Below are 223,731 nucleotides of genomic sequence, written 5' to 3'. Positions count from 1 at the left end.
GCTTGTCCATGGGCTGGTAGGCCCAGTTCATGCGCGGGAACTTGGCCATGGCCACGGAACAGGCCTTGGCGATCGCCACGGTGACCGACACCTTGCGCGCTTTGGCGGCGGCGGTGAGCTTGGCCGTGTCGATGTTCATGGTGACGTTGAAGGTCGGCAGCGTCAGCGATGCGGTCATCGCGTGCGAGACGGCCTTCTCCATCGAGGTCATCGGCCGGCCTTCGCCCGGCACGTCGACCTGCGGCAGGCTGTGCGCCACTTCCTTCATCGACGGCCGCGCCCGCTGCACGTCGTCGGCGACGATGGCGCCCTCGGGACCGCTGGCGGCGACGCCGTCCAGGTCCACGCCCATCTGGCCGGCGAGCTTGCGTGCCAGCGGGCTGGCCTTGCGGCCTTGCGGACGGGCTGCCGGTTTGGCGTCGCTGCGCAGAGCGGGGGCAGGGGCGGCAGCCGGCTTCGGCGCGGCCTGAATCTTTTCGCCCGGCTTCACGTGATGGGTTTCGACCACCTTGTGCTCGGCCGAGACGGTGGCCACGGTGTCGTTGACCTGGCCCTTGTCCTGCACGATGAAGGCCATGGGGTGGCCGACCTCGATGGTGCTGCCGACATCGGCCAGCGGACCGGACAGGATGCCCTCGTTGAACACCTCGACGTCCATGATCGCCTTGTCGGTCTCGACCGTGGCGACGATGTCGCCGCGCTTGATCTTGTCGCCGATGGCCTTTTCCCAGGTCACCACGATGCCTTCGGTCATGGTGTCCGACAGCTGGGGCATGACGATGGGCGTGCCGGCATGATGCGGGATCATCTCCGACGGGGCCTGCTCGGTGACCACCTCCCCGGCGGCGATGGCCAGATCGCCTTGGGTGTCGGTGATGTAGGCCATGGCGGCGCCGACCGGGACGGTGCTGCCGATCTCGGCCAGGGGGCCGGCCAGATAACCGGCCTTGAACACCTCCACGTCCATGATGGCCTTGTCGGTCTCGACCGTGGCGACGATGTCACCGCGCTCGACGCGGTCGCCGGGCTGCTTTTCCCAGGTGACCACCACGCCCTCGGTCATGGTGTCCGAGAGCTGGGGCATGGTGATTGCGTAGTGTTGGGACATAGATTTTGATCCGTCAGGCTTAATGAGTTGGCAGTTTGCAGTGAGCAGTCGGCTGCGAGATTTCTGCCAACTGACTGCTGCCGACTTCTCAGGCTTTGCCAAACAGCTTGAGCACGGCCTTCACGACATCCTCGTGATTCGGGATGGTGGCCTTCTCCAGGTTGTGCGCGTAGGGCTGGGGCACCAGGGCGGAGTGCACGCGCACCGGCGGGGCATCCAGTTCCCAGAAGCATTCTTCGTTGATGATGGCCATGACCTCGGAGCCGACGCCGCACGGGGCCTCGTCTTCCTCGGCGATCACCGCCTTGTGGGTCTTGGCCACCGACTTCTTGATGCCTTCGCGGTCGAGCGGCGCCAAGGCGTAGAGGTCAACCACCTCGGCGCTGATGTTGTACTGCTTGGCCAGGATCTCGGCCGCCTTCAGGCACCAGTGCACGGAGATGTTGTAGCCAAACAGGGTGACGTCGGTGCCCGGCCGGGTGACCTCGGAACCCTCCAGCGGGTGGAAGTATTCCTCGTCCGGCACTTCGCCCTTCATGTTGTACATCAACTCATGCTCGTTGATGTAGACCGGGTCGGGCGAGCGCACGGCGGATTTGAGCAGACCATAGGCCTGCTTGGGGTTGGACGGGGTCACCACGCGCAGGCCGGCGATGCCCATGAACACCTTCTCCATCCGGGCCGAGTGCTGGGCGCCGAGCTGATGGGCGGCCCCGCCGGCGGAGCGGACCACGATCGGGGCGGTCAACTGGCCGCCGGACATGTAGCGCACCTTGGCCGCGCTGTTGAAGATCTGGTCCATCGCCAGCCAGGCGAAGTTGACCGACATGATCTCGATGATCGGTTTGACCCCGAGGAAGGAGGCGCCGACGCCGAGGCCGGTGTAGCCGTTCTCGGAGATCGGGGTGTCCATCACCCGCAGCGGACCGTATTTTTCGTACAGGCCCTTGGTCGCCTTGTAGGTGCCACCGGCCACGCCGATGTCCTCGCCCATGCAGATCACCAGGGGATCGCGGGCCATCTCTTCGTCGTGGGCGCGCTGAATCGCTTCCCAGTACATGATTTCAGCCATTTTTTTCTCCGTAAGCTGTCAGCCTTCAGCGTTCAGCTATCAGCGGCTTGAAAGCTGAGCGCTGACGGCTGATTGCTGACTGCTTCATTCAATCCGCCAGCACGTATTTGGTGAGCTCCTCGACCTTGGGGTCGGGCGACTCCTCGGCAAATTTGATCACTTCGTTTTCGATGTAATCGTCGATTTCTTTTTCCAGGGCTTCGAACTCGGCCATGGTGTATTTGTCCTCGGCGATCATGCGGTCGCGCAGGATGTTGATCGGATCGCGCTGCTTCCATTGCTCCTCTTCCTCGCGGCTGCGATAGCCGCGCGAGTCGGACATGGAGTGGCCGCGGTAGCGATAGGTCTTCAGCTCCAGGAAATATGGGCCCTTGCGCGAGCGCACGTATTCGACCGCCTTGTGGGCGTGCTCCAGCACCACCTCGATGTCCTGGCCGTCGCAGACGTCGGACTCGATGCCGTAGGCGCAGACCCGCTTGTACTGATCGACCACGGCGGTGGAACGGTGCAGGGCGGTGCCGATGCCGTAGAGGTTGTTCTCGCAGACGAAGAGCACGGGCAAGTTCCACAGCGCGGCCATGTTCATGGTCTCGTGGAAGGTACCCTGGTTGTTGGCGGAGTCGCCCAGGAAGCAGATGGCGATCTCGTCACCGCCCTTCATCTGGATCGCCTTGGCCATGCCGGCGGCGAGCGGGAAGGGGCCGCCGACCAGGGCATAGCCGCCCATGAAGCGGTGCGCCACGTCGAAGATGTGCATGGAGCCGCCGCGGCCTTTGGAGCAGCCGGTCTCCTTGCCGTAGAGCTCGGCCATCACCGCCTTGGGATCGGCGCCGCATTTGATGGCGTGCACGTGGTCGCGATAACCGGTGATGACGTAGTCGAAGCCGGGACGGGCCGCTTCCATGACGCCAAAGCAGCAGGCCTCCTGGCCGGGATAAAGATGCAGGAATCCGCCGATCTTGCGCTCGATATAGGCCTGATAGCAGCGCTCTTCGAAACGCCGGGCCAGAATCATCTCGCGCAGCACCCGCTTACGATCTTTCAGCTTCATTGAGCTAGACCTCTGGGTTGAAAAAATCGCGGTATGATCGCGGAAAGGCCGCGTCAGGTCAAGGATTTGCCGGAGAATGAATGTGAACTCACTAGCTGAACTCGTTGAAACGAAAAAGGATTTTTCCGGCCTGAAAACCGGCGTCGTCGGCCATGTGCTGCATGTTGTGATCGAAGGCGCTGCGCTTGAAAAAATTCCCGCCAGCGAGCGTCTGCTCGCCGTCCTCAAGCGCAAGCAGATGAAGCGGAAGGAACTGGCGAAATCCCCGGTCACTTGCGAGAACGAGGCTGGCGGCCTGGAGGCCTGGCTCATGCTCGATGCCAAGGCGAGTGCCTTCGATCGGCACGCCTCTCTGCGCAAGGCGCTGCAGCCTCTGCTCGAGGAGCAGCCGACGGAGATTCATATCGCCGTACATGGTCCGGCTGCTGCCCGCTTGCCTGCTGCGGAGGCGGCGGTCTATGTGGCCTGGCTCAATGGCACGACCTTGCCCAGCTACAAGAGCAAGCAGACCGCGAAACCGCTGAAAAAAATCCATCTCCATGGCTGCCAGAGTCCGGATGGCTTCGCCCGCATCCGTGCGCTGGCCGAGGGCAATGCCCTGGCCCGACAGCTGACCATGCTGCCGCCGAACGAGCTGACGCCACGCAGTTATCGCCAGCGTGTGGTCAAACTGGCCAAGGCCGAAGGCTGGGGCATCGAGGAACTCGACGTGAAAAAGCTGCGCAGGCTCAAGGCCGGCGCCTTTCTCGCCGTCGCCCGCGGCAGCCAGCACGAAGACGCGGCGATCGTGCACCTGAGCTACACGCCGAAGCGGGCGAAGGCGGGTTATGCCCTGGTCGGCAAGGGCATTTGTTTCGACACTGGCGGTCACAACCTGAAGCCCGCCCGCTACATGCACAACATGCACGACGACATGAACGGCTCCGCCGTCGCCCTGGGCCTGCTGCTGGCGGCGACCCGGCTGAAGCTGCCGGTGCGCCTGGACGTCTGGCTGGCCATCGCCCAGAACCATCTTTCACCCGAGGCCTACACCCAGAACGAGGTGGTCACCGCGTTCAACGGCACCACCATCGAGATCGTGCATACCGATGCCGAAGGCCGCATGGTGCTGGCCGATACCCTGACCCTGGCGGCCCGCGCGAAGCCGGCCGCGATCATCGACTTCGCGACCCTGACCGGCAGCATGGCCGTGGCGCTGGGCGAGCGCATGAGCGGGGTGTTGGCCAATCGGGACGACCTGGCGCTGGCGGCGGTGGCGGCTGGGATGCAGTGCGGTGAGCGGGTGGTGGCGTTTCCGGTGCCGGAGGACTACGACGAGGCGTTGGAATCCAAGGTGGCCGACGTCAAGCAATGCACGCTCGACGGCGAGGCCGACCACATCCTGGCGGCACGTTTTCTCAACCGCTTCGTGGCGGAAGCGCCCTGGCTGCATATCGACCTGTCGGCCAGCCGCTGCAAGGGCGGTCTGGGTGCGGTCGGATCGGACATCACCGGCTTCGGCGTCGCTCTCGGCCTGGGCGTGCTGGAACGGCTGGCCGGCTGATCAGGCCGGCGCGTCCCCGCTTTCGGCCTGCGGCGCCGCATAGAAACGGTAGGTGTTGCGGCCCTCGGTCTTGGCCACGTACATGGCGGCATCGGCCATCTGCATGAGGTCGCCGGCGTTGTCGGAGTCGCGCATGTAGATGGCGATGCCGATGCTGCTGCCGATTCGGATCTCGTGGCCCTGGATGCTGAAGGGCTTTTCCAATGCCTGAATGATCTTCATCGCGACCTTGCCGGCATCGTCCGCCTGGTTGATGGTCGGCAGGATGACGGTGAATTCGTCGCCGCCCAGACGGGAGACCGTGTCGCTGTCGCGCACGCAGCGGCGCAGGCGCTTGGCCACCGCTTTCAGCAGCATGTCGCCGACGGCGTGGCCGAGGGTGTCGTTCACCGGTTTGAAGCGATCGAGGTCGATATAGAGCAGGGCCAGGGCCTCCTTGTTGCGCTTGGCCAGGCGCAGCGCCTGTTTGAGGCGATCCTTGAACAGGATGCGGTTGGACAGCCCGGTCAAGGCGTCGTGGTGGGCGATGCGATGTATGCGTGCCTCCGCCTCCTTCATGGCCGTGATGTCGTCGTGCATGGCGATGAAGTGGGTGATCTGCTGCAACTCGTCCATGATCGGGGTTATGGTCTGGCGCACGGTATAGGTGTGGCCGTTCTTGTGCCGCTCCAGCGTCTCGCTGATCCAGCTCTGGCCGGACAGGATGGTGGCCCACATCTCCTTGTAGTAGGAGGGGCTTTGCAGGCCGGATTGCAGAAAACGCGGGTTGCGGCCGAGGATTTCCTCGATCTCGTAGCCGCACAGCTTGGAGAAGGCCTCGTTGGCCCAGGCGATGTTGCCGGCCCGATCGGTGATGAAGACGGCGTTGCTGGTCGCGGTGAGCGCGCGGCTCAACAGGTTGAGTTCGTTCTCCTGGCTGGTCTCACGGGTGAGCAGTGGGCGGAACACGGTAAACCAGGCAATCGGGCCGAACACCAGGCCGAACAGGACCAGGTCGAGCAGGACGTGGATGAGGAAGTCACCACGGTCGAGCAGGCGAGCCAGGTAGATCTCGGTGGCGAACAGGGTCAATAGCGCCGTGCCCGCAATGAGGAAGCGGGGGCGTGAGGGCATGGATGCGTTGGCTGATTTCATGCCTGAAGTCTATAAACCCGCGCGGTTGAGGGCTTCCGGGCGGCACCCAAGGGCAACTACGTATGCCGGCCGGGGTTTTTCCAAAGTGCTTGGGTTAAAATCCGTAGAAATCACTAACAGGCTGCGTAATGTCCGGTAATACGATTGGCACTTCCTTCTGCGTCACGTCTTTCGGCGAATCCCACGGCCCGGCCATCGGCTGCGTGGTCGACGGCTGCCCGCCCGGGCTGGCGTTGACGGCCGAAGACATCCAGATCGACCTCGACCGGCGCAAGCCCGGCACCTCGCGCCACGTCACCCAGCGGCGCGAATCGGACACGGTGGAGATCCTGTCCGGCGTGTTCGACGGCAGGACCACCGGCACGCCCATCGCCCTGCTGATCCGCAACGAGGACCAGCGCAGCAAGGACTATTCCGAGATCGCCCAGACCTTCCGCCCGGGCCACGCCGACTACACCTACTGGCAGAAATACGGCATCCGCGACTACAAGGGCGGCGGCCGTTCCTCGGCCCGGGAGACCGCCGTGCGGGTCGCCGCCGGGGCCATCGCCAAGAAGTGGCTGCACGAGCGCTACGGTACGGTCATCCGCGGCTATCTGGCCCAGCTCGGCCCGATCGTGGTGCCGTTCCAGAGCTGGGAGGCGGTGGCCGACAATGCCTTCTTCGCGCCCAATGCCGGCATCGTCGCCGAGCTGGAGGCTTATATGGATGCCCTGCGCCGCGAGGGCAACTCGGTCGGCGCCCGCATCAACGTGGTGGCGGAAAAGGTGCCGGTCGGCCTGGGCGAGCCGGTCTACGACCGGCTGGATGCCGACCTCGCCCATGCCCTGATGAGCATCAATGCGGTGAAGGGGGTGGAGATCGGCGATGGTTTCGCCAGCGTCGCCCAGAAGGGCACCGAGCACCGGGACGAGCTGACTCCGCAGGGCTTTTTGTCGAACCACGCCGGCGGCATCCTGGGCGGCATCTCCACCGGCCAGGACATCCTCGCCTCGATCGCGATCAAGCCGACTTCCAGCATCCGCTTGCCCGGGCGCTCGATCAACCTGGCCGGCGAGCCGGTCGAGGTGGTGACCCACGGCCGGCACGACCCCTGTGTCGGCATCCGGGCGACGCCGATCGCCGAGGCCATGCTGGCCATCGTGCTGATGGATCATGTCCTGCGCCATCGCGGCCAGAACGCCGACGTGCGCTGTCCGACGCCGCCTATCCCCGGCCAGGCGCCGCGTTGAACCTTCCTACCATTTTCAGGAGTTAGGCCATGGAACTCGAATCCCACGATCTCGCCCACGAGTTTCCCGAACACAAGGAAACCATGCGCGAGCTCAAGCGCGGCAACGCCCATTTCGCCAAGCTCTATGACGAATATCACGCGGTCGACCGTGAGATCCACCGGATCGAGCAGAACATCGAGCCGACCTCGGATGTCTATGCCGAAGACCTGAAGAAGAAGCGCCTGGCCCTGAAAGACGAGCTGTACCAGATGCTGTTGGCCGCCAAGGCCTGAGCGCCCGGGGCGCCGCCTGACGGGCGCGCCCATTTCGCCATCCCATGCCGCATTCCCTGCCGTACTGGCGCCTGTCCGGTTTCTATTTCTTCTATTTCGCCTTCGTCGGCGCCATGGCGCCGTACTGGAGCCTGTATTTGCGTTCGCTCGAGTTCAGCGCCCTGCAGATCGGCATCCTGATGTCGCTGCTGCAGGTGATGCGCATCTTCGCGCCCAACATCTGGGGCCATGTTGCCGACCGTACCGGCCGTCGGGTGGCCATCGTGCAGATGGTGGCGGCGATCTGCGTCGTCTCCTACCTGGGGGTGTTCTTCGGCACCGGCTTCTGGTGGCTGTTCGCGGTGATGAGCCTGATCAGCTTCTTCTGGAGCGCCTCCCTGCCCCTGGTCGAGGCCACCACGCTGTCGCACCTGAAGGACCGCACCGAGCGCTACGGCAACATCCGGCTCTGGGGTTCCATCGGCTTCATCCTGGTCGTGGTCGGCCTGGGTGCCATGCTCGATCATTGGCCGGTCGAGAGCCTGCTCTGGGTGGTGCTGGTTCTGCTCATCGGGGTGGCCCTGTTCGCCCGTTTCATCCCCGAGGCGGAGATCAATACCCTCGAGACCGAACAGGCTTCTTTGAGGAGCGTGCTCAAGCGGCCGGAGGTGATCGCCCTGCTGGCGGCCGCCATCCTCATGGCCGCGGCGCACGGGCCGTACTACACCTTCTTCACCATCCACCTGGTCGATGCCGGCTACAGCAAGACCCTGGCCGGCTGGCTCTGGGCCCTGGGCGTGATCTGCGAGATCGGGGTGTTCCTGGCCATGCCCCGGGTGTTCAGGCGACTGCGGGCGGAGACCGTGCTTCTGCTCACCCTGGCCGCGGCGGCGGTGCGCTTCCTCATCATCGCCTGGCAGGTCGACAGCCTGCCCTTGCTGCTCTTCGCCCAAATGCTGCACGCCCTGACCTTCGGCGCCTACCACGCCTCGGCCATGGCCCTGGTCCATCGCCACTTCCGCGGTCGCAACATGGCCCGCGGCCAGGGGCTCTACAACAGCCTGGCCTTCGGCTTCGGCGGTACCCTGGGCAGCCTGTATTCCGGCGCCGCCTGGGACGGTCTGGGGGCGGGCGTCACCTTCAGCCTGGCCGCCGCCTGCGCCGCGCTGGCGGCCGCTGTTTTCGCTTGGAAGGGACGGCGTCCGGCTAGCGCGTAAGCCACTGTAAATGCGATAATTCGCGCCTTTCCGACCTGGTTTGCCTTATGTCCGCCCGTACCCTTTACGACAAGTTGTGGGATGCCCATGTGGTCCATGTCGAGCCCGATGGCACGGCCTTGCTCTATATCGACCGCCATCTGGTGCACGAAGTGACCAGTCCCCAGGCCTTCGAGGGTCTGAAGCTGGCTGGCCGCAAGGTCTGGCGCGTGAAGTCCGTGCTGGCCACGCCCGACCACAACGTGCCGACCACCGACCGCGACAAGGGTATCGCCGACCCGATCTCGCGCACCCAGGTCGAGACCCTGGACGCCAACTGCCGCGACTTCGGCCTGACCGAGTTCGCCATGAACGACAAGCGCCAGGGCATCGTCCACGTCATCGGTCCGGAAGAGGGCTTCACCCAGCCGGGCATGACCCTGGTCTGCGGCGACTCGCATACCAGCACCCACGGCGCCTTCGCCGCCCTGGCCTTCGGCATCGGCACTTCCGAGGTGGAGCATGTGCTGGCCACCCAGTGCCTGTGGCAGAAGAAATCCAAGTCCATGCTGGTCAAGGTCGAGGGCCAGCTGGGTCGCGGCGTCACCGGCAAGGACATCGTGCTGGCCGTGATCGGCAAGATCGGTACCGCCGGCGGCACCGGCTATGCCCTCGAGTTCGGCGGCTCGGCCATCCGTTCGCTGTCCATGGAAGGCCGCATGTCGATCTGCAACATGGCGATCGAGGCGGGCGCCCGCGCCGGCATGGTGGCGGTGGACGACAAGACCGTCGATTACCTGCGCGGCCGGCCCTATGCGCCACAGGGCGCCCAGTGGGACCAGGCCGTGGCCTACTGGCGGACCCTGGTCTCCGACGCCGATGCGAAGTTCGATGCCGTGGTCGAGTTGAAGGCGGAAGAGATCAAGCCCCAGGTCACCTGGGGCACCTCGCCCGAGATGGTGGTGCCGGTCGACGGCCGGGTGCCCGATCCGGCCGAGGCGCCCAATGCCGTGAAGAAGGGCGACTGGGAACGCGCGCTGCAATACATGGGTCTTAAATCGCATACGCCGATCTCGGAGATCGCGGTGGACAAGGTGTTCATCGGCTCCTGCACCAATTCCCGCATCGAGGACCTGCGCGAGGCGGCTGCCGTGGCGAAAGGCCGCAAGGTGGCCGGCAACGTGAAACTGGCCATGGTGGTGCCGGGTTCGGGTCTGGTGAAGGAACAGGCCGAGGCCGAGGGGCTCGATCAAATCTTCAAGGCGGCCGGTTTCGAGTGGCGCGACCCGGGCTGCTCCATGTGCCTGGCCATGAATGCCGACCGGCTGGAGCCGGGCGAGCGCTGCGCCTCCACCTCGAACCGCAATTTCGAGGGGCGACAGGGGCAGGGCGGTCGCACCCATCTGGTGAGCCCGGCCATGGCGGCGGCCGCTGCCGTGTACGGCCATTTCGTCGATGTTCGTAATCTTTCGTGAGGAAATGAGATGAATCCGCGGAAGCTGATTATGTTTGGTGTGGTGAAGATTGCCCTGCTGGCCGTGGCCGTGGGTGTCGTGTTCAGCCTGTATGGCTGCAACACCGTGCGCGGCATCGGCCAGGATGTGGAAAAGGCCGGCGAGGCCATCCAGAAGTCGGCCAAATGAAACCCTTCGTCAAACATGACGGGCTGGTGGTGCCGCTCGACCGCGCCAACGTCGACACCGATGCCATCATCCCCAAGCAGTTCCTGAAATCGATCAAGCGCAGCGGCTTCGGCCCCAACGCCTTCGACGAGTGGCGCTATCTTGATCGCGGCGAGCCGGGACAGGATTGCAGCAAGCGCCCGCTCAACCCCGACTTCGTGCTCAACCAGCCGCGCTATCAGGGTGCCTCGGTGCTGCTGGCGCGCGAGAACTTCGGCTGCGGCTCCTCGCGCGAGCATGCGCCCTGGGCGCTGGAGGATTATGGCTTCCGCGTCATCATCGCGCCGAGCTTCGCCGACATCTTCTACAACAACTGCTTCAAGAACGGCCTGCTGCCCATCGTGCTGCCGGCCGAGGTGGTGGACAGGTTGTTCAAGGAGACCGAGGTCCACGAAGGCTATGCCCTGACCGTGGACCTGGCCGCACAGACCGTGACCACGCCGACCGGCGAGGCGATCCCGTTCGAGGTCGATGCCGAGCGCAAGCACCGTCTGCTCAACGGCTTGGACGACATCGGCATCACGCTGCAGCACGTGGACAAGATCAAGGCCTACGAGGCGCGGCGCAAGAACGAAACGCCGTGGTTGTTTGCTTAACAAGTTGTCATTCCCGCATAGGCGGGAATCCATACAGCATTGAAAATCACTGGATTCCCGCTTTCGCGGGAATGACGGTGGCATAGCTGAGGAATATTGATATGAAACTCGCAGTCTTGCCGGGTGACGGCATTGGTCCGGAGATCGTCGCCCAGGCGGTCAAGGTGCTCGAGGTCCTGAACAAGGACGGCATGAAGATCGAGATGGAGCATGCGCCCATCGGCGGTGCCGGCTACGACGCGGCGCGCGACCCGCTGCCCGAGGCCACGCTGAAACTGGCCCGCGCGGCCGATGCCGTCCTGCTCGGCGCCGTCGGGGGGCCGCAGTACGACACCCTCGACCGCCCCCTGCGCCCGGAGCGCGGCCTGCTGCGCATCCGCAAGGAATTGAATCTCTTCGCCAACCTGCGTCCGGCGCTGCTCTATCCCGAACTCGCCTCGGCCTCGACCCTCAAGCCCGAGGTGGTGGCGGGGCTGGACATCATGATCGTGCGCGAGCTGACCGGCGACGTGTATTTCGGCCAGCCGCGCGGCATCGAGATGAGGCCGGGTCCTGATGGACGGGCAGAGCGCGTCGGCTTCAATACCATGATCTATTCCGAATCGGAGATCCGTCGGGTGGCCCATGTCGCCTTCGGCATCGCCATGAAGCGCGGCAAGCGCCTGTGCTCGGTGGAGAAGGCGAACGTGCTGGAATGTTCCGAGCTTTGGCGCGAGGTGGTGCTCGAGGTGGCCCGGGACTACCCCGAGGTCGAGCTGTCCAGCATGTACGTCGACAACGCCGCCATGCAGCTGGTGCGCAATCCCAAACAGTTCGACGTCATCGTCACCGGCAACATCTTCGGTGACATCCTGTCGGACCAGGCCTCCATGCTGTCCGGTTCCATCGGCATGCTGCCCTCGGCCTCGCTCGATGAGAACAACAAGGGCATGTACGAGCCGATCCACGGCTCGGCCCCGGACATCGCCGGCAAGGACATCGCCAACCCGCTGGCGACCATCCTGTCGGTGGCGATGATGTATCGCTATACCTTCGCCGACGCGGCGACCGCCGACCGGATCGAGAACGCGGTGAAGAAGGTGATCGCCCAAGGCTATCGCACGGCCGACATCTACACCGAAGGCTGCAAGAAGGTATCCTGCAACCAGATGGGCGATGCCGTCGTGGCGGCGATGTAAAAGATTCTTGGATTGAGGAAAACAGTCATGAAGAAGGTAGGTCTGGTCGGTTGGCGCGGCATGGTGGGCTCGGTGCTCATGGGCCGCATGCGCGAGGAAAAGGATTTCGATCTGATCGATCCGGTGTTCTTCACCACCTCCAACCCCGGCGGCAAGGGCCCGGACATCGGCAAGGACGTACCGCCGCTGAAGGACGCCAACAGCATCGACGAACTGAAGGCGATGGACGTGATCATCACCTGCCAGGGCGGCGACTACACCAAGGAGGTGTACCCCAAGCTGATGGCCAGCGGCTGGCAGGGCTACTGGATCGACGCCGCCTCGACTCTGCGGATGAAGGACGACGCGATCATCATCCTCGACCCGGTCAACAAGAACGTGATCCAGGACGGCCTGAAAAAGGGCATCCGGACCTATGTCGGCGGCAACTGCACGGTGTCGCTGATGCTCATGGCCATCGGCGGCCTGTTCGACAAGGGCCTGGTCGAGTGGATCGCGCCGCAGACCTACCAGGCCGCCTCCGGCGCCGGTGCGCGCAACATGCGCGAGCTGATCCAGCAGATGGGTGCGATCAACGGCGAGGTGAAGGACCTGCTCGACGATCCGGCCTCCGCCATCCTGGAGATCGACAAGAAGGTCGCCGACTTCATTCGTTCCGACCGCTATCCGCTCGACGCCTGGCCGGTGCCCCTGGCCGGCTCGCTCATCCCGTGGATCGACGTCCAGCTAGAATCCGGTCAATCCAAGGAAGAGTGGAAGGCCCAGGTCGAGTGCAACAAGATCCTCGGCCGCGCCGACCGCCCGATCCCGATCGACGGCCTGTGCGTGCGCATCGGCGCCATGCGCTGCCACAGCCAGGCGCTGACCATCAAGCTGACGAAGGATGTGCCTCTCGACGAGATCCACGGCATCATCGCCGCGCACAACCAGTGGGTGAAGGTGGTGCCGAACGACCGCCAAATCACCATGGAGCAGCTGACCCCGGCTGCCGTCACCGGTACCCTGACCGTGCCCGTGGGCCGCATGCGCAAGCTGAACATGGGCCCGCAGTACCTGTCCGCCTTCACCGTCGGCGACCAACTGCTGTGGGGCGCGGCCGAGCCGCTGCGCCGCATGCTGCGCATCCTGCTCGAGGCCTGATGACGCTCAAGCTGGTAGTTCTCGGCGCCGACGAGCCCCTGGCCGAGGCGCTGTTCAAGGAGCTGGAAGAGCGCAACCTGCCGATCGCAGAGGTCCAAGCCCTGACGTTGGGCGAGGCCGAGACCAGCGTGGAGTTCAACGGCGCGCAGATTCCCTGCCAGCCGGTCGCCGGCTTCGACTGGAACGGCGCCGAACTGGTGGTCGTCGCCACGCGCAGCCGGGGCGCCAGGCGCCATGTTGACGCGGCTTTGTCGGCCGGCCGGCCGGTGCTGGGTTTGGGCGAAGTCTTGGCCCAGCACCCCCAAGCGGTCTGGCTCGATCCCGAGCATGCCGAATTCCCTCCGGGCAAACTCTGGCTGGTCCCGGATGCGGTGGCAAGCCTCACCGCTCGGGTGCTGCGTCCGCTGGTCGCCAGCCTCGGCGTCACTCAGGTAGATGGTTTTGCCAACCTGGCCGTCAGTGCCATGGGCCAGGCCGGTATCGACGAGTTACGCGAGCAGGTGAGCCAGCTGTTCAGCCTGAGCGCGATCGACAGCACGGTGTTTCCGCTGCAGATCGCCTTCAACCTGACTCCCCAGGTCGGCGATCTTTTGCCCGATGGCGAGAGCCAGGGCGAGCTGGCGACGCAGACCGCCCTGCAGCACCTGCTTGGTCGGCAGGCGCCGGTCTGTCGGTTGACGCTGGCCTGGGCGCCGGTCTTCTACGGTCACAGCATTACCCTGCACCTTGCCGGCGGCGCGGGCCTCAGCATCGAAAATGTCCGCACCCGCTTGCAGAACGCGCCGGGCGTGGTGCTGATGGACGAGCATCTGCCGGGCGGTTATCCGACGCCGGTGACCGATGCCGCCGAGAGCAGCGATGCCTTCGTCGGCCGCCTGCGTGCGAGCGGCGTGGGCGATGCGCGCTTCATCCAGTTGTGGCTTGTGGGCGACAATGTCCGTACCGAGGCCATGAATCTTGCCCAGATCATCGAGCGCCGCGTTGAAAAACAATGAGCTTCGGTGCTAACTTAGCCCAATAAGTTAACTGACTGCGTAGGCGGCTTGCGGGCTGCCTCGACAATGGCACTGGATCCTGCAAAGGGCCACAAGGCAGAGGACGGAGCGATGCATAAAACATCCAAGATCAGCGGCTTGCTCGCTGCGTTATTGCTGGCATGGGGGCAGGCTGACGCCGCCGGCCTAGGCCGCCTGTCGGTGCAGTCGGCCCTGGGCCAGCCGCTCAAGGCCGAGATCGAGCTCTACTCGGTGACCAAGGAGGAGATGCAATCGATCAGCGCCAGGCTCGCCAGCGTCGACGCCTTCCGCCAGGCCCGCATCGAGCGCCTGGATGCCCTGAACAGCCTGCGCTTCAGCGTCGACACCAGGCCCAACGGCCAACCGATCATCCGCGTCAGCTCCAGTGCGCCGATCACCGACCCCTTCCTCGATCTGCTGATCGAACTGAACTGGCCCTCCGGCCGCCTCTTGCGCGAATACACCCTGCTGCTGGATCCGCCGGCCGAGGCCAAGCCGGCGCCGGTCGAACGTGCCGCGCCGACACCGACCACGGCGCCTACCGTGAGCAAACCTGCCGCGGCGGAAAAAGCGGCCGAGGTCACCAAGCCCGCGGTCAAGGAAGAGGCGAAGCCGGCCAAGGCAGAAAAGCCGGCGGTTAAGGAATACGGTCCGGTGAAAAAAGGCGAGACCCTGCGCAGCATCGCCGGCAAGCTCAAACCGGAGGCGGCCACTATCGAACAGATGATGGTCGGTCTGTACCAGGCCAACAAGGAATCCTTCCTCGACGGCAATATGAATCGCTTGAAGAAGGGCGAGGTGCTCAAGGTACCCGAGCTCGAAAATCTGATGCTGGCGGCCAGCCCGAGCCATGCCCGGCAGATGGTGCAACAGCAGGCAGCCGAATGGCATGCCGCCCGCGCCCAGGCCCAGGCCCGCGAAGCCGCGCCGGAGCCGGCCAAGGACAAGGCCGCCGCCACCGGCAAGATCGAGGCCGCCAAGCCGGCCGCGCCAGTCGCTGCCCCGGCGCCGGCCAAGGACGTGCTCAAGCTGTCCAAGGGCGAGCCGGTCACCGCTGGCAAGGTGGACGCCAAGACCACCGAGCGCCTGCATGCGCTGGAAGAAGACCTGGCGGCCAAGAGCCGGGCCCTGAAAGAGGCCCAGGATCGCGTCGCCCAATTGGAAAAGACGGTGCAGGACCTGCAGCGCCTGATCGAGTTGAAGGCACAACAGCCTGTCGCCGCGCCGGTGCCCGACGCCAAGCCGGCCGAACCCCAGCCGCCTACCCCCGCCGTCGAAGCGGCCAAACCTGCCGCACCGGCACCCGCACCGGAAGCGAAACCCGAGCCCAAGCCGGAGCCGGGCCTGATCGATACCCTGCTGGCCAATCCGCTCTATCTGGGCGGCGGTCTGGCCGGCGTGCTCTTGCTCGCCCTGCTCGGCATTTCCATCGCGCGTCGGCGTCGCCAGCAAAATAAACCGGGTGATCTGGCCAGCCTGAATACCGGTTTGTTCGGTGCCACTGCCGGCCCGGCGGCGGCTGCCACTGCCGTCCCCACTGCAGCGCGGGCCGAAAGCAGCGTGCTGACCGATTTCAGCCGTTTGGGCCTGGGCGCAATCGATACCCAGGAGATCGACCCCATCGCCGAGGCCGAGGTCTACCTCGCCTACGGCAAGGATGCCCAGGCCGAAGAAATCCTGCGCGATGCCCTGAGCAAGAATCCGGGCCGCGAGGACATCCTGCTCAAACTGCTCGAGATCTATCACGGCCGCAAGGACACCGCGACCTTCGAGACCACCGCCCGCGACCTGCAGTCGGCCCTGGGTGGCGATACCGCTGCGCCATCCTGGACCAAGGCCGCCGGCATGGGGCGCGAGATCGACCCGGCCAACCCGCTTTATGCGGTGGCGGCGGTCGCGGCGGCGGCCAGCGTCCTGGACATGGAGATGCCAGCGGCCGAGGCGGCGGTGGAGATGCCGGCTGCCGAACCGGTTTCCGAGCCGGCGCCTTCCGTTCTACCCCCCGGCCTCGATTTCGAATTCACCATGACCCCGCCGGCCGCGGAGGCCGAGCCGGGCCCGTTCGATGCCATGCCCAGCCTGGATTTCAGCGCCGAGCTGGCACAGGCGCCTGAGGCGGTCGAAGCGACCGAGCCCGAACAGGTGGCCGAGCCCGACATGCTGCAGGCCCTGGAAGCCATGCCGGGCATGCCGGCGGAGCCGGAGGCGATCCCGGTCGAGGCCTTGGCCGAAGCGCCGGCCCCCAGCGTGGCATCTGAAATGACCCTGCCCGACCTCGATTTCGGCGACCTGAATCTGGAACTCGGGGAATCGGCCCCGCCGGCCGCGGAAGAACCGGCTGCCGCCGCACCTGAGGCGGCGCCCTCGGCCTTGCCCAACCTCGATTTCGGTGGACTCGATCTGGCGCTGGAGTCGGCGGAGCCGGCCGCAGAGCTTGCGCCCGCCGCTCAGGTTGAGCCCCAGACCCAGGCCGAACCGGCGCTCGAGATGCCGGCGCCGGCCGCCGCCGAGCCGGCGGCCGAGATGGAACTGCCAGACCTCGATTTCGGCAACCTGAACCTGAGCGAGGCCGAGGCCAGCGTGGCAGCCGAGCCCGAGCCGGTGGCCGAGACCCCGGCCGAGGCCCAGGACGAACTCTGGGCCGAGGTCAATACCAAGCTCGACCTGGCCCGTGCCTACATCGAGATGGGCGACAAGGAAGGGGCGCGCGAAATCCTGCAAGAGGTGCTGGCCGAAGGCAACAGCCAGCAGGCGGCCGAGGCCAACAAGCTCCTGTCCGAGGCGGTCTGAGCGCCATGAGCTGAAGCGCATGCATCCCGGCGCACGCATCCTCCTCGCCATCCTCTCAGCCCTGGCCCTGCCGGGGCTGAGTTTTTTCTACCTGGGCCTCATCAGCCTGCTGCTGGTCACCTTGTCGTTCTCCGACTTTGCGCGCCTGCTGCAATTGCTGCAACGCAGCCGCTGGCTGCTGCTCGGCATGGTCCTGGTCTATGCCTGGCAACTGCCGGGGGCGCCGCTGATCGAAGGCCTGACCTATAGTCCGAGCCGGGAAGGGGTGATCGCCGGTCTGATCCAGGCCTGGCGGCTGGCGGCGATGCTGCTCTTGATCGACCTCCTGATCCTGCGCCTGCCGGCCGACGCGCTGCTGGCGGGCATCGCCAGTTTGCTCTGGCCCCTGCGCGCCCTCGGCCTGCCGGCGGAACGCATCGCATTGCGCTTGGGCTTGACCTTGCATGCCCTGGGCAACCCCGTGCCCAGGCGCCGACGCCCCTTGGTCGATGCCGGCGCCGATGCCGAGGCGATGGCCCTAAACCTGCCGGACAGGCTGACGCTCAGCCTGCCGGCCTGGCGTCTGGCCGATGGCCTGATCCTGTCGCTGGCCGTGCTGGTCTTGGGGTCGCTATGGCTGGCCGCATAGCCCTCGGTCTCGAATACGACGGTCGCCTGTTCTGCGGCTGGCAGACCCAGCCCGGTGGCTGCGCGGTGCAGGACGCGTTGGAGGCGGCGCTGGCCGAAGTGCACGGCGCGCCGGTTTCGACCATTGTCGCCGGCCGCACCGATGCCGGCGTCCATGCGCTCAACCAGGTGGTCCACTTCGATGCGGTCAACGACCGACCCGAGAGCGCCTGGCTGCGCGGCACCAACGCCCTGCTGCCGCCGGGCGTCGCCGTGGTCTGGGCTAAGCAGGTGTCGGAGGAATTCAACGCCCGCTATGCCGCCCTGGAACGGGCCTATCGCTATGTCCTGCTCAATCACCCGGTGCGGCCGGCCTTGCTGGCCGGCAAGGTGGGTTGGGTGCATGCGCCGCTCGACCAGGCGAATATGGTCGAGGCGGCCGCGCATCTATTGGGCGAACATGACTTTTCCGCCTTCCGCGCCGCCGAGTGCCAGGCCAAGTCGCCGGTGCGCCAGCTGCGCGAGCTGAACGTCGTTCGCCATGGCGATTTCTTCGTCCTGGAATTCAGGGCCAATGCCTTCTTGCATCATCAGGTGCGCAACATGGTCGGCGCCCTGGTCTGGGTCGGCCTCGGCCGGCGCTCGCCAGCATGGGTCAAGGAAGTGCTCGAATCGCGCGACCGCAGCCAGGCCGCGGCCACCTTCGCGGCCGACGGCCTATACCTGAGTGCAGTGCGCTACGACCCGAAGTGGGGCCTGCCGGCCACGGTCGATCGCTCCGGCTGGGCATTTGCCGGCGCGGCTGGCATCATGCCGTCTTTCTGAGTCTGGCTTTTCCCCATGGGTCACACCCGCATCAAAATCTGCGGCATCACCCGCATCGAGGACGGCCTGGCCGCCGCGCAAGCGGGGGCCGATGCCATCGGCCTGGTCTTCTACGGCAAGAGTCCGCGCAATGTCGCCTTCGCCCGGGCGCGGGCCATCGCCGACGCCTTGCCGCCCTTCGTCACCACCGTGGCCCTGTTCGTCGATCCGACGGCGGCCGAGGTCGAGGCGGCGATCCAGGCCGTGCAGCCCGATCTGCTGCAATTTCATGGCGACGAATCCCCCGAGTTCTGCCGCGGCTTCAACCGGCCTTACCTCAAGGCCGTGCGGGTGAGGCCGGGGCTGGATTTGCTACAATACGCGGCCCGATTTGCCCAGGCCCGCGGGCTTTTGCTCGATGCCTTCGTCGAGGGCGAGGCGGGCGGCACCGGCCGGCGGTTCGACTGGGGACTGATCCCGAAAGAGTTGCCCAAGCCGGTGGTCCTGGCCGGCGGGCTGGAGCCGGCCAACGTGGCCGAGGCCGTCCGCGCCGTGCGGCCCTGGGCGGTGGATGTGTCGAGCGGGGTCGAGGCCGGCAAAGGTATTGATACCCTGAAGGGCATAAAGGATGCGGCGCGGATCGCGGCATTCGTTAACGAGGTCAAACGAGTCGATGTACAACTATCCCGATAAGGGCGGTCATTTCGGTCCCTACGGCGGCATCTACATGGCGGAGACGCTGATGCCGGCGGTCGATGAACTGCGCCGCCAGTACGAGCATTTCCGCGACGATCCCGAGTTCAAGGCCGAGTTCGAATACGAACTGAAGCACTACGTCGGCCGGCCCAGCCCGATCTATCACGCCAAGCGTCTGTCCGAGCATTTCGGCGGCGCCCAGATCTATCTCAAGCGCGAGGACCTCAACCACACCGGCGCGCACAAGATCAACAACGCCATCGGCCAGGCCCTGCTGGCCCGGCGCATGGGCAAGAAGCGGGTGATCGCCGAGACCGGCGCCGGCATGCACGGCGTGGCCACCGCCACCGTGGCCGCCCGCTTCGGCATGGAATGCGTCGTCTACATGGGGGCCGAGGACGTGCAGCGCCAGGCGCCCAACGTCTTCCGCATGAAGCTGCTCGGCGCCACCGTGGTGCCGGTGGAGAGCGGCTCGCGCACCCTGAAGGACGCCTGCAACGAGGCGATCCGCGACTGGGTGACCAACGTCGAGACCACCTTCTACATCTTCGGCACCGCCGCCGGCCCGCATCCGTATCCCATGCTGGTGCGCGACTTCCAGTGCGTGATCGGCAACGAGGCCAAGGTGCAGATGCAGGAGATGATCGGCCGCCAGCCGGATGCGGTGATCGCCTGCGTCGGCGGCGGGTCGAATGCGATTGGCATCTTCCACCCCTACATCGAGGTCGAGGGCGTCAAGCTGATCGGCGTCGAGGCCGGCGGCCACGGCGTCAATACCGGCCAGCATGCCGCGCCGCTCACCGGCAACGCCAAGGTCGGCGTGCTGCACGGCAACAAGGTCTATCTGATGCAGGACGAGAACGGCCAGATCGTCGAGACCCATTCCATCTCGGCCGGCCTCGACTACCCCGGCGTCGGCCCCGAGCACTGCCTGCTCAAGGACCTGCACCGCGCCGAATACGTGGCGATCAACGACGACGAGGCCATCGCCGCCTTCGATGCCCTGTGCCGCTTCGAGGGCATCATCCCCGCCCTGGAATCCAGCCACGCCCTGGCCCACGCGCTCAAGATCGCGCCGACCCTGGGCAAGGACAAGGTGCTGCTGGTCAACCTCTCCGGTCGCGGCGACAAGGACATGAACACGGTGGCCCGGATCAAGGGGATCACCCTATGAGCCGCATCAAGGCCGTTTTCGACAAGCTCAAGGGCCAGCAGCGCAAGGCGCTGATCCCCTTCATCACCGCCGGCGACCCCAGCCCGGAGCTGACCGTGCCCTTGTTGCATGCCCTGGTCGAGGCCGGGGCCGACGTGCTGGAGCTGGGCGTACCGTTCTCCGACCCGATGGCGGACGGCCCGACCATCCAGCGCGCCTCCGAGCGGGCCCTGAAAAACGGCGTGACCCTGCGCGCCGTGCTGACCATGGTGGCCGAGTTCCGCAAGCGGGATGCCGACACTCCCGTGGTGCTGATGGGCTATGGCAACCCGATCGAGGCCATGGGCTGGGAGCTGTTCGCCCAGCGTGCCGCCGAGGCCGGCGTCGATGGCGTGCTGACCGTGGACTTCCCGCCGGAGGAGAGCCACGAGGCCTTCGGCCACCTGGAGAAGCACGGGCTCGATCCGATCTTCCTGCTGGCGCCGACCACGGTCGATGAGCGCATCGCCGAGGTGGCCAAGCTCGCCCGCGGCTATGTCTATTACGTCTCGCTCAAGGGCGTGACCGGCGCCGGCAATCTCGATCTGTCCGCGGTCGGGCAGAAGCTGCCGGCCTTGAAAAAGCACATCGCCCTGCCCATCGGCGTCGGCTTCGGCATCCGCGATGCCGAGACCGCGCGCCGCGTGGCCGACCTGGCCGATGCCGTGGTGATCGGCAGCCGCATCGTGCAGGAGATCGAACAGTCGCCGCGCGAGCGCGTGGTCGACAACGTCAAGCAATTCGTCGCCGGCGTGCGCGCCGCGCTGGACAAGAAATAACCCACCCGAGGTGACCCCATGAGCTGGTTCCAGAAGATTATCCCGCCCAAGATCAAGCGCCGCGCCGAATCGCGCAAGACCATGCCCGAGGGCCTGTGGAGCAAGTGCCCGAGTTGCGAGGCGGTGTTGTACACGGCCGATCTCGACAACAACATGCAGGTCTGCCCCAAGTGCAACCACCACAACCGGATCGGCGCCCGCCAGCGCCTGGGCCTGTTCTTCGACGAGGACACCGGCAGCGAGATCGCCGGCAACGTGCTGCCGGTCGATACCCTGAAGTTCAAGGACAGCAAGAAGTACGCCGACCGTCTGGAAGATGCGACCAAGGAGACCAAGGAGACCGATGCCCTGGTGGTGATGGAAGGCAAGGTCGAGGGGGTGCCCATGGTCGCCGCCGCCTTCGAGTTCCGCTTCATGGGCGGTTCCATGGGCTCGGTGGTGGGCGAGCGCTTCGTGCGTGGGGTCGAGGCGGCGATCAAGGGCAAGAAGCCCTTCGTCTGCTTCTCCGCCAGCGGTGGCGCCCGCATGCAGGAGGGTCTGCTCTCCCTGATGCAGATGGCCAAGACCAGCGCCGCGCTGACCCAGCTGGCCGCGCACCGCCTGCCGTTCATCTCGGTGCTGACCGACCCGACCATGGGCGGCGTCTCGGCCAGCTTCGCCACCCTGGGCGATGTCATCATCGCCGAGCCCAATGCCCTGATCGGTTTCGCCGGCCCCCGGGTGATCGAGCAGACCGTGCGCGAGAAACTGCCGGAAGGCTTCCAGCGCGCGGAATTCCTGCTCGAACACGGCGCCATCGACCTCATCTCGGACCGGCGTGAACTGCGCCAGAACATCGCCAGGCTGTGCACGGCGATGATGCGCAAACCGGCGCCGAAGAACTGATCCTCCGCCGTCTTTGAGCCCGCCCCATACGCTTTTCGAGTGGCTGGCGCTGCTCGAGACGCGGCATCCCAAAGCCATCGATCTCGGGCTTGACCGCGTGCGCGCGGTCAAGGACCGCCTGGGCCTGCAGCCCGCCTGTTCGGTGATCACCGTGGCCGGCACCAACGGCAAGGGCTCGGTCTGCGCCTATCTCGAGGCCATGCTCAGCGCCGCCGGCTACCAGGTCGGCTGCTACACCTCGCCGCATCTCTTGCGCTACAACGAGCGCGTGCGCATCGGCCGCCGGGAGGCGAGCGACGCCGACCTCGTCGCCGCCTTCGACGCCGTCGAGCAGGCGAGGGGAGGGACCTCGCTCACCTATTTCGAGCAGGGCACCCTGGCGGCGGTATGGCTATTCCAGCGGCAGGACGTCGACGTCATGGTGCTGGAGGTGGGCCTGGGCGGCCGGCTCGATGCCGTGAACCTGTGGGATGCGGACTGTGCCGTGGTCACCGCCATCGACCTCGACCACCAGGATTACCTGGGCCCCGACCGCGAGAGCATCGGCTTCGAGAAGGCCGGCATCTTTCGCCCCGGCCGGCCCGCCGTTTGCGGCGACCCGAACCCCCCGCGCAGCCTACTTGACCATGCCGCCCGGCTGGGTACACCTCTGCTGCGCCTGGGCCGGGAGATTCGCCACGAGCAGGGCGGGGCGCACTGGCGCTGCCAGGTCGGCGAGACCGCCTATGCCGAACTGCCGCGGCCGGCCATGGCGGGGCGGCACCAGTTCGACAATGCCGCCGCCGCCGTCGCCGCCCTCGACTGCCTGCGCGCTCGCCTGCCGGTCGGCAGCGCGGCCATGCGCCAGGGCCTGGCCGAGGCCAGGCAGCCAGGCCGCTTCCAGCAGATTGGTGAACGACCGCGCCGCATCCTCGATGTCGCCCACAATCGCCAGTCCGCCCGCAGCCTGGCCGAGAACCTGAGGCATCTGCCCGATGTGGGCACGGTGCATGCCGTGTTCGCCATGCTCGGCGACAAGGACATCGCCGCCGTTGTGGCCGAATTGCGGGACGTGATCGGGCACTGGCACATCGCCGGCTTGGCCGTGCCACGCGGCGCCGATGCCGAGACCCTGGGCCGCGTGTTGCAGGCGGCAGGGCTAGCCTACACGCAGCACGCCGATCTCGCCGCGGCCTGGCGGGCCGCCTGTGAAGCGGCAGGGCCGGCTGATACAATTGCGGCCTTCGGTTCCTTTTATACCGTTGCCGAGATCATGTCCCTGCCCGAGGATTTGCGCTGATGAGTTCCAGTCCCCCGTCCCCCGAAGAACTCGATCTCCGCCGTCGTGCCCGGCGTCGCCTCATCGGGGCCGTCGCCCTGGCCCTGATCACCATCGTGGTCCTGCCCATGCTGTTCGAGCCCGAGCCCAAGCCGCTCGGCAACGATGTCGACATCCGCATCCCCGGTCAGGACACGCCGTTCCAGACGCCGGTGGCGCCGCCTGCCGTGGAAAGCACCGCGCCAGACGCCGTCGTAGCGCCGCAGCCCGCGCCCGTTGCGGAACAGAAACCGGCACCCGAGCCGCAGGCCGCGGCCAAGGCGGAACCGGCCAAGACTGAATCCGCCAAGACCGCATCCGCGAAGCCCGAGCCGGCCAAGACCGAGACCAAGCCGGCGGCAGAGAAGCCGGCCATGAAGGAAGAAACCAAGAAAGAGGCCGCCAAGCCGGGCTATTTCGTCCAGGTCGGCGTCTTCAGCAGCGAACAGAATGCCAAGCAGGTGGTCGAGAAACTCGGCAAGGCCGGGTTCAAGGCGAAGATCGTGAGCGTTTCCGGCCAGAGCCGGGTCCGGCTGGGGCCCTATGCCGACAAGCAGCAGGCGCAAGAGGTACAGGCTAAACTGAAGGCGAAAGGCTTCACCCCCGTCCTGATCGCACCATGACGGTGATCGATCTGATCGCGCTGGCGATCGTCGCCTTGTCCTGCGTGCTGGGGCTGATGCGCGGCTTCGTCCGCGAGGCGATGTCGCTGGCGGGCTGGTTGCTCGCCTTCTATGGCGCGCGGACCTTCGCGCCCGAGGTCGGCGCCGTGTTGCCTGGCATCGAGAGCGCCAGCCTGCGCTATGCCGCGGCCCTGGTGCTGATATTCGTGGCGGTGCTGCTGGCGGTCAGCCTGGCCTCGATGCTGCTGCGCGGCATGGTCAACCTGGCCGGCCTCGGCGCCTACGACAAGGCGGTCGGCGTGGTCTTTGGCCTGGCCCGGGCGCTGCTGGTGCTGCTGCTGCTCACCGTGGTGGTGGGCCTGAGCGCCTTGCCCAAGACCCAGGCCTGGCAGGGCTCCTGGAGCCACACCTGGCTGGAGTCGGCCGTGTTGTATTTGAAACCTTGCTTGCCGCAGGATTTGGCGGCGCTGATTCAGTTCCACTAGGAGTTTGCCATGTGCGGGATCCTCGGGGTCGTTTCCCACCAGCCCGTGAACCAGTTGTTGTACGACGGTCTGCAGCTGCTCCAGCATCGCGGCCAGGATGCGGCGGGCATCGTCACCGTCGACGGCAGCATGTTCCACATGCACAAGAACAGCGGCATGGTGCGCGACGTCTTCCGCACCCGCGACATGCGCAACCTCATGGGCAATGCCGGCATCGCCCACGTCCGCTACCCGACCGCAGGCAGCGCCGACAGCTCGGCCGAATCGCAGCCGTTCTACGTCAACTCGCCGTTCGGCATCGTGCTCGGCCACAACGGCAACCTGACCAATACCGAGCAGCTGCAGGAGGAGCTGTTCCGCCAGGACCTGCGCCACGTCAACACCGGCTCCGACTCCGAGGTGCTGCTCAACGTCCTGGCCCATGAGCTGAACGCCGCGGTGAAGGATCACCGCATTACCGCCGAGGCGGTGTTCCAGGCGGTGTCCGGCGTGCACCGCCGCTGCAAGGGCGCCTATGCGGTGGTCGCCATGATCGCCGGCTTCGGCTTGCTGGCCTTCCGCGACCCCAACGGCATCCGGCCGCTGGTCTTCGGCAAGCAGGAGAGCGAGGCCGGCACCGAGTGGTTGGTCGCCTCCGAGAGCGTCGCCCTCGATGCCCTGGGCTTCAGCACGGTGCGTGACGTCGAGCCGGGCGAGGCTATCCTGATCACGCTCGATGGCCAGTTCAGCCAGTGCAAGTGCATCGAGCAACCGCATTTCACGCCCTGCATCTTCGAATACGTCTATTTCGCCCGGCCCGATTCGGTAATCGACGGCATCTCGGTCTACGAGAGCCGGCTGCGCATGGGCGAGCGCCTGGCCGAGAAGATCAAGCGCCAGTTCAGCCACCTGGACATCGACGTGGTCATCCCCATCCCCGACACCAGCCGGCCCAGCGCCCTGCAGCTGGCCAATCGCCTGGGCATCGATTACCGCGAAGGCTTCATCAAGAACCGTTACATCGGTCGCACCTTCATCATGCCAGGTCAGAGCGTGCGCAAGAAATCGGTGCGCCAGAAGCTCAACGCCATGGCCATGGAGTTCAAGGGCAAGAACGTGCTGTTGGTCGATGACTCCATCGTGCGCGGCACCACCAGCCGCGAGATCATCCAGATGGCACGCGATGCCGGCGCCCGCGCGGTCTATTTCGCCTCGGCCAGCCCGCCGGTGCGCTTCCCCAACGTCTATGGCATCGACATGCCGACCCGGGCGGAGCTGCTCGCCACCGGCCGCAGCGACGAGGAGATCGCGCGCGAGATCGGAGCCGATGCCGTGATCTATCAGGATCTGCCCGATTTGATCGCCGCCGTGCAGCAGCTCAACCCGAAGATCAAGCAGTTCGATGCCTCCTGCTTCGACGGCAACTACGTCACCGGCGACATCACCGAGGACTATCTGGCGCGGCTGGAGGCCCAGCGCAGCGGGGTGACGCCGGTGGTGGCCGCACCGCCTACCCGGCAGATGCACCTGAACCTGAATGCCGCGTGAACGTTGACACGCCGGCAGGGCCGGAGTAGCTTTCAACTGGCGCCGATTTGAGCAACAGCTTGCGGGCGCGTTACAAATACCGCTAAAGCGTGGGAAAACCCGTTTTGGCAGCGCAAGCGCAAAACGGGTTTTTTGTTTTTGGGGAATGCCATGACTGAAGAATACGAACTCGAGACGCTGGCCGTGCGGGCCGGCATTGCGCGCAGCCAGTTCCACGAGCACTCCGAGGCGATGTTCCTGACCTCCAGCTTCGTGTTCGACAGCGCGGCCCAGGCCGCGGCGCGCTTCTCCGGGGCCGAGCCGGGCAACATCTACGCCCGCTTCACCAACCCCACGGTCACCATGTTCGAGCAGCGTCTGGCCGCGCTCGAAGGCGCCGAGCGCTGCGTCGCCTTCGCCTCCGGCATGGCCGCCATCCTCGGCAGCGTCATGGGCCTGATGAAGGCGGGCGAGCACATCGTCGCCTCGCGTTCCATCTTCGGCTCCACCGTGCAGCTGTTCTCCAACATCCTCGGCCGCTTCGGCATCGAGACCACCTATGTCTCGCCGACCGACCCCGAGGAATGGCGGCGCGCGGTCAAGCCCAACACCCGGCTGTTCTTCGTCGAGTCGCCGTCCAACCCGCTGACCGAGGTGAGCGACATCGCCGCCCTGGCCAAGATCGCCCACGAGTCCGGCGCCTGGCTGGCGGTGGACAACTGCTTCTGCTCGCCGGCCCTGCAGCAGCCCCTGAAGCTGGGTGCCGACATCATCATCCATTCGGCCACCAAGTATCTCGACGGCCAGGGCCGGGTGCTGGGCGGGGCGGTGCTGGGCAAGAAGGAGCTGATGGAAGGGGTCTACACCTTCCTGCGCACCGCCGGGCCCACCCTGTCCGCCTTCAATGCCTGGGTGCTGCTCAAGGGCCTGGAGACCCTGAGCCTGCGCATGGAGGCGCATTCGCGCCATGCCCTGGAACTGGCGACCTGGCTGGAGACCCACCCCAAGGTCACCCGCGTGCTCTATCCGGGGCTGCCCTCGCACCCGCAGCATGCATTGGCGATGAAACAGCAGAAAACCGGCGGCGGCATCGTCGCCTTCGAGGTGGTCGGCGGCAAGGACGCCGCCTGGCAGGTGATCGACTCGACCCGGCTGCTGTCGATCACGGCCAACCTGGGCGACGCCAAGACCACCATCACCCACCCGGCCAGCACCACCCACAGCCGGATGACCCCGGAGCAGCGGGCCGCGGCCGGCATCGGCGAGGGTCTGATCCGCATCGCGGTCGGCCTGGAGGCGGTGAGCGATCTCAAGGCCGACCTCGCCCGGGGCTTGGACCGGCTATGAGGTTCGCCTGGCTGTTGTTGGCCTTGCTGCCGGGCCTGGCCTTCGCCCGGCAGGCGACCGAGCTCCTGTTCGAGGACACCGAGCCGGGCGAGCCGCCCTATCTCAGTCGGGTGCTGATCCTGGGTGACAAGCTGCGACTGGATTACGGCCAGGATGCCGACAACTTCAGCCTCTACGACCGGCGCGCGCAGCGGCTTTACGTGGTGAGCCACGAGGTCGAGCGCATCACCGAGATCCCGGCCGGCAAGGCCCGGCTCAGGCTGCCCAAGGGCTGGCGCCTGACGCTGAGCAAGCAGGCGGGCGGCGCCGAACAGCACGTTCGGGTCAAGCTGAACGACAAGATTTGTCTGGAGTTGAAGGCGGTGCCGGGCCTGCTGCCCGAGGCCAGCCGCCTGCTCGGCGATCTGCGCCGTGCCCTGACGGCCAGTCAGGCCGCCGCCTGGAAAGCGACGCCGGCGGACCTGCGTGACCCCTGTTTTCTCGTGCTCGACGTCGTGCGTGCCGGCATCGAGTACGACTATGGGCTGCCGCTGTCGCTGCAATATGGCGATGGCCGCCGCCGCCTCTACCGCAGCCATGCCGAGCGCGAGGTGGCCGAGGAACTGTTCACGCTGCCGGCGCAGTATCAGCGCTTCGAGTGGACCGCGCCGCGTTGATCATCAACAAAGATACTTAATCGCTAAGGCCATTTCCCCTCCCAGTCTCCCCATAAATGCACCCTTGTATTGTGAACGAGTCGTTGCTGTACTCGGGCATGCCCGAGCGGGAAGGCCGGACGCTGTGTGCACCCTTGGGCATAAGGGGGAGGTGTGCCCCCTCCCCACGAGTGGGGAGGGTAGGGGTGGGGAGTATTTACCCCAGGCTGCAGGCGTTGCAGCCGTCGGCATCGCAACGCAGATAACCGCCACCCTCGTACCAATCCGGCAGCACCCAGCGCTCGCAGAGATGGCCGTCGATCTCGTGGAGATGGCGGGCCGGCCGGTGGGTGTGTCCATGGATCAGGCGCGGGTAGCCGTGCTCGCGCAAAGCGGCGGCGACCGCCTCCGGGTTCACGTCCATGAGCGCCATTTCCTTGGCCGCCTTTTCCCGCTCGCTCTGCGCCCGCATCTGCCTGGCCATTTCGCGTCGCTCGGCCAGCGGCTTGGCCAGAAACCCGGCCTGCCAGGCCGGCTCCCGCACCTGGCGGCGGAAGGCCTGATAGGCCGCGTCGTCGGTGCAGAAGCGGTCGCCGTGGGCGAGCAGGGTAGGGCTGCCGTAGAGGTCGATCAGGCTGGGGTCGGCCAGCAGCGTCGCCCCGCTGGCGCGGCAGAAGGCCTCGCCCAGCAGGAAATCGCGGTTGCCGTGCATGAGATAAAGCCGCACGCCGCGCTCGGCGAGTCGCTTCAGATCGTGGGCGATCCCGGCGTGGAAGGGCAGGGCCAGGTCGTCGTCGCCCACCCAGGCCTCGAAGAAGTCGCCCAGGATGTAGAGCGCCTGGGCCCGGGCCGCGGTTTCCTGCAGAAAACGCCGGAACAGGGCCACCGCCTGCGGCAGCTCGGGACTGAGATGCAGGTCGGAGATGAACAGGCTGTGGCCGGTGTCCGGCATGGCGCCGCGGGGTTCAGGCGGCCGGGGCGTCTTCGATCAGCTCGGCCCGCTCGATGATCACCGGCTCGACCGGCACGTCCTGATGGCCGGCGCGGTTGCCGGTCTGCACCTTCTTGATCCGGTCGACCACGTCGCGACCCTCGGTCACCTGGCCGAATACGCAATAGCCGTAGCCGCGCGGCGAGGGCTCGGTGAAGTCGAGGAAACCGTTGTCCTTCACGTTGATGAAGAACTGGGCGGTGGCCGAATGCGGGTTGGGCGTGCGGGCCATGGCGATGGTGTAGGCCATGTTGCGCAGGCCGTTGTGCGCCTCGTTCTGGATCGGGGCGCGGGTCTCTTTCTGCTCCATGTCGGCGGTGAAGCCGCCGCCCTGGATCATGAAGCCGTCGATCACCCGGTGGAAAATGGTGTTGTCGTAGAAGCCGTCGCGCACGTATTGCAGGAAGTTGGCCACGGTGTCCGGGGCCTTGGCGGCGTCGAGTTCGAGGGTGATGGTGCCGAAATTGGTGTGCAGTTTGACCATGGTGGTATTCCCGAAAAGAGAGGTGGAATGGAAAGCGGAAATCAGCGGGCCAGGCCGGCCACGCGCTTGGCGTCGTCGACGGCCTTTTCCAGCACGATGCGCCAGTCGCCGGCATCCTGCTTGAGGTAGAGGCGTTTGCGCGTGGCATCGCTCAGCTTGTCGCTGGCGTAGTCCTGCTGGAACTCGGCGACGGCCATCTCGTCGCCGGCATAAAGATAGAGGTTCATCTCGGACAGGGCGACCCGGATCCAGGTCTTGTCGGTGAGGTTGCGCCGCTTGGCCTCGGCCCAGCCCTTGCCCTGGCCCTGCAGGAAGCTCGGCGCGTAGTGCTTGAGGAAGTGCTCGGGGTCGCGGTTCTCCCAGTCGCCCTTCCAGTGCGCCAGCTTGTCCATCAGCTTCTGCCGCTGGTCCAGCCAGCGCTCGCGCTCCAGCCACTCCACCCGGTCGGTGATGACGAAGGGGGTGCCCGGCTTCAGCCACTGGCCGATCTCGGTCAGGTCGGGGTTGGTCAGCACCAGGCAGCCGTCGCTGGCCCGTGGCGCGCGGTTGTAGGTGTTGGACGGCGTGCCGTGCAGCCAGATGCCGTGGCCGCCGCGGCCCTGGGCCTGGTCCCACTCGTTGGGGTAGCTGATCGGGAAGGCGCCGCTGCCATACAGGTCGGCCAGCTTGTCGCGCGGCAACTGGCCGGTGACGGTGTAGACCCCGATCGGGGTGCGCTTGTCGCCCTCGGCCCGCTTGTCGGTGCCGTTGCGGCCGATGGTCAGGTAATAGTCGCGCACCAGGCGCGGCTCGCCGTCGACGTTCTCGAACAGGTAGAGCCGGGCCCGGCTGGTGTCGGCCAGGATGGCGTAGCGCTCGCCGGCCGCCAGTTGCAGGATGTTCTTCGGCAGCAGGTTGGGGTTGGGCTGGTCGAGGTAGCTGAGCAGCCGCAGCCGGGCCTCTTCCCGCAGGTCCGACAGCGACTGGTCGGCGCCCTGTTTCGACACGGCGCCCAGGGTGGGCAGCGGCCGGGCCCGGGCCAGCAGGAGGTCGCCCTTGATCAGGTGGGCCAGCTTGAAGTCGGGCCGAATGGCGATCACCCGGTCAACCTCCCTCAGCGCCTCGTCCAGCCGGCTGGCGCGAATGGCCTCCAGGGTCTTGGCGATCAGGGCGTCAGGCGAGGGGAGGTAGCGGTTGCCGTCGAGCGCGGCCAGCTGCACGGGACGATCCGCCGCCGCGGCGGGGCCGGCCCAAGCCAGCATGGCACAGAAAATCAGAAGGGCTCTCAGCATGCGGGTGCTCGCCGAAATCAACGCTCTTCGGTGATTTTCCACGTTCCCCCTTGTTTTTCAAGGGTAATTCGCTTGGTCGAGGCGGTCTTGAGCAGGTTGGATTCGTACTGTTGGTGGAAGGTGACAAACACCTGGTTGCCCTTCACCTTGGTCGTGAGCTTGCTCAGCTCGACCTTGATGTACTCCGGCCGGGTCACCCGCAGGCGGCGTTCCTCGGCCCAGGCGGCGCGGCTCTTCTTGCCCGGCACCTTGAAGTCGTCGGCATAGAAGGCGAGATAGGCGTCGGCGTCGCGCTCGCTCCAGGCATCGGCCCAGGCCTGCAGCAGCTTCTCGGCGGCCAGCTTGGGGTCGGCCGGCAGCTTGAGCGGCTTGGCCTTGGCGCCGTTGGTCTTGGCCTCGGTCGGCTTCTCCGCCGGTTTCTCGGCGGCGGCCTTCTCGGTAACTTTCTCGCTGGCGGCCTCGGCCGGCTTGTCGGCGGCGGCCACCTGGGGCGGCTTGTCACGCAGGGCCGGCTCCGGCATCGGCGGGGTCGGCTCGGTGGTCAGCGACACCGTCTTGGCCGGCTTGGCCTTGCCCTTGGCGCTGGCCTGCACGGTGGCCGGATTGAACAGGTCCTTGATCAGCGACAGCTTGGTCTGGGCCGAGAGGTTGCCCTTGTCCAGTTGCAGCGCCTTGTCGTAGGACTGCGAGGCCATCTTGGCGTAGATGTCGCCCAGGTTCTCGTGGGCGGTGGCATAGCTGGGATGGGTGCGAATCGCCATCTCCAGACTGTTGCGCGCCTTGTCGTACTGGCCCTGGGCGGCATAGAGCACGGCCAGGTTGTTGTAGGGCTCGGGCAGCTCCGGATAGTCCTCGGTCAAATCGGTGAAGACGCGAATGGCCTCTTGCGGGCGGTTCAGCTCGGTCAGCAGCAGGCCCTTGAGAAAGCGGCCCTGGGCCTCTTTCGGGTTGCCGGCGAGATAGGCGTTCACCTTTTCCAGCGCGGCCGGAAATTTGCCTTGTTTGAACAGCTGATTCGCATCCTGCAGGGGAGTGGTGGCGGCCAGGGCGGCGCCGTAGAAGAGGGCGCCGAGGCTGAGTGCGAGAATTCGGATGAGGGTCATTGTGCTATACTTTTCGCCGTTTTCGCGGGATTTGACCGCGTGATTTTAGCAGCCAACCAGAACATAGCATACAGCCTGCGATTCCCCGTCGATCTCCCCGAAATTAGGCATGACTAGCCCCGTCTCCCCCGTCCAGCATTTCATCCGCAGCATCATTGACAACGACCTGGCCACCGGCAAGCACCAGGCCATCCAGACCCGCTTTCCGCCCGAGCCCAACGGCTATCTCCACGTCGGCCACGCCAAGTCGATCTGCCTGAACTTCGGCCTGGCCGAGGACTACCAGGGCCGCTGCAACCTGCGCTTCGACGACACCAACCCGGAGAAGGAGAGCGAGGAATACGCCCTCGCCATCCAGGAAGACGTGCAGTGGCTGGGCTTTCAGTGGGCCGGCGAGGTGCGCTGGGCCTCGGACTATTTCGAAAAGCTCTACGAATTCGCGGTCGAGTTGATCAAGAAGGGCCTGGCCTACGTTGACGACCTGACGCCCGAAGCGATGCGCGAATACCGCGGCACTCTCACTGAGAAGGGCAAGAACAGCCCCTACCGTGAGCGCAGCATCGAAGAGAACCTCGACCTGTTCGCCCGCATGCGCGCCGGCGAATTCGCCGACGGCGCCAAGACCCTGCGGCTCAAGATCGACATGGCCTCGCCCAACATCAACCTGCGCGATCCGGTGATCTACCGCATCCGCCGGGCCCACCACATCCGTACCGGCGACAAGTGGGTGATCTACCCGATGTACGACTACACCCATTGCATCTCCGATGCGCTGGAAGGCATCACCCATTCGCTCTGCACCCTGGAGTTCGAAGACCACCGCCCGCTCTACGACTGGGTGCTGGACCACATCTCGGTGCCCTGCCACCCGCAGCAGATCGAATTCTCCCGGCTGGAGCTGCACTACACCGTCACCAGCAAAAGAAAACTCCTGCAACTGGTGACCCAGGGCCTGGTTGCCGGCTGGGACGACCCGCGCATGCCCACCATCCACGGCATGCGCCGGCGCGGCTACACCCCCGAGGGCATCCGCGAGTTCGCCCGCCGCATCGGCATCTCCAAGAGCGAGAACGTGGTCGACATGGCCGTGCTCGAAGGCTGCATCCGCGAAGACCTGGAAGGCCGCGCCCCGCGCGTCATGGCCGTCATCCGCCCGCTGAAGGTCACGCTGACCAATTTCCAAGAGGGTGTGACCGCCAGCCGTTCGGCGGGCTTTCACCCCAACCACCCGGAATTTGGCGAGCGCGAGGTGCCCATCGCCAAAGAGATCTGGATCGAGCAGGACGACTTCGCCGAGACCCCGCCCGCCGGCTGGCAGCGCCTGACGCTAGGGGGCGAGGTGCGCCTGCGCTACTCCTATGTCATCAAGTGCGACGAGGTGGTGAAGGACGCGGCCGGCAACATCGTCGAGCTGCGCTGCTCCCTCGACCACGACACCCTGGGCAAGAACCCGGTCGGCCGCAAGGTGAAGGGCGTCATCCACTGGGTCTCGGCCGAACACGCCGTGCCCATCGAAGTGCGCCTGTACGACCGCCTGTTCACCGACCCCGAGCCGGACGGCCACAAGGACCGCGACTTCCTCGAATTCATCAACCCGCACTCACTGGAAACCGTGCAAGCCTGGGCCGAACCCGCCATGCGCGAGGCTCCGCCCGAGCAGCGCTACCAGTTCGAGCGCCTGGGCTATTTCTGCGCCGACCGCTTCGACCACCGACCCGAGCGGCCGGTGTTCAACCGTACGGTGACGCTGAAGGATTCATGGGCGAAGGAGCAGGGCTAAGCGCCCGCTGCGTTAGCAATGGAAAGGCCCGCTGATGCGGGCCTTTTTCGTTTCTTCAGAATTTGTAGGGCGGATTAGCGCAGCGTAATCCGCCGCATGTGCTTTTTAGCCGTCGTCGCGAGTTGCGAAGCGACGCGGCGATCCATTGACGTTTCGCCTACGGTAATTTGGTCTGGCCGGAACGATGCGTGGCGAGGGCCTTGTTCGCCAAGGCGTCGAGCTTGTCGGTAGCAGGATGACGTAGGCGGGCATATTTAATGGCCCGCTCCATACATCCTCGGGTCGAACCGGAAATCCCGAACGACCGATAAGGCGACCTCGGCATAACGCGGGTGCAGCGGGTTGATCACCGCATTCCGGCTCTCGGGCACGATGACGGAGGGCACCAGCAGCACCAGTTCCGCGGCCTTGGCCAGCCACTGGCTGCCGAAATCCTGCGCGGCGTCGGAGGCGGGCAGGCCGTTCCAGTCGGCGGGCAGTTCGGCCGGCTCTACCCGGCGGGTCAGGCCGGGGGCATCCGGTACGTCCACGGCGACCAGCACAAGGTCGGCGGGCGCGATGCCAGCGGTGTGGACGAATTTTTCCAGCGAGGCGAGTTCGATGGTCTCGGCCGCGTAGAGCGCGCCGTAGCCCGGCTTGTTCCAGCGCCCGCCGACGAGGCGGTTGCCCTCGCAACTCTTGTCGAGGGCGTAACGCTTGTTCGCGATGCGCCAGTAGCGCTTCACACCACCCCGCCCTGGGCGATGGCGACGAGGATGCGACGGACGGCGTTGGCGCCGATTTCGGTGTCCAGCAGGTCGAGCGGCGGCGTGTCGCCCAGGGCGTGGTTGGGTCGCAGCATCCAATCCTTGGCCGGGGCGGCACTGCCGAAGACGTCGATGGCCTCGCGGGTGACGATGGCCAGCCGATGGACCCGCTCGGAGGCGGCGGGGTCGAGCGGCTTGCCCTGGGTCTGGTAGCGGTGGGCCGTGCTGCCGGCCACGCCGATGATCTGGAGCACCCGTTTTTCCGGGATGCTGAAAAACATGCCGGCGTGCTTTACCAACTCGGCCGGGTAGCCTTTGCGCACGCGCTTGATCAGCAGCTCGCCGGTTGTCGGTTCTTTGGCGATGAAGGCGGCGAAGCGGGCGGCGGAGGCTTTTACGGCGGGGGCCTTGCCGGCCGCACCGACTTTCTTGGCTACGGTCTTGGGCTTTGTTGCGGTGGCGGTGCTCATGGCGGCCTCGCGTTGTTGCCAAATGAGATTTAATGATATGTCATTTGGGAGCGGATGGCCAACGAGGTTTTTTATGTCAGGGCCTGGATTCCCGCTTGCCCCGCTCCGCGAGGATAACCGCGGGAATGACGGGTAATCCTGGCAGAGTGACGGTCAAGTGAGCTGGTTTGTGTCCGCTACTCCGCCCATTTCGCAATCAGCTCCAACAGTTCCTCGCCATAGTGCTCCCGCTTTGCCGCGCCCAGGCCCGAGATCTCGGCCAGGGCTGCATCGTCGTCCGGCCGCAGGCTGGCGAGCTGGCGCAGGGTCTTGTCGTGCAGGATGACGTAGGCGGGCACGCCTTGTTCGCGGGCCTTGTCCAGGCGCCAGGTGCGCAGTGCATCGAACAAGGGCTGGTCTTTTGTGAGCAGGCCCTCGACGGCCTTGGCCTTGGCGCGGGCGGCCTTGCCTTTGGGCTTGGTCGGTTTGCGCAGTTGCACGGTCTGTTCGCCCTTGAGCACGGGCCTTGCGGCCTCGGTGAGCTTGAGCGCGCCGTATTCGGCGAGGTCTGCCTGCATCAGGCCGGCCGCGACCAGTTGCCGGAAGATGCCGCGCCACTCGGCCTCGCTGTGCTCGGTGCCGACGCCGAAGGTGGGCAGCGCATCGTGGCCGAATGTCTTCACCTTGTCGGTGACTTTGCCCAGCAGCACGTCGATCAGGTGGGCGGCGCCGAAGCGCTGGCCGGTGCGCCAGGCGGCGGACAGGGCCTTTTGCGCGGCCACGCTGCCGTCGAACAGCTCGGGCGGGTTGAGGCAGACGTCGCAGTTGCCGCAGGGCGCGCTTTGCTCGCCGAAGTAGTCGAGCAGCACCATGCGCCGGCAGCGCGGGGCCTCGCAGTAACTCAGCAGCGCGTTGAGTTTTTGCGCTTCGAGTCGCTTTCTTTCGGGCGGCGCCTCGGATTCGTCGATGCGGGCGCGTTGCAGGGCGATGTCCTGCAGGCCGTAGGTCATCCAGGCCTCGGCCGGCTCGCCGTCGCGCCCCGCCCGGCCGGTTTCCTGGTAATAGGCCTCGATGCTCTTGGGCAGGTCGAGGTGGGCGACGAAACGCACGTCAGGCTTGTCGATGCCCATGCCGAAGGCGATGGTCGCGACCATGACCACCGCCTCGTCGCGCTGGAAGCGGCGCTGGTGCTCGGCCCGCGTCTCGCTGTCCAGCCCGGCGTGGTAGGGCAGGGCGTTGAAGCCCTCGCGCCGCAACCATTCGGCTGTCTCTTCCACCTTCTTGCGCGACAGGCAGTAGACGATGCCGGCCTCGCTTTTGTGCTCGGCCAGGAAGCCGAGCAGCTGCCGGCGCGGGTTGTCCTTTTCCACCACGGTGTAGCGGATGTTGGGCCGGTCGAAGCTGGACAGGAACACCCGCGCCCCGGTCAGGCCCAGGCGGCTGGCCATCTCCTGACGCGTGGCCGCGTCGGCCGTGGCGGTCAGCGCGATGCGCGGCACCCTGGGGTGGCGCTCGTGCAGGGTGGACAGTTGCAGGTATTCCGGCCGGAAGTCGTGGCCCCATTGCGACACGCAGTGGGCCTCGTCGATGGCGAACAGGGCCAATCCCGGGCCGGCCTCCAGGTCTTCGAGCAGCTTGAGGAAGCGCTCGGTCACCAGCCGCTCGGGCGCGACGTAGAGCAATTTCACTTCGCCGGCACGGGCGGCCTGCTCGATCGCGCGGGCGCTCTGGACGTCGAGGCTGGAATTGAGGAAGGCGGCGGCCACGCCGTTCTGCTTGAGGGCGTCGACCTGGTCCTGCATCAGCGCGATCAGGGGAGAGACCACGACGCCAACGCCGGGGCGGAGCAGGGCGGGGATCTGGTAGCAAAGCGACTTGCCGCCGCCGGTGGGCATGAGCACCAGGGCATCAAAGCCGGCGGCGACGTGCTCGATGATGGCCTGCTGGCTGCCGCGGAAGGCGTCGAAGCCGAAGATGCGGCGGAGGAGTTCGAGGGCGGGGGTGTCGGCGGCAGGGTGGGCGGCGGTCATGGCGGTGGATTATCGCATTGGGGCATGGGGCCGGCTTCCGTTAAAATCGACATCTTTATGCCCATGGCATCGGCCAGGGCGTGCGTTGGGTTTCGTCGCTCCCGCGCAGGCGGGAGCCCAGTGGTTGAAGGCTGGATTCCCGCTTTTGCGGGAATGACGGGGCTCCTGCCGCCGCCAATGGGTGATTTCAACGGATGCAATGAACCGGACATGCTGAAGCTCTACAACTCCCTCGCCCGCGAAAAACAGGAATTCGTGCCCATAGTACCGGGCAAGGTGCGCATGTACGTCTGTGGCATGACGGTGTATGACTACTGCCACCTGGGGCATGCCCGGGTGCTGGTGGTGTTCGACATGGTGACGCGCTGGCTCAAGGCCAGCGGCTACGCGGTCACCTATGTGCGCAACATCACCGACATCGACGACAAGATCATCAAGCGCGCCTTGGAGAATGGCGAGCCCTACACCCAGCTCACCCAGCGTTTCATCGACGCCATGCACGAGGACAGTGCCGCCCTCGGGGTGCAGGTACCGGACTTCGAGCCCAGGGCGACCGAATACGTGGGCAAGATGCTGACCATGATCCAGGCTCTGATCGACCGGGGCCATGCCTACCCGGCGGCCAATGGCGACGTCTATTACGCCGTGGCCACGTTCCCCGATTACGGCCGGCTTTCCGGCAAGTCGCTGGAAGACCTGCGCGCCGGCGAGCGGGTGGAGGTGGACCCGAACAAGCGCGACCCGATGGACTTCGTGCTGTGGAAAGCGGCCAAACCGAACGAGCCGGCCTGGCCCTCGCCCTGGGGGCCGGGCCGACCGGGCTGGCATATCGAGTGCTCGGCCATGGGCTCGGACCTCTTGGGGCCGCATTTCGACATCCACGGCGGCGGCCAGGACCTGCAGTTTCCCCACCACGAGAACGAAATTGCGCAGAGCGAGGGCGCGCACGGCTGCAAGTTCGTCAACTACTGGCTGCACAACGGCTTCGTCCGGGTGGACGACGAGAAGATGTCCAAATCCCTGGGCAACTTCTTCACCATCCGCGAGGTGCTGGCCAAGTACGACCCCGAGGTGGTGCGCTTCTTCATCCTGCGCGCCCATTACCGTAGCCCCCTGAATTATTCGGACCAGCACCTGGACGACGCCAAGGCGGCGCTGACCCGGCTCTACACCGCCCTGCGCGGCATCGAGGCGCCGGCCGTAACGGTCGACTGGCACGAACCCTTTGCCGCGGCCTTCAAGGCGGCGATGGACGACGACTTCGGCACGCCGGAGGCGCTGGCCGTGCTGTTCGACCTGGCGGTGGAGGTGAACAAGGGGCGCGACGCCCAGACCGCCGGCCTGCTCAAGGCCCTGGGCGGGGTGCTCGGCCTGCTGGAACGCGATCCGGAAGCGTTTTTGCAGGGTGGGGCCGGGGAGGGCGGCTACACGGCCGAACGCATCGAGGCGCTGATTCAAGAGCGGCTGACGGCGCGCAAGGCCAGGGACTTTGCCCGCTCGGACGCCATCCGCGACGAGCTGAAGGCGGTCGGTATCGTGCTGGAAGACGGCCCGCAGGGCACGACCTGGCGCCGCGAGTGAACAATCCCTGAGCGATTGACCCCATGAGCTACGCGGTCTATCTGGGCGCCGCCGGTTGGAGCCACGCTGCGTGGGCGGGCGAGTTCTATCCGGAAGAAATGCCAGCGGAATGGCAGTTGGCCTTCTACAACACCCAATACCGCTGCGTTTATCTGGAACGCGCCGCCTGGGCGGACTTGGCCCCCGAAATCTGGGCACAATGGGCCCAAGAGACGCAGGAGGATTTTCGCTTCGTCCTGGAAACGTCCGAATCCAGTGGGAGAAATGCCGCAGCGGTCGAGGCCTTCGGCGGCCGGGCGGTGCTGGTCGATTCCATGCAGGATGCCCGGCTGCTCTGGTTCGATGCGGCCACGGACTTGCGTGCCCTGGCCGAGCGGCTGCGCAACCAGTGGGGCCAGGCGCCGGTGTATCTGGTCAGCCGCGACGCCGAGCTGGCCCGCCTGGCGGAGGTGCGGACGATGCTCGATCTGATGGGGCTTTAACAGGCCGTTGAAAAACGTAGCGAGGATGGCCAGATGCAAGGCGCACGGAGCGCAGCGACCGAGACATATCAAATAGATAGGCGAGGGAGCGAGCACCGCGCAACGCCGCAGATGGCCCACCGCAGTAGTTTTTCAACCGCCTGTTAAGAGCCTATTTCAGTAGGAAGCATGCCCCGCGTTGAGGCCAGGAATGGATGGATGCAAGGCGCGATGCGCAGTCGATGGTCGTTCCATCGACAAGCGGCGCGGGGTGCGCTCCCTACTGACTACTGAAATAGGCTCTAATTGAGGAAATGCCTGAAATTGCTTAAAATTCGCGGCAAAACAAGGACAGTTCGTGTCGGATAAGCTCGTTCAGGTCAAGGACCTTTCTTTCACCTATGGTGGCCGCATGGTGCTCAAGGGCATCAATCTGGAGGCCCATCGCGGCCAGGTGGTCGCCATCATGGGCAACTCGGGTTGCGGCAAGACCACCCTCATGCGCCTGATCGGCGGCCAGCTCAAGCCGACCCAGGGCAAGGTGCTGGTGGGCGGGCAGTCGGTCGGCGAGCTCGATTTTCACCATTTGCACGACCTGCGCCGGCGCATGGGCATGCTGTTCCAGTTCGGCGCCCTGTTCACCGACCTGTCGGTCTACGACAACGTCGCCTTCCCCCTGCGCGAGCACACGGACCTGCCGGAATCCATGATCCGCGACCTGACGCTGATGAAGCTCAACGCCGTCGGTCTGCGCGGCGGCCAGCACCTGATGCCGGCCGAGCTGTCCGGCGGCATGGCCCGCCGGGTGGCCCTGGCCCGGGCGATCGCGCTCGATCCCATGCTGGTGATGTACGACGAGCCCTTCGCCGGCCTGGACCCGATCTCGCTGGGCGTGATCGGCAACCTGATCCGCCGGCTGACCGACACCCTGGGCATGACCTCCATCGTGGTCACCCACGATATCCAGGAGTCGCTCAAGATCGTCGATTACGTCTATTTCATCTCCGAGGGCGTGGTCGAGGCCGAAGGCACGCCGGCCGAGCTGAGGGCCTCGACGCTGCCCTTCGTCCACCAGTTCGTCCACGGTGAAATGGATGGCCCGGTGCCGTTCCACTACCCTTCATCGACTTATCTTGCTGATCTGGGGTTCGCGCAATGATTGAAGGCCTCGTCCATATCCTGCGGCGCATAGGCGCCCGGGTGATCAACAGCATCTGGCGCTTGGGCATGGCCAGCCGCTTCCTGGCGCTGACCTTGATGTATTCCGGCACCAGCTTCCGCCGCTTCCATCTGGTGATCAAGGAGGTCTTCAACGCTGGCGTGCTGTCGCTGATCATCATCCTGGTCTCCGGCCTGTTCGTCGGCATGGTGCTCGGCCTGCAGGGCTACGAGACCTTGCAGACCTATGGTTCGGAAGAGGCGCTCGGGGTGCTGGTGGCGCTCTCCCTGGTGCGCGAACTCGGCCCGGTGGTGGCGGCCCTGTTGTTCGCCAGTCGCGCCGGCTCGGCCATCACCGCCGAGATCGGCCTGATGAAGGCGACCGAGCAGCTCTCGGCCCTGGAGATGATGGCGCTGGACCCGATCGCCCGCGTGGTCGCCCCCCGTTTCTGGGGCGCGGTGATCTCCATGCCGCTTCTGGCCGCGATGTTCTCGGCCATGGGCGTGTTCGGCGGCTACCTGGTCGGTGTGGTGCTGCTCGGGGTCGACGAGGGCGCCTTCTGGTCGCAGATGCAGGCCGCGGTCGATTTCCGCGAGGACATCCTCAACGGCGTGATCAAGAGCGCGGTGTTCGGCGTGGCGGTGACGCTGATCGCCCTGTTCGAAGGCTATGACGCCCCACCCACGGCGGAAGGCGTCTCCCGCGCCACGACGCGGACCGTGGTAACCTCCAGCCTGACCATTTTGGCGCTGGATTTCGTCCTGACCTCGTTCATGTTCCGGGGGGAGTAAGTAAATTATGTCCATGAAGCGTTCCACGCTCGACCTTTGGGTGGGTATATTCGTCGCGGCCGGCCTCGGTGCGTTGCTGTTCCTTGCCTTCAAGGTGGGCAGCATGGGGAACTTCGATGCCCGATCCACCTACACCATCAAGGCCGAGTTCGAGAACATCGGCGGCCTCAAGGTGCGGGCCCCGGTGAAGAGCGCGGGGGTGGTGGTCGGCCGGGTGGCGGAGATTCATTTCAACTCTGAGACCTACGAAGCCGAGGTGCAGCTCAACATCGACAAGCGCTACCAGTTCCCCAAGGACAGCAGCGCTTCGATCATGACCTCGGGCCTGCTGGGCGAACAGTATGTCGCGCTGGAAGCCGGCGGCGACGACAAGATGCTGGCCGACGGCGAAAGTCTGAAGATCACCCAGGGCGCCGTGGTCCTGGAAAACCTGATCGGCCAGTTCCTCTACAACAAGGCCGACGAAGGTGCCAGCGGCGGCGATGGCACGGCCGCAAAGTAATTTCAGGAGAGTATTAGCAATGATCAACGTATTTCGTTTTCTGATCCTGATGGCGGCCGTTCTGCTGCCCGGCCTGGCCTCGGCCAATGCCGTGGCCCCGGATGCCCTGGTCAAGGACACCACCAACGAGGTGGTCCGCATCGTCAAGCAGGACAAGGACATCAAGAGTGGCAACCGGCAGAAGATCTACGCCCTGGTCGAAGCCAAGGTCCTGCCGCATTTCGACTTCCGCCAGATGACCCAGCTGGCCGTGGGCAAGAACTGGCGCCAGGCCAGCCCGGATGAGCAGCAGCAGCTGACCCGCGAATTCAAGGCCCTGCTGGTGCGTACCTATTCCGCCGCCATCAGCGCGGTGGCCGACTACAAGATCGAGTTCAAGCCGCTGAAGATGCAGCCGGGCGAGACCGACGTGCTAGTCAGCACCGAGGTGAGCCGTTCGGGCACGGCGCCGGTCGTGATCGACTATCGCCTGGAGAAGCAAGCTGACGGCTGGAAGGTCTATGACGTGATGGTCGACAACGTCAGCCTGGTCACCACCTATCGCAACTCCTTCAACAGCGAGGTGCGCAAGAACGGCATCCAGGGCCTGATCCAGTCCCTGGTCCGGCGCAACCAGAACCCCTCCAGCGGCAGCTAATATCCATGCGCGTCGAAGCACAGATCGCCTACCCGGAAGGCCAGCTCACCCTGGCCACGGCCAGCGCCCTACTGGCCGAGGGAGAGCAGGCCCTGGCTCAGGGCTGCAACAGCTTCGACTTGTCCGGGGTCGAGCATGTCGATTCCGCGGCCTTGAGCCTGATCATGTCCTGGAAGCGGGCGGCGGCGGCGCAAGGTCGCACCATCACTTTCCGCAACATCCCCGCGACCCTCGTCAGCCTGGCCACCCTCTATGGCGTGGCCGAATTCCTGAACGCCTGAAATGCCGGCGGCGATTCGCCTGCAGGGCCTGGCCAAGCGCTTTGGCCGCCTCGAGGCCCTGCGCGGGGTCGATCTCGAAGTGGAGCAGGGCGAGTTCTTCGCCCTGCTCGGCCCCAACGGCGCCGGCAAGACCACGCTGATCAGTATCCTGGCCGGCCTCACCCGGGCCAGCGCGGGCAGTGCCAGTGTCATGGGCTACGACGTGGTCCGTCAGTATCGCGAGGCCCGGCGCAATCTGGGCGTGGTGCCGCAGGAGCTGGTGTTCGATCCCTTCTTCACCGTGCGCGAGACCCTGCAGTTCCAGTCCGGCTATTTCGGTTTGCGCCGCAACGACGGCTGGATCGACGCCCTGCTGCATCACCTGAACCTGAGCGACAAGGCCGACACCAACATGCGCCGGCTGTCCGGCGGCATGAAGCGCCGGGTGTTGGTGGCCCAGGCCCTGGTGCACAAACCGCCGGTCATCGTGCTCGACGAGCCGACCGCCGGGGTCGACGTCGAACTGCGCCAGACACTATGGCAGTTCATCCGCGAATTGAACCACCAGGGCCACACTATCCTTCTGACCACGCATTACCTGGAAGAGGCCGAGGAACTGTGCGAACGGGTGGCCATGCTCAAGGCCGGCCGGATCGTGGCCCTGGACCGCACCGCCAATCTGTTGCGGGCCGATGCCCAGCGCCGGGTGGAGCTGCGACTCAACCCGCCGCAGTTACCCGAGGCCCTGCGCGGCCGCCTGGTCGGCGAGCGTGACGGCGCGTTCCTCCTGAGCCTGCGCGACTTCGACGAACTCGAAGGGCTGCTGGCCAAGGTGCGCGAGGCGGGAGGGCAGATCGAGGGATTTTGCGTGCGTGAACCCGATCTGGAAGAGGTATTCCTGCAGACCATGCGCGGGGGAGGGCAGGCGTGACTGGCTTTTTCACCCTGTTCCGCAAGGAGGTCCTGCGCTTCTGGAAGGTGCTGATGCAGACCGTGGCGGCGCCGATCCTCACCACCTTGCTGTATCTGCTGATCTTCTCCCATGTGCTGGAGGCGCATGTCGAGGTCTATCCCGGTGTGGCCTACACCGCCTTCCTGGTGCCCGGTCTGGTGATGATGGCGATCCTGCAGAACGCTTTCGCCAACAGTTCGTCCAGCCTGATCCAGTCCAAGATCAGCGGCAACATCGTATTTTTCCTGTTGGCGCCTTTGTCCTATCTGGAGTTCTTCCTGGCCTATCTGCTGGCCGCCGTGGTGCGCGGCCTGCTGGTTGGCCTGGGCGTGGGCCTGAGCGGTCTGCTGTTCACCGATCTGAACCTGGCTCATCCGCTCTGGACCCTGTTCTTCGCCCTGGCTTCGAGCGCCGTCTTCGCCTGCGTCGGCATCATCGCCGGCATCTGGGCCGAAAAGTTCGACCAGCTGGCCGGGGTGCAGAACTTCGTCATCGTACCGCTGACCTTCCTCTCCGGCGTGTTCTACTCCATCCACTCGCTGCCGGCCTTCTGGCAGGCGCTGTCGCACTACAACCCGGTGTTCTACATGATCGACGGCTTCCGCTACGGTTTTCACGGCGTGGCCGATGTCGACCCCTGGCGCTCGGCGGCCGTGGTGCTGGGCTGTACCCTGATCCTGTCGGGCCTGACTTTGCAGATGCTGAGGTCGGGCTATAAACTCCGGCATTAATTTCTCGCAAGCAATCCCTATGGTGACACCTGAACAAATCGAGGCCTGGATCAAGGCCGGCCTGCCCTGCGACTACATCAAGGTCGAGGGCGACGGCCATCATTTCGAAGCGACCATCGTCAGCGCCGAGTTCCGCGGCAAGATGCGCGTGGCCCAGCACCAACTGGTGTACAAGGTCCTGGGCGACAAGATGAAGGCGGAGATCCATGCGCTTTCCATGCAGACGCTGACCCCGGAAGAGTGGCATGGATAAGCTGATCGTCGAGGGCGGCCAGCGCCTGACCGGCGAGGTCGCCATCTCCGGCGCCAAGAACGCCGCCCTGCCGCTGCTCTGCGCCTGCCTGCTCACGCGCGAGCCGGTCACCTTTACCAACGTGCCCGCGCTGAATGACATCCACACCATGCTCAAGCTGCTGGAGCAGATGGGCGTGCAGGTGAGCCGCGAGGGCGATGCCGTGACCCTGGACGCCTCGGGTCTGAACAACCCGGTGGCGCCCTACGAGCTGGTCAAGACCATGCGCGCCTCCATCCTGGTGCTGGGCCCGCTCATGGCGCGCTGCGGCGAGGCCAAGGTGTCGCTGCCCGGCGGCTGCGCCATCGGCGCCCGGCCGGTGGACCAGCACATCAAGGGCCTGCAGGCTATGGGTGCCGAGGTCAATGTCGAGCACGGCTACGTTCACGCCAAGGCGGTGCGGCTGAAGGGCGCCCGCCTGTTCACCGACATGGTGACGGTGACCGGCACCGAGAACCTGATGATGGCGGCCTGCCTGGCCGAGGGCGAGACCGTGATCGAGAACGCGGCGCGCGAGCCCGAGGTGGTCGACCTGGCCCAGTGCCTGACCGCCATGGGCGCCCGGATCAGCGGCGCCGGCACCGATGTCATCCGCATCCGCGGCGTCGACAGGCTCTCAGGCACCCGCCACCGGATCATGCCCGACCGGATCGAGACCGGCACCTTCCTCTGCGCCGCGGCGGCGACCGGCGGCGAGGTGCGCCTGACCGGCACCTCGGCCGGCTACCTCGACGCCGTGGTCGACAAGCTGCTCGACGCCGGCTGCGAGATCCGGAGCGAGAAGTCGCCCAGCTGCGAGGCCATCCAGATCACCGCGCCCCGCCGGCTGAAGGCGGTGTCGATCCGCACCGCGCCGTATCCGGCCTTCCCGACCGACATGCAGGCCCAGTTCATGGCGATCAATGCCGTGGCCGAGGGCAGCGCGGTGATCCGCGAGACCATCTTCGAGAACCGCTTCATGCATGCGGTGGAACTCATCCGCCTGGGCGCCGACATCAAGATCGACGGCAATACCGCCTTTGTCACCGGCGTCGAGCGCCTGCAGGGCGCCACGGTGATGGCCACCGACCTGCGGGCCTCGGCCAGCCTGGTCATCGCCGGCCTGGTGGCCGAGGGCGAGACCCATATCGAGCGCATCTACCACCTGGATCGCGGCTACGAAAAGATCGAACAGAAGCTCACCCGGCTGGGTGCGCGCATATGCAGAGCGAAGGCATGACCCAGATCACCCTGGCCCTGTCCAAGGGCCGCATCTTCGAAGAGACCCTGCCGCTGCTGGCGGCGGCCGGCATCACCCCGAGCGAGAGCCCGGAGTCCTCGCGCAAGCTGATCATCGGCACCAACCGACCGGAGGTGCGCCTGATCATCGTGCGCGCCAGCGATGTGCCGACCTATGTCCAGCACGGCGCCGCCGACCTCGGCATCGCCGGCAAGGACGTGCTGCTGGAGCATGGCGGCGACGGGCTCTACCAGCCGGTGGACCTCAACATCGCCAAGTGCCGGATGATGGTGGCCACCCCGGTCGGCTTCGATTACGAGGGCGCCGTACGGCGCGGCGCCCGCCTGAGGGTGGCGACCAAGTACGTGCAGACCGCCCGGCTCCACTTTGCCGCCAAGGGCGTGCATGTCGACCTGATCAAGCTCTATGGCTCCATGGAGCTGGCACCGCTGGTCGGCCTGGCCGACGTCATCGTCGATCTGGTCTCCACCGGCGGCACGCTCAAGGCCAATAACCTGGTCGCCGTCGAGGAGATCTGTCCGATCAGCTCCCGCCTGGTGGTGAACCAGGCCGCGCTCAAGCTCAAGCACGGTGAAATCCAGCCCATCATCGACGCCTTCCGCGCGGCGAGCGGGGTATAATGCGGCTTTAAGCGCGCCCCCCTTTTGACAGCATGTCCTCCGTCGCCATCACCCGCCTCGATGCCAGCGCTGCCGGTTTCCAGAAGCAGCTGGCCGATCTGCTGAGTTTTTCCGCCGATACCGACGCCGCCATCCACCAGGCCGTGGCCGAGATCCTCGATGCCGTACGCAAGCGGGGCGATGCCGCCGTGGTCGAATACACCCGGCGCTTCGACCGGGTGCAGGCCAATGACATGGCCGGCCTGGAGTTGTCGCAGGAACGTCTGCAGCAGGCCCTGAAGTCGCTGCCCTTGCGCCTGGAGACCGCGCTCAAGGCCGCGGCCGAGCGGGTGCGCAGCTATCACGAGAGGCAGCTTCAGCAGTCCTGGACCTACACCGAGGCCGACGGCACCGTGCTCGGCCAGCAGGTCACCGCCCTGGATCGCGTCGGCCTCTATGTGCCCGGCGGCAAGGCGGCCTATCCCTCCTCGGTGCTGATGAATGCGATCCCGGCCAAGGTGGCGGGGGTCAAGGAACTGATCATGGTGGTGCCGACGCCGGACGGCGTGCAGAACGACCTGGTGCTGGCGGCGGCGGCCGTGGCCGGGGTCGACCGGGTGTTCACCATCGGCGGTGCCCAGGCGGTGGCCGCCCTGGCCTACGGCACCGAGATCGTGCCCCAGGTCGACAAGATCGTCGGCCCCGGCAATGCCTATGTCGCCGAGGCCAAGCGCCGGGTGTTCGGCATCGTCGGCATCGACATGATCGCCGGGCCGTCCGAGATCCTGGTCATCTGCGACGGCAAGACCGATCCCGACTGGATCGCCATGGACCTGTTCTCCCAGGCCGAGCACGACGAGCTGGCCCAGTCCATTTTGATTTCGCCCGATGTCGCCTTCCTCGATGCGGTGCAGGCCAGCGTAGACAAGCTGTTGCCGACCCTGCCCCGGCAGGAGGTGATCCGCACCTCGATCAGCAAGCGTGGCGGCCTGATCCAGTGCCGCGATCTGGACCAGGCCTGTGAGATCGCCAACTACATCGCACCCGAGCACCTGGAATTGTCGGTGGCCGATCCCGATGCCCTGCTGCCCAAGATTCGCCACGCCGGCGCCATCTTCATGGGGCGCAACACCTGCGAGGCCCTGGGCGACTACTGCGCCGGGCCGAACCATGTGCTGCCGACCTCGCGCACGGCGCGCTTCTCTTCGCCGCTGGGGGTCTACGACTTCCAGAAGCGCTCCAGCCTGATCCACGTCTCGGCCCAGGGGGCCAGAACCCTGGGCGAGATCGCCGCGGCCCTGGCCTATGGCGAGGGCCTGCAGGCGCATGCGCGCTCGGCCGAATTCCGTATGGAGCATTGATCCTTCGATAGAGCAGGGGATGCTCGGCATCCCGAACATCGAAGCAGGATATCCGCACAGGCTGAACAACAGCGATATGGCGCCCATCAATCCCGAACAGCTCATCCGCGCCGACATCCGCGCGCTGGCGGCCTATCACGTGGCCGACGCGACCGGCATGGTCAAACTCGACGCCATGGAGAACCCCTACCGGCTGCCGGCCGAACTGCGCGGCGAGTTGGGCGCCCTCCTGGCCGAGGCGGCGATCAACCGTTACCCCGACCCGCGCGCGCCAGGCCTCAAGGCCGCCCTGCGCGCGGCCTTCGCGATTCCCGACGGCCTCGACATCCTGCTCGGCAACGGCTCGGACGAGATCCTGCAGATCCTGGCGATGGCCGTGGCCAGGCCCGGTGCCACCGTGCTCTCGGTCGAACCCAGCTTCGTCATGTACCGGATGATCGCCCAGTTCGCCGGGCTCGATTACGTCGGCGTGCCGCTGAAGCCCGATTTCACCCTGGACGAGGCGGCGCTGCTGGCGGCGATCGCGCGGCACCGGCCGGCCTTGGTCTTCATCGCCTATCCGAACAACCCGACCGGCAACGTCTTCGACCGCGCCGCGCTGGAACGCGTCATCCAGGCCGCGCCCGGACTGGTGGTGATGGATGAGGCCTACCACGCCTTCGCCGGCGGCCTGAGCTTTCTCGAAGCGCTGGACCGCTACGACAACCTGATCTTGATGCGCACGGTGTCCAAGCTTGGCCTGGCCGGACTGCGCCTGGGCTATCTCGTGGGCAAGCCGGCCTGGCTGCAGGAATTCGACAAGCTGCGCCTGCCTTACAACGTCAACGTGCTGACCCAGGTGGCGGCCGAGTTCGCCCTGCGCCAGGTGGCGGTGCTGGAGGCACAGGCGGCCGAGATCGTGGCGGAGCGGGGCCGCTTGCATGCGGCCCTGATGCAACAGTCGGGGGTGACCGTGTTCGACAGCCAAGCCAACTTTCTGCTGCTGCGGGTGGCCGATGCCGTTAAAGTCTTCACTGGGCTCAAGGCCCGCGGGGTGCTGATCAAGAATCTGCATGGCGCGCACCCCCTGCTCGACAATTGCTTGCGTGTAACCGTGGGCGCGCCGGAGGAGAACGATGCCTTCCTCGCCGCGCTGACAGCCGAATTGGAAGCGAGAGGATCTTGACGATGCGTACGGCGGAAATCAGCCGCAACACCCTGGAGACCCAGATCACCGTGAAGGTGAACCTGGATGGCAGCGGTCAGGCCAGGCTGGCCACCGGGGTGCCCTTCCTCGACCACATGCTGGACCAGATTGCCCGCCACGGCCTGATCGACCTCGACATCGCGGCCAAGGGCGACCTGCACATCGACGCCCACCACACGGTGGAGGATGTCGGCATCAGCCTGGGCCAGGCCTTCGCCAAGGCGGTCGGCGACAAGAAAGGCATTCGCCGTTACGGCCATGCCTATGTGCCGCTGGACGAGGCGCTCTCGCGCGTGGTGGTGGATTTCTCCGGCCGGCCCGGCCTGGAGTATCACGTCGATTTCAGCCGCGCCCGCATCGGCGAGTTCGATGTCGACCTGTTCCGCGAGTTCTTCCAGGGCTTCGTCAATCATGCCCAGGTGACCCTGCATGTCGACAACCTGCGCGGCATCAACGCCCACCATCAGGCGGAGACGGTGTTCAAGGCCCTGGGGCGCGCCCTGCGCATGGCCCTGGAGCTCGATCCGCGCATGGCCGACATGGTGCCCAGCACCAAGGGGACGCTCTAGTGCCAGACGTCGCAGTCATCGATTACGGCATGGGCAATCTGCATTCGGTGGCCAAGGCCATCGAGCATGTGGCGCCCAAGGCCGAGGTGGTGGTGACCGATGATCCCGATCTGATCGCCCGGGCCGGCCGCGTGGTGTTCCCCGGCCAGGGCGCGGCGCGCGACTGCATGGCCGAGATCGACCGGCGCGGCCTGCGCGGGGCGATCGTCGAGGCATCGCGGACCAAGCCCTTCCTCGGCATCTGCATGGGCCTGCAGGTTCTGTTCGAACACAGCGAGGAGGGCGATACCCCCTGTCTTGGGCTGTTGCCGGGCCGGGTGCTGCGCTTTCCCGACGAGGCCATGCACGACACGCAGGGCAAGCGGCTCAAGGTGCCGCACATGGGCTGGAACAATGTGTACCGGATGATGGAGCACCCGCTGTGGGCTGGCATCGAGGACGGTGCCCGGTTCTATTTCGTCCACAGTTATTATGTCGAGCCGGCGTCGCCGGATGTGGTGGCGGGGATGAGCCATTATCCCTTCGCCTTCACCTGCGCGGTGGCGCAAGACAACCTGTTCGCGGTGCAGTTTCACCCGGAGAAGAGCCAGGCCGCCGGGCTGCGGCTGCTGGGCAATTTCATTACTTGGGAAGGCAAGTAGGGGTTTCGGAAATGTTGATCATTCCTGCCATCGATCTCAAAGACGGTCAGTGCGTGCGCCTGAAGCAGGGCGAGATGGACAGCGCCACGGTGTTCTCCTCGGAGCCGGGGGCGATGGCCCAGAAATGGCTGGACAGCGGTGCCCGTCGCCTGCACCTGGTCGACCTCAACGGCGCCTTCGCCGGCAAGCCGGTGAACGAGCCGGCGATCAAGGCCATTACCGACGTGGTCGGCGACGACATTCCGGTCCAGCTCGGCGGCGGCATCCGGGATCTGGAAACCATCGAGCGCTACTTGGACGACGGCATCACCTACGTCATCATCGGCAGCGCGGCGGTAAAGACGCCGGGCTTTTTGCACGATGCCTGCAACGCCTTCCCCGGCCATATCATCGTCGGTCTCGATGCCAAGGATGGCAAGGTGGCGGTCGATGGCTGGTCCAAGGTGACCCATCACGACGTGATCGACCTGGCACAGAAATTCCAGGATTACGGCGTGGAAGCCGTGATCTATACCGATATCGGCCGCGACGGCATGCTCTCCGGCGTCAACATCGAGGCCACGGTGAAGCTGGCCCAGGCCCTGCATATCCCGGTGATCGCCAGCGGCGGCGTGACCAATCTGGACGACGTGCGCAATCTCTGCGCGGTGGAGAGTGAAGGCATAGAAGGCGTGATCACCGGTCGCGCCATCTACGAAGGCTCGCTCGACTTCGCCGCGGCCCAGAAGCTGGCCGACGAGCTCGGAACGAAATAAGCCGATGTTTCCTCCTCACCCCTCACTCCTCACTCCTCGCTGAATCATGGGGCTGGCCAAACGCATCATCCCCTGTCTCGACGTGACCGCCGGGCGGGTGGTCAAGGGCGTCCAATTCGTCGAGTTGCGCGATGCCGGCGACCCGGTCGAGATCGCCAAGCGCTACGACGACCAGGGTGCCGACGAGCTGACCTTTCTCGACATCACCGCCAGCTCCGACGAGCGCGACATCATCCTGCACATCATCGAGGAGGTGGCGGCTCAGGTCTTCATTCCGCTCACCGTCGGCGGCGGCGTGCGCGCGGTGGAAGACGTTCGCCGCCTGCTCAATGCCGGGGCCGACAAGGTTTCGATCAACACCTCGGCCGTGGTCAACCCGCAGTTGGTCCGCGACGCCTCCGAGCGCTATGGCAACCAGTGCATCGTGGTCGCCATCGACGCCAAGCGGGTGGCCGGCGCGGCCGAGCCCAAGTGGGAGGTGTTCACTCATGGCGGCCGAAAGGCGACCGGCCTGGATGCCGTGGCATGGGCCAAGCAGATGCAGGACTACGGGGCCGGCGAGATCCTGCTCACCAGCATGGACCGCGACGGCGCCAAGATCGGCTTCGATCTGGAGCTGACCCGGGCCATTTCCGATGCGGTCGAGGTGCCGGTAATCGCCAGCGGCGGGGTGGGCAACCTGCAGCACCTGGTCGATGGTGTGAAGATCGGCGGCGCCGATGCCGTGCTCGCGGCCAGCATCTTCCACTTCGGCGAATACACCGTGCGCCAAGCGAAAGAATACATGGCCCAGCACGGCATCGAGATGCGCTTATGAGCAAGGCTTGGCTGGATAAGCTGAACTGGCCGGCCGACGGCCTGTTGCCGGCCATCGCCCAGGACGCCGCCAGCGGCGACATCCTGATGGTGGCCTGGATGAACCGCGCCGCCCTGGCAAAGACCGCCGAACTGGGCGAGGCCGTATACTGGTCGCGTTCGCGTCAGAAGTTGTGGCACAAGGGCGAGGAATCCGGCCACACCCAGAAGGTGCTGGAGATCCGCACCGACTGCGACGAGGACGTGATCCTGCTGAAAGTCGAGCAGCAGGGCGGCATCGCCTGCCACACCGGCCGCCACAGCTGCTTCTTCCAAAAGCTGGAGAATGGCGAGTGGCGGGCGGTGGAGCCGGTGCTGAAGGACCCCAAAGAGATCTACAAATGAATGACATACTCGATCGACTGGCCCGGACCCTGGAGGCCCGCAAACAGGCGGACCCCCAGAGTTCCTACGTGGCCAAGCTCTACGCCAAGGGCCTGGACGCCATCCTGAAGAAGGTGGCGGAGGAGGCGGCCGAGACCATCATGGCGGCCAAGGACGGCGAGCGCGAGAAGATCATCTACGAGACCGCCGACCTCTGGTTCCACAGCTTGGTGCTACTGGCCCAGCAGGGCATCCATCCGAACGACATCCTGAATGAGCTGGCTCGTCGGGAAGGCATTTCTGGGATTGAGGAAAAGGCTTCCCGCTCTGAGAAGAGCGGGAAGCCTTTCGGTGAAGGCTAATATCATGCGAAGCAGGATGTTATGCCGGAGCCAAAAGGCTTTTCGCAAGGAGGGCAAATGAGCGACTGCATCTTCTGCAAGATCGTGGCCGGGCAGATCCCCAGCAAAAAGGTCTACGAGGACGACGATGTCCTGGCCTTCCACGACATCAACCCGGCTGCGCCGGTGCATTTCATGATCATTCCCAAGGTCCACGTCGATTCCCTGTCCGAATGTACTGATGCACATCGGGATATCCTGGGTAAAATCCTTTTGTTGGCGCCCAAGTTGGCCATGGAGCAAGGTCTCAGCACAGGCTTTCGGACTTCGATCAATACGGGCAAGGGCGGCGGCCAGGAGGTGTTCCATCTGCACGTGCACGTGCTCGGTGGCTCCGGTCCCAGACCGTTGTAAGATTGGACGATATTTTTTGAAGGAGCTTTGTGATGGGCGGTTTTAGCATTTGGCATTGGCTGATCGTGCTGGTCGTGGTGCTGCTGGTGTTCGGCACCAAGAAACTGCGCAACATCGGTAGCGACCTGGGTGGCGCGGTCAAGGGCTTCAAGGACGCCATGAAGGAAGAGCAGAACAAGCCGACCGAACTGCCGCGCCAGGGCGAGGCCGGCGGCACCACCATCGAGGGCGAGGTCAAGGACAAGCAAAATAGCTAGTAGCCGGTAGCGAGTAGCCAGTCGCTTCATCGTGCGCCCGTAGGGCGCGGTTTGAACGCCACTCGCGGCTCGATACTTACTACCTGCCTATCCTCTATGTTCGATATCGGTTTTTCCGAACTGCTGGTGATCGGGGTCGTCGCCCTGATCGTCATCGGTCCCGAGCGCTTGCCCAAGGTGGCCCGCACGGCGGGTTCCCTGCTGGGCCGGCTCAACCGCTACGTCAATCAGGTCAAGCAGGATGTCGAGCGCGACATCCACCTGGAGGAGTTGCGCAAGGCGCAGAAGGACTTGCAGGCGACGGCCCAGCGCTTCGAGATTGTCGCCGAAGAGACCGGCGGCAGCGTCAAGGCCGAGGCCAACAAGCTGGAGCAGGCCCTGCAGCAGACCATCGGTTCGATCACACCGCCTGAAGTCGAAGCCGAGACGGAGGCCGAGACGGCTGCCGTCCTGGACGATGCCAGCCTCTTGTCCGAGTCGCCAGCGGAAGAGCCCCCACAGGCGCAGATGGAACTGCCGCTCGAGCCTGAGCCGGCCGACAAGCGCAGGCCCGCCTGACCATGGACAGCCAGGAAACCTTCATTTCGCATCTGATCGAAATGCGTGACCGCCTGCTCAGGGCGGTGCTGGCCTGGGTGATCCTGTTCGTGATCCTGGTGCCCTTCGCCAATGAGCTCTACACGCTGCTGGCCGAGCCGCTGCTGAGCAAGCTGCCCAAGGGCGGCCAGATGATCGCCACCGAGGTGGTCACCCCCTTCTTCGTGCCGATCAAGGTGGCGATGATCACCGCCTTCCTCGGCGCATTGCCCTACATCCTGTACCAGGCCTGGTCCTTCGTCGCCCCCGGCCTGTATGCCCATGAGAAGAAATTCATCCTGCCGCTGGTAACGGCAAGCGTGCTGCTGTTCCTGTGCGGTATGGCCTTCGCCTACTTCTTCGTCTTCCCCGTGGTGTTCGGCTTCATCGTCAGCGTGGCGCCGGCCGGGGTGGCGGTAATGACCGACATCAACAAGTACCTGGATTTCGTCATTACCCTGTTCATAGCCTTCGGCATCACCTTCGAGGTGCCCATCGTGGTGGTGGCCTTGGCCAGGATGGGCATGGTCAGCGTCGAGCAGTTCAAGCAGGCGCGGCCGTATGTCATTGTCGGTGCCTTCATCATCGGCGCCATCTTCACCCCGCCGGACGTGATTTCGCAGATCATGCTGGCTGTACCGCTGTGGCTACTTTATGAACTGGGTGTGCTGGTGGCCGGCCTGATGGAGAAGAAAAAGGTCGAGGCCGAGGCAGCGGAGGAGGAGGCCTACCGGCCTTTATCCGAAGATGAACTCGAGGCCGAGCTGGACCGAATGGAGAACGAGCAAGATCGTCGCTGAATTTGCACCTTGGCTGTGCATTTGAGCAATCAACGCCCCGTCATGGGGCGTTTTGTTTTGGTGCGGTTTTCATAACCCATTGATTTATAGTGCACCATAATAAGGCACGGGTCTTGCTAGCCATTATCCGATTCTCTATTGGAGGTGGTAATGGACGTATTCAAATCCGGTGCCGACGTGGTGTTCCTGCTTTTGGGGGCGGTCATGGTCCTGGCCATGCACTCGGGCTTCGCCTTCCTGGAACTGGGCACGGTACGCAAGAAGAACCAGGTCAACGCCCTGGTGAAGATATTGACCGACTTCAGTGTCTCCACCATCGCCTATTTCTTCATCGGCTACAGCCTGGCTTACGGCGTCGATTTCATGACCGGGGCGAGCGCGCTGAGCCAGAAGAACGGCTACGACCTGGTGAAGTTCTTCTTCCTCCTGACCTTCGCCGCCGCCATCCCGGCCATTATTTCCGGCGGCATCGCCGAGCGGGCCAAGTTCAATCCGCAACTGGCGGCCACCTTCATCCTGGTCGGCTTCGTCTATCCCTTCTTCGAGGGCCTGGTCTGGAACAACAATCTCGGGTTCCAGGATTGGCTCAATGCCGCCTTCGGCGCCAAGTTCCATGATTTCGCCGGCTCGGTGGTGGTACACGCCGTGGGTGGTTGGATCGCGCTGCCCGCCGTGCTCCTGCTCGGCGCCCGGCGTGGCCGCTACCGCCAGGACGGGCTGGTGTCGGCCCACCCGCCTTCGAGCATTCCCTTTCTGGCGCTGGGGGCCTGGATCCTCACCGTGGGCTGGTTTGGTTTCAACGTCATGTCGGCCCAGAGCGTCGAGGCCGCCTCGGGGCTGGTCGCGGTCAATTCCTTGATGGCCATGGTCGGCGGCACCCTGGCGGCCCTGGTGGCCGGCCGCAACGATCCAGGCTTCATTCACAACGGGCCCTTGGCCGGACTGGTCGCCGTCTGTGCCGGTTCCGATCTGATGCACCCGGCCGGCGCCCTGGCCACGGGCGCGGTGGCCGGCGCCTTGTTCGTCTGGATGTTCACCATCACCCAGAACAAATGGCGGATCGACGACGTGCTCGGGGTCTGGCCGCTGCATGGCCTGTGCGGCGCTTGGGGCGGCATCGCGGCCGGCCTCTTCGGCCTGCAGGCCCTGGGCGGCATCGGCGGCGTCAGCCTGGCCGCGCAGGGGCTCGGCACCTTGCTCGGCATCGCGGTGGCCCTGATCGGGGGATTTGTGGTTTATGGCGTGCTCAAGCTGGCGGTGGGCATCCGCCTCGACGCCGAGGCCGAGTTCAACGGCGCCGATTTGTCCATCCACAGGATCTCGGCCACGCCGGAGCGGGAGACCAACTGGTAAACGGTCAGTCCTGGGCGTCGGGAACTTCGCCCAGCTTGGCGTCGACCTCTTCGTCGAAGCTCTTGCCGTGGCGGAAGCGGCGATAGAGCTGGGTGCCCAGGATGCCGGCCACGATAAACAGGGCGACGGCGAGGACGATGCGCCAAGTGCTGTCGACCTGGACCCCGCCGCCGACCAGGGCGAAGATCAGGCTCTGCGGCAGGTAGCCGAGCAAGGAGCCGGCGAAGAAGGGGAGGGCGCGCACGCTGGAGACGCCGGCCACGAGATTGGTGACCAGATTGCTGCCTACCGGCAGCAGCCGGATGAGCAGGGTCATGCTGAACGGATTGCTCTGGACGAAGTCGTCCAGCTTGCGGATCCGACCCGAGTAGCGCTCCGCCACCAGCGAACGTCCGACCAGGCGGGCATAGTAGAAGGCCAGCAGGCAACCGAGTCCGGCAGCCAGGGTGGCCAGCAGGGTACCGGCCAGAATGCCGTAGGCATAGCCGCCAAGGAAGGCGATGAGTTGGCGGGGCAGGCCGATGGCGGTGGCCAGGCCGCCGATCGCCAGAAACAGCAGATCGCCGTTCAAACCCTGGCCGCGCACCTCGCGGTCGATCCATTTCTCATCGAGCAGGTTGGCCAACTGGGTCGTTTCGATCAGATAGCCCAAGGCTGCCAGAGAGGCAATGACGATCAGGCCGCGCAGGATGAAGCGATATTTCATGAAAATACTTGGGGAAACCGGGTCGGGTCGAAGGCGGCCAATTCTAGCATCCACCGACGTCCGCCCCGGCCTGAAAGGCCTGGGCGCCTTGTTTTGACATCAGGTTCCGTGTATTCTCTCGCGCTCTTTGCGGACAACATACCGAAGCCGAAGGAAGTGTGTGGCTCCGGCGTAGCAAGGGATCTGGAGAGGTGGATGAGTGGTTTAAGTCGCACGCCTGGACAACACGCCACGCAGTGGCTTGTTGCGGCGTAGGCTAACTTGGCGCGAGCCAAGTTAAGCCGCGTGGCGGCGGCCGGAGCCAAAGCGTGTGGCGCCGGTGTGGTAAGGAATCTGGAGAGGTGGATGAGTGGTTTAAGTCGCACGCCTGGAAAGCGTGTTCAGGGTAATACCCTGACGGGGGTTCGAATCCCCCCCTCTCCGCCAGATCAAGAAAGGGGCCTTGTGGCCCCTTTTTTATTGCCCAAGCGGCCATCTTCATTTCGATCCGATTGCTCGATTTGTCCCCTCTTGAATGATTTCTTGGTCAGTTGTTGCAACCGAGCCATGGGCCAGAGTTTTATTTGCGTGGTAGCCTAGCTATCGATGGGTGCCGCAGTCGATGGCAGGCACAATGTGCTTAAGGCCTTATGGCCGGACTGAATAGAACGATGCCCCCAGAACAGGGGCCGAGGACGATGGAGAACGCATGACAACAGTGAGCTATCTTGCTCGACAACCTATTGTCGACAAGGGGCATCGGCTGGTGGCTTATGAACTGCTGTTTCGGCAAACCGAGTCCTGCCGGTCGGCCAATGTCCAGAACCCCTTGCAGGCCGGGGTCGAGGTCATCAACAACACCCTGTGCCTGGGCACCGACTGGCTGCTGCAAGGCAGCCAGGCCTTCATCAATCTCGACGAAGCGACCCTGATGAGCGATTTCGTCACCTTGTTGCCGCCGCAGCATGTGGTGTTCGAAATCCTCGAGACCGTGAAGATCTCGCCGGTGCTGGTGGCACGCATCCAGGAATTGCGCCAGCAGGGCTATCGCTTCGCCCTGGACGATTTCGTCTGCCTGCCGGAATACCAGCCGCTGATGCCGCTGGTCGACTACATCAAGCTCGATGTCCTGGAGCAGCCGCCGGACAAGACGGTGGAAATCATTCACCACATCCGCAGTTTCTACAAAGGCAAGCTGCTGGCGGAGAAGGTGGAAACCCGCGAGATGTTCGAGTTGTGCAAGGCGGAAGGGATCGAATACTTCCAGGGCTATTACTTCGCGCGGCCCGAGAACATCGCCAACAAGACGATCAAGCCGACCCAGTTGTCCGTGCTCGAACTCATGAACAAGGTTCGGATATGCGAGGACATCAAGCAGATCGAGGAATCGCTGCGGCGCGATACCGTCCTGACCATCCGCCTGCTGCGCTTCGTCAACTCGGCCAGCTTCAGCTTGGCGCAGCAGGTTCATAGCGTGCGCCAGGCGCTGGCAATCATCGGCATGCAATCGCTGTACCGCTGGCTGTCCCTGCTGCTGGTGACGGCGAGCGAGGAGCCGACCATGCCTTTGCTTGCCCGCACGGCGGCCTGCCGCGGGCGGATCTGCGAGCTGCTGGCCAAGCGGCGACATGACATGCAGACCCAGGACGAGTTGTTCATCACCGGCATGTTCTCCCTGCTCGACGCCTTGCTTGACGCCCCGATGCAGACCATTCTCGAACGCACGCCGGTGCCCGAGCCGGTCTCCGAGGCTTTGCTGAAGCGGACCGGGCCTTACGCCCCTTATTTGAGCCTGATCGAGTGCTGCGAGAACCAGAACTTCGCCGGCATCGAGACTTCAGCCAATGCCCTGGGCCTGGACCCGGCCGAGGTCAATGCGGTCCAGCTCCAGGCCCTGGCCTGGGCCGACGGGCTGGCCTTGGCATGAGCCGGCGCCAGGCCGGTTTTCCACTTGAACCCCCCCGGCGCATTGCGCATAATCGGGCCAAAGAGGTCACTTTGGTCCATGACTAAACAGACAATCCCAGATTTCGAACTACCCGGCACCTCTGGCAAGACATTTCGCCTCGCAGACTACCGCGGCAAGCCACTCGTCCTGTACTTCTATCCCAAAGACAACACCCCGGGCTGCACCAGCGAGGGGCGAGACTTCAGCCAGCTCTATCCCCAATTCCAGGCCGTGGGCTGCGAGGTGTTCGGCATCTCGCGCGACAGCGTGAAATCGCATGAGGGGTTCAAAGCCAAGCATGATCTGGCCTTCGATCTCTTGTCCGATGCCGAGGAAAAGGCCTGCCAGCTGTTCGATGTCATCAAGCTGAAGAACATGTATGGCAAACAGGTGCGTGGCATCGAGCGCAGCACCTTCGTCATCGACGGCAAGAGCAGGCTGATCCAGGCTTGGCGCGGCGTGAAGGTGCCCGGTCATGCCCAGGCGGTGCTCGACTTCGTTCAATCCTTATGAATCAAAACTAGAGGCGCTACCCAAAGATGGCTCGAAAATCCGGCAAGTCGAACAAACTTTTCGTCCTCGACACCAACGTGCTGCTGCACGACCCCACCTGCCTCTACCGCTTCCAGGAGCACGACATCTATCTGCCGATGGCGACCCTGGAGGAACTCGACCACAACAAGAAGGGCATGTCCGAGGTCTCGCGCAACGCGCGCCAGGCCAGCCGTTTTCTCGACGAGATCGTCAGCACCTGCGAGCTGGACATCGCCGACGGCGCCCCGCTGGCCGAGCGAAGCCACAACGCGGCGACCGGCCGGCTGATCTTGCAGACCCACGCGATCACCAGCGATGCCATGGCCGTGCTGCCGCACAGTAAGGTGGACAACCAGATCCTCGGCGTGGTCAATTACCTCAAGGGTCAGCAGCCAGATCGCCAGGTCATCCTGGTGTCGAAAGACATCAACATGCGGATCAAGGCGCGCGCCTTGGGCATCCAGGCCGAGGACTACTTCAACGACAAGGTCCTGGAAGACACCGACCTGCTCTATACCGGCGTGCGCGAACTACCGCCCGATTTCTGGGAGACCCACGGCAAGGGCATGGAATCCTGGCAGAAGGACGGCCGCAGCTATTACAAGGTCACCGGGCCTTTGAGCAATTCCATGCTGGTCAATGAGTTCGTCTACCAGGAGGGCGATCGGCCCCTGCATGCCATGGTGACCGACATCGCCGGCAAGACCGCGGTGCTGGCCACGGTGAAGGACTACAGCCACCACAAGAACGCGGTCTGGGGCATCACCGCGCGCAACCGCGAGCAGAACTTCGCGCTCAACGTGCTGATGGACCCACAGATCGACTTCGTCACCCTGCTCGGTCAGGCCGGCACCGGCAAAACCCTGCTCACCCTGGCCGCGGGCCTGACCCAGACCCTGGAGAGCAAGATCTACAGCGAGATCATCATGACCCGGGTGACCGTGCCGGTGGGCGAGGACATTGGCTTCCTGCCGGGCACCGAGGAAGAGAAGATGACGCCGTGGATGGGTGCCCTGGAGGACAACCTCGACGTGCTGAACAAGACCGACGACGAGGCGGGTGAGTGGGGGCGGGCCGCGACCCAGGACCTGATCCGCTCCCGGATCAAGGTCAAATCGCTCAATTTCATGCGCGGCCGCACCTTCATCAACAAGTTCCTGATCATCGACGAGGCCCAGAACCTCACGCCCAAGCAGATGAAGACCCTGATCACCCGCGCCGGCCCCGGCACCAAGGTGGTCTGCCTGGGCAACATCGCCCAGATCGACACGCCCTACCTGACCGAGGGCAGTTCTGGCCTGACCTATGTGGTCGACCGCTTCAAGGGCTGGCCGCATAGCGGTCACATCACCCTGGCCCGCGGCGAGCGCTCGCGCCTGGCCGATCATGCGGCCGGCGTGCTTTAAGCTTTGTGAGTGACTAAATGATTTTGGTTACGGGCGGGGCGGGTTTTATCGGCTCCAACTTCGTGCTGGACTGGTTGCGCGATCTGGGCGAGCCGGTGCTCAACTTGGACAAGCTCACCTACGCCGGCAACCTGGAAAACCTGGCCTCGCTGAAAGGCGACCCCCGGCACATCTTCGTGCAGGGCGATATCGGCGACCGCGCCCTGGTCGAGCGGCTGTTGCGGGAGCACCGGCCGCGCGCCATCGTCAACTTCGCCGCCGAATCGCATGTCGACCGCTCCATCCACGGCCCCGAGGACTTCATCCAGACCAATGTGGTCGGCAGCTTCCATCTCCTGGAAGAGGCACGCGGCTACTGGCAAGGCCTGCCGGAAAGGGAGCGCCTTGATTTCCGCTTTCTGCACGTCTCCACCGACGAGGTCTACGGTTCGCTCGGTCCGGGCGATCCGCCCTTCACCGAGACCACACCCTACGCCCCGAACAGCCCCTACTCGGCCTCGAAGGCGGCCTCGGACCACCTGGTGCGGGCCTATCATCACACCTACGGCCTGCCCACGCTGACCACCAACTGCTCCAACAACTACGGGCCGTATCAGTTTCCGGAAAAGCTGATCCCGCTCATGATCCTCAATGCGGTACAGGGCAAGCCCTTGCCGATCTACGGGGACGGCCTGAACGTGCGCGACTGGCTCTATGTCGGCGACCATTGCACGGCGATCCGCGCGGTCTTGGCCCGCGGCCGGGTGGGGCAGACCTACAACATCGGCGGCTGGAACGAGAAGCCGAACATCGAGATCGTGAAAACGGTCTGCGACCTGCTCGATGAACTGCGGCCCGACCCGGCCGGCCCGCACGCGCGGCTGTTGACCTATGTGCAGGACCGGCCGGGCCACGACCGGCGCTACGCCATCGACGCCCGCAAGATCGAGCGCGAATTGGGCTGGCGCCCGGCCGAGACCTTCGACACCGGCATCCGCAAGACCGTGCGCTGGTATCTCGACAACGTGGCCTGGGTCGAGCACGTGGCCAGCGGCGAGTATCGGCACTGGCTGGAGCAGAACTATAAGGCGAGGGGGGCGGTATGAGAAAGGGCATCATCCTGGCCGGCGGCTCCGGCACCCGGCTCTACCCGGTGACCCACGCGGTGTGCAAGCAGCTGCTGCCGGTCTACGACAAGCCGATGATCTACTATCCGCTGTCGGCCCTGATGCTGGCGGGCATCCGCGACATCCTGATCATCTCCACCCCGGACGATACCCCGCGCTTCGAGCGCATGCTGGGCGACGGCAGTCAGTGGGGGCTCAACCTCTATTACACGGTGCAGGCCGCGCCCGAAGGCCTGGCCCAGGCCTTCATCCTGGGCGAGGGCTTTCTCGACGGCAGCCCCAGCGCCCTGGTGCTGGGCGACAACATCTTCTACGGCCACGACCTGGCCCAGGACCTGCACCAGGCCACGACCAGGCAGCGCGGGGCGACGGTGTTCGCCTATCCGGTTCATGATCCCGAGCGCTACGGCGTGGTCGAGTTCGACGGCCAGGGTCACGCGGTCAGCATCGAGGAGAAGCCGGCCCGGCCGAAATCGCGCTACGCCGTGACCGGGCTCTATTTCTACGACGACCGCGTGGTCGACATCGCCAAGGGCCTGAAGCCCTCGCCACGCGGCGAACTGGAGATCACCGACGTCAATCGCCAATACCTCGAATGGGGCGAACTCGAGGTCTCGGTCATGGGCCGCGGCCACGCCTGGCTCGACACCGGCACCCACGAATCCCTGCTGGAGGCGGCGCAGTTCATCCAGACCATCGAGCGGCGTCAGGGCCTGAAGATCGCCTGCCCGGAGGAGATCGCCTATCGCCAGGGCTATATCACGGCCGAGCAGGTCGAGCGCCTGGCCGAACCCTTGAAGAAGAATGCCTATGGCCAGTATCTGCTGGCCATGCTCAACGACAAGGTTTTCTAGTGAAGGTCATTCCCAGCGGCATTCCCGAAGTGTTGCTGCTCGAACCCAAGGTGTTCGGCGACGAGCGCGGCTTCTTCATGGAGAGCTACAACAAGCGGGTGCTGGCTGAGTTCGGCATTACCCATGACTTCGTCCAGGACAACCATTCCCGTTCGGCCAGGGGCGTGCTGCGCGGCCTGCATTATCAGGTGCAGCAGCCCCAGGGCAAGCTGGTGCGGGTGGTGACCGGCCGCGTATTCGACGTGGCGGTCGATCTGCGCCAAAGCTCACCCCATTTCGGCCGCTGGGTCGGCTTCGAGCTGTCGGCCGAGAACAAGCGCCTGGCCTGGATTCCCCCCGGTTTTGCCCACGGCTTTCTGGTCCTGTCCGAGTCGGCCGATTTCCTCTACAAGGCCACCGACTACTACGCGCCGGAACACGAGCGCTGCGTGCTTTGGAACGACCCGGCCATCGGCATCACCTGGCCCCTGGATGGCGAGCCGCTGCTCTCCGCCAAGGACCGCGCCGGCAAGCCCTTGCGGGACGCCGAGGTCTACCCGTGAGCCTGCGCATCCTGCTCACCGGCGTGACCGGTCAGGTCGGCTGGGAGCTGCAGCGCAGCCTGGCCTGCCTGGGCGAGGTGCGGGCGCCGGGCCGGCAGGCGCTTGATCTGACGCAGCCCGATTCGATCCGCCGAGCCGTGCGCGACTGGCGGCCCGAACTCATCGTCAACCCGGCGGCCCACACCGCGGTGGACCGGGCCGAAGCCGAACCCGATCTGGCCGCCGCGATCAATGCCGTCGCCCCCGGCATCCTGGCCGAAGAGGCGGCCAAACTGGGTGCGCTGCTGGTGCATTACTCCACCGATTACGTGTTCGACGGCGGCAAGGCTACGCCCTATGTCGAAGACGACGCGGCCAACCCGCAGAACGTCTATGGCCGCACCAAACTGGCCGGGGAAGAGGCGGTGCGGGCAAACAACCCGAAACACCTCATCCTGCGCACCAGCTGGGTCTACGGCCGGCGCGGCGGCAACTTCCTGCGCACCATGCAGCGCCTGATGCGCGAGCGGCCGGAACTCAGGATCGTCGCCGACCAGATCGGCTCCCCGACCTGGAGCCGGCTCATCGCCGAGGCGACCGGGCAGATGCTGGCGCAGTGCCTCGGCCCCAACCGGCGGCCGGGCTTTGTGCCCTGGGGCACTTATCACCTCACCTGCGCCGGGGCGACCTCCTGGCATGGCTTCGCCCAAGCCATCGCCGAACTGGACCGGATCGAGCCGGCGCCGCGGCTCATACCGATCCCGAGCGCCGACTACCCGACTCCGGCAAAGCGCCCGCTCAATTCCCGCCTGTCGAACGCCAGGCTGGCCGCGACCTTCGGTCTTGCGCTGCCCGACTGGCGCCGGGCCCTGGAACTCTGTCTGGGGGAGTGAGATGTCCAAGCGCGTTTCCGGCCCGCCGCGCCGCCCGCGCAACCCGGTGGCCAAGGCGGTGCGTAGCCCGGCCTTTCGCATGCAAGTGGTGCCGGATAAGCGCAAGAAATGGCCTAAACACCCCGCGCAGGATGAGATCGCTTCGGCCTCGAGCGAGGATGAAAAGCGTCGAATCGAAGACGATGCGGACGCTGAAGATTGATCAATAAATATTTGTTTAATAAAAACAAAAACTAGCAACTTCAGGTGTTTTCTCAGACGGCTCGTGCGACTGAATAGCGGTAGAATGCTGCCTGAAAAGAACACCGTAGCGAGACCGTCCCCAGCATGACCCAGCCCCAGTTCGCCCACCTGCGCCTGCACAGCGAGTACTCCATCCAGGACGGCTTGCTGCGCATCGGCGAGGCGGTGCAGCAGGCGAAGGCGGATGCCATGCCGGCCCTGGCCCTGACCGATCTGGCCAATGTGTTCGGCCTGGTCAAGTTCTATTCCGCCGCGCGCAAGGCCGGGGTGAAGCCGGTCTGCGGCTGCGACATCTGGGTGGCGGAGCCTGGGCAGATCGACAAGCCCAACCGCCTGTTGCTGCTGGTCCAGCAGCGCGAGGGCTATCGCCGGCTGTGCGAGCTTTTGACCCGGGCCTATCGCGACAACCTGCACCGCGGCCGTGCCATCGTCGACCCGCGCTGGTTCGACGAGCTGGGCACCGAGGGCCTGATCGCCCTGTCCGGCGCCCACCTGGGCGATGTCGGCCAGGCCCTGCTCAACGAGGCTCAGGGCCAGGCGCGCAAGCTGGCCCGGCACTGGGCGAAGCGGTTCCCCGAGCGCTATTACCTGGAGATCCAGCGCGACGGCCGGGCAGAGGCCGAGCCGCATCTGGTGCGGGCGGTGGAGCTGGCGGCCGAGCTCGGTCTGCCCGTGGTCGCCACCCATCCGGTCCAATTCCTCAAGCGCGACGACTACAAGGCGCACGAGGCACGGGTCTGCATCGCCGAGGGCGCGATCCTGGCCGACCGCCGGCGGCCACGCCTGTTCACCGAAGAGGACTATTTCAAGAGCCAGGCCGAGATGGCCGAACTGTTCGCCGACCTGCCCGAGGCCCTGGCCAACAGCGTGGAAATCGCCCGTCGCTGCAACCTGACCCTGGAGCTGGGCAAGAACAAACTGCCGCTGTTCCCGACGCCTGAGGGGATGACCCTGGACGATTACCTGCGGCAGCGTTCGCAGGAGGGTCTGGCCCAGCGCCTGGAACTGCTTTATCCCGACCCGGTCAAGCGTGCTGAAGTCCTGCCCGGCTATCAGGAACGGCTGGAGTTCGAGCTGGGCACCATCATCCAGATGGGCTTTCCCGGCTACTTCCTGATCGTGGCCGACTTCATCAACTGGGCCAAGCACAACGGCGTGCCGGTCGGGCCGGGCCGGGGATCCGGCGCCGGCTCCCTGGTCGCCTATTGCCTGGGCATCACCGACCTCGACCCCACCCGCTACGACCTGCTGTTCGAGCGCTTCCTCAACCCCGAGCGGGTGTCCATGCCCGACTTCGACGTCGACTTCTGCCAGGACGGCCGCGACCGGGTGATCCAGTACGTGCGCGACAAGTACGGTCACGACGCGGTGTCCCAGATCGCCACCTTCGGCACCCTGGGCTCCAAGTCGGTGATCCGCGATGTCGGCCGCGTGCTCGACATGCCCTACAACTTCTGCGACACGCTGTCCAAACTGGTGCCGATCGAGGGCGTCAAGCCGGTGCCCTTGGCCCGCGCGCTGGAGCAGGAACCGCAGCTCAAGGAGAAATACGAGGCCGAGGAGGACGTGAAGGAGCTGTTCGAGCTGGCCTTCAGCCTGGAAGACCTGACCCGCAACGTCGGCATGCACGCCGGCGGCGTGCTGATCGCGCCGGGCAAGCTGACCGATTTCTGTCCGCTCTACCGGGCCGAGGGTTCGGAGGCCATGGTCTCCCAGTTCGACAAGGACGACGTGGAGAAGGCCGGCCTGGTGAAGTTCGACTTCCTTGGTCTGCGCACGCTGACCATCATCGACTGGGCGGTGCGCTACATCAAACGCCTGCACCCCGAAGTCGACCTGCGCATGGAAACCCTGCCGCTGGACGACGCGGCCACCTACAAGCTGCTCAAGGCCTGCAACACCACGGCCGTGTTCCAGCTCGAATCACGCGGCATGAAGGACCTGATCCGGCGCCTGCAGCCGGACTGCTTCGAGGACCTGATCGCGCTGGTCGCCCTGTTCCGTCCGGGCCCGCTGGAATCCGGCATGGTGGACGACTTCATCAACCGCAAGCACGGCCGGGCCGAGCTCTCTTATCTGCATCCCATGCTGGAAGGCGTGCTGAAACCGACCTACGGCGTCATCGTCTACCAGGAACAGGTGATGCAGATCGCCCAGATCATGGGTGGCTACACCCTGGGCGCCGCCGACCTCTTGCGCCGGGCCATGGGCAAAAAGAAGCCGGAGGAGATGGCCCAGCACCGCGGCATCTTCGTCGAGGGCGCGGTGAAGAAGGGCGTCGAAGCGGCGCAGGCCGAATACATCTTCGACCTGATGGAGAAATTCGCCGGCTACGGCTTCAACAAGTCGCACTCGGCCGCCTATGCGCTGGTCTCCTATCAGACCGCCTGGCTCAAGACCCATTACCCTGCGGCCTTCGCCGCCGCCACCCTGTCGGCCGACATGGACGCCACCGACAAGGTGCGCAACTTCTATGAGGACGCCATCGCCAACGGCCTGGAGGTGCTGGCGCCCGACATCAACCTGTCCGACCACCGCTTCGTGCCGATCGACGCCAAGCGCATCCGCTACGGCCTGGGCGCGGTCAAGGGCACCGGCGAGGCGGCTATCGCCGCCATCATCCAGGCGCGCGAGGCGGGCGGCCAGTTTTCCGACCTGTTCGACTTCTGCCGCCGGGTCGACCGCCGCATCGTCAACCGCCGGGTGATCGAGGCCCTGGTTCGGGCCGGCGCCTTCGATGCGCTCAACCCCAACCGGGCGCAGCTGTTCAACGCGGTCGGCCTGGCCATGGAGTGGGGCGACACCATGCAGCGCAACGCCGTGCAGGACAGCCTGTTCGGCGAGGCGATGAGCGAGGCGCCGCCAGCGTTGCCGGAACTGGCGGAATGGTCGCTCAAGGAAAAGCTGGTGCAGGAAAAGGCCGCGCTCGGCTTCTATTTCAGCGGCCATCCCTTCGATGCCTATCGCCAGGATCTGGCCGGCATCATCGACAAGGGCCTGAACCAGCTCACCCCGCAACAGCAGCCGGTGTGGCTGGCCGGCGTGGTCATGGCGGTGAACACCCGCATGACCCGGCGCGGCAAGATGGCCTCGGTGCTGCTGGACGATGGTGCCGGCCAGGTCGACGTCGCCGTGTTCAACGAGAAGTTCGAGGCGCGGCGCGATCTTTTGAAAGAGGACGCCCTGCTCATCGTGCAGGGCAAGGTCAGCCACGACGACTACTCCGGCGGCCTGCGGGTGACGGCCGATGAGTTGTACGACTTGGAAGGTGCCCGTAGCAAACATGCCGACCGCCTGCGCCTGTCCATGAACGGCGAGGCCGACGCCGACCGCCTGCGCCGCCTGCTCCAACCCTACCGCCAGTCGGCGGCAGGCACCGGTTGCCCGGTCGCCGTCCACTATCGCAACGGCGACGCGCAATGCGTCATCGAACTGGGCGACGGCTGGCGGGTGCGCCTGAGCAACGAGTTGCTCGACGAGTTGCGCCACTGGTTGCGGCCGGAGAACGTCCGCATCAACTATCAGCGTCCCCGCGCGGCCTGACTGGTACATCACTACCAGGCAGGCTGTTGCTTTCCTGTATTCTTTTTTATAAACAATCATATACGCTAATTTTGTTGGGCCGGGCTGTCGTTTTCCGGTGCTATGTCGTTTCTTGCACAGCAAAAAAAGCTTGCGCAGCTTTTCATAATATTAGAGAATTCTAATAACACTGATGCCGACGCTACTCCCTTAGCGTCATCAGTGTTGTCTCCTCCATCCTCCTCCTTTGGTGGATTTCTAAGCCCGGTCCCTGACCGGGCTTTTTTTTTGTTCTGCAGCCGGGGTTACAATGCAGGCGTTATCACGCGCGCCGAGACTATGAGCCATACCCGCTGGTACGTCCGCAGGAACAACAAGGTAGTCGGTCCCTTTCCCCAGCCGCAGATCGAGGAATATCTCTCCAGCGGCAAACTTCTACGCAGCGATGAGATCAGCCACGATCGGGAGACCTGGATCAGCATCGATCAATGCGGCCATTTCCCCCAGACGCCCAAGCCGGCGCCGGCCTCAACCCATGGCCATCACCGCTGGTATATCCGCAAGCACGGCAAGGTGGCCGGCCCCTTCCCCCAGGCCCAGATCGCCGAATATCTCGTGCTCGGCCGCCTGGTGCGCAGCGATGAGATCAGCCTGGATCGCGAGACTTGGGTGAGCGTGCAGGACAGCGGCTATTTCCCGGAGGGTGCGGGCCAGATTCAGGTCTGCGAGTCGGAAGAAGAGGGCGCCTGGCTCTCGGAGCGCGCGCAGGCCCGCCACCGCTGGCTGGACGAGCGGCTGTATGCCGATACCGACGCCGCTGCGGAACGCCGACAGGCAGAACCCGAGCCCTTGCAGGCCCTGCGCCACGATCATCAGGTGACCAAGCAGATGATCCTGGCAGAGCGCCGGCAAGGTCCCAAGTTGTGGGTCGGCTTGTTGGTCTTCCTCAGCCTCGCTGCTGCTGCTGCTGGCATCTGGTATGGCCAGGGTGATGGCGTGGTGCTGGTCAAGGCTACGGTGGGGCCGCCCGATTGCAATGCTAGCGGGCCAGGGGTGAACTGGAGCGGCTGCACCAAGGTGGCGGCAAATCTGCAAGGCGCAAAGCTTAGGCACAGCAAGCTGGTCGGTACCAAGCTGGACGAGGCGGATATTCGGATTGCCGATCTCAGCTTGGCCGACTTGAGTCGCGCCAGTCTGCGGGCGGCCAATCTGGAGGGGGCCGGCCTGCGGGCCGCCGATCTCACCGGTGCCGATCTGACCGGCGCCAATCTGGCAGCGACCGATCTGAGCTATGCCACCTTCACCGGCGCCAAACTCGATGGCGTGCGGCTGGATGGCGCCCGCCTCGACAAGGCAGCCTGGATCGACGGCCGCATCTGTGCCGAGGGATCGGTCGGCGCATGTCGGTGAAGGCCATCCACTCGCGCGATAACGCTGAATTCCGTTTCCTGAAGAACTTGGCCGAAGAGGCGAGGGCACGGCGCGAGGCCGGGCTGACCCTGCTCGACGGTTGGCACCTGATCGAGGCGGCGCTGCAGGCCGGGCTGAAGCCGGAGAAGCTGATCTTGACGGAAGGGGTGGTAATGCCTGCTGGCGCGCAAGCCCTGCTGGAGACCCTGCCGGTCTTGAGCCTGAGTGAAGCCCTGATGCGCGCGCTGGCGCCGGTGAAGACGCCGACCGGGCTGATGGCACTGCTGCGCATCCCGCAGCCGGCCAAGACGAGGCGTGAATTCGCCATCCTGCTGGAAGACATCCAGGATCCCGGCAATCTCGGTGCCGTGTTGCGTTCGGCGGCGGCGGCGGGGGTGCAGGTTGTCTATCTGTCGAAGGGCTGCACCGATGCCTGGTCGCCCAAGGCATTGCGCGGCGGTCAGGGCGCGCAGTTTCAGCTGGCCATTGTCGAAGGGGCCGATCTGGCCGAGGTGGCGGCGGAATTTCCCGGCGGCGTGTATGCCGCCGTGCTCGGCGCCGAGGCCGCGCTGTATCAATTGGAGCTGACCGGTGCCGTGGCCTTTGCCTTCGGCAACGAGGGCGCTGGCTTGAGTCGATCATTGCAGGCCTGCTGCCAGCCTTTCAGCATCCCCATGCCAGGGCGGGTGGAGTCGCTCAATGTTGCCACCGCCGCCGCGGTCTGCCTGTTCGAACGGGTCAGGCAGACCGCCTATGCCGGTTCAGGCGGTCGCCAATGATTGCTTGAGCAGGGCGGCGATCTCTTCCACCGAGCGCTGGGTGGTTTCGATGATGGGAATCTGGGCAGCTCGCAGCATGCGCTCGGCCGCCTGCAGCTCCGCCTGACAATTGGGCAAGCTGGCATATCGGCTGTCCGGTCGGCGTTCCGCCCGGATCTGCGCCAGTCGCTCGGCCGACAGGCTCAGTCCGCGCAGCTTCGAACGGTACGTCCGCAAGCATTCCGGCAACTCCGTCCTTTCCAGGTCCTCCGGCGTCAACGGGTAATTGGCTACGCGCAGGCCGTATTGCATGGCCATGTAGAGCGAGGTCGGCGTCTTGCCACTGCGCGACACTCCGACCAGGATCAGGTCGGCTTGGCCGTAGCGCTCGGTGGCCAGGCCGTCGTCGGCGGCGAGGGCATAGTTCACCGCATCCATCCGCGCGCGGTATTGCCCTGCGTCGCTCATGCCATGGGCCAGACCCAGGGCAGGGGTGGCCGGGCAGCCCAACTCGGTTTCCAGCGCCTGCAGAAAACAGGGGAAGATATCCAGGAACAGGCTGTCGGTCTGGGCGATGAGGTGGCGCAATTCCGGTTCGGCCAGGGTAGAGATCACCAGGGGGCGCAAGTGGCTGCGCGCGCGTTCCGCCTCGATGCGGCGAACGGCGATTTCGGCTTTTTCTTGGCTGTCGATGAAGGGTAGACTGACGAAAGTGAATGCCTGACCGGGGAACTGCGACAGCAGGCTCTTGCCGATGAGTTCGGCGGTGATCCCCGTGTGGTCGGAGACGAAGAAGACCGGGCGCGAATCGCTCATGGATGCGGTGTTTGGCAGGGGTTGAAATGGACTATATCTTGCGTTTTCATGAACTGTCCATGCGCGACGTGGACAAGGTCGGCGGCAAGAACGCCTCGCTCGGCGAGATGATCCGCAACCTGCGGCAGGAAGGGGTGCGGGTGCCGGACGGCTTCGCCACCACGGCCGATGCCTTCCGCGAACTCCTGGCCCGGGACGGCCTGGACCGGCGGATCGTCGAGCGCCTGGCGGGTCTGGACGTGGCCGACGTGCAGGCCTTGGCTCGCTGCGGCAAGGAGATTCGGCAATGGATCGTGAAGACGCCTTTGCCAGCCGGGTTGGAGCGTGCGATTCGTGCGGCGCACGCGGAGCTGTGCCGGGAAGCCGGGGGCGATGTCGCCTTCGCCGTGCGTTCCTCGGCCACCGCCGAAGACCTGCCGGACGCCTCCTTCGCCGGCCAGCAGGAGACCTATCTCAACATCCGCGGCATCGACAACCTGCTCGATGCGGTCAAGCGCTGCTTCGCCTCGCTCTACAACGATCGCGCCATCGCCTACCGGGTGCATCACGGCTTCGAGCATGGCCAGGTCGCGCTGTCGGCCGGCATTCAGCGCATGGTGCGCTCGGACAGCGGGGCGGCCGGCGTGATGTTCACCCTCGATACCGAATCCGGCTTCCCTGACGTGGTGTTCATCAATGCCGCCTACGGCCTGGGCGAGACCGTGGTGCAGGGCTCGGTCAATCCGGACGAGTATTACGTGCACAAGCCCGGCCTGGCCGCGGGCAGGCAGGCGGTGATTCGCAGGAAGCTGGGCGAAAAGGCGATCCGCATGGTCTTCAGCGATGAGGTGCGGGCCGAGGTCTCGACCCGCATCGAGCCGGTGCCCGAGGCTTTGCGTCACCGCTTCGCCCTGAGCGAGGCGGAGATCCTCGAGCTGGCGCGCTATGCCGTGGCCATCGAGAGGCACTATGGCCGGCCGATGGACATCGAATGGGGCCGCGACGGCATCGACGGCCGGCTCTACATCCTGCAGGCTCGGCCGGAGACGGTGAAGTCGCGCGCGGGCCGGGTGCTGGAGCGCTATCAGCTGCAGGAGCGCGGGCCGGTGCTGGCCGAAGGCCGGGCGATCGGGGCCAGGATCGGCCAGGGCCGGGCCTTGGTGGTGCGCAGCGCGGCGGACATGCACCTGGTGCAGGACGGCGATGTCCTGGTCACCGAGATGACCGACCCCGACTGGGAACCGGTGATGAAGCGGGCCTCGGCCATCGTCACCGACCGCGGCGGCCGCACCTGCCATGCCGCCATCGTCGCGCGCGAGCTCGGGGTGCCGGCCGTGGTCGGCACGGGCGATGCCACGGCCAAGGTCAAGACCGGCCAGACGGTGACCGTGTCCTGCGCCGAGGGCGAGGATGGCCGGGTTTATGAAGGCCTGTTGAAATTCCAGCACAGCGTCATCGAACTGTCGGCCATGCCCGAGCTGCCGGTGAAGATCATGATGAACGTCGGCAATCCGGAGCAGGCCTTCCAATTCGCCATGCTGCCGCATGAGGGGGTGGGCCTGGCCCGACTCGAATTCATCATCAACACCGCCATCGGCATTCACCCCAATGCGGCGCTGGACTATCCCAGGCTGCCGGACGAGGTGCGGGGCGAGATCGAGCGGCGCATGCGCGGCCATGAAGATCCGATCGACTTCTACGTCGGCAAGCTGGCCGAGGGCGTGGCCACCATCGCCGCCGCCTTCTGGCCCAAGCGGGTGATCGTACGGATGTCGGACTTCAAGTCCAACGAATATGCCAATCTGATCGGCGGCAGGCTGTACGAACCGACCGAGGAAAACCCCATGCTCGGCTTCCGCGGCGCCGGTCGCTACGCTCATCCCTCGTTCCGCCGCGCCTTCGAGCTCGAATGCCGGGCCATCCGCCGGGTGCGCGAGGAGATGGGCCTGTCCAATGTCGAGGTCATGCTGCCCTTCGTCCGCACTCTGGAAGACGCCGACGCCGCCCTGGCCGTGCTGGCCGAGAACGGCCTCAAGCGCGGCGAGCAGGGGCTCAAGGTGGTGATGATGTGCGAGATACCATCCAACGTGCTGCTGGCCGAGCAATTCCTCCAGCGCTTCGACGGCTTCTCCATCGGTTCCAACGATCTGACCCAACTCACCCTCGGGGTCGACCGCGATTCCAGCCTGGTCGCGTCCGCTTTCGACGAGCGCAATCCGGCGGTGAAGAAACTGCTCGCCGAGGCGATCGCCGCCTGCAAGCGCCAGGGAAAATACGTCGGCATCTGCGGCCAGGGGCCGTCGGATCACCCGGATCTGGCCGAGTGGCTGGTGCAGCAGGGGATCGACAGCCTGTCGCTGAATCCGGATACGGTGGTCAACACCTGGCTCAGGCTGGCGGGGCGTGAGGCGTGAGGAGTGAGGAGGGAGGAGTGAGGAGTGAGGAGTGAGGAGTGAGGAGGGAGGAGGGAGGAGGGAGGAGGGAGGAGGGAGGAGGGAGGAGGGAGGAGGCGCTACGCGCTTCGCCTCACGCCTTCACCTTGGCCAGGCCGCGTGCGGCCTGCAGGCAGAGCATCTTGAAGTCGGTATAGATCAGGGCATCCAGGCCGCATACGCCGTGGCCACGGTCGGCATAGATCAGGCCCAGCGGCTTGTCGCCGGCATAAAGCGACATCGCATAAAAATCGCCGACGCCGATCATTTCGCGCAGATTCGGCTGGACCAGGGGCCAGAGCCGCTCGCGATTGTCGGCGTTGATCCAGATGCCCTGCATCCTGCTCATCAACTGGCCGAACAGGTCCTTGCCGCCGAGGTTGAATTCGAAATGGCGCAATGGGTCTTCGTGGGCGATGCCCAGGGTGAAGCGCGATTTCACCCGCTTGCCGTCTGGCGTGATCATGGCGAACAGGATGCGCGAGAGCCCCAGGCCGGTATGCAGGCCGCGCAGGATCTGGGCGCTCATCTGCGCCAGCGTGAGTGTGCCATCCTGGTGGCTCTCGATCGCCTTGAGGCTCTCCCGGAATACCTGCTTGTCGGGCATGGGACAGGCCTCGTGGTTTTCCTCTTCCTCCGGTTCCGGCGGCCACGTCCCAGGTAGCATGGGGAGCCAGCGCGCGGCCGGCAGGGCGGGGACCCAGCCGTTGGCGCGTGCGGCATGGACGGCATTGTTGTGGACGATGCCGGCGACCTTTTCGGCCGGTATGGACAGCAGTTCGCCCAAGGCCTCGTATTCCGCAGGCAGCGACTCCGACCACCAGCCATCCTCGGCACTGCGGCTGATGGCCAGAGCCGTGCGCAGCATGGTTTGACGCGGCTTGGCCGGAATGGTCGCGGTGAGCATCTCGCGGGTCATGACCGGTACGTGCCAGGCCTGCAATATAGTTTGCTGCAGCTGCTGGATGCTGCCGCCCAAGACCTCCTGCTCCGCTTCGGCCTGTTTGCGTCGCAGCTTCCGCAGCTTGAGCGCGGTCTCCGGTGTCAGCACCCAGAGCAGCAGCTCACTGATTTCGCCAAGCAGGGCCGCCACCTGTACCTCCTCGGCCCGGATGTCGATGTGCAGAACAGCAAAGTCCCGGGCTTGCCAAGTGGCGTGCAGACAGCGCTGCAACTGGACATACGCACCCTGCAGGGCGCGGGGTTGATTGCTCAGGGCATCCTCGACGGTTTTCAGGCCCTGGTATTTCTCGAAGAAGACGCTGACGCCGAGCATCATCAGGGCATGGTCGACGGTGGTGATCTCAGTGTCGAAATGTCGCGACTTGCGGTTATTCGCATCATGGATGATGCGCAGGGTCATCAGCGGGTCGTTCAGGATCACGGCCGCGATGTCGCCGGTCTTGATCCCTTCGCCCCGGCGGGCGAGCAGGGCCAAGCGCTGTTCGGTCTGGCGGAAGACCGGCAGGTCGGTAGGTCCGAGGAGCTCGAGCCACTGCTTGGGCGTCATGACAGCCGCCAGATCAAGAGGCGACCGCGGTGGAGGTCGTCGAGTTCGACCTCGGCATCGGGCGGCACGCCGGGCACGGCGAAGGAATTGCTGATGAACAGGCTGCCCGGCTTCATTTCCCGGCGCGTCTTGTCCCAGAGCCGGGCCATGGGTTCGGGCGAAAGAAAGGCATAGACCACGTCATAGCTGGAGAGGTCGGTCTGCCATAGGTCGCCGAAGCGAATGTCGGCACGGCGACCAAGGCGTAGCCGGCTGAGCAGCCAGAGCAACGGGGCCGATTCGATGCCGCTCAGTTTGAGATCGGGGCGGGCCTGGGCGAGATGCGCCAGCAGGCCGCCCAGACCGCTGCCGACGTCGAGCAGTTGCAGGCCAGGCTGGGCGGGCAGCAGCCGGGTGAGTTCAGCCTTGGCCCGCTGGCTCGAGAGATACAGCGGTACCCGGCTGCGCAGGGCTCCGAACTGGGTGAGCAGGAGCAGGGCGAGGGCGAGGAGATACCAGGCCGGTGCGATGGCCAGTTGCTGGGCGAAGCCGATCAGGGGAAAGAACAATAGATTGATCCAGCGCCACCAGACGGGCAGCCGGGCCAACAGGCTGATAATGCCGGCGGCGAAGCCTTGGATGAGCAGAAGCCCGGGCCAGAATGGCTCGATGAATTGGGCCAGAGCGACGGCGACGATCCAGGCGCACAGATGTACCAAACCCGCCTGAACCGGCAAGGGCAAGTTCAGATAGCGATTGAGCGAGAGATCATGGCTTGATCTTGCCAAATTTTTCCCCGACTTGCTCGGCGGTCAAGGCCTCGATCTGCTGACTTTCCTTGGTGATGGCTTCTTCCGCCTGTTTATTCATCACGATGATGGAAATGCGCCGGTTGACCGGGTCGTTGGGATTCTCCTTGTTGAAGGGGATGGCAGCGGCCAGGCCAACCACGCGGAGGATCTTGCCTTCGGCCAGTCCGCCCAGCAGTAGTTCGCGGCGTGAGGCATTCGCCCGATCGGCCGATAGCTCCCAGTTGCTGTACCCGCGCTGGCCGGAGGCATATTGCACGGCATCGGTATGGCCGGACAGGCTGATCCGGTTGGGCACCTCGTTCAGGGTGCGGCCGATCTCGCGCAGGATGTCGCGGGTATAGGGCTTCATCACGGCGCTGCCGGAATCGAACATCGGCCGGTTCTGGTCGTCGACGATCTGAATGCGCAAACCCTCGGTGGTGATGTCAATCTTCAGCTGTTTCTTGAATTGCTGCAGATTCTGGTTGCTCTCGATCAGCTTCTCCAGCTTTTCCTTTAGTTCGTTCAGGCGGGCGGCTTCCTGGATCTTGTTCTGCTGTGGCGTCTCCGGCTGCTCCGGCTCGCCGCGCTTGACCTCGCCGGCCTTTCGGGTGACGTCCTCGCCACCACCCTTGATGATGCTGGTCTGGTCACCGGCGCCGACGCCGCCTTGCAGGGCGACCTTGAGCGGGGTCTTGAAGTATTCGGAGATGCCGAACAGCTTGGAGGTGTTGACCGAGCCGAGCAGCCACATGAGCAGGAAGAAGGCCATCATTGCCGTGACGAAGTCGGCGTAGGCGATCTTCCAGGCGCCGCCATGCGCGGCATGGCCGGCCTTTTTGATCCGCTTGATGACGATGGGGCGTTGGGTATCGTCAGCCATCTTGCCCGCTCCTTAGGCCGATCACTTGCCCTTGCGTGCCTTGATGTCTTCCTCGAGTTCGAAGAAGCCGGGACGTTCGGCGTGGATTCAAATTCGAAGTGCAATTTTGATTAACTGGAAGGTGGGTCAGAATGCGTGAGCATTTTGCCCCATCAACCGCCAAGTCGAAGTTGCCCAATGAACTACACGCATCTGACCCAGAACGAACGATACCAAATTTACGCCCTCCTCAAAGCCGGCCATACACAGCGCGAGATCGCCCAGTTGCTCGACCGTCACCCTTCCACCATCAGCCGCGAGCTTGCCCGCAACTGCGGATTGCGCGGCTACCGGCCCCGGCAGGCGCAGCGCCTGTCCGAGGCGCGGGCGGCCAATAGCCGCAACGCGCCGCGCATCTTGCCGGAAGTATGGGAGGAAGCCCAAAGACGACTTGCCCTGCAGCACAGTCCCGAGCAGATCGCCGCGCATCTGCCGATCAGCCATGAGGCGATCTACCAGCGCATCTATGCCGACAAGCGAGCCGGCGGCGCGTTGTGGCGCCACCTCCGATGTCAGAAACAGCGCCGCAAACGTTATGCCTCGGGCCGAAGCCTGCGCGGCCATATCCCCGGTCGCAGGCCGATTGCCTTGCGCCCGCAGGCCGTCGAGTCGCGCAGCCTGGTCGGCCATTGGGAGGGTGACACCCTCATCGGCGCTGGCCGCAAACAGGCCATCGTCAACCTCACCGAGCGTAAGTCGGGTTTCTGCCTCTTGGCCCACGTGCGCAACAAGACCAGCGAGGCGGTAAGCGAGGCCATCATCCGCTTGCTTTCACCCTTCAAGGCACGGGTGAAGACGCTCACCTTCGACAATGGCCTGGAGTTCGCCCGCCATGGCGAGATCGACCGGGCACTCGAATCCACGTCCTATTTCGCCGACCCTTATGCCTCCTGGCAACGCGGCACGAACGAGAATACCAACGGCCTCATCCGGCAGTACCTGCCCAAATCCAGGCCCTTTCACACCGTCACCCAGGAGGAACTGGCCATGATCATGGATCGCCTGAACCATCGCCCCAGAAAACGCCTGGGCTGGAAAACCCCGCATCAGGTTTTTATGCAATCATTCAGTCGTGTTGCACTTCGTGGTTGAATCCGCCCGGTGGAGTAGAGCACCTTGCGGCCGAATTCGACGCAGACTTGCGGCGAGAAGCCGTTCAGGCTGGCCAGCAGTACGGTTTTGACGGTCTGCAGTACCTTGGTGGTTTCCTCGACCTTGGTTTCCATGGCGGTGGAGACCGGCGAGACGAAACCGTAGGACAGCAGGATGCCGAGGAAGGTGCCGACCAGGGCGTGGGCGATGAGCACGCCGAGTTCGGTCGGTGGCAGGTGCAGTGATTCCATAGTGTGGACCACGCCCATGACCGCGGCGACGATACCGAAGGCTGGCATGGCATCGGCCATGCGTTGGACGGCGTGGGCCGGGGCCATGGCCTCGTGGTGATGGGTTTCGATCTCATTGTCCATGAGGTTCTCGATTTCCATCGCATTCAGGTTGCCGCCGACCATCAACCGCAGATAGTCGGTGATGAATTCGATCAGATGATGGTCTTTTTGGATGACAGGATATTTGCTGAACAGGGCGCTGTTTTCCGGTTGCTCGACGTCCTGTTCGATGGACATCAAGCCTTCGCGCCGAACCTTGCTCAGGATCTCGAACAGCAAGGCCAGCAGCTCCATATAGAAGGCCTTGGTGTATTTTGAACCCTTGAACACGCCGGGGAAGGAGGCCATGAAGGCCTTCATGCCCTTGCCGCCGTTGGCGGCGACAAAGGCGCCGAGGGCGCCACCGCCGATCATGACCAGCTCCAGCGGTTGGAATAGAGAAGCCAGGTGGCCGCCTGCGGCGGCGAAGCCGCCGAACACGCCGCCCAGGGCGATGATCCAACCAACGATCACCATCATGCTGTGTCACTCCTCTCTTGCATCGTTGCGACGCCGGTTACGGCTGGTTGTCCAGCAGGCGCTTGACCGGGCCGAAGCTTTTCCTGTGTTCCGGCGTGATGCCATGCGTGGCCAGGGCGGCGAGATGATCTGCCGTAGGATACCCACTGTGCCGGTCGAAGCCATACTGAGGGTAATACCTAGCTAGTTCGCTCATCACCTTGTCCCGTTCGGTCTTGGCCAGGATCGAGGCCGCCGATATCGCCGGTTCCAAGGCGTCGCCCTTGACAATGGCCTTGCTCGGGTAGGGTAGTTCAGGACAGGTATTGCCGTCCACCCAGACCTCGCCGGGGGCGATGGCCAGATTTGCGACACTGCGGCGCATGGCCAACAGTGTGGCTTGCAGGATGTTCAGGCGGTCGATTTCCTCGACGCTGGCCCAGGCCACCGACCAAACCAGGGCCTGCTGCCGGATCACCTCGGCGAGTTGCTCGCGCTTGGCGGCCGAAAGCTTCTTCGAATCCTTCAGGCCTTCGATCGGCCGGGCCGGATCGAGGATGACCGCTGCGGCGCAGACCGGCCCGGCGAGCGGGCCGCGGCCGGCTTCGTCGACGCCACAGATCAGGATTTTGCTCATTTACTTGAGATAGGGCGCGATGGCCTCGGCGATGAGGCGAGGCGTGTCGCGCCGCAGTGCACGCCGTATGCCTTCGAAGGCATCGAGCATGGTCTCGCGGGCCAGGCGATTCTCCAGCAGGCGCAATATCGCCTCGGCCAGCAGTTCGGGCTGTGCCTGCTTCTGGATCAGCTCTGGCACTACCATCTGACCGGCCACGATGTTGGGCAGGCCGATGTAGGGCAGGTAGGCCTGGCGACGCATGATCTGATAGGTCAGCCAGGGCACCTTGTAGGTGATGACATGGGGACACTTCAGCAGCGCGGCCTCCAGGGTGGCAGTGCCGGAGGCGACCAGGGCGGCGTCGGCCGCCTGCAGGGCATCGTGGGCGTGGCCGAACAGGATGCGGATGGGCAGTTCGCTCGCCTGGAGGCGGTAGATGGCCTCCTCGAAATGCAGGCGGGTCTCACGGCTGATCAACGGGATCAGAAACTGGGCTGTCGGACGACGCTCATGGAGCTTGCGCGCCGTCTCGATGAAGGTATCGGCCAGGAGCTTGAGCTCGCTCTGCCGGCTGCCGGGCAACAGGGCGATGTATTCGCCGTTCGCGCGCAGGCCCAGCCGCTCACGTGCCCCCTTGCGATCTGACTGATCGGGCAGGGCATGGGCGAGAGGGTGGCCGACATAGGTCGCAGGGATGTCTGCCTCGGCGTAGATGGCCTCCTCGAACGGGAAGATCAGCAGCATGTGCGAGACCGCCTTGCGGATCTTCTTGATCCGGCCGCGGCGCCAGGCCCAGACCGAGGGGCTGACGAAGTGCAGGGTGGGGATGCCGCGGCGCTTGAGCCGGCCCTCCAGGCCGAGGTTGAAATCCGGGGCGTCGATGCCGATGAACAGGCGAGGCTGGGCAGCCAGCAGCTTCTGGGCGAGTTGTCGCCGGATGGCGAGAATGCGGCGCAGGCTGCCCAGGGCTTCGACATAACCGCGGACGGAAAGGGTCTCCATCGGAAACAGTGAGCGTACACCCAGGCCCTGCATCTTGGGCCCGGCAATGCCTTCAAACCGGGCGTTCAGGCCGGCCTGCTGCAGGGCCTTGATCAGCAGGCTGCCGAGCAGATCGCCCGAGGCCTCGCCGGCGACGATGCCGACTGCAGGCGCGTTAATCCCCTCGTTCTTCACTGCGGGCGCTCCCGATCAACGAATGATGCCGCGGCCAGGGATGGCCAGGAATTCCGTTAGCGGGGCGAGTTCCGGCTGGGTGGCGGCCTCGGCCTGGATCGCCGCATTGGCCTCATTCAGGCCCAGACCCGATTTGTATAGGGTCTTGTAGGCCCGCTTGATCGCCGCGATCGCCTCGCTGCTGTAGCCGCGGCGTTTCAGGCCCTCGGCATTGATGCCGTAGGGCGCGGCCGGATTGCCGGAGGCGGTGACGAAGGGCGGTACGTCCTGACGCACCACCGAAGCGATGCCGGTGATGACATGGGCGCCAACTCGGCAGAACTGGTGCACGCCGGTGAAACCGCCGAGGATGACATGGTCGGCGATGTCGACGTGGCCGGCGAGCGAGGCGTTGTTGGCGAAGATGGTGTGGTCGCCGACCGTGCAATCGTGGGCGATATGGACATAGGCCATGATCCAGTTGTGGCTGCCGATGCGGGTGACCCCCTTGTCCTGCACGGTGCCGGTGTTGAAGGTGCAGAACTCGCGGATGGTGTTGTGGTCGCCGATCTCCAGCCGGGTCGCTTCGCCGGCGTATTTCTTGTCCTGCGGCTCTTCGCCCAGGGAGACGAACTGGAAGATGCGGTTGCCGCGGCCGATGCGGGTGTGGCCGGTGATCACGGCATGGGGGCCGATGCGGCAATCGTCGCCGATTTCGACGTGCTCGCCGATGAGGCTGTAGGCACCGATCTCGACATTGCTGCCGATCCTGGCATTGGGGTGGACTATCGCGGTGGGGTGGATCATCGGCGGGCCGCTCACTCCACGGTGCGCAAGGTGCACATCAACTCGGCCTCGCAGGCGAGCTGGCCGTCGACCAGGGCTTGGGCGGTGAATTTCCAGATGCCGCGCATGTTCTTGGTGATGGCCACCTCCATGCGCAACTGGTCGCCTGGGGTAACCGGCTTCTTGAACCGGGCGTTGTCGATGCCAACGAAATAGACCACGGTGTTCTCGGTCACCGGCATGTCGGCGCTCTGGAAGGCCAGGATGCCGGCGGCCTGGGCTAGGGCCTCGATGATCAGCACGCCCGGCATCACCGGGTGGTGCGGGAAATGGCCGGGGAAGAAGGGCTCGTTCATGGTGACGTTCTTCAGCGCGACGATGCGCTCGCCCTTGTGGATCTCCAGCACGCGGTCCACCAGGAGGAAGGGATAGCGGTGCGGCAGGTGGCGCATGATGCCCTTGATGTCCATGGCGGGGCCGGAACTTGCTTCGGTGCTCACGAGGATTTCCTTTCCAATTCAGAGATGGTTTTTTCGAGCGCGCGGATGCGCTCGTGCATCTGGTCCAGATGTCGCAGGTGAGCGGCGTTGCGCTTCCAGTCGCCATGCGCCATGAAGGGCTGGACCGAGGTATAGGTGCCGGCTTCCCGGATCGACTTGCCGACGAAGGTACCGGCCGAGACGGTGACCCGGTCGGCGATATCCAGGTGACCGATGATCATGGCGGCGCCGCCGATCTGGCAGTAAGCGCCGATTCGGGTGCTGCCGGCGATGCCGACGCAGGCGGCGATCGCCGTGTGGGCGCCGATGCGCACGTTGTGGGCGATCTGGATCAGGTTGTCCAGCTTGGCACCACGCTCGATCACCGTGTCATCCAGCGCGCCGCGGTCGACGGTGGTGTTGGCGCCGATCTCGACATCGTCTTCCAGGACGACGGCGCCGACCTGGGGCACCTTCAGCCAGTGGTCGTCTTCCCAGGCCAGGCCGAAGCCGTCGGCACCAATGACGGCGCCGGAATGCAGGATGACCCGGTCGCCAATGCGGCAGCCGGCGTAGATGGTGACGTTGGCGTGCAGCCGGCAGCCGGCGCCGATCTTGACGCCGCGACCGATGACACAACCGGCGTCGATCCGGGTCTGCGGACCGATACTGGCACCCGGTTCGATGACGACGTTGGCTCCGATTCGGGCGTCAGCGGCGACGCTGGCATCGTCGGCGATGTTGGCACTGGGATGGATGCCGGGGCTGGCCGAAGGCTCGGGGTGGAACAAGGCGACGGCCCGGGCGAAACTGACATGGGGATTGGCCACGATCAGGCGGGGCTGATCGACCCGCTCGGCCAGGGACGGCGGTACCAGCAGGGCACCGGCCCGGCTGGCCTGGGCGGCGGCGAGATGCTTGTCGTTGACGAGGAAACTGATCTGGTCGCTGCCGGCATGTTCGAGCGAGGCGACACCGCGATAGCGAAGGCCCGCGTCACCCAGCACCTCGCCGCCCAAAAAGGCCTTCAGTTCGGCCAGGGTGTAGCCAGACGACATCAGTGCAGCCTGGTGTTCAGCGCTCGAGCGCCTTCAGGACCTTGTCGGTGATGTCGACGCGGTTGCTGGCGTAGACGGCGTTTTCGATGATGAGGTCGAAATCCTCTTTCTTGGCGATGTCCAGGATGATCCGGCGGGCCTTTTCGTGGATGCCGGCGAATTCCTCGTTCTTGCGCTGGTTCAAGTCTTCACGGAACTCGCGCTGGGCGCGCTGGATGTCTCGGTTGAGGTTGGCCAGTTCGCGTTCTTTTTTGGCCCGCTCGGTTTCGGACAGGGTGAGGGCCTCTTTTTCCAGGGTGGCTTGCAGATCGCGTGCCTGCTTGATCTGTTTCTGCAGTTCCTGATCGCGAGCGGAGAACTCCTTCTCCAGCTTTTTTTGTGCCTTGGCCGAGAGGGCCGAGTCGCGGAACACCCGCTCGGTGTTGACGAAGCCGATCTTGAGGTCGGCGGCGAACGCGGGCTGCGCCAGGGCCAGGCCCATAAGCAGTGCGGCGGCGATGATCTTCATGTACTACATCTCCTGCGAATCAGAATACCGAGCCCATCTGGAACTGGAAGACCTGGGTCTTGTCGTCTTCCTTGGCGTTGATCGGCTTGGCCAAAGAGAACTTGAGCGGCCCGAATGGCGACTGCCAGGTGACGCCGATGCCGGCCGAATAGCGCAAGTCGCTGAAGGAAATCTCGCTGTAGCGGCCCTGGGTATCATAGGGGCCGAAGGCGGCGCCGATGTCCATGAAGGCACTCATGCGCAGGGAACGATCCTTGCCCGAGCCGGGCAGGGGAAAGAACAGTTCGGCATTGCCGACCAGGCGCTTGTCGCCGCCGATGGCATTGCCCAGATAGTCCTTCGGGCCCAGGGTGCCGGAGTCGAAGCCGCGCACCGAGGTGTTGCCGCCGGCGAAGAAGTTACGGAAGAAGGGCATGGGTTTGCCGCCGTAGCCGCCGCCGTAGCCGATCTCGCCGTTGAGCATCAGGGTGAAGGTTTGGCTGAGCGGGAAGAATTGCTGGTACTGGTAACTCAGCTTGTAGTACTTGAGGTCACCCACCGGCGTGCCCGCTTCGGCATAGGCCCGCTGGTAATAGCCCTTGGTCGGCCAAGTCAGACTGTCCCGGGTGTCCCGGGCCCAGCCGGCATCCAGGCGCAGGCTGTTGGTGGTGACGCCGCTCGCCGTGCCGCCGAAGTCCGTGGCGAATTGGACATAGTTGGATGGGCTCGTCGAGTTCAAATCGAGGCTATATTGTTCGACCGCGGCACCGAGATGGATGGTGTCCAGCTCGTTGAGCGGCACGCCGAGACGGACGCCGGCGCCGAGGGTGGAGGTGCTGTAGGTGCTGACCGCGTCCAGGTTGCTGGTATCGGTGTCGCGGCGGTAGATATCGTAGCCCAGGCTGACGCCGTCCTGGGTGAAATAGGGGTTGGTGAAGGACAGGGCATAGACGGTGTTGACGCTGCCGCTGTTCATTTGCAGCGACAGCCGGTTGCCGGTGCCGAATAGGTTGTTCTGCGAAACCGAGCCGGACAGGATCAGGCCCTCGCCGCTGGAGAAGCCGGCACCGAGCATGACGCTGCCGGTGGCCTTTTCTTCCACCGAGACGTTGACGTCAACCTGGTCGGTCGTGCCGGGGACTGGCGGCGTCTCGATGTTGGTTTCCTTGAAGTAGCTCAGGCGCTCCACCCGCTCGCGCGAGCGGTTGATCTTGTCGGCGGCATAGTGGCTGCCTTCCATCTGGCGCATCTCGCGCCGGATCACCTGGTCCTGGGTCTTGGTGTTGCCGGCGATGTTGATGCGGCGGACGTAGACCTTGCGGCCCGGGTCGACCAGGAAGGTGAAGGCGACCTGGCGCTTTTCCTTGTCGAGCTCGGGGGCGGCGTTGATGTTGGCGAAGGCATAGCCGTCGTTGCCCAGGCGATCGGCCATCTTCTTCACCGATTCGTTCAGCTTTTCGCGGGAGAAGACATCGCCGGCCTTGAGCGAGACCAACGCGGTCAGGTCCTTCTCCGGCACGGGCAATTCACCGGCCACTTTGAAGCCGGACACCGTGTATTTCTCGCCCTCGGTGATGTTGACGGTGATGTAGATGTCCTGCTTGTCGGGCGTGATCGAGACCTGGGGTGAGTCGATGCTGAATTCGAGATAGCCCTGGTTCATGTAGTGCGAGCGCAGGACCTCCAGGTCGGCGGTCAGCTTCTGCTTGGAATACTGGTCGTTCTTGGTCCACCAGGTCAGCCAGCCCGGGGTGCGCAGGGCGAACAGGTCGAGCAGATCCTTTTCCTTGAAGGCCTTGGCGCCGACGATGTTGATGGCGCGAATCTTGGCGATCTCGCCTTCGCTGACCTCGAAGCTGACGGCAACCCGGTTGCGCTCGAGCGGCGAGGTGCGGGCGACGACCTCGACCGCGTACATGCCACGGTTGTAGTACTGGCGCTTGAGTTCCTGCTCGGCCTTGTCCAAGAGCGACTTGTCCAGGATGCGGCCTTCGGCCAGGCCCAGTTGCTTGAGGCCGGCCTTGAGCTCGTCCTTGGAGAATTCCTTCATGCCGACGAAATCGATCTGGGCGACGGCGGGGCGCTCCTCGACCTGGACGATCAGCACGCCCTCCAGCACTTCCAGGCGCACGTCCTTGAAGAAGCCGGTGGCGTAAAGGGCCTTGATCGCGGCGGCGGCCTTCTCGTCGGTCAGGGTTTCGCCGACCTTGACCGGCAGGTAGCTGAAGACGGTGCCGGCCTCGGTGCGCTGAATGCCTTCGACGCGGATGTCTTTGACCTGGAACGGCTCGAAGGCCTGAGCTTGCGCGGCGATGAGCGCTGCAGTGAGCGCGGCGATGCCAGAGAGGTGTTTTTTCTTCATTGTGTCAGCAAACGCTGGAGGTCGTTGAACAAGGCGAAAAACATCAATACGCCCAACAGGGCCATGCCGATTCTTTGCCCGATCTCCTGCACCCGCTCGGGAACCGGCCGGCCGGTCACAACTTCGACCAGATAATACAGTAAATGCCCACCGTCCAGTAGTGGAATGGGCAGCAGATTGAGCACCGCCAGGCTGATGCTGATCAAGGCGAGAAAGGCGATGAAGCTGGCTATGCCGCTGCGGGCGGATTGCCCCGCGTAATCGGCGATGGTGATCGGGCCCGCGATGTTGTCGAGCGAGGCCTGGCCGATCACCATGCGGCCGAGCATCTCCAGGCTGAAGCTCGACAGTTCCCAGGTCTTGGCCAGGGCACGTACCACGGCGTCGCCGGCCGAATATCGCACCTGGGTCTGCAAGGCCTCGAAGGTGCCCGGTGGAATCTGCGGCGCGGCGCCGATCTTGCCGACACGCTGGCCTGCCTCATCGGCCGCAGTGGGGGTGACGTTCACGCGCAGGACCTGTCCCTGCCGGGCCAGTTCGAAGGTCAGCGCCTGGCCGGGTGCGCTGCGCACCTTTTGCACGAGTTCATGCCAGTTCGCGACGGCGACGCCATCCACGCTGAGGATGCGGTCGCCCACCCGCAGTCCGGCCAGCGCGGCCTGGCCACCGGCGACGACCTCGCCGAGCACGGGCGCGATGGCCGGTATATAGCGGGTCAAACCGGCGGCGCGGGCCGGGTCGGTCTCTTTCACGTCCGGCGCCAAGCCGCTCAAGTCGAGCTGGCGGAAATGCAGATGATCGGCGTTGTCGCGCGTTTCCAGGCTCAGGCGCTCGGCACCCAGGCCATGGCGCAAGAGCGACCAGTGCAGGTCCTGCCAGCTCTCGACCTTCTCGTCGTTGACACTGAGCACGGTCTCGCCGCTGCGAATGCCGGCGATATAGGCGGGCGTGCCGGCCGGCGGTTCGCCCAGGATCGGCTTCAGGGCCGGCACCCCGCTGAAGAAAAGCCCCCAGTAGATCAGGATGGCCAGCAACAGATTGGCGGCGGGGCCGGCGAAGACGATGGCGCTGCGCTTCCAGACATTCTGCCGGTTGAAGGCATAGGGCAGATCCTGCTCGGCGACCTCGCCCTCGCGTTCGTCCAGCATTTTGACGTAGCCGCCCATGGGGATGGCGGACAAGGCCCATTCGGTGCCGTGGCGGTCCTGGCGGCGGGCGATGACCTGGCCGAAGCCGACCGAGAAGCGCAAGACCTTCACGCCCATCAGGCGGGCCACCGAATAGTGGCCGAACTCGTGCACCACGATCAGGATGGCCAGGGTGACGAGGAAGGCGAGCAGGGTGGTCATTGCTTGGCAATGAAATCCCGGGCGATGGCGCGTGCTTCCTGGTCGATGGCGACCAGATCGTCGAGCGAATCGGCGCGGGCGCCGGCCAATCGCTGTAGGGCGTGATCCAGGGTCGCGGGAATGGCAAGGTAGGGAATGCGCCGGTCGAGGAAGGCGGCCACGGCCTCCTCGTTGGCGGCGTTGAGCACGGTCGGCGCCGTGGTGTCCGCCTGCAGGGCGTCGAAGGCCAGTTTCAGACAGGGAAAGCGGCGGGTGTCGGGGCTCTCGAAGGTCAGGCTGCCGGTCTTGGCGAGATCCAGCCAGGGGACGCCGGCCTCGATCCGCTCGGGATAGGCCAGGGCATGGGCGATCGGCGTGCGCATGTCGGGGTGCGACAGCTGGGCCAGCACCGAGCCGTCGAGGTACTCGACCATGGAGTGGACAATGCTCTGCGGATGAATCACCACTTCGATCTGCTCCGGCCTGGCGTTGAACAGCCAGTGCGCCTCGATCACTTCCAGGCCCTTGTTCATCATGGTGGCCGAGTCGACCGAGATCTTCTTGCCCATCACCCAGTTCGGGTGGGCGACGGCCTCTTCCGGAGTGACAGCGGCGAGGGTCTCGACCGGGCGGGTGCGGAAGGGGCCGCCCGAGGCGGTGAGCAGGATTCGGCGCACGCCATGTCTGGCCAAGTCGCCGTCGTAATTGGCCGGCAGGGACTGGAACACCGCATTGTGCTCGCTGTCGATCGGCAGCAGGATGGCGCCGCCTTCGCGCACGGCCTGCATGAAGAAGCGGCCGGCCATGACCAGGGTCTCCTTGTTCGCCAGCAGGATGCGCTTGCCGGCGCGGGCTGCGGCCAAGGCGGGTCTCAGGCCGGCGGCGCCGACGATGGCCGCCATGACGCTGTCGACCTCGGGCAGGGCGACCACCTGTTCCAGTGCGGCTTCGCCATGGAGCACCTCGGTCTGGCCGCCGCTCAACAGTTGTTGCAGGGCTTGTGCCCGCTGGGCATCCGGTACCACGGCATAGCGCGGCTGGAACCGGCGGCATTGCTCGGCCAGTTTGTCGATCTGGTTGAAGCCGGTCAGGGCGACGACGCGGAAGCGCTCGGGATGGCGCGCCACCACGTCCAGGGTGTTGACGCCGATGGTGCCGGTGGCACCGAGGATGATTAGAGCCTGTCTCATAAAATCCTATGGAGCGCGTTGCCGCTAGCAGGCCGTTGAAAAACGTAGCGAGGATGGCCAGATGCAAGGCGATTGGGGCGCAGCGACCGAGAAAACGAACGAAGTGAGTTTCGGCGTGGCCACATATCAAACAGATAGGCGAGGGAGCGAGCACCGCGCAACGCCGCAGATGGCCCACCGCAGTAGTTTTTCAACGGCCTGCTAGAAACGGATGGATGCAAGGCGCGGTGCGTGGGCAATGGTCGTTCCATTGCCAAGCGCCGCAACGCGGCAGACGCCGTTTCTAGCGGCAACCCTTCGGGACGGGGCGATTTTGCCACAGGCCTTTGTCGCGCACCGCTTGTTTGGAATGAGCAAATCGCGCGTTGCGCTTCGCGGCCTGCGTCAAAATCGCCGCCGTCGCGCCCACAGGATTTTATGAGACAGGCTCTTAGCTTGTGCATGGTCATCGTTTGCTTATCCGTGCAGCCAGAGCCAGAGCAAGGCGGCGATCGGCAGCACGGCCAGATGGCTGTCGACCCGGTCGAGCACGCCGCCATGGCCGGGCAGGAGGGTGCCGCTGTCCTTCACGCCGGCCTGCCGCTTGCACCAGGATTCGAACAGATCGCCCTCGATGCTGAGCACAAATAGCAGGCCGCTGGCGGCGACGAGTTGCATCAGGCACTGGCTGTCGCAGGCGAAATAGAGGCCGACGGCCAGGGCGGACAGGCCGACGGCGATGGCTGCGCCGAAGGCACCCTCCCAGGTCTTGCCCGGGCTGATGCGGGGCGCCAGCTTGCGCCGGCCAAAGGCGCGACCGGCGAAATAGGCGGCGCTGTCGGCGAGCGCGGAAAGGGCGATGGCTCCGAGCAGCAGGGTGGCCCCCTGTTCGCGCAGATAGAGCAGGGCCAGGCCGGCCGGCAGCAGCAGGAGCCAGCCGAGCAGCCAGCCCAGCGTGCGGCCAGGTAGCGGCCAGGCGCGGGCGAGCCAGAGCGGGACGATCGCCAGCCAGAGTGCCAGCGAAGCGAAATAGGCCGGAGCCAGATGCTGGATGCCGCTCATGGCCAGGGCGGTGGCCAGGATGGCGGTGAAGCCAACGAAGAGGTGGCTGAAGACCGGGCCGAAACTCAGCAAGCGGGTCCATTCCCAGGCGGCGGCGGCGAGGAAGAGGACGACCAGGCCGAGCCAGAGCGGGGCCGGGGCGGCGAACACCGCCAGGAGCAGGGCGGCGACCAGGCCCAGACCGGTGACGACCCGGCGGCTAGTGCTGGAGGAGCTGTTCGCTGGTGCGGCCAAAGCGGCGCTCGCGTTTCTGGTACCAGGCGATGGCCTGTTCCAAGGGCTTGGCCCCGAAGTCGGGCCAGAGGATGTCGGTGAAATAGAGCTCGGTGTAGGCCAGCTGCCAGATCAGGTAATTGCTGATGCGCTGCTCGCCGCCGGTGCGGATGAAGAGGTCGGGCTCCGGCGCGTAGGCCATGGACAGGTAGGGCGTCAGCGCGGCCTCGTCGATCTCCTTGGCGCCCGGGTGGTCGGCAAGCCAGTGGTTCATCGCATTGAGGATATCCCAGCGGCCGCCATAGTTGGCGGCGATGGTCAGCACCAGTTTCTCGTTGTCCGCGGTCTTTTCCTCACCCTCGCGGATGAGTTGCTGCAACTGATCGCTGAATTGGGAGAGATCGCCGACCACCTTGAGGCGGATGTCATTGCTGTGCAGCTTGTCGACCTCGCGCTCCAAGGCCATGACGAAGAGCTCCATCAGCTTGGACACCTCTTCCTTGGGTCGACGCCAGTTCTCGGAACTGAAGGCGAACAGGGTGAGATATTGGACGCCTTGCTCCATGCAGGTTCGGATCACGTCCCGCACCCGCTCGACACCCTGCTGATGGCCGGCGACCCGAGGCAGCATGCGCTTCTTCGCCCAGCGGCCGTTGCCGTCCATGATGATGGCGATATGGCGGGGAATGGCCGAGGTCTCCGGCACCTCGGCCGTGGAACTGAAGAATTTGCGCAACATGCGGCGCTCGTTCGCTCAGACCGCGAGCAGCTCTTTTTCTTTCTCGGCCAGGATCTTGTCGATCTCGGCGATGTACTTGTCGGTCAGCTTCTGGATGTCGTCTTCGGCGCGGCGGTTGTCATCCTCGCCGATTTCCTTGTTTTTCAGCAGATCCTTGACGTGGGCGATGGCATCGCGGCGGATGTTGCGCACGGCGACCTTGCCATTCTCCGACTCGCCACGCACCAGCTTGACCAGCTCGCGCCGCCGCTCTTCGGTCAGGGGCGGCATGGGCACGCGGATGATGTCGCCCATGGCGGCGGGGTTGAGGCCGAGGTCGGCCTCGCGGATGGCCTTCTCGACCTTGGCCATCATCGGCTTCTCCCAGGGTTGCACGCCCAGGGTGTGGGCGTCGAGCAGGGAGACGTTGGCGACCTGGTTGATCGGCGTCGGATTGCCGTAATAGTCGACCTTGACGTGATCGAGGATGCCGGTATGGGCGCGGCCGGTGCGCACCTTGGCGAAATCGGCCTTCAACGCCTCGACCGACTTCTTCATCTTGTCTTCGGCGGATTTCTTGATGTCGTTGATCATGCTTGTCTCCTAGGGGACGACGCGGGTGCCTTCGGCCTCGCCATGAACGATGCGTTTCAACGCCCCGGCCTTGAAGATGGAAAAGACCTGCAAAGGCATCTTCTGTTCCCGACACAAGGCAAAGGCGGCGGTATCGAGCACGCCCAGGTTTCGGGCGATCGCCTCGTCGAAGGTGAGCTCATCGTAGCGGGTGGCGCTGGGGTCCTTCTTCGGGTCGGCGCTGTAGACGCCGTCGACCTTGGTTGCCTTCAGCATCAGGTCGGCACCGATCTCGGCCGCGCGCAGGGCGGCCGCGGTGTCGGTGGTGAAGAACGGGTTGCCGGTGCCGCCGCCGAAGATGACCACGCGCCCGGCCTCCAGGTGGCGCACGGCGGCATCGCGCTCGAACGGCTCGCCGACGTGGGCGATGGTCACCGCGGTCATCACCTGGGCCGGCACGCCGGCGGCCATCAGGGCATCCTTCAAGGCCAGCGCGTTCATCACCGTGGCCAGCATGCCCATGCTGTCGGCGGTTGCCCGGTCCATGCCGGACAGGGCGCCGGTGGCGCCGCGGAACAGGTTGCCGCCGCCGACCACGATGCCGATCTCAACCCCCAGAGCGGCCACCTCATCGATCTGCTTGACGATGCCGGCCAGGGTCTCACCGTGATAACCGAAGGCGTCCGGCCCCATCAGGGCTTCGCCCGACAGCTTGAGCAGGATGCGACGGCAGGTGATGCTGGTCACGGCTCAGACCTTGGCCGCCGCAGCCACCTCGGCCGCGAAGTCGCTGACCTTCTTCTCGATCCCTTCGCCGACCAGGTACAGGGTGAAGCTGCCGATGCTGGCGCCCTTGCCTTTGAGCAACTGTTCGATGGTCTGCTTGTCGTCCTTGACGAAGGGCTGGCCCAGCAGGGTCACTTCCTTCAGGAACTTGGCGACCGAGCCTTCCACCATCTTCTCGACGATGTTGGCCGGCTTGCCGGATTCGGCGGCCTTCTCGGCGGCGATGCGGCGCTCGGTCTCGATCAGTTCGGCCGGCACGCCGGAGGCGTCCAGCGCCTTGGGCTTGGCCGCGGCGATGTGCATGGCGATGTCTTTCGCCAGGGCCTCGTCGCCGCCGACCAGGTCGACCAGCACGCCGATCTTGGAACCGCCGTGGATGTAGCTGGCCAAGGCGCCCTTGGCCTCGACGCGCACGAAACGGCGGATCGACATGTTCTCGCCGATCTTGCCGACCAGCATGGTGCGGGTTTCTTCCACCGTGGCGTCGCCCAGCTTCATGCCGGACAGGGCGGCCACATCGGCCGGGTTGTGCTTGGCCACCAGTTCGGCCAGGTTCTTGGCGAAGGCCAGGAAGTCGTCGTTCTTGGCGACGAAATCGGTCTCGCAGTTGACTTCGATGATCGCGCCCAGCTTGGCATCGGGGGCGATCCAGATACCGACCACGCCTTCGGCAGCGACGCGGCCGGCACTCTTGGCGGCCTTGCTGCCGAACTTGACGCGGATGATCTCTTCGGCCTTGGCCATGTCGCCGCCGGCTTCGTTCAGGGCCTTCTTGCAGTCCATCATGGGCGCGTCGGTGCGCTCACGCAGTTCCTTGACCATGGATGCGGTGATTTCCGCCATTTTCATTCTCCTGAATAGCTTGGATTGCAACACGCCCCGATTTCGGGGCGTGGATGTGATTCAAATTAAAAAGGGGCTTGCGCCCCTCGATCGCGCCTTATTCAGCCGCGGGATTGTCTTCCACCTCGACGTATTCGTCCTGGCTGGCAGCGACGATCTCCTCGATCACCTGCGCGCGGCCTTCCAGCACGGCATCGGCGATGGCGCGGGCATAGAGGCGGATGGCACGGCTGGAGTCGTCGTTGCCGGGGATGACGTAGTCCACGCCCTCGGGCGAGTTGTTGGAATCGACCACACCGATCACGGGGATGCCCAGCTTGTTGGCCTCGGTGATGGCGATCTTCTGGTAGCCGACGTCGACCACGAACAGGGCATCGGGCAGGCCGCCCATCTCCTTGATGCCGCCCAGGCTCTGCAGCAGCTTGTCATACTCGCGCTGGACCTTGAGCACTTCCTTTTTGGACAGGGTGTTCTCGGCCAGCAGGGCCTCCAGGTCCTTCATGCGCTTGACCGACTGCTTGACCGTCTTGAAGTTGGTGAGCATGCCGCCCAGCCAGCGGTGGGAGACGAAGGGCATGCCGCAGCGGGCGGCTTCCTCGGCCATGATGTCGCGGGCCTGACGCTTGGTGCCGACGAACATGATGCTGCCCTTGCGCTGCGCCAGCTGGCGCGCGAATTTCGCCGCCTCTTCGAACAGCGGCAGGGTCTTTTCCAGGTTGATGATGTGGATCTTGTTGCGATGGCCGAAGATGAACGGGGCCATCTTGGGATTCCAGTAGCGGGTCTGGTGGCCGAAATGGACGCCGGCCTCCAGCATTTGACGCATGGTCACGGACATGAAGGAACTCCTAAGTTAAGGTTTAGCCTCCATCCGCCAAACATCCCGCATGAGCGAGACACCTTAACGGGGCGGATGTGTGGATTACCCGGCCAATCCGGGAAGCCCGCGATTCTATCAGCGCCAACCGGCACGGGCAAGCCGAAAATGGCTTCAAAACCGCCACTTAGCGCGATTTCTTGCGCGCCTGTCGATCCAGTTCCTTCAGGTGCGCCAGCTTCTCGCCGATCTTGGCCTCCAGCCCGCGCGGCGTGGGCTGGTAGAAGCCGACTTCCGGCAGATCGTCCGGGAAGTAGGTCTCGCCGGCGGCATAGGCCTCCGGCTCGTCGTGGGCGTAGCGGTAGGCCCGGCCGTAGCCCAGTTCCTTCATCAGCCGGGTTGGGGCGTTGCGCAGGTGGATGGGCACCTCGCGCGAGCCGTCCTCGCGCACGAAGGCGCGCGCCGCGTTGTAGGCCAGGTAGCCGGCGTTCGACTTCGGGGCGCAGGCCAGATAGAGCACGGCCTGGGCCAGGGCCAGCTCGCCCTCGGGCGAGCCCAGGCGCTCGTAGGTCTCGGCCGCGTTCAGCGCGATCTCGGCGCCGCGCGGGTCGGCCAGGCCGATGTCCTCCCAGGCCATGCGCACGATGCGCCGGGCCAGATAGCGCGGGTCGGCGCCACCGTCGAGCATGCGGCAGAACCAGTAGAGCGCGGCGTCCGGATTGGAGCCGCGCACCGACTTGTGCAGGGCCGAGATCTGGTCGTAGAAGGCCTCGCCGCCTTTGTCGAAGCGGCGCAGGGCGGGGGAGAGGGCGCTGGCGGCGAATTCGGCGTCGACCTCGACCCGGCCGGCGGTGTTCGCCGCGGTCGCCAGCTGCTCGACCAGGTTGATGAGGCGCCGGCCGTCGCCGTCGGCAAAGCCGATCAGCAGCTTTTCCGCTTCGGCAGCCAGTTTCAGCTGGAGCCCGCCGCGCTCCAGGGCGCGCCGCAGGAGCTGGCCCAGTTCGGCCTCGGACAGCGCGGTCAGGACATAGACCTGGGCCCGGGAGAGCAGGGCGCCGACCACCTCGAACGAGGGGTTCTCCGTGGTGGCGCCGATGAAGGTGATCAACCCCGACTCGACATGGGGCAGGAAGGCGTCCTGCTGGGCCTTGTTGAAGCGGTGCACCTCGTCGACGAAGAGGATGGTCTGCCGGCCCATCGTCTGGTTGACCCGGGCCCGCTCCACCGCCTCGCGGATCTCCTTCACCCCGGCCAGCACGGCCGAGATCTGGATGAAATCGGCGTTGAAGTGCTGGGCGGTCAGCCGCGCCAGGGTGGTCTTGCCCACGCCGGGCGGGCCCCAGAGGATCATGGAGTGCAGGCGCCCGGCCTCGAACGCGAGCCGCAGCGGCTTGCCCGGCCCCAATAGATGCGCCTGGCCGATCACCTCGTCCAGGTTGTGCGGGCGCAGGCGCTCGGCCAGGGGGGCAGTGGCCGGCGGGGGGACGGGGGCGTTGGCGAACAGGTCCTGCATCAGGCGGAAACCATGCCGCCGGAGCCGGCGGCGTCGGGGTTGCCGCCTTGGAGCGAGGCGATCAGTGGGCATGAGACATTGCCCGCCTGGGCCCGGCAATCATGGATGAGTTGCGCCAGCGCCGCCTCCATCCGCCGCAAATCGTTCAGTCTTGCGCGCACCGCCACGAGCTTGCGTTCGGCCAGCCGCCTGGCCTCGTCGCACTGGCTGCCATCTTCCAGGCGCAAGAGATCGGCGATTTCGTCCAGGCTGAAGCCCAGCCGCTGGGCCGACTTCACGAAGCGGACCCGGCCGACATCGGCCAGGCTGTAGCGGCGGATGCGGCCATAGGGCCTGTCCGGCTGCGGCAACAGTCCCCGGCGCTGATAGAACCGGATGGTCTCCACATTCACCCCCGCCGCCTTGGCGAAGACGCCGATGCTCAGATTGTCCCGATTGGCCTCCATACCGCTTGCTTCCGTACCTTGCTACGGAAGTAAGGTTACGCCGTTCCTTCAGGATTCGAAAGGAGAAAACTTGTCGCAAGAAAAAGCCGGGCGTGGCGCCCTGATCGGCGGCGTCATTGCCGCCGTCGCCGCCTCCCTGTGTTGTGTCGGCCCCCTGGTGTTGGTCATGCTCGGCGTCGGCGGCGCCTGGGTAGGTAATCTCGCCGTGCTGGAACCGTTCCGCCCCGGGTTCCTGGGCGCGGCGCTCATCGCCCTGTTCTTCGCCTGGAAAAAAATCTACCGCGCCCCGACGGCGGCCGCCTGCACGCCCGGCTCGCTTTGCGCCCTGCCGCAGACCAACCGCGTCTACAAGGTGCTGTTCTGGATCGTGGCCGCGCTCATCGCGCTCGCCGTGGTTTTTCCCTACCTCGCCCCATTGTTCTACTGACCGGCTGCCTAGGAGTCTTGCCATGATGAAAAAGTCCATTCTCGCCGCGCTACTCGTTTTCGCCTGCGTGAGTTCCGCCTTCGCCGCCGTGCGCACCGTCACCCTGTCGGTGCCCGGCATGTACTGCGCGGTCTGCCCCATCACCGTGAAGAAGGCGCTGGATAAAGTGCCGGGCGTGTCCAAGGTCCATGTGTCGTTCGAGAAAAAGGAGGCGGTGGTGACCTTCGACGACACCAAGACCAGCGTCAAGGCGCTGGAGGAGGCCACCTTCGAGGCCGGCTATGAATCCAGCCTCAAGGCACCTGGCGCAGAAGGAAAAACCAAATGAGCGAGCTGATCCTCCACATCACGGGCATGACCTGCGAGCACTGCGCCGCGTCCGTGAAAGAGGCGTTGCTGTCGGTGCCCGGTGTGCGCGGCGCCGAGGTCTCCTACCCCGAGGCCACGGCCCGCGTGGCGGCAAAGGCCGGCACGCCGGTCACGGCACTGCTCGAGGCCGTGCGCGCCAAGGGCTACGGCGCGGCAGCCGGCGGCGGCGCGTGCTGCGGCACCACGCCCAAGACCGAAAGCAAACTCAGCGTCGCCATCATCGGCACCGGCTCGGCCGCCTTCGCCGCGGCCATCCGCGCGGCGGAGGAAGGCGCCGCCGTCACGGTGATCGAAGCCGCCACCGTCGGCGGCACCTGCGTCAACGTCGGCTGCGTGCCGTCCAAAATCCTGATCCGCGCCGCCCATGTGGCGCACCTGCAAGCGCAGCATCCGTTTCCGGGTCTCGCCAAACACGCGCCCGTGCTGGATCGCAAGGCGCTGGTCTCGCAGCAGCAGGCCCGGGTGGAAGAGCTGCGCCATGCCAAATACGAAGGCATTCTGGAAACCAACCCCGGCATCAACCTGCTGCGCGGCTTCGCTTCCTTCGAGGATGCGAAGACCCTGGTCGTGCGTCACGCCGACGGAACGGAAAAGCGCCTCACGCCCGACCGCATCCTGATCGCCACTGGCCGCTCGCCGCAGATCCCGGACGTGCCGGGACTCGCGGGCACGCCGTTCTGGACCTCCACCGAGGCGCTGATCGCCGAGGACACGCCGGACCATCTGATCGTCTACGGCGGCTCGGTGGTGGCGCTGGAACTGGCGCAGGCCTTCCTGCGCCTGGGCTCCCAGGTCACCCTCATCGCCCGCGGCTCACTGCTGTCGAAGGAAGATGCCGCAATCGGTGAGGGACTCAAAGCGGCCCTGATCGAGGAAGGCATGCGCGTGCTGACGCATACCGCTGTACAAGCCGTGCGCTTCGACGGCAAATCGTTCGAGCTGGAAACCAGCGCAGGAACAATCGGCGGCGACAGGCTGCTCGTCGCCACCGGCCGCAGGCCCAACACCTCAGGGCTCGCACTCGAGCGCGCCGGCGTGGCCGTGGATGCCAGCGGCGCCATCGTCGTGGACGATCACCTGCGCACCTCGGTGCCGCACATCTATGCGGCCGGCGACTGCACCCACTTGCCGCAGTTCGTGTACGTGGCGGCGGCGGCCGGAACCCGCGCGGCAGTCAACATGACCGGCGGCGACGCGGCGCTGGATCTTTCCGTCGTGCCCGCCGTGGTGTTCACCGATCCGCAAGTGGCCACGGTGGGGCTCACCGAAACGCAGGCGAACAAACTGGGGATGGAAACCGACAGCCGCACGCTTACGCTGGACAACGTGCCGCGCGCGCTGGCCAACTTCGACACCCGCGGCTTCATCAAGCTGGTGGCGGACAAACCCAGCGGACGGCTGCTGGGCGCGCAGGTGCTGGCGCCGGAAGCCGGCGAGATCATCCAGAGCGCGGCCCTGGCCATCCGGAACCGGATGACCGTGCAGGAGCTCGCCGGGCAGTTGTTCCCCTACCTCACCATGGTGGAAGGGCTGAAGCTGTGCGCCCAGACCTTCACCAGGGATGTGAAGGCCTTGTCCTGCTGCGCGGGATGAAACGGGTTTTCAGTCGTTGCCGATGACGTCGACGCCCCTCGGCGGGGTGAAGCGGAACAGCTCGGCCGCGAGGGCAGGGTTGCGCTGAAGTTTGGAAAAGCGCAGCAGGGTGGTCTGGCCGAAGCGGTCCTTGAGTTCCATCAGTTGCAATTCGCCGCCCTTGAAGCCGATGCGCACCCGCTCGAAGCTGCCTTCCTGACTCTTGGGCGTGGCCTCGACCCAGTCCAGGCCGTCCTGGCTGCCGGCCTCTTTGAGCTGGAAGAATTTTTCGATCTCGTTGTCGCCGGCGAGCAGGGCGGCCGGGCTTTCGCCCACGGCACGGTCGAAGGGGCGCACGCTGACCTGGGCCAGGTCCTTGTCGTAGATCCAGACCTGCTTGCCGTCGCCCACGATCAGCTGTTCGTAGGGCGTCTGATAGGTCCAGCGGAAGCGGTCCGGCCGTTGCAGTTGGAAGTGGCCGCCGGCCTCCTGGGTCTTGCGGCCCTTGCGGTCGTAGACCACCTGGCTGAACTGGGCACTCAGGGCCTGGGTCTGGCCGATGAAGGCCTGCAGGCGGTTTTCCGCCTGAACGGGCAGGGCGAGCAGGGCGAGGGCCAGGCCGAGAAACAGGTTTCGCATATCACTCACTTCGATTGGGCGCGATGACTTCGCGGTTGCCATTGCTCTGCATGGGCGAGACCAGGCCGGCCTTTTCCATGGCCTCGATCAGGCGGGCGGCGCGGTTGTAGCCGATGCGCAGATGACGCTGCACGGCGGAGATCGAGGGGCGGCGGGTCTTGAGCACCAGGGCCACGGCCTCGTCGTAGAGCGGGTCGGCCTCGGCATCGCCGCCTTCGCCGCCGCCTTCGGCCTCGCCGGTATCCGGCTCCTCCAGCACCGACTCGTCGTATTGCGGCGGGCCGATCTCGCGCAGGAAGGCGGTGACGCGGTGCACTTCCTCGTCCGAGACATAGGCGCCGTGCACCCGGCTGGGCACGCCGTGGCCGGGCGGCAGGTAGAGCATGTCGCCCTGGCCGAGCAGCGCTTCGGCGCCCTGCTGGTCGAGGATGGTGCGCGAGTCGATGCGGCTACTCACCTGGAAGGCGATGCGGGTGGGGATGTTGGCCTTGATCAGGCCGGTGATGACGTCGACCGAGGGCCGCTGGGTGGCCAGTATCAGGTGGATGCCGGCGGCGCGGGCCTTTTGCGCCAGGCGCGCGATCAGCTCCTCCACCTTTTTGCCGGTCACCATCATCAGGTCGGCCAGCTCGTCGATGACCACGACGATGTAGGGCAGGGTGGTCAGGCGCTCGGGGGCTTCCGGGGTGATGGAGAAGGGGTTGGTCAGCGGCTTGCCGGCCTTCTCCGCCTCCTGCACCTTGTTGTTGAAGCTGCCGATGTTGCGTACGCCCAGGGCCGACATCAGCTTGTAGCGCTTGTCCATCTCGTGCACGCACCAATTGAGCGCGACCGAGGCGAGCTTCATGTCGGTGACCACCGGCGCCAGCAGGTGGGGAATGCCCTCGTAGGCCGACATCTCCAGCATCTTGGGGTCGACCAGGATCAGCCGCACCTGCTCCGGCGTCGCCTTGTAGACCAGGGACAGGATCATGGCGTTGATCGCCACCGACTTGCCCGAGCCGGTGGTGCCGGCCACCAGCACGTGCGGCATCTTGGCCAGGTCGGCCACCACCGGGTTGCCGCTGATGTCCTTGCCCAGGCCGATGGTCAGCGGCGAGTGCATGTCGTGATAGACCTTGGCGCCCAGGATCTCGGATAGGCGCACGATCTGGCGCTGATTGTTGGGCAGCTCCAGCGCCATGCAGTTCTTGCCCGGAATGGTCTCGACCACGCGGATGCTGACCACCGCCAGCGAGCGGGCCAAGTCCTTGGCCAGGTTGACGATCTGGCTGCCCTTGACGCCGGAGGCGGGCTCGATCTCGTAGCGGGTGATGACCGGGCCGGGATAAGCGGCCAGCACCTTCACCTCGACCCCGAATTCGGACAGCTTGCGCTCGATCAGGCGCGAGGTGGCCTCGAGCGAGGCCTCATCCACGGTGACCGCCGCCTTGGCCGGCTCGTCCAAGAGGTGCAGCGGCGGCAGCTGGGCGTCCGGGATGTCGCGGAACAGGAAGGCCTGGCGCTCCTGATCGGAACGGTCGGACTGGGGAATCTCCAGGGCCGGCGGCTCGATCCGGATCGGCGGTTTGGCCTTGAGTTTCTTGCGCTCCTGTTCGACCACGGTCTCGCGCTCGATGGTGGCGGACAGGCCGGCCTTGCGGTCGCGCCGAGCCTGCCAGTAGTCAATGGCGCCGAAATAGGCCGTCTCCAGCAGGCGGCCCAGACCTTCGGCGACGTTGATCCAGGAAATGCCGGTGAACAGGCTGAAGCCGACGCCCCAGGTGACCAAGAGCAGCAAGGTGCCGCCTTCGAAGCCGAAGCCGCCGGCAACCAGGCCGGCGATGCCGCCGCCCAGGGCACCGCCCGGCGCCAGGGGCAAGTCGGCCGCAAGTTTGTAGAAACGCAGGGCCTCGATGGCGCTGCTGGAGAGCAAGGTCAGGCCGAAGCCGGCCAGGACCAGCCAGAGGCCGTGATGGTGCTCGGACTCGACCTCGCCGATGCGTCGATAGCCCCACCAGATCAAATAGAGCGCCAGGCCGACCCACCACCAGGTGGAGATGCCGAACAGGTAGAGCAGGAGATCGGAGAACCAGGCGCCGAAGGCACCGCCGGCGTTGTCGAGGTCGACGTGGTCGGTGGCCCGCGACCAGCCGGGGTCTTCCAGGCTGTAACTGGCCAGGATCAGGGTGAGGTAAAGCGCGACGGCCACCGCCACCAGCCACCAGGCCTCGCGCAGGACGCGGGCGACCTTCGGGGTCAGCGGCTTTCTGGCCGGTTTTTTGGCGACCGCGAAGCGTTTGTTGGGTTTGGCGAGCATGGCTCGCAACTATAAAGGAAAGCCACTGGCCATTGGAACGGGCGTTTCATGCGCAGGGCGGTCGATCAATTAGGCCGATCAATTAACTGTGCGCTTGCCGAACGGCCATCCGTATAAACAATACAATGTATATTATGTTAAATCATATAAAAATGAGGATGCGCTTGGAAAAGACGCAAACGCCCTCACCTCGAACTCAAGTGCCAAGCGGTTAATTGATTGGTGCTGATAGAATCCCGGTTCGCTGAATTCACTACCGCCATACGGTTTCTCAGGAGATTTCATGTCCACCAAGCACGCACAGCTCTTGATCCTGGGCTCCGGCCCCGCCGGCTACACCGCCGCCATCTACGCCGCCCGCGCCAACCTGAAACCGGTCGTGGTGACCGGTCTGCAGCAAGGCGGCCAGCTGATGACCACCACCGAGGTCGACAACTGGCCGGCCGACGTCAACGGCGTCCAGGGCCCCGAGTTGATGCAGCGCTTCCAGGCCCATGCCGAGCGGTTCAACACCGAGATCGTCTTCGACCACATTCACACCGCCAAGCTGACCGAAAAGCCGTTCACCCTGATCGGCGACTCGGGCACCTATACCTGCGATGCCCTGATCATCGCCACCGGCGCCTCGGCCATGTACCTGGGCCTGGAATCGGAGCAGGCCTACATGGGCCGCGGCGTCTCCGGCTGCGCCACCTGCGACGGCTTCTTCTACAAGAACCAGGAGGTGGCGGTGATCGGTGGCGGCAACACCGCAGTCGAAGAGGCGATCTATCTCGCCAACATCGCGAGCAAGGTCACCCTCGTCCACCGCCGCGACGTCTTCAAGGCCGAAAAGATCATGGTCGAACACCTGATGGAAAAGGTGAAGGAGGGCAAGATTGCCCTTGAATTGAATAGTGTTTTGGATGAGGTTCTGGGCGATAAGAACGGCGTCACCGGCATGCGCCTGAAGAACGTGCAGACCAACGCGACCAAGGAGATCGCCCTCGCCGGCATCTTCATCGCCATCGGCCACAAGCCGAACACCGACTTGTTCACTGGCCAGCTGGAAATGGACCACGGCTACATCGTGACCCAGGGCGGCCGCTTGGGTTTTGCCACCCAGACCAGCATCCCCGGCGTGTTCGCCGCCGGCGACGTGCAGGACATGATCTACAAGCAGGCCATCACCAGTGCCGCCTCCGGCTGCCAGGCTGCCCTGGATGCCGAGCGCTTCCTCGAAGGCAAGGCCTGATCCGGCTTGAACTTGTTCGTCTAAGCTCATGAAGAAAGGCGGGAAACCAGGCAAGCCATGGCTTTCCGCCCCCGCCTCTGAAGATATCGAGCTATTCCGCTCGGAAGTGGCGAATGCCATCCCGCTTGGCCCCCACGGCCGCTTTCTCCACCCTTTCGATCCCCCGCCTGCCCTGCCCTTGAGCCGCCTGCGCGACCAGCGCGAGGTGATGCTCGAATCGCTGACCGACCCTAGTGAGTGGGACGAGTCGACTGAGAATGGCGAGGAACTGGTTTATGTCCGATCCGGTATATCACGCCAGGTCCTGCGCCGTTTGCGCAATGGTGCGTGGCGGGCCCAGGCCGAACTCGACCTGCATGGCCTGACCCGGGCCGAGGCGAAGATCGAACTGGTCGAATTCCTGCACGAGTGCTTTCGCCGTGGCGCCCGCTGCGTGCGCATCATTCACGGCAAGGGCCTGGGCTCGCCCAACCGCGAGCCGGTATTGAAGCAGGCGGTGCGCCACTGGCTGGCCCAGCGCGAGGAGGTGCTGGCCTATGTCCAGGCCCGGCCGGCCGATGGCGGCGGCGGCGCGGTGGTGGTATTGCTGAAGAGCCGGCCGTAGGGTGCGTCATGCGCACCATCCCAATCGTTCATCTGGTGCGCAGGCGCACCCTTGCACTTTCAGGCCTCGACGATCTCCACCGGCGTATAGACCGGCACCCGGTCGAACAACTCAAGCAAGTCGGCGTTGCGCATGCGGATGCAGCCATGCGAGCGCGGCGCTTGTTCGAAGGCCTCGTCCGGCGTGCCGTGGATGTAGATATAACGGCGCATGGTGTCGCATGGCCCGAGGCGGTTGAAGCCCGGCTCCTTGCCCGACAGCCAGAGGATGCGCGAGAGTATCCAGTCGCGCTCGGGTGCAGTCTGGCCAAGCTCCGGCGTGTAGATCTCCCCGGTCGGCCGCCGGCCGACGAAGACGCTATTGATCGGCTGGTCGCCGCCGATCTTGGCCCGCACGACATGACGGCCGCGCGGCGTGCAATAACTGCCGCTCGCCTCGCCCGCCCCCTTGGCCGCGGTGGAGACCGGATAGCGCCGGATCAGCGCGCCGGCATCGTCCATGAGATCAAGCTCTTGGCGCGCGAGGTTAATCCTGATCTGCAAGAGGTTTTCCCTTCGATTGGGCCTGGCGCCGTTCGGCGAAGAAGGTGCTGAGCAAGGCACCGCACTCCTCCGCCAGCACGCCGCCGACGATCTCGGCATGGTGATTGAGGCGCGGCTCCTCATACAGATTGAGCACGCTGCCGGCCACCCCGGTCTTGGGATCATTGGCGCCGTAGACGATGCGCGCAACCCGGGCGTGGAACATGGCGCCGGTGCACATCATGCACGGCTCCAGGGTGACGTAGAGGGTGCAGTGCGACAAGCGGTAATTGTCCAGGCGCCCCGCGGCGTCGCGCAGCGCGCGCACCTCGGCATGGGCGGTGGGATCGGTGGTGGAGATCGGACAGTTGTAGCCGCGGCCGACGATTTCGCCGTCCTTGACCACCACCGCGCCGACCGGCACTTCGCCCGCCTGCCAGGCGATCTGGGCCTGGGCCAGGGCCTCGCGCATGAATCGGATGTCGTCTGTTGCACTCATGGCCCGTGAGTTTAGTGCGGTTTTTTCGTGCGGGGTTAAACTGCAAAGACAGGCACAAGAAAAAATCATCGTGAACAAGACCCTCCGCCGCGGTTCGATCATTCTCGCCCTTTTGGTCCTGGCCGCCGCCGCCGTCTGGTGGCTGAGCCGGCCCAAGCCCATCCCCGTTGTCCTGCACACCGTCGGCACCGGCCGGGTCGAGGCCACGGTGGCCAACACCCGGGCCGGTACGGTGGAGGCCTGCCAGCGCACCAAACTGTCGACCATGAGCGGCGGCCGCATCGATTTCCTCGGCGCCCGCGAAGGCGACCGGGTCAAGAAAGGGCAGGTCTTGCTCAGGCTATGGAACGAAGACCTGATGGCCCAGGTGCGTCTGGCCGAGGCCCAGCTGGCGACCGCGCGCAAGCAGATCGGCGAGGCCTGCGCCCTGGCCGAGGTGGCCGAGCGCGAGGCGGAACGCGCGGCCAAGCTCAAGGCCAACGGCTTCATCTCGGTCGAACGCGAGGACAGCGCCCGGGCCGAGGCCAAGGCCAAGCGCGCCAGCTGCGAGACAGCGCAGACCAACATCCGCCAAGCCGAAGCCAGGCTTGAACTGGCCCAGGCAGAACTCAAGCGCATGGTCCTGGTCGCCCCCTTCGATGGCATCGTGGCCGAGGTCAGCGGCGAGCTGGGCGAGATCAGTACCCCCTCCCCGCCTGGCATCCCCACCCCGCCGGCCATCGACCTGATCGACGACAGTTGCCTGTATGTGCTGGCCCCGATGGACGAGGTGGATGCGCCCTCGATCAAGCTCGGCCAGCCGGCCCGGATTACCTTGGATGCCTATCCTGGCCGGCATTTCCCGGCCCATGTGAAGCGGGTGGCGCCCTATGTCGTCGCGGTGGAGAAGCAGTCGCGCACGGTCGATGTCGAGGTTGCCTTTGATCACCCGAAGGAACTCGACCGGTTGCTGGTCGGCTACAGCGCCGATGCCGAGGTGGTGCTCGGCACGCGGGACAAGGTACTTCGGGTGCCGACCCCGGCCTTGCTCGAGGGCAAGCGGGTGCTGGTCTACCGCGAAGCGGACGGCCGCCTGGAAGAACGTCAATTGAAGACCGGCCTGTCCAACTGGGAATACACCGAGGTGTTGGAAGGCCTGAAGCCGGGCGAGCGCATCGTCGCCTCGCTCGAACGCGAGGGGGTCAAGGCCGGCGCCAGGGTCATGCCGGAATCGGCCAAGGGCCGCTAGCGGCATGATCGAGCTGACCGGCATCAGCCGGGTTTTCCATCTGGGCGACAGCGAGGTGCACGCCTTGCGCGACGTCGATTTGCGGATCGAGCAAGGCGAGTATCTCTCGGTCATGGGGCCGTCCGGTTCCGGCAAATCGACCCTGCTCAACATCCTCGGCCTGCTCGACCGGCCGACTGCCGGCCACTACAGCCTGAACGGCCGCAATGTCAGCGAACTGTCGAGCGATGAACAGGCGCGGGTGCGGCGGGAGCAGATCGGTTTCGTCTTCCAGGTCTTCCATCTGGTGCCACGGCTGACCGCGGCCGAGAATATCGCACTGCCCATGGTGCTGGCCGGCATTGCCGCGGAGGAGCGCGCGGCCAGGGTGCGTCAGGCCTTGGCCGACTACGATCTGGCCCAACGTGCCGAGCACCGGCCGGAGCAGCTTTCCGGCGGCCAGCGCCAGCGGGTCGCGATCGCCCGCGCCACGATCATGCGTCCCACGGTCATCCTGGCCGACGAGCCTACCGGCAACCTCGACCGGGCCAGCGGCAACGAGGCGATTCGATTGCTCGAATCGTTGAATGCCGGCGGCGTGACCCTGATCGTCGTGACCCACGACCCGGTCATCGGCGAACGCGCCCATCGCCGCCTGCGCATGGAAGATGGCCGCTTGGCGGCGGATACGCGCCATCATGAAGCCGACTGACGCCTTTTACTTCGCCAGCCGGGCCGCGCTCGGCTATCCCGTGCGCACCGGCTTGATGATGCTGGCCATGGCCATCGGCGTCGCCGCCGTGGTGGTGTTGACCGCCCTGGGCGAAGGCGCCCGCCGCTATGTGGTGTCGGAGTTCTCCTCGCTCGGCAGTAATCTGGTCATCGTCTTGCCCGGGCGCAGCCAGACCGGCGGGCTGGGGCCGAGCACCATGCTCGGCCAGAGCGAGCGCGACCTGACCCTGGACGATGCCCTGGCCCTGTTGCGTGCCGGCAGCGTTCGGCGGATCGCGCCGATCACCGTCGGCGTGGCTGAGGTTTCATACAGGGCCTTGAGCCGCGAGGCGACCGTGGTCGGCACCACGGCCGAATTCATCGAGGTGCGCCGGCTGCAGCTCGGCCAGGGCCATTTCTTCAGCCAGCAAGATCCGCGCAGCGCGGCGGCCGAATGCGTGCTGGGCGCGCTGCTGCGCGACGAGTTGTTCGGTCCGGAACCGGCCCTGGGCCGTTGGCTGCGCATCGGCGACCGCCGCTTCCGGGTGGTCGGGGTCATGGCGGCATCGGGCCAGGGTCTGGGCTTCAATACCGACGAGATCGTGATGGTGCCGGTGGCGGCGGCGCAGTCGATGTTCAACACCAACAAGCTGTTCCGCATCCTGGTCGAGGCCAAGGGGCGAGATGCGGTCGATGCCGCCAAGGACAGCGTCACTGCGATCATCAAGGCGCGGCACGAAAACAAGGAGGACGTGACGGTGATCACCCAGGATGCGGTGCTCGGCACCTTCGACCGCATCCTGACGGCCTTGACCATGGCCGTGGCCGGCATCGCCGCGGTCAGTCTGGCGGTGGCCGGCATCCTGGTCATGAACGTGATGCTGGTGGCGGTGACCCAACGCACCGCCGAGATCGGCCTGCTCAAGGCCCTGGGCGCCTCGAACGGCCATGTCCGCCTGCTCTTTTTCACCGAGGCGGCGCTGCTCTCGCTCGCCGGCGCCTTGCTCGGCCTGGCCCTGGGTGAGGGCGGCAGCGCGCTGTTGCGCCAGGTCTACCCCGCCCTGCCCGCCTATGCCCCGGCCTGGGCCAGCGCAGCCGGCATCGGCATCGCCTTGCTGACCGGCATCCTGTTCAGCATCCTGCCTGCCCGCCGGGCTGCCGGGCTGGACCCGGTGTCGGCTTTGTCCAAACGGTGATGCCATGTCGTGGCGCGACTTTCTGCAACTGACCACCCGCGCCCTGACCGCGCATCGGCTGCGCAGTTTCCTCACCCTGCTCGGCATTGCGGTCGGCATTGCCGCGGTGATCCTGCTCACCTCCATCGGCGAAGGCATCCACCGCTTCGTGCTGGACGAGTTCACCCAGTTCGGCACCAACGTGATCGGGGTCCATCCGGGCAAGACCATGACGCACGGCACGCCGGTCGGCGTGCTGGGCACGGTGCGGCCGATCACGCTGGAAGACAGCGAGGCCCTGGCGCGCCTGCCCAACATCGTGGCCGCCACGCCGATGGTGCAAGGCAACGCCGAGGTCGAGGCGAACGGCCGGGTGCGGCGCACCACCATCTATGGCGTCGGCCCGGCCATGGCCCGAACTTTCAAGATGAAGGTGGCGATCGGCAGTTTCCTGCCGCCGGACGATGTGCACAACCCGCGCACCTATGCCGTGCTCGGCAGCAAGATGCGGCAGGAATTGTTCGGTAGTCGCAGCCCCCTGGGCGAGCGCCTGCGCATCGGCGGCTCGCGCTACCGCATCGTCGGCGTGATGGAGTCCAAGGGCCAGGTGCTGGGTGTCGATCTCGACGACAGCGTGTTCATCCCCGCGGCCCGCGGCCTGGCGCTGTTCAATCGGGAGGGGCTGATCGAGGTCGATGTCAGCTACGAGGCGGGCCTGTCCAGCGCCCACGTCGCGGAGCAAATCAAGCGCCTCATGATCGCCCGCCACGGCCGCGAGGACTTCACCATCATCACCCAGGAGGACATGCTGCGCACCCTGTCCAACGTGCTCGACATCCTGACCTTCGCGGTCGGCGCCTTGGGCGGCATTTCGCTCCTGGTCGGCGGGGTGGGCATCGTCACCATCATGACCATCGCGGTGAGCGAACGGACCAACGAGGTGGGCCTGCTCCTGGCGCTGGGCGCGCAGCGGCGGACCGTGCTCGGCCTGTTTCTCGGCGAGGCGATCCTGCTCGCCGCGATCGGCGGGGTGTTCGGCTTGCTGCTGGGGACCGGGCTGGCCCAGTTGCTGCACCTGGCGGTGCCGGCGCTGCCGGTGCATACGCCCTGGACCTTCGTCCTGGCGGCCGAGACCCTCGCCGCCCTGATCGGACTGACGGCCGGCGTGTTGCCGGCCCGCCGCGCTGCCCGCCTCGACCCGGTCGAGGCGCTCAGGGCAGAGTGATTATTCGGTCTTCTCGCTCAGGCTGGCCTGATTGATCTCGACCTTGAAGCGTTGCTTCAGGCCGTCGAGGTAGGCCCGCATCTCGGTCTGGGCAACCAGGCGCTGTAGGTCGCGCCGCATCTGTTTCAACTGCTCCGGCGGCACCTCGCCCTCGCTGACCCGGTTGATCCGGTACAGGCGATAACCGTCGGTCGTTTCAACGCCGACCCAGGCCGGCAGCTTGGCGGCATCGGCCTTGAAGATGGCGCGCACCGAGACCGGCGGCAGATTGAGCGGCCGCATGCGCGACAGGTTCATCGGCGCCGACAGGCCGGAGGGGTCGCGGCCGTTCTGCGCCGCCTGCAGGGCCTGCTGGCCGGCCTCGACCGCCTTCTTCTTGGCCGTCTCGACCTGAAGCTTGAGCCGGATAGCCGGAGCAATCTCGGCCAGCGGCCGGGTGCTGGCCGGACGATGTTCCAGCACCCGGGCGGCGACCAGAGTGTTGGGCGCGACTTCGATCGCCTCGGTGTTCTGCTTCTTGTTCAGGCTGTCGCTGGCGAACAGCGCTTCCATCAGCCGCGGGTTGTTGAGGATGGCCGGCTCGGCCCGGCCGGCGCTGATCCAGCCGCTCTCCTCCACCTTGAGCTTGAATTCACGTGCCGCCGGCTGCAGGCTGTCCGGCTGCTCATAGACCAGATTGCTGAAACGCTCGGCCAGCTCGGCGAACCGGCGGGCGGCCTCCTGATCGCGCAGTTCCTGGATGATCGCGCCCCGGACCGTCTCGTAGGGTGCGACGCTGCCGCCGCTGATGCCGTCCAGGCGGATGATGTGATAGCCGAACGGGCTCTCGACCAGGCCGCTGATCTCGCCCACCTTCATCTGGAAGGCGGCATCGGCAAAGGGCTTGACCATCATGTCGCGGGTGAAGCTGCCCAGGTTGCCGCCCTGCGCGGCGGAGCCCGGGTCGTCGGAGTACTGCTTGGCCAGTTCGGCGAAACGGGCCGGCTTGGCCTTGATCTCTTGCAGCACCTTCTCGGCCTTCGCCTTGGCGGCGGCTTTGGCCTGCGCGTCCTGGCCAGCCTGGATCAGGATGTGGCTGGCGCGCCGGCTCTCGGGCTGCTGGTAGCGCGCCTTGTTCGCCTCGTAGGCTTGGCGGGCGGCGGCCTCGCCGACCTGAATCTGGCCCTTGATCGTGTCCTGCGACAACACCAGGTATTGCACGCGCACCTGGGCCGGAACGGCGTAATCCTGCTTCTTGGCCTCGTAGGCTTGGGCGACCGCCTGGTCGTCGATCTTGATCAGATTGATGAAGGCCTTGCTGTCATAGATGACCTCATTCACTTCCCGCTGTTGCGACAAGAGCTTGGCCAGTTGGGTGGTGCCGGTGTTCGAGGCCAGGGCGCCTTCGCCGTAGGCGAACTGCAGCTGCCGCAGCAACAGGTCCTGCTGCACCATTTGCAGCAGCTTCTGCTGGCTCCAACCGCGGCTCTTGAGGAAGGCATCGAGCCGGGCCTGGGAGAACTGGCCGTTTTCCTGGAATAGTTCGATGCCTGCCAGATAGGCGTTGAGCTGCTCTTGGCTGACGGCGAAGCCGGCGTCCTTCGAGGCCTGGGTGAGCAGCTGGACGTCGATCAACTGATCGACCACCTGCTGGCGCAGCGCCTTGTCCAGTTCAGCCGGGGCCTTGTCCCTGAGGCCGAGTGCCTCGCGTTGTTGCTTGAGCGCCTCGAAAAATTCGCGTTGGCTGATCTCGCTCGTGCCGACCGTGGCGACGGCAGGCTCCTTGCCGCCGCCTTGGAAGTACCAGTCGATGCCCCAAAGGGCGAAGGCAACGGCGATGAGGCCCAGAATGATCCTGGCGATCCAGCCTTGGGCGCGTTCTCGGATGGCTTCAAGCATGATGTCGTGTCTCTAGTTGGCAAAAAAAAGGCGAACACGCGGTTCGCCTTTTTGGTGTTGCTGGCGGAGTGGACGGGACTCGAACCCGCGACCCCCGGCGTGACAGGCCGGTATTCTAACCGACTGAACTACCACTCCAAATCACTTCGTTGCCACTGGTGGGTGCTGACGGGATCGAACCGCCGACATTCGCCTTGTAAGGGCGACGCTCTACCAGCTGAGCTAAGCACCCGGAAAGCCCGCTAGTTTACTGCATCCTTCAGGGCCTTGCCAGCGCGAAACTTCGGCACTTTGGCCGCCTTGATCTTGATGGTGGCACCGGTGCGGGGGTTGCGACCGCTGCGGGCGGCGCGCTTGCCGATGTAGAAGCTACCGAAGCCCACCAGGGTGACCATGTCGCCTTTCTTCAGTGCCTTTTTCACGGCTTCCATGGTGGCGTCGAGCGCGCGACCGGCGGCAGCCTTGGAAATGTCGGCAGAGTTGGCGATGGCATCGATCAGTTCAGACTTGTTCACGGAGATCCCCCTTTTCCTTTGATGAAAACGCGCAGCAGCGCTGCGCGGAACTTTTATAGCAAGCCGCAAAAAGCGGTGTCAAGCGCTTTCGCGCCTGAACACCGCGTCAATGCTTGATTACAGCGGGGGTTTCCTCTTGCGCGGCGACCGGGGCGGCACTTTCTTCGGCTTCCTCGGTCAGCGGTTCCGGTTTGCGTTCGAGCGCCGAATCCAGCACTTGCTCGATCCACTTCACCGGGCGGATGTCGAGGCGGTTCTTGATGTTCTCCGGAATCTCGACCAGATCCTTCACGTTGCCTTCCGGGATCAGCACGATCTTGATGCCACCGCGATGCGCCGCCAGCAGCTTCTCCTTCAGGCCGCCGATCGGCAGCACCTCGCCGCGCAGGGTGATCTCGCCGGTCATCGCGACATCGCAACGCACGGGGATGCCGGTCATGGCCGAGACCATGGCGGTGCACAGCGCGATGCCCGCGCTGGGGCCGTCCTTGGGCGTGGCGCCTTCGGGCAAATGGATGTGCATGTCGTTCTTCTCGAAGGCCTCGGTCTTGATGCCAAGCATCTTGGCGCGGCTGCGCACCACGGTGCGGGCGGCCTCGACCGATTCCTTCATCACGTCACCCAACTGGCCGGTGCGGATGACCCCGCCCTTGCCCGACATCAGGGTCGACTCGATGGTGAGCAGCTCGCCGCCAACCTCGGTCCAGGCCAGACCCGTGACCTGGCCCACCTGGTTGACCTTCTCGGCCATGCCATAGGTGTACTTGTGCACGCCCAGGTATTTCTCCAGGTTCTTGTTGGTGACGTTGATCTTGCCCCGTGCCTTCTTCAGCTGATGCGCCGTGGCCGCCTTGCGGCAGATCTTGGCGATCTCGCGCTCGAGATTGCGCACGCCGGACTCGCGGGTGTAATAGCGCACGACGTCGCGCAGGGCGCTTTCGGCGATGTGCAGCTCGGCATCGGTCAGGCCGTTGTTCTTCATCTGCTTGGGCAGCAGATAGCGCTCGGCGATGTTGATCTTCTCGTCCTCGGTGTAGCCGGACAGCCGGATTACCTCCATCCGGTCGAGCAGCGGCGCGGGAATGTTCATCGAGTTGGCGGTGGCGACGAACATCACGTCGGACAGGTCGAAGTCGACCTCGGCGTAGTGGTCCTGGAAGGTGTGGTTCTGCTCGGGGTCGAGCACCTCCAACAGGGCCGACGAGGGATCGCCGCGGAAGTCCTGGCCCATCTTGTCCACTTCGTCGAGCAGGAACAGCGGATTGCGCACGCCGGTCTTGGTCAGGCTCTGCAGGATCTTGCCCGGCATGGAGCCGATGTAGGTCCGGCGGTGGCCGCGGATCTCGGCCTCATCGCGCACGCCGCCCAGGGCCATGCGCACGAACTTGCGGTTGGTGGCGCGGGCGATGGACTGGCCGAGCGAGGTCTTGCCCACGCCGGGGGGGCCGACCAGGCAGAGGATCGGGCCCTTGAGCTTGTCCACCCGCTGTTGCACGGCCAGGTATTCAAGGATGCGTTCCTTGACCTTCTCCAGGCCGTAGTGCTCGTGCTCCAGCACGTCCTCGGCCTTGGCCAGATCCTTGCTGATCTTGGTCTTCTTCTTCCAGGGCAGGTTGACCAGGGTGTCGATGTAGGTGCGCACCACGGTGGCCTCGGCCGACATCGGCGACATCATGCGCAGCTTCTTCAGCTCCGCTTCGGCCTTCTTGGTGGCCTCTTTCGACATGTGGGCGGCCTTGATCTTCTTCTCCAGTTCGTCGAGCTCGGCGCCCTCCTCGATCTCGCCCAGTTCCTTCTGAATCGCCTTGACCTGCTCGTTCAGGTAGTACTCGCGCTGGCTCTTTTCCATCTGGCGCTTGACCCGGCCGCGGATGCGCTTCTCGACCTGAAGGATGTCGATCTCGGCCTCCATGAAGCCCATCAGGTGATCGAGCCGGCTCTTGAGGTCGAACATCTCCAGGATGGCCTGCTTCTGTTCGAGCTTGAGCGGCAGGTGGGCGGCGATGGTGTCGGCCAGACGGCCGCCGTCGTCGATGCCGGCCAGCGAGGCCATGATCTCGGGCGGGATCTTCTTGTTCAGCTTGACGTAGTTGTCGAACTGGGCCAGCAGCGCGCGGCGCATGGCCTCGATCTCGGTGTCCTCCCAACCCTCCTCGCCTTCGGCCAGAGGTTCGGCGGTACCGGTGAAATGGCTCTTCTCATCGGTGAAATCGCTGATGCGCACCCGCTGGTTGCCTTCGACCAGCACCTTCACGGTGCCATCGGGCAGTTTCAGCATTTGCAGCACGCTGGCGACCGCACCGATCTGGTACATGTCCTCGAAGCTGGGTTCGTCCTTGGCCGCGGATTTCTGGGCGACCAGCAGGATGTGCTTGCCCGCCTCCATGGCCACTTCCAGGGCCTTGATCGATTTCGGCCGGCCGACGAAGAGCGGGATGACCATGTGGGGGAATACCACCACATCGCGCAGGGGCAGGAGCGGCAGGGTGACCGGACTGGTGTAAAGGGCAGATTGGCTCATGGACGATCCTCAACGGTTTTGCCGCAATATGACAACACTGTCTATCTGGTGCCGCCGGCGCCTATTTCAAGCGCCGGCGGGCACACGGATCGAAGGCAGCCCGGCTACTCTCAGGACGAGGCGACCTTGGGCTCCTTGGCAGACTCGGAGTAGATGAGCAGGGGCTGGCCCTCGCCCGTGATGACTTTCTCATCGACCACCGCCTTTTCCACGTTTTCCAGGCTGGGCAGGTCGAACATGATGTCCAGCAGGGCGTGTTCGATGATCGAACGCAGGCCGCGGGCACCGGTCTTGCGTTCCAGCGCGCGCTTGGCGATGGCCAGGAGTGCCTCTTCCCGGAATTCCAGCTCGACGCCTTCCATCTTGAACAGCTTCTGGAACTGGCGGGTCAGCGCGTTCTTCGGCTCCGTCAGGATCTGGACCAGGGCCTGCTCGTCGAGTTCCTCGAGGGTGGCGATCACCGGCAGACGGCCGACGAATTCCGGGATCAGGCCGTACTTGATCAGGTCCTCGGGCTCGACGTTGCGCAGGGTCTCGCCGATGTCCTTGCGGTCGTCCTTGCTCTTGACCTCGACGCCGAAGCCGATGCCCGATTTCTCGGTCCGATTGCGGATCACCTTGTCCAGGCCGCTGAAGGCGCCGCCGACGATGAACAGGATGTTGGTGGTGTCGACCTGGATGTATTCCTGGTTCGGATGCTTGCGGCCGCCCTGGGGCGGCACCGAGGCGGTGGTGCCCTCGATCAGTTTGAGCAGGGCCTGCTGCACGCCCTCGCCCGAGACATCGCGGGTGATCGAGGGGTTGTCCGACTTGCGCGAGATCTTGTCGATCTCGTCGATGTAGACGATGCCGGTGCGGGCCTTTTCCACATCGTAGTCGCACTTCTGCAGCAGCTTCTGGATGATGTTCTCGACGTCCTCGCCGACATAGCCGGCCTCGGTCAGCGTGGTGGCGTCGGCGATGACGAAGGGCACGTTGAGCAGCCGGGCCAGGGTCTGGGCCAGCAGGGTCTTGCCGGAGCCGGTCGGGCCGATGAGCAGGATGTTGCTCTTGGCCAGTTCGACATCGTCGTCTTTGCCCGCGCCGGGTTCGCGCAGACGCTTGTAGTGGTTGTAGACGGCCACGGCCAGCGCCTTTTTCGCCAGATCCTGGCCGATCACGTACTGATCGAGGGCCTGGCGCAGCTCTTTGGGGGTCGGCAGGCCGGATTCGCCCTCCTTGCCCTCCTTCGCGCCCAGGATCTCTTCGCGGATGATGTCGTTGCACAGTTCCACGCACTCGTCGCAGATGAACACCGAGGGGCCGGCGATCAGCTTGCGCACCTCGTGCTGGCTCTTGCCGCAGAAGGAGCAGTACAGAAGTTTGTCGTTACCTTGGTTGTCGGACATCGCGTTCTAATCCAGCCTCAGAATACCTGAATAATTAAGTCAAGTTTAAGCGGCTTGACCGCGGTTGGCTAGCACTTTGTCGACGAGGCCATATTTCACGGCCTCGTCGGCGCCCATGAAGAAGTCGCGGTCGGTGTCGCGCTCGATGGTCTCCAGCGGCTGGCCAGTGTGTTTGGCCAGCATGTCGTTCAGGCGGGCGCGCAGATACAGGATCTCCTTGGCGTGGATCTCGATGTCCGAGGCCTGACCCTGGAAGCCGCCCAGGGGCTGGTGGATCATGACCCGGGAATTGGGCAGGGCAAAGCGCTTGCCATTGGCGCCGGCGGCCAGGAGGAAGGCGCCCATGCTGGCGGCCTGGCCGATGCACAAGGTGGAGACATCGGGCTTGATGAACTGCATGGTGTCGTAGATGCCCATGCCGGCGGTGACCGAGCCGCCCGGGGAGTTGATGTAGAGGAAGATGTCCTTGTCCGGGTTCTCCGACTCCAGGAACAGGAGCTGGGCCACCACCAGGTTGGCGGTGGTGTCGTTCACCGGCCCCACCAGGAACACCACCCGCTCCTTGAGCAGGCGGGAATAGATGTCATAGGCGCGCTCGCCGCGGCCGCTTTGTTCGATGACCATCGGGATGTACCCGAGGCCGGACGGCTCCTGAGTCCACTGGCTCATTAGGCTTTCCCCATCAAGGTTTCCATGCTCATCGCCTCGTCGGTGACCTGCGCCCGTTCCAGGACCCAGCTGACGATGTTCTCTTCCAGCACCAGGGATTGGGCCTCGCGCAGGCGATCCGGCGCTTCATAGTACCACGCGACCACCTCGGCCGGATGCTCGTAGCTCTGGGCGAATTCCTCGACCATCGCCTTGACCTGTGCCTCGGTCGCCACGATGTTGTGGGCCCGGGCCAACTCGTTCAGCAACAGGCTGATGGCGACCCGGCGCTGGGCCTGGGCCTCGAATACCTCGTCGCTCAGCTTGATGTCCTCGGCCTTCATGCCGCGGGCGCGCAGGTCGTTGACGGCGCGTTCGAGCATGGTCCGGCGCTCCATGGCGACCAGGCCCTTGGGCACGTCGAACGGCATGGCCTTGATCAGGCCGTCCATCACCTGCTCCTTGACCCGGCTCATGATCCGGCGCTTGGCCTCGCGCTTGAGGTTGTCGGCGATATCCTGGCGCAGCTTGGCCACACCGCCCTGGTGCACGCCCATGCTGGCGGCGAAGGCATCGTCCACCTCGGGCAGCACGGCTTCGTGCACCGATTTCACGGTGGCCTCGAAGGTGGCGGTCTTGCCCGCGACTTCCTTGCCGAAGTAATCGGCCGGGAAGGTCACGTCGAATTTCTTGGTCTCGCCGGCCTTCATACCTTCCAGCGCGCCCTCGAACTCCTTCAGGGTGCGGCCCTGGCCCAGCACCACCGGCAGGTCCTTGCCCTCGCCGCCCTGGAACACCTCGCCGTCGATGCGGCCGACGTAGTCGACATGGACCCGGTCGCCGGCCTTGGCGGCACGGTCCACCGGCTGGTAGTGCAGGCGCTGTTTGCGCAGCACTTCGATGGTGCGGTCGATGTCGGCCTCGGTCACATCGACCACCGGACGGTTGACCTGGATCTGGCCGACGTCGCCCAGTTTGATCTCGGGGAAGACCTCGAAGGTGGCCTTGAACGAGAGCTCGGCGGCATCTGGCTCGGCGCTGGCCATCTCGAAATTGGGGTAGCCGGCGACTTTGATCTCCTGCTCGCGCACGCTGTCGAAGAAGCGCTTCTGCAGGGCCTCGCCCAGGACATCGCCGCGAACCTCGGCGCCATAACGAGCCTGGACCATCTTCATCGGGGCCTTGCCGGGACGGAAACCGTCCATCTTCACCGAACGGGACAGTTTTTGCAGACGCTTGGCCACTTCGGATTCGATCTCGGCCGTGGGCAGGTTCAGGGTCAGGCGGCGCTCCAGGCCGGCCAGGGTTTCAACGGTGGTTTGCATCATGTTTCCTTGTCGAGCTAAGGCTTGCGCCAATCGCCGCGCCCCGGCGGAATGACGGTTGTCGCGGTAATAGGCTGATAAATATCAGGAAATCCGGACCCTCCGGGGTGCTGTCAGCGGGGTTGAAGCGGCGGTTCCGGACCTTCCCAAACAACCGGGAGAATACCACGAAAGCCGGCCCGGATTGGCCCCGCAGGCGGTGGGGATTGGCTTTAGAGCCTATTTCAGTAGGAAACATATCCCGTGCCGGTTGCCTGCGGGATGCAGTGCAAGGCGCGGGGGGCGAAGTGTAGTCATTCTCCACGAGCCACCCGCAACGCGGCAATGCACCCTGAAGGGCATAAACGCCCGCAGACGGCCGGCCCTTCGGGTTGAGGCCAGGATCGGCGTCTGCGGCGTTGCGCCGCTTGTCGATGGAACGACCATCGACTGCGCGACGCGCCTTGCATCCATCCGATCCTGGTCTCAATACGGGGTATATTTCCTACTGAAATAGGCTCTTAGTCCAGCAGCGCGGCGGCGCCGGCGGCGGCGACCAGTCCGCCCTCGGCCGGCAGCACGCCGGGCAGGCCGAGCACGCCCAGACGGCCGCCGGTGAGGGCGTCGGACCAGGCCAGGGTCGGCCGCTTGAAGGCCACGGCCGCCTCGGCCTTGGCCAGGGCGATGTCGACGCTGCCGTGCTGGGCACCGTCCAGGCGCGACAGGCAGAGCAGATGGCCGCCGTCGTCGACCACGGCGATCACCACCGGCCAACGCTGCTTCATGGCTTCGGCCTCGGCCGCCGCCAACACCTGTTTGGCGGCCGACAGGGTAAGCGCGGCCTTCTGTTTGATCAGCTTGTCGGACATGCCTTTATATTTATCCATGGTGCGGAAGACAGGACTCGAACCTGCACACCTTGCGGCGCTGGAACCTAAATCCAGTGCGTCTACCAATTCCGCCACTTCCGCGAAGCGCGAAGTGTAATATACCGCCTCCCCAGTGTCAGGCTTGATCTGACGCCGTTTCGCACAAGGTTCGCTTCGACATGACTGACGCCCAGTCGTCCCGCCCCACCCTGGTCAACGTCGGCCACTATGAAAACTTTCCGGTGGCCTCGGTCTTCCTGCCCCGCCGACTGCGCCGGCCGATCCAAGCCATCTACCGCTTCGCCCGCGCCGCCGACGACATCGCCGACGAGGGCGATGCGCCAGCCGAGGCGCGTCTGGCCGAACTCGAGGCCTTCCGCGAACAACTGCGGGCGCTGGAACGCGGCGAAGCCGTCACGCATCCGATCTTCGTCGAGCTGGGCGAGGCCATCCGCCGGCACGATCTGCCCTTCCAGTTGTTCCACGACCTGCTCGACGCCTTCGCCCAGGATTGCAGCAAGACCCGCTATGCCGATTTCGGCGAGGTCATGGCCTATTGCCGCAAGTCGGCCAATCCCATCGGCCGATTGCTGCTCAAGCTCTACGGCGCCGACGCCCCGCGCAACCAGGCCTATTCCGACGGCATCTGCTCGGCCTTGCAAATCATCAACTTCCTGCAGGATGTTGCCGTCGATTGGCAAAAGAACCGCATCTATTTTCCGCAGGACGAGATGGCCCGCTACGGCATCAGCGAGCGTCAGATCGCCGAGGGCCGCAGCGACGGTCTATGGCAAATATTCATGCGCGAGCAGATCGAGCGCGCGCGCAAGCTGCTGGCCGCCGGCGCCCCGCTCGGCCGGGTGCTCAAGGGCCGCATCGGCTTCGAGATGCGGCTGATCATCCTCGGCGGCGAGCGCATCCTGTATAAACTGCATCGCAGCCACGGCGACATGTTCAGCCAGCGGCCGAAGCTGGGCCTGGGCGACTGGCTCTACATGCTCTGGCGTGCCTTGAGGAAAAAATAAAACAAAGAGATACGGATGGACGTTCATCAATATTGCCAGGACAAGGCCGCCGCCAGCGGCTCCAGTTTCTATTACAGCTTCCGTTTCCTGCCACTCGAACGGCGGCGGGCGATCACGGCCTTCTACGCCTTTTGCCGCGAGGTCGACGACGTGGCCGACGAATGCCGGGAGCCGGCGGTGGCTCAGGCCAAGCTCGACTGGTGGCGGGCCGAGGTCGAGCGGCTGTATGCCGGCCAGCCCGGCCACCCGGTGACCCAGGCCCTGCGATCGGCGGTGGCCGCCTTCGATCTGCCCAAGGAAGCCCTGCTCGAAATCCTCGATGGCATGGAGATGGACATCCACCAGCATCGCTATCCGGATTTCCGCGAACTGCGCCTGTATTGCCACCGGGTGGCCGGCGTGGTCGGCGAGGTGGCGGCCCAGATCTTCGGTTATCAGGAGCGCGCCACCCAAAAATATGCCGCCCTGCTCGGCCTGGCCTTCCAGCTCACCAACATCATCCGCGACGTCGGCGAGGATGCCCGGCGCGGCCGGATCTATCTGCCGCAGGATGAACTGGCCCGTTTCGGCGTGACCGAGGCCAACATCCTGCAGGGCCGGGAGACCGAAGCCTTTCGGCAGCTCATGGAATTTCAATACCAGCGTGCCGAGGGTTTCTATCGCCAGGCCCTGGCCAGCCTGCCCGCGGCCGACCGCAAGGCCCAGCGCCCGGGCCTGATCATGGCCGCGATCTACCGCACCCTGCTCGACGAGATCCGGCGCGCGGGCTTTCCGGTGCTGCGCGGCCGGGTCGCGCTGACGCCCCTGCGCAAGCTCTGGATCGCCTGGCGCACCTGGGTGTTTGCGTGAGGGGCGAGGCGATTGCCGTCATCGGCGGCGGTTGGGCCGGCCTGGCCTGCGCCGTGGAACTGGCCGCGCGGGGCCGGCGCGTCACGCTGTTCGAGGCGGCCAAGCAACTGGGCGGTCGGGCGCGCCGGGTCGACTGGAACGACATCGCCATCGACAACGGCCAGCACATCCTGATCGGTGCCTATCGGCAGACCCTGCGCCTCCTGGCGCGGGTCGGCAGCGACGGTCTGCTGGAACGGCGACCGCTCGAATTTAACCAGCCGCCGCGGTTGCGCCTCGCCCTGCCCCGTCTGCCGGCCCCCTTGCATGTCGCCCTTGGCCTGGCCCGTGCCCGGGGACTCGCCTGGGGCGACAAGCTGGCCGCCGCCCGTTTCATCCGGGCCCTGAAGCGGCAGCGCTATCGCCTGCCGGCCGACACCACCGTCGCCGGCCTGCTCGAGCGCCATGACCAGACCCCGGCACTCGTCCGCCGCCTGTGGGAGCCGATCTGCTTGGCTGCCCTCAACACCCCGCTGGAGCAGGCCTCGGCCCAGGTCTTCTGCAACGTGCTGCGCGACAGCCTGGGCGGCGACCGGGCGGCGAGCGATCTTTTGCTGCCGCGCGCCGACCTTGGCCGCCTGCTGCCCGATGCCGCGGCAGCCTATCTGGCAAGCCATGGCGGCGAGGTTCGACTTGGCCGCCGGATCGAAGGCATCGAGCGGACAAGTGGCGGCTACCGATTGAGCGGCGCCGACCGGACCTTCAGTCATGTCGTCTGTGCCACCTCGCCTGCACAATTGCCCGAATTGCTGGCCGGCCTGCCCGAGCTGGAGCCGGTGCGGCGCATGGTGGCGGCCTATGGCTACCAGCCGATCGAGACCCTGTGGCTGCGCTTTGATCAAGACCTGAATCTGCCCTTGCCCATGCTCGGCCTCGATCACGGCCCTGGCCAGTGGCTGTTCGAGCGCCGCGATCTGGCGCCGGGCCTGGCCAGCGTGGTGATCAGCGCCGAGGGACCGCATCTCGAAGTGGCCAAACCGGCCTTGCTTGCGGCCGTGCTCGAGCAGATGCGCCAGGCCCTGGGGCCGCTGCCGCCCTTGCGCGACCACCTGAGCATCGTCGAGAAGCGCGCCACCTTCGCCGCCGTCCCCGACCTGCCGCGGCCTGAGATGGTCACCGCCCTGCCCGGCCTTTATCTTGCCGGCGACCATGTCCACAGCGATTACCCGGCCACCCTGGAAGGCGCGGTGCGCAGCGGTGTCGCCTGCGCGCGGGCGATTCTGGCCGAGGCGGCAACAAGCCGTTAACAGTTTGTTGCCGCCTGAAACCCCTGTATCAGGGGGCCGGGCCTAGAGTGAGGTCGTTCCCCACCCACCAGGAGACGACCATGAAGCAAGCCCTGTTGAGCCTCATCCTGATCTGCCTGAGCGGTCTGGCCGCTGCCGCGCCCGCCGGGGAGGCTCAAACGCCGATGCTGGACAAGCTGAAGGCGATCGAATCGGACAGCCATCGCAGCCGCATCCGTATCCTCGAAGAGGCCGACCGCTGCATCGAGGCGGCCAACACGGCGCAGGCCTACCGCGACTGTGAGCGGAAAGAGAAGCAGGCCCGCGAACATCTGCGGGAAGAACTGCGGCCCCGGCATCAGGCCTTGCGCCAGGAGGCGCGGCAATGGCGGCAGTCGCGCCAAACGGAGGGGATGTCGACAAAACCCTGATTAAAGTAGGGGCGGCGGCTGCGCCGCCGCCTGATATACTGCCGGCCTCTTCGAAGAGGCGCATCATGCAGTCAGTCAAAACGAATATAAAAGACTACCAAGCTGCTCCCGATCTGCTGAAAGACCGCGTCATCCTGATCACCGGCGCCGGACAGGGCCTGGGCCGGGCGATGAGTCACGCCTGCGCCGCTCACGGCGCCACGGTGATCCTGAGCGGCCGCCAGGTGGTCAAGCTGGAGGCGGTCTACGACGAGATCGTCGCCGCCGGCGGGCCCGAGCCGGTGATCTTCACGACCGATCTGGCCACCGCCCAGGACAAGGATTACGAGACCATCGCCAGTTCCATCGACTGGCAGTTGAAGCGCCTGGACGGCATCATCCACAGCGCCTCCCTGTTCTACAACCTGTCGCCGCTGGCGATCCAGACCAGCGAGCAGTGGCTGGACTTGTTCCGGGTCAACACCCTGGCGCCGTTCGCCCTCACCCGTGCCTGCGAAGCCCTGCTCAAGCGTTCGCCCGACGCCTCGGTCGTGCTGGTCGGCGAGAGCCACGGCCATAGCCCGGCCGCCTTCTGGGGCGGCTTCGCCGTGTCCAAGGCGGCGATGGAGGCCTATCTCAAGATCCAGGCGCAGGAATGGGAAGGCCAGGAGAACCTCCGCATCAACATGGTCATCCCCGGCCCCATCCATTCGCCCCAGCGTTCGCGCACCCATCCAGGCGAGTTCAAGGAAAACCTGACCAAGCCGGAAGACCTGGCGCCCTACTTCCTTTATCTCTTAGGTCAAGACGGCCGCGCCAGCCGCGGCCAGGTCATCAATTGCCGCAAGGGCTCCGGCGAGCAGGACTACTGAGCCGCTCGATCGAGCCTGATTCAATCCAACTGGCGCACGTAATCGACCGCCTCGGTCAGGCTCTCCAGACCGACGATACGCGCGCCGCCGATCTTCTGTTTCGGCAGGTTGGCGCGGGGCACCAGCAGGGTGTCGAAGCCCAGCTTGACCGCCTCCCGTATCCGCTCCTGACCCCGCTGCACCGCACGGATTTCACCGGCCAGGCCGATCTCGCCGAATACCGCAAGATTGTGCGGCAAGGGCTTGTTGCGGATGGAGGAAAGCACGGCCATCAACACGGCAAGGTCGCCTGCTGGTTCGTTGATGCGCACCCCGCCCACGGCGTTGACGAAGACATCCTGATCGAAGCAGGCGACGCCGCCGTGCCGATGCAGCACGGCGAGCAGCATGGCCAGGCGGTTGGGGTCGAGACCGACGGTGAGCCGGCGCGGGGTCGGCGTGTGCGCGGTGTCGACCAGGGCCTGGATCTCCACCAGCAGCGGCCTGGTGCCTTCCTGGGTGACCACCACGCAAGAGCCGGGTGCCTCGCGTTCGGTGCGGTTGAGGAACAGGGCCGAGGGGTTGTTCACGCCCTTGAGCCCCTTCTCGGTCATGGCGAACACGCCCAGCTCGTTGACCGCGCCGAAGCGGTTCTTGAAGGCGCGGACCAGGCGGTAGCTGGAGCCGGTGTCGCCCTCGAAATAAAGCACGGTGTCGACGATGTGCTCGAGCACGCGCGGACCGGCCAGGGCGCCCTCCTTGGTCACGTGGCCGACCATGATGACGCAGGCCCCGCTGGTCTTGGCGTGCCGGGTCAGCTCCTGGGCGCATTCGCGCACCTGGGCGACGCTGCCCGGAGCCGATTGCAGGGCCTCGGTGTAGACGGTCTGGATGGAGTCGATCACCACCACCTCGGGCCGCTCGGCCTTCAAGGTGCCGAGGATGGCCTCCAAGCGGATCTCGGTGAGCAGGGGAAAATCGGCCTCGGCCAGATCCAGCCGCCTGGCCCGTAGGGCGATCTGCCCGGCCGATTCCTCGCCGCTGACGTAGAGCGTCTTGCGCCGGCCGGACAGCGCGGCCAGCGCCTGCAGGAGCAGGGTCGATTTGCCGATGCCGGGGTCGCCGCCGATCAGCACCACGCCGCCGGGCACCAGGCCGCCGCCGAGCACCCGGTCGAATTCCGACAGGCTGGTGCCCAGCCGCGGCGTCTCCTCGGCCTGCACTTGGGCGAGGCGTACGACGCTTTCGCTGGCCGCCAGCGACTGGAAGCGGCGTGGCTTCGCCTCGACCACGGTTTCCGACAGGGTGTTCCAGGCCAGGCAGCTCGGGCACTGGCCCTGCCACTTGCTCGACTGGCCGCCGCATTGGCTGCAGACGTATACGGTGCTGGTCTTCGACATGAGGATGTTTGAGTGTTGGAATTCGTTCGGTATCGGTGTCGGTCACGGGGCCGGGCCGGGCAAAATGTTCAGCTGATCCACGCGAACGGATAATATCAGTCATCCGCAGCACGACGGGCTATCCAACCCCATGGCACAGAAGATTACCGGGCAGGACGCACAGAAGAACAAGATCCTGCTCCTCGAATGCGACCCGGCTGTCGCCCAAAAAATCCACATGATCCTGAGCGAGCGCGGTCACCAGCTTGTTCGGGTCGATAGCGTGACCAGCATGCTGAGCTTGATCGAGGCCGGCGAGGCCGCCGCCCTGCTGATCTCGGCCGACAGTCTGCAGGACTGCCCCGAAGCCCTGCTCGACAGCCTGCTCCAGACCGCCCGCGCGCAGAACCCGCCGCTGCCGACCTTCTACTTGTCGGCCAAGACCGATTTCGACACCCGCATCTGGGCCTTGCGCAGGGGCTTTAGCCATTTTCTCGGGCATCCGCTCGATTACAGCCGGCTGTTGCGCCTGCTGGAGAAATACAGCGGCATGAAGGTGCACGATCCCTACCGGGTCCTGCTGGTCGACGACGATCCCGTCCTGCTGCGCATGCATACCCTGATCCTGGAGGAGGCCGGCATGGCCACCCAGGCGATCAGCGACCCTGTGCAGGCCCTGGAGGCGACCCACGCCTTCGGCCCGGAGCTGATCATCCTCGACCTTTATATGATCGGCTGCCAAGGCACCGAGCTGGCGGCCATCCTGCGCGACTGCGACCGCTTCAACGACGTGCCGATCATCTTCCTGTCGAGCGAGGATCAGCCGGTCAAGCAGCTGGAGGCCATGACCACCGGTGGCGATGCCTTCCTGGCCAAACCGGTCGATCCGGAACAGCTGGTCAACCTGATCAACCAGCGCATCCAGCATGCCCGGCAGCTGCGCCTGATCTCCCGGCAGCTCGACAGCGCGATGCGCGAGGTCGATGCCCGCCAACGCGCCCTGGACGAGCACGCCATCGTCAGCATCACCGACCATCTGGGCAACATCATCTATGCCAATGCCAAGTTCTGCGAGATCAGCGGCTACCGCCAGGACGAGCTGATCGGCCAGAACCACCGGCTGATCAAGTCCGGACTGCACGACCAGGCCTTCTACGATGAGATGTGGGCGACCATCGCCCAGGGCCACATCTGGCATGGCGTGGTGGCCAACCGGCGCAAGGACGGTCAGGTCTACTGGGTGGCCAGCACCATCGTCCCCTTCATGGGCGAAGACGGCCTGCCCGCGCGCTATATCTCCATCCGCACCGACATCACCCAGCTCATGGAGATCGAAAAGGCCCTGCGCGAGAGCGAAGACCGCCTGCGCCTGAGCCAGATCTTCGCCAACATCGGCACCTGGGACTGGGACATCCAGACTGGCGATCTCTATTGGTCAGACCGCATTGCGCCTTTGTTCGGCTACGACGATCTGGTGGAGACCAACTACCAGAACTTCCTCAACGCGGTCCATCCGGATGACCGGCAGGCGGTCACCGACGCGGTGAACGCCTGTCTCGAGCACGACACGCCGTACGACATCGAGCACCGGGTGGTCTGGCCCAGCGGTGAGATCCGCTGGCTGCTCGAGCGCGGCGCGGTCAAGCGCGACAAGGACGGCAACCCCCTGCACATGCTGGGCGTGGTGCAGGACATCACCGCCCGCAAGCAGGCCGAGCTCGCCCTGCAGGAGAGCGAGCAGCGCCTGCGCGAGGCCCAGCGCATCGCCCAGATCGGCCACTGGACGCTGGATGTCGCCAGCGGCCGTCTGCACTGGTCGGACGAGATCTATCGCATCTTCGGGCACGAGCCCGGCGAGTTCGAGCCCAGCTACGAGCGCTTTTTCGAGGCCGTGCATCCGGACGACGTGCTGCTGGTCAAGGCCTCGGAGGCCAGGGCGCTGCAGCACGAAGGCGGTCACAGCATCGACCATCGCATCGTCCTGCCCAACGGCTGCGTGCGCTGGGTGCATGAGGAGGCCCACGCCAGCTTCGGGCCGGACGGCCAGCCGATTCAGTTGAGCGGCACGGTGCAGGACATCACGGCGCGCAAGGAAGTCGAGGCCGAACTGCAGCTGGCCAAGCAGGAGGCCGAACGGGCCAACCTGGCCAAGTCCGAGTTCCTCTCCAGCATGAGCCATGAGTTGCGCACGCCGCTCAATGCCATCCTCGGTTTCACCCAGCTGCTGGAGATCGACGACAACCTGACCGCGGAGCAGCGCGACAACATCAAGGAGATCGTCAATGCCGGCAAACATCTGCTCAGCTTGATCGGCGAGGTGCTCGACCTGGCCAAGATCGAGGCCGGCCGGATGACATTGTCGATCGAGGCCATCCACCTCGACGATCTGCTGCAGTCCTGCCTGTCGATCATCCAGCCCATGGCCTGGAAGCGCGGCATCGCCATCCAGGCCGACTTCGACCGCAACCGCTTCAAGACAGTCATGGCTGATCACACCCGGCTCAAGCAGGTGCTGATGAACCTCTTGAGCAACGCCATCAAGTACAACCGCGACGGCGGCCAGATCGAGGTGAACTGGAGCCCTGCCGGCAACAGCATGTTCCGGGTCTCGGTGCGCGACACCGGTCCCGGCATCGGGCCCGAGCGGCTGAAGGACATGTTCCAGCCCTTCAGTCGGCTGGGGGCGGAGAACACCGCGGTCGAGGGTACCGGCATCGGTCTGGTCATCAGCAAGCGCCTGATGGAGGCCATGCACGGCCGGATCGGCGTGGACAGCCAGGAGGGAGTCGGCAGCACCTTCTGGATCGAGATTCCTGTGGCGACCAGCGACCTGTCCGTGATCAACGGTTCGACCGAGCAGCTCCAGCAGCACACCGTACCGCAGACCGGCGAGCACACCGTGCTCTATGTCGAGGACAACCCGGCCAACCTCAAACTGATGGTCAACCTGCTGGCGAAATGGCCGACCGTGCGCCTGCTCACCGCCCATACCGGCGCGCTCGGCATCGAGATGGCCAAGAGCTATCGGCCTGATTTGATCCTGCTCGATATCAACCTGCCGGAACTCGACGGCTACGGGGTGCTGCGCGAATTGAGGCATGCGGCCGAAACCCGTGATATTCCGGTCGTCGCCCTGACCGCCAATGCCATGCCCAAGGACATCGAGCGTGGCAAGGCGGCAGGCTTCCAGGAATACCTGACCAAGCCGCTGGATATCTCGAATTTCTACGCTGTGCTCGGCCGATTGCTGACCTAGGCGGCGGGCTTCCATGCAGACTGCCCACCTCGACCCCGTCCGCAGCGAACAGTTGCGGCTGCTATACGAGGCCTTGCCGCTCGCCCTATTCGCCACCGTGGTCAACGCCCTGGTCCTGGTCGCCATCCTGTGGGGTCAGGTGACGGCCAGTGTCTTGCTCGGCTGGTTGGCCGCGGCCGGCCTGGTTTCCGCCTTGCGCTATCTGATGTTCCGCGCCTATCGGGCGGGCAAGGTAGCGCCGCCGTCGGCCCGCCTCTGGCAGGTGGCTTTTCAAACCGGCGTCGTTGCCGCCGGCTTGATCTGGGGTGGCAGCATCCTGGTTGTGTTTCCGCAGTCCAGTTCGGCGCACCAGATACTGCTCGCGCTGGTCATCGCCGGCGTCTGCGCCGGTGCCGTCAGTACCCTGAGCTATCAATGGCAGGCGATTGCGCAGTTCCTGGTGATCACCCTCCTGCCGGTGGTCGGCCGCTTCCTTCTGGGCGGCGATGACCTTTCCCTGGCCGTGGCGCTCATGGCCGCCCTGTTCCTGCTCATGCTCCTGATCAGCGCCCGCCGCATCTACCGGACCAACCAGACCAATCTCGAACTGCGCGACGCGGCCTCGGCCAGGGCGTCCGAGGCCAAGGCGTCCGAGGCCCGGTTCCGCCATCTGCTGCAGGCGGCGCCCGATGCACTGCTCATCGTCGACCCCGACAACCGGATCGAATACGCCAATCAGCGTGCCCAGGACTTGTTCGGCTACCCGGGCGAGACATTGCTGCAATGTCCCCTGATTCGACTGCTGCCCAAGCTGAAACAATTCAATGGCCGGCTGCCGCCGGAAGATACGCAGCGCAATCTGTTCGCCTACACCCAGGATGGTCGTCGTTTCCCCAGCGATGTGAGTTTCAGCAGCATCCCGTTCGCCGAAGGCAGTCGCATCTGCCTGGCCGTGCGTGATGTCACCGAGCGCTGGCAGAACGAAGAATCCCTGCGCCAGGCCAAGGTGGCAGCCGAGGCGGCCAACCAAGCTAAATCTGCCTTCCTGTCGAGCATGAGTCACGAACTGCGCACCCCGCTCAATGCCATCCTCGGCTTTTCCGAGTTGATGCTCGACGAGCCAAACCTGACCGCCGAACAACAGGACAACGTGCGCGAGATTTTTAGCTCGGGCGAACACCTGCTCAAGCTGATCAACGACGTCCTCGACCTGTCGCGGATCGAGGCCGGCCGCATGCAACTGGCTATCGAGCGGGTTCAGCTGCAGGACATCATCGAGGCCTGCCGCCACATGATCGAGCCGCTAGCCCGCAAGAACGGCATCATCTTGAGCTTCGAACTGGACGATTGCCGCCGCACCCTGGTTTTGGCCGACCGCACCCGCCTGCTCCAGGCCCTGCTCAACCTGGCCTCGAATGCCATCAAATACAACCACGCGGGCGGCACGGTCACCCTGGCCTGCGAGCGTCGGGCCGGTCGCCTGCGCCTGTCGGTGAAGGACACAGGGCCAGGCATCAGTCCGGAAAAACAGCGCGACTTGTTCTCGCCGTTCAGTCGTCTGGGCAAGGAGTTTTCCAACATCGAAGGCTCGGGCATCGGGCTGGCGCTCACCAAACAGCTGGTCGAGTTGATGGATGGCGAACTGGGCTTCTCCAGCAGCCCTGGCCAGGGCAGCGTGTTCTGGCTTGATCTACCCTACCTCGGCGAGGAAGCCGGGGCGGCATCGCCCGCCGCCTAGGCCCGCAGCAAGGTGAACCCCATGCCCTCGCGTCTGGCCTGCGATATCTTCTGCAGTGTGGTCGACAACTACGGCGACATCGGCGTCGCTTGGCGCCTGGCCCGGCAATTGAGCCGTGAGCATGGGCTACAGGTCCGCCTTTGGCTGGACGATCTGGCCACCCTCCATCGCATCTGGCCGCCGGCCAAGGCCGATCTCGCCGCCCAGACGGTGGCGGAGATCGAGGTGCGGCACTGGCGGGCAGATTTTCCCGAGGTGACGCCGGCGCCGCTGGTCATCGAAACCTTCGGCTGCCGGTTGCCCGAGAATTACCTGGCAGCCATGTCGGCTCGCGAGCCCAGGCCGCTCTGGCTCAATCTCGATCATCTGAGCGCCGAGGCCTGGGTCAAGGACTACCACGGTCTGCCTTCGCCGCACCCGCGCCTGCCGCTCACCGCCTATTTCTTCTATCCCGGCTTCGAGGTTGAGACCGGCGGCCTGATCCGCGAAGCCGGCCTGGCCGTCCGGCGCCAGGCGCTGCAGGCCGATCCGGCGGCACGCGAGGCGTTCTGGCGTTCCCTGCTGCTGACGCCGCCGGATGGCGACACGCTTTCGGTGTCGCTGTTCGCCTACGACAACCCGGCGCTGCCTGCCTTGCTGGCAGCCTGGGTCAGCGGCCGGCAACGCGTGCGCTGCCTGGTGCCCGAGGGGGCCGTGCTCGAAGCGATCGGCCGTTTTTTCGGCACCCCCTTGGCGCCCAGCCGACAGCTGAACAGCGGCGCGCTCGAGGTCTGCGCCCTCCCCTTCTTCGACCAGGACGGCTATGACCCTCTGCTCTGGGCCTGCGATCTCAATTTCGTCCGCGGCGAGGATTCCTTCGTCCGCGCCCAATGGGCCGCCCGACCCATGGTCTGGAACATCTACGTGCAGGAGGCCGGCGCCCATTGGCCCAAGCTGCACGCCTTCCTCGACCGCTACTGCGTGGGGCTGGAACCTGGGGCGGCCACGGCCTACCGGCAATTCACCGAGGCCTGGAACCGCAACCAGGACATTGCCCAGGCCTGGCCGGCCTTGCTCGAGCAATTGCCGGCCTTGAGCCGGCACAGCCGGGCCTGGGCCGAACATCTGGCGGCAATGCCCGACCTGGCCAGCCAGTTGATGCTTTTTTGCCGGGAAAAGTTATAATAATCAGCTTTTTACCCAGCCAGCTTGCAGGACAGACAGAGATTATGAAGACAGCACAGGAAGTTCGCGTCGGCAACGTGATCATGGTGGGCAACGACCCCATGGTCGTGCAGAAGGCCGAATTCAGCAAATCGGGCCGTAACGCCTCCGTGGTCAAGATGAAGATGAAGAACCTTCTCACCGGCTCCGGCAGCGAGACCGTGTACAAGGCCGACGAGAAGTTCGAGACCGTGACCCTCGAGCGCAAGGAGTGTACCTATTCCTACTTCGCCGACCCCATGTATGTGTTCATGGACGCCGAGTACAACCAGTACGAGGTGGAAGCCGACAACCTGGGCGACATGCTGAAGTACCTGGAAGACGGCATGCCCTGCGAGGTGGTGTTCTACAACGGCAAGGCGATTTCCGTCGACATGCCGACCACCGTGATCCGCGAGGTGGAGTACACCGAGCCCGCGGTCAAGGGCGACACCTCCGGCAAGGTGATGAAGCCGGCCCGGATCAAGCCCACCGGCGTCGAGATCTCCGTGCCCGCCTTCGTCGAGATCGGCGACAAGATCGAGATCGACACCGCCACCGGCGAATATCGCAACCGGGTCAAGGCCTGAGCCGCTTCCGGCCGACAAAAAGGGCAGCCCTCGGGCTGCCCTTTTTTATTGCCTGAACGGTATTGTTTCGGGGGGCTCAGCCTTCGGCGATGCGCAGCTTGATGTGGGCCAGGGCTTCTTCCACCTGGTCGACCAGGATCAGGCAGAGGTCGCCCGTTTGCAGCCGGGTCAAGGCGGTATCGATGGCGAGAAACTCGCCGTAGATCTCCTCCACCGCCGCCGCACGCTTGGCCTGGGCAAGGCCCTGGCGCAAGAGGCGCAGTACCTCGCCGTCGGCCCGGCCGCGCTGGCAGGCGTCCTGATAGAGGACCACCTCGTCGAAGGCGTCGCCCAGGATCTCGGTCTGCTGGCGGATGTCCTCGTCACGGCGGTCGCCCGCCGCGCTGATCACCACCACCCTCCGCTTGGCCGGCATGGCCTCGACCGCCTGGACCAGGGCCAGGATGGCGTCCGGGTTGTGGCCGTAGTCGGCGATCAGGGTGGCGCCGCGGTAGTCGAAGACGTTGAACCGGCCCGGCGCCGTCTCGGCATCGCTGACGAAGCTCTTGAGCCCGGCGCGAATCACCTGCCAATCGAGCCCCAAGGCCCAGGCGGCACCTAGTGCGGCCATGGCATTGTCGACCTGGAAGCCGATGCTGCCGTTGCGGGTGAGCCGAATCTCGGCCAGGGGGATGCGCTGCTCGAATTCGCCCTCGGCCGCCACCACGGTGTCGCCGTCGCGGAACACTGCCCGGTGACCCTGGGCCCGGTGCGCGGCGATCACGGGGTGATGCGGCTCGCCGGCGAAGAAAGTGACCGCGCCCGGACAGTAGCCCGCCATTTCCACCACCTTGGGGTCGGCGGCATTGAGTACGGCCATGCCGTTGGGGGCCACGTTCTGGACCACCACCCGCTTGAGCACGGCCAGATCGTCCACCGTCTGGATGAAATTGAGGCCGAGGTGATCGCCCAGACCGATGTTGGTGACCACCGCCACCTGGCAGCGATCGAACGCCAAGCCTTCGCGCAGCAGGCCGCCGCGCGCGGTCTCCAACACGGCGGCATCGACGTCGGGATGGGCCAGCACGTTGCGCGCGCTCTTGGGCCCGCTGCAGTCGCCGGTGTCGATCCGATGCCCCTCGACATAGACGCCGTCGGTCGCGGTCATGCCGACGCGCTTGCCGGCAAGGGTGAGCAGATGGGCGATCAAGCGCACCGTGGTGGTCTTGCCGTTGGTGCCGGTCACCGCCACCACCGGGATGCGGCCGTCGTTGCCCTCTTCGAACATGGCATTGACGATGGCCTCGCCCACCGCCCGGCCCTTGCCGAACGAGGGATTGAGGTGCATGCGCAAGCCGGGCGCGGCATTGACCTCGACGATGCCGCCGCCCTGCTCTTCCAGCGATTTCAATACGGTCTCGCACACCACATCGACACCGCAGATGTCCAGCCCGATCATCTGGGCCGCCTCGACCGCGCGTGCGGCCAGTTCCGGGTGGACATCGTCGGTGACATCGGTGGCGCTGCCGCCGGTGGACAGGTTGGCGTTGTTGCGCAGGATGACGCGGGCGCCCTTGGGCGGCACCGAATCGGCCGTGAGGCCCTGCACCTTGAGCCGGGCATGGGCGATGTCGTCCAGCCGCATCTTGGTCAGCGCGCTTTCGTGGCCCTCGCCCCGACGCGGGTCGCTGTTGGCGATCGTCACCAGTTCGCGCACGCTGTGCACGCCATCCCCGATCACATTGGGCGGCTCGCGCCGGGCGATGGCCACTACCCGGTTGCCCACCACCAGAAAGCGGTGATCGTGGCCGGGGATGAAGCGCTCGACGATCACCTCGTCGCTGATCTCGGCGGCGGAACCGTAGACCGCCATGAAATGCTCGCGGGTGGCGATGTTGACGGTCACCCCCTTGCCCTGGTTGCCATCGCGCGGCTTGACCACCACCGGCAGGCCGATCTCGCAGGCCGCCGCCCAGCCCGCTTCCGGGCTGGTGACCACCCGCCCTTCCGGGACGGGAATGCCGGCATCGGCCAGCAGCTTCTTGGTCAGCTCCTTGTCCTGGGCGATGGCCTCGCCGATGGCACTGGTGCGATCGGTCTCGGCCGCCTGGATGCGGCGCTGGCGGCTGCCCCAGCCCAGCTGCACCAGGCTGCCCTGGGTCAGGCGGCGATAGGGAATGCCGCGGGCGACGGCGGCCTGGACGATGGCGCCGGTCGAGGGGCCCAGGCGGATGTCGGCATCCAGCTCGTGCAGCCGGGCGATGGCATCGGTCAGATCGAAGGGCTTGTCCTCCACGGCCGCCTGGCACAGGACCTCGGCCAGATCGAGGGCGAGCCGACCGACTGCCTCTTCGGTGTACTCGACCGCCACGAGATAGACTCCGGCCTCGACCGTTTCCGTGGCCTGGCAGAAGGTAACCGGGCAACCGGCCTGGGATTGCAGCCGAAGAGCGGCGAAGGCCAGGGCGTGGGCAAGGGACACCTCGCCCTCGTAGCCGATCGGACGCAGCGCGCCGATGTCGGGGAAACGCGCGCGCAAGGCAGCCTCGAAGCCGACCATGGCATCGATGGAGCGTTCGGCCGGGGAGCAGACGACCAGGGCCTCGATGGCGGTGTGCCGGCTCCAGAGATTGGGGCCGCGCAGGGCGCGAATGCGGGAGATCTGCATGCAGCGGGTTCCTGTCTTGGGCTGGAAGGGTTCGAAGTTCAGTGGCCGTCGGGAGCGCCGAGCCCGAGTTGGCCCGGCGCGTAGGTTTCGATTCCGGCCTGGATCAGTTCCGCCGGCAGTCCCAGGGCCACGGCGGCGGCGATTCCGGCCAGGGCATGGGACAGGGTCAACGCCGCCTGAGTGGGGCCGGGCGGCGGCAGGCTGGCGAGATCGACCAACAGCCGCTCTTCGTGCCCCTGGGTGAGCATGATCCGGCCGCCGTGGGCGTACAGGCCCCAGCCGCCCTCGGCGCGATGTCGGGCCAGGACCGGCGAGGCCGGGTCCTGGCTGTAGTAGATCACGGCACCGTCGGACAGCTCGGCCAGGCGCGCGACCTCGGGTGCGTCGGCATTGAGCACGGCCGCCCCTTCGGCCAGCACGACATCGACCTGGGTGCGCAACACGGCGTACATCTGTTCCGGCTCCTGCAGGTAATACTCGGCGAAGCCTTCGGGACCGGGAATATCGGTGACGATGCCGACCAGGCAGCGGTCGTAGGCCAGGCCCTCGCGCAGGATCAGCTCGGGACCGTTTTCGAAGATGGCCGCTTCCACCGCCCGGTTGCGCAACAGCCGCTGGCCCAGGCGCCATTCGGTGCAATCGCCCGCTGCCACGCGCCGGTGGTTGAGATAGAGCCCGTTCGAGCAGGCCAGGCCGACCTGCTTGCCGGTCAGCTGCAGCAGGCGCGAGAGCAGATGGCCGATGACGGCGCCCCCTTCGCTGCCGGCGATGCCGATCACCGGGATGCGGCCGTCGCTGCCGGCCGGGAACAGATGATCGACGATGGCGCGGCCCACCGGTTGCGGTTTGCCTTCGGCCGGCTTGAGGTGCATGAGCAGGCCGGGGCCGGCGTTGACCTCGACGATGGCGCCGCCCTGTTCATCCAGGGGGCGCGCGATGTCTTCCACCACCAGGTCGATGCCGGCGATGTCCAGGCCGACCACGCGCGCGGCCAGGCCGGCGATCTGCCGGGTGCTCGGGTGCACCTGGTCGGTGACGTCGAAGGCGACGTTGCCATTGCGCTGGATCAGCACTTTCTGGCCGGCGGCCGGCACCGAATCGGCGTGCAGGCCCTGGCGTTCGAGTTCCAGCCGTACCGCCGGGTCTTCGTCGATCAGGATATGGTTGAGCGGATAGTCCTCGGTGGTGCCGCGCCGGGGGTCGCTGTTGAGCTGGCGGTCGATCAGTTCGACCACGGTCGAGCGGCCGTCGCCGATCACCCAGGCCGATTCGCCGCGGGCGGCGGCCACCACCCGGCCGCCCACCACGAGCAGGCGATGCTCGTTGCCCGGCACGAAGCGCTCGACGATGACCTCGCTGCCCTCCTTTTCCGCCAAGGCATAGGCGGCCTCGATTTCCGCCCGGGTCTTCAGGTCCAGGGAGACGCCGCGGCCATGATTGGCGTCCACCGGTTTGACCGCCACCGGCAGGCCGATCTCCTCGGCCGCTTCCCAGGCATCGGCCGGACCCTGCACCACGCGGCCCTCGGGCACCGGCACGCCGCAGCCCTTGAGCAGGGTCTTGGTCAGGTCCTTGTCGCTGGCGATGCCTTCGGCGATGGCGCTGGTGCGGTCGGTCTCCGCGGTCCAGATGCGGTGCTGGTGGATGCCGTAACCGAGCTGCACCAGATTGCCCTCGGTCAGTCGGATGGCCGGGATATTGCGCTCGGTCGCGGCATCGACGATGGCCGTGGTGCTGGGGCCGAGGCAATAGCGGTCGGCCATCTCGCGCAGGGGTGCCAGAGTGGCGGCCAGATCGAACGGGCGGTCCTCTATCGCCGCCAGCACCAGATCGCGCGCGGCTTCCAGACAAGCCCGGCCCAGCGCCTCGTGCCGGGTGCGCACCGCCACTTTGTAGACGCCGCGGACATGGGTCTGCCGGGCCTTGCCGAAACCGACCCGCATGCCCGCCAGGTTCTGCAGCTCGATCGTGACGTGTTCCAGGATGTGGGCCGGCCAGGTGCCTTCCTTCAGACGCAGGAGAAAGCCGCCGCGTTCGCCGACACCGCAGCGATGCTCGATCAGTCCGGGCAGCCAGGCGGTGAGGCGTTCATAAAAACCGGGGATGGTGTTGGAGGGACTGTCTTCCAGATCGCCGATGTCGACCCAGGCTTCCAGGACCGGCCGATAGGTCCAGAGATTCGGCCCGCGCAGATAGGTCACGCGGAGAAATTCGATGTCGCGCTTTGTCATTTTCACTTGCAATCAAGTGTTCGGCGCGCGGGAGTCCCATGACCGGATGGGATGCCACGCTATATACTTGGCGGCCTGAAAGCCGCCGTTGAAGCCACGGCGAAGCATACCTTAAAGGACAAATCCCGCGTTCAATGCGTCGGGCCAGCATGCAAAAAAAATCTTCCGCCAATCCCTTGCCCGAACGCTGGCAATCGGCTATCGGCACCGCCCTGGCCGAGGACGAGACCCTCCTGGCCTGGCTGGAACTGGACCTGGATGCCCGCCTGCATTTCGGCCAGGGCCTGATCCTGGCCACCGATCAGCGTCTGCTGGCGCGGGCGCCGGGCGAAGCCGACTGGCAGAGCTGGTCTTATCGCGCCGAATTGAAGCTGCAGCAGCACGACCATGCCGGGGTTGGTACCCTGGAACTGCTCGAGGGCGGGACCCGCCTGGCCGCCTGGCGCTACACCCTGGGCCAGAACCTCGCGGCCCTGCGCCTGCTCAAGCAGTTCGAGCGGCAGCGGCTTGCCCGCGAAACCGGCCAGCCGGCACCGGCCGAGACGGAGACCGTCTGCCCCACCTGCAAGGCACCCTTGGAGCCGGACCAGGAGGAATGCCCGGTCTGCGCCCGGGAGATCCACGAGGCACCCTCGACCTGGACCCTGCTGCGCCTCTGGCGCTTCGCCCGGCCTTATCAGGGCCAGCTGCTGGCCGGCTTCCTGCTCACCCTGGCCGCCACCGCCGCCACGCTGGTGCCACCCTATCTGACCATGCCGCTGATGGACGACGTGCTGATCCCCTACCAGAACGGCCAGGCCATCGACGTCAGCCTGGTGTTGTGGCTGCTCGGCGGCCTGCTCGGGGCGGCCCTGCTCGCCTGGGCTCTGGGCTGGGCCCGCACCTATATATTGGCCCTGGTCTCCGAGCGCATCTGCGCCGACATGCGTACCAGCACCTACGAACACTTGATGAAGCTGTCACTGGAATACTTCGGCGGCAAACGCACCGGCGACCTGATCGCCCGCATCGGCTCGGAGACCGACCGCATCAGCGTCTTCCTGTCGCTGCACCTCTTGGATTTCGCCACCGACGTGCTGATGATAGTCATGACCGCGGGCATCCTGTTCTCGATCAACCCCTGGCTGGCCCTGGTCACCCTGCTGCCGCTGCCGGTGATCGGCTGGATGATCCACCGGGTGCGCGACCGGCTGCGCACCGGCTTCGAGAAGATTGACCGGGTCTGGTCCGAGGTGACCAACGTGCTGGCCGACACCATTCCGGGCATCCGGGTGGTCAAGGCCTTCGCCCAGGAAAAACGCGAGGCCGAGCGCTTCCGCGAGGCCAACCGGCACAACCTGGCGGTCAACGACAAGCTCAACCGCACCTGGGCGCTGTTTTCCCCCACCGTGACCCTGATGACCGAGATCGGCCTCCTGGTGGTGTGGGCCTTCGGCATCTGGCAGGTGGCGCACGACGACATCACCGTTGGCGTGCTCACCGCCTTCCTCGCCTACATCAGCCGTTTCTATACCCGGCTCGATTCCATGAGCCGCATCGTGTCGCAGACCGAAAAGGCCGCGGCCGGCGCCAAGCGCATCTTCGACATCCTCGACCACGTCTCCAGCGTGCCGGAACCGACCCGGCCGGTGCACCTGGAGCGGGTGCAGGGGCGGATCGAGGTGCGCGAGGCCGGCTTCCGCTACGGTCACCGCGCCGTGATCAAGGGCGTGAATCTCACCATCGAGCCGGGCGAGATGATCGGCCTGGTCGGCCACAGCGGTTCGGGCAAGAGCACCCTGGTCAACCTGATCTGCCGTTTCTACGACGTGAGCGAAGGCGCGATCCGGCTCGACGGCGTCGACATCCGCTCGCTGCCGGTGGCGGAGTTTCGCCGCAACATCGGCCTGGTGCTGCAGGAGCCCTTCCTCTTCTTCGGCACCATCGCCGAGAACATCGCCTACGGCAAACCCGATGCGACACGGGCCGAGATCATCGCCGCCGCCCGCGCCGCCCATGCCCATGAGTTCATCCTGCGCCTGCCCCTGGGCTACGACTCCCTGGTCGGCGAGCGCGGCCAGGGCCTGTCCGGCGGCGAGCGCCAGCGCATCTCCATCGCCCGGGCGCTCCTGATCGACCCAAAGATCCTCATCCTCGACGAGGCCACCTCCTCGGTCGACACCGAGACCGAAAAGGAGATCCAGAAGGCCCTGGACAACCTGGTGCGCGGCCGCACCACCATCGCCATCGCGCACCGTCTGTCCACCCTGCGCCGGGCCGATCGACTGGTGGTGATGGACCGTGGCCGGATCGTCGAGGTCGGCAAGCACGATGAACTGATGGCGCGGCAGGGTCATTATTACCGGCTCTACCAGGCTCAGGCCCGCAACGTCGATACCGATCTGGACGACAGCCCGCCGTTTGCGCTCGAGCCCAAGGTCGAGGAGGTCAAACCATGAGCGCACTGGAATTCCGGCTTGGCTGCAATCGCCTGGGCCGTCTGGTGCTGACCACGCCGGATGGTCAGACCCACGAAGACGTGGTGCCGGTGCGCGCCTTCCCCATCGCCGCGCCGGACCAGGGCATCGCCCTGCTCAGCGCCGACGGCCATGAACTCGTCTGGATCGAGCACCTGGATGGCCTGCCGGCCGAAACGCGGTCACTGGTCGAGGCCGCGCTGGCGAGCCGGGAGTTCATGCCGGAGATCCTGCGCATCGACAAGGTGTCGGCCTTCGCCACCCCGAGCACCTGGCAGGTGACGACCGATCGCGGCGCAACCCGTCTGATCCTGCGCGGCGAGGAAGACATACACCGTCTGCCCGGCGGCGTACTGCTGATCGCCGACAGCCACGGCGTGCAATTCCTCATCCGCGACCCTGCCCGGCTCGACCGGCACAGCCGGAAATTGCTGGACCGGTTCTTGTAAGCGGGCCACGCCCGGGACGGCGCCGGACCACCCAAACAACCGCTGCTGCTGGAGCCGCAGGCGGCCCTGGGCCGGCAATGAGGTGCTCGCCGGCGGCAGGCGCTTGGGGAGGTTTCGATGGAATCGACCGTGTTGGGGGGAATGTCCAAGGCGTGGCAACATTGACGGGCGCCATCAGCCTGCCACCAACTCGAGACCTCGCATGATGCAAAGCTGGTATCTGCCCGCGTTTTTGGCCTTTTTCTTCTGGGGGCTCTGGGCCCTGTTCCCCAAGATCACCACGAGCCTGATCGATCCGCGGAGCGCGCTTTTCTTTCAGGCCCTGGGGGCTTTCGCTGTGGCGCTGGTCGTGCTCGCCACCCTGAATTTCCGGCCCCAGCTCGACGCCCGCGCCGTGCCGCTCGCCCTGCTCACGGGTATGCTCGGCATGACCGGCGGCATCGCCTACATGTATGCCATCTCGCGCGGCCCGGCGATGCTGGTTTCGGTACTCACCGCCCTCTATCCGCTGCTGACCGTGGTACTCGCCTGGCTGTTCATGGGCGAGAGCGTCAGCCTCCGGCAATGGCTGGGCATCGCCATCGCTCTGGTGGCCATGGCGCTCATGGCCGGTTGAACTGGGCTGCGACTCCAAAATGAAGCCGAGGCGCGAGCGGTAAAAACGGCGGCGCGGAACAGTGCGCGTCACCTCAACCCGCAGCATGACGAAGCACGACGCGCCAAGATGTAAAGGAACGGGATGGCGCACTCGTTATGCCCGCGCGCTCGGACACAACTCGCCCGTCGACCTGGGTTTTACCCCTAACAGGCCGTTGAAAAACGTAGCGAGGATGGCCAGATGCAAGGCGCGCGGAGCGCAGCGACCGAGAAAACGAATGAAGTGAGTTTCGGCGCAGCCACATATCAAATAGATAGGCGAGGGAGCGAAAACGCAGTTTCGGCGAAGCCAAAACGCAGTTTTGGCGCAGGCTAACCTCGGCGCCGCCGAGGTTAAGCGAAGCGGCCGAAGCCAGCACCGCGCAACGCCGCAGATGGCCCACCGCAGTAGTTTTTCAACGGCCTGCTAATGGCAAAACCACTAGTGGCGGCACGGCCGCTCGCTGCGCTTGGGATTTGACTGCGAAAGGAGGAGGACAATGGGAAGGCCAACCGAGCAGGTTGGCCTGGGGTTTTGGTGGTGTGCGGTTTACTACCGAACAACTTGCTATTGCGGCCGATAAGCACTGGAGAGGGGTGCCGCGGGAATGCGCTCACGAGCCCTCGATCACCCGTGCCACATCACCGTGGCATTCGGCGCACTTGCCCACCAGCAGCAAGTCGCCACCCTTGATGGTGCCGCTGAAACTGGTGATCGTGGTCTCAAAGCGGCAGTGGCCGCACCAGACATTGGACAGCAGCCGCTGGCGGATGTCGGCAGGGATAGACTCCCAGCGCAGACGGGCGGGCTTGGTGAAACTGGGAAATGACTCAACGCCTACTGTGGACTCTGCCAGTTCATGCATCCGGTTCCTCGCCATCGACCTGGCTTCTGTCATCGCAGCCTGAGCCTGCAGGTTCGGTGTTTTCTCGTTCATGGCATCACTCTGCGGCGACGGCGAAAGACCGCAGCCAGGGATCAAGGTGGGCAATATCGAAGGTACCCGACTCGAACATCTGCATCATCTCGGCATGAATCGTCATTGGCGCACGCTGCAAGCGCCAGCCATTGATGCGCAGGAACACGTCGGCCGCGGCAAAAGCGATGCGCTTGTTGCCGTCCACGAACGGGTGGTTGATCGCCAGGCTTTCCAGCAGGGCAGCTGCCTCAGCCACGATGTCATCGTAGTAGCCGGTCTGCGGACGGAACAGTGCGGCCTCCAGCGCCCCGGGGTCACGCACGCCCGGTGCGCCGCCGTAACGCTGCATCAGCACCGTGTGCATGCCGAGCACGTCGGCCACGGTCAGGTAATCGTGAGCCACGGGTTACTTGGCAAGTTCGCGGTAGAGGCTGTCGAACTCATCCAGACTGGACGCGAACGAAGCCATCACGTGGCGGCGGGGGCGCGCTTTCTGCTGCCGGTCGATGTAGTCGCGCAGGGCCTCATCGAGCACTGCCTGGAACTGGCGGCCTTGGCTTTCTGCGATTTGGCGCAACGCCGCCAGCACCTCAGGCGCGGCCTGGGAGGAAAACTTTTCGCGGGCAGCGGTCGTCATGGTTATCTCCATCATGATTCATCTTGACGTTTCATGATAGAGCAAGTCGAAAAGGTTTGCTACCGCGTTTATGGCGTTCGATGCCTGACCTGCCCCCTTCTATGGTGCCAAGTCGTTGTTATTGATCCGAAACAAATGTATTTGCCCCTTTCCCACCGGGATACCGAAGGATGGAGGCTTATCAGAGGACAGGGTGAGAAAGATGGCGCCCGACAGGGTGCCTATCGGCACCCATTCCCTCACCCGGCTTCGCCACCCTCTCCCGGTGGGAGAGGGTAAGTAAAGTGGATTCGTTTCTCCTCGATAGCAAAGCGCCCGGACGACGTGCGCGTCCGCAAGGCGCCGCCCGGAAACCGCGCCAACACTGGCGTTGCAGGCAAGAAAAAAGGCCAACCGAGAACGGTTGGCCTTGGGTGATTGGTGGTGGAACGCGGAACCGAACCCGCGTCCGTTACCCAAACCGGATAGTAACGCATGGGCCTTGAGGGCGTGGATTCGACGATTTGGCCGATTGGTAACTCAACGGGGTGGATCAGTTCGTGCTATCTCGCTCCAGCCGTGGTCGAACGTGAACGTCCGGGCGTGGCCGACGGGGTTCTGAATTCTGAGCACGCGGGCTTGAGCTGGATCAGTTGCGCGCTCGACCACGTATAGCCAGTACGCATCGCCCTTTTCGCGCGCGCAGTCGAACTGCGTGTGTGACAGTCCCACGGGGCGATCTTGTAAGGTGCCCGTCATCGACTTCACTTCGACCCATCGAATCTGCCGGCCACTGCTGTCGGCCTCGAAGAGGTCAAAACCCGGGTTGCCTTCCGGGGTGCGGCGCAGCCCTGGCTCAAGGCGAAGGATCAGGTTGATTGCCAGCTCCTCGATCTGCATCCGTGCTGCCTGATCGAGGCCATCGGGATCGGGGCCGTCATCGTCGGGGTGCGTGCCGACGTAGGAGATGAACGGCCGCCCTCCGGCGTGGCCGGGTGTCCTCTCTCCTTGTCCGCCGCCTTTTCCACCTCCCTTGTCTCCGGGGGTGCCGTGACCACGTGAGCCGCCGTGGCCACCTCCATTTCCCTGGCTACCGCCGCGAGATGTCCCCGTACCAGCACGCCCTTGGCCACCACCTCCCGCGCCTATGCGCACGCCATCATCGCCGTCGGGATCAGGGGTGCCGGGTGGGATATCCGGCATGTCATCGCCGTACAGATCTTTCGCGCCGTCGTACACGTCGCCATCGGACGGCTTGCCGGTCTCCTGTTCGGACTCTGCCGATGGCTCCGTCTGTGGCGCTGGGCTCGCGCTCAGTCGGGACGTCAGCTCGGCGACGATAGTAGGGTCTCTTCGTAGCAGATCGAGAATGGCCGGGTCGATGCCTGCCTCCTTGGCAAGCTGATCGATGACCGGTGGTTTGAAGACGATCTTGGTTTGCAGGAACTGGTTGGGCTTCCAGCCGAGGGTGTCGAACAAGACGAGCCCAGGCGGTACAAGCTCGCCGTCGGCATTCGGCACCCAGGCAACCTGATTGAGCGTCCGGACGAAAGCGGCATCGAACCGAGCGGTCTTTGTCTCGTAGAAGTAACCCCACTTGTAGGAGCCGTAGAAGGCGGTAGTACCGCGCGCCTCCAGATCGGCCAAGGACTCCCACAGCAACTTGGCTCGGGCGGCAGCATCCTTGGGTGGTAGTTTTGGTAAGAACTCCAGCAGCGCTGTCAGTCCGCGAAGGGTGAAATCTTCTGGCGGGTTTTCCCAGCTTGCGCGCTCAAGACCAGCTTCTCTGCGGATTCGCTCTTTCTCCGAATGCCCCAGACTCGACGGTACTGCTTCCGGAATGAGGTAGCGGCTTGCCCCGCACGACACCAGCAGGTCACGAATCTCCTCGCCCCGCAGGCAGTCGTACTCATTGTCGACGATCAAGATATCGGGCACGCCCGCGAAGAGCTGCTGTAGGCGGTCGGTGGCGATGTAGGTCTCGCCAGGCTTGGCGACATACGTTTTGCCGTCGCCGGTGTCGACCACCATCACAAAGGTGGTATCGCGCAAGGCTGACCGGAGCTTTTCCCTCTGCGCGGTGGAATCGGTACTAAAGGCGGTGCGAATGCGTTCGATGTCGGCGGCGTAGGTATCGTCGTCCACGTCGACCTCTGGCTGCTGGTACTTCGGCAGCAGGTTCCAGATGACGTCATCCACCGGATCGGGTTCGGTGATACCCAGCGAGCTCAGGAACAGGCGCGCCTCGGCCGTCGAACATACTGCGCGGCGCACGGTGGGGAAGCTGGTGGCGATAACGCTGGGCAGAAAGGCCCTGATCGTCCCGTTTTCGCGGGCGACAACGTGCGAGCCGTTCTCCAGGCGGACGAGCGGGATGGTGTCGAGCTGAACACGCACGGCCCTTCCTTGGCCACCCAGGAACTCGTACAGACGTGATATCCACTCGTCAGGTTGCGCTTCCAGGAACGCCCTACTCAGGAGGGGGATGATCTTCTCTGGCCTGATCTCGTCGATATCAAGCTCGCGCATCAGATACTTACGGATCTCGGGCGTCTTGACCTCGGTGATATCGTCTGACAGCCAGGCGCTTACCTCCGAGCCGAAGAGCGATGCCAGCTGTTCCGGGCTGAACAGCTCTCGCAGCTCTTGCGTGCGTGCCAGCTTGGCTTGGTGAGCGGTGACGTACTTGCCGTCGAAAGCCGGAAGCAGCGGCTCCTCCTGAAAGGCCTGCCTGACGGCATCGAACATCGGCGCGAACCGCGAATCCTTCGGGAACTTTTCGCGGTCAAGCGGCAGGCAGCGCAGCACCGAGATATCCAGCATCGCCTCGTCCCGCATCCAGCGCAGTGCTTCCACCAGCAGGCTCGATGTTTCCTTGACCAGATGCTGGTTCCACGGATCGCCGGGAGGGATGTTGTCGCGGCTGGGCGTGGTGCGGTAGGGCCCCTGCACGAGAAAACCAAGGTGGCTCTCGACCACGGTCGGGAAGAACACCACCAGCGGCGACCTGGCCAGCGGCTGTACGGCCCAGCGCCCCGGAGCGTCCTTGACCGCGACCACCGAAAAGGCGATCTCAACCCGCCCGACCTTTTTTCCCTCAGCAGAAAACACGTCGCGGTGGAACACCAGCCAGTTCTGATCGACCTCGGGTTGCCCACTCTCTTGGCCGATCACCGTGACGCGCTGCACGTTGGGCCCCAGCGTTTCGGGGGTGTTGCGCAGGTAGAAGCCGGACGGGCCGCCCTCGACGCTCCAGTTGATTTCGTCGATGTGGCGCAGGAACAGCAGTGCGCCCGGGCCCAAGTGGCGGAACCCCGCCGTGATCTCCTGCGCCGCCGTCGTGTCCTGCGGTTTCAGGGGCAGGATGATCTGCGTCTCATCCGGGGCACGTGCGGAGCGTTCCAGCCGCTTGGGGAAGACGTAGTTCTCAATGGCGAAGTCCTCATCGCCGGAGTGGATCTCCGGGAGATCGGTGACGGTGTAGACGGACTTAAAGCCAAGGCCGAAGCGGCCAATGGAGGACTCGTTCTTGGTGCTCTCGGCGATGTCGCAGACGCTGCGGACATCGGCCTCATCAAAAGGCTTGCCGAAGTGCGAGAGCGTCAGGCGAGTCGCGCTCAGGGTGAACGAAACCTTGCGTGATCCGTGCCACTCGCCACGCCGGCCGAGTGCGTCCTCCGCGTTTTGCAGCAGTTCAAAGATGAAGTGCGTGCGGTCGTCATACAGCCCCGCGGCTAGGCTGCCGGATTTCTGGGCGCCCTTGGTGCCGTAGCTTTCCCGGTTCTCCTTACAAATTGCCTCGTAGTTGGACGCCACTGCCGCTCCCTCTCCGTGTCATGGAACCTGTTTGATGCCAGGTTTGCCCAAGTTTGCACATTTGTGGAATATTATGACGAGACATGGCCGTAAACCAAGCACAGCACAGATGACACGGGAACGCCGATGAGCGACCAGCCGGACGAAATCCTCACCATTGACGAGGTTGCTGCCTACCTCAAGGCTGGCAAGCGCACGGTCTATCGACTGGCCGCCAACGGCAAGCTCCCGGCGTTCAAGCTCGGCGGGACGTGGCGCTTCAGGCGCGGCGACCTAGACAAGTGGATCGCCAGCCGCATCGGCAAGGCGACGGTGGATGACGGCGAGGGGGCGGAATGACATCCAGCGCCACCGCCCTCCAGTCCAAGGCCAACCCCCAGCAGCTGGAAGCCATTCTGGCCACCGAGGGGCCGGTGCTCATCATCGCGGGCCCCGGTTCCGGCAAGACCTTCACGCTGGTCGAGCGCATCGTCTACCTCATCACCCACAAAGGCGTCGCGCCCGAGTCGCTGTTTGTCGTCACATTCACCGACAAGGCCGCGCGTGAGCTGACCACGCGCATCTCCAACCGTCTCAGCGAGCTCGGCATCAAGTTCAACTTGAACGAGATGTACCTGGGTACCTTCCACTCCATCTGCCTGCGGCTGCTGGAGGACTACCGCGAGTTCACCCGGCTCAAGCGCAGCTTCACGCTGTTCGACCAGTTCGACCAGCAGTACTTCCTCTACCAGCACATCAAGGATTTCCGCGAACTGCCCGACGCCCAGCTTGTCATGGGCGACGACCATACGGGCCGCTGGGCGCAGTCGGAGAACCTGCTCAAGTGGCTCAACAAGGTCAGCGAGGAGGCGCTCGATGCCTCCACGCTAGCGGCTGCCCCCGAGCCCGAAATCCGTGCCCTGGCTACCTGCTTTGTGAAGTACCAAGAGCTGCTTCATGAGCACAACTCACTGGACTTCTCCGGCATCCAGTACGAGGCGCTGCAACTGCTGGAAAAGCGCCCCGAGGTGCTGGCGCAGCTGCGCGACAAGCTCACCTACCTGATGGTGGACGAGTATCAGGACACCAACACCATCCAGGAGCGCATCCTCCTCCTGCTCGCCGGCGAGCGCTGCAATCTCTGCGTGGTGGGTGACGACGACCAGGGCTTGTATCGCTTTCGCGGGGCCACCATCCGCAACATCCTGGAGTTCCCTGCGCTGTTCGACGACGGCCAGTGCAAGCAGGTCAAGTTGACCGTCAACTATCGCTCGCACCCGGACATCATCCGCTTTTACAACGAGTGGATGCGCGAACAAACCTGGGACGACGGAACGCGCGTCTTCCGTTTCGCCAAGCAGATCGTCCCACGCGACGACGTCTTCCCCGACGTGCCGACGGTGGTGCGGTTGGCGGCCAGTGACGACAAGGACGACACCACCAACTGGCACGCGGAGGTGCTGGCCTTCCTCAATGGGTTGAAGGCATCCGGTCAGCTCGCGGACTGGAACCAGGTAGCCTTCCTCTTCCGCTCCGTCAAGAATGACAAGGTGGTGGCGCTGGCGCGCTTCCTCGAAGCGCAGGGCGTGCCCGTGTTCTCGCCCCGCTCGAACATGTTCTTCGAGCGCGAGGAAATCCGCCTCATGATTGGCGCGCTGATTTTCCTGTTCCCGCAGTTTCCCAAGGTGCGGGCGTGGGCCGAAGGCGTGCATCTGGACATCTGGGACTACTACGACCACCAGTGCTTCAAGCCCTTCACCGACGAGCTGCGCAAGCCGGAAAACAAGCCCCTGCTGGATTGGGCCCGCCCGCTGGCCAAGCGCCACGCAGTGCTTGCGCAGAACACCGACTACGCCTTCTCGGGTCTGTTCTACCAGCTCTTGCAGTTCCCGCTCTTTTCGCGCTTCCTCTCGGAGGAGGCGATGCAGGGCGTGGACAAAGGCCGCGCCGCGCGCAATCTTGGCACTTTCTCCAAGCTGCTCACCAAGTTCGAGTACCTGCACTACGTCAGCGTGCTCAACCCGGACTTCCTGGAAAAGAACCTCCGTGACCTGTTCAACCAGTTCCTGCGCTTCCTCTACGAGGGCGGCATCGGCGAATACGAGGATGAGGCTGAGTACGCGCCCAAGGGCTGCGTCTCGTTCCTGACCATCCACCAGTCCAAAGGGCTGGAGTTCCCGGTGGTGGTGTGCGGCTCGCTGGAGGCGGTGCCGCGCAAGCAGCACACCGCGCTCGACGAGCTGCTGGAAGATGGCGGGTACTTGTCGAAACCCCGCTTCGAGCCGCTGGAGCACATCAAGCACTTCGATTTCCGGCGGCTCTTCTATACAGCCTTCTCCCGCGCCCAGAACCTGCTGGTGCTGGCCGCGCAGGAGCGCAATGGCCGTGGCCTGGGCAAGTCGCCATCGAAGTATTTCGAGCGCTTGTTCTACGAGCTGCCCAGCTGGCGTGACATCGATCTGTCGGCGCTGACCTTCGAGGCCGTCAAACAGATCAACCTCAAGCGCGAGTACTCGTTCACCTCGCACATCACGGTGTTCGAGAACTGCGCCGAGCAGTACCGTTTTTTCAAGGAGCTGGAGTTCGCGCCCATCCGCGAGAGCCCGATGCTCTTCGGTACTCTGGTGCACCAGACCATCGAGGACATCCACAAGACCGTCCTGCGCGGCGAAGAGCACACCATCACCCTGGACGCCATCCGGGGCTGGTTCTCGGCCAACTACGCGATGCTCTCCAAGAAAGAGCGCGTCTACCTCGCGCCCTCCTCACAGCAGGCGGCGCTGCTGCACGTGCTGCGCTACTACGAGCGCGAGAACGGCAACTGGGATCGCATCAAGGAGGCCGAGGTCGAGATTTCGCTGGTCAAGGATCAGTACATCCTCAAGGGCAGCGTCGACCTGATCCGGGGTGAGAACGACACGGTCGAGATCATCGACTTCAAGTCGGAGAAGAAGCCCGACATGGAGAAGGAACGGGAGCGGCTGCGCCAGTATCAGCACCAGCTGGAGGTGTACGCCCACCTGGTGGAAGAGCGCACCGGCCAGAAGGTCAGCCGGATGCACCTCTACTACACCGGCGAGGACGGCGGGAACCCTTACGTGTCCTTCACCAAGGACGACCGCGCCATCGGCAAAACCATCGCGCGCTTTGACGACATCGTGGAGCGCATCGAGCGGCAGGACTATCGCATGGCCGCACGCCCGGCCAAGCTGTGCCAGAGCTGCGACATGCGCGCCTACTGCGACAACAAGAACTGGAAATTCAGGAAAAACGACCAATGAGCAAGAACACCCCTGCGCAGGAGTCCCTGCAACTGGCCACGCCCGATGGTGGCACCACCCACGTCGAGAAATACGAGTTCGAGCCAATCAAGGGCTACCCGATGCTCAACTGGCGCGGCAAGCGCCCGTTCACCTCGACGCAGTACTACCCCGCGCAGCTGAAGGAAATCCACGGCGAAGAGGTGGACGGCTGGCGCAACAAGATCTTCTGGGGTGACAACCTGCAGGTGATGAGTCACTTGCTGAAGCAGTTCAGGGGGAAGGTTGACCTTGTTTACATCGACCCACCTTTTGATTCCAAGGCTGATTACAAGCTCAAAATTAAGGTTAAGGGGCAGAAATATGCCGGGGATTCGAGTGCTATCGAGGAAAAGCAGTACTCAGATATTTGGACGAACGATGAGTTTCTCCAATTCATCTACGAACGGCTTGCCTTAATCAGGGAGTTGCTGTCGGAAGATGGGACGATCATTCTGCACTGCGATTCAACAAAGGGACATCATATTCGGTGCATATTGGACGAACTGTTTGGCGACAAGAACTTCATTAACGAAATCATCTGGAGCTACCGTCGCTGGCCAAGCAACTCGAAAAACTTTCAACAGATGCATGACAACCTATTTTGGTACGCCAAAAAGAAGGACAGTAACCGGGTCTTCAACAAAGAGTACGAAGAAGCATCTGAGAGCTACATGAAGCGATTCGGCGGCAAGACCCAAATACTCGACGCCGAGAGCGGTACGAGGAAGATTACATCGGAGGAAGACACCAAAGGGATGCCCATGCGAGACGTATGGGATATTTCAATTATCGCGGGCGTTGGTGCAGAGCGGACCGGATACCCGACACAAAAGCCCGAGGAGCTTCTAGAGCGAATTGTCCGCACGTGTTCGAATCCTGGTCAGCTTGTATTCGACTGCTTTATGGGCTCAGGCACAACTCAGGCAGTTGCCATGAAGCTCGGTCGCCGCTTCATCGGCGCAGACATCAACCTCGGCGCGATCCAGACGACCACCAAGCGGCTGATCAAGGTGGCCGAGGAATTGCGCCAGAAGCCGCTCAACCCCGACACCAAGTACTACACCGGCTTCGAGGTCTACAACGTCAACCACTACGACATCTTCCGCAACCCGGTGCAGGCCAAGGAGCTCCTGCTGGAGGCGCTGGAGGTACAGAAGCTGGAGTTCAGCACCGTGTTCGACGGCGAGAAGGACGGGCGCATGATCAAGATCATGCCGGTCAACCGCATCGCCACGCGCGCCGACCTGAACGAGCTGATCGCGGGCTTCGACTACAAGGCCTGGGAGCGCAAGCAAAACGAGAGCCCGAACCGGCCCGTCGAGAAGATCACCCTCGTCTGCATGGGCCATGAGCCGGACTTGGCCGCGCAGCTGGAGCTGGCCGCCAAGCCCTTCAAGATCGACGTCGAGGTGGTGGACATCCTGCGCGACAAGGCCAATCTGGAGTTCAAGCGCGACTCCGAGGCCAAGGTCGTGGTGAAGAACGGCGAGCTGGTCATCGAGCGCTTCTACCCGATGAACCTGCTGCAGAAGCTCTCTCTGCAGAAGGAGTCGGTGGAGGACTGGAAGGAGCTTGTCGAGTCGGTGCTGATCGACTGGAACTACGACGGCGCGGTGCTGCAACCGGCGGTGGTGGACATCCCCGGCAAGAACGAGATGGTCAAGGGCAGGTACAAGGTGCCGGAGGATGCAGGCACCATCCGGGTCAAGATCACCGACCTGCTGTCGGAGTCCTGGGAAGGGAGCGTGGCCCATGGCGACTAAACGCACAGCCACCTCGGCCAAGGCCAGCTCGTCCGGCGCGTCGCTGGACTTCGCCTTCTTTCGCTTTTTGTGGCAGTTCTACCAAGACAACCGAGGGGCGATCCGCTCGCACTACAAAGAGCTAACGCGCAAGTTCCTCGACTTCAACAACCCGGAGAAAAACCCCAAGGCCTTCCTGCGCCAGCCGCAGTTCGAGGCGCTGGAAACCTACGTTTTTCTCAAGGAGTTCCTCGACAACGCCAAGGTCGAGGAGATCTTCAAGGCGTGGTACGAGCGCAGCGGCAAGTTCGAGGGCCGCAAGTTCGGCTCCTTCCTCGGCACCGCCGGTCAGGAGATGTTCCAGTTCGGCGAAACGGACGAGCTGGAACTGGATTCGTACAAGCGGCTGTTCGAGAAGATGCGCAAAAACTCGCGCGCCTATCCGAACTACATCTTCGCGCTGACGATGGGGACGGGCAAAACCATCCTCATGGCCACCTGCATCTTCTACGAGTTCCTGCTGGGCAACAAGTTCGAGAAGGATTCACGCTACTGCCACAACGCGCTGGTGTTCGCGCCGGACAAGACCGTGCTGCAGTCGCTGAAGGAGATCGAGTCGTTCGACCTGACCCGCGTGGTGCCGCCGGAGTACGTCAACTTCCTCACCACCCACCTGCGCTTCCACTACCTCGAGGAGGCGGGCACCTCACTCGACACGCTGGATCGCTCGCGCTTCAACATCATCGTCTCGAACACGCAGAAGATCATCCTCAAGCGCCAGCACAAGGAAAAGACCTCCGTCGAAAAGCTGTTCGGTGCGACCGGCGAAACCCTCGCCGCCAGCGGGGTCTATGCCGACGCCGCCGACCTCTACAACTTCGACCAGCCCGAGGAAGAAGGCGAGCTGACCACCAACCAGCGCTTCGAGAAACTGCGCCGCCTGGAGCAGTTGGGCATCTATGTGGACGAGGCCCACCACGCTTTCGGCAAGGCGCTGGCCAAGGACATGGGCCTGGGCACCAAGGAAACGGACACCAGCCTGCGCACCACCATCGACATCCTGGCCGCCAGCCTGAACGCGGCGGGCACCCGGGTGGTGGCCTGCTACAACTTCACTGGCACGCCCTACGTGGGGCGCGAGGTGTTGCCGGAAGTGGTCTACGCCTACGGCCTGAAGGAAGCCATCGACAAAGGCTTTCTCAAGAAGGTGACGCTGCACGGCTACGCCAACACCCGCTCCGACGAGTTTGTCGACATCGCCATCGAAACCTTCCTGAAGGAAACGGGTGACTTGCGACCGGAAGGGCTGCTTCCCAAGCTGGCCTTCTTTGCAGCCACCATCGACGAGCTGACCGGCGAACTGCGCCCAGCGGTGGAGCGTGCGCTGCTCAAGCACGGCATTCCGACCTCGCGCATCCTGGTCAACGTGGGCGACGACAAGCTCACCACCAACGACGACATCCGCGAGTTCAACCGCCTGGACACCGAAGGATCGGAAAAGCAGTTCATCCTGCTGGTCAACAAAGGCCGCGAGGGCTGGAACTGCCGCTCGCTGTTCGGCGTTGGCATGTTCCGCGAGCCTAAGTCTAAGGTGTTCGTGTTGCAGGCCACGATGCGCTGCCTGCGCGCCATCGGCCAGGCCCAGCACACCGGCCACGTATTCCTCTCGGACGACAACCTCAACACCCTCAACGACGAGCTGCAACAGAACTTCCGCATCAGTGCGGACGAGCTGCAAAAGACTGGCAAGGACAAGGTGCGCGTAGAAGTGCGTGTGGTGGAGCCGCCGGTCAAGATCAAGCTGGTGCGCGTGCGCAAGCAGTACCAGATGCGCGAGAAGCAGTTGGTGACCGGGCAAGCGTTGATGCCCGAACGCGCTGACCCGCAGAAGTGGGGGGAGTTGGTCGAGAAGTACCGCCTCATCGAAACCCAGCAGGACGGCCTGACCGCCGCCGACGCGGCGCGCGCTTCTGCAAGTCGCACCTTCGATCTGACGGCGCGCCGGGAAAAGCGGGTGTTCTCGCGGCTATCGCTGGTGGCCGAGGTGTCACGCTATCTCAATCGCAGCCCTTTGGAGATCGAGGATCTACTCGACGCGACCAAGGAAGGTGCCGACGAGCTCGTGGCCATCACCAATGAGTTCAACGAGCTGCTCTACGACGAGATCATCCCGCGCCTGTTCCGCCAGCTCTACGACCTGGACGAGTCGCAACAGACCGAAGAACACGAGGTCGAGCTGATCAAGATGCCTACGAACGGCTACTACGAGGTATCGGCGGCGAAGGACAAGATCGTCCGGATGAATGACCCGCAAATCAAGGACGAGGAGCGCGCCAAGAGCTTCCACCTCGACACCTACTGCTTCGACTCTGGCTCGGAGAACTGGCTGTTCTGGGATCTGCTGCGCGAGCAGCGGGTCAAGAAAATCTACTTCACCGGGATGCTGACCCACGGCCAGTCAGACTTCTTCATCCAGTACATCGATCCGGATTCACGCACTGTTCGCAGTTACTACCCCGACTTTATCTTCCAGCGCCAAGAGCCGGATGGCAGCCTAAAGTACGTGATTGTCGAGGTGAAGGCCGACAACCAGATCGAGGACGCCGTGGTGCAGGCCAAGAAGGACTTCGCCCAGCAGATCGCGGTGGCCAGTGGGATGGAGTACCGCATCCTTAAGTCGTCGGATGCGGACAACCGCCGTTTCAGGATGCTGCTATAGGAGCCCCCATGAGCGCTGCCAAGCTTCGATTCCAAGTCGATTCCCGTCTCGCCACGCTGCTGAGCCAGGAGTACACATCAACCGAGCGTGCGCTGAAGGAATTGGTGGACAACGCTTGGGATGCTGATGCGGATCAGGTCAGCATCCAACTGCCGAAACCTTTGAGCGGCGAACCCATCGTCATCCGGGACGATGGCACCGGAATGACAGAAGAAGAGCTCCGGCGGCACTACCTCACTATTGCCAAAGATCGCCGTTCAGTTCGAGGAGAGCGGACTGCGGGAAAGAATCGTCAGGTAAAAGGGCGCAAAGGGATCGGCAAGTTTGCCGGATTCATGGTCGCGTCAGTGATGACCTTGGAGACGCGCACGAGGGGGAAGCTGTGCCGTATTGCCCTGCAACTGGATGCCATAGGCAAGGTGGAGGATATCGAGCATCTCGACATAGCTCTTCACAGCGAAGACTGTGATCCGATCGACCACGGCACGCTCATCACGTTGAGCGAATTGCATCAGGGACTGACTTATCCCGACGCTAATCGCCTGCGGCAAGTGCTACTGCAGGACTACGGGAGGCATGACGACTTTTCCGTGTTCGTCGATGGTAAGCGACTCGATGTCGATGACGTCCAAGGTAGCTACTCGGAACACCAGACTACACTGCCTGATGTTGGCGACGTCAAACTGCGACTATCGATCTTCGACGGGAAAGCGGGCTTACGCCAACCCGGAATAACGCTGCGTGTTGGTGGCAAGGCGGTCGGCTCGCCCAGTTTCTTCGGTCTGGAAGCACACGAGTATTTTCCGCCGAAGCTGTTGAAGAAGATGTACGGTGAAGTGGATGCGGACGGGCTGCTCGACCACGTCACCGCCGGATGGGATTCACTGGTAGAGAACAGCGAAAAACTGAAAGCGGTGGAAGCCTTCGTTCAGCCGATCCTCATTTCGGCGGCGAAAGAAAAGTACGGGATGGAACTCCAGCTCGCGCAAGCGCGAATGCAGAAGGCCATTCAGCAACGCTTGGCCGGCTTGCCAGAACATAAGCGGATTTTCGCCGACAAGTCGATCAAGAAAATTCTCGAACGCTACTACGACGAGCCGCCGAGCAAGATTGAACCCATCGTCGGCGTGTTGCTGGATGCATTGGAGCGATCAGACTACCGCATCCTGCTGGAACACATAGCCGATGCATCGCAAGGTGAAGTGGCGACCATTGCAGATCGCTTGAACAACTTCGGGCTGGCAGAAATGGCCTTTCTAGTCGCCCAAGCAGCTGCACGGCAGGAGTTCCTCGACCAACTGGAAGCATTGGCTCGCGATCCCGCTACGACCGAAGCTGCGATGCACAAATCGCTGGAGTTGAGTCTGTGGGTGTTCGGGCCAGAGTATTCACTCTTCAGCTCCAACATCACGTTGAAGAGGCAGATTGAAGATATCCTCAATACGACCTACAAGGGGAAGAATGCTAACAAACGTCCGGACTTACTTCTGAACCAGAATCTAAGCGGCGAGTATCTGCTGATCGAGTTCAAGCGGCCCGACCACAGCTTGAATTACGATGACTACAAGCAAGCCATCGAGTACCGGCACGACTTCGCCAAGCACATCATCTCGCCGATACAAGTGCTCTTGATTGGGGGGCGTTTGTCGTCTGATTTTCCGCGGAAAGAGAATCGTGAGCCGAATGTCGATGCTCGAATCTTCAGTCAAGTGATTGCCTCTGCTCGACGCCAGGTTGAGTGGCTGCTGCGCATTGACCAAAACCAGGTCACTTCGTAGTCATTTGCATATCCCTCACCCACCCCTGCAACGCCCTCAGTTGCTCGGCGTTTTCGTGGCAGGTCTGGTAGTTGGCGGCGACGGTTCCGGCGACGGTAGAGAGCGCAATGCCTGCGGCGGCCGCATCAGCATCTCTGGCGGGCTCGGGCAGCTCACCGGCGGCGGCAGCGTCGTGCAGGCGCACAAAGCCACGGTTGATAGTGCAAACAGCATCGGCTTGAACGGGCACATAGACGGGAACCTTCTTGAAGATGGTGTCGCCCTTCTCGCGGATGACGCGGACGCGGTCGACGTACTGGGTGACGACCTTGACGGTGGCTTGTGCGTGCCGCTCGCGGGCGGCGGCTGTCTGTAGGGCTTGTTGCTGGATGGCGGCATCCCATTGCGCTTGGATGTGGCTCGCACCCTTGATCCAGCCAAAGCCAACCAGGGCGACGCCGAGCGCCGCGAGGGCCAGCAGCCGGTACGGCCACGGAATCACGCTCACGACGCCTCCCCGATGCACTGCCGGTATTCGGCTTCTCGCCTCGTAGCCAGCCCGCCGCACAGCCGAGCGTTGCTGGGCAGTGCGCAGTCTTTGCCCCGGAAGAAGCGCCAGCGCAGCAGCTCGGTACAGGCACCGGCGTAGTCCCCGGCGTTGAGTTTTCTGACCAGCGTGGATTGGCAGAACGCGCGGCTGCCGACGTTGTAAGAAAAGCTCACCAGCGCGTCGTACTCGTGCTGGGCCAGGGGCACGGTCACGCATTGCTTGAGCGCGCCCTCGAATTGCTGCACATCGGTGAGCGCCCGAGCCAGCGCCTTCGGCGGCGTGGTGGTGTCGCCGATCTTCACCCCGGTGGTGGTGCCGAACCCGATGGTCGGCACATCTCCCTTGACCGGGATCACTGCGCGGTCGGTGTAGCCCTCGTGCAGCACGATGCCAACCAGGGCGGCAGCGGACAGTGTCAGTCCGGTCACCGTCCTGCGCGTCACGGGTGATGTTGGCCGGGTCATCGATGCATCTCCGGCTGCGCCACGATGCGAGCCACGGTTGCGCCGATGCTGGCGGCAAAGGCCAGTAGCACAAACGCGCCGCGCGGCAACACGTCACCGAACAGCGGCACGACCACTTCTGCCGCAGTGAAGGCAGCAGCCAGCAGCGAAAAGCGGATGCTCCAGGCCCGTCGCAACACGCGTCGCCAGTCGTCCAGAAGGCAGATCTTCGGCTTGGCGGTCATTGGACGCCTCCCATCAGCTTCAACTTGATGGCGGCCCCCACCAGCAGCGCGGCCAGGATGCCGGTGGTCACGACCTTGATGGTGGTCTGCCACGCCGTTCGGCGGGCATCGCGCCACGCTTCCAGCAGATCGCGCAGTTCGCGGATGTCCTTCGCGGCACTGCCGTTCTCCAGCCCGAGATGGGCAAGGCAACGCTCGGCTCCGCGTTCGGCGGCACGGTCGAGCAGTTCGTCGAAGTCCTCGCGGCGCAGGAGCAGCATGTTCTCGACGAGCGCAGGCTGTTGTTCGGGTTCGGTCATAGCAGTCTCCAGAAATGCGAAACCCGCCTCGTGGGCGGGTTTCTGGTGGGTACGAAGATGGGAAATCAGATGGCGAGGCCTGCGCTCCAGCCGGTGGACTTGTAGGCCGAGAGCTTGGCCTCGTCCTCGATGTAGCAAAGCCAGCCAATCTTGGGCGAGTGGTACTCCCAGGCATCGGCAATGCGCACCGCGATCTGGTTGGTTTTTCCCGCCCACACGCCCGTGGCAGCCGCAGGCACGATGTAGCGGTCGCCGTTGGCGGGGCTGGCCGGTGGTGTGGTCAGGTCGCGGTCTTTCACGGACAGCCCAACCACCGCGCCGAGGCGCTTGAGGTTGGCGTCCATGCCGGTGTCCCAGCCGCTCTCGCCGAGCGTCCAGCCGTAGTTGAGCCCAAGGTTCGGGTCGGTCGATGACATGGTCTATCTCCAGAGGTTCGATGCTTTGCGAATGCGCCGGACGGCTTCTGGGTCGCCGGTGCGGTGGCTTTGCTGCGGGTGCTGCCGCCAGTGACGCCCGACGATAGGCAGGTACAGCACGCCGCCGCGTTTGGCCACCAGCAGGGTCAACAGCCAGTCAGCAAAGTTGTTGAGGTCGGTGGTTTCCTTGAGCACGGCTTCCACGGCAGATCGGCGCATCACGATCAGGCCGTGAACGTGGCTGGCGCTGTTGGCGTGCTGCCAACGGCTGTAGGCCAGACGCCGCACCGCGATGTCGTGGCCGTTCTCGTCGGTCAGTGCTTCGTCGGTGTAGGCCATCACGGCCTGCGGGCAGGCATCCAGCGCATCGGCCAGTTGTGTGAAGGCACTGGCTTCGTACAAATCATCGGGATCGACAAAGGACACCAGCGGCAGCGTGCCTTGCGCATAACCTGCTGCGCGAGCCTCACCGATACGGCCTGGAATGCCGGGCAAAACGTGCAACTGGATCGGTGCGTCGTCGAGGCTGGCGATACAGGCCTCACGCCATTCGGCAGACTCGTGCAGGGTGAGCAGATGAACATCGATGCGTGGTTCCATTGGCGCTTCCATCACACACCTCCCCAATACTGTCCCCAGCGCAGGCCGTAGCCCGCGCGATCCATGACCCGCACCTGCGGCTGCCAGCTGCTCAAACCATCGCGCTCGGCACTGATCTCCACCGTGATGCGGTCACCCAGCGCACCGGCATCCAGCGCGCCCACTGCTGCCGTCCACAGGTAAGTGGTGCCGAGCAGCCCCGTCTCAGTACGAACCAGCACGTTGCTGCGATTGCGGATGCGCACCGTGTAGGTCACGCCCAGCTCCGGCCCGATGTCGCCCTCGTCTTGCTGCACGAGGTAGGCGGTCTGCTGCGTGCGGTCGCGATGGGCCCACGTGACGGTGAGGTCACCGGCCACCACGACAGGCTCGATCTGGCCATTGAGGCGGATACGACCGGGTGGATACGGCAAAGCCTGCCGACCGGTCAGCACGATCGGCTGCCCATTGGCGGCCAGCACAGAATCGCCCTGATCGGTCGATGTGCGCGGGATCGCGCCTACGAACACCGACTCGCCCGGGGCGCGCTCCGCGCCTTCCGACGCCAGCCATTCGCCGACACCGATCAACCGAGTCCCCGAGGCATGTGCTTGGGGTGTGGTGTCGAGTACGCCGCGTGCAAGGACAACGGTGGCCGCAGCCGTATCGAAGTCAAGGACAGCGACGGCTTCGCGGATTGCACCGCTGCCATCGACCAGATAGGCATAGTCGCCCACGGTCAGCCTTTCCGGCTGACTGATGGCGGTCACTGGCACACCGACGGCAACAGCCTCACTGGCAGGCAGCGCCACATCGATCGTGAGAAGTGGCGCGTAGTCCTCGCTGGCCACACTGGCGATATCACTGGCTGAGGCACCGGTGGCGAGCTGCCAATTGAGCTGGCCCGCACCACCCACTGCGGACAATGCGCCAAGCGCAGCATCGGTGTCGGTCAGGTAGTCCAGTTCGGCTCGTGACAAGGTGCGCGCCAGTTCCCAGTACGGAATTTCCACCGCCAGCACCAACGCAGGCGGCAAAGGCTCCATGGTCGGCTCCTCGATCTGTGGTGGCGGAGGCGACAGCACGGTGTTGCTCATCCCGAACACATCTTCCATCGCCTCGATGCGCCACTCAGATGACCCCAGCGTGCCGGTGTCGATGCCGGTCACGCGCACCACCATCTGGTCTAGCCCTAAGCGTGGCCAGTTCAGCAGGAACACGTCGCCCGGCAGCGGCGCACGCTCCAGCGTGTCGCGCGCTACCGTCAGACTCATCCGGGCCAGGGGCGAACCCAAGGCGCGCAGGTCACGCAAGGCCAGACGCGCGGCCAGCGGCCCGTAGTTCACACCCGGGTAGTCGCGGCGTTGATTGATCACGCCGCCTTGCAACTGGATGGCGGCCAGGTTCTCGACCGTGACGGTGGCATCACCGCCGGTTTGCCAGTCGGTGTAGACCACGGTCAGTTCGTTGGGCAGCTCGCCCCACTGGGCACGCTCGAAGCGTTCCAGCCGCACGATCTCGTCCGGCCCCAACTGCGGCAGGCTGTCGATCCAATAGTCGTCGCGCAGCAGCTTGAGCTCAAACGTGCCCTGCTCAGGGTCGGTGTAGAGGATGCCGCCGATGTGGTCGATGACCTGACTGATGAAGCTCTCGATGGGCTGCTGGCGCGTCCAGATCAGATTGAGGCCGAAGCCCTCGCTCGACAGGGCCCATGCTGCATTCCAGAAGCTCCAGCCGATGCTGTCCTGCGGGTAGCCCATGCCCCAGTGCGGATCGGTCAGGCATTGCACCAGGATGTGGGCTGGGTTCATGCCGACACTGATCTCGCGGCCCTGATTGTTATCCCAGGCACGGACTTCGGCGTTCCAGGGCATCCAGGGCTCGCCCGTCCAACCCGCCGTGAAGCGCCGCACGCGCACCGCCCAAGGCTTGATGTACGGGTTGTTGGCCGCGAACAGGATCTTGCGCGCCACCAGCGACAGCACGCCCCGGAATGCCGGAATGGAGCCGCCGAGGCGGCTCATCAGGTAGTCGTTGCGTCCTTGTCCGGCATGACCCGACAGCACATCGATGGTGCCGACCACGCCGCCTTCACGCTCGTCGCCGCCAAACAGCGTGGGCTTGTTGATCGAGAGGCTGGTCAGCCCGTGCCCGCTGGACAGCGGCACACGTTCAGCATTCCCCCATGCGGTACGGTCGCCCATCTGGATTTCCTGCACGGCATCGACGGGCCCCTGGCACAGGGCCAGATGCAGCCCCATCCGATAGCGGTAGCCGACGGTCTGCTTCTTACTGCGGCCACCCATCAGTCGCGCTCCATCCGTTGTTGCGCACGGGCGTACTGCACCACCCGCAACGCCATCGCGTCGCCCGTGGCCAGTAAGGTGTCGGCAGCGTAGCCGTCACGCAGAAAGGCGCGGAAGTCCAGGTCGTGGCGCGCGAACCAGACCCGCGTGCCGTTCACGCACAGGCCAACGGCGCGCACATCGTCGATGGTGACGATCACATCCGTACTCATTTCTTACCTCCTTTTTTGCGGATTGGTTCGGCTTCCAGATCGCCGTACCAGACGACGTTGGCCCCGCGCAGCAGCACGGTGCCGAACACGACGGGAATCGGTCTGCCTTCTTCTGCGGTTGGGGCATCGACGTCGGACAGCGATGCCGGTTTGGGCTCGGGCGGTTTCGGCGCGAGCGCGACCGAAACCAGCGCCGCCACCACGATGACGACGAGGTACCACATGGCGATTTCTCCAGGGATTCAGAACACGCCCGTCGAGAACGGGTTTTTGCTCGGGATGGCGGGAAAGCCACCGTAGTTGTCGAGGTTGCCGAAGCGCGACTCGCACGTGGTCGTGCTGTGATCGCAGCCGACCGTCAGCAGCACCTCGGTGCCGACCTCAATGGCCACCGGATAGAGCAACTCCACACCACCACCGTAGTCATTGACGATCATGTGGCGCGCACCTTCCGGGGTTTGCAGCCAGCCACCGGCCAAGCCACCACTGACGCTGCCGGGCGTGCCACCGTCGAGATCAACGTTGCGGCCATTGCTGTTGCTCACGAAGGCGCTGGAAGAAATGGGTGAGGCACCACAGGCAGCCGAATACAGCACGTGGGAACACTTGCGGCTGTAGAGCCGCCGCAACCCGATACGCTTGAGACTGACTTGCGCCGACTCGCAGCGAACGCGAGCGACATCGTCAGCAACTTCGACGCCCAACACCCGGCCCATCCAGCGCGTGCCGGAGATCCACCAGTAGTCGCCCCAGGTGTCGCGCCGTCCTATGCGCAGGGTGATCGAGGTGGTGTCGCCGGTCAGCGAGTTGGCGAGCAGGTGACGCACTAAATCACAGTTCGGCGGCAGTTTCAGATCCAAGCCAGCCTTCGCAGCTTCAGCACCCAACGCCAGTTCGTTGCGTTCCAAGGCCAGGCTCTTGTAGAGGTTGCCATCCAGATCAACATCGAATTCGTGCGGCGTCAGATAGAACTGCGCGCTGTTGCTGGCGAAGGCGTATAGCTCGACTTCCAGCAATGGGTTCTGGCTCATCGTGCTTACTCTCCCTCGTAGGTTTGTCGGTCGTTGCCGCGTGGTTCGGGCAACTGGCGCGCGGTCAGGGTGATCTCCATCAGCGTCGGGCTGTGCCAGTAGAGGTCGATGGCGTCGTGGTCGAGGCGGCAACGCACGAGGCGAATGACGCGGCTGCCTGCGGGCACTTGAGTCTCAAGTCCCGAGCGCAGCACCAGCACACCGCCTTGATCCAGATGGCAGGTCGCCGTCAGGACGTACTGCCGATAGCCGTCTGGGTGCACGATCAAGCAGGCGGCGGGGCGATGCCAAAAATCCGAGATTCGCGCGGAGATGTTTTTGCCATCCACGCGCAGGAAGCCATCTTCGGGATCGGCTTCGACGTTCACCCACAGGATCGGAGCCAAGCCATCTGGCAGCCAGAAGGCCTCCAGACGGCCTTGGGTGCGCCACAACCGCGCCCGCCAGCGTTCGATTTCATCGAGTGAGCTGGCCAGATAGCGCCGCTGCAAAGTTGTCGTCGCCCACGGATCGTCCCGGCGCGCCCACGGATCTGCAGGCGAGAAGTCTTGGCGGGTGATCGAGGCCTGCGCGGCGGCTGTCGGATCGTCACGCCAGTTGCCATCTGGCCAGACCGGGATCTCGTCGATCCATGGGTCATCGAGAACATCCTGGTCGGGCAGTGGCGCAGGCTGGATCTGTATGGGAATGTTGCCGCCGACCATGCCGGGTACCCACTGCGTGAGATCCGCCGGATCGATGGCCTTGCCCCACACCAAGGGCATGATGGTGCTGCCCACGGCAGCGGCGCGTGCCAAGGGCTCCGTCAGCCACAGCAGATCGCTTTCCACACGCTCAAGTTGGGCGATCTGCCAGCCATCGGCGGCGATGATCAAAATCCAGCGGCCATTGTTCTCCGTTTCCTGCCAGCCCTGCACCCCGTCGTAGGTCAGATGCACATTGGCCGAGAGTGGCCCGAACTGTCGCCCGTCAGCGTCCGTCACGCTGAGCGCCAGTGCGCCACGTTCGCAGGGCTCGGTCAGGTGCACCGCGTACTGCGGCAGCGGCCACAGCGCCATTTGACCGAGATGATCGGCCAGCCAGTCGGCCACCAGGGCATCGGTCTGTCGGGCGTTGCCCACCTTGTAGGTGAGCCAGCGCCGAGGTACACGTCGGCGTGCCTGACGGGATTCGTTGCCACTGGCCAGCCGTGTGACGCTGGTCTGCCACTCCAGCCGTTCCACAAGGGGCTCCATCCAATCATGACGGAAGGCAAACACGCCGCGCTGCGCATCCGGCCAAGGCTGGTCGCCAAAGGCATCCATACCGGTGGCGACGATGGCGCTCGAAGCCGTATCACGGCGCAACACTTCGACCAGAAATGTCGGCGCATCGATGGGTGGCCAGGGGCCCGCCAAGGATTCCGTGAACAAACTGGCCGCCAGATTGGGCGGCAGCGGAGCGACAGCTGTTTCCGGCGTGAAGCTGGCTGCGCTCGCCCCGAAGCTGGCGCGCGAGAGCACTTCACTCTGGAAGGCGGGCAGTTCGCTTCCCGGCGTTGGTTTGCTGGAAACCTCCGCGAGGTCTTGAACGACGACGCGATCGGTCATGCCGACTCCACGCCGAACTCAGCGGCATTGAAGGCGGCCTCCGTCCACTGCACGTTGCCGTTCGGGTTGCGCTCGAAGAGTGCCGTGTGCCAGGCCAGTTGTTCTTGCAGGATGACGTCAGTGCTGACGGCGCTCTGTGCACCGCTGACCACGAGGCCTTTGACCTTGCCCAGACCGGCGTCGGTCTTGCGCGCCAGCATCGTGAGCTGGACGCCATGGATGGCGGGCGTGGCCATCACCGGCAGCGGCTCAATATCGAAGGACTGGCGCAGCCCTGCAGTGGCCGCGCGAATGGCCGTGGCCTCGTCGTCATCGCTGACCGCCTCCCAGGCCGACGCTGCGGCTTCGACCGTCCATTGGTTCAGTGCGCCGTTCGCCTGGGCTTTGAGCGCATCCACCCGCACATCACCCAGAAACGTGTTGTTGATCGTGCCCGATGTGTCGGCGATGTAGAAATCATCCACATCGACGGTCAACGGACTCGACTCTCCCGGAACCGCGCCGACAAACACCGTGAGCAGTTGCCCCCCGCCCTGGATGGTGTTCTGTGCGGTCATCTGGATGGCCAGAATGCCGTTGATGCGCACCGAAAGCACACCGTTGCTGGTGCCCTGCGTCACCTGCAACTCGACGTAGTGCCAGCCACGGGCGGGCGCGCTGGCGATGGACGTGGAAATCAACTGATCCCAGCCCGACTGGCGGCGATAAAGCTTGAGCCTTCCGTCCTCGCCGATCTTCACGAGATGGCTGATTTGTGACGTGCTGTCGCGCACGCCAAGCAGCAGCGGCTCGATGTAGGTGTTCTCAAACGGCGCCACGCGAATGGCCGCCCCGACGATCAGGCTGGTCTTGGTGGCGTCGAGGTTCTTGACGTAGCCACCCCCAGAGCCTTCCGGCAAACGCAGGGCATAGGACGACGGGCGACGGCCCTGGATGCGGGTGGCCTGCGGGGACAGATACGCCGCCTTGCCACGCGCGAGCCACGGATCGCCAAAGCTGTCCACGGCCTGCGGGTCGTAGTGATCGAAACCGTCGATGAACAGAAGTGCCATGAGATTTACCCTTGCAGCGCCGCACGGATGGCACGTGCATTGCGCCCGATGATGTTGACGATGACTTTCTCTCCGGCAGGCGACTGCAGGTGGTCGTGGGTGACGCCCGGATCGACCGCGTTGACGATGCGCACCGCCTGATTCATCTGCGGCTGCGCGGGCGGCACTTTCACATCCGGCACCAGCCCGCCCGCGGCGAAGGCCAGTTCGCCCCCCTTGAAACGTGGGCCTGCCGACAAACCGTTGATGGAATCGAGGAAGGCCACCCCGACTTGGCGCACGGCGGCCGCCCGCACCACGTACTCACCTGCGGACAGACGCGCCGGGATCGAATCCGACGTGGCGCTACCCGGCCCTGAAACCAGACCGCCCGCCGCAAATTTCTTCACGTTGCCGAGCAGCGCCATCACGGCGGCCACCATGGCCACCATGGCGGCAATGGCCAGTCCAGGCCCAACGATGGGGATCGAAGCCTGAGAGGCGGCTGCCCCGGCACCGGCCTTGGCGGCATCCATTGACACCACGGCAGTGGTTTCAGCGCTCTTTTGGGCGACCTTGGCGGCGCTGGCTGCTGCATCGACGGTTTGCTCCTGCTGGATAAAACCGAGCTTGAGCGCCAGCATCCGCGCCTGCATAGCGATCCACTGCTGGAAGGGCTGGATCACGATCTGCTGCAGGAAGGCATCGGCCACCTGCTGGAAGATGCTGGCCAACGCGCTGCGCCAGGTCTGCGCGCCGGTGATCATCCCGTTGAGCGCACCACCAAAGCTCTCGCCGATGCGATTCCACAGCGGGGCCATTTCATCGACGGTGAGCTTGGTGCGATCCAGCTCATTGCGCCACGCCTGCACGCGAATCACCGCATCCGGCCCGATGGCCTGCGCAGCTTGCTGCATGGTCGGCAACAGGCGCTCCATCTCAGTCGCCGACTGCAGTTGCAGCGCCACGATCTGCCGCCGCGCCTGGGCTTCGGTGAGCAGCCCGGCCTGCTGCTGGGTCTGAATGGCCTCCTGCGCATTGCGCAGACGCTCGGTGACCTGCCGCCATTGGGCTTCGAGCGCCGCCAGATTGGCCTGTGCAGCCTTCACATTGATGAGCCGATCAACGAGCGACACGCCGTCAGCATCACTCTCTGCCGCCAGTCGCGCCCGCAGATCGCGGTAGCTGCGCGCTATGGCCGCCTGCCGGTCGGCATCGGTGGCTGTGCCGGTGATCTGCGCCAGTTCCTCACGCGCCTGCGCCAAGGCGTCGGCCAGCTCGCGCTCGGCTTGCGCTGCTTTACGGGCATTGGCCTGCTCGATGTCCGTGCGCCGGTTATTGAGCGTGATGAGGTCGGCTTCCGCCTTGGCCACTTCGGCCTTGGCACGCAGGCGTTCGTTCTCGGATGTGCTGCTGCGAACCATCGCCTGGCTGCGAGCGAGTTCCTGCTGCCTGCGCGCGATCTCGGCATCGATCTCGCGCTGCTCGATGGCGGTTTTCTGCGTGTAGTAGTCGCGCACCGAGATCAGACGATCCTCGAGTGCCGCATCCAGCGCGGCTTGCTGTCGGGTCAGGCCGTCTTTGAGCAGGGCGAACTCGGCGTCCAGCTGCGCTTTTATCAGCGTGGTTTGCGCGCCGGTCGTGTCCTGCGCTGGCTTGACGGCCTTGGGCTTGGTCAGGCGTTGCAGCAGTTCCGGATCGGCCTGGATCTTGGGTGCCTTGACCTCGATGGGCTTGGGGTCGAACAGGCTGTCACGGAAGGACGCCAGTTCATCCAGCCGTTTGACCAGATTGCCTTTGAGGTCGGCAATAATGGCCTTGGCCCCATCGGTGTTGCCCTTGAGCGCCTCGACCGCCGCCGCCACACCGGCACCAATGGCCTCGCCCAAGGCGACGAAGGCCTTGCCAACGGTGGCGGCACCCAGTGCAAGGGTCTTGAGCACCAGCACCACGCCATCCAGGATCGCGCGCAGTGTGCCGCCTTGCTTGGCCGACTCGACCATGCCACCGGCCATATCGTTCAGGGCGGGCAGCAAGGACGCGATGATCTGGTTGCCGATGCTCTGGGTGGCCAGCTTCAGCTTGTCGAGCGCGTCGTTGAAATTGCCCGCCTGTGCGGCGGTGTCAGCGGACAACTGCAACCCGAGTTCAGCCGCCTCCTGCTTCAGCGCACCAATGCCCTCCCGCCCTTGGTTCAGGAAGGGGATCATCTCCGCACCGGCTTTGCCGAAGATATCGACAGCCAAAGCCGCTTTCTCAGCGCCATCGGGCATGGCCTGGAAGCGGTCGGCCAGATCCAGCAATACCTGTTCGCTGTCGCGTAGGGTGCCGTCCTGGTTCTGGACAGCCACACCCAGCGCTTCGAAGTTCTGTGCCGACGCCTCCGAGCCGGTCGCGGCCTCCAGCATGCCGGTGGCCAGCTTCTTGAGCCCGGCTTCGAACTTCTCGGTGGACACCGCCGACAACTCGGCAGCAGGCACCAGCAGCGACAGCGATTCGACGGCAATGCCGGTACGCTGCGCCATCTCGTCCAGCGCATCCGCCGAATCGATGCTGGACTTGATCATGGCCCCGATGCCCGCCAGCGAAACGCCCACCCCGAGGTTGGCCAGCACGCCGTTGACGCTCTTGGCGGTATCGGTCAGGCCACCCAGGCCCCGCTTGATCGAGTCGAAAGCGGTCTTGGTCTGGTCGACGGCACTGATCAGGATTTGGGCACGATTGCTTGCCATCAGACTTTGTCCAGTTCTTGTTGAATCGCCCGAGCCAGTGCAGGCAAGGCGCGCTGCACGCCGCCCGCCAGGTTCAGTCGGCGCTTGAGATCGACGCGCTTGACTAGCACGGCAATCGGTATCTCCTGGCCACGCTTGATCTGCTTGGCCCCGGTACGACCACGCTCGGCACGCTTGAAGCGGGTCAGCTGGCGGCTGTTCTCCGAGATGTTCTCGGCCATCAGCAGCACGCGACCGTTTTTCTCGATGAAGAAGGCATTGCCCGAGCGCATCAGGCCGTCGATGACCGCCTTGAAGCGCTTGGGACCGATGCGACAGGGCAGCAGCGGAATCAGCAGATTGCCGCTCACGCTGCCGCCTTGTTCGTGCAGGCCCAGCCAGGGGATCTTGCTGCCCACCCACAAGGCAGGCAGCTCGTTGGCTTTCTTGTCGAATACCTTGATGCCCATCGAGGAGACGAAGCTCGCGCGTTTGACGTCGAAGGCGCTGCGCATCTCGGCGCGGGCGGAGTCCCGCACCTCGCGGCCGCCTGTTTTCATGCCCCGGGTGACGGCGGTGTGGACGGCGCGGCGGCGTTCGCTGCTCCACGCAGCCAACTGGCGCGGGTCGAGCAAGCCGGCGGTGGTCAGCGACAAACGCATGGTTTCAGTCCTTCAGCAGATCGCGTTGCAGTTGTTCGATGGATCGTTTTTCGCCTTGGGCGGCAACGGCGACCACGCCCAAGAGTTGCGCCAGACGCTGGCGTTCCAGTTGGCCTTCGAGATCCAGAAAGGCCACGGCCTGCGCCAGCGTGTAGCCCAGCACTGCGTGCAGGCCGTGACCGGCGCGGATCAGGCGGGTGACGGCGCTGTCCCAAGGTTGCGGATCAGCGGGGCCAGCTTGTCCGCCGAACGCTGGATGCCCGGCACCACCCGGCCCACGAAAAAATCCGCGTTCACCTCGAACACGGCAGCGGCCAGCTGCACCGCATCGTCCAGCGGCAGATCGTTGATCCACGCCCGCTCGCGCCGCGTGGTCAGCGTCAGCAGTTCCAGCAGAGCTTCGCCGTGCTGGCCAAACAGCGCCAGCCAGTCCGGTTCCGCGTTCAAGGCATCGGCCAGCGGACGCACGATGGCCAGCAGACGCGGCAGCTCACCCAGACGCACCGGGGTGAGTTCCAGCGTGCCGCTGGCCAGATTCACCACCACGGGCGTGGGCGGAAAGGTATTGAAGTCGCTCATGGCTTCCACCCTCACAGCAGCACCAGACGGCCGAACTGACCGAGATCACCACCGACTGGCTTGGTCAGATCCGCCAGTACCTGGCCCGACAACTCGAACTTCAAGAGTTCGTCCGTGATGATCGAGAGTTCCTTGGCCGGGTTGATGGCCACGCGGTAGAGGTCGATCACCACCTCGCGGTTGCCGTCGGCGGTGTTGAGCCCCTCGAAGCGAATCCAGCGCTCGGGCAAGGGCTGGGTGAACATCGCCGTGCTCTGCGCCGCGCCATAGGCGTAGTCGACGGTGAACGGCTCGGTGTACGGGCCGCCCGACGTGACATCGAGCACCACCAGTGAACCGTGCTTGGCATTGACGCTGTACTGGCTGGCCGGGAGCGTCTTGGGCGTGATGTCCGAGTCCTGGATCTGCACGGCGGACACGTTCTGGTGTGCGAGCGGATAGAGGTGGCCCGCGGTGACCGGGTTGGGCAGCAGTTCGCCAGTCACCGTGCCGGGGGTGATCGTGGTCGAGTGGCCATAGAGCGCGAGCGCCAGGTTGGCCGGGATGAGTTCCTCCAGCGTGCAGGCGAACTCGCCTTTCTTGGTCTTGATGAGCTGCAGGTCGGTCAGGCGCTGACCCGACTGCGCTTCCTGGTGCTCGATGGTGTCTACCGACAGCGACACCTTCAGTTCGGGCACGTTGCCAACAAAGGTCAGCCCAGCAGGGTTGCCGAGTGCATCGCGTGCGCCGATGTAGACGCGGCCTTGTCCGGAAAAGTAAGCCATGTTCAGTCTCCTTGGGTGGCTGCAGTTGTGGAAACACCGGACGTGGCATCACGGCGGGTGGGTTTGGCATCAAGGGCGGCAGTGACCGCCTTGGCCACGCCTTGGTCGATCAGCCAACGGGCGCTGGCGTCATTCAGATCAAGGCGATCACCGACTTTGAGGCGCTTGCCTGCATGGGTGTGGGGTTTGATCAATTCGATGTGCATAAAAAATTCATCCTGTTTGGGTGAGGTCGGAGGCCAAGGTGCGGTAGCGGATTTCGTAGCGGGCGGGAAGCAGCACGGCCCCGGCGTCGGCGTCGTCGAACTCCCATTCGCAGTCGATCTCGCGCACGGCGATGGCCAGACCGCCCAGATTCGGGTCGGCGAGCATGGCCGCGTGGGCCGCGACCAGCGCCTGGTCGGCGACGTCGAAGGCGTCCGCACCGCGTGCCACCACGGCAAGCCGGACGATCAGCAGCCGGTCGACCAGGTGGTTGGCGTGGGCGGTGATGCTGTCGCCATCAACGAACAGCAGCAGCGCTGGACTGGCCTCGCGGGTGACCGGCACGGCAGGCATGCGCAGCACCGGTGTCGGGGCAATCGCAGATGCCAGGCGCGTGACGATCTCCCGCAAGACGCGCTCGCGGACGGAGTTCATGGGGTGTTCCTCAGAGTTGGGAGAGCGAGGCGCGACGCTCGGAGCCGTCGCCGATGGCGCGAACATCGCGCACCTGATAGGTGTTGCCTGCCACCTCGACGGTGTCCCCGGCTGCCAGCGTCAGCCAGGACGCCGGATAGTCGATCTGGTAGTCCCGCGACAGCGCAAAACCATCCAGCACGGTTTCGTCCGGGGCACGGAAGGCGCAGTGCACGGTGCTGCCCGCCACCGTGACGGCGGTCAGCAGTCCGGCATTGCGGGCCGATTCGTAGAACAGCTCGACGGCCAGCATCAGGACGCCAGCACCTTCACCAGCACCGCAGGCCGGTGACACATCGGCAGCGGGTTGGACTGGGTGTGAATGTCGGTGCCCCGGTCGAACTTGCGCGGCTCCTGCTTGGCGTAGAGCGGCTGTCCCAGCGTGTTCGCCGTCTCGTTGAAGTCAGCCGGAGCGAAGTAGGTGGCGAAGGTATCCACCGTGCCCAGCGGGAAGGCATGGCCTTCGCCGGCGGCAATGAAGCGGCGGACGTTGTCGTCGCCGTCGCTGGCCTCGCCCGAATATTCCTCGAAGGTGACGCCGCCGAAGGTGAAGCCCGAGCGCAGATCGGAGCGCAGCGCAACGCCGTCCTGCCAGCGCTCGTAAGCCGCGACGACCTTCTCGTGGCTGGTCAGCGCATCGAAGAATTCCTCGGACACCAGGCAGTGGACGCCGGTCATGCGCTCACCCTTGAGGTTTTTCTCGAGGTAGCGCTTGAGCTCCAGGCATTTCTTCTTGACGTCGGTGCCGGCGTTGCCCAGCTGGAAATTGATCACCTTGGGCGTGATCCCGAACAGATCGAACAGGTCGTAGAGCACGGAACCGTCGGCGTCGAGGATGACGCCCTTGAGCGCGCCGATGCGCAGGTGCTCGAGCGTGATCGCGTGCTTGTTGCGCATCGTTTGCAGGTGTTCGGCCATGACCGAGGCCACGGTTTGCAGCTCGGTTTCCGAACCGAAAGCCCGCAGTCCTTGCACTTCCTCGGGCAGCACCACGTCGTCGTGCGGGATGTGCGGAATGGCGAAGGAGCGCAGCTTGCGCTTGCCGTGTTTGCCCACAGTGCCGGGCGAGCCGACCGGCATCGTCGGCAGCAGCGTCAGGATGCCGTTTTTCTCCTCGACAACCACGGAACGGAAGCGCACCGGCTTGGCCGGGAACAGCCCCATGCTCTCCATCAGCCCGTAGTTGTTGGGCAGGATGTTGATAGCGGCGGTCAGCGCCGACATCGAGAACGCGGGATTCTCGAAAACGTTGTTCATGGTCAGACTCCTTTGCGAACGAGGATGCCGAGGCTCTTGAGCTGTGCGATGGCAGCCAGCTTTTCTGCGGCGGTGATGGCGGCTGGCCACGCCAGGGCGTGATCGGCGACGATGGCGTGACGGGCCAGCATCAGCCCGTCCTCACGGTCGATCAGCGTGGCGTCGACGGCCTGCATCAGCACGCCTGCGGCGTACTGACTGCCGTCGGTGGCCGAGGGGTCGATCTGCTTGACCTTGCCGGTGGCGGTCACCAGACCGACTACCGCACCCAACGGCAGGTTCTGGCCTGCGCCGACGGTGACCTGATCGCGCGAGTAGAGATTGGGCGCTTCGTACTTCAGAAGATCGCCCAGGTTGAGGCCTTCGGTGATGACGGGCATATCACTTCTCCTGTCCGGCGCGGGCACGGGCCGCCAGCACCAAGGGGTTGTCGTTGAGGGATTGCGTTGCCGTGGTGGCTGCGCTCGGTGTGATCAGGCTGTTGATCTCTTGCCCGGTGGCGCGCGCGGCCAGCAGATGGCCACGCACCGCCGATGGCGACGTACGTGTAGCCAGAAAACCGGCGATGCGCTCAGGGCAGCCTGCCAGCGCACACAGCTCGGCGATTTCCTGCGCGTCCTCGATGGTCATCGGCGGGTGCGCGCCATCAGTGCGATCAGGATCAGCGCCAACCCCAGGGTCAGCAGTGGTTCCGGGTTCATTCATGAAAGGCTCCAGTCGTGGTGGGTGAAGATGTCCCGACGCCGCAGTTGCAAGCGCCGGTGGGGGTGAAAGTGCGGCGGTGAGTTCGGCCAGCAGGTCGTCGAACGTGCCGACGGCATCCGCCAGTCCTACTGCGACGGCGTCCTGCCCGAAGAACACGCCCGCTTCGGTGGCGCGCACCGCGTCACTGGTGAGGCCGCGATGGCTGGCCACGGTGTCGACGAACAAGCCGTAGATCCGATCCACCTCGCGCTTGAGAAACGCGTGGGCTTCGTCCGAGATCGGCTCGTGCGGGTTGAGGTCGTTCTTGCGCGCTCCGGCAAAGACGGTGGTGTAGCGGACGCCGTCCTTGGCGTCCTTCACCGACTGATCGGCGTGCATGGCAATGACGCCAATCGAGCCGACGCCGCCGGTGCGGGTGACAAAGAAGCGGCTCGCCGCCGACCCGATGGCGTAGGCCGCCGAGTACGCCATGTCATTGGCTAGCGCCCAGACCGGTTTGATCTGCGCGGCAGCACGCACGCGGTCGGCGAGATCGAACACACCACCGGACTCACCGCCCGGGCTATCGATGTCGAGCACGATGGCCGCCACCGACGGATCAGCGATGGCGCTGTCGAGCTGACGGGCAATGTCCTGATAGCTGGTCAAGCCAGAGGCGGCATCCAGCCCCACTGTTCGCCGCACCAGCGTGCCATAGATCGGCAGGACGGCGATGCCCGCATCCGGTGCGGGTGGACTGCGCGTAGCAGGTGAAGGAAGTGGCGTGCCGTTATCCGTCAACCCGATGCGTGGCCCCAGTACGGCGAGGATCACCTCGAGTTTCGGGCGATGAATCAGCAGCGGCGCGCCAAAGATACGCGCCGCCATATGCGGTAGCAGGGTCATCGAAAAACCTTCAGGGGGGCGACGGATTGCTGTCGGTCGCCTGTGAGTTGGGTTCGGCGCTGCCGCCATCCTTGGAGGTGCGGCGCGGATCGGAGTCGAAGATCAGGCCAAGTTCATCGGCTCGCTGGTTATCCAAGGCGATCTCGCGGTCAACGTCCTCGGCATCCATGCCGAACGCCGAGATGGCTTCCGAGCGCGACATCAAGCCCGCGCGGATCGCCAGCAGCATCGCCTTGAATTCCTTCTCGGGATCGACCCATTGCCAGCCCTGCGGAATCCATTTGCAGGCGATGTAGTCACGCCGATGTCTGGCATAGCCTGGCGCCGTGAGGCTGCCGGACAGCACTGCTTGATCGAGCCAGGCATTCCAGACCGGGCGACACAGCTGATGCACCAGAACGCCATGCTGAATAGCTTCGGTGCGACGGCGGAACTCCAGCATTCCGGCGCGGATCGAGGAGTAATTGACGCCGGAAAGATCACCGGTCAGCTGCTCGTAGGTCACGCCAATGGCGGCGGCGACCGCGCGAAACTGCGCGCGCAGAAATTCGCCGTAGCTGCCACCCACGTCGGCGGGATCGGAGAATTTCACGTCCTCGCCGGGTTCCAGGATTTGCAGCGTCCCGGGCTCCATTCCCGCCAGCGCGATGCCTGCATCGTTGGCCACGCCTTCACCCAGCAGGTTGTCCTCGGGAGACAGGCGCGTGATGAAGCCGGCGAACATCGCGGCGGTTTTCTTGCGCACGAGCTCGGCGTCGTCGTACTGGTCGAGTTCGTTGAGTTTCACCAGGGCGCGCGCCAGCCACGGCTCGCCCCGTATCTGTCCGGGGCGCAGCACGCGGTACAGGTGCATGATCTCGTCCGCCGGCACGCGCACCGTGTCCTGGCCGCCTTGTCCGGACATCGGGGAAAGCCGGCCGTCCTCCGGATGCGAGCGGTACAGGTGATACGCCACCCGCCGCCCCATCGAATCGAATTCGATGCCGGAGCGCACGACATTGCCGGACGGCAGTTCCGTGTTGAGATTCAGCGGCAGGTGTTCGGGCTCGAGCAACTGCAGTTGCAGCGGCACGACCAGCCCGTCCTCGGGGCGGCGGGGGCGCAACCGGATCAGACATTCACCCCCTTCGCACATCGCCCGGGCAGCCAGCGCCTGCAGGCCGTAGAAATCGGTCTGCCCGCTGGCGTCGGCCTGCTCGGTCCAGTCGCGCCACAGCGCTTGCACGTCAGCGCGGAAGGTTTCGTCCTTGGCCATCGACTGCGGCTTGATGCCGGTGCCGACTGCGTTGGACACGAAGGCTTCGATTCCGGCGTTGGCCCAGGCGTTGCGGCGCACCAGGTCACGCGATTTCACACGCAGCTCGTGGGAGGTCGCCAGCATGGCGGCCACGGCGCCCGGATTCCCAGGCATCCACGCAAGGGCTCGCCGCCCGCGTCCGGCTGCTTCGTGAACAGGTGACGGGCCGAACAGGCTGCGGATTTTGGAATACCACGCCATGTTCAGAACCCTTTACCGGTGGTGACCCGGATCTGGCGTGGCGCGCCAGGCCACAGCCCGGTGTCCACGGCCTGCTCGAAGAGGTCGCGCTTGACCGCGCGAATGGCGGCCTGGAGTTCCTCGACGCTGCGGTACTCGACGGTCTTGTCGCCGAAGGTCACGCGCTTTTCGCCCTTGATCAGCGCCGCTTCCAGTGCGTCGAGGTGTGCTTGTGTGTAGGCCATCAGCGGTACACCGTGAGGTTGATTTCCGATGAATCAGAAAACGACGCCGAGCTCGTCGCACAACTAATGTCGACGTACTGGGCGGTCTTCTGGTCGGAGGTGGATCGCACGATGGCAATGCGCTGCGTGCCGCTGTTGGTGCTACTGCGGGCAAGCGCCGTCCAGCAATAGTTGGCGTCGGGCATGGCAACGGCGAAGGTCACGCGGTAGCGACCCGCCGCCGTCCGGGCCACGCTGGCCACGTTGTGCGATGCACGCACGACGATCTGGTTGCCGACATAGCCGAAACACACCCACGCCCGGGCCACGCCGGGGTGGGTTGCGTCGATCTTGGTCTTGACCTCGAGTCCGACACGACTGGCCAACGCACTGATGCGCGATGCGAGGCTCATCAGACCAGCGCACCCACAAAGACCGCGACGAAGTCTGTGTCGGTATTGCCAACGTCGCTGGCGGCGACAGCGCCGATGTTGCTGCGAGCCTGAAGTTGCTCGGCCACGGTCAGCGACTGCGCCGCATCGAAGCGCACACGGTTGTTGACGGCGGCCAGCAGCGCATCCAGACCACTGGTGCCGTTCTGCAGCAGTTGCTGGATTTCCACCAGCGTGTCGTAGGCGGCATCGGCACCGCCCAAGATCTCGGTCTTGAGCGCATCGAGCAGCGAGACGATCTTGTTGGACGAGTACGTGGTCGTGGCCGCGACGTGCGCATCGTCGATCACCACCGAGGACACCACGGCGGCCTTCAGTTCGTTGATGGCTGCGACCAGATTCGACTTGTCGGTGGTGGTGAGGTTGGCCAGGTTGCCCGCCTTGGCGCGGACGTCGTTGAACTCCTGCGCGACGCGGATGACCAGGCTTTCGATGCGAGTGGCGAGGGACATGTTTTCTCCTTGAGGTGTCAGGACAGCCAGCGGCTTTTGATCACGCGCCGACCGGTGTTGCGATTGCCAGAAACAGCGAGGCCACCGCGTTGGGTGGCCTCGTTGATCGATTCAGTAGGTGTTTCAAGGGCTGGCGGACCGGCCAGCCCCAGTTGTCGCTCCAGTTCCCGCCAGTGACGTTCCTCGAAGCGATCCAGACCCGCCGCCGATGCAGCCGCGCGGGCGTAGACGTAGCAGTCGAGCGCCTCATTGCGCTCACGCATCTTTTGCCACTCACGCACCGGAAAGCCGTTGCGGTCGCGGCGGGTGATCAGTTGTTCCGCGCAGAGTTGCTGGATGAACTCAGCGTCGATCTTGGGCAGATGGACGAACCCGGCCGGGTAGGTCACCGTCACGCCGTCCTCGGCCACATCCGCGCTCTTGCGCAGGTTGTTGTAGAACTCCAGCTTGGCGATGCTGACCGCCACCGAGTACACCTTGATGCCCCGGCGCAGCTTCTTGCCGCCCTGCGAGACATCGATGGCGGTCGGCGTGCCGATCAAGGCTGCACCGCGAGGTACCCCCTTGACCGCCATCACACGCGAATCGCGGCAGGCCCGCACAAAGGCGTAGGCCTCCTGCGTCGCAAACCCGGTATCCAGTGCAAAGCGGGCCAGCGGCATCGATGCGCCGGAGGCGTGTGTCCATGTCTCGGCCAGCAATTCAGCAAGGCGCTTCCACACCGTGTCGCGGGCGGTGTCACCCATCAGCACGCGGTGCTCGATGAGCCAGGACTCCTTGCCGCGCCCAAAGGCCCAGACCGACGCCTCGATACGATCCTTCTGCACGTCGGCTGCGCCCACCAGCAACAGACCGCCTTGCGGCACGCTGCCGACGCGATAGTCCTCGCGGCGCTCGACCAGCCGTTGCCAGTCCGGCGCTTCACCTTCTTCGACCCAGGTTTCGCCCAGCTCGGTGTTCTTGAAGGTCTTGATGGCAGCGGCCGAGCCGGATTCCTTGTTGACGGCGGCTTCCCACGCGGCGGCGATATCGCGCCACGAACGCCAGCCCACCGGGCTGTACAGCGAGGACAGGTGAAAACCCGCCGTCTTGGCGCCGTTCTCCGGGGCCATCGCGCGCCACTCGCCGTGCTCCAGCATCCACGTTTTGTGATGCTCAGGGATAGACGTGTCACACGACTCGCAGATGTAGGCGGCGGTTTCCGGTTGCCCTTTATCCCAACGCAGCTGCTCGAAACGCAGCCACTGCCGGTGTGAGCAATGCGGACACGGCACGAAGTAGCGACGTTGGTCGCTGGCCTCGTACTCGCGCTCAATGGCCGATGCCCCCGAAATCGTCGGCGTCGAGACGATGAAGATCTTGCGCCGCGCAAAGGTGCGCGTGCGCGCCTCGGCCAGCGAGATCGCATCGCCTTCACCCTCGACGTCCAGCGGATAGCCGTCGACCTCGTCGAGGAACAGGTAGCGCACCGGCATCGAGCGCAGCCCGACCGCGCTGTTGGCCCCGGTCATCACCAGCACGCCACCCCGAAACTCCTTGGCCAGGATGGTGTTGCCGGAATCCCGACTGCGCGCCGGTGCAATCAGTTCAGCCAGTGCCGATGACTCCTCGATCAGCGGATCGATCCGCTGCTTGGAGTTGCGCTTGGCCATCTCCACTGTCGGCCACACCGCCATCATTGGCCCGGGTGCGTGATGGATCACATAGCCGATCCAGTTCGATCCCATCTCGGTCGCGCCAAGCTGCGCGGCCTTCATGAACACCACACGCTCGACCGGCGAGGTCGGCGACAGGCAGTCCATGATGGCCTTGAGGTACGGCGTGCGGCTGGTACGCCAGCGCCCTGGCTCGGCAGAGGCCTTGCTGGAGAGCATCCGGTGCCGATCCGCCCATTCGGACACGGTGAGCAGCGGATCGGGCGTCAGCCCGTCGCGCCACGCGCGTTCAATCTCGTCGGCGCCTTCGTAGTCATCCATTGTCAATCCACCCGCGGGCGCAGCTCGCCCAACTCGATCAGGTGCTCACGCACGGCGGCCTCCAGCGCCACGTGCATCGTGTGCGGGTCGACGCCGAGCGTGGATGCCATCTGCCCGGACACGCGCGCCGGCCAGTTGAGCCAGGCGTCGCGCTCGATGCGCGCCAGCTTGAACACGTGCGCGACCGCCTGCGCCCGGTCGACCAGTTCCCTTTTTCGGTGGGCCAGCTCCACCTTGTTGAGCTGGGCCTTGAGCACCTCGTTGACGGTGCGTGCCTGCAGCAGTGAGGTGCCGCCCGCCGATAGCGGCGGCGTAGCGACCTCCGGCGTTTCACGAGGAGGCGGTGGCGTCGCCGGTTCTACACGCACTTTCGTTGCAGGCGCCTTGTCGGCTGCTGCGGCCCTGCGCGGCTGCAACGTGTTTTGTGCCCACTGCGCGTCGGCCGCCTGCGGATCAATGGTGCCGTCGGGAAGCGGCGTGATGCGCCCGGTGTCGATGGCCTTCTTCACGGCCACGTGCGACACGCCACGGTGGCGCGCGTAGGCGCGAATCGAGAGTCCCATCGTCACCTTCTTCAATCATTTGTTCGTCATTCCAGCGTTTCGAGCTTGGCTTCACCGGAGAACAGCGCGTTCATCACGTCACGCCAACCAACCCTCGAGAGGAACACGCCATGAGCCAGATCGACACCATCCTCACCCTCATCGCCCAGAAGCATCTGGGCATCGACACCCTGCAAACCCGCCACGCCGACAGCCTGGACTTCCACGACACGGCGGTGTGGTGCCTCAAGGACGCGTTGGAAGCAGCCTTCCAGGCCGGCGTCGAATTTGCCGCATCGAACCCGAAGGCCAAGGACGCGGAAATCGCCAAGGACTGATCGGAAACCGACGAAGCCAAGCAGAAATCGCTTGGCTTCACTCTTGAACAGCGCGTTCATCACATCGTCATCACCACCCCCGAAGGAGCAGCAAATGACCACCACCACCCTGACCCCGGTCCAGCACGCCATCCTGGCCAAGGCCATCAACACCAGCGGCGGCAAGATCGACTGGTTCCCCGACAACATCAAAGGCGGCGCACGCAAGAAGGTGCTCGACGGCATGTTCAACCGCGCCCTGATCACCACCGACGGCACCGACTGGTTCGTCGCCGCAGAGGGCTATGACGCCCTGGGCATGCCACGCCCGGGAGTGAACAAGAATGGCATCGGTCAATTCGAAGCCAATCTCGACCAGATCATCGCCAATGCTGAAGGCGCGTCAGCCGCCGCGAGCGATCCCGAACTGGAAGCCGCCGTAACCGCCGCCGAAGCAACGTGGGCCAAGCCGCGCACCCGCGACAACAGCAAGCAAGCGGAAGTGATCCGGATGCTGCAACGCCCCGAGGGCGCAACCATTGGCCAGATTTGCGCCGCCACCGGCTGGCAGGCGCACACGGTGCGCGGTACCTTTGCCGGAGCCTTCAAGAAAAAGCTGGGCCTGACCATCGTCTCGGACAAGCCGCAGGGCGGCGAGCGGGTGTACCGCATCGCCTGATCAGAAAGATCGAGGAAGAGGCCAAGCGGCGCTTGGCTTCTCAATCGAACAGCGCGTTACTACGGGTGTCGCAACGATCAACCCGAAGGAGCCAGAGATGAACGTCACCACACAGATCCCCGCCACCCAGAACGACGCCTGGGGCTTTTGGGGCACGATGAACGAGCACGCCAGCGCGGCGTGGCCCCTGGCGATGGTCGCCATTTCGGACGCCACCAGCCAGCCCCTCGAATCGGTTCAGGTCTTCCTCGACAGCCGCCACGGACGCCATTTTGCAGACGACGTCCAGAACGGGCTCTATCAGGGCCAGCCCCTGGCGGGCGCGATCAACGCCGCCACCCAACGCTGGATGGGCTGGACGATTGGCCGCCAGACCAGCAAGCAATACGGCATCCCGCGCGGCCTGCCTTACCTGACGGGCTTCGTGATTCACTGCGAGATCGTTGAGGAGTCGCTTGCCGCCTGATCGAGCACCGCGCCATCCGCCTCCCGGGTGGCCTGCTTGCCGGTGAAGTCCTCCCACCGGCGCACGATCACGTCCACGTACTTCGGATCGAGTTCGATCAGCCGCGCAACGCGGCCTGACTTTTCCGCAGCGATCAAGGTCGTCCCCGAGCCCCCGAACGGGTCGAGCACCACGTTGCCGGGGCGACTCGAATTGCGGATCGCGCGCTCGACCAGCTCCACCGGCTTCATCGTCGGGTGCAGGTCGTTCTTCTGCGGCTTCTTGATGTTCCAGACGTCGCCCTGGTCGCGGTCGCCGCACCAGTGGCGTGTCGCCCCCTCGGGCCATCCGTACAGGATCGGCTCGTACTGGCGTTGGTAGTCGGCGCGTCCCAGCGTGAAGGTGTTCTTGGCCCAGATGATGAAGGTCGACCATTTGCCACCAGCGGCGCGGAAGGCAGCCTGCAGCACATCGAGTTCGCTGGAGGACATCGCCACGTAGATACCGCCCCGGCAATGGGCGACGGTGGGCGTCAGTGCCGCCAGCAGGAAATCGTAGAAGCCATCACCGAGGTTGTCGTTGAGGATGGCGCGATCCTTGCCGCGCATCTTGTCCTTGGCGCTGTTAGCGTAGTTCACGTTGTACGGCGGATCGGTGAAGACCATGTCCGCCGCCGCGCCTCGCATCAGGCGCTCGTAGCTCTCGGCCACGGTCGAGTCGCCACACAGCAGCCGGTGCTGGCCCATGACCCAGACATCGCCCGGACGCGAGATGGGTGTCTCGCTGACCTCGGGTACCGCATCCTCATCGGTCTGGCCCTCGTTGTCCGGCTCGTCGCCCGCGATCAGTTCGGCCAGTGCGTCGGCGTCGAAGCCGGTGATGTCCAGATCGAAACCATCGAGCTGCAAGGCTTCCAGTTCAATCCTGAGCATCGCGTCGTCCCAGCCCGCGTTCTCGGCGATGCGGTTGTCCGCAATGACCAGGGCCCGGCGCTGCGTCTGGCTCAGATGGTCGAGCACCACGACAGGCACCCGCTCCAGCCCGAGCTTCTGGGCGGCGGCGAGACGACCGTGGCCCGCGACGATGATCCCGTCACTGCCCGCCAGGATCGGATTGGTGAATCCAAACTCCGCGATGCTGGCAGCGATCTGCGCTACCTGGTCTTCGGAATGGGTGCGCGCGTTGCGGGCGTAGGGCAGCAGCTTGGCGGTAGGCCACTGTTCGATCTTGTCGGCCAGCCAGTTCATGCCACCACCTCGGCATCCGGGGTGGTGGCGCGCTCAACGGCGACCTGCTCGAAGGACTGACCGGTGGCGATCAAGGTGACCGGTATGCCGGGGTGGTTCTGCTGGAACCGCTTGATGGCCACGTCCACGTACTGCGGGGCGATCTCCACGCTGCAGCAGATCCGACCGGTGCGCTCGGCGGCCAGCATCGTCGTGCCGCTGCCGCCGAAGGGCTCAAACACGATGTCGCCCGCGTCCGTGTAAGCCTCGATCACGAATTCCGGCAGCGCCACCGGGAACACGGCCGGGTGGTCAATGTCCTGGCCGATCTTGCCCTTGTGGCGCATCACGCGGATCACCGAGTCGGGGATACGGGTGTCTTGCGTCGGCAGCCCCTTGTGCGTCCAGCCGCCCACCTCGCCATCCTTGCCGCGCATCGCGGTGGACGACCCGTCGGCGCGCAGGTGGGATTCCTGGCCTGCGTGCTTGCAGGGGACGATCTTGTTCGGCTTACGGCTCTCCCGGTTGAAGTGAAAGACGAACTCGAAGCTCGGCGCGAAGCGGCCTGCCCAGTCGCCGGGCATCCCTGGACCCTGATCCCAGACGTACCACGCGAAGCGCCGCCAACCTTGTTGACGCATCCAGGATAACCAGCCGTCCCAATACGGGATCACCTCGTTGTCGCGGTGGATCAGGCCCAGGTTGACCAGCACCTGACCGTCGCCTGCCATCGGCAGGTGCGCGAACACGCCACGCATCAGGCCATCCCAATCGGAGATGCCGCCGGAGGTGTAGTCGCGCTGGTTGCCGTAGGGAGGCGAGGTGAAGCACAGGCGAGAGAGGTCACCCTGCATCAGTGCGGCGATCACGCTCGGGTCGGTGGCGTCGCCGCAGATCAAGCGGTGTGCCCCGATCTGCCAGACGTCGCCCGGGCGCGACACCGGCACCACCGGCGTACCCGGCACGTCATCGTCGGCGTCGGGCTCGGCATCAGCTTCCGCATCCTGCTGCTCTGGCTCATCGGCAATGGCGGCATCGGCCAGCAGCGCGTCGATCTCGAACCGCTCGAAGCCGGTCAGCGCCAGCTCGTACCCGGCCTCGGAAAGCTCGGCCAGTTCCAGCGCCAGCAGCTCCTCGTCCCAGCCCGCATCCAGCGCCAGCCGGTTATCGGCGATGACGAGCGCGCGCTTCTGCGCCGGGGTCAGGTGCGCAAGTTCGATCACCGGCACCTGATCCAGGCCGAGCTTGCGCGCAGCGGCCAAACGCCCGTGCCCGGCGATGATGCCGTTGTCGCCGTCGACCAGGATCGGATTCGTCCAACCGTACTCGACGATGCTGGCCGCGATCTTGGCGATCTGGCTCTCGGCGTGCGTGCGCGGATTGCGGGCGTAAGGAATCAGCGCCTCGACCTTGCGGTACTCGACGTTGAGCGTGTTCAAAGTGGAAGTCCCAAAAGCAAAACCCGCCGAGCGTTGCCGCCGGGCGGGTTGGTTGAATGACGATTCTGGTGAGTGGTAACTGCGTTCGGGGTGGTAACCGGGGCCGGTAACCTGGCCGGGTGGTAACCTGTTTTTGCGGCCTGACGCTAAAAAAGCGCCGCGCTCGCGCCCCCCGCATGGCGATTCGGGAAGGAAGGACCCGTTTTGCCTCGGGCCGCCCTCGCTGCCTACACCGCTGTCCAGAAGATAGCTGAAATACTACCCCCGACCGGGGTGATTTGTTGCAGCCTCGGCCAGCGTCAAAAGGGACAAACGCCGGAAACGAAGGACAAACGCGGCAAGCATTACCCTGCTTGGCCTACGATTTTGGAGGGCGCACGGATGCCTTCGCTGTTGAGCTTCTCAGCCACGATTTCCAGCGCCCGCTGCCAGCGACGCCACGCCGTCGTGCGGTCGCAGGCAAAGCGGATCGTGATGTCTCGCCAGCCGTAGCGCTTGGCGCGCATCCACACAAGGTGGCGCTGCTCGATCTCCAGCCACTGCACCCACTTCATCGTCTCCAGCATCCGGTCGATGGCTTCGGGTGTGGGTGGGAACGGCCGATAGACGTGCTCGTCGGCTGCGAACGTCTCCCACTCCTTGCGCACGATGACAGGCCACGTGTTGAAGTAGCCCTGCACACGCACAGGGGGCAGGCGTCGTCCGGTGCTGGCGGCTTCCTCGAAGCGGGCCGCCACATCCTCAATCGTCCACTCAGTCATGACGCGACCCTCCGTACAAGCGCTCGCCAATGCGACGCACGATCTCTCGCTCGATGAAGTCCAGACGTTCGTCGGACGCGTTGACCACCAGGATGTGCTGATCACGCCAGCCACGTTCCTTGATGGCGTCCAGATCGGTGGCCTGGGGTTGCAGCCGCCCGAGGGGGCAGCGGTACCGCGGTGTGGGAACTTTCACGTCACACCTCCTGGCCGTCGTCGTGATGCTGGATCGCCCAGTGCAGCAGCGCCAGGGCATCGGCCTCGTTGTCGTCGACCGGCGCGTGCCCGCGCGCGGTGACGGAAGCGATCACATCGTCCTTGCCAGCGTTGCCCTTGCCCGTGGCGTGCTTCTTGATCGTGCCGACAGGCACGCCTTGGTACGGGATCTGGTGGTGCTCGCACCACGCCGTGAGCGTGGCAAGGAAACCGCCGTAGGCGTGGGCAGCATCGGTCGAGACGTGGCGACGCACCTCTTCGAAGTGCAGGCAGTCGATGCCACTGGTGACGGCCTTCAGTTCGGTGAGCCAGCGTTTGAAGCGCAGGAAGCGCATTCCGCCGCCTTCGAAGCGCTGCGGCCGGAAGCTCTCGGAGCCGCTCGTGATGTGGCCGTCACTGCCGCGCAGTGCCCAGCCGGTGGTGGTGCCCAGATCGAGGGCGAGGATGGTCGTGGTCATGGTGTCAGTCCTTATCTGGTGCGGATCTGACGCAGCTGACACTTCGTGACGAAACTCTCCATGAGGCGCGCGCACACGCGCACGCGTAGGAGTTACGACAAACTGCGTCAGCTGCGTCAGACCGCGTGGTTTTCATGGGGTCAGTCGTCCGCGTAGGGGGTGTAGGCAGGGGTCGGCGGGTGCTTGAGGCCAATACCCTGGAACCCGCGCACGCCCATCCCGTTGCGCCATTTGTCCAACCCGCGCGTGATGAGCAGATCGGAAAAGCGGCGTTGTGCGCCGACAAACTCGCCAGAGGCTTCAGCCCACTGCTTCCAGTCGTTGAACAGCTCGGCGGTCAGCGACTTGGCGTTGGGCTCGCGCACGCAGCGCTCATCGAGCCAGCGGCCCAGGGCGTCCTCGGCTTCGAAATACTCCTCGGTGGCGTCCACCACGCGTTGTGGCGGGCTGAGTCGTCCGTGGCGCTGCCAGTCGAGACTGCCCTGCACGGCCCACGCGAGGATGCCGTCACGTTCGGCCAGGAGCTTCTGTTGCAGGTTCTTGTCGCGGCGCTCGGGCGGCACGGTGATCGTGAAAGGGATCAGGTGCAGCCTGCGTTTCATCGCCTCGTCGATATTGCGAATCGCGGGCTTGTGGTTGCCCGCCACGAACAACTTGAACTGCGGGAAGAACTCGAAGAAGTCCTGGCGCATGAAGCGCGCCGAGATCTTGTCGCCACCGGTGAGGTTCTTGAGCTTCGACTCGGCCCAGCGTTTTCCCTGTTCGGTTTCGATGGCCGCCACGAAGCGCGCGCCGCGCAGTCCCGCCATATCGGTCGGGTGCCGGTCGGTGCGCGTTTCCATGAAGGTGTCCATCGGCGCATTGGTCGCGTAATCACCGAGGATGGTGGCCAGCGTGTTGACGAACACCGACTTGCCGTTCGCACCTGTGCCGTACAGGAAAAACAGCGCGTGCTCTTGCGTCGATCCGGTCAGCGCGTAGCCGACCATCCGTTGCAGATAGGACTGCAGTTCCTTGTCACCGCCCGTGACCTCGTCGATGAACTGCCTCCAGGTCGGGCAGTCGCCGCTGGGCGTGGCTGTGGTGATCTTGGTCATCCGATCGGCGCGCTCGTGCGGGCGCATCCGGCCTGTCTTGAGATCGACCACGCCGCCTGGCGTGTTGAGCAGCCACGGATCTGCATCCCATTCGTCGGTAGTGGCCGCGTGCCTGCGGTCAGCACGCGCCAGGCGTTCCACACCGCCGACCGTTCCTGCGCTGGCCAATTTGGCAGCGACCTTGGGGTTGTCGGCGCGTACAGCCGTCTGGCGACAAACGCTGCGGATCAAGTCCGTGGCCGCCAACGTGTCCTCGGTGCGCCAGCGTTGCCCGTCCCACACCAGCCACTTTCCCCAGCCAGCCACGTAGCGCCAGTCGCGGTGGTAGCGGCGCGTGAAGGACAGCGCCAGCGCGTCCTCCGTACCCCAGACGGATTCGTCGCTGCTGACGACTGGATCAACGTCATCGGCGACGTCGTGCATTTGCAGGCGCGGGCCGTGAGTGAGGAAGGTGGCGACGTCGAAGCCCTCGGCGATGGCATCAAACGCGTCCCAGCCCTCGGCGGCTTCTTCGGGCGGGTACAAGATGTGGCAGGACTTGGCGCCAGCCGACAGCACCGCCTGTGCCGCCTGCGTGGCGTACTCCCAGCCCGGCTTGTCGCGGTCGGGCCAGATCAGCACGGCCTTTCCAGACAGCGGCGACCAGTCGGTCTTATCGACCGGAGCGTTCGCGCCGTGCATCGCCGTGGTGGCCGCGATGCCCACATCGATCAGGGCCTGCGCGCATTTCTCGCCCTCGACCAGCACCACCTGCGCGGTACTGGTCATCCCTGGCTGGTTGTAGAGCGGACGCGGGTCGGGCGGTGCCATCTTGCGCCGCTTGGCATCCCAGGGCCGAAACTGTTTCTTCTGCCCAGGCGGGTCGTAGCGATAGACGACGGCGATGAGATGGCCTTGGGCGTCGAGATAGTCCCACTTCGCGGTGGCGGGGCCGAGTTCGTCGACCGGCACGTCCTTCTTGCTGGCCTTGCGTACTGGTGCGGAACGCGAGCGTCCGAGCAGATCGGCAGCGGCGTCGAGCACACGCGGAAAGTCGCTCAGCACGTCGATACCGAGGTGCGCGGCGATCAGTGCATAGATGTCGCCGCCATCGCCAGTGGCTCGATCCGTCCACAGTCCGGCCTTCTCGCCATCGAGCACCACCTCGAGGCTGTCGCCGGGACTGCCCAGCACGTCGCCGATCAGGAACTTGCCACGGCGCTTCTTGCCCGCCGGGAACAAGGTGGTCAGAACGGACTCAAGACGCGCGAGCAGTTCAGCACGCAGTTCTTCGCGCTCGACATCACTCAGGGTGCGGCGGATGGGGTCGGGCAGTGGCGCGATGTCGTTGAAGTCGATGGTCATTCGGCCTCCTCACCATCGGCGTCACCGGTGCGCCCTTGCGCGGCGGTGCTGCGGGCTGCCCACGCAGACAGTTCGGATGGTCGATAGCGCACCAGACCGCCCATCAGGTAGTGCGGAATCTTGTACTTGCTGCGCATCTGCGGGTCGGCGAACCAGTAGTACGGCAGGCGCAGTGCGGCAGCGGCCTGCTTGGCGTCGATCATTGGTTCGACATCTCCGATGAATTGCTTGTCGTTGCTCATGTCGTCCTCCAGCAGCGGTCTTGCCACGCGCACATCCGGCATTCGAAGTGGGTCGGATCAACGAAGGCGCGTGGCAGCAGTTCGCCTGCCTCGGTCGCCGTGATGACCTTCACCGCCCGATCCGACATACGCTGGGCCAGCGCCGCGTCAAATGGCACGAGCTCGGTGTAGATCTCCATCGTGTCGGCGTTGAGCGCCGTGAAGATCGCGGGGTGCTCGTGCAGTTCGAGATAGGCTTGGTAAATCGCCACTTGCGCGGCGTAGATGGGCTTGGAGATGGCCAAGCCCTTTTTCTCCAGATCGCTCCAGGACTTGTTGCCCAGGCACTTGCACTCCCAGAGCGCGGGATAGGCGAAGCCCTCAGGGCCTCCAACGACGACGCCGTCGACGTGTCCCTGCAGGCGACCATCGGCCACCGAGAAGCCGAACTGCTCGCCGTCGGCCTTTCGGGTGCGCAAGTCAAAACCTGCGTCCCGTAGCCACGCGACCATGCAGTCCTCCATGACATGGCCACGCTCGAAGATGCGCAGCATCCGGCCCGGGGTGTCCCGCCCGTGGTCGATGGGAGCCTTGGCGTACTCGAACTGCAGCGCGCGTTCGCAGGCCACCCCGAGGCGCGAGGCCCCGAGGTACCGGCGCTCAGACTGACGGGCGCGGGCCTGCTGCAACCCGGCGTCGACCAGGGCGGTGACCTGGCCCGCGATGCTCGATGAGGAATTGAAGTCCATCATGGCTTCTTCCCCTTCGGTTCTTCCCAGGGCAGGTCGTCCTCCAGATCCGCGAACGGATTGGCGGCATCGGGTGCCAGCGGATCGGGCGTGGGCGGCAAGCCCCGCACGGGCGGAAACTTGCTGGACTCGTGGTGCGCGACCATCGCCTCCGACCAGCAAGTGACGATGGCATCGATCACCCGCAGCGCTTCGGCCTCGGAGTAGTCGCCCAGAGGCTTGGTGAAACCGATCTCGCCTGCCGCCTCGCCGAAGGACTTGAGGCATTGGCGCATGGCGGCCAGTTCGACGTCAGACGGATCGATCATGGCGACCTCCGTCTTGTCGATGCGACCTTCCTTGGCCCGCTGCCAGTTGCCGTACAGCGCGTGGAACGCGTCCTGGCAGCGACGGGAACAGAACACCCAGTCGATGGGATAGCGCCGGGGATCGCCCACACCATGGCGGTTGTCGGTGTGGCCGTAGCCCCGGGCCTGTCTTTTGCAGACCCAGCATTTCACGCCCCCTCCTCGAGTTCATCGAGCAGCAGGCCCAACTGCAGGGCAGCGCCAGCAAAGGCGGCCTCGCAGCGGCGCTTGAAGTCGGGATAGCTCTGCGAGCTGCGCGCAATCGCCGTGACCGCGTGAATCTGCGATTCCAGATGCGCGAGTCCCTGATCGGACAGCCACTGGTGGTGCTTCTGCGAGATGCCCTTGCGATTGCGGATCTCGCCCAGCAAGTCCTCTGGCAGCACCGGCCCGTAGACCCAGCGCAGCGTGATCTGGCCGACGACGTGCGGAGGGTTCTGGTCGTGGCCCTGGTACTTCCAGCCGAACAACCGATAGATGGCGCGGTAGTAGTCCGGGTGGAAGCGGCGCTCCCACGATGCGCAGGACTGGCGCAGCAACTTGGAGATCAGCTCCTGCAGCGCATCCGGTGCGCGGTGGTGCTGGTAGCCAGTGGCCTCGTCGATCAGCGCGACCTCGCCGGTGGTGGCAAGAGCGCGCATGATCGTCAGGCAGTTACCGACGATGCCCTGGCGTGCGCGGTGCAGCGTGCCTGCAATGGCTGCGTCCACCACGGAGGTGGCCACGTCCGCGATGATGCCTGCAGGGAAGAACTGGGTCTGGCGTCCCGATGGCAGCAAAATCGGCCCGGATGATTTCTCCAATAGAGACAATGAGTTAGGCGCGATTTCCGCCAGAAATCGGGCGAAACGGCCACCCTTGTGCGACTCGTGGAAACCGAGGAGCTTGGCCAGCTCCTTGCGGACGTAGCCGCGCTCGCCGGTGGTGAGTACGACCGCCTCGCAGTCGAGATCGCCGAAATGCACGACGCCGTAATGGCTGGCAGTGAGCATGGATGCGTTCATGGCCACCTCCCTCACTGTGCCCACGACGGTTTGCCCGTCACGGGTGCGCGTTGCGGAGCCGGTGCTTGGTACGCGGGTGCTGCCTGCGCCGGAGCGCCGGAAGTGCCGCCGCCGGAAGCCTTGGTCGGCACACCCATCAACTTGGCGTAGTCGGGGTGGTCGGGTTCGATTGCGACCTTGACCACGTTGCGATCCTGGCCCTTGCCATCCTTCTCGATGTCCACGCGGGCCAGGAACTCCAGACCATCCAGTTCGTGGAAACCCTGGATGCGGCGGGCAGCAGCAGCCTGGGGGCTGTTGTCCTGCGGATGAACGTTGCGGGCACTGTTGAGCGCCGCGCGAATGAAGCTGCGCCCCATTTGGCCCCAGGTCGGCCCCTTCTTGGAGTGCAGGCCAATGTTCGACCACATCTTGCGTTTGGCGTGCTCACCAGCGGTGACCACGAATTCGGCGGCGAGGTAGATCGAGCCGGTTTCGAAGGACTCGGTGGCGTAGCCGCCGCCCCAGCCCTGCGACGGGTCGTCATAGCCACCGGGCTTGAGTGTCATTCGCACCGGGACAACGGTGCCCTTGGGGATCAGATCAAAGCCGGATTGCTGGGCGTCGGCATCGTTGAAGTCATTCCATGCAGTCATTGCGATTACTCCTGAGATTCGATGTGTGCGGGGGTGGCGGCGCTGGCAGGCGCGGCGGTTGTGCCCGCGCACTTGGCGATCAGCGCACCCAGATGCGGCGGCTCCAGCAGGTCGAGGCGACCGCTGCGGTCTTTGGCCGGAAAGCCGTAGGGATTGACGGTGTGGGTGACGAAGGCGCGGTAGGTGCTGCCGTCCTCGGCCTTGATCTCGGCCAGCGTCACGACCTCATCGACGATGCCGATGAGCGCGCCGACGGTTTGCTTGCCCTCGATCTGAGGCACAAACACATTGCGGTTGTAGTCATCGAGCTTTTCGTCGAGGATCGACACGAACACCACGTTCTTGCCGCGTGCGTGCTGCAAGTGGGTCAATGCGCTGATCATTTCCTGGCCGAGCAGGCCATAGGCCGCGCGCAGGTCAGGCTTGCCGGAGCGGTCGCTGGTTGCACCGGGCTGCGTCTTGCACCACGCGAAGCATTGGCGCGACAGCTGGGTGATCGAATCGAGAAAGAAGGTCTGGTAGCGGTCGAGTTGCGCCGGGTCTCCAAACTTCTCGATGACGTGGTCGTAGTGCGCCTGCGAGAAGGCGCTCTCAGGCGGCAGCGACTTGTCCGGGCCCGCGAGGAACACGAAGAAGTCGCGGCTCTCCGGCCACGAAGCCGGACGGATGGTGTCGCCCGGCCAGTCGGCCACCGCCAAGTCACCGGCCTCGATGTCGATGAACAGCGTGGTCTTCGGATCGAGGTCTTTGAGCCGGGTGGTCTTGCCGATGCCGGACTTGCCGAGCATCAGCAGCTTGACGCCCTTGCGCTCGGCCATGCGCTGCTTCGCGGAGATGATGGGAAGGCTCATGCCACACCCCCATCGAGCGTCAGGGTGATGGTCGGCTTGCCTTCCTCGACCGTGCGGGCGGCGGCGAACTGCTCCTGCAGCGCCGTGGGCCAGTTGGTGTAGCGGGACTCGGACACCGACAACTTGATGTCGATGTAGTCCTCCACCTTGTCGCCCGAGGCGACGATGCGCTCGGCCATCTCCTTGAGGATGGTCTGGCTCCAGATCACCTTCTTGGGGAGTTCGTACTTGACGTGCAGCGCGCCGTCGTTGACGTGGGCGGTGCCGAAGTCGCGGCCAGAGTCACGCAGCGCGGCGCGCGCCTGCTCGCCGAAACGCTGCAACTTGGCGGCGTCCAGCTTGGTGCGCAGCTGCTTGAGGTAGGCGGAGGCCTCGTCGACATTGCGCTCGGCAGCGACGAAATCGGTGATCGGCAGCGCCACCAACTGGGCGGTGCTCATGGCAGCGAGGTCGGCGGGAAAGATGGTCAGATCGCTCATGGCCGCTCTCCTCACTGGTATGCACGAGTGAAGGTCGAGTGCCGCGAAACGCGACGCTCGAAGGCTTCGACCTCGGAGATCAGGTAGGTGACGCGGGCACCGAGCTTGCAGAAGACCGGGCCGAGTTGTTCCTGCCGCCAGCGGCGCAGGGTCTTGACGGAAAGCCCCCAGCGGATGGCGAGCTCGTTTTCGTCAAGGGCGATGCGCTGTGGCGCACCGGTTTTGGCCGGGATCAGGCCAGATGTTGCGTTGGTGAAGTGGGTTTGCATTTCGATGTGCCTCCTGTATGAAATGGGCACATCGCAGTCTCCGCACGGGTTTATGGGCCGTGTCTGGTTCGATTTATGGGTGCGTTTATGTGTTGCGCCTCACCCGGTATTTCCCGCGCGAAACCAGCTCAATCACCTCCTCACGCGCAACCTTGCCGCCGAAGGCATCGTCGAAGGATTGAAAGCCTGTGTTGACGGTGACGGCACCATTCACCTCTTTCCACGACATCACGGGCGGGGCACTTCCTTCGGTCCCCCACATCAGCTTGATGATCTTGGCGCGCGCTTCGGTGAGATCGATGGACGACGCCATGTGCGGGAGCTTGAGTCGCTTGCCATTGAAGAACTGCGCCGGCTCCGGCTCACCCACGTGGGTTGCGTAGCCGCGCAGGACACGATCAAAGGCGTCGGTGTCGAACGCATCTGCTCCATCGGACACGCGCACGAACTCATCGAGGCCGCGTAGCGTGTGGTCACGGGGTAGTGAGGCATTGGTTCGCGTTGGGCACAAAACAACGCCACCACGCGGCCACACGGCGTCGGCAAGCACTGCGGTGATCTTGTCCTGCGGCGCGCGTGACCATGCTCGGGAAACGAACACCGGTGCGAAATCGTGCGTACCAGCGATACGCTGCTCACCGAGGTGCCACAGGTGATTCGGTGTGCGGCAGATGTTGCTGGAGCGTCGCCTATCCTCAATGCCGATCAACGCCGACAGATCCGCCAGCCACGAATCCATCTGGATGGAATAGAGGGCGATCCCAGCCAGCGGTTGGACGACGGTTCTGCCGTTCAGCGGACTGCAGTAGCTGTAGCGACCGGCGTCTTCGTCGACATCGACTTCGACTTCCTGTTCGGAATCGAGAAACGGCACCATCACATGGGTGAGATGGCCTGCGGGCACGATCCAGCGCCTCTGAAGAAACTGCTGGTAGTCGCGCCCGAGCCTGTCAGCCAGCACTGATGCGTCGAGCCGTGGAAGGTTGTCTAGCGCGAGGAAGAAGCTCAGATGCGGCGACGTCATCGGCGTCCTCCTCAGAACTGGCTCAGTACGCCGATCTTGATGAGCTGTTCCTGCACGCGCTTGCGGTCGTCGTCCGTCCTGCTCTTGTCGTTCAGCCCGTTTGGCGCGGTGATTTGGACCGCCACGTTGTGCGCCTTGCGGTGTTGCGTTTTGGACATCCGCATGACCAACTTCACCTGCACGAGCGTGTACTGGCTCAGGTCTTCGGCGCAGTAGTCCTCATAAGCAACCTGATAGATGTTGCGGCCGTCACGCCGGTCGCGGGTGATTTGCATCTTGCTGGAGAGTTGCCGCACCACATCACGTCCGCCGTACTCTGATGTTTGCTCGAACGGCTTGGCCACCGTGATTTGCAGAATCGAGATGTCGTCGATACCTGCAACCCGATCACGCTTGAGGCGGTCGAGCATCTTGGAGGTCGCAAAGCCGAGCAGGTCGAACTGCCGCATGGGCATGTCCTCGATCTGGCCTTCGTGCGCCAGCGCGACATCGCGGAAGACGGTGGCCAGCTCGCGGCGCGCCTCCCGTTCTTCGCAGAACACGCTGAGCGAGCCAGTCTCCGGCTCCCACGAGAAGCGGGCCGACATCGCAGCGGGTTCCTCGTGGTCGACGACATGCCCGTTCGCCACTTGCTGGAACGTGGCCGTCTTGCCATTGAAGGTCGCGGTTAGCGTGTGCAACAGCGCCGACTGACCAGCTTCGCAATCATCGTCATCACCCTGTTCGCATGACAGATCGCGGCGCGTGAATTGCTCGATCAGGATTTGATCCTTCGGCACCTTCGGGAACAGCTCGGCAATGCGTGTGCGCAACACCTCTTGAACGTCGACCCCAGTCTTCGGCACGACGCCCTTGGGGCCCAGGTAGTGGCTGGAGTAGTGGTCGCTTTTCCACTGGCGATGCATCACTTGCAGATGCTCAGCCTGATCGAAGCGTTCGTCGCGGCGGACGCCTTGCGCCGGAAAGTCCTGCAAGAGGTGCAGATACAGGGCGCGGCTGTAGCGGTCGCTGGGCGCAGCCAGCACGGCGGCATCGTCCGCACGATCCTCGTTGAGCAGGGACAAGACGGCCTGTGCCCCGTAGTCATCGTCAAGGAGCATCACTCGCTCGGCGGCACACTCGATGCTGTACTGGGCGGCCGCCGGCAATTTGCCGACAGCATGAAAGAGTGCCTGACGCGACTCGACTGGCAACTTGCCCTTGGCCGCTTCTGCCAATGCCTTCAACTCCGGCAGTGCCGTCGCGCTGGCGCGTTCGAGCAGATCCACCAGCAGCCCGGGGCGCGCGACCTTGCGCACGAGGCTGACGAAGTTCTCTGCGTTCGGCAGGATGTTTGCGCCCTCATCGGATCGATGCTCACGCGCACGTTTTACTGCAGGGTGGCTCGTCGCCAACTTGGTGCTTTTCTTTGTTGTTGAGGCTTGGTCAGCTGGCATAGGCAAGTTCCTTTGACAAAGTGCGCGATTGCGCGAACAGTTAATCGGATGGTTCAAAAAACGCCGACGCGAGGTCGGCTCCACAGGCGGTAGATCCTGGTCAGCGCATCGAGGCCTCCGGAGTAGTCAGGCCATACCGGTTCAGACGTACTTGGATGAACCGGCGATTGACGCCGAAGCGCGCGGCCAAGGCTTTCTCGAAACGTTCCATGTCGAAAACGCCTGTGTCGCTGCCCGCCGTGATGCGCAGCGCCGTACCGGGGTGGTCGGGATCGGTGGAGGGATGGCGATGGATGGTGATGTCGTGCTCGGATGCAAGCTCTTCGACGGCGGCGATGATGCGCTGGCGCGGCACGAGCAAGGAGCCCATGAACTCGTTGGCGCGCAGCTCGGCGAAGTGTTCTTCCGTCGTTGGCTTCGCAGATAGTGATTTGGACAGATGGTCGCTGTCCGGCGTCGTGGTGCGGTAGGCGCGTTGCATCGTCGGTTCGATGTCATCGAACAACCCGGGGCCCTTACTGCCCTGGACAACCCAACCGGGGGCGTCGAACACGGCGTGGCCCAGTTCGTGGGCCAAGGTGCTGAGGGCCAGCAGTTCGCTGAGACTTTCACCCACGGGCGAGATGGACACCATTGCGGCGTCGGGCATAGCGGGGTCGAATTCACAGACGCCGAAGACGTGGTTGCCTCGCTCGTCATGCACGGCGTAGTCGGTGCTGACCTCCAGCGCGAAGTCGATGCCGTTGATCTTCAGGCCGGAGATCTGCCGCAGCGCGTCGAAAGAAATGGCATCGATGCTGTCCGCGACCAGTTGCTGGCGCGCGGTCGCGGCGATGCGTTCGACCTCAATGTGCTTGATGTACAGGGGGCGCTTCCGGTCGCAGCACCGGTAGTCGAGAGTCAGTACCGCCATTCACTTCTTCTCCGTCACGTTCCGGCGGTACATCCGAACCAGGTTGCCAACATCATCGCGGATGTCGGGAGGCAGACGACTGGCCTCAACGAAGGCGTCGTCGGCGCTGATACCGAGGATCTCTGCCGCCTTGCGGATCAGCTCGTCCTTGGGCGGTTTCTCCATGTCGCGCTCGATGCGCGACCAGTAGGCGGGTGATATCTCCAGCTGGCGCGCAAAGTCATTCATCTGAATGCCTTTCTCTTCGCGCTTTTTGCGGATGAATGCTCCAAAGGGCATGGTTGTGACCTGATTGCGTGATTAGTTAACGATAGATGGTAGAGGCCCAGAGGTACTCTGTCAACTGTTTCGTTAACGCGCAATAAATTCATGGCTGGCGGGCACGATTACCCTGCGTTGCCATCCGCTTCGGAAGATCAGGCTCACTATCCCTGACGGTTGCAATTCCTCGGAGCCGTCATGAAGAACCTCGAACTCGCATCTCCCACGGAGATGAGTGCCAGCGCCCGTGCTGGCGAAATCGCCGCCATCCTTGCGGCTGCAATCGTCCGCACCCTTGCTGCGGATGAGCCGAAACAGAGAGAAGTTGGCCTTGGCTTCCTGCCCGACCAGCGCGTTCATACAACCCCCTATCAAGAGGAGAAGTTGTGATGAACGAGAAACAAGCATCCGTCGCGGCACGGATCGCGGAGCTGGCCTGCCTGCCAATGTCCGAGCTCTGGACGGTGTGGGATCGGTATTTCCCGCGCCGCCCGGACTACCCCAACCGCACCCACGTCGAGTCCCGGATCGCCTACAAGCTACAGGAGGAGGCCTTCGGTGGCCTCGCGCCCGAGACCAAGCAGCGTCTGGAGGCCATCGGCGCGAAACACTCCAAGATCAAGTTGCGGGCCAAGCCGCGCGAGTTCGATTTCGCGCCGGGCACGATCCTGCTGCGCGAATGGGGCGAACGCGAGCACCGGGTGACAGTCACCGCCGAGGGGCTGTTCGAGTACCAGGGGCGCAATTTCAAGAGCTTGACGGCGGTGGCCCGCCACATCACCGGCGCGCACTGGTCTGGGCCGCTGTTCTTTGGCCTGAGCAAGGGAGGTGCCCGATGAGCGAGATCGCCGCTACCCGCGCCCGCAAGCGCTGCGCCGTCTACTGTCGGGTGTCCTCGGATGAACGGCTTGACCAGGAGTTCAACTCCATCGACGCCCAGAAGGAGGCGGGCCACGCCTACGTCGCCAGCCAGCGATCCGAGGGTTGGATCTCTGTGGCCGACGACTACGACGACCCTGGCTTCTCAGGCGGCAACACGGATCGGCCCGGGCTGAAACGCCTGATGGCGGACATTGAGCGCGGCCAGATCGACATCGTGGTGGTCTACAAGATCGACCGCCTGACGCGCAGCTTGGCCGACTTCTCCAAGATGGTCGAAGTGTTCGAACGCCACGAGGTGTCCTTTGTGTCGGTCACCCAGCAGTTCAACACCACCACCTCGATGGGGCGGCTGATGCTCAACGTCCTGCTTTCTTTCGCCCAGTTTGAGCGCGAGGTCACCGGCGAGCGCATCCGCGACAAGATCGCGGCCGCCAAGCGCAAGGGGATGTGGATGGGCGGTGTCCCGCCCCTCGGCTACGACGTCGACAACCGCCTCCTGGTCATCAACGAAACCGAGGCGGCGGTGGTGCGTCGCATCTTCGAGGAGATGCTGACCATTGGTTCTCCAACCCAGATCGCCGTCAACCTCACCGCCGACGGCATCACTACCAAGGCCTGGACGACGCAGGAGGGCCAGACCCGCAGCGGCACGCGCATCGACAAGAAGTACCTGCACAAGCTGCTGCGCAACCGCATCTACCTGGGGGAGTTGTCGCACAAGGGGAACTGGTACCCCGGCGCTCACCCGCCGATCATCGACCAGGAGCTTTGGGACAAGGTCCACACGGTGCTGGCCAGGGATGGGCACACCCGGTCGGTGGAAACCAAGATCCGGTCGCGCACCGACGCTTTGCTGCGCGGCCTGCTGTACGCCCCCTCGGGCGAACGGATGTACCCGACCTACTCACGCAAGAACGGGCGCAAGTACCACTACTACGTGTCCAAGTCGGAAAGCAGGTTCGGGGCACCGGGCAAAAGCTACGAGCGCTTACCTGCGCCGGAGATTGAGGCTGCAGTGGTGGCTCAGATCCGCACGGTGCTGACCAGCCCGGAATCCATCGCATCGGTGGTGCGCCACATCCAGCGCAACGGCGGTCAGATCGACGAGGCCACCACGGTGATGGCGATGGGACGGCTCAACGACGTGTGGGATCAGTTGTTCCCGGTCGAGCGTCACCGAATCGCCAACCTGATGATCGAGCGCATCGACCTCGTCCACGTCGGCGAGGTGCAGGGCATCAAGGTGAAGTGGCGGGAACTGGGCTGGGACGCCCTGATCGGTGAGTTTGCCCCAAGGGGCATCGGCGCGGAACTGGTGGAGGTCGAAGCCTGATGGACGACACACTGGAAACCTTCGTGCCCCTGACGTTTCGCCGCCGGGGCGCGCGGCGGGTGGCCGCCGACGACCGCCACGTTCACGATGTGACGCTGCTGGAGGGGGTGGCACGCGGTTTCTACTGGCAGCACCTCGTGGACACCGGTGTGATGAAGAGTGGATCAGACATTGCCCGGGCCGAAGGACTGCACCCCTCGGTGCCCAACGAGCTGATGCGTCTGACCCTGCTCGCGCCCGACATCCTCGAACTGCTGATGGCCGGACGGCAGCCGCGCCGGATGAACCTGATCTGGTTCCAGCGCAACCCGCTTCCGGTGGATTGGGAAGCTCAACGCCAGATCGTGAAGCGCTTTGAGGAGGACGCATGAGCAAGAAGCACCGGGGCCGGTTCAAGGGTGATCCGGTCACTTATCAACTGCCGAGCCCGGCAGGCGGCGTGCAACTGGAAACCTTCGTGCCCTGGACGCTGGTGAAGCGGGGGCTGAAGAAGCAGGTCATCACGCCCTTGGACGCGCCGCAGGAATTTCTGTCCGAGGCCACCCGGGAGCGGGAAGCCCGGTCGGCCGCGCAGGACACCGCGTTGATGCGGGCGCTAGGACTGGCGCACCACTGGCAACGCCTGCTGGATGAGCAGCGGGCGGCATCAGTAGCCGAGATCGCCGAGGCCGAAGGCATGGACGTGACGCAGGTACGCCGGGTCATGCGGCTGACGCTCCTGGCCCCGGATGTCGTGGAACGGCTGGCGGGTTCGCCCGACGCCGTGCTGGAGAAGGTGATGCGCCGCCCCTGGCCCAACGCCTGGGGCGACCAGATGCGGGTGCTCGTGCCACCCGGGTGAGCGCGTCGCTCAGCGCCAGCAACCGCCTACGGGCGGTTTTTTTGTGGCCGCTTGGCACTCGGTCGCCACCGCTACAGGAGTTGCCAACCACAACCGACCGCCTCTAAACCCGCGCCAGCAAAGGAAGTGGCCTCGAGAACGCTCGCGTGACCACCAGAGAAAACGGAGAACAGAGAGGCGTCAGCGGGGGCGAAAACGCCGACTTCGCAGGGGTGGCGCTCGCGAGACCAAGCCCGGGAGCCGCGCCAACGCTGGGGGAACGGGCAAAAAAAAAACCCAACCGATAAGGGTTGGGTTTTGGGTAAGTGGTGGAGGCGGCGGGAATCGAACCCGCGTCCGCAAGCCCTCTACAGTCAGTTCTACATACTTAGCCTGGTCGTTTGATTTGACCCGCAACCCGCCGACCGGCAGGCTGGTTACGAGCGATCCGCTAGGTTTCCGTGCAAGCCCCCGCGGCTCAGGCTTGCCTTGCTCCTGCTGTTTATGACGCTGCTGCTGGTTTTACCCAGCCCGACCCGCAGGCCGATCGGTGCAGCGTCCGGCCTTAAGCGGCCAGAGCGTAAGATTCGTCGTTGGCGACTATCTTGATGACGGATGGATTAACGAGGTAGCCCGCTCCTCGGTATGCCCTAACTGCTTTGCAACCCACGTCGAAACCAGGTCGCCCCCGCAGTACAGGCCTCTATGATGCCTGCCGGGCGAAAAAGTTCAAGCCGATTCGCGAATTTCCAGCCAGCGCAGCAGATCGGCCGGGCGGTCGATGAAGCCGGCGGCGCCCCACTCTTCCGGCCGGTCGTTCTCGCCGAGGTAGCCGTAGCGGGCGATCAGGGTCGGCATGCCGGCGGCGCTGGCCGCCTCGACGTCGCGTTCGGCGTCGCCGATGTACAGGCATTGCGGCGCCTCGGCCCCGGCCAGGTGGCAGGCGTGCAGCATGGGCGCCGGGTGCGGTTTGGGTTGGGCGCAGGTGTCGCCACTGACCACGCAGGCGGCCCGTGCCAGGAGATCGAGGCCGCGCAGCAGGGGCACGGTGTAGCGCTCGGGCTTGTTGGTCACCACGCCCCAGCGCAGGCCAGCCGCCTCCATGTCGGCCAGCACCTCGGCCATGCCGGGGAACAGGCGCGAGGCGCGGACGATGTTGGCCTCGTAGAGGGCGAGAAATTCCTGGCGCAGGGCGGCGAAATCACTGTCTTCCGGGCCGATGTCGAAGCCCAGTTGCAAGAGGCCGCGGGCACCGTGCGAGGCCTGGGGCCGGATCACCGCCTCGGCCAGCGGGGGCAGGCCCCGGCGCTGGCGCAACTGGTTCAGGGCGTAGCCGAGGTCGGGCGCGGTATCGACCAGGGTGCCGTCGAGGTCGAACAGGACGACCCGGTATGCCTTGCCCGCCATCGGCTCAGACCTTGCGGAAGGCCATGAGGTAGTTGACGTCGGTGTCCCGCTCCAGCTTGTAGGCCTTGGTGATCGGGTTGTAGGTCATGCCCATGACCTCGGCCAGTTCCAGCCCGGCCTGGCGGCCGAAGCCGGCCAGCTCCGATGGCTTGATGAACTTGGCCCAGTCGTGGGTGCCGCGCGGCAACAGCTTGAGGATGTACTCGGCGCCGACGATGGCGAACAGATAGCTCTTGGGGTTGCGGTTGAGGGTGGAGCAGAACACCCAGCCGCCCGGCTTCGCCAGGTGGGCGCAGGCGGCGACGGTGCTGGCCGGGTCGGGCACGTGTTCCAGCATCTCCATGCAGGTGACCACGTCGAAGCTGGCCGGCCGCTGCTCGGCCAAGGCCTCGGCGCCGATCAGCTGGTAGTCGACCTGGGCGCCGGATTCCAGCCTGTGCAGCTTGGCCACCTTGAGCGCCTTCTCCGACAAGTCGATGCCGGTGACCTGGGCGCCCTTGCCCGCCATGCCCTCGGCCAGGATGCCGCCGCCGCAGCCGACGTCGAGCACGCTTTTGCCGGCAAGCCGGGCCAGGCCGTCGATCCATTCCAGGCGCAGCGGGTTGATCTCGTGCAGCGGGCGGAACTCGCTGTTCGGGTCCCACCAGCGATGGGCCAGGGCGCTGAATTTGTCGAGTTCGGCTTGATCGGCGTTGCTCATGGTTTTCTCCTAGACGCGCTATTTTCGCCCAGGATGCGGCTATTCGCCATGGCTGTGATTTTCATACTGGCGGCGGAACATCGCTTCCAGTTCGTCGATCACCTCTGCCGCCGGCCGCTTGTGCAGGATGTGCTGAGTGACCAGGGCCGAGGTCTCGTGCAGAAGCTTGTCGCCGGCGAGCATGGGATAGGTCGCTTTCAGCCGCTTGATCGCCTGGATCAAGCTTTCCTCGGTGGGACGCGGGATGTCGAGCGGGGTCTGGGGCTGGCTTGGCGCCGCGCCCTCGCTGGCACGGCTGGTCAGGAACTCGGCGAAATCGACCAGGCTCGTGCGCTGGCTCTCGCTCAGGCTGCGGAACAGCCGCAGGAGACGGCGCTCGTCCTGGGTCATGACCTACTTCTTTTTGTTGTTGGGAGTGACTTCGACCAGATAGGGACAGGACGCCATGTAGTCGAGGAAGGCCTGCAACAGCTTGCTGCGGAACTTCTCCTGGGGATAGACCAGGGTCAGCTGGCGGCGCAGCGGCGGGTTGAGCGGCACCGCCGCCAGTTCGCCCAGTTTCACTTCCTTGGCCACGGTCGTGCTGGAGACGATGGCGAAGCCCAGGCCGGCGATCACGGCGCCCTTGATCGCCTCGCGGCTGCCCAGCTCCATGCTCAGGTTCAGCTCGTCGGCCGGCACGCCGTTGTGGTTGAAATAGTCGTCGATCACCTCTCGCGTGCCGGAGCCGGACTCGCGGGTGATATAGGGATGGCTGGCCAGTTGCTTGGGGGTGGCCACGGTCAGCCTGGCCAGCTCGCTGTTGGGCGCGCAGATCATGACCAGTTCGTCCTCGCAGCAGGCGCGGGTGACCAGGTTGGGGTGATGCGAGGGCGACTCGATCAGGCCCAGGTCCAGGGTGTGTTCGGCCACCTTGTTCTCGATGGTCTCCGAATTGGCCACGGTGAGGCGGGCCTGGGTCTCTGGGTGCATCTGTTTGAACTCGCCCAGCATGCGCGGCAGGATGTATTCAGCGATGGTGGTCGAGGCGCCGATCAGGAGCGGGCCGCTGACCTGGCCGGTCAGTTCGGAGACCCGGGCCTCCATCTCGGCGGTCAGGTTGAGGATGCGCTCGGCGTAGTCCAGCGCCAGCTCGCCGGCCGGGGTGAGCGAGATCTTGCCGTGCGAACGCTCGAACAGGCGGGCGTTGAAATGCTCTTCCAGCTGCTTGACCTGGAAGGTCACCGCAGGCTGAGTCATGAACAGCTGCTCCGCCGCCTTGGTGAAGGACAGCTGCTTGGCGACGGTGTAGAAGACTTGAAGGCGCCGATCGGCCATTGCTCTATTGCTCTGCTAATAGTCAGATAAAAATTAATTATGCAATTCAACCACACTTTGTCTGGCAAGAGTAGTCCATTCATGCCACTGCCTCAGACGCCGTTTCAAGCCGCATGATCGGTGGCTGGCGTCACACCCTGCGTGGTATAAGGAGGACTCAGAAAACGATAACGTGATCTCGAGCCGTTAATGAATCGAGGCTTTTACATCATCATGGCCGCGCAGTTTTTTTCCGCGCTGGCCGACAACGCGCTGCTGATCACCGCCATCGCCATGTTGCGGGAGATTCAGGCCCCCGCCGAATACGAGCCCCTGCTCAAGCTGTTCTTCACCATTTCCTACGTGGTGCTGGCCGCCTTCGTCGGCGCCTTCGCCGACTCCATGCCCAAGGGCCGGGTCATGTTCATCAGCAACACCATCAAGATCGCCGGCTGCGTGATGATGATCGCCGGGGTCAACCCGCTCTATGCCTATGCCGTGGTCGGCCTGGGCGCTGCCGCCTACTCGCCGGCCAAGTACGGCATCCTCACCGAGTATCTGCCGCACAGCAAACTGGTGCTGGCCAACAGCTGGATCGAGGGCCTGACCGTGGCGGCCATCATCCTCGGCACCATCCTCGGCGGCTGGCTGATCAGCCCCCTGATCCAGGGCGCCTTTCAAAGCGTGGACACCATGCTGTTCGGCCAGCTGATCGACGGCAGCCTGCTCGGCTCGCTGCTCGACTACAGCATGCTGGCCATCGCCCTGGTCTACCTGGTGGCGGCGCTTTTCAACCTCTGGATTCCCGACACCGGCGTCGACCACCGGGTCGCCCACCGTTCGCCCCTCTACATGATCCGTGACTTCGCCCACTGCGTGCGTCTGCTCTGGATCGACAAGCTGGGCCAGATCACCCTGGCGGTGACCACCCTGTTCTGGGGCGCCGGCGCCACCTTGCAGTTCATCATGCTGCGCTGGGCCGAGGAGGCTTTGCGGATACCCCTGCACGAGGCGGCCTATCTGCAAGTGGTGTTCGCCATCGGTATCGCCATCGGTGCCGTGCTCGCCGGCCGGCTGATCCCCATCCATCAGTCGGTCAAGGTGATCACGGTCGGCATCGTCATGGGCCTGTCCGCGGCCCTGATGGTCTTCGTCAAGGGCACCATCCCGGCCATCGTGCTCATGCTGGCCGTCGGCGCCATGGCCGGCTTCTTCGTGGTGCCGATGAACGCCCTGCTCCAGCACCGGGGCCACATCCTGATGGGCGCCGGCCACTCCATCGCCGTGCAGAACTTCAACGAGAACCTGTCCATCCTGGTCATGCTCGGGCTCTATGCCCTGCTGGTCTGGGCCAAGCTGTCGGTCTATGCGGTCATCATCCTGTTCAGCCTGTTCGTCGCGCTGACCATGTACCTGGTGCGCCGCTGGCACCAATCCAACATGGCCTTGCACAAGGAAGAACTGGAGCGCCTGCTGGCGGCCGCCGAGCACGTGCACCACGGCTCGGGCTCCAAGTAGTTCAGACAATCAGCGTCGGCCGGTCCGGCAGTTCGTTGCGATTGTCGGCCGGCGGCGGAAAATGGCGGGCGAGGTGCGCGCCGATGGCCTGGATGCCCTGTCGCACCCCGGCTTCGTAAGCGCCACGGCGAAAGTCGGCCTCCATCTGCCGGCAGATCGCTTCCCACTCCGCCGCTTCCACCCGGCCGTTCAGGCCACGGTCGGCCACGATCTCCACGTCCCGGTCGGCCAGCAGAAGATAGATCAGCACGCCGTTGTTCTGCTCGGTATCCCAGACCCGCAGCTGGCTGAAGATTTCCAGGGCGCGCTCGCGCGCGCTCATGCCGCGCAACAGCGGCCGCAGCGGCAGATTGGGCTCCACGGCGAAGCGAATCTCGCCGCCGTGGCGCGCCTCGGATTCGCTGATGGCGCGCTCGATCGCGCGCCGGCTGCGGCTGGGAAAGGCCTGCCAGGCCAGCCAGTCCGGGTAGAACAGGTGTTTGAGGATGCGTCTGAACTGCATGGCCTTACCACCTCCCCGAGGCGCCACCGCCGCCGAAACCACCGCCCCCGCCGGACCAGCCGCCACCGAAACCACCGCCGCCCCGACCACCGAAGCCGCCGCCGAGATGACCGATGTGGCCGCCGCCGCCCAGGGTGATGAGGAAGACGACCAAGGCGACGACCAGGCCGACCACGAACGAACCCAGCAGCAGCCAGGCGCCGAAGAAGGCGATGCCGCCCGCCGCCGAGGCGCCGAGGAAACGGCCGAAGATGGCGCGCAGCAGGCCGCCAACGACGAAGATGAAAATCAGGGCCAGCGGCAGCGCCTGTTCCAGCAGGTCGGTACCTGGGGCCGGCGGCGCCGGCGCGGGCAGCGGCTCACCCTGCACCAGCCCGATCAGGGCATCGACCCCGGCGTCGATGCCGCCGGCGAAATCGCCCTGTTTGAACCTGGGCAGGATGATCTCCTCGATCACCCGCTTGGCCACGGCGTCGGGGATGACGCCCTCCAGGCCGTAACCGACCTCGATGCGCAGGGCGCGGTCGTCCTTGGCCACCAGCAACAAGGCGCCGTCATCGATGCCCTTGCGGCCGAGTTTCCAGGTCTCGGCCACCCGGATGCCATATTGCTCGATGGTCTCGGGCTGGGTGGTCGGCAGCACAAGCACCGCGATCTGGCTGCCCTTGGCCGTCTCCAGGGCCGCCAGCTTGCGTTCGATCGCGCCGCGCTGCTCGGCGCTCAGGGTGCCGGTCAGATCGATCACCCGCGCGTTCAGCGGGGGCACCGCCACCTCGGCAGCGGCAGTGCAGGTGAACAGCGCGAGGGCAAGCGCAGCGAGCGCGCGGCGCAGGCTCACCGGCCTCAATAACCCTTGGAGATATCAGCCCCGGCCGGCTCGCCGCCGCCGAAGTCCACCTTGGGTGGCGCCGCCAGGGCCTTCTCGTTCTCCAGCGCGAAATTGGCCTTGGTCTTGAAGCCGAAGAGCATGGCGGTGAGATTGCTCGGGAATTGCCGCACCGTGGTGTTGTAGGCCTGCACCGCCTCGATGTAGCGCTTGCGCGCCACCGTGATGCGGTTCTCGGTGCCTTCCAGCTGCGCCTGCAGGTCGCGGAAGGCCGCATCGGCCTTCAGTTGCGGGTAGTTCTCCGCCACCAGCAGCAGGCGCCCCAGCGCCGTCGACAATTCGGCCTGCGCGGCCTGGAACTGCTGGAAGGCGGCCGGATCGTTGACCAATTCCGGCGTAGCCTGGATCTGGCCGACCCGGGCGCGGGCATCGGTCACCTCGGTCAGCACCTTGGCCTCGTGCGCGGCATAGCCTTTCACGGTGTTGACCAGGTTGGGCACCAGATCGGCGCGGCGCTGATACTGGTTGAGCACCTCGGACCAGGCGGCCTTGATCCCCTCGTCCTGGGCCTGCAGGGTGTTGTAGCCGCAACCGGACAGGTTGAGGCTGGCGAACAGGGCGATGAGCCAGAGAGCGAGCTTGCGCATAGTGACCTCCTTCATTTCGATCTCTTCAACATTTAGCAGGCCGTTGAAAAACTACTGCGGTGGGCCATCTGCGGCGTTGCGCGGTGCTGGCTTCGGCCGCTTCGCTTAACCTCGGCGGCGCCGAGGTTAGCCTGCGCCGAAACTGCGTTTTCGCTCCCTCGCCTATCTATTTGATATGTCTCGGTCGCTGCGCTCCGTGCGCCTTGCATCTGGCCATCCTCGCTACGTTTTTCAACGGCCTGTTAGGCCGAATCGTTGTTCTGCAAGCCGCGCATGGTGGCCCGGGCCAGGAGCAGATCTTCCCAGGCCCGCGCCTTGTCGGCCGGATTGCGCAGCAGATAGGCCGGATGATAGGTCACGACCAGGGGCAAGCCGCGGTAGACATGCAGCCTGCCGCGCAGGCGGGCCAGTGGCGCGTCGGTGACCAGCAGGCTCTGGGCCGCGATGCGGCCAAGGGCGACGATGAGCTTGGGCCGGATCAGCTCGATCTGGCGCTCCAGATAAGGCAGGCAGGCCGCCACCTCCTCCGGCCTCGGGTCGCGGTTGCCGGGCGGCCGCGACTTCAGGACGTTGGCGATGTAGACCTTGCGCCCGCGCTGCAAGCCGATGGCGCCGAGCATGGCGTCCAGCAGCTTGCCGGCCTGGCCGACGAAGGGCTCGCCCAAGCGATCCTCATCCGCTCCCGGCGCCTCGCCGACGATGAGCCAATCGGCATTCGGATCGCCCACGCCGAACACGCCCTGCTTGCGGGTTTGATGCAGCTCGCAGCGGGTGCAGTTGAGCACGGCCTCGCGCAACTGCGCCAAATCGAGCTGGGCCAGTTCGCTGTCGCCTGCCGCTTCGGGCGCGTCGGCAGCCGCCGCCGGCGCTGGCTTGATCCCCCGCCGGCGCCAGACCGGCCAGAGGCCGAGTTCCCTGAAGCGTTCCTCCCGGCCCAGGCTCATAGCGCGCGCCTCATCACCAGGGCGTCCTCCCGGCCCTGGGCCGCCGGGTAATAGCCCCGACGCAGCCCGACCGGCTCGAAGCCCAGATGCTCATAAAGATCGATGGCCCGGCGGTTGCTCGGACGCACCTCGAGAAACAGGGTAGCGATGCCGTACTCCTTGGCGCTGGCCATCAGCCGCTGCATCAACTGGCGGCCGATGCCGCGGCCTTGGCTCGACGGAGCGACGCAGCAGTTGAGGATGTGGCCCTCGCCTGCCCCGCTGGCGAGCACGCTGTAGCCCACCAACTCGCCGCCCTGCTCCACCACTTCGCAGCGATAACCCGAATTCAGGCAGTCGCGAAAATTGCCCAGGGTCCAAGGGAAGGGATAGGCCTCGCGTTCGATCGCCAGCACGGCGGGAAGATCGGCCTCGGTCATGGGCCGGTATGTCGGTTCGGCGCTGGGCAAAACGGCGTTCATGCCCGTTCGCAGGTCTTGAGCGCGACCTTGTCGCGGATGTACAGCGGCTCGACCGCCTCGGCGACCACCGCCTGGCCGGCGCGCCACTTGTCTGCGGCGAGCCGGGCGATCCACTCGGCGTGGGGATAGCGTTCGGGCCGCAGCTCGGCCAAGCGGTCGCCATAGCGCGTCGCCAGCGGCTCGGCGTAGGCGGCAAAGCCACTGCCGCAGCCAAGATAACGCCCGGCAGCGACTGGCAGCGGAGCGGCACTGGGCGCGAACAGGCCGGGTGCCACTTGCGCCGCGAGGCCGGCAGGCGCCTTGGCGTAGACCGCGGCATAGACCTCATTCATGCGGGCGTCGACGCAGACCACCGCGCCGTCGAATTCGCTGTCGGCCAGGGCCTGGGCCGCCATGGCCTCCAGGGTGATAACCGGGACGACCGGCAAGTTGGCGCCGAAGGCCAGGCCCTGGGCCGCGCCGCAGGCAATGCGCAGGCCGGTGAAGGAACCGGGTCCCTGGCCGATGGCCAGGGCGTCGAGCTGGGTCAGCACCAAGCCGGCCTCGGCCAGCAATTCCTGGACCATGGGCAGCAGCCATTCCGAATGCCGCTGGCCGGCCAGCACGGCGCGGCTTGACAAGGTGCCATCCAGGTCGAGGGCGACGCTGCACCATTCGGTGGAGGTGTCGAAGGCCAGTATTTTCAAGGTGTTGGTGGACGCTGTTGAACCGGTCGCTGATCTTGGGACGAGGCTGGGATTGTAGCCGGTTCCGGGTCGAGATAGACCTCGATGAGCACCCGGCGCCAGGGGTCGCGACTGGCCTGCAGGTGGACGATGCGGGCCGCGGGCTTCACGCCGCCGTCCATCAGCCGGGCAAGATCGAGGTTGTCGAGCCGCGGCACGAAGCCGATCGGGGCGCCGTTCCATTCCACCCGGATCGCCCTGGGGTCGTAGGGATTGCCCGGCTCGCGCACCAGGCTCAGGGCATCGCCCGCCCGCATCAGCGGCCAGAGGGCGGGACCGGCGTGGTATTGAAAGCCGGCCACCGGCGAGGTCTGGACCAATAACTCGATCTGGCCGGCCGCCAGCGTTGCCGGCAGCATCAGCAGCCAGGCCAGCAGATGACGCCGCCAGTCAGACCGGCTCGGCAAGCGCCGGCTCCGTTTGGAAAAAGGCCAGGACATCGGCCAGCTTGCGGCTGCGCCGCATCGGCGGCAGGGCCTGCCAGATGCGGCGGCCGTAGGGTTTGTCGACCAGCCGGGTGTCGCAGATCATCAGCACGCCGCGGTCGCTCTCGCGCCGGATCAGGCGCCCCGCGCCCTGCTTCAGGTTGATGATGGCGTGCGGCAGCTGGTAGTCGAAGAAGGCGTTCTTGCCCGCCCGCTTCATGGCATCGATGCGGGCGGCCAGCACCGGATCGTCCGGCGGCTGGAACGGCAGGCGGTCGATCACCACCAGCGACAGGGCCTCGCCGGCGACGTCGATGCCCTCCCAGAAGGTCTGGCTGCCCAGCAGCACGGCATTGCCCAGAGCGCGGAATTCGGTGAGCAGCTCGGTCCGGCTCTTCGCGCCCTGCAGCAGCAGGGGGAATTGCCGATCCGCTTCCGCCATCTTTGCCTGGAGCAGGCCGTGTGCCTCGTTCATGGCCCGAAGGCTGGTGAACAGCAGAAAGGCGCGGCCGCCGCTGGCCTCGAGTACCGGCCAGGCGGCCTCGACCACGGCCCGGGTGTATTCGGGTGTGTTGGGGTCGGGCATGGCCTGGGGCACATAGAGCAAGGCCTGGCCGTCGTAGTCGAAGGGGCTGTCCCAGCAGCCGGTCTCGGCCCCGGTCAGGCCGAGCTGGTCGAGAAAATGGCTGAAGTCGCCGCGCACGGCCAGGGTGGCCGAGGTGAACAGCCAGCCGCGGGCGCCATCCTCGACCTGGCGGGAAAACAGCTCGCTGACATCGAGCGGGGTGACATGGAGCATCACGGCATGGGTGCCGACCTCCAGCCAGCGGATGCAGCTTTCATCATCGGGCCCGCGCCAGCGCGCCAGTCGTTCCAGGCACTGTGTCGCCCGCTCCAGGCAGTTCTTCAGGCCCTCGGAGCGCTCGGCCTGGGCCTCCAGCAAGGCCCGCAAGCGATCGAGCCGGGTCTGCAATTCGCCCAGGGCGGCGGCGAAGCCTGGCTGGCTCAGGGCGCGCGCGGCCGGCAGGCGCTGCTGGGCAGCGTTGAACTGCAGGCGCAGGGGGCGCACCGCTTGGTCGAAGTCGGTCGCGGCCTGGTTCAGTTGCAGGAAGTCGCCCGCCGCCTGGTCGGCCTCCTCCCGCACATCGCGCGCCAGTTCCAAGAGCATGCCGGTGGTCAGGCTCTCGCCGAAGAACAGGCTGGCGGTCTCCGGCAGCTGGTGCGCCTCGTCGAAGATCACCGCGTTGGCCGCCGGCAGCAGCTCCCCTGCCCCTTCGTCCTTGAGCCAGACATCGGCGAAGAAGAGATGGTGGTTGATCACGACGATATCGGCTTCCAGGGCCCGCTTGCGCGCCTTGAGCACGAAGCAGTCGCGGTGGTACGGGCAGTCGCCGCCCAGGCAGTTGTCCCGGCTGGACACGGCGTAGGCCCAGGCCGGCGAGTCCTCGGGCACGGTCTTCAGGGCCATGCGGTCGCCGCTGTCGTCGACCGCGGCGAACCGGGCGATCTGGCGCAGATGGCCGGCGACCTCGCGGCTGCTCAGGCGGGCATCGGCCAGGCCGCGTTCCAGGTGGTAATGGCAGACGTAATTGGCCCGGCCCTTGAGCAGGGCCACGCTGACCGGCACGTTGAGCGCCTCGCGCACGGCCGGAATATCGCGGTGGTAGAGCTGGTCTTGCAGGGTCTTGGTGCCGGTGGAGATGATGGTCTTGCCGCCGCAGAGCATGGCCGGCACCAGATAGGCCAGGGTCTTGCCGGTGCCGGTGCCCGCCTCCAGAACGGCAACACTTCGCGAATGCAGGGCCGCCTCGACCCGGCGAGCCATTTCAACTTGCTGATTTCTTGGTCGATAATGGGTAATAACGCTCGCGAGCGGCCCATCGGCAGAAAACGCGGTATCTAGAGCGATCATGAGACCGAGTACTACCTAACCAGTAGGAAACAACGATGCATATCTGGGTATCTCTGCTGCTTGCACTGACAAGTACCTGGGCTCAGGCTGAAATCGTCACGCTTGCGGTCAACGGCAAACTCACGGCGCGGGCCGAGTATCACGCCGGCAAGCCGGACAAGCCCGCAGTGCTAATGCTACACGGCTTCCTGCAGACCCACGAGTTTCCCACCACCCAGCGCCTGGCCAACAACCTGGCCGGCGAGGGCTATACCGTTCTCTCCCCCACGCTCAGCCTCAACATCCCCAACCGCCGGCAAAGCTTGTCCTGCGAGGCCATCCACACCCATATCATGGACGGCGCGGTCCGCGAGTTGCGGGTCTGGCTGGACTGGCTGAAGAAACGGCGCAAATCGATCGTGCTGCTCGGCCACAGCTTCGGCAGCGTGCACCTTCTGGCCTATCTCCAGGCCCACCCCGATCCCGCAGTGCGCAAGCTGATAGGAGTCAGCATCATCGAAGGGCGACTCTACGCCGGCGAGCAGAAACGGGGACAGATCATCCGTCAGCTGCGCGCCATGTCCCGCAACCAGAACACGGCCATCGTCAAACATCAGTTCACTTTCTGCAAGCAACTGCAGGGCACGCCCCAGTCCTTGCTGTCTTATCTGGAATGGTCGCCAGAGCGCATCCTGAGCACCATCAATCAGGTTCCCTTGCCGATGACCTTCATCGTCGGCAGCGAGGACGATCTGTTCGGCCCCGACTGGATCGACCGGCTCAGGCTCACGCGGGCCAAGGTCGTGATCGTCGAGGGGGCCGACCATTTCATGGATGGCGAGCATGAATTCACCCTGCTCGACGACGTGCTGGCCGAGTTGAAGGACGCCTGAGGGGCGCCATGAAAGCGATCAAGGTCCACTACTTCAGCATCGCCTATGCACTGATCATCGCAGTCGTGGTCGCAGTGCTGGCGGCGTTGACCAGCAAAGAGATCGCCGATGTGGCCGACCGGGTCGCCCAGCAGGAGAAAATCCTGGCCAGGCAGGAAATGGCCGCCGCCATCCATTCGGTGGCCAATCGGATTCAGTCGCTGAGCAAAAATCTCGCGCTCTGGGACGAGACCAAGCAGCAGCTGATGTACACCGACTATTACCAGTTGTGGCGGGATATCCGGGTGAAAGATGCCGGCATCCTGCCGAAAACCATCGATACCGTGGCGCTCTACGGCCTCGATGGCCGGATCCTGGCACCCAGTCCGGCGGGGACCCACCTGCCGAAGCAGTTGCCCAAAGGCAAGGCCATGCCCGTCATGACCTTCAGCAAGGACTTGGAGGATGGCGTTGCCCATTACCATCTCCATGCCTTCTTCCCCATCCCGAGCGACCCCGGTGGCGAAAAGTGGCTGGGCTACGGCGGCATTCAGTTCGATCTGGTCGATGAACTCAAGGCCGAGCACCAGTTCCGCTATGTCGACCTGAGCAACATCAGCTCCAACCTGCCCAACGGCAGCCAGATCGACATGGCCACCCTGGCCGACCACCTCGCCTTCCCGGTCAAGCCGAATCAGGCGTTCGACCAGCTCAGCACCATCTACGAAGATTCCCTGCTGCGCCTGCTTGCCCTGCTGCTGTTGATTCTGGCCGCCGCCTCCTGGTTGATCCACCGGCTCATCGTCTCGCCCATCCGGTCCCTGGCAAGGGAGATCAACGATCTGAGGGAAAACCGCCAGAACGGCCGTACTCCCTCCGCCACCCAGATTCAGGTCGAGGAGCTCGACAACCTGCGCCGCGCCTTCTACGACTACCACGCCCGCTTGTCCGACCTGAACCGGAATCTGGAATCCAGTAGCCAGGAGTTCTACGACCAGGCCAGGCGCGACCCCTTGACCGGGGTATTCAACCGGCGGGCCTACGATGAGGATTGGCGCGGCCTCAACATCGAGCGCAAGGTCGAGCGCTGTGCGCTGATCCTGTTCGACTGCGACCATTTCAAGGCGATCAACGACACCTACGGCCATCAGACCGGCGACAACGTGATCAGGGCCGTCGCCACCACCCTGCAACAAACCCTGCGCAGCGAGGATCGGCTCTATCGGCTGGGTGGCGACGAATTCGCCACCATCCTGGTCGATGGCGAGGCGGCCAATGCCAAGGCCATCGCCACCCGCTGCCGGGAGCGGGTGCTGCTGCACGATTTCCGCCAGTACGGCATCGACGAGCCCGTCACCATCAGCATCGGCATCGCCCACTCCGGGCCGGGGGCCACCTTAGGCGAACTGCAGAAGCAGGCCGATATCGCCATGTATGCCGCCAAGCGGCCGAGCAGCAGCAAGATCGAGGTCTACGACGAGCAGCTGCAGGAATCCTCCCCCCTGCTCGCCAACAAGAGCATCTCCGCCATCTACCAGACCATCCAGGACCCCTTCCTGATGGAGATGCGCTATCAGCCGGTGGTCCAGCTCGACAGCCGGGAGCCGGTCTATGTCGAGGCCCTGAGCCGGATCAAGCTGGGTGGCGAGATCATCCTGCCGGGCGACATCTTCCCGGTGGTCCAGGCCCGGCGGATCGACGCCGAGTACGACCAGGCGGTGATCCAGGCCGTGCAGCGCGACATGGAATTCGGCCGGGTGCCGATGCACCTGGGCATTTCGATCAACGTTTCCGCGGTCGGCCTGTTGTCGAACAAGGTGACCGACATGCTGGTCATGCTCAAGCAGGTCTACCCGGAATACAAGATCGTGGTCGAGATCACCGAAACCGCGCTGATCGAGCAGATCGACCAGGCGACCCGGCAGATTCACAAATTGCGCGAGGCCGGCTGCCTGATCGCGCTGGACGACTTCGGCAGCGGCTATTCCTCCCTGCGCTACTTGGCCTCGATGCCAGTCGATCTGGTGAAATTCGACATCACCATGATGCGGTTATTGGAACAGGGGGACGACCGGCAGAAACAGGTGGTGCGCGAAGTGGCCCATCTGGTCAGGAGCGCGGGCTACAAGATGGTGGCCGAAGGCATCGAGAACCAGCGCATGCTGGATCAGGCCATGAGCCTGGGCTTCGATTATGCCCAGGGCTTTTTCCTGGAAGCGAAACAAGACGGCCCGGCCTGATCAGGCCGCCTCGGCCAGGCGCACCGCATCCTCCACATCCACCGCCACCGGGCGCGACACGCCCGGCTCGGGCATGGTCACGCCGACCAGGTGCTGGGCCATTTCCATGGTGATGCGGTTGTGGGTGATGAACATGAACTGGGTCTCGCCCGACATCTTGCGCACCAGGTTGCAGTAGCGCTCGGTGTTGGAGTCGTCGAGCGGGGCGTCCACCTCATCGAGCAAACAGAACGGGGCGGGATTCAGGCGGAAGAAGGCGAACACCAGCGACAGCGCGGTCAGCGCCTTCTCGCCGCCGGAGAGCAGGTGGATGGAGCTGTTCTTCTTGCCCGGCGGCTGGGCCACCACGATCAGGCCGGCATCCAGGATCTCCTCGCCGGTCAGGATGAGCTGGGCCTCGCCGCCGCCGAACAGGTCGGTGAACAGGTTGCGGAACTCGCGGCTGACCGTGTCGTAGGTGGCCTTCAGGCGTGAGCGGGTCTCGGCGTCGATGCGGCGGATCGCTTCTTCCAGGGTGTTGGCCGCCGTGGTCAGGTCTTCGGCCTGGGCGTCGAGATAGCTCTTGCGCGCCTGGGCCTCTTCCAGTTCCTGCACCGCCGCCATGTTGACCGCGCCCAACTCGGCGATCTGCCGGCCCAGGCGCTCGATGTCGGCCGCGTAATCCGAGTCCCTGGCACCCTCCGGCAGCTTGGCCGCCAGTTCCTCGACATCGACCTCGGCCAGCTGCTCGGCGAACTGGGCCTCGCGCAGCCGGGCCTCCTGCAGCTTGAGTTCCAGCGCCTGGATGTTGGCCTTGAGCGGCTCCAGCGCGCGCTCGGTGTTCAGGCGCTGCTGCTCCATCTCGCGCAGGCGCTGGTTCTCGCCCTCCAGGGCGTTGCGGGCGGCGATCAGGGTCTGCTCGGCGGCCTGGCGGCGTTCCAGCGCGGCCTCCAGCTCGGCCTGGGCGGCCGCCGGATCCATGCCCATCAGCTCTTCCCGGGCGTTCTCCAGGCCCTGGGCCAGTTCTTCCAGCCGCCGCTCGGCCTGGCCCCGGCGCTCGGCCAATTCCTGCAGGCGGGCCTCGATGGCGCGCACGCGGAAACCCGCCTCCTGCACCTCGCGCTCTTCCTGGCGCAGCCGGTCGCGCAACTGCATCAGCGCCTGTTCGGCCTGGGCCCGGGCCTGGTCCGATTCTTCCAGGCGCTCGCGCACGAATTCCCTTTGGGTCCGGGCCTCGTTCAGGCGCGCCTGCGCCTCGGCCCGCTGCAGCTCTTCCTCGGCCAGCTGCTCGGCGATCTCCTGGCTTTCCTGCTCCAGCTGCTCGCGCCGCTCCTGGGCCCGCTTGGCCGCCTCGCTGTCGCGCACCAGTCCCATCTGCACCTGGTGCAGGTGCGCCTGCGCCCGGTTCAGCTCGGCCTGCAACTGGTCGGCCTGGCGCCGCGCCTCGTGCAGCGCCTGCTCGGCCTGCTGGCTCCGGGTCTCGGCCTGGACGTAGGCCAGTTGCTGGCGATCGACCTCGATCTGCAGGGCCTCGATCTCGCGCGCGCGGGCGAGCAGGCCGTGATGGCCCTTCTCCGGTGCGTTGAAGGTGAGGGTGCTGCGGGTGACGACATGGCCCTGGGGCGTGGCGATCAGGCCACCCACGGGCAATTGGCCGCGGGCGGCCAAGGCCGTGTTCAGATCGTCGGCGACATAGGCCAGGGCCAGCCAATCATCGAGCAGGCGGCCGGCCAGGGCGTCGTCGGTGGCGACATGCTGGCGCAGCGGGGTCAGGCCGCTGATCGCCGCCGGGCTGGCGGGCGCCGGGCCGGCATCGGCCAGGATGAAATCGAATCGGCTCTCGGGCGGCGCGGCAAACCAGTCGCTGCGGGCCTCGGCCACCAGGGCGGCCAGGCGCTCGCCCAGCGCGGCCTCCAAGGCGTTTTCCCAGCCGGCGGTGACCTTCACCGCCTGCCACAGCCGCCGGCTGCGGGCCAGACCCTGGCGCTCCAGCCAGTTGCGGCCCTCGCTTTCGGCCTGGGCGGCCTGATCCTGCAATTTCTTCAGCGCGGCGAGCTCGGCCTCGGCCTTGTGCAGGCCGCGGCCGGTCTGCTCCAGGGCCAGGGCGGCTTCGCGCCGGGCCTGGTCGAGGCCGGCCAGCGCGCCTTTGGCCGCCTCCAATTGGGCCCGGAAGGTCTCGACCTGCTCGCGCGCGGTCTCCATTTCCACTTCCTGGCGGGCGATCGCCTCCGGCGCCGGCGCGGCCAGGCCGATCTGCTCGCGCGCCAGGCGGGCGTGGCGCTGCTTGAGCTGGTCGATCACCCGCTCGGCATGATTCACGTGTGACTGCTCCAACTGCACGGTCTGTTCCAGATTCGCCAGCTCGCGCTGCACCTCGGCCACCTGGGCCTGGGCCTGGCGCAGGGTCGCCTCGGCCGCGGGCAGCTCGACCGAAAGTTCGCGGGCCTGCTCTTCCAGGCTCAGGGCCATTTCCCGGGCCTCGTCCAGTTCCCGTGCCTTGAGCCGGGATTCTTCCTCGGCGCGCTGTTTTTCCGCCTCGGTCTGGCTCTGGCTCTCGCTCAGGCGGCGCAGGTCGGCCTCCAGCCGCTCGCGCCGCTCGCGCAGCATCTGCAGGGCCTGCTCGAGCCGGGCCACCTCGCCGCTCTCGGCGTAGAAGCCGGCCTGGGCCTGGTTGACCGCCTCGGTCGCCGAGAACTGACCGAGCCGGGCCGCCTCCAGCTCGCTCTCCAGCCGGCGCAGGTCGGCGATCTTGGCCTCGATCTCGGTGCGGCTGCGTTCGATATCCTGGTTGAGCGCGGCCTGCCGGGCCTGGGCCTGGCGCTGGCGCATCAGGGCCAGGAGCTGCTCTTTCAGGGTCTTTTCCTCGGTCAGGGCGAAGTAGCGCTTGGCCACTTCGGCCTGGCCGCTCAGCTTTTCCAGCTGGGCGCCCAGCTCGCGCCGGATGTCATCGACCCGCTCCAGGTTCTCCCGGGTGTCGATCAGGCGGCGCTCGGTCTCTTTGCGCCGCTCCTTGTATTTGGACACGCCGGCCGCCTCTTCCAGGTAGCCGCGCATCTCCTCGGGCTTGGCCTCGATCAGGCGCGAGATCATGCCCTGCTCGATGATGGCGTAGGCGTCGCCGCCCAGGCCGGTGCCCAGCATCAGGTCGGCGATGTCGCGCCGGCGGACGTGGACGTTGTTGATGTAGTAGCTGGAGTCGCCGTTGCGGGTAAGCACCCGTTTGACCGAGATCTCGGCATATTGCGACCACTGGCCCGGGGCCTTGCCGGCGCTGTTGTCGAACAGAAGCTCGACCGAGGCGCGCGAGGCCGGTTTCCGGTCCGCCGAGCCGTTGAAGATCACATCCTGAAGCGATTCGCCGCGCAGCTCGCGGGCCTTGGATTCACCGAGCACCCAGCGCACGGCATCGATCACGTTGGACTTGCCGCAGCCGTTGGGACCGACGATGCCGGTCAACTGGGCCGGGGCCGGGATGGTCACGGGGTCGACGAAAGATTTGAACCCCGCCAGGTGAATGTGCTTGAGACGCAAGGTTTATGGGTATCGGCGTTTATAATTGCGCCACATTTTAACTTCACTTGCGTCCGCCATGCCTAGCCAGCCGACAAAAGACCTGGAAACCTTTGAAAATCCGACACCTACGCGCGATTTTCAAATCCATATCGAGATTCCGGAGTTCACCTGCCTCTGCCCCAAGACCGGCCAACCCGATTTCGCCACCCTGTTTCTGGACTACATCCCGGATCAAAAATGCGTCGAGCTCAAGAGCCTCAAGCTCTACATCTGGTCCTTCCGCAACGAAGGCCATTTCCACGAGGCGGTGACCAACCGCATCCTCGACGACCTGGTGCGCGCGACCGAGCCCCGCTTCATGCGCCTGACCGCCAAGTTCTACGTGCGCGGCGGCATCTTCACCAATGTCGTGGCCGAGCACCGCAAGGCCGGCTGGCAGCCGCAGCCGCGCGTCGAGTTGGCCGAGTTCGCGCCGCAATCGAACACCCGCGGCTAAGTCACTGAATTCAAATTGGTTCGCTACGCCCTCGGCCTCGACTTCGGCACCGGCGGGGTGCGGGCCATGGCCCTGGCCCCCACCGAAGAGATCGAGGCGGCCGAGCGCATTGACTTCGGCCATCTGGCCGAGCAAGAGGCGGCAAGGGTCTGGCGCGACAGCCTGTTCGAGGTCATCGCCATGTTGCCTCAAGGCGTGCGCAAGCGTATCGGCAGCATTGCCCTCGACGGCACCTCGGGCACAGTGCTGGCCTGTGATTCTGAACTCGATCCGCTGCATCCGCCCCTGCTCTACCACGATGCCCGCGCCAGGGTCGAGGCCGAGCGCATCGCCGACATCGCCGGTCCAGAACACAGCGCCGCCAGCGCCAGCTCGGGCCTGGCCAAGGTGCTCTGGCTGCAAGCCCGGCCCGATCTTGGCGCCATTCGCTGCTACCTCAACCAGGCCGACTGGCTGACCGCCCTGCTCTCCGGCCGGGCCGGCCTGTCCGACTATCACAACGCCTTGAAGCTGGGCTTCGATGTCGCGGCAAAGCGCTGGCCTGTCTGGATTGGGCAGTTGGTGCCGCTGGCTCGCCTGCCCCAAGTCGTCGCCCCCGGCAGCGACATCGGCCCGATCGAGCACGCCCAGGCCAACCGGCTCGGCCTTGCCGGCGATTGCCTGATCCGCGCCGGCACCACCGACTCCATCGCCGCCTTCCTCGCCGCTGGCGTGCGCCGCCCGGGCGAGGCGGTGACCTCGCTCGGCACCACCCTGGTCCTGAAATTGTTGTCGGAAAAGCGGGTCGAGGCGGCCCGCTACGGCGTCTACAGCCATTGGTTCGGCCGGCTCTGGCTGGCCGGCGGCGCCTCCAATGCCGGCGGCGGCGTCCTGCGCCAATTCTTCGACGATGTCCGGATCGCGGCGCTCTCGAGCGAGATCGACCCCCAGGCCGACAGCGGCCTCGACTACTATCCGCTGCCCCAATCGGGCGAGCGCTTCCCGGTCAACGACCCGGCCCTGCCGCCCCGGCTGAGCCCGCGGCCGGCCGCCGACCGCCAGTTCCTGCACGGTCTGCTCGAAGGCCTGGCCCGAATCGAGGCCCAAGGCTACGCCCGCCTGGCCGAACTCGGCGCCACGCCGCTGGTCCGCGTGGTCTCCACCGGCGGCGGCGCCCGCAACGAGACCTATCGCCGCATCCGCCAGCGTCTGCTCCAGGTCGAGGTCGCGACGGCGCAGGAACAGGAGGCTGCCTTCGGGGCGGCCCGGCTCGCCCTGCATGGCACGGCGTTGTTTCCTCTACAATCGAAAACATGAACAGCACCCTGCGCGTCGAAGCCTTCCTGCCCATCGCCTGGGAAAAACAGGCCATGGAGCCGCAGACCCTGGCCGCCCTGAGAAAGGGGGCTCAGCTCCTGATGCACGCCTTCAACCTGATGGATCTGAGCCCGCTCCACGAATCGGACGGTGACAACGCCCATCTGCAAAGGCTGGACGCCAAGGTCGACCTCATCCTGCACCTCTTGGCCCAGAACCTGCAGGGCAGCCGCTCCCTGCCGACCTCGGTGAATGTGGAATTGGGGCCGGAGATCGTAAGCTGGCAGGAAGCGGGCACGCTGCCTGCCGTCGGCGACACCGTGGTGGTCGCGCTCTACCTCAACCCCGGCCTGCCCCTGCCCGTGCGCCTGCCGGCCCACGTCACCGCCAGCGGCGATGGTCGGGTGACCGTGCGTCTGGCCGAACTGGGCCACGAACTGGAGGAATTCTGGCAGCAATGGGTGTTCCGCCAGCACCGGCGGGAGGTGCACGCCCGGCGGCCGGGCTATTGAGCGGAAACCCAGGTTCAGCGCGTGACGGGCTTCAATTTGTAAATCCGGATGGCGTTTTCATAGCCGATCTGGCGCGCCAGGTCGTCGGGCAAGGCGAGCAGCAGCTTGAAGACGCCGTCCCGGTTCTTGCTCGCCCCCATCGAGAGTGTCCTTGCCGCATCGTTGCCGGCGAAATCGTGGGCCACGATGAAGCTGTCGGTGCCAATGACGAAGCGGTCCGGGTAGGCGCGCAGCAACGCGAGCCAGTCACTGTTGACGCCGCCGCGCGAGCTGACCAGATCGGTGGCATCATTGCCCCCGAACGGGCGAATGCTGAAATACAGATTCGGATGGCGTTCGAGCAGTTCGCCCGTGAGCTTGGGCGACAAGGCGTCGGTCGGATGCGAGCCGATGTGCGCCCAGACGATGACCGCCTTGCGGTTGTGGGCGAGCAGGCGCTCCATGGCCGCCAGGTTGCCCTTGAGCTGCGGCGGGTTGCGCGGCGAAATGAGCTTGGCCGGGGTGGCCATGTCCTCGGCCACGGGGTCGCAGTGCAAATCGATCGGCACGCCATGGCGCGCGGCGATGTCCGCCAGCAGCAGCATGAGGGGGTGATCCGGCGGGGTCTGGATGAAATGATGGGTCGCGGTGTGCGAGACATGCAGCGCCGCGATCTCGCCGAAGCCGATGGCGCCCCGGGCAAGCTGGGCCTCGGCCACGGCCTCGAACTTTTGCCGGATTTCGTCCGGGACCACCTCCAGACGGCTGGTCTTGTCCAGCAGCAGGTTCAGCGTGCCCGTGGCCATGAAGGCCAGGCGCGGGGCATGTTTCGCTCCGATGCTGGCGACGTGTTCGTTGAGCGCGGTCGCCGCCGGCGTGGGGTTGGGCAGCGGCATGATGACCGCCTGCTGGATGTTGTGGCTGTCCATGATCTGCAGCAGGGTCTGGGCGGCCTGATCCACGGCCTCCGGCGTGGCGCCCTTGCCCGCGATCGGATGCACATGCACGTCGATCCACTCGCCGCGCGCGTGGACCGAGCCGCTCAGGCATGCGCTCAGTAGAAAAACACTCCAGCCGATGGTTCGGTTCAGGCGGGCAAGGCGTTCGATGCTTGGCATGGGCTTCTCCTCCCGGTTTTCAGATGGCTTCCACCAGTTCCAGGGCATTGCCGTCCGGGTCGCGCACAAACAGCGCCCGCCGACCCGAGCGGCTGAGGCTGTAGGCGATACCCTCGGCATCGAGCTTGGTCTTCAATGCTTCCCAGCCTTCCACCGCCAGGGCGGTATGCCGGTCGCGGCCGCCATGCGCCGGCCGGCCCTCGACCGGGTCGGGATTGGGCAGGCAGATCAGGTGAATCTGGGCCGCGCCGATATCGTACCAGACGCCGTCGAACCCCATTTCGGGCCGCGTCGGGCTGGGCGCGAGGCCGAGCACGCCCTCGTAGAAGGCGCGGGCACGCGCCAGGTCGGCGACCAGGAGCGAGACATGCAGCAGCGAGGTAAGTTTGATCATTCCAATTTCCCAAACATCCCTCCCCCACCTGTGGGGGAGGCTGGGAGGGGGAAAATCCCCACCCCGGCCCTCCCCCTAAATGGGGAGGGCGCAGACTATGTTTTCGTCTCTTGATGAATCCGGCCCGAGAACAGGCTGGCCGCCACGATCAGGGCGCCGCCCAGCCATTCGCGCGCGTCCATCACTTCATGCGCCAATAAGCGACTGGCGATGGCGGCGATGACCAGTTCGCTGAGCAGGATGACGATGGCCTGACTGGCCGGGGTGTGGGCCAGGCCGTATTGCACGGCGAAGGTGGCCAGCACCAGCAGGAGGCCGACCCCGATCAGGATCAGCCAGTGGGCGGAATCGAGCCCGGCCACGGCTGTGAGCGCCCCGCCCTCGAAGCCGACCGGGAAGGCGGCGATGCCGACCACGCCGAGGAAAACCCAGAGGCTGCGCACGCCGGTGGCCACCTCGCGCATCTTGCGCGACAGCACATTGGCCAGGGCGAAGGCGACGCCGGCCGACAGGCCCATCCACTCGGCGAAATTGGTCGGCAACGGCAGGCCGCCGTTGCGGGCGAGCATGACGTAGGCCCCGGCCAGGGACAGGCCCATGACCAGATAACCAAATTGATTTACCCGTTCGCCCAGGATCAGCCGGGCGAAGAACACCGTCCAGAGCGGGGCCAGGTAGAACAGCAGCAGCACCCGCATGACCTCGCCGTGGATGACGGCCAGCACATAGGCCAGGTTGGTCCAGCCGGTGGCCAGGGCGACCAGGACCAGCCAGCCGCGCTGCTCCCGCTGGCGCAGGAAATCGCGGCCGCAGAGGAGCAACACCGGCACCAGGGCGATGAGATAGGTGATGAGCGAGGCCAGGCTGCCGGAGATGCCGGCCTCCTCCAGCAGGCGGTAGGGATACCAGACGATGCCCCAGACCGTGGCGGCGGTAAGCAGGCCGAGGGGCGGCAGGAGGTTTTGCTTGCGCATCGGCATATAATACCGGCCTTCATCGAGAGCCATCGAGCGAACCCGTGAATCCCCGCCTCCAGCAGCTTCAGCCCTATCCGTTCCAGAAATTGCGCGAATTGCTCGCCGGCGTCACGCCCGAGGCCGGGCTGTCGGCGATCAATCTGTCGATCGGCGAACCCAAGCACCCCACCCCGGCCTTCATCAAACAGGCCCTGACCGAGGCCCTGGGCGGCCTGGCCCACTACCCGGTGACCCAGGGTTCGGACACCCTGCGTGAGGCCATCGCCGGCTGGGCCCAGCGCCGCTATGGCGTCGAGCTCGACCCGGCGAGCCAGGTGCTGCCGGTCAACGGCAGCCGCGAGGCCCTGTTCGCCTTCGCCCAGGCGGTGATCGACCAGACCCGCCACGTCAAGCGCATCTTGAGCCCCAACCCCTTCTACCAGATCTACGAAGGCGCGGCGATCCTGGCCGGGGCCAAGCCCTACTTCCTCAACACCCTGCCCGAGAACGGCTTCCGCATGGATTTCTCCCTGGTGCCGGAGGATATGTGGGAGACGGTGCAGATGGTCTACGTCTGCTCGCCCGGCAACCCGACCGGCAAGGTGATGACGCTGGACGACTGGAGTGAACTGTTCGTCCTGGCCGACGAGTACGACTTCGTCATCGCCGCCGACGAATGCTATTCCGAAATCTATTTCGACGAGGGGGCCCCGCCGCTCGGCGCCCTCACCGCCGCCAAAGAACTCGGCCGCGATTTTTCCCGGCTGGTGGTGTTCAACAGCCTGTCCAAGCGCTCCAACGTGCCCGGCCTGCGCTCCGGCTTCGTCGCCGGCGACGCCGAGGTGATCCGGCAGTTTCTGCTCTACCGCACCTACCATGGCAGCGCCATGAACCCGGCGGTGCAGGCCGCATCAAGCGCCGCCTGGGCCGACGAGGCCCATGTCGTCGACAACCGCCGGCAGTACCGCGAGAAATTCGATGCGGTCATGCCCATGCTGAAGGGCGTGCTGGAATTCGAGGCGCCGGACGCCGCCTTCTACCTCTGGGCCCGGGTACCCGGTGGCGACGATACCGGCTTCGCCCGCGAGCTGTACCGGCAGCAGCATGTCACCGTGCTGCCCGGCGCCTACCTCGCGCGCGAGGCCAGGGGAGTCAACCCGGGCCGAGGCTTCGTGCGCATCGCCCTGGTCGATACCCTGGCCCAGTGTCAGGAGGCCGCGCAACGCATCGTCGATTTCGTTTCATCCCAATCCTGATCCAACTTTCAGAATCCCGCCTAACCCACTGAAGGAAAAACCATGCAAGAACTGCAAACCATCATCGAAGAGGCCTTCGAGCGCCGCGCCGAGATCACCCCGCGCAACGTCGAGCCCAAGGTCAAGGACGCCGTGCTCTCCGTCATCGACCTTTTGGACATGGGCCAGCTGCGCGTGGCCGAGCGCAGCCAAGATCAAAGCGCTGGGGGCCAGAACTGGGTGACCCACCAGTGGATCAAGAAGGCGGTGCTGCTCTCTTTCCGCCTGGAGGACAACAGCTTCATCAAGGGCGGCTACACCAACTACTACGACAAGGTGCCGTCCAAGTTCGCCGACTTCAACTCCAAGGACTTCCGCGAGGGCGGCTTCCGCGTGGTGCCGCCGGCCGCCGTGCGCAAGGGCAGCTTCATCGCCAAGAACGTGGTGCTGATGCCCTCCTACGTCAACATCGGCGCCTATGTCGATGAAGGCACCATGGTCGATACCTGGGCCACCGTCGGTTCCTGCGCCCAGATCGGCAAGAACGTGCACCTGTCCGGCGGCGTCGGCATCGGCGGCGTGCTCGAGCCGGTACAGGCCAACCCCACCATCATCGGCGACAACTGCTTCATCGGTGCCCGCTCCGAGATCGTCGAGGGCGTGGTGGTGGAGGACAACTGCGTCATCTCCATGGGCGTCTACATCGGTCAGTCGACCAAGATCTATGACCGCGAGACCGGCGAGATCCACTACGGCCGCGTGCCGGCCGGTTCGGTCGTGGTGTCCGGCAACCTGCCCTCCAACGACGGCAAATACAGCCTGTACTGCGCGGTGATCGTGAAGAAGGTCGACGCCAAGACCCTGTCCAAGGTCGGCATCAACGAACTCTTGCGGGGTATCTGACCGCCGTCGCATGGCCGCACGGCTGACGCTCACCGCTTACGGCCCCGACGCCTGGTTGCTGCGCTTCGCCGAGCAACCGGGCGAGGCGGCCTGGCAGGCGGCCCGGGCGATCAGCCAGGCGCTGGAGGCAGAGCCTCCGGCCCATCTGCTCGAATACGTGCCGGGCTATACCAGCGTGCTGCTGGAATTCGCCGCCGGCACCACGGCCGCCGATTCCCCTGAACTCAAGGCCCTGCTGGTCCGACTGCGCAAACGGCTCGGGCAAGCGGCCGCGCCCGGTCCGATCCGGGAGATTCCCGTGGTCTACGACGGGCCCGACCTGCCCCGGGTGGCCGAGCACGCCGGTTTGTCGACGCGCGCGGTGGCCGAGCTGCATGCCGAGACGATCTATCGCGTCGCCCTGATCGGTTTCGCCCCGGGCTTTCCCTATCTGGACGGCCTCGACCCGCGCCTGCACACGCCCAGGCTGGATACGCCCCGGCCCAGGGTGGCCGCCGGCAGCGTCGCCATCGGCGGCGCGCATACCGGCATCTATTCCATCCCCAGCCCGGGCGGCTGGAACCTGATCGGCCGCACCGAGATTCCCCTGTTCGACCCGGCGCGCGTCCGGCCAGGCCGCGAGGCCGAGATGTGCTGGCTGCAAATGGGCGATCGGGTGCGCTTCGTGCCCAAGCGAGGTGGCAAATGATGGAGGGGCTGGAAGTCCTCTCGCCCGGCCTGCTGACCACGGTCCAGGATGGCGGCCGCCCCGGCTGGCGCCGCTTCGGCATCCCGCCTGGCGGGGCCATGGATCGCGCCGCCTGGCAAAACGCCAACCGCCTCTTGCACAACGCCCTCGACTGCCCGGTGCTGGAATGCCTGCAGGGGGCACGCCTGCGTGCGCTAAACGAGACGACGGTGGCCACCAGCGGGGCCTGGGGTGCCTTGGCGTGGACCGCGCAGCCTGGCGAGATCATCGAGTTCCCGGCCAACCTGGCCGGCGTCTGGCATTACCTGGCGCTGCCCGGCGGCGTCGCCGCCGAGCGGTTTCTCGGCAGCGCCAGCGTTTGCGCCCGGGCCGGCATCGGCACGGCCCTGGCCAAGGGTGATCGCATCGTCTGGCTGGGCAATCCGGCCGCCACCCTGCCGCCCGGGGTGAAATGCCGCCATCCCATCCCCCTGGAAGACGAGTTCGACATCCCCGATTCGTTGCGCCTCTGGCCCGGTCCGCAATGGGCGCAGTTCGATGCGGCGGCCCAGCGCGGGCTGTTCGGCCAGGCCTGGCGGATTTCCGCCCGCAGCGACCGCACCGGCTACCGCCTGGTCGGTGCGGCCATTGCGCCACCGGCCGGCGAGCTGGTGAGCGAGCCGGTGCGCGTCGGCTCGATCCAGGTGCCGCCCAACGGTCAGCCGGTGATCACGCTCTACGACGGCCCGACCGTGGGCGGCTATGCCAAGATCGCCCTGATCGACCCGGCCGACCTGGATCGCCTGGTTCAGACCCGGCCGGGCCAGAGCGTGCGCTTCACGAGGATGCCCGGATGCTGGACCTGAACTGCGACCTCGGTGAAGGCGAACACCCGAACCGCACCCGCGCCCTGATGCGCCGGATCAGCTCGGCCAATGTCGCCTGTGGCGGCCATGCCGGCGACATGGCCAGCATGGCGCGCTGCGTGCGCCTGGCCGGCGAATTCGGGGTTAGGCTCGGCGCCCACCCCGGCCCGGCAAGCCGCGCGGATTTCGGCCGTGCGGCGATACAGCCCAGCCCCGAGCAACTCGCAGGCTGGGTGCTCGAGCAGGCCGGCTCCCTGGCGGAATTGGCGGCGCGCCAAAACATCCGGCTGCACCACATCAAGCTACACGGGGCGCTCTACCATGCGAGCGAAGCCGAGCCGGAACTGGCCCAGGCCTATGTCGAGACGGTGCGCCGGCAGTTCCCGGGCGTGCGAATCTACAGCCGCAGCGGCGGGCGGGTCGCCCGCCTCGCCCGGCAGGCCGGGATCGAGGCCTGGGAGGAGCTGTTCGCCGACCGCGCCTATCTGGCGGACGGCCAGCTGGTGCCGCGTGATCGGGCGGGAGCGGTGCTGCACGATCCGGCGTGGGTGACGGCGCGCCTGCAACGTTGGCTGCTCAGCGGCGAGATGGAAACCGTGGATGGCGGCAGCGTCCGGCTGTCCGGCCAGACGCTGTGCGTGCATGGCGACACGGAGAGGGCAACCGCGCTGATCCGGGCGATCCGAGTGCTACTGGCTGCGCATTAACCTTCGTCATACCCGCGAAAACGAAGTTTCGGCGCAGCCAAAGCGGGTATCCAGTTCGATTCAAATCCGGGCTCCCGCTTTCGCGGGAGCGACGAACCCTAAGAGACAGGCTCTAAAGCTCCAGCAGCAGCCGGGCCGGGTCTTCCAGATCGTCCTTGATCGCTTTCAGAAAGCTCACCGCCTCGCGGCCGTCGACGATGCGGTGGTCGTAGGTCAGCGCCACGTACATCATGGGCCGGATCACCACCTGGCCGTTCTCGGCGACGGGCCGGTCCTGGATTCGGTGCAGGCCGAGCACGCCGGACTGCGGCGGGTTGACGATGGGGGTGGACAGGAGCGAGCCGAACACACCGCCGTTGGAGATGGTGAAGGTGCCGCCCTCCAGCTCTTCCAGGGCGAGTTCCAGGCTGTTGGCGCGCCGGGCGAAATCGGCGATGGCCTGCTCGATCTCGGCAAAGCTCATGCGGTCGGCATCGCGCAGCACCGGCACCACCAGGCCGCGCTCGGAACTGACCGCCACGCCGATGTCGTAGTAATCGTGATGCACGATCTCATGGCCATCGACATAGGCGTTCAGCGCCGGGAACTGCTTGAGCGCCTGGCAGGTGGCCTTGACGAAGAAGGACATCAGGCCGAGCTTGACGCCGCGCTCCTGCTCGAAGCGCGCCTTGTAGCGGCCGCGCAGCTCCTGCACCGGCTGCATGTTGATCTCGTTGAAGGTGGTGAGCAGGGCGGCGGTCTGCTGGGCCTGTTTCAGCCGCTCGGCGATGCGCTGGCGCAACCGGCTCATGGGCACGCGGCGCTCGGCCCGCTCGCCGGTGGTACAGGGTGGACAGGGCGGACACTCCGGCGGCCGGGCAGGCTGGACGGCGGGCTCGGCGCTGGCAGGCGCCGGTGCCGCCGGTTCTGGCTCGGGTGCCGGGGGCGGCGCAATCGGGGCGGCTTCGCTCGGCGTGGCTACCGGCCCGGGGCTGGCCACCGCCTCGTCGGTCTCCAGGATGGCCAAGACCTGGCCGGCCCGGACCTCGGCCTCCTCCGCCACGCGCAACTCGGCCAGCACGCCCGAGGCCGGGGCGCTGATCTCCAGGATCACCTTGTCGGTCTCCAGGTCGGCGATGGTCTCGTCGCGCCTGACCGCCTCGCCGGCCTGTTTGCGCCAGGCCAGGAGCGTGCCGGTCTGCACCGATTCGGAGAGTTCGGGGGCCTTGATCTCGACGCGCATGGACACGCCCTATATCGATGGATTGCGTTCGATTATAGGGGCTGGCGTGGCAGGGTCGTTTCTTTGCGGCCCTGAGTGAAGCCGTGATCGCTGGAGATTTCGCTATTTTGTGACAGCCTTATTGCCGACCGACTGACGAACAGGCAAGCTGGCAAACCAGTGATCGGCCGCCGCGTCCAGGCTTGCGAACTGTTGCGAAGGCGGTATGCGCTGGCCAGGGAACAAATGGCCGACCGCATACAAGCCGTTGGTCAATTTCCCGACCGCGTGCTTGCGATCGGGGAGATCGATGCTGCCCAGGATGATCCGCACCTCCATGGCTACCTCCAAGCTTCACAAGAAAGGAAGCCATAGGTTATAAGGGCGGCATGTCAGTTTTTTGACGCCTTGCGGCGTCGTCCAGGCCGCAAGTTAAGATGCCTTTCGGGCGATGATCTAGACGTGAGCTCGTGGCGCCGGCCGGGCCGCGCCCTCAACGTTCGCTCCGCTCGCGTTGGCCTGCACCGCAAGTGAAAGGATTGTTCAGGCGCTGAAAAATTCCTTCACCTTGTGGCTTCGGCCGGGCTGCGCCCTTAACGTTCGCTTCGCTCACCTTAGCCTCCGCCGCAAAGTAAAAGAATTTTTCAACTATTGAAAAATTCTTTTACTTTGTCCATGAACCCCTTGGCCTTGGGGTTGTGCTGACCTTCGTGTTCACGGCTGATGGCGTCGAATTCGCGCAGCAATTCCTTCTGCCGCTCGGTCAGCTTGACCGGGGTCTCCACCACCACATGGCAGAGCAGGTCGCCGGGGGTATCGGTGCGCACGCCCTTGATACCCTTGCCGCGCAGGCGGAAGACCTTGCCGGTCTGGGTCTCGGCCGGGATCTTGATGCTGGCCTGGCCGTCCAGGGTGGGGATGACCACCTCGCCGCCCAGCGCGGCGGTGGCATAGGAGATGGGCATCTCGCAGTGCAGGTCGTTGTGGTCGCGCTGGAAAACCGGATGCGGTTTGAGATGGATCTGGACATAAAGGTCACCGGCCGGGCCACCGTTGATGCCGGCCTCGCCCTCACCCGACAGGCGGATGCGGTCGCCCTCGTCCACCCCGGCCGGGATCTGCACCGACAGGGTCTTGTGCTTCTTGACCCGGCCCTCGCCATGACAGTGGCTGCAGGGGTCGGTGATGACGCGGCCGCTGCCATGGCAGCGCGGACAGGTCTGCTGGATGGAGAAGAAGCCCTGCTGCAGGCGGACCTGGCCATGACCGCCGCAAGTCGGGCAGGTGGCCGGCTCGCTGCCCTTCCTGGCCCCGGTGCCGTCGCAGTGCTCGCATTCGCTCATCACCGGGATGCGGATCTTGGTCTCGGTGCCGCGGGCGGCTTCCTCCAGCGAGATCTCCAGGTTGTAGCGCAGGTCGGCACCGCGATAGACGTTGCTGCGCCGGCCGCCGCCACCACCGAAGATGTCGCCGAAGATGTCGGAGAAGGCATCGGCGAAGCCGCCCATGCCCGCCCCGCCGAAGCCGCCGGCGCCGGCCATGGACGGGTCGACCCCGGCGTGGCCGTACTGGTCGTAGGCCGCCCGCTTCTGCGGATCGGACAGCACCTCGTAGGCCTCCTTGACCTCCTTGAAGCGTTCCTCGGCTTCCTTGTTGCCCGGGTTGCGGTCCGGGTGGTATTTCATGGCCAGCTTGCGGTAGGCCTTTTTGATTTCGGTCTCGGAGCAGGTTTTGACCACGCTCAGGATTTCGTAGTAATCGCGTTTGGGCATGAGGCAGGACTATGGTTTTCTGAGTCGGGACGGCGGGGCATCGGTCGGCCGATGCGAAAAATGGGGGTGATACTACCAATAATCAAGGGGGCGGGCGATGCCGCCCCCGTCGATGCCCCCGGCATCGTCTTCAGCTGACCGAGCCGAAGGAAGGGTCGGCCGCATGGGGTGCCTCGGGCAGCCCCGCCAGCTTCATGCCCTGGCGCACCGGGCCTGCGGGGAACAGGGTGTAGAGCCAGCGGCCGCCGCCTTCCGCGGCGAAACGCCCTTCGAGGTTGCGCAGGATCTGGTGGGCGTCTTCCTGGCTGCCGCCATGATGGATGACGTATTCGCGCAGGTAATCGAGCACCCGGAAATGGTCATCGCTCAGTTCGATGCCCTCGGCGCGGGCGAGTTCGCGCGCGATGTCGTGCGACCACTCGTCGATCTCCACCAGATTGCCGTAGTGGTCCCGGATCAATTGCTTGCCTTCCACCGAGGCGAGAATGGGATTGGTCATGTTGCCCTCCTTTCAGTCGATCTTGACGGAAATGGCGCGGGGGCGGCTTTCCACCTGTTTCGGCAGTTCCACCTTGAGCACGCCGTTGCGATAGCTGGCCCGCGCCGCCTCGGCCTTGACCGGCAGCGGCAGCGGCACGACGCGCCGGAAGCTGCCGTAGGCGCATTGCATGACGCGCCAGCGTCCCTGGGTGTCCTCCTTCTGGAAGCGTTTCTCGCCGGACACGATGAGGGCGTCGTCGGTCACCTGGATGTCGATGTCTTCCTTTTCCAGGCCCGGCACTTCCAGCCGCACCACCAGGCGCTTGTCATCCTCGAACACATCGCCGCCCAGCATGGACCAGCCCCGGCTGGGCAACCAGCTGACGTCGTCCACCTCGACGGGGCCCGGCAAATCGGTCTTGTCGCCGGGCTTGAAGCGGGTGAGCGCACCGGAGGCGGAGTGCCAGAGATGGCGCCAGCCCTCGGCCACGTTGTCCCAGAAGGATTGCACGCTCTCTTTCACTTGTTCCAGTTTCATATTGACCTCCAAGATAGCCATGGCCGGCCCGGACTGCGCCGAGCCTCGGCC

At 65.0% G+C, this 223,731-nt stretch carries 227 protein-coding genes, 4 tRNA genes and 1 other RNA gene (1 of these 232 cut by a window edge); 108 read left to right on the top strand and 124 right to left on the bottom strand.

Going from position 1 to position 223,731, the window contains the following annotated elements:
* From EL388_RS07855 to pdhA, 3 genes are all read right to left on the bottom strand, one after another.
* Positions 1-1,108, bottom strand: the 5' portion of a protein-coding gene (locus tag EL388_RS07855) for an FAD-dependent oxidoreductase (protein WP_126462006.1). 1,865 nt of this gene lie to the left of the window's left edge; 1,108 of the gene's 2,973 nt are visible here — the first part of the coding sequence; the start codon lies at positions 1,106-1,108; its stop codon lies off the left edge, out of view.
* Positions 1,109-1,196: 88 nt separating this feature from the next.
* Positions 1,197-2,180, bottom strand: coding sequence for an alpha-ketoacid dehydrogenase subunit beta (locus EL388_RS07850; protein ID WP_126462003.1), 984 nt, complete (start codon positions 2,178-2,180; stop codon positions 1,197-1,199).
* Positions 2,181-2,268: 88 nt separating this feature from the next.
* A complete protein-coding gene (gene pdhA / locus EL388_RS07845) occupies positions 2,269-3,231 on the bottom strand; it encodes a pyruvate dehydrogenase (acetyl-transferring) E1 component subunit alpha (RefSeq protein WP_126462000.1) in 963 nt (320 codons plus the stop codon).
* A gap of 82 nt (positions 3,232-3,313) precedes the next feature.
* Here pdhA and EL388_RS07840 point away from each other — a divergent pair, with 82 nt between their 5' ends.
* Entirely contained in the window at positions 3,314-4,774 is a 1,461-nt protein-coding gene (locus tag EL388_RS07840; RefSeq protein WP_420856641.1) for a M17 family metallopeptidase, read from the top strand.
* On the opposite strand, the gene EL388_RS07835 is transcribed toward EL388_RS07840, so the two are convergent.
* Positions 4,775-5,887, bottom strand: coding sequence for a diguanylate cyclase domain-containing protein (locus tag EL388_RS07835; protein ID WP_165919098.1), 1,113 nt, complete (start codon positions 5,885-5,887; stop codon positions 4,775-4,777). It lies immediately after the preceding gene.
* 149 nt (positions 5,888-6,036) lie between these two features.
* Between EL388_RS07835 and aroC the strand changes: the two genes are divergently transcribed.
* The 22 genes from aroC to EL388_RS07725 all read left to right on the top strand — a co-directional run bounded on the left by aroC (position 6,037) and on the right by EL388_RS07725 (position 27,868).
* On the top strand, positions 6,037-7,140 hold the full coding sequence (gene aroC / locus EL388_RS07830; RefSeq protein ID WP_126461991.1) for a chorismate synthase: 1,104 nt from the start codon (positions 6,037-6,039) through the stop codon (positions 7,138-7,140).
* Between the two features lie 29 nt (positions 7,141-7,169).
* Positions 7,170-7,415, top strand: coding sequence for an HP1242/YdcH family protein (locus EL388_RS07825; RefSeq protein ID WP_126461988.1), 246 nt, complete (start codon positions 7,170-7,172; stop codon positions 7,413-7,415).
* Positions 7,416-7,459: 44 nt separating this feature from the next.
* Positions 7,460-8,611: an MFS transporter gene (locus EL388_RS07820; protein ID WP_126461985.1), complete on the top strand. Its 1,152-nt coding sequence runs from the start codon at positions 7,460-7,462 to the stop codon at positions 8,609-8,611.
* 47 nt (positions 8,612-8,658) lie between these two features.
* On the top strand, positions 8,659-10,065 hold the full coding sequence (gene leuC, locus EL388_RS07815) for a 3-isopropylmalate dehydratase large subunit (protein ID WP_126461982.1): 1,407 nt from the start codon (positions 8,659-8,661) through the stop codon (positions 10,063-10,065).
* Between the two features lie 9 nt (positions 10,066-10,074).
* Positions 10,075-10,233 carry an entericidin A/B family lipoprotein gene (locus EL388_RS07810; protein WP_476755994.1) on the top strand — a complete coding sequence of 53 codons (159 nt, stop codon included), beginning with the start codon at positions 10,075-10,077 and terminating at the stop codon, positions 10,231-10,233.
* Positions 10,230-10,868 carry a 3-isopropylmalate dehydratase small subunit gene (leuD, locus tag EL388_RS07805; RefSeq protein ID WP_126461979.1) on the top strand — a complete coding sequence of 213 codons (639 nt, stop codon included), beginning with the start codon at positions 10,230-10,232 and terminating at the stop codon, positions 10,866-10,868. The genes EL388_RS07810 and leuD overlap by 4 nt, the downstream gene beginning before the upstream one ends.
* 101 nt (positions 10,869-10,969) lie before the next feature.
* Positions 10,970-12,046, top strand: a complete 1,077-nt coding sequence (gene leuB / locus EL388_RS07800) for a 3-isopropylmalate dehydrogenase (protein ID WP_126461976.1) — start codon at positions 10,970-10,972, stop codon at positions 12,044-12,046.
* Positions 12,047-12,073: 27 nt separating this feature from the next.
* Complete coding sequence (gene asd / locus EL388_RS07795) at positions 12,074-13,186, top strand: aspartate-semialdehyde dehydrogenase (protein ID WP_126461973.1); 1,113 nt, start codon at positions 12,074-12,076, stop codon at positions 13,184-13,186.
* Positions 13,186-14,181, top strand: a complete 996-nt coding sequence (locus tag EL388_RS07790) for an Asd/ArgC dimerization domain-containing protein (protein ID WP_126461970.1) — start codon at positions 13,186-13,188, stop codon at positions 14,179-14,181. Before asd ends, EL388_RS07790 begins: the two co-directional genes overlap by 1 nt.
* A gap of 111 nt (positions 14,182-14,292) precedes the next feature.
* Positions 14,293-16,992, top strand: coding sequence for a motility hub landmark protein FimV (locus EL388_RS07785; protein ID WP_165919097.1), 2,700 nt, complete (start codon positions 14,293-14,295; stop codon positions 16,990-16,992).
* Positions 16,993-17,011: 19 nt separating this feature from the next.
* Complete coding sequence (locus tag EL388_RS07780; protein WP_126461964.1) at positions 17,012-17,620, top strand: hypothetical protein; 609 nt, start codon at positions 17,012-17,014, stop codon at positions 17,618-17,620.
* Complete coding sequence (truA, locus tag EL388_RS07775) at positions 17,605-18,423, top strand: tRNA pseudouridine(38-40) synthase TruA (RefSeq protein WP_126461963.1); 819 nt, start codon at positions 17,605-17,607, stop codon at positions 18,421-18,423. The genes EL388_RS07780 and truA overlap by 16 nt, the downstream gene beginning before the upstream one ends.
* Before the next feature lie 15 nt (positions 18,424-18,438).
* Positions 18,439-19,095, top strand: a complete 657-nt coding sequence (locus EL388_RS07770; RefSeq protein WP_126461960.1) for a phosphoribosylanthranilate isomerase — start codon at positions 18,439-18,441, stop codon at positions 19,093-19,095.
* Positions 19,076-20,272 carry a tryptophan synthase subunit beta gene (trpB, locus tag EL388_RS07765; RefSeq protein WP_126461957.1) on the top strand — a complete coding sequence of 399 codons (1,197 nt, stop codon included), beginning with the start codon at positions 19,076-19,078 and terminating at the stop codon, positions 20,270-20,272. The genes EL388_RS07770 and trpB overlap by 20 nt, the downstream gene beginning before the upstream one ends.
* Positions 20,269-21,069: a tryptophan synthase subunit alpha gene (gene trpA / locus EL388_RS07760; protein ID WP_126461954.1), complete on the top strand. Its 801-nt coding sequence runs from the start codon at positions 20,269-20,271 to the stop codon at positions 21,067-21,069. The genes trpB and trpA overlap by 4 nt, the downstream gene beginning before the upstream one ends.
* Before the next feature lie 18 nt (positions 21,070-21,087).
* Complete coding sequence (accD, locus tag EL388_RS07755) at positions 21,088-21,954, top strand: acetyl-CoA carboxylase, carboxyltransferase subunit beta (RefSeq protein WP_126461951.1); 867 nt, start codon at positions 21,088-21,090, stop codon at positions 21,952-21,954.
* A 13-nt stretch (positions 21,955-21,967) separates the two neighbouring features.
* Positions 21,968-23,233, top strand: a complete 1,266-nt coding sequence (folC, locus tag EL388_RS07750; RefSeq protein WP_126461948.1) for a bifunctional tetrahydrofolate synthase/dihydrofolate synthase — start codon at positions 21,968-21,970, stop codon at positions 23,231-23,233.
* Positions 23,233-23,874 (top strand): SPOR domain-containing protein, encoded by a 642-nt coding sequence (locus EL388_RS07745; RefSeq protein WP_126461944.1) that lies wholly within the window; start codon positions 23,233-23,235, stop codon positions 23,872-23,874. Before folC ends, EL388_RS07745 begins: the two co-directional genes overlap by 1 nt.
* The gene (locus tag EL388_RS07740) at positions 23,871-24,359 is read left to right on the top strand and encodes a CvpA family protein (protein WP_126461941.1); all 489 of its coding nucleotides are present in this window, start codon (positions 23,871-23,873) and stop codon (positions 24,357-24,359) included. Before EL388_RS07745 ends, EL388_RS07740 begins: the two co-directional genes overlap by 4 nt.
* Before the next feature lie 9 nt (positions 24,360-24,368).
* A complete protein-coding gene (gene purF, locus EL388_RS07735; protein WP_126461938.1) occupies positions 24,369-25,886 on the top strand; it encodes an amidophosphoribosyltransferase in 1,518 nt (505 codons plus the stop codon).
* 150 nt (positions 25,887-26,036) lie between these two features.
* Complete coding sequence (locus EL388_RS07730; protein WP_126461935.1) at positions 26,037-27,212, top strand: O-succinylhomoserine sulfhydrylase; 1,176 nt, start codon at positions 26,037-26,039, stop codon at positions 27,210-27,212.
* Entirely contained in the window at positions 27,209-27,868 is a 660-nt protein-coding gene (locus EL388_RS07725) for a hypothetical protein (RefSeq protein ID WP_126461932.1), read from the top strand. Before EL388_RS07730 ends, EL388_RS07725 begins: the two co-directional genes overlap by 4 nt.
* 196 nt (positions 27,869-28,064) lie before the next feature.
* Here EL388_RS07725 and EL388_RS07720 read toward each other — a convergent pair whose 3' ends face one another.
* The 4 genes from EL388_RS07720 to EL388_RS07705 are packed head-to-tail and all read right to left on the bottom strand — an operon-like array spanning position 28,065 to position 31,696.
* On the bottom strand, positions 28,065-28,799 hold the full coding sequence (locus tag EL388_RS07720) for a UDP-2,3-diacylglucosamine diphosphatase (RefSeq protein WP_126461929.1): 735 nt from the start codon (positions 28,797-28,799) through the stop codon (positions 28,065-28,067).
* A 13-nt stretch (positions 28,800-28,812) separates the two neighbouring features.
* A complete protein-coding gene (locus tag EL388_RS07715; RefSeq protein ID WP_126461926.1) occupies positions 28,813-29,322 on the bottom strand; it encodes a peptidylprolyl isomerase in 510 nt (169 codons plus the stop codon).
* A gap of 41 nt (positions 29,323-29,363) precedes the next feature.
* Positions 29,364-30,593 carry a L,D-transpeptidase family protein gene (locus tag EL388_RS07710; RefSeq protein WP_126461923.1) on the bottom strand — a complete coding sequence of 410 codons (1,230 nt, stop codon included), beginning with the start codon at positions 30,591-30,593 and terminating at the stop codon, positions 29,364-29,366.
* A 17-nt stretch (positions 30,594-30,610) separates the two neighbouring features.
* The gene (locus tag EL388_RS07705; protein WP_126461920.1) at positions 30,611-31,696 is read right to left on the bottom strand and encodes a nuclear transport factor 2 family protein; all 1,086 of its coding nucleotides are present in this window, start codon (positions 31,694-31,696) and stop codon (positions 30,611-30,613) included.
* A gap of 109 nt (positions 31,697-31,805) precedes the next feature.
* On the opposite strand from EL388_RS07705, the gene EL388_RS07700 reads away from it, so the two are divergent.
* Positions 31,806-33,476, top strand: coding sequence for a glutamine--tRNA ligase/YqeY domain fusion protein (locus tag EL388_RS07700; RefSeq protein ID WP_126461917.1), 1,671 nt, complete (start codon positions 31,806-31,808; stop codon positions 33,474-33,476).
* A gap of 254 nt (positions 33,477-33,730) precedes the next feature.
* Here EL388_RS07700 and EL388_RS07695 read toward each other — a convergent pair whose 3' ends face one another.
* From EL388_RS07695 to recQ, 3 genes are all read right to left on the bottom strand, one after another.
* Positions 33,731-34,201 carry an RES family NAD+ phosphorylase gene (locus EL388_RS07695; protein WP_165919096.1) on the bottom strand — a complete coding sequence of 157 codons (471 nt, stop codon included), beginning with the start codon at positions 34,199-34,201 and terminating at the stop codon, positions 33,731-33,733.
* Positions 34,198-34,692 carry a type II RES/Xre toxin-antitoxin system antitoxin gene (parS, locus tag EL388_RS07690; protein WP_126461911.1) on the bottom strand — a complete coding sequence of 165 codons (495 nt, stop codon included), beginning with the start codon at positions 34,690-34,692 and terminating at the stop codon, positions 34,198-34,200. Before parS ends, EL388_RS07695 begins: the two co-directional genes overlap by 4 nt.
* A gap of 176 nt (positions 34,693-34,868) precedes the next feature.
* Positions 34,869-36,701 carry a DNA helicase RecQ gene (gene recQ, locus EL388_RS07685; RefSeq protein ID WP_126461908.1) on the bottom strand — a complete coding sequence of 611 codons (1,833 nt, stop codon included), beginning with the start codon at positions 36,699-36,701 and terminating at the stop codon, positions 34,869-34,871.
* Between the two features lie 210 nt (positions 36,702-36,911).
* On the opposite strand from recQ, the gene cysS reads away from it, so the two are divergent.
* From cysS to EL388_RS07560, 25 genes are all read left to right on the top strand, one after another.
* Positions 36,912-38,282 carry a cysteine--tRNA ligase gene (gene cysS, locus EL388_RS07680; protein WP_126461904.1) on the top strand — a complete coding sequence of 457 codons (1,371 nt, stop codon included), beginning with the start codon at positions 36,912-36,914 and terminating at the stop codon, positions 38,280-38,282.
* A 23-nt stretch (positions 38,283-38,305) separates the two neighbouring features.
* The gene (locus EL388_RS07675; RefSeq protein ID WP_126461901.1) at positions 38,306-38,764 is read left to right on the top strand and encodes a DUF72 domain-containing protein; all 459 of its coding nucleotides are present in this window, start codon (positions 38,306-38,308) and stop codon (positions 38,762-38,764) included.
* 391 nt (positions 38,765-39,155) lie between these two features.
* A complete protein-coding gene (locus EL388_RS07670; protein WP_126464046.1) occupies positions 39,156-39,902 on the top strand; it encodes an ABC transporter ATP-binding protein in 747 nt (248 codons plus the stop codon).
* Positions 39,899-40,693, top strand: a complete 795-nt coding sequence (mlaE, locus tag EL388_RS07665; protein ID WP_126461898.1) for a lipid asymmetry maintenance ABC transporter permease subunit MlaE — start codon at positions 39,899-39,901, stop codon at positions 40,691-40,693. Before EL388_RS07670 ends, mlaE begins: the two co-directional genes overlap by 4 nt.
* A gap of 13 nt (positions 40,694-40,706) precedes the next feature.
* Positions 40,707-41,195: an outer membrane lipid asymmetry maintenance protein MlaD gene (mlaD, locus tag EL388_RS07660; RefSeq protein WP_126461895.1), complete on the top strand. Its 489-nt coding sequence runs from the start codon at positions 40,707-40,709 to the stop codon at positions 41,193-41,195.
* Positions 41,196-41,214: 19 nt separating this feature from the next.
* On the top strand, positions 41,215-41,832 hold the full coding sequence (locus tag EL388_RS07655; RefSeq protein WP_126461892.1) for an MlaC/ttg2D family ABC transporter substrate-binding protein: 618 nt from the start codon (positions 41,215-41,217) through the stop codon (positions 41,830-41,832).
* A gap of 5 nt (positions 41,833-41,837) precedes the next feature.
* Positions 41,838-42,113: an STAS domain-containing protein gene (locus EL388_RS07650; RefSeq protein WP_126461889.1), complete on the top strand. Its 276-nt coding sequence runs from the start codon at positions 41,838-41,840 to the stop codon at positions 42,111-42,113.
* Position 42,114: 1 nt separating this feature from the next.
* Positions 42,115-43,023, top strand: coding sequence for an ABC transporter ATP-binding protein (locus EL388_RS07645; RefSeq protein ID WP_126461886.1), 909 nt, complete (start codon positions 42,115-42,117; stop codon positions 43,021-43,023).
* Entirely contained in the window at positions 43,020-43,775 is a 756-nt protein-coding gene (locus EL388_RS07640; protein ID WP_126461884.1) for an ABC transporter permease, read from the top strand. Before EL388_RS07645 ends, EL388_RS07640 begins: the two co-directional genes overlap by 4 nt.
* 19 nt (positions 43,776-43,794) lie before the next feature.
* A complete protein-coding gene (locus EL388_RS07635) occupies positions 43,795-44,028 on the top strand; it encodes a BolA family protein (RefSeq protein ID WP_126461881.1) in 234 nt (77 codons plus the stop codon).
* Positions 44,021-45,286, top strand: coding sequence for a UDP-N-acetylglucosamine 1-carboxyvinyltransferase (gene murA / locus EL388_RS07630; RefSeq protein ID WP_126461878.1), 1,266 nt, complete (start codon positions 44,021-44,023; stop codon positions 45,284-45,286). The genes EL388_RS07635 and murA overlap by 8 nt, the downstream gene beginning before the upstream one ends.
* On the top strand, positions 45,283-45,927 hold the full coding sequence (hisG, locus tag EL388_RS07625) for an ATP phosphoribosyltransferase (protein ID WP_126461875.1): 645 nt from the start codon (positions 45,283-45,285) through the stop codon (positions 45,925-45,927). The genes murA and hisG overlap by 4 nt, the downstream gene beginning before the upstream one ends.
* A gap of 32 nt (positions 45,928-45,959) precedes the next feature.
* Positions 45,960-47,267: a histidinol dehydrogenase gene (hisD, locus tag EL388_RS07620; protein ID WP_126461873.1), complete on the top strand. Its 1,308-nt coding sequence runs from the start codon at positions 45,960-45,962 to the stop codon at positions 47,265-47,267.
* 76 nt (positions 47,268-47,343) lie between these two features.
* Positions 47,344-48,432 carry a histidinol-phosphate transaminase gene (gene hisC, locus EL388_RS07615; protein ID WP_126461871.1) on the top strand — a complete coding sequence of 363 codons (1,089 nt, stop codon included), beginning with the start codon at positions 47,344-47,346 and terminating at the stop codon, positions 48,430-48,432.
* A gap of 2 nt (positions 48,433-48,434) precedes the next feature.
* The gene (gene hisB, locus EL388_RS07610; RefSeq protein WP_126461869.1) at positions 48,435-49,022 is read left to right on the top strand and encodes an imidazoleglycerol-phosphate dehydratase HisB; all 588 of its coding nucleotides are present in this window, start codon (positions 48,435-48,437) and stop codon (positions 49,020-49,022) included.
* Entirely contained in the window at positions 49,022-49,663 is a 642-nt protein-coding gene (hisH, locus tag EL388_RS07605; protein ID WP_126461867.1) for an imidazole glycerol phosphate synthase subunit HisH, read from the top strand. The genes hisB and hisH overlap by 1 nt, the downstream gene beginning before the upstream one ends.
* An 11-nt stretch (positions 49,664-49,674) precedes the next feature.
* A complete protein-coding gene (gene hisA / locus EL388_RS07600; RefSeq protein ID WP_126461864.1) occupies positions 49,675-50,418 on the top strand; it encodes a 1-(5-phosphoribosyl)-5-[(5-phosphoribosylamino)methylideneamino]imidazole-4-carboxamide isomerase in 744 nt (247 codons plus the stop codon).
* A 46-nt stretch (positions 50,419-50,464) separates the two neighbouring features.
* On the top strand, positions 50,465-51,235 hold the full coding sequence (gene hisF, locus EL388_RS07595) for an imidazole glycerol phosphate synthase subunit HisF (RefSeq protein WP_126461861.1): 771 nt from the start codon (positions 50,465-50,467) through the stop codon (positions 51,233-51,235).
* Positions 51,232-51,618 carry a phosphoribosyl-AMP cyclohydrolase gene (hisI, locus tag EL388_RS07590; protein WP_126461859.1) on the top strand — a complete coding sequence of 129 codons (387 nt, stop codon included), beginning with the start codon at positions 51,232-51,234 and terminating at the stop codon, positions 51,616-51,618. Before hisF ends, hisI begins: the two co-directional genes overlap by 4 nt.
* The gene (locus EL388_RS07585) at positions 51,615-51,959 is read left to right on the top strand and encodes a phosphoribosyl-ATP diphosphatase (protein WP_126461856.1); all 345 of its coding nucleotides are present in this window, start codon (positions 51,615-51,617) and stop codon (positions 51,957-51,959) included. Before hisI ends, EL388_RS07585 begins: the two co-directional genes overlap by 4 nt.
* A 57-nt stretch (positions 51,960-52,016) precedes the next feature.
* Complete coding sequence (locus EL388_RS07580; protein ID WP_126461853.1) at positions 52,017-52,352, top strand: histidine triad nucleotide-binding protein; 336 nt, start codon at positions 52,017-52,019, stop codon at positions 52,350-52,352.
* Positions 52,353-52,384: 32 nt separating this feature from the next.
* A complete protein-coding gene (gene tatA, locus EL388_RS07575; RefSeq protein ID WP_126461850.1) occupies positions 52,385-52,609 on the top strand; it encodes a Sec-independent protein translocase subunit TatA in 225 nt (74 codons plus the stop codon).
* A gap of 96 nt (positions 52,610-52,705) precedes the next feature.
* Positions 52,706-53,167, top strand: coding sequence for a Sec-independent protein translocase protein TatB (tatB, locus tag EL388_RS07570; RefSeq protein WP_126461848.1), 462 nt, complete (start codon positions 52,706-52,708; stop codon positions 53,165-53,167).
* A 2-nt stretch (positions 53,168-53,169) separates the two neighbouring features.
* Positions 53,170-53,985: a twin-arginine translocase subunit TatC gene (gene tatC, locus EL388_RS07565; RefSeq protein WP_126461845.1), complete on the top strand. Its 816-nt coding sequence runs from the start codon at positions 53,170-53,172 to the stop codon at positions 53,983-53,985.
* Positions 53,986-54,135: 150 nt separating this feature from the next.
* On the top strand, positions 54,136-55,338 hold the full coding sequence (locus EL388_RS07560) for an ammonium transporter (RefSeq protein WP_126461842.1): 1,203 nt from the start codon (positions 54,136-54,138) through the stop codon (positions 55,336-55,338).
* A gap of 4 nt (positions 55,339-55,342) precedes the next feature.
* Here the strand turns inward: EL388_RS07560 and EL388_RS07555 are convergent, their stop codons facing one another.
* Positions 55,343-56,044, bottom strand: a complete 702-nt coding sequence (locus EL388_RS07555) for a TVP38/TMEM64 family protein (protein WP_126461839.1) — start codon at positions 56,042-56,044, stop codon at positions 55,343-55,345.
* Between the two features lie 335 nt (positions 56,045-56,379).
* Between EL388_RS07555 and EL388_RS07550 the strand changes: the two genes are divergently transcribed.
* From EL388_RS07550 to EL388_RS07495, 12 genes are all read left to right on the top strand, one after another.
* Positions 56,380-56,470 (top strand) — tRNA-Ser (locus EL388_RS07550).
* Positions 56,471-56,789: 319 nt separating this feature from the next.
* Positions 56,790-57,950 carry an EAL and HDOD domain-containing protein gene (locus EL388_RS07545; RefSeq protein ID WP_232019060.1) on the top strand — a complete coding sequence of 387 codons (1,161 nt, stop codon included), beginning with the start codon at positions 56,790-56,792 and terminating at the stop codon, positions 57,948-57,950.
* A gap of 78 nt (positions 57,951-58,028) precedes the next feature.
* Positions 58,029-58,484, top strand: a complete 456-nt coding sequence (locus EL388_RS07540) for a peroxiredoxin (RefSeq protein WP_126461833.1) — start codon at positions 58,029-58,031, stop codon at positions 58,482-58,484.
* A 26-nt stretch (positions 58,485-58,510) separates the two neighbouring features.
* Complete coding sequence (locus EL388_RS07535; RefSeq protein WP_126461830.1) at positions 58,511-59,911, top strand: PhoH family protein; 1,401 nt, start codon at positions 58,511-58,513, stop codon at positions 59,909-59,911.
* Between the two features lie 17 nt (positions 59,912-59,928).
* Positions 59,929-60,996 carry a dTDP-glucose 4,6-dehydratase gene (rfbB, locus tag EL388_RS07530; RefSeq protein WP_126461827.1) on the top strand — a complete coding sequence of 356 codons (1,068 nt, stop codon included), beginning with the start codon at positions 59,929-59,931 and terminating at the stop codon, positions 60,994-60,996.
* Positions 60,993-61,871, top strand: coding sequence for a glucose-1-phosphate thymidylyltransferase RfbA (rfbA, locus tag EL388_RS07525; RefSeq protein ID WP_126461824.1), 879 nt, complete (start codon positions 60,993-60,995; stop codon positions 61,869-61,871). The genes rfbB and rfbA overlap by 4 nt, the downstream gene beginning before the upstream one ends.
* Positions 61,871-62,413: a dTDP-4-dehydrorhamnose 3,5-epimerase gene (rfbC, locus tag EL388_RS07520; protein WP_126461821.1), complete on the top strand. Its 543-nt coding sequence runs from the start codon at positions 61,871-61,873 to the stop codon at positions 62,411-62,413. The genes rfbA and rfbC overlap by 1 nt, the downstream gene beginning before the upstream one ends.
* Before the next feature lie 2 nt (positions 62,414-62,415).
* Positions 62,416-63,285, top strand: a complete 870-nt coding sequence (gene rfbD / locus EL388_RS07515) for a dTDP-4-dehydrorhamnose reductase (RefSeq protein WP_197721872.1) — start codon at positions 62,416-62,418, stop codon at positions 63,283-63,285.
* 1 nt (position 63,286) lies between these two features.
* Positions 63,287-63,487, top strand: coding sequence for a DUF7230 family protein (locus tag EL388_RS07510; protein ID WP_126461814.1), 201 nt, complete (start codon positions 63,287-63,289; stop codon positions 63,485-63,487).
* 125 nt (positions 63,488-63,612) lie between these two features.
* Positions 63,613-67,071, top strand: coding sequence for a DNA polymerase III subunit alpha (dnaE, locus tag EL388_RS07505; protein ID WP_126461811.1), 3,459 nt, complete (start codon positions 63,613-63,615; stop codon positions 67,069-67,071).
* 318 nt (positions 67,072-67,389) lie between these two features.
* Entirely contained in the window at positions 67,390-68,460 is a 1,071-nt protein-coding gene (locus EL388_RS07500; protein ID WP_165919095.1) for a pentapeptide repeat-containing protein, read from the top strand.
* Positions 68,451-69,239: a TrmH family RNA methyltransferase gene (locus tag EL388_RS07495; protein ID WP_126461805.1), complete on the top strand. Its 789-nt coding sequence runs from the start codon at positions 68,451-68,453 to the stop codon at positions 69,237-69,239. Before EL388_RS07500 ends, EL388_RS07495 begins: the two co-directional genes overlap by 10 nt.
* Here the strand turns inward: EL388_RS07495 and ppsR are convergent.
* On the bottom strand, positions 69,222-70,034 hold the full coding sequence (gene ppsR, locus EL388_RS07490) for a posphoenolpyruvate synthetase regulatory kinase/phosphorylase PpsR (RefSeq protein WP_126461801.1): 813 nt from the start codon (positions 70,032-70,034) through the stop codon (positions 69,222-69,224). The two genes, EL388_RS07495 and ppsR, sit on opposite strands and share 18 nt — an antisense overlap.
* Positions 70,035-70,060: 26 nt before the next feature.
* Between ppsR and ppsA the strand changes: the two genes are divergently transcribed.
* Positions 70,061-72,427 (top strand): phosphoenolpyruvate synthase, encoded by a 2,367-nt coding sequence (ppsA, locus tag EL388_RS07485; RefSeq protein ID WP_126461798.1) that lies wholly within the window; start codon positions 70,061-70,063, stop codon positions 72,425-72,427.
* Positions 72,428-72,539: 112 nt separating this feature from the next.
* Here ppsA and EL388_RS07480 read toward each other — a convergent pair whose 3' ends face one another.
* From EL388_RS07480 to motB, 3 genes are read right to left on the bottom strand one after another with little or no spacing between them, the layout of a single operon-like run.
* Entirely contained in the window at positions 72,540-73,955 is a 1,416-nt protein-coding gene (locus tag EL388_RS07480) for an HDOD domain-containing protein (protein WP_126461795.1), read from the bottom strand.
* Positions 73,952-74,722, bottom strand: a complete 771-nt coding sequence (locus EL388_RS07475; protein WP_126461792.1) for a class I SAM-dependent methyltransferase — start codon at positions 74,720-74,722, stop codon at positions 73,952-73,954. The genes EL388_RS07480 and EL388_RS07475 overlap by 4 nt, the downstream gene beginning before the upstream one ends.
* Positions 74,703-75,608, bottom strand: a complete 906-nt coding sequence (gene motB, locus EL388_RS07470) for a flagellar motor protein MotB (protein ID WP_126461789.1) — start codon at positions 75,606-75,608, stop codon at positions 74,703-74,705. The genes EL388_RS07475 and motB overlap by 20 nt, the downstream gene beginning before the upstream one ends.
* A 177-nt stretch (positions 75,609-75,785) precedes the next feature.
* On the opposite strand from motB, the gene EL388_RS07465 reads away from it, so the two are divergent.
* Positions 75,786-76,739 carry an IS30 family transposase gene (locus EL388_RS07465; protein WP_126460448.1) on the top strand — a complete coding sequence of 318 codons (954 nt, stop codon included), beginning with the start codon at positions 75,786-75,788 and terminating at the stop codon, positions 76,737-76,739.
* On the opposite strand, the gene motA is transcribed toward EL388_RS07465, so the two are convergent.
* The 18 genes from motA to merR all read right to left on the bottom strand — a co-directional run bounded on the left by motA (position 76,694) and on the right by merR (position 93,944).
* Positions 76,694-77,551, bottom strand: a complete 858-nt coding sequence (motA, locus tag EL388_RS07460) for a flagellar motor stator protein MotA (RefSeq protein WP_126461786.1) — start codon at positions 77,549-77,551, stop codon at positions 76,694-76,696. The two genes, EL388_RS07465 and motA, sit on opposite strands and share 46 nt — an antisense overlap.
* A 37-nt stretch (positions 77,552-77,588) precedes the next feature.
* The gene (gene rnhB, locus EL388_RS07455) at positions 77,589-78,167 is read right to left on the bottom strand and encodes a ribonuclease HII (protein ID WP_126461783.1); all 579 of its coding nucleotides are present in this window, start codon (positions 78,165-78,167) and stop codon (positions 77,589-77,591) included.
* Complete coding sequence (gene lpxB / locus EL388_RS07450) at positions 78,168-79,325, bottom strand: lipid-A-disaccharide synthase (RefSeq protein WP_232019058.1); 1,158 nt, start codon at positions 79,323-79,325, stop codon at positions 78,168-78,170.
* 15 nt (positions 79,326-79,340) lie between these two features.
* Complete coding sequence (lpxA, locus tag EL388_RS07445; RefSeq protein ID WP_126461780.1) at positions 79,341-80,111, bottom strand: acyl-ACP--UDP-N-acetylglucosamine O-acyltransferase; 771 nt, start codon at positions 80,109-80,111, stop codon at positions 79,341-79,343.
* 11 nt (positions 80,112-80,122) lie between these two features.
* Entirely contained in the window at positions 80,123-80,560 is a 438-nt protein-coding gene (gene fabZ, locus EL388_RS07440) for a 3-hydroxyacyl-ACP dehydratase FabZ (RefSeq protein WP_126464044.1), read from the bottom strand.
* Positions 80,561-80,586: 26 nt separating this feature from the next.
* A complete protein-coding gene (gene lpxD, locus EL388_RS07435; RefSeq protein WP_126461777.1) occupies positions 80,587-81,627 on the bottom strand; it encodes a UDP-3-O-(3-hydroxymyristoyl)glucosamine N-acyltransferase in 1,041 nt (346 codons plus the stop codon).
* A 16-nt stretch (positions 81,628-81,643) separates the two neighbouring features.
* Complete coding sequence (locus EL388_RS07430; RefSeq protein WP_126461774.1) at positions 81,644-82,135, bottom strand: OmpH/Skp family outer membrane protein; 492 nt, start codon at positions 82,133-82,135, stop codon at positions 81,644-81,646.
* A 19-nt stretch (positions 82,136-82,154) separates the two neighbouring features.
* Entirely contained in the window at positions 82,155-84,476 is a 2,322-nt protein-coding gene (gene bamA / locus EL388_RS07425) for an outer membrane protein assembly factor BamA (RefSeq protein ID WP_126461771.1), read from the bottom strand.
* Positions 84,473-85,825 (bottom strand): RIP metalloprotease RseP, encoded by a 1,353-nt coding sequence (rseP, locus tag EL388_RS07420; RefSeq protein ID WP_126461768.1) that lies wholly within the window; start codon positions 85,823-85,825, stop codon positions 84,473-84,475. Before rseP ends, bamA begins: the two co-directional genes overlap by 4 nt.
* Positions 85,822-86,994 carry a 1-deoxy-D-xylulose-5-phosphate reductoisomerase gene (gene ispC / locus EL388_RS07415; protein WP_126461766.1) on the bottom strand — a complete coding sequence of 391 codons (1,173 nt, stop codon included), beginning with the start codon at positions 86,992-86,994 and terminating at the stop codon, positions 85,822-85,824. Before ispC ends, rseP begins: the two co-directional genes overlap by 4 nt.
* A 456-nt stretch (positions 86,995-87,450) precedes the next feature.
* Positions 87,451-88,269, bottom strand: a complete 819-nt coding sequence (locus EL388_RS07410; RefSeq protein ID WP_126461763.1) for a phosphatidate cytidylyltransferase — start codon at positions 88,267-88,269, stop codon at positions 87,451-87,453.
* A complete protein-coding gene (uppS, locus tag EL388_RS07405; protein ID WP_126461760.1) occupies positions 88,235-88,987 on the bottom strand; it encodes a polyprenyl diphosphate synthase in 753 nt (250 codons plus the stop codon). Before uppS ends, EL388_RS07410 begins: the two co-directional genes overlap by 35 nt.
* 15 nt (positions 88,988-89,002) lie before the next feature.
* Positions 89,003-89,560 carry a ribosome recycling factor gene (gene frr / locus EL388_RS07400; protein ID WP_126461757.1) on the bottom strand — a complete coding sequence of 186 codons (558 nt, stop codon included), beginning with the start codon at positions 89,558-89,560 and terminating at the stop codon, positions 89,003-89,005.
* A 9-nt stretch (positions 89,561-89,569) separates the two neighbouring features.
* On the bottom strand, positions 89,570-90,286 hold the full coding sequence (gene pyrH / locus EL388_RS07395; protein ID WP_126461755.1) for a UMP kinase: 717 nt from the start codon (positions 90,284-90,286) through the stop codon (positions 89,570-89,572).
* A 3-nt stretch (positions 90,287-90,289) separates the two neighbouring features.
* On the bottom strand, positions 90,290-91,168 hold the full coding sequence (gene tsf, locus EL388_RS07390) for a translation elongation factor Ts (protein WP_126461752.1): 879 nt from the start codon (positions 91,166-91,168) through the stop codon (positions 90,290-90,292).
* A 97-nt stretch (positions 91,169-91,265) separates the two neighbouring features.
* Entirely contained in the window at positions 91,266-92,006 is a 741-nt protein-coding gene (gene rpsB / locus EL388_RS07385; RefSeq protein ID WP_126461749.1) for a 30S ribosomal protein S2, read from the bottom strand.
* A 166-nt stretch (positions 92,007-92,172) separates the two neighbouring features.
* Entirely contained in the window at positions 92,173-93,498 is a 1,326-nt protein-coding gene (locus EL388_RS07380) for a replication-associated recombination protein A (protein WP_126461747.1), read from the bottom strand.
* Positions 93,498-93,944 carry an Hg(II)-responsive transcriptional regulator gene (gene merR, locus EL388_RS07375; protein WP_126461744.1) on the bottom strand — a complete coding sequence of 149 codons (447 nt, stop codon included), beginning with the start codon at positions 93,942-93,944 and terminating at the stop codon, positions 93,498-93,500. The genes EL388_RS07380 and merR overlap by 1 nt, the downstream gene beginning before the upstream one ends.
* A 70-nt stretch (positions 93,945-94,014) precedes the next feature.
* Between merR and merT the strand changes: the two genes are divergently transcribed.
* The 3 genes from merT to merA are packed head-to-tail and all read left to right on the top strand — an operon-like array spanning position 94,015 to position 96,333.
* Positions 94,015-94,371: a mercuric ion transporter MerT gene (gene merT, locus EL388_RS07370; RefSeq protein ID WP_126461741.1), complete on the top strand. Its 357-nt coding sequence runs from the start codon at positions 94,015-94,017 to the stop codon at positions 94,369-94,371.
* A 25-nt stretch (positions 94,372-94,396) separates the two neighbouring features.
* The gene (gene merP, locus EL388_RS07365) at positions 94,397-94,699 is read left to right on the top strand and encodes a mercury resistance system periplasmic binding protein MerP (RefSeq protein WP_126464043.1); all 303 of its coding nucleotides are present in this window, start codon (positions 94,397-94,399) and stop codon (positions 94,697-94,699) included.
* Positions 94,696-96,333, top strand: a complete 1,638-nt coding sequence (gene merA, locus EL388_RS07360; RefSeq protein ID WP_126461737.1) for a mercury(II) reductase — start codon at positions 94,696-94,698, stop codon at positions 96,331-96,333. The genes merP and merA overlap by 4 nt, the downstream gene beginning before the upstream one ends.
* A 9-nt stretch (positions 96,334-96,342) precedes the next feature.
* On the opposite strand, the gene lolA is transcribed toward merA, so the two are convergent.
* The gene (lolA, locus tag EL388_RS07355) at positions 96,343-96,951 is read right to left on the bottom strand and encodes an outer membrane lipoprotein periplasmic chaperone LolA (RefSeq protein WP_126461734.1); all 609 of its coding nucleotides are present in this window, start codon (positions 96,949-96,951) and stop codon (positions 96,343-96,345) included.
* Between the two features lies 1 nt (position 96,952).
* The gene (locus tag EL388_RS07350) at positions 96,953-99,250 is read right to left on the bottom strand and encodes a DNA translocase FtsK (protein ID WP_126461730.1); all 2,298 of its coding nucleotides are present in this window, start codon (positions 99,248-99,250) and stop codon (positions 96,953-96,955) included.
* Between the two features lie 283 nt (positions 99,251-99,533).
* On the opposite strand from EL388_RS07350, the gene trxB reads away from it, so the two are divergent.
* Together trxB and EL388_RS07340 are read left to right on the top strand one after the other, a co-directional pair.
* Positions 99,534-100,484, top strand: coding sequence for a thioredoxin-disulfide reductase (trxB, locus tag EL388_RS07345; RefSeq protein WP_126461727.1), 951 nt, complete (start codon positions 99,534-99,536; stop codon positions 100,482-100,484).
* A 106-nt stretch (positions 100,485-100,590) separates the two neighbouring features.
* Positions 100,591-101,088, top strand: a complete 498-nt coding sequence (locus EL388_RS07340; protein ID WP_232019056.1) for a Smr/MutS family protein — start codon at positions 100,591-100,593, stop codon at positions 101,086-101,088.
* Positions 101,089-101,147: 59 nt separating this feature from the next.
* Here EL388_RS07340 and EL388_RS07335 read toward each other — a convergent pair whose 3' ends face one another.
* Positions 101,148-101,630: a L,D-transpeptidase gene (locus EL388_RS07335; RefSeq protein WP_126461725.1), complete on the bottom strand. Its 483-nt coding sequence runs from the start codon at positions 101,628-101,630 to the stop codon at positions 101,148-101,150.
* A complete protein-coding gene (gene tadA / locus EL388_RS07330; RefSeq protein ID WP_126461722.1) occupies positions 101,614-102,108 on the bottom strand; it encodes a tRNA adenosine(34) deaminase TadA in 495 nt (164 codons plus the stop codon). Before tadA ends, EL388_RS07335 begins: the two co-directional genes overlap by 17 nt.
* Before the next feature lie 70 nt (positions 102,109-102,178).
* On the opposite strand from tadA, the gene EL388_RS07325 reads away from it, so the two are divergent.
* Genes EL388_RS07325 through EL388_RS07310 form a run of 4 tightly spaced genes read left to right on the top strand, consistent with a single transcriptional unit; the run spans position 102,179 to position 106,426 of the window.
* On the top strand, positions 102,179-103,336 hold the full coding sequence (locus tag EL388_RS07325; protein ID WP_338057639.1) for an efflux RND transporter periplasmic adaptor subunit: 1,158 nt from the start codon (positions 102,179-102,181) through the stop codon (positions 103,334-103,336).
* 4 nt (positions 103,337-103,340) lie between these two features.
* Positions 103,341-104,027, top strand: a complete 687-nt coding sequence (locus EL388_RS07320) for an ABC transporter ATP-binding protein (RefSeq protein WP_126461716.1) — start codon at positions 103,341-103,343, stop codon at positions 104,025-104,027.
* Positions 104,014-105,222, top strand: a complete 1,209-nt coding sequence (locus EL388_RS07315) for an ABC transporter permease (RefSeq protein ID WP_126461713.1) — start codon at positions 104,014-104,016, stop codon at positions 105,220-105,222. Before EL388_RS07320 ends, EL388_RS07315 begins: the two co-directional genes overlap by 14 nt.
* Positions 105,223-105,226: 4 nt before the next feature.
* Entirely contained in the window at positions 105,227-106,426 is a 1,200-nt protein-coding gene (locus EL388_RS07310) for an ABC transporter permease (RefSeq protein ID WP_126461710.1), read from the top strand.
* Here EL388_RS07310 and EL388_RS07305 read toward each other — a convergent pair whose 3' ends face one another.
* The 10 genes from EL388_RS07305 to EL388_RS07260 form a co-directional block, all read right to left on the bottom strand.
* On the bottom strand, positions 106,427-108,304 hold the full coding sequence (locus tag EL388_RS07305; protein ID WP_126461707.1) for a SurA N-terminal domain-containing protein: 1,878 nt from the start codon (positions 108,302-108,304) through the stop codon (positions 106,427-106,429).
* A 61-nt stretch (positions 108,305-108,365) separates the two neighbouring features.
* A tRNA-Asp gene (locus EL388_RS07300) sits at positions 108,366-108,442 on the bottom strand.
* A gap of 18 nt (positions 108,443-108,460) precedes the next feature.
* Positions 108,461-108,536: transfer RNA gene (locus EL388_RS07295), tRNA-Val, on the bottom strand.
* A 10-nt stretch (positions 108,537-108,546) separates the two neighbouring features.
* Positions 108,547-108,819, bottom strand: coding sequence for an HU family DNA-binding protein (locus EL388_RS07290; RefSeq protein WP_126461704.1), 273 nt, complete (start codon positions 108,817-108,819; stop codon positions 108,547-108,549).
* Positions 108,820-108,925: 106 nt separating this feature from the next.
* The gene (lon, locus tag EL388_RS07285) at positions 108,926-111,340 is read right to left on the bottom strand and encodes an endopeptidase La (RefSeq protein ID WP_126461701.1); all 2,415 of its coding nucleotides are present in this window, start codon (positions 111,338-111,340) and stop codon (positions 108,926-108,928) included.
* A gap of 110 nt (positions 111,341-111,450) precedes the next feature.
* Complete coding sequence (clpX, locus tag EL388_RS07280; protein WP_126461698.1) at positions 111,451-112,728, bottom strand: ATP-dependent Clp protease ATP-binding subunit ClpX; 1,278 nt, start codon at positions 112,726-112,728, stop codon at positions 111,451-111,453.
* Positions 112,729-112,773: 45 nt separating this feature from the next.
* A complete protein-coding gene (clpP, locus tag EL388_RS07275; RefSeq protein WP_126461695.1) occupies positions 112,774-113,397 on the bottom strand; it encodes an ATP-dependent Clp endopeptidase proteolytic subunit ClpP in 624 nt (207 codons plus the stop codon).
* The gene (tig, locus tag EL388_RS07270) at positions 113,397-114,701 is read right to left on the bottom strand and encodes a trigger factor (protein ID WP_126461692.1); all 1,305 of its coding nucleotides are present in this window, start codon (positions 114,699-114,701) and stop codon (positions 113,397-113,399) included. The genes clpP and tig overlap by 1 nt, the downstream gene beginning before the upstream one ends.
* 500 nt (positions 114,702-115,201) lie before the next feature.
* Entirely contained in the window at positions 115,202-115,549 is a 348-nt protein-coding gene (locus EL388_RS07265) for a GlcG/HbpS family heme-binding protein (RefSeq protein ID WP_126461689.1), read from the bottom strand.
* Positions 115,550-115,566: 17 nt separating this feature from the next.
* A tRNA-Leu gene (locus EL388_RS07260) sits at positions 115,567-115,651 on the bottom strand.
* Between the two features lie 77 nt (positions 115,652-115,728).
* Between EL388_RS07260 and hpnC the strand changes: the two genes are divergently transcribed.
* The 5 genes from hpnC (at position 115,729) to EL388_RS07235 (ending at position 119,970) form a co-directional block, all read left to right on the top strand.
* A complete protein-coding gene (gene hpnC, locus EL388_RS07255) occupies positions 115,729-116,574 on the top strand; it encodes a squalene synthase HpnC (protein WP_126461686.1) in 846 nt (281 codons plus the stop codon).
* Between the two features lie 15 nt (positions 116,575-116,589).
* On the top strand, positions 116,590-117,423 hold the full coding sequence (gene hpnD / locus EL388_RS07250) for a presqualene diphosphate synthase HpnD (protein ID WP_126461684.1): 834 nt from the start codon (positions 116,590-116,592) through the stop codon (positions 117,421-117,423).
* On the top strand, positions 117,420-118,709 hold the full coding sequence (gene hpnE / locus EL388_RS07245; RefSeq protein ID WP_126461681.1) for a hydroxysqualene dehydroxylase HpnE: 1,290 nt from the start codon (positions 117,420-117,422) through the stop codon (positions 118,707-118,709). Before hpnD ends, hpnE begins: the two co-directional genes overlap by 4 nt.
* 80 nt (positions 118,710-118,789) lie before the next feature.
* Positions 118,790-119,119 carry a hypothetical protein gene (locus EL388_RS07240; protein WP_126461678.1) on the top strand — a complete coding sequence of 110 codons (330 nt, stop codon included), beginning with the start codon at positions 118,790-118,792 and terminating at the stop codon, positions 119,117-119,119.
* Positions 119,120-119,184: 65 nt separating this feature from the next.
* Positions 119,185-119,970 carry an SDR family NAD(P)-dependent oxidoreductase gene (locus EL388_RS07235; RefSeq protein WP_126461675.1) on the top strand — a complete coding sequence of 262 codons (786 nt, stop codon included), beginning with the start codon at positions 119,185-119,187 and terminating at the stop codon, positions 119,968-119,970.
* Between the two features lie 20 nt (positions 119,971-119,990).
* Here the strand turns inward: EL388_RS07235 and radA are convergent, their stop codons facing one another.
* Positions 119,991-121,349: a DNA repair protein RadA gene (gene radA, locus EL388_RS07230; protein ID WP_126461672.1), complete on the bottom strand. Its 1,359-nt coding sequence runs from the start codon at positions 121,347-121,349 to the stop codon at positions 119,991-119,993.
* A gap of 130 nt (positions 121,350-121,479) precedes the next feature.
* Between radA and EL388_RS07225 the strand changes: the two genes are divergently transcribed.
* From EL388_RS07225 to efp, 4 genes are read left to right on the top strand one after another with little or no spacing between them, the layout of a single operon-like run.
* Positions 121,480-124,584, top strand: coding sequence for a PAS domain-containing protein (locus tag EL388_RS07225; RefSeq protein WP_197721761.1), 3,105 nt, complete (start codon positions 121,480-121,482; stop codon positions 124,582-124,584).
* Positions 124,585-124,597: 13 nt separating this feature from the next.
* Positions 124,598-126,301: a PAS domain-containing sensor histidine kinase gene (locus EL388_RS07220; protein WP_126461670.1), complete on the top strand. Its 1,704-nt coding sequence runs from the start codon at positions 124,598-124,600 to the stop codon at positions 126,299-126,301.
* Positions 126,302-126,322: 21 nt separating this feature from the next.
* Positions 126,323-127,465, top strand: coding sequence for an elongation factor P maturation arginine rhamnosyltransferase EarP (earP, locus tag EL388_RS07215; protein ID WP_126461667.1), 1,143 nt, complete (start codon positions 126,323-126,325; stop codon positions 127,463-127,465).
* Positions 127,466-127,509: 44 nt separating this feature from the next.
* Positions 127,510-128,073: an elongation factor P gene (gene efp, locus EL388_RS07210; RefSeq protein ID WP_126461664.1), complete on the top strand. Its 564-nt coding sequence runs from the start codon at positions 127,510-127,512 to the stop codon at positions 128,071-128,073.
* Positions 128,074-128,149: 76 nt separating this feature from the next.
* On the opposite strand, the gene cphA is transcribed toward efp, so the two are convergent.
* Both cphA and EL388_RS07200 read right to left on the bottom strand, forming a co-directional pair.
* Entirely contained in the window at positions 128,150-130,720 is a 2,571-nt protein-coding gene (gene cphA / locus EL388_RS07205) for a cyanophycin synthetase (protein WP_126461661.1), read from the bottom strand.
* A 38-nt stretch (positions 130,721-130,758) separates the two neighbouring features.
* On the bottom strand, positions 130,759-132,951 hold the full coding sequence (locus EL388_RS07200; protein ID WP_126461658.1) for a cyanophycin synthetase: 2,193 nt from the start codon (positions 132,949-132,951) through the stop codon (positions 130,759-130,761).
* Between the two features lie 149 nt (positions 132,952-133,100).
* Here EL388_RS07200 and EL388_RS07195 point away from each other — a divergent pair, with 149 nt between their 5' ends.
* The 3 genes from EL388_RS07195 to EL388_RS07185 all read left to right on the top strand — a co-directional run bounded on the left by EL388_RS07195 (position 133,101) and on the right by EL388_RS07185 (position 136,472).
* On the top strand, positions 133,101-135,389 hold the full coding sequence (locus EL388_RS07195) for a cyanophycin metabolism-associated ABC transporter (protein ID WP_197721760.1): 2,289 nt from the start codon (positions 133,101-133,103) through the stop codon (positions 135,387-135,389).
* Entirely contained in the window at positions 135,386-135,856 is a 471-nt protein-coding gene (locus EL388_RS07190) for a cyanophycin metabolism-associated DUF1854 family protein (protein ID WP_126461652.1), read from the top strand. The genes EL388_RS07195 and EL388_RS07190 overlap by 4 nt, the downstream gene beginning before the upstream one ends.
* Positions 135,857-136,058: 202 nt before the next feature.
* Positions 136,059-136,472 carry an EamA family transporter gene (locus EL388_RS07185; RefSeq protein WP_126461649.1) on the top strand — a complete coding sequence of 138 codons (414 nt, stop codon included), beginning with the start codon at positions 136,059-136,061 and terminating at the stop codon, positions 136,470-136,472.
* A 634-nt stretch (positions 136,473-137,106) separates the two neighbouring features.
* Here the strand turns inward: EL388_RS07185 and EL388_RS07180 are convergent.
* The 4 genes from EL388_RS07180 to EL388_RS07165 all read right to left on the bottom strand — a co-directional run bounded on the left by EL388_RS07180 (position 137,107) and on the right by EL388_RS07165 (position 141,844).
* Positions 137,107-137,430, bottom strand: a complete 324-nt coding sequence (locus EL388_RS07180) for a hypothetical protein (RefSeq protein ID WP_232019207.1) — start codon at positions 137,428-137,430, stop codon at positions 137,107-137,109.
* Positions 137,431-137,434: 4 nt separating this feature from the next.
* A complete protein-coding gene (locus EL388_RS07175; protein ID WP_232019206.1) occupies positions 137,435-137,794 on the bottom strand; it encodes a type II toxin-antitoxin system death-on-curing family toxin in 360 nt (119 codons plus the stop codon).
* Positions 137,795-137,818: 24 nt separating this feature from the next.
* Positions 137,819-138,049, bottom strand: coding sequence for a hypothetical protein (locus tag EL388_RS07170; RefSeq protein ID WP_126461643.1), 231 nt, complete (start codon positions 138,047-138,049; stop codon positions 137,819-137,821).
* Between the two features lie 519 nt (positions 138,050-138,568).
* Positions 138,569-141,844, bottom strand: a complete 3,276-nt coding sequence (locus EL388_RS07165; RefSeq protein ID WP_126461640.1) for a sacsin N-terminal ATP-binding-like domain-containing protein — start codon at positions 141,842-141,844, stop codon at positions 138,569-138,571.
* A gap of 126 nt (positions 141,845-141,970) precedes the next feature.
* Here EL388_RS07165 and mads1 point away from each other — a divergent pair, with 126 nt between their 5' ends.
* The 5 genes from mads1 to EL388_RS07140 are packed head-to-tail and all read left to right on the top strand — an operon-like array spanning position 141,971 to position 151,364.
* The gene (gene mads1 / locus EL388_RS07160; protein WP_126461637.1) at positions 141,971-142,183 is read left to right on the top strand and encodes a methylation-associated defense system helix-turn-helix domain-containing protein MAD1; all 213 of its coding nucleotides are present in this window, start codon (positions 141,971-141,973) and stop codon (positions 142,181-142,183) included.
* Positions 142,180-145,104, top strand: coding sequence for an ATP-dependent helicase (locus tag EL388_RS07155; protein ID WP_126461634.1), 2,925 nt, complete (start codon positions 142,180-142,182; stop codon positions 145,102-145,104). The genes mads1 and EL388_RS07155 overlap by 4 nt, the downstream gene beginning before the upstream one ends.
* Positions 145,101-146,888 (top strand): site-specific DNA-methyltransferase, encoded by a 1,788-nt coding sequence (locus EL388_RS07150; protein ID WP_053243746.1) that lies wholly within the window; start codon positions 145,101-145,103, stop codon positions 146,886-146,888. The genes EL388_RS07155 and EL388_RS07150 overlap by 4 nt, the downstream gene beginning before the upstream one ends.
* On the top strand, positions 146,878-149,586 hold the full coding sequence (locus EL388_RS07145) for a TnsA endonuclease N-terminal domain-containing protein (RefSeq protein ID WP_126461631.1): 2,709 nt from the start codon (positions 146,878-146,880) through the stop codon (positions 149,584-149,586). Before EL388_RS07150 ends, EL388_RS07145 begins: the two co-directional genes overlap by 11 nt.
* An 8-nt stretch (positions 149,587-149,594) precedes the next feature.
* Positions 149,595-151,364, top strand: a complete 1,770-nt coding sequence (locus tag EL388_RS07140; protein WP_126461628.1) for an ATP-binding protein — start codon at positions 149,595-149,597, stop codon at positions 151,362-151,364.
* On the opposite strand, the gene EL388_RS07135 is transcribed toward EL388_RS07140, so the two are convergent.
* The 29 genes from EL388_RS07135 to EL388_RS07000 form a co-directional block, all read right to left on the bottom strand.
* On the bottom strand, positions 151,354-151,851 hold the full coding sequence (locus tag EL388_RS07135) for a hypothetical protein (RefSeq protein WP_126461625.1): 498 nt from the start codon (positions 151,849-151,851) through the stop codon (positions 151,354-151,356). The genes EL388_RS07140 and EL388_RS07135 overlap by 11 nt on opposite strands.
* A complete protein-coding gene (locus EL388_RS07130) occupies positions 151,848-152,321 on the bottom strand; it encodes a lysozyme (protein WP_197721838.1) in 474 nt (157 codons plus the stop codon). Before EL388_RS07130 ends, EL388_RS07135 begins: the two co-directional genes overlap by 4 nt.
* A 32-nt stretch (positions 152,322-152,353) precedes the next feature.
* The gene (locus EL388_RS07125; protein WP_045667467.1) at positions 152,354-152,581 is read right to left on the bottom strand and encodes a DUF7940 domain-containing protein; all 228 of its coding nucleotides are present in this window, start codon (positions 152,579-152,581) and stop codon (positions 152,354-152,356) included.
* The gene (locus EL388_RS07120; RefSeq protein ID WP_126461619.1) at positions 152,578-152,880 is read right to left on the bottom strand and encodes a DUF6127 family protein; all 303 of its coding nucleotides are present in this window, start codon (positions 152,878-152,880) and stop codon (positions 152,578-152,580) included. Before EL388_RS07120 ends, EL388_RS07125 begins: the two co-directional genes overlap by 4 nt.
* A gap of 65 nt (positions 152,881-152,945) precedes the next feature.
* The gene (locus EL388_RS07115; protein WP_126461616.1) at positions 152,946-153,296 is read right to left on the bottom strand and encodes a DUF2793 domain-containing protein; all 351 of its coding nucleotides are present in this window, start codon (positions 153,294-153,296) and stop codon (positions 152,946-152,948) included.
* A gap of 3 nt (positions 153,297-153,299) precedes the next feature.
* A complete protein-coding gene (locus EL388_RS07110; RefSeq protein ID WP_126461613.1) occupies positions 153,300-153,896 on the bottom strand; it encodes a glycosyltransferase family 2 protein in 597 nt (198 codons plus the stop codon).
* An 11-nt stretch (positions 153,897-153,907) separates the two neighbouring features.
* On the bottom strand, positions 153,908-156,181 hold the full coding sequence (locus EL388_RS07105; protein WP_126461610.1) for a phage tail protein: 2,274 nt from the start codon (positions 156,179-156,181) through the stop codon (positions 153,908-153,910).
* Positions 156,181-156,393, bottom strand: a complete 213-nt coding sequence (locus tag EL388_RS07100; protein WP_126461607.1) for a hypothetical protein — start codon at positions 156,391-156,393, stop codon at positions 156,181-156,183. Before EL388_RS07100 ends, EL388_RS07105 begins: the two co-directional genes overlap by 1 nt.
* Positions 156,390-156,617 (bottom strand): hypothetical protein, encoded by a 228-nt coding sequence (locus tag EL388_RS07095; RefSeq protein WP_013246730.1) that lies wholly within the window; start codon positions 156,615-156,617, stop codon positions 156,390-156,392. The genes EL388_RS07100 and EL388_RS07095 overlap by 4 nt, the downstream gene beginning before the upstream one ends.
* An 18-nt stretch (positions 156,618-156,635) precedes the next feature.
* Positions 156,636-157,424, bottom strand: coding sequence for a DUF2163 domain-containing protein (locus tag EL388_RS07090; protein ID WP_126461606.1), 789 nt, complete (start codon positions 157,422-157,424; stop codon positions 156,636-156,638).
* Positions 157,425-157,429: 5 nt separating this feature from the next.
* Positions 157,430-159,013 (bottom strand): hypothetical protein, encoded by a 1,584-nt coding sequence (locus EL388_RS07085; protein WP_126461604.1) that lies wholly within the window; start codon positions 159,011-159,013, stop codon positions 157,430-157,432.
* Positions 159,010-160,065: a hypothetical protein gene (locus EL388_RS07080; RefSeq protein WP_126461602.1), complete on the bottom strand. Its 1,056-nt coding sequence runs from the start codon at positions 160,063-160,065 to the stop codon at positions 159,010-159,012. The genes EL388_RS07085 and EL388_RS07080 overlap by 4 nt, the downstream gene beginning before the upstream one ends.
* 5 nt (positions 160,066-160,070) lie before the next feature.
* Complete coding sequence (locus tag EL388_RS07075; protein ID WP_126461600.1) at positions 160,071-162,776, bottom strand: phage tail protein; 2,706 nt, start codon at positions 162,774-162,776, stop codon at positions 160,071-160,073.
* Complete coding sequence (locus EL388_RS07070; protein WP_126461598.1) at positions 162,776-163,417, bottom strand: DUF6441 family protein; 642 nt, start codon at positions 163,415-163,417, stop codon at positions 162,776-162,778. Before EL388_RS07070 ends, EL388_RS07075 begins: the two co-directional genes overlap by 1 nt.
* 4 nt (positions 163,418-163,421) lie before the next feature.
* Positions 163,422-163,580, bottom strand: a complete 159-nt coding sequence (locus EL388_RS13835; protein WP_153305628.1) for a hypothetical protein — start codon at positions 163,578-163,580, stop codon at positions 163,422-163,424.
* 26 nt (positions 163,581-163,606) lie between these two features.
* Positions 163,607-163,996: a hypothetical protein gene (locus tag EL388_RS07065; RefSeq protein WP_044569892.1), complete on the bottom strand. Its 390-nt coding sequence runs from the start codon at positions 163,994-163,996 to the stop codon at positions 163,607-163,609.
* A gap of 11 nt (positions 163,997-164,007) precedes the next feature.
* Positions 164,008-164,760, bottom strand: a complete 753-nt coding sequence (locus tag EL388_RS07060) for a phage tail tube protein (RefSeq protein ID WP_126461596.1) — start codon at positions 164,758-164,760, stop codon at positions 164,008-164,010.
* Between the two features lie 2 nt (positions 164,761-164,762).
* The gene (locus EL388_RS07055) at positions 164,763-164,966 is read right to left on the bottom strand and encodes a DUF7210 family protein (RefSeq protein WP_126461593.1); all 204 of its coding nucleotides are present in this window, start codon (positions 164,964-164,966) and stop codon (positions 164,763-164,765) included.
* A 7-nt stretch (positions 164,967-164,973) separates the two neighbouring features.
* Positions 164,974-165,399, bottom strand: coding sequence for a hypothetical protein (locus EL388_RS07050; RefSeq protein ID WP_126461590.1), 426 nt, complete (start codon positions 165,397-165,399; stop codon positions 164,974-164,976).
* Positions 165,400-165,409: 10 nt separating this feature from the next.
* A complete protein-coding gene (locus EL388_RS07045; RefSeq protein WP_126461587.1) occupies positions 165,410-165,691 on the bottom strand; it encodes a head-tail joining protein in 282 nt (93 codons plus the stop codon).
* Positions 165,691-166,695 carry a major capsid protein gene (locus EL388_RS07040; protein WP_126461584.1) on the bottom strand — a complete coding sequence of 335 codons (1,005 nt, stop codon included), beginning with the start codon at positions 166,693-166,695 and terminating at the stop codon, positions 165,691-165,693. Before EL388_RS07040 ends, EL388_RS07045 begins: the two co-directional genes overlap by 1 nt.
* A gap of 2 nt (positions 166,696-166,697) precedes the next feature.
* A complete protein-coding gene (locus tag EL388_RS07035) occupies positions 166,698-167,075 on the bottom strand; it encodes a head decoration protein (RefSeq protein WP_062537463.1) in 378 nt (125 codons plus the stop codon).
* Position 167,076: 1 nt separating this feature from the next.
* A complete protein-coding gene (locus EL388_RS07030; RefSeq protein ID WP_062537464.1) occupies positions 167,077-168,285 on the bottom strand; it encodes a S49 family peptidase in 1,209 nt (402 codons plus the stop codon).
* 10 nt (positions 168,286-168,295) lie between these two features.
* Entirely contained in the window at positions 168,296-169,783 is a 1,488-nt protein-coding gene (locus EL388_RS07025) for a phage portal protein (protein WP_126461581.1), read from the bottom strand.
* Between the two features lie 2 nt (positions 169,784-169,785).
* Positions 169,786-170,007: a phage head-tail joining protein gene (locus EL388_RS07020; protein ID WP_126461578.1), complete on the bottom strand. Its 222-nt coding sequence runs from the start codon at positions 170,005-170,007 to the stop codon at positions 169,786-169,788.
* Positions 170,007-170,399 carry a hypothetical protein gene (locus tag EL388_RS07015; RefSeq protein ID WP_126461575.1) on the bottom strand — a complete coding sequence of 131 codons (393 nt, stop codon included), beginning with the start codon at positions 170,397-170,399 and terminating at the stop codon, positions 170,007-170,009. The genes EL388_RS07020 and EL388_RS07015 overlap by 1 nt, the downstream gene beginning before the upstream one ends.
* Positions 170,399-170,890: a hypothetical protein gene (locus EL388_RS07010; protein WP_126461572.1), complete on the bottom strand. Its 492-nt coding sequence runs from the start codon at positions 170,888-170,890 to the stop codon at positions 170,399-170,401. The genes EL388_RS07015 and EL388_RS07010 overlap by 1 nt, the downstream gene beginning before the upstream one ends.
* 17 nt (positions 170,891-170,907) lie before the next feature.
* Positions 170,908-172,866 (bottom strand): phage terminase large subunit family protein, encoded by a 1,959-nt coding sequence (locus tag EL388_RS07005; RefSeq protein WP_126461569.1) that lies wholly within the window; start codon positions 172,864-172,866, stop codon positions 170,908-170,910.
* Between the two features lie 2 nt (positions 172,867-172,868).
* A complete protein-coding gene (locus EL388_RS07000) occupies positions 172,869-173,444 on the bottom strand; it encodes a hypothetical protein (RefSeq protein WP_476756000.1) in 576 nt (191 codons plus the stop codon).
* A gap of 95 nt (positions 173,445-173,539) precedes the next feature.
* On the opposite strand from EL388_RS07000, the gene EL388_RS06995 reads away from it, so the two are divergent.
* The 3 genes from EL388_RS06995 (at position 173,540) to EL388_RS06985 (ending at position 174,870) form a co-directional block, all read left to right on the top strand.
* A complete protein-coding gene (locus tag EL388_RS06995) occupies positions 173,540-173,746 on the top strand; it encodes a DUF6900 domain-containing protein (protein ID WP_045667444.1) in 207 nt (68 codons plus the stop codon).
* A 94-nt stretch (positions 173,747-173,840) separates the two neighbouring features.
* Positions 173,841-174,404: a DUF3489 domain-containing protein gene (locus EL388_RS06990; RefSeq protein WP_126461566.1), complete on the top strand. Its 564-nt coding sequence runs from the start codon at positions 173,841-173,843 to the stop codon at positions 174,402-174,404.
* A 97-nt stretch (positions 174,405-174,501) separates the two neighbouring features.
* Entirely contained in the window at positions 174,502-174,870 is a 369-nt protein-coding gene (locus EL388_RS06985; protein WP_126461563.1) for a hypothetical protein, read from the top strand.
* Here the strand turns inward: EL388_RS06985 and EL388_RS06980 are convergent.
* The 18 genes from EL388_RS06980 to EL388_RS06895 all read right to left on the bottom strand — a co-directional run bounded on the left by EL388_RS06980 (position 174,834) and on the right by EL388_RS06895 (position 189,597).
* Positions 174,834-176,096 (bottom strand): site-specific DNA-methyltransferase, encoded by a 1,263-nt coding sequence (locus EL388_RS06980; protein ID WP_126461560.1) that lies wholly within the window; start codon positions 176,094-176,096, stop codon positions 174,834-174,836. The genes EL388_RS06985 and EL388_RS06980 overlap by 37 nt on opposite strands.
* Positions 176,093-177,514, bottom strand: coding sequence for a site-specific DNA-methyltransferase (locus EL388_RS06975; protein WP_126461557.1), 1,422 nt, complete (start codon positions 177,512-177,514; stop codon positions 176,093-176,095). The genes EL388_RS06980 and EL388_RS06975 overlap by 4 nt, the downstream gene beginning before the upstream one ends.
* Positions 177,515-177,858: 344 nt before the next feature.
* Positions 177,859-178,275 carry a DUF6362 family protein gene (locus EL388_RS06970; RefSeq protein WP_126461554.1) on the bottom strand — a complete coding sequence of 139 codons (417 nt, stop codon included), beginning with the start codon at positions 178,273-178,275 and terminating at the stop codon, positions 177,859-177,861.
* The gene (locus EL388_RS06965; protein WP_126461551.1) at positions 178,268-178,471 is read right to left on the bottom strand and encodes a hypothetical protein; all 204 of its coding nucleotides are present in this window, start codon (positions 178,469-178,471) and stop codon (positions 178,268-178,270) included. Before EL388_RS06965 ends, EL388_RS06970 begins: the two co-directional genes overlap by 8 nt.
* A 1-nt stretch (position 178,472) precedes the next feature.
* Positions 178,473-178,949 carry a crossover junction endodeoxyribonuclease RuvC gene (locus tag EL388_RS06960; RefSeq protein WP_126461548.1) on the bottom strand — a complete coding sequence of 159 codons (477 nt, stop codon included), beginning with the start codon at positions 178,947-178,949 and terminating at the stop codon, positions 178,473-178,475.
* A gap of 140 nt (positions 178,950-179,089) precedes the next feature.
* Positions 179,090-181,390 (bottom strand): phage/plasmid primase, P4 family, encoded by a 2,301-nt coding sequence (locus EL388_RS06955; protein WP_126461545.1) that lies wholly within the window; start codon positions 181,388-181,390, stop codon positions 179,090-179,092.
* Positions 181,387-181,659, bottom strand: a complete 273-nt coding sequence (locus EL388_RS06950; protein WP_232019205.1) for a hypothetical protein — start codon at positions 181,657-181,659, stop codon at positions 181,387-181,389. Before EL388_RS06950 ends, EL388_RS06955 begins: the two co-directional genes overlap by 4 nt.
* Positions 181,629-182,363, bottom strand: a complete 735-nt coding sequence (locus tag EL388_RS06945; RefSeq protein WP_126461542.1) for a hypothetical protein — start codon at positions 182,361-182,363, stop codon at positions 181,629-181,631. The genes EL388_RS06950 and EL388_RS06945 overlap by 31 nt, the downstream gene beginning before the upstream one ends.
* Entirely contained in the window at positions 182,360-182,860 is a 501-nt protein-coding gene (locus EL388_RS06940; protein ID WP_126461539.1) for a DUF6511 domain-containing protein, read from the bottom strand. The genes EL388_RS06945 and EL388_RS06940 overlap by 4 nt, the downstream gene beginning before the upstream one ends.
* A complete protein-coding gene (locus EL388_RS06935; RefSeq protein ID WP_126461536.1) occupies positions 182,857-183,711 on the bottom strand; it encodes a P63C domain-containing protein in 855 nt (284 codons plus the stop codon). The genes EL388_RS06940 and EL388_RS06935 overlap by 4 nt, the downstream gene beginning before the upstream one ends.
* An 11-nt stretch (positions 183,712-183,722) precedes the next feature.
* Entirely contained in the window at positions 183,723-184,346 is a 624-nt protein-coding gene (locus EL388_RS06930; RefSeq protein WP_126461533.1) for a hypothetical protein, read from the bottom strand.
* A gap of 5 nt (positions 184,347-184,351) precedes the next feature.
* Positions 184,352-185,197, bottom strand: a complete 846-nt coding sequence (locus tag EL388_RS06925; protein WP_126461530.1) for an ATP-binding protein — start codon at positions 185,195-185,197, stop codon at positions 184,352-184,354.
* On the bottom strand, positions 185,194-185,676 hold the full coding sequence (locus EL388_RS06920; protein ID WP_126461527.1) for a hypothetical protein: 483 nt from the start codon (positions 185,674-185,676) through the stop codon (positions 185,194-185,196). Before EL388_RS06920 ends, EL388_RS06925 begins: the two co-directional genes overlap by 4 nt.
* Positions 185,677-185,687: 11 nt before the next feature.
* A complete protein-coding gene (locus EL388_RS06915; protein WP_054286341.1) occupies positions 185,688-185,945 on the bottom strand; it encodes a helix-turn-helix transcriptional regulator in 258 nt (85 codons plus the stop codon).
* An 85-nt stretch (positions 185,946-186,030) separates the two neighbouring features.
* Entirely contained in the window at positions 186,031-186,969 is a 939-nt protein-coding gene (locus EL388_RS06910) for a hypothetical protein (RefSeq protein WP_126461524.1), read from the bottom strand.
* An 11-nt stretch (positions 186,970-186,980) separates the two neighbouring features.
* Positions 186,981-188,405, bottom strand: a complete 1,425-nt coding sequence (locus EL388_RS06905; RefSeq protein ID WP_126461521.1) for a hypothetical protein — start codon at positions 188,403-188,405, stop codon at positions 186,981-186,983.
* Positions 188,406-188,505: 100 nt separating this feature from the next.
* Positions 188,506-189,318 carry a hypothetical protein gene (locus EL388_RS06900; protein WP_126461518.1) on the bottom strand — a complete coding sequence of 271 codons (813 nt, stop codon included), beginning with the start codon at positions 189,316-189,318 and terminating at the stop codon, positions 188,506-188,508.
* Positions 189,319-189,597: a helix-turn-helix domain-containing protein gene (locus EL388_RS06895; RefSeq protein WP_039731095.1), complete on the bottom strand. Its 279-nt coding sequence runs from the start codon at positions 189,595-189,597 to the stop codon at positions 189,319-189,321.
* Positions 189,598-189,777: 180 nt separating this feature from the next.
* Here EL388_RS06895 and EL388_RS06890 point away from each other — a divergent pair, with 180 nt between their 5' ends.
* From EL388_RS06890 to EL388_RS06870, 5 genes are read left to right on the top strand one after another with little or no spacing between them, the layout of a single operon-like run.
* Positions 189,778-189,969, top strand: a complete 192-nt coding sequence (locus EL388_RS06890; RefSeq protein ID WP_048811581.1) for a hypothetical protein — start codon at positions 189,778-189,780, stop codon at positions 189,967-189,969.
* Positions 189,969-190,418 carry a DUF2924 domain-containing protein gene (locus tag EL388_RS06885; RefSeq protein ID WP_049246955.1) on the top strand — a complete coding sequence of 150 codons (450 nt, stop codon included), beginning with the start codon at positions 189,969-189,971 and terminating at the stop codon, positions 190,416-190,418. Before EL388_RS06890 ends, EL388_RS06885 begins: the two co-directional genes overlap by 1 nt.
* A complete protein-coding gene (locus EL388_RS06880; protein WP_126461515.1) occupies positions 190,415-191,794 on the top strand; it encodes a recombinase family protein in 1,380 nt (459 codons plus the stop codon). Before EL388_RS06885 ends, EL388_RS06880 begins: the two co-directional genes overlap by 4 nt.
* Positions 191,794-192,165, top strand: a complete 372-nt coding sequence (locus tag EL388_RS06875; RefSeq protein WP_045785217.1) for a hypothetical protein — start codon at positions 191,794-191,796, stop codon at positions 192,163-192,165. Before EL388_RS06880 ends, EL388_RS06875 begins: the two co-directional genes overlap by 1 nt.
* Positions 192,162-192,635, top strand: coding sequence for a hypothetical protein (locus tag EL388_RS06870; RefSeq protein ID WP_126461512.1), 474 nt, complete (start codon positions 192,162-192,164; stop codon positions 192,633-192,635). Before EL388_RS06875 ends, EL388_RS06870 begins: the two co-directional genes overlap by 4 nt.
* A 306-nt stretch (positions 192,636-192,941) precedes the next feature.
* Here EL388_RS06870 and ssrA read toward each other — a convergent pair.
* The 5 genes from ssrA to EL388_RS06845 form a co-directional block, all read right to left on the bottom strand.
* Positions 192,942-193,304: a transfer-messenger RNA gene (gene ssrA, locus EL388_RS06865) on the bottom strand.
* 39 nt (positions 193,305-193,343) lie between these two features.
* Entirely contained in the window at positions 193,344-194,021 is a 678-nt protein-coding gene (gph, locus tag EL388_RS06860) for a phosphoglycolate phosphatase (protein ID WP_126461509.1), read from the bottom strand.
* A gap of 4 nt (positions 194,022-194,025) precedes the next feature.
* Positions 194,026-194,721, bottom strand: coding sequence for a bifunctional 2-polyprenyl-6-hydroxyphenol methylase/3-demethylubiquinol 3-O-methyltransferase UbiG (gene ubiG / locus EL388_RS06855; RefSeq protein ID WP_126461506.1), 696 nt, complete (start codon positions 194,719-194,721; stop codon positions 194,026-194,028).
* A gap of 39 nt (positions 194,722-194,760) precedes the next feature.
* Positions 194,761-195,111 (bottom strand): hypothetical protein, encoded by a 351-nt coding sequence (locus EL388_RS06850; protein ID WP_126461503.1) that lies wholly within the window; start codon positions 195,109-195,111, stop codon positions 194,761-194,763.
* 3 nt (positions 195,112-195,114) lie between these two features.
* Positions 195,115-196,038, bottom strand: a complete 924-nt coding sequence (locus EL388_RS06845; protein WP_126461500.1) for a LysR family transcriptional regulator — start codon at positions 196,036-196,038, stop codon at positions 195,115-195,117.
* A gap of 189 nt (positions 196,039-196,227) precedes the next feature.
* Between EL388_RS06845 and lplT the strand changes: the two genes are divergently transcribed.
* Complete coding sequence (gene lplT, locus EL388_RS06840) at positions 196,228-197,535, top strand: lysophospholipid transporter LplT (protein WP_126461497.1); 1,308 nt, start codon at positions 196,228-196,230, stop codon at positions 197,533-197,535.
* Between the two features lies 1 nt (position 197,536).
* On the opposite strand, the gene EL388_RS06835 is transcribed toward lplT, so the two are convergent.
* The 8 genes from EL388_RS06835 to EL388_RS06800 all read right to left on the bottom strand — a co-directional run bounded on the left by EL388_RS06835 (position 197,537) and on the right by EL388_RS06800 (position 203,977).
* Complete coding sequence (locus tag EL388_RS06835) at positions 197,537-198,037, bottom strand: TPM domain-containing protein (protein WP_126461494.1); 501 nt, start codon at positions 198,035-198,037, stop codon at positions 197,537-197,539.
* 4 nt (positions 198,038-198,041) lie between these two features.
* On the bottom strand, positions 198,042-198,875 hold the full coding sequence (locus EL388_RS06830) for a TPM domain-containing protein (protein WP_420856655.1): 834 nt from the start codon (positions 198,873-198,875) through the stop codon (positions 198,042-198,044).
* A gap of 5 nt (positions 198,876-198,880) precedes the next feature.
* The gene (locus EL388_RS06825) at positions 198,881-199,510 is read right to left on the bottom strand and encodes a LemA family protein (RefSeq protein WP_126464037.1); all 630 of its coding nucleotides are present in this window, start codon (positions 199,508-199,510) and stop codon (positions 198,881-198,883) included.
* A 242-nt stretch (positions 199,511-199,752) separates the two neighbouring features.
* Positions 199,753-200,454, bottom strand: coding sequence for a uracil-DNA glycosylase (locus tag EL388_RS06820; protein ID WP_126461488.1), 702 nt, complete (start codon positions 200,452-200,454; stop codon positions 199,753-199,755).
* Positions 200,451-200,915: a ribosomal protein S18-alanine N-acetyltransferase gene (gene rimI, locus EL388_RS06815; protein ID WP_126461485.1), complete on the bottom strand. Its 465-nt coding sequence runs from the start codon at positions 200,913-200,915 to the stop codon at positions 200,451-200,453. Before rimI ends, EL388_RS06820 begins: the two co-directional genes overlap by 4 nt.
* Positions 200,912-201,601: a tRNA (adenosine(37)-N6)-threonylcarbamoyltransferase complex dimerization subunit type 1 TsaB gene (gene tsaB / locus EL388_RS06810; protein WP_126461482.1), complete on the bottom strand. Its 690-nt coding sequence runs from the start codon at positions 201,599-201,601 to the stop codon at positions 200,912-200,914. Before tsaB ends, rimI begins: the two co-directional genes overlap by 4 nt.
* Positions 201,598-202,047: an HIRAN domain-containing protein gene (locus tag EL388_RS06805; protein ID WP_232019203.1), complete on the bottom strand. Its 450-nt coding sequence runs from the start codon at positions 202,045-202,047 to the stop codon at positions 201,598-201,600. Before EL388_RS06805 ends, tsaB begins: the two co-directional genes overlap by 4 nt.
* Positions 202,031-203,977 (bottom strand): DNA repair helicase YoaA, encoded by a 1,947-nt coding sequence (locus EL388_RS06800; RefSeq protein ID WP_126461479.1) that lies wholly within the window; start codon positions 203,975-203,977, stop codon positions 202,031-202,033. Before EL388_RS06800 ends, EL388_RS06805 begins: the two co-directional genes overlap by 17 nt.
* A gap of 35 nt (positions 203,978-204,012) precedes the next feature.
* Between EL388_RS06800 and EL388_RS06795 the strand changes: the two genes are divergently transcribed.
* Positions 204,013-204,849, top strand: coding sequence for an alpha/beta fold hydrolase (locus EL388_RS06795; RefSeq protein WP_126461476.1), 837 nt, complete (start codon positions 204,013-204,015; stop codon positions 204,847-204,849).
* Between the two features lie 8 nt (positions 204,850-204,857).
* Positions 204,858-207,068 (top strand): GGDEF and EAL domain-containing protein, encoded by a 2,211-nt coding sequence (locus EL388_RS06790; protein WP_126461473.1) that lies wholly within the window; start codon positions 204,858-204,860, stop codon positions 207,066-207,068.
* Here EL388_RS06790 and smc read toward each other — a convergent pair whose 3' ends face one another.
* Positions 207,069-210,578: a chromosome segregation protein SMC gene (smc, locus tag EL388_RS06785; RefSeq protein WP_126461470.1), complete on the bottom strand. Its 3,510-nt coding sequence runs from the start codon at positions 210,576-210,578 to the stop codon at positions 207,069-207,071. It lies immediately after the preceding gene.
* Between the two features lie 58 nt (positions 210,579-210,636).
* Here smc and queF point away from each other — a divergent pair, with 58 nt between their 5' ends.
* Genes queF through EL388_RS06770 form a run of 3 tightly spaced genes read left to right on the top strand, consistent with a single transcriptional unit; the run spans position 210,637 to position 212,864 of the window.
* A complete protein-coding gene (gene queF, locus EL388_RS06780) occupies positions 210,637-211,056 on the top strand; it encodes a preQ(1) synthase (protein ID WP_126461467.1) in 420 nt (139 codons plus the stop codon).
* Positions 211,057-211,071: 15 nt separating this feature from the next.
* The gene (locus EL388_RS06775) at positions 211,072-212,352 is read left to right on the top strand and encodes an FGGY-family carbohydrate kinase (protein ID WP_232019202.1); all 1,281 of its coding nucleotides are present in this window, start codon (positions 211,072-211,074) and stop codon (positions 212,350-212,352) included.
* Positions 212,349-212,864 (top strand): PilZ domain-containing protein, encoded by a 516-nt coding sequence (locus EL388_RS06770; RefSeq protein ID WP_126461464.1) that lies wholly within the window; start codon positions 212,349-212,351, stop codon positions 212,862-212,864. Before EL388_RS06775 ends, EL388_RS06770 begins: the two co-directional genes overlap by 4 nt.
* Positions 212,865-212,878: 14 nt before the next feature.
* On the opposite strand, the gene EL388_RS06765 is transcribed toward EL388_RS06770, so the two are convergent.
* The 3 genes from EL388_RS06765 to EL388_RS06755 form a co-directional block, all read right to left on the bottom strand.
* Complete coding sequence (locus tag EL388_RS06765) at positions 212,879-213,961, bottom strand: amidohydrolase family protein (protein ID WP_165919193.1); 1,083 nt, start codon at positions 213,959-213,961, stop codon at positions 212,879-212,881.
* Positions 213,962-213,980: 19 nt separating this feature from the next.
* On the bottom strand, positions 213,981-214,355 hold the full coding sequence (locus EL388_RS06760; RefSeq protein ID WP_126461458.1) for a VOC family protein: 375 nt from the start codon (positions 214,353-214,355) through the stop codon (positions 213,981-213,983).
* A 95-nt stretch (positions 214,356-214,450) separates the two neighbouring features.
* Positions 214,451-215,329, bottom strand: a complete 879-nt coding sequence (locus EL388_RS06755; protein WP_126461455.1) for a DMT family transporter — start codon at positions 215,327-215,329, stop codon at positions 214,451-214,453.
* A gap of 44 nt (positions 215,330-215,373) precedes the next feature.
* On the opposite strand from EL388_RS06755, the gene dapC reads away from it, so the two are divergent.
* The 5 genes from dapC to EL388_RS06730 are packed head-to-tail and all read left to right on the top strand — an operon-like array spanning position 215,374 to position 219,689.
* Positions 215,374-216,567: a succinyldiaminopimelate transaminase gene (gene dapC, locus EL388_RS06750; RefSeq protein ID WP_126461453.1), complete on the top strand. Its 1,194-nt coding sequence runs from the start codon at positions 215,374-215,376 to the stop codon at positions 216,565-216,567.
* A gap of 42 nt (positions 216,568-216,609) precedes the next feature.
* Positions 216,610-217,449, top strand: a complete 840-nt coding sequence (gene dapD / locus EL388_RS06745) for a 2,3,4,5-tetrahydropyridine-2,6-dicarboxylate N-succinyltransferase (protein WP_126461450.1) — start codon at positions 216,610-216,612, stop codon at positions 217,447-217,449.
* Between the two features lie 10 nt (positions 217,450-217,459).
* Positions 217,460-218,137 carry a 5-oxoprolinase subunit PxpB gene (pxpB, locus tag EL388_RS06740; RefSeq protein WP_126461447.1) on the top strand — a complete coding sequence of 226 codons (678 nt, stop codon included), beginning with the start codon at positions 217,460-217,462 and terminating at the stop codon, positions 218,135-218,137.
* Positions 218,134-218,982, top strand: a complete 849-nt coding sequence (locus tag EL388_RS06735) for a 5-oxoprolinase subunit C family protein (RefSeq protein WP_126461445.1) — start codon at positions 218,134-218,136, stop codon at positions 218,980-218,982. The genes pxpB and EL388_RS06735 overlap by 4 nt, the downstream gene beginning before the upstream one ends.
* Positions 218,970-219,689, top strand: a complete 720-nt coding sequence (locus tag EL388_RS06730; protein WP_126461442.1) for a 5-oxoprolinase subunit PxpA — start codon at positions 218,970-218,972, stop codon at positions 219,687-219,689. The genes EL388_RS06735 and EL388_RS06730 overlap by 13 nt, the downstream gene beginning before the upstream one ends.
* A 112-nt stretch (positions 219,690-219,801) precedes the next feature.
* On the opposite strand, the gene sucB is transcribed toward EL388_RS06730, so the two are convergent.
* From sucB to EL388_RS06705, 5 genes are all read right to left on the bottom strand, one after another.
* Positions 219,802-220,911 (bottom strand): dihydrolipoyllysine-residue succinyltransferase, encoded by a 1,110-nt coding sequence (gene sucB / locus EL388_RS06725; protein WP_126464034.1) that lies wholly within the window; start codon positions 220,909-220,911, stop codon positions 219,802-219,804.
* A 102-nt stretch (positions 220,912-221,013) separates the two neighbouring features.
* On the bottom strand, positions 221,014-221,229 hold the full coding sequence (locus tag EL388_RS06720; RefSeq protein WP_126461439.1) for a hypothetical protein: 216 nt from the start codon (positions 221,227-221,229) through the stop codon (positions 221,014-221,016).
* A gap of 305 nt (positions 221,230-221,534) precedes the next feature.
* Positions 221,535-222,662, bottom strand: coding sequence for a molecular chaperone DnaJ (gene dnaJ / locus EL388_RS06715; RefSeq protein WP_126461436.1), 1,128 nt, complete (start codon positions 222,660-222,662; stop codon positions 221,535-221,537).
* 130 nt (positions 222,663-222,792) lie between these two features.
* Positions 222,793-223,161 carry a TusE/DsrC/DsvC family sulfur relay protein gene (locus EL388_RS06710; protein ID WP_126461433.1) on the bottom strand — a complete coding sequence of 123 codons (369 nt, stop codon included), beginning with the start codon at positions 223,159-223,161 and terminating at the stop codon, positions 222,793-222,795.
* A gap of 12 nt (positions 223,162-223,173) precedes the next feature.
* Entirely contained in the window at positions 223,174-223,680 is a 507-nt protein-coding gene (locus EL388_RS06705; protein WP_126461430.1) for an Hsp20/alpha crystallin family protein, read from the bottom strand.
* Positions 223,681-223,731: the final 51 nt, after the last annotated feature.

The sequence above is a fragment of the Sulfuritortus calidifontis genome, from assembly GCF_003967275.1.
Taxonomy (GTDB): Bacteria; Pseudomonadota; Gammaproteobacteria; order Burkholderiales; family Thiobacillaceae; genus Sulfuritortus; species Sulfuritortus calidifontis.
Note: the sequence above shows the minus strand (reverse complement) of the source record. Positions and strands in the feature narration are given on the sequence as shown.

Excerpts from the sequence above, each read along its gene's own strand:
- EL388_RS07850 (WP_126462003.1), bottom strand. The coding sequence starts at position 2,180 with ATGGCTGAAATCATGTACTGGGAAGCGATTCAGCGCGCCCACGACGAA.
- pdhA (WP_126462000.1), bottom strand. The coding sequence starts at position 3,231 with ATGAAGCTGAAAGATCGTAAGCGGGTGCTGCGCGAGATGATTCTGGCC.
- EL388_RS07835 (WP_165919098.1), bottom strand. The coding sequence starts at position 5,887 with ATGCCCTCACGCCCCCGCTTCCTCATTGCGGGCACGGCGCTATTGACC.
- aroC (WP_126461991.1), top strand. The coding sequence starts at position 6,037 with ATGTCCGGTAATACGATTGGCACTTCCTTCTGCGTCACGTCTTTCGGC.
- EL388_RS07825 (WP_126461988.1), top strand. The coding sequence starts at position 7,170 with ATGGAACTCGAATCCCACGATCTCGCCCACGAGTTTCCCGAACACAAG.
- EL388_RS07820 (WP_126461985.1), top strand. The coding sequence starts at position 7,460 with ATGCCGCATTCCCTGCCGTACTGGCGCCTGTCCGGTTTCTATTTCTTC.
- leuC (WP_126461982.1), top strand. The coding sequence starts at position 8,659 with ATGTCCGCCCGTACCCTTTACGACAAGTTGTGGGATGCCCATGTGGTC.
- EL388_RS07810 (WP_476755994.1), top strand. The coding sequence starts at position 10,075 with ATGAATCCGCGGAAGCTGATTATGTTTGGTGTGGTGAAGATTGCCCTG.
- leuD (WP_126461979.1), top strand. The coding sequence starts at position 10,230 with ATGAAACCCTTCGTCAAACATGACGGGCTGGTGGTGCCGCTCGACCGC.
- leuB (WP_126461976.1), top strand. The coding sequence starts at position 10,970 with ATGAAACTCGCAGTCTTGCCGGGTGACGGCATTGGTCCGGAGATCGTC.
- asd (WP_126461973.1), top strand. The coding sequence starts at position 12,074 with ATGAAGAAGGTAGGTCTGGTCGGTTGGCGCGGCATGGTGGGCTCGGTG.
- EL388_RS07790 (WP_126461970.1), top strand. The coding sequence starts at position 13,186 with ATGACGCTCAAGCTGGTAGTTCTCGGCGCCGACGAGCCCCTGGCCGAG.
- EL388_RS07785 (WP_165919097.1), top strand. The coding sequence starts at position 14,293 with ATGCATAAAACATCCAAGATCAGCGGCTTGCTCGCTGCGTTATTGCTG.
- EL388_RS07780 (WP_126461964.1), top strand. The coding sequence starts at position 17,012 with ATGCATCCCGGCGCACGCATCCTCCTCGCCATCCTCTCAGCCCTGGCC.
- truA (WP_126461963.1), top strand. The coding sequence starts at position 17,605 with ATGGCTGGCCGCATAGCCCTCGGTCTCGAATACGACGGTCGCCTGTTC.
- EL388_RS07770 (WP_126461960.1), top strand. The coding sequence starts at position 18,439 with ATGGGTCACACCCGCATCAAAATCTGCGGCATCACCCGCATCGAGGAC.
- trpB (WP_126461957.1), top strand. The coding sequence starts at position 19,076 with ATGTACAACTATCCCGATAAGGGCGGTCATTTCGGTCCCTACGGCGGC.
- trpA (WP_126461954.1), top strand. The coding sequence starts at position 20,269 with ATGAGCCGCATCAAGGCCGTTTTCGACAAGCTCAAGGGCCAGCAGCGC.
- accD (WP_126461951.1), top strand. The coding sequence starts at position 21,088 with ATGAGCTGGTTCCAGAAGATTATCCCGCCCAAGATCAAGCGCCGCGCC.
- EL388_RS07745 (WP_126461944.1), top strand. The coding sequence starts at position 23,233 with ATGAGTTCCAGTCCCCCGTCCCCCGAAGAACTCGATCTCCGCCGTCGT.
- EL388_RS07740 (WP_126461941.1), top strand. The coding sequence starts at position 23,871 with ATGACGGTGATCGATCTGATCGCGCTGGCGATCGTCGCCTTGTCCTGC.
- purF (WP_126461938.1), top strand. The coding sequence starts at position 24,369 with ATGTGCGGGATCCTCGGGGTCGTTTCCCACCAGCCCGTGAACCAGTTG.
- EL388_RS07730 (WP_126461935.1), top strand. The coding sequence starts at position 26,037 with ATGACTGAAGAATACGAACTCGAGACGCTGGCCGTGCGGGCCGGCATT.
- EL388_RS07725 (WP_126461932.1), top strand. The coding sequence starts at position 27,209 with ATGAGGTTCGCCTGGCTGTTGTTGGCCTTGCTGCCGGGCCTGGCCTTC.
- EL388_RS07720 (WP_126461929.1), bottom strand. The coding sequence starts at position 28,799 with ATGCCGGACACCGGCCACAGCCTGTTCATCTCCGACCTGCATCTCAGT.
- EL388_RS07715 (WP_126461926.1), bottom strand. The coding sequence starts at position 29,322 with ATGGTCAAACTGCACACCAATTTCGGCACCATCACCCTCGAACTCGAC.
- EL388_RS07710 (WP_126461923.1), bottom strand. The coding sequence starts at position 30,593 with ATGCTGAGAGCCCTTCTGATTTTCTGTGCCATGCTGGCTTGGGCCGGC.
- EL388_RS07705 (WP_126461920.1), bottom strand. The coding sequence starts at position 31,696 with ATGACCCTCATCCGAATTCTCGCACTCAGCCTCGGCGCCCTCTTCTAC.
- EL388_RS07700 (WP_126461917.1), top strand. The coding sequence starts at position 31,806 with ATGACTAGCCCCGTCTCCCCCGTCCAGCATTTCATCCGCAGCATCATT.
- parS (WP_126461911.1), bottom strand. The coding sequence starts at position 34,692 with ATGAGCACCGCCACCGCAACAAAGCCCAAGACCGTAGCCAAGAAAGTC.
- recQ (WP_126461908.1), bottom strand. The coding sequence starts at position 36,701 with ATGACCGCCGCCCACCCTGCCGCCGACACCCCCGCCCTCGAACTCCTC.
- cysS (WP_126461904.1), top strand. The coding sequence starts at position 36,912 with ATGCTGAAGCTCTACAACTCCCTCGCCCGCGAAAAACAGGAATTCGTG.
- EL388_RS07675 (WP_126461901.1), top strand. The coding sequence starts at position 38,306 with ATGAGCTACGCGGTCTATCTGGGCGCCGCCGGTTGGAGCCACGCTGCG.
- EL388_RS07670 (WP_126464046.1), top strand. The coding sequence starts at position 39,156 with ATGGTGCTCAAGGGCATCAATCTGGAGGCCCATCGCGGCCAGGTGGTC.
- mlaE (WP_126461898.1), top strand. The coding sequence starts at position 39,899 with ATGATTGAAGGCCTCGTCCATATCCTGCGGCGCATAGGCGCCCGGGTG.
- mlaD (WP_126461895.1), top strand. The coding sequence starts at position 40,707 with ATGAAGCGTTCCACGCTCGACCTTTGGGTGGGTATATTCGTCGCGGCC.
- EL388_RS07655 (WP_126461892.1), top strand. The coding sequence starts at position 41,215 with ATGATCAACGTATTTCGTTTTCTGATCCTGATGGCGGCCGTTCTGCTG.
- EL388_RS07650 (WP_126461889.1), top strand. The coding sequence starts at position 41,838 with ATGCGCGTCGAAGCACAGATCGCCTACCCGGAAGGCCAGCTCACCCTG.
- EL388_RS07645 (WP_126461886.1), top strand. The coding sequence starts at position 42,115 with ATGCCGGCGGCGATTCGCCTGCAGGGCCTGGCCAAGCGCTTTGGCCGC.
- EL388_RS07635 (WP_126461881.1), top strand. The coding sequence starts at position 43,795 with ATGGTGACACCTGAACAAATCGAGGCCTGGATCAAGGCCGGCCTGCCC.
- murA (WP_126461878.1), top strand. The coding sequence starts at position 44,021 with ATGGATAAGCTGATCGTCGAGGGCGGCCAGCGCCTGACCGGCGAGGTC.
- hisG (WP_126461875.1), top strand. The coding sequence starts at position 45,283 with ATGACCCAGATCACCCTGGCCCTGTCCAAGGGCCGCATCTTCGAAGAG.
- hisD (WP_126461873.1), top strand. The coding sequence starts at position 45,960 with ATGTCCTCCGTCGCCATCACCCGCCTCGATGCCAGCGCTGCCGGTTTC.
- hisC (WP_126461871.1), top strand. The coding sequence starts at position 47,344 with ATGGCGCCCATCAATCCCGAACAGCTCATCCGCGCCGACATCCGCGCG.
- hisB (WP_126461869.1), top strand. The coding sequence starts at position 48,435 with ATGCGTACGGCGGAAATCAGCCGCAACACCCTGGAGACCCAGATCACC.
- hisA (WP_126461864.1), top strand. The coding sequence starts at position 49,675 with ATGTTGATCATTCCTGCCATCGATCTCAAAGACGGTCAGTGCGTGCGC.
- hisF (WP_126461861.1), top strand. The coding sequence starts at position 50,465 with ATGGGGCTGGCCAAACGCATCATCCCCTGTCTCGACGTGACCGCCGGG.
- hisI (WP_126461859.1), top strand. The coding sequence starts at position 51,232 with ATGAGCAAGGCTTGGCTGGATAAGCTGAACTGGCCGGCCGACGGCCTG.
- EL388_RS07585 (WP_126461856.1), top strand. The coding sequence starts at position 51,615 with ATGAATGACATACTCGATCGACTGGCCCGGACCCTGGAGGCCCGCAAA.
- EL388_RS07580 (WP_126461853.1), top strand. The coding sequence starts at position 52,017 with ATGAGCGACTGCATCTTCTGCAAGATCGTGGCCGGGCAGATCCCCAGC.
- tatA (WP_126461850.1), top strand. The coding sequence starts at position 52,385 with ATGGGCGGTTTTAGCATTTGGCATTGGCTGATCGTGCTGGTCGTGGTG.
- tatB (WP_126461848.1), top strand. The coding sequence starts at position 52,706 with ATGTTCGATATCGGTTTTTCCGAACTGCTGGTGATCGGGGTCGTCGCC.
- tatC (WP_126461845.1), top strand. The coding sequence starts at position 53,170 with ATGGACAGCCAGGAAACCTTCATTTCGCATCTGATCGAAATGCGTGAC.
- EL388_RS07560 (WP_126461842.1), top strand. The coding sequence starts at position 54,136 with ATGGACGTATTCAAATCCGGTGCCGACGTGGTGTTCCTGCTTTTGGGG.
- EL388_RS07555 (WP_126461839.1), bottom strand. The coding sequence starts at position 56,044 with ATGAAATATCGCTTCATCCTGCGCGGCCTGATCGTCATTGCCTCTCTG.
- EL388_RS07540 (WP_126461833.1), top strand. The coding sequence starts at position 58,029 with ATGACTAAACAGACAATCCCAGATTTCGAACTACCCGGCACCTCTGGC.
- EL388_RS07535 (WP_126461830.1), top strand. The coding sequence starts at position 58,511 with ATGGCTCGAAAATCCGGCAAGTCGAACAAACTTTTCGTCCTCGACACC.
- rfbB (WP_126461827.1), top strand. The coding sequence starts at position 59,929 with ATGATTTTGGTTACGGGCGGGGCGGGTTTTATCGGCTCCAACTTCGTG.
- rfbA (WP_126461824.1), top strand. The coding sequence starts at position 60,993 with ATGAGAAAGGGCATCATCCTGGCCGGCGGCTCCGGCACCCGGCTCTAC.
- EL388_RS07510 (WP_126461814.1), top strand. The coding sequence starts at position 63,287 with ATGTCCAAGCGCGTTTCCGGCCCGCCGCGCCGCCCGCGCAACCCGGTG.
- dnaE (WP_126461811.1), top strand. The coding sequence starts at position 63,613 with ATGACCCAGCCCCAGTTCGCCCACCTGCGCCTGCACAGCGAGTACTCC.
- EL388_RS07500 (WP_165919095.1), top strand. The coding sequence starts at position 67,390 with ATGAGCCATACCCGCTGGTACGTCCGCAGGAACAACAAGGTAGTCGGT.
- EL388_RS07495 (WP_126461805.1), top strand. The coding sequence starts at position 68,451 with ATGTCGGTGAAGGCCATCCACTCGCGCGATAACGCTGAATTCCGTTTC.
- ppsR (WP_126461801.1), bottom strand. The coding sequence starts at position 70,034 with ATGAGCGATTCGCGCCCGGTCTTCTTCGTCTCCGACCACACGGGGATC.
- ppsA (WP_126461798.1), top strand. The coding sequence starts at position 70,061 with ATGGACTATATCTTGCGTTTTCATGAACTGTCCATGCGCGACGTGGAC.
- EL388_RS07480 (WP_126461795.1), bottom strand. The coding sequence starts at position 73,955 with ATGACGCCCAAGCAGTGGCTCGAGCTCCTCGGACCTACCGACCTGCCG.
- motB (WP_126461789.1), bottom strand. The coding sequence starts at position 75,608 with ATGGCTGACGATACCCAACGCCCCATCGTCATCAAGCGGATCAAAAAG.
- EL388_RS07465 (WP_126460448.1), top strand. The coding sequence starts at position 75,786 with ATGAACTACACGCATCTGACCCAGAACGAACGATACCAAATTTACGCC.
- motA (WP_126461786.1), bottom strand. The coding sequence starts at position 77,551 with ATGATGGTGATCGTTGGTTGGATCATCGCCCTGGGCGGCGTGTTCGGC.
- rnhB (WP_126461783.1), bottom strand. The coding sequence starts at position 78,167 with ATGAGCAAAATCCTGATCTGTGGCGTCGACGAAGCCGGCCGCGGCCCG.
- lpxA (WP_126461780.1), bottom strand. The coding sequence starts at position 80,111 with ATGATCCACCCCACCGCGATAGTCCACCCCAATGCCAGGATCGGCAGC.
- fabZ (WP_126464044.1), bottom strand. The coding sequence starts at position 80,560 with ATGGACATCAAGGGCATCATGCGCCACCTGCCGCACCGCTATCCCTTC.
- lpxD (WP_126461777.1), bottom strand. The coding sequence starts at position 81,627 with ATGTCGTCTGGCTACACCCTGGCCGAACTGAAGGCCTTTTTGGGCGGC.
- EL388_RS07430 (WP_126461774.1), bottom strand. The coding sequence starts at position 82,135 with ATGAAGATCATCGCCGCCGCACTGCTTATGGGCCTGGCCCTGGCGCAG.
- bamA (WP_126461771.1), bottom strand. The coding sequence starts at position 84,476 with ATGAAGAAAAAACACCTCTCTGGCATCGCCGCGCTCACTGCAGCGCTC.
- rseP (WP_126461768.1), bottom strand. The coding sequence starts at position 85,825 with ATGACCACCCTGCTCGCCTTCCTCGTCACCCTGGCCATCCTGATCGTG.
- ispC (WP_126461766.1), bottom strand. The coding sequence starts at position 86,994 with ATGAGACAGGCTCTAATCATCCTCGGTGCCACCGGCACCATCGGCGTC.
- uppS (WP_126461760.1), bottom strand. The coding sequence starts at position 88,987 with ATGTTGCGCAAATTCTTCAGTTCCACGGCCGAGGTGCCGGAGACCTCG.
- frr (WP_126461757.1), bottom strand. The coding sequence starts at position 89,560 with ATGATCAACGACATCAAGAAATCCGCCGAAGACAAGATGAAGAAGTCG.
- tsf (WP_126461752.1), bottom strand. The coding sequence starts at position 91,168 with ATGGCGGAAATCACCGCATCCATGGTCAAGGAACTGCGTGAGCGCACC.
- rpsB (WP_126461749.1), bottom strand. The coding sequence starts at position 92,006 with ATGTCCGTGACCATGCGTCAAATGCTGGAGGCCGGCGTCCATTTCGGC.
- EL388_RS07380 (WP_126461747.1), bottom strand. The coding sequence starts at position 93,498 with ATGCAGGACCTGTTCGCCAACGCCCCCGTCCCCCCGCCGGCCACTGCC.
- merR (WP_126461744.1), bottom strand. The coding sequence starts at position 93,944 with ATGGAGGCCAATCGGGACAATCTGAGCATCGGCGTCTTCGCCAAGGCG.
- merP (WP_126464043.1), top strand. The coding sequence starts at position 94,397 with ATGAAAAAGTCCATTCTCGCCGCGCTACTCGTTTTCGCCTGCGTGAGT.
- merA (WP_126461737.1), top strand. The coding sequence starts at position 94,696 with ATGAGCGAGCTGATCCTCCACATCACGGGCATGACCTGCGAGCACTGC.
- lolA (WP_126461734.1), bottom strand. The coding sequence starts at position 96,951 with ATGCGAAACCTGTTTCTCGGCCTGGCCCTCGCCCTGCTCGCCCTGCCC.
- EL388_RS07350 (WP_126461730.1), bottom strand. The coding sequence starts at position 99,250 with ATGCTCGCCAAACCCAACAAACGCTTCGCGGTCGCCAAAAAACCGGCC.
- trxB (WP_126461727.1), top strand. The coding sequence starts at position 99,534 with ATGTCCACCAAGCACGCACAGCTCTTGATCCTGGGCTCCGGCCCCGCC.
- tadA (WP_126461722.1), bottom strand. The coding sequence starts at position 102,108 with ATGAGTGCAACAGACGACATCCGATTCATGCGCGAGGCCCTGGCCCAG.
- EL388_RS07320 (WP_126461716.1), top strand. The coding sequence starts at position 103,341 with ATGATCGAGCTGACCGGCATCAGCCGGGTTTTCCATCTGGGCGACAGC.
- EL388_RS07315 (WP_126461713.1), top strand. The coding sequence starts at position 104,014 with ATGAAGCCGACTGACGCCTTTTACTTCGCCAGCCGGGCCGCGCTCGGC.
- EL388_RS07310 (WP_126461710.1), top strand. The coding sequence starts at position 105,227 with ATGTCGTGGCGCGACTTTCTGCAACTGACCACCCGCGCCCTGACCGCG.
- EL388_RS07305 (WP_126461707.1), bottom strand. The coding sequence starts at position 108,304 with ATGCTTGAAGCCATCCGAGAACGCGCCCAAGGCTGGATCGCCAGGATC.
- lon (WP_126461701.1), bottom strand. The coding sequence starts at position 111,340 with ATGAGCCAATCTGCCCTTTACACCAGTCCGGTCACCCTGCCGCTCCTG.
- clpX (WP_126461698.1), bottom strand. The coding sequence starts at position 112,728 with ATGTCCGACAACCAAGGTAACGACAAACTTCTGTACTGCTCCTTCTGC.
- clpP (WP_126461695.1), bottom strand. The coding sequence starts at position 113,397 with ATGAGCCAGTGGACTCAGGAGCCGTCCGGCCTCGGGTACATCCCGATG.
- tig (WP_126461692.1), bottom strand. The coding sequence starts at position 114,701 with ATGCAAACCACCGTTGAAACCCTGGCCGGCCTGGAGCGCCGCCTGACC.
- EL388_RS07265 (WP_126461689.1), bottom strand. The coding sequence starts at position 115,549 with ATGTCCGACAAGCTGATCAAACAGAAGGCCGCGCTTACCCTGTCGGCC.
- hpnC (WP_126461686.1), top strand. The coding sequence starts at position 115,729 with ATGACTGACGCCCAGTCGTCCCGCCCCACCCTGGTCAACGTCGGCCAC.
- hpnD (WP_126461684.1), top strand. The coding sequence starts at position 116,590 with ATGGACGTTCATCAATATTGCCAGGACAAGGCCGCCGCCAGCGGCTCC.
- EL388_RS07240 (WP_126461678.1), top strand. The coding sequence starts at position 118,790 with ATGAAGCAAGCCCTGTTGAGCCTCATCCTGATCTGCCTGAGCGGTCTG.
- EL388_RS07235 (WP_126461675.1), top strand. The coding sequence starts at position 119,185 with ATGCAGTCAGTCAAAACGAATATAAAAGACTACCAAGCTGCTCCCGAT.
- radA (WP_126461672.1), bottom strand. The coding sequence starts at position 121,349 with ATGTCGAAGACCAGCACCGTATACGTCTGCAGCCAATGCGGCGGCCAG.
- EL388_RS07225 (WP_197721761.1), top strand. The coding sequence starts at position 121,480 with ATGGCACAGAAGATTACCGGGCAGGACGCACAGAAGAACAAGATCCTG.
- EL388_RS07220 (WP_126461670.1), top strand. The coding sequence starts at position 124,598 with ATGCAGACTGCCCACCTCGACCCCGTCCGCAGCGAACAGTTGCGGCTG.
- earP (WP_126461667.1), top strand. The coding sequence starts at position 126,323 with ATGCCCTCGCGTCTGGCCTGCGATATCTTCTGCAGTGTGGTCGACAAC.
- efp (WP_126461664.1), top strand. The coding sequence starts at position 127,510 with ATGAAGACAGCACAGGAAGTTCGCGTCGGCAACGTGATCATGGTGGGC.
- cphA (WP_126461661.1), bottom strand. The coding sequence starts at position 130,720 with ATGCAGATCTCCCGCATTCGCGCCCTGCGCGGCCCCAATCTCTGGAGC.
- EL388_RS07200 (WP_126461658.1), bottom strand. The coding sequence starts at position 132,951 with ATGACAAAGCGCGACATCGAATTTCTCCGCGTGACCTATCTGCGCGGG.
- EL388_RS07195 (WP_197721760.1), top strand. The coding sequence starts at position 133,101 with ATGCAAAAAAAATCTTCCGCCAATCCCTTGCCCGAACGCTGGCAATCG.
- EL388_RS07190 (WP_126461652.1), top strand. The coding sequence starts at position 135,386 with ATGAGCGCACTGGAATTCCGGCTTGGCTGCAATCGCCTGGGCCGTCTG.
- EL388_RS07185 (WP_126461649.1), top strand. The coding sequence starts at position 136,059 with ATGATGCAAAGCTGGTATCTGCCCGCGTTTTTGGCCTTTTTCTTCTGG.
- EL388_RS07180 (WP_232019207.1), bottom strand. The coding sequence starts at position 137,430 with ATGAACGAGAAAACACCGAACCTGCAGGCTCAGGCTGCGATGACAGAA.
- EL388_RS07170 (WP_126461643.1), bottom strand. The coding sequence starts at position 138,049 with ATGACGACCGCTGCCCGCGAAAAGTTTTCCTCCCAGGCCGCGCCTGAG.
- mads1 (WP_126461637.1), top strand. The coding sequence starts at position 141,971 with ATGAGCGACCAGCCGGACGAAATCCTCACCATTGACGAGGTTGCTGCC.
- EL388_RS07155 (WP_126461634.1), top strand. The coding sequence starts at position 142,180 with ATGACATCCAGCGCCACCGCCCTCCAGTCCAAGGCCAACCCCCAGCAG.
- EL388_RS07150 (WP_053243746.1), top strand. The coding sequence starts at position 145,101 with ATGAGCAAGAACACCCCTGCGCAGGAGTCCCTGCAACTGGCCACGCCC.
- EL388_RS07145 (WP_126461631.1), top strand. The coding sequence starts at position 146,878 with ATGGCGACTAAACGCACAGCCACCTCGGCCAAGGCCAGCTCGTCCGGC.
- EL388_RS07140 (WP_126461628.1), top strand. The coding sequence starts at position 149,595 with ATGAGCGCTGCCAAGCTTCGATTCCAAGTCGATTCCCGTCTCGCCACG.
- EL388_RS07125 (WP_045667467.1), bottom strand. The coding sequence starts at position 152,581 with ATGACCGCCAAGCCGAAGATCTGCCTTCTGGACGACTGGCGACGCGTG.
- EL388_RS07120 (WP_126461619.1), bottom strand. The coding sequence starts at position 152,880 with ATGACCGAACCCGAACAACAGCCTGCGCTCGTCGAGAACATGCTGCTC.
- EL388_RS07115 (WP_126461616.1), bottom strand. The coding sequence starts at position 153,296 with ATGTCATCGACCGACCCGAACCTTGGGCTCAACTACGGCTGGACGCTC.
- EL388_RS07110 (WP_126461613.1), bottom strand. The coding sequence starts at position 153,896 with ATGGAACCACGCATCGATGTTCATCTGCTCACCCTGCACGAGTCTGCC.
- EL388_RS07105 (WP_126461610.1), bottom strand. The coding sequence starts at position 156,181 with ATGGGTGGCCGCAGTAAGAAGCAGACCGTCGGCTACCGCTATCGGATG.
- EL388_RS07100 (WP_126461607.1), bottom strand. The coding sequence starts at position 156,393 with ATGAGTACGGATGTGATCGTCACCATCGACGATGTGCGCGCCGTTGGC.
- EL388_RS07095 (WP_013246730.1), bottom strand. The coding sequence starts at position 156,617 with ATGTGGTACCTCGTCGTCATCGTGGTGGCGGCGCTGGTTTCGGTCGCG.
- EL388_RS07090 (WP_126461606.1), bottom strand. The coding sequence starts at position 157,424 with ATGAGCCAGAACCCATTGCTGGAAGTCGAGCTATACGCCTTCGCCAGC.
- EL388_RS07085 (WP_126461604.1), bottom strand. The coding sequence starts at position 159,013 with ATGACCGATCGCGTCGTCGTTCAAGACCTCGCGGAGGTTTCCAGCAAA.
- EL388_RS07080 (WP_126461602.1), bottom strand. The coding sequence starts at position 160,065 with ATGGCACTTCTGTTCATCGACGGTTTCGATCACTACGACCCGCAGGCC.
- EL388_RS07075 (WP_126461600.1), bottom strand. The coding sequence starts at position 162,776 with ATGGCAAGCAATCGTGCCCAAATCCTGATCAGTGCCGTCGACCAGACC.
- EL388_RS07070 (WP_126461598.1), bottom strand. The coding sequence starts at position 163,417 with ATGCGTTTGTCGCTGACCACCGCCGGCTTGCTCGACCCGCGCCAGTTG.
- EL388_RS07065 (WP_044569892.1), bottom strand. The coding sequence starts at position 163,996 with ATGAGCGACTTCAATACCTTTCCGCCCACGCCCGTGGTGGTGAATCTG.
- EL388_RS07060 (WP_126461596.1), bottom strand. The coding sequence starts at position 164,760 with ATGGCTTACTTTTCCGGACAAGGCCGCGTCTACATCGGCGCACGCGAT.
- EL388_RS07055 (WP_126461593.1), bottom strand. The coding sequence starts at position 164,966 with ATGCACATCGAATTGATCAAACCCCACACCCATGCAGGCAAGCGCCTC.
- EL388_RS07050 (WP_126461590.1), bottom strand. The coding sequence starts at position 165,399 with ATGAACTCCGTCCGCGAGCGCGTCTTGCGGGAGATCGTCACGCGCCTG.
- EL388_RS07045 (WP_126461587.1), bottom strand. The coding sequence starts at position 165,691 with ATGCTGGCCGTCGAGCTGTTCTACGAATCGGCCCGCAATGCCGGACTG.
- EL388_RS07040 (WP_126461584.1), bottom strand. The coding sequence starts at position 166,695 with ATGAACAACGTTTTCGAGAATCCCGCGTTCTCGATGTCGGCGCTGACC.
- EL388_RS07035 (WP_062537463.1), bottom strand. The coding sequence starts at position 167,075 with ATGCCCGTCATCACCGAAGGCCTCAACCTGGGCGATCTTCTGAAGTAC.
- EL388_RS07030 (WP_062537464.1), bottom strand. The coding sequence starts at position 168,285 with ATGACCCTGCTACCGCATATGGCGGCGCGTATCTTTGGCGCGCCGCTG.
- EL388_RS07025 (WP_126461581.1), bottom strand. The coding sequence starts at position 169,783 with ATGGCGTGGTATTCCAAAATCCGCAGCCTGTTCGGCCCGTCACCTGTT.
- EL388_RS07020 (WP_126461578.1), bottom strand. The coding sequence starts at position 170,007 with ATGGCCTACACACAAGCACACCTCGACGCACTGGAAGCGGCGCTGATC.
- EL388_RS07015 (WP_126461575.1), bottom strand. The coding sequence starts at position 170,399 with ATGAGCCTCGCATCGCGCATCAGTGCGTTGGCCAGTCGTGTCGGACTC.
- EL388_RS07010 (WP_126461572.1), bottom strand. The coding sequence starts at position 170,890 with ATGTCCCTCGCCACTCGCATCGAAAGCCTGGTCATCCGCGTCGCGCAG.
- EL388_RS07005 (WP_126461569.1), bottom strand. The coding sequence starts at position 172,866 with ATGGATGACTACGAAGGCGCCGACGAGATTGAACGCGCGTGGCGCGAC.
- EL388_RS06995 (WP_045667444.1), top strand. The coding sequence starts at position 173,540 with ATGAGCCAGATCGACACCATCCTCACCCTCATCGCCCAGAAGCATCTG.
- EL388_RS06990 (WP_126461566.1), top strand. The coding sequence starts at position 173,841 with ATGACCACCACCACCCTGACCCCGGTCCAGCACGCCATCCTGGCCAAG.
- EL388_RS06985 (WP_126461563.1), top strand. The coding sequence starts at position 174,502 with ATGAACGTCACCACACAGATCCCCGCCACCCAGAACGACGCCTGGGGC.
- EL388_RS06980 (WP_126461560.1), bottom strand. The coding sequence starts at position 176,096 with ATGAACTGGCTGGCCGACAAGATCGAACAGTGGCCTACCGCCAAGCTG.
- EL388_RS06970 (WP_126461554.1), bottom strand. The coding sequence starts at position 178,275 with ATGACTGAGTGGACGATTGAGGATGTGGCGGCCCGCTTCGAGGAAGCC.
- EL388_RS06960 (WP_126461548.1), bottom strand. The coding sequence starts at position 178,949 with ATGACCACGACCATCCTCGCCCTCGATCTGGGCACCACCACCGGCTGG.
- EL388_RS06955 (WP_126461545.1), bottom strand. The coding sequence starts at position 181,390 with ATGACCATCGACTTCAACGACATCGCGCCACTGCCCGACCCCATCCGC.
- EL388_RS06945 (WP_126461542.1), bottom strand. The coding sequence starts at position 182,363 with ATGATGGACTTCAATTCCTCATCGAGCATCGCGGGCCAGGTCACCGCC.
- EL388_RS06935 (WP_126461536.1), bottom strand. The coding sequence starts at position 183,711 with ATGAACGCATCCATGCTCACTGCCAGCCATTACGGCGTCGTGCATTTC.
- EL388_RS06930 (WP_126461533.1), bottom strand. The coding sequence starts at position 184,346 with ATGACTGCATGGAATGACTTCAACGATGCCGACGCCCAGCAATCCGGC.
- EL388_RS06925 (WP_126461530.1), bottom strand. The coding sequence starts at position 185,197 with ATGAGCCTTCCCATCATCTCCGCGAAGCAGCGCATGGCCGAGCGCAAG.
- EL388_RS06920 (WP_126461527.1), bottom strand. The coding sequence starts at position 185,676 with ATGAGCGATCTGACCATCTTTCCCGCCGACCTCGCTGCCATGAGCACC.
- EL388_RS06915 (WP_054286341.1), bottom strand. The coding sequence starts at position 185,945 with ATGCAAACCCACTTCACCAACGCAACATCTGGCCTGATCCCGGCCAAA.
- EL388_RS06910 (WP_126461524.1), bottom strand. The coding sequence starts at position 186,969 with ATGACGTCGCCGCATCTGAGCTTCTTCCTCGCGCTAGACAACCTTCCA.
- EL388_RS06905 (WP_126461521.1), bottom strand. The coding sequence starts at position 188,405 with ATGCCAGCTGACCAAGCCTCAACAACAAAGAAAAGCACCAAGTTGGCG.
- EL388_RS06900 (WP_126461518.1), bottom strand. The coding sequence starts at position 189,318 with ATGGCGGTACTGACTCTCGACTACCGGTGCTGCGACCGGAAGCGCCCC.
- EL388_RS06895 (WP_039731095.1), bottom strand. The coding sequence starts at position 189,597 with ATGCCCTTTGGAGCATTCATCCGCAAAAAGCGCGAAGAGAAAGGCATT.
- EL388_RS06890 (WP_048811581.1), top strand. The coding sequence starts at position 189,778 with ATGAAGAACCTCGAACTCGCATCTCCCACGGAGATGAGTGCCAGCGCC.
- EL388_RS06885 (WP_049246955.1), top strand. The coding sequence starts at position 189,969 with ATGAACGAGAAACAAGCATCCGTCGCGGCACGGATCGCGGAGCTGGCC.
- EL388_RS06880 (WP_126461515.1), top strand. The coding sequence starts at position 190,415 with ATGAGCGAGATCGCCGCTACCCGCGCCCGCAAGCGCTGCGCCGTCTAC.
- EL388_RS06875 (WP_045785217.1), top strand. The coding sequence starts at position 191,794 with ATGGACGACACACTGGAAACCTTCGTGCCCCTGACGTTTCGCCGCCGG.
- EL388_RS06870 (WP_126461512.1), top strand. The coding sequence starts at position 192,162 with ATGAGCAAGAAGCACCGGGGCCGGTTCAAGGGTGATCCGGTCACTTAT.
- gph (WP_126461509.1), bottom strand. The coding sequence starts at position 194,021 with ATGGCGGGCAAGGCATACCGGGTCGTCCTGTTCGACCTCGACGGCACC.
- ubiG (WP_126461506.1), bottom strand. The coding sequence starts at position 194,721 with ATGAGCAACGCCGATCAAGCCGAACTCGACAAATTCAGCGCCCTGGCC.
- EL388_RS06850 (WP_126461503.1), bottom strand. The coding sequence starts at position 195,111 with ATGACCCAGGACGAGCGCCGTCTCCTGCGGCTGTTCCGCAGCCTGAGC.
- EL388_RS06845 (WP_126461500.1), bottom strand. The coding sequence starts at position 196,038 with ATGGCCGATCGGCGCCTTCAAGTCTTCTACACCGTCGCCAAGCAGCTG.
- lplT (WP_126461497.1), top strand. The coding sequence starts at position 196,228 with ATGAATCGAGGCTTTTACATCATCATGGCCGCGCAGTTTTTTTCCGCG.
- EL388_RS06835 (WP_126461494.1), bottom strand. The coding sequence starts at position 198,037 with ATGCAGTTCAGACGCATCCTCAAACACCTGTTCTACCCGGACTGGCTG.
- EL388_RS06825 (WP_126464037.1), bottom strand. The coding sequence starts at position 199,510 with ATGCGCAAGCTCGCTCTCTGGCTCATCGCCCTGTTCGCCAGCCTCAAC.
- EL388_RS06820 (WP_126461488.1), bottom strand. The coding sequence starts at position 200,454 with ATGAGCCTGGGCCGGGAGGAACGCTTCAGGGAACTCGGCCTCTGGCCG.
- rimI (WP_126461485.1), bottom strand. The coding sequence starts at position 200,915 with ATGAACGCCGTTTTGCCCAGCGCCGAACCGACATACCGGCCCATGACC.
- EL388_RS06800 (WP_126461479.1), bottom strand. The coding sequence starts at position 203,977 with ATGATCGCTCTAGATACCGCGTTTTCTGCCGATGGGCCGCTCGCGAGC.
- EL388_RS06795 (WP_126461476.1), top strand. The coding sequence starts at position 204,013 with ATGCATATCTGGGTATCTCTGCTGCTTGCACTGACAAGTACCTGGGCT.
- EL388_RS06790 (WP_126461473.1), top strand. The coding sequence starts at position 204,858 with ATGAAAGCGATCAAGGTCCACTACTTCAGCATCGCCTATGCACTGATC.
- queF (WP_126461467.1), top strand. The coding sequence starts at position 210,637 with ATGCCTAGCCAGCCGACAAAAGACCTGGAAACCTTTGAAAATCCGACA.
- EL388_RS06770 (WP_126461464.1), top strand. The coding sequence starts at position 212,349 with ATGAACAGCACCCTGCGCGTCGAAGCCTTCCTGCCCATCGCCTGGGAA.
- EL388_RS06765 (WP_165919193.1), bottom strand. The coding sequence starts at position 213,961 with ATGCCAAGCATCGAACGCCTTGCCCGCCTGAACCGAACCATCGGCTGG.
- EL388_RS06760 (WP_126461458.1), bottom strand. The coding sequence starts at position 214,355 with ATGATCAAACTTACCTCGCTGCTGCATGTCTCGCTCCTGGTCGCCGAC.
- EL388_RS06755 (WP_126461455.1), bottom strand. The coding sequence starts at position 215,329 with ATGCGCAAGCAAAACCTCCTGCCGCCCCTCGGCCTGCTTACCGCCGCC.
- dapD (WP_126461450.1), top strand. The coding sequence starts at position 216,610 with ATGCAAGAACTGCAAACCATCATCGAAGAGGCCTTCGAGCGCCGCGCC.
- pxpB (WP_126461447.1), top strand. The coding sequence starts at position 217,460 with ATGGCCGCACGGCTGACGCTCACCGCTTACGGCCCCGACGCCTGGTTG.
- EL388_RS06735 (WP_126461445.1), top strand. The coding sequence starts at position 218,134 with ATGATGGAGGGGCTGGAAGTCCTCTCGCCCGGCCTGCTGACCACGGTC.
- EL388_RS06730 (WP_126461442.1), top strand. The coding sequence starts at position 218,970 with ATGCTGGACCTGAACTGCGACCTCGGTGAAGGCGAACACCCGAACCGC.
- sucB (WP_126464034.1), bottom strand. The coding sequence starts at position 220,911 with ATGCGCGTCGAGATCAAGGCCCCCGAACTCTCCGAATCGGTGCAGACC.
- EL388_RS06720 (WP_126461439.1), bottom strand. The coding sequence starts at position 221,229 with ATGGAGGTGCGGATCATCCTGGGCAGCATCGATCTCCCCGATCGCAAG.
- dnaJ (WP_126461436.1), bottom strand. The coding sequence starts at position 222,662 with ATGCCCAAACGCGATTACTACGAAATCCTGAGCGTGGTCAAAACCTGC.
- EL388_RS06710 (WP_126461433.1), bottom strand. The coding sequence starts at position 223,161 with ATGACCAATCCCATTCTCGCCTCGGTGGAAGGCAAGCAATTGATCCGG.
- EL388_RS06705 (WP_126461430.1), bottom strand. The coding sequence starts at position 223,680 with ATGAAACTGGAACAAGTGAAAGAGAGCGTGCAATCCTTCTGGGACAAC.